The following is a 199,386-nucleotide window of genomic DNA, read 5'->3' on the forward strand; positions in this document are numbered from 1 at the left end:
GGCAGGTGCTCAAAAATGTAACCATTCCCCTCGTCATGCCGGCTGTAACGGTATGCTTGTTTCTCTCTATATCCTGGTCTTTCAAGCTGTTCGATCTGAACCTGTCACTGACCAAGGGCGGGCCGTTCAAGGCGACCGAGTCGGTCGCGCTCAATATTTACAATGAAGCGTATACCCTTAGCCGCTACGGTATGGGTTCCGCCAAGGCGATTATATTCTTCGTGATTGTGGCGATCATCTCGATGATTCAGGTGTGGGCTACGAAGCGGAAGGAGGTTCAGGTGTAATGAATACAACCGCGACTACAACTAGAGCAGCAAGTGCCGCTGCTCCGTCACCCGCTACTCCCAAAAAAGAAAGAAGATACAGCGCGTCCCTGCTTATCACAGAAGCTGTAATTGTTCTGCTTGGGCTGATATTTCTGGTCCCTTTCTATTTTCTGCTGGTGAACTCGGTTAAGGAGTATGGGGATATCTTGTCCAACTCTTCCGGCTGGCCGTTAGCCTTTCATTGGAACAATTACGTAGAGGCCTGGAAAGCGACGGATTTCCCCATGGCTTTTCTGAACTCGCTATGGATTACGGTGGTCAGCAATGTGCTGCTTGCCCTGATCTGTGCTATGGCAGCTTATAAAATGGTGCGCCGGGCGACCTGGTTCAACCGGATTTTGTACCTGGGCTTTGTAGCGGCCATGGTCATTCCTTTCCAGTCCATTATGATTCCGCTCGTGCAGGTATTGAGTGGGCTGGACATCATGAACAGCCGTACCGGACTTATTATCGCTTACCTTGGATTTGGGGCACCGATGACGGTGTTTCTGTTCCACGGATTTGTTAAATCCGTACCGATTGATATTGAGGAAGCCGGACGGGTGGATGGCAGTACGCCTTACGGCATCTTCTTCCGGCTGGTGCTTCCTCTGATGCAGCCGATTATTGCAACGGTTATCATTCTGAACACCCTCTGGATCTGGAATGACTACCTTATGCCTTATCTGATCCTGCAGGATCCGGGCTTACGCACCATTCCCATCGCAACGTACACCTTCTTCGGACAATATACGAAGCAGTGGGATCTGGCGTTGCCAGCACTAGTGCTGGGCATTACCCCTGTGGTGATCTTTTTCCTGGCGATGCAGAAGTACATTATCGAAGGGGTGTCTGCTGGCTCAGTCAAGGGCTGATCAGATGAGCGTTTCTGGCGGATAGAGATAGAGGAAGAGGAGGAGAATGATCCATGAGACGTTGGAAATTAGGGCTTGTGCTGCTGATGACTGCAGTATTGGCATCCGGCTGCGGAAGCAATAACGATAACGGCGATAAGAAGACCGTGCATATTTTTCAGTTCAAAGTGGAGATCTCTGATGCGCTGAACCGCTTGAAAGCGGAATATGAGAAGGAGCATCCCGATATCAAGCTGGATATCCAGACAGTCGGTGGAGGAAGCGACTATGGTGCATCGCTGAAGGCCAAAGTCGCCTCGGGAGAAGAGCCTGATATTTTCACCATCGGCGGCTATGTGGAACGGGATATGTGGATGGACTATCTTGAGGATTTGTCCGACCAGCCTTGGGCGAAAGAGGTTAAGGATGTGGCCAGAGAGCAAATGACGGTGGACGGCAAGCTGTACGGCATGCCGATGAATCTGGAAGGCTACGGCTTCATGTATAATAAAGACCTATTCGCCAAAGCGGGCATTACCAAGCTGCCGATGACGATCAGCGAGCTGGAGGAGGCCTGCAAGAAGCTGAAGACGGCGGGAATTACCCCATTTGCCGATGGCTATCAGGACTGGTTCGTGCTGGGGAATCACAATATTAATGTGGCCTTTGCCCAACAGAAGGACCCTGCGGCCTTTATTCAAGGGCTTACGGACGGTACGGAGAAATTTGCCGATAACGAGGTGTTTCAGAAGTGGACCCGGCTGCTGGATATGACCGTGAAATACGGCAACAGCAATCCGCTGTCCACGGATTACAACACCCAGGTGACCTTGTTCGCCACCGGCAAGGCCGCGATGATGCAGCAGGGGAACTGGACCCAGGTGCAGGTGGATGGCATCAACCCCGACCTGAAGATGGGCTTTCTGCCGATGCCGATCGACGATACGGCAGAGGACAATGACAAGCTGTATGTCGGGGTGCCCAGCAACTGGGTTGTGAATAAGAACTCCCCGGTGAAGCAGGAGGCTAAGGATTTCTTGAACTGGATGGTCTCCTCGGATATAGGGAAGCAGTATATTACGAAGGAATTTAAGTTCATTCCGGCAATGAATAATATTAAGGGCACTGAAGAGGACCTTGGCAGCCTGGGGGTAGAAATTCAGAAATACGCGGATGCCGGCAAGACGCTAACTTGGAACTGGACCCGGCTCCCGAACGGGATGCCGCAGGAGCTGTCCAGCAGCATGCAGGCGTATATAGGCGGCAAGCTGACCAAAGAGGAAATGCTGGAGCAGTTTCAAGAGAACTGGGATAATCTAAGTGTTAAATAGAGTAGAAAAATGGATGTATTTAAAGAGGCTTCTCCGCGATAGGGAGAAGCCTCTTGCTATGTGTGTCGGAGGCTGCTGTCCGTCTAGCTCCTGGTGAGCTTACGGACAACTCCAAGCCTGCCTACAGACTGATGCCGCTCTACAATTTCTCAGCGGTCAGAGTGAAAGTCTTCGGAATGCCTTTGTCGAACACCTCGGAGGACTGGTTGGGCAGCTCCTCCAGCTGCTTAATGAACAGCCCTGATCCCGCAATGGCGGTTACAATCTCTCCTAGCGTCCAGTGGCGTAAGAGAACCTTCTGAATTTCAGGCTCTTTATGCTCGTCCGGAAGGAATTTATAGAAGGAGATATCCTTCTCCTCAAGCGTGGTATCGAAATAATCGCCGGTGACCTTATGCTTGCGAATGTTAGCTGTAGTCCCGCGCGAGGTGATCAGCTTGGTGGAGATCGGGTGGAAATCCTGCAGGATCAACCGTCCGCCTGGAGCCAGAAGCCGGGAGACGACGTGAAATAAGGGAGAGAGATCCATAAAATAATGCAGGATGCCAAACTCCATAAATACGATGTCAAATGGATCATGATATATTGATTCCGGCAGATGAAGCACATCGGACACGATATACTCCAGGGGAACACCGGCTGCTGCCGCAAGCTTGATAGCGTATTGCTCGTTCTCATGTGAGAAGTCGGCTACGGTAACCCGGGCGCCAAGCAGGGCGAGAGCTACGGCTTTATTGCCGTTAGAGCCCATCAGGTTTATCACTCTTTTTCCTTGAAGTTCGCCCATATGCTCCAGCACGCTGCCAATTCTCTTGGCAGGGGTCTCCTTAATCTTGGCGGCAGCCTCCTCAGGCTGGCCAAAGCGCTGAATCCAGGCTTCATAGGTACCTGTGTTCCAGGCTTCCCGGTTTTGTTCAAATGACTGCAACACGCATTCCTCCATCAGTATCAAAAGTTGTGTAGGCCCATCATACTACAGATTGGCCAGCTTCCCCAAGCTTCATCCCTAGAGGGGCTGTGTACATAATAGAAGACAGGCATCCGCGGGATGCCTGTCTGTTTGCTTAGTGTTCAGTTTATTTATTTAATGAGGTACCACCTGCCATGTACACTTGGCGGCGTCCTAATATTCCTTATTCAGACCGTAACCTTCGTTACTATTCTAAAACAACAAAAGCCCTACCTCTCTTTTGTCCTTGCGGCTCCGATGACCGCGCCAGTGTGAATCAGAACTACTTAGAAAAACTCAAGTCTGCTTCGCAGAAGCCCTAAACTGCAACGTAAGAATAGTTCATCTGCTTCAATGGGTCATTGTAATTGGAGTTTTTATACCGTGATGGTATTAGGAGGGTTAAAGCCTAATGAGGAAAAAACTGAAGTTTACAACTCAATTTATTATTATACACCATAGGGCTATTTGTTGCAAGAGAAAATAAATTTTGTCATAAAATGGACCTTTGTTGCTTATGTCTACTTATAAAATGGTTAAAATTAAAGTAATAAATAAAATGCATCTAGGCTCTTATTTTTAAAAGGAGGAACATTAGGTATGAATCCACATTTAGCCTACTTTTTAATATTTGCTGCTGCCGGAATTCTGGGGATTGGCGGGATCGGCTGGTGGATGGTCCGACTGGGCAAAGGGGTTAAGGACCGATAATCCACTTTAGTCACCAGCGAAGCGGTCGTGTCTGTCAGGCAGGGCTGCTTTTTTCTATGTTTTTTTATCATGTGCCGCTGTATTTGACTTTCCCCGAATATACTTTTGCTAGACTGAAGAGTGCAGCCTTGCTTCATTAATCTGTCTTTTAAATAAAGTTATGGCTTATGTTCTGTTAAGAAAAAGGGGGAGTCAGATTTGGCAGATCAAGCACAGCCAGCGCTCAAGATTGTTATTCTGGAAACCAGCGACGTCCATGGATTTATCGTGCCCTATTCCTATGCCGATGGGACGAAGCTTGATTCGGGGCTTGCCCGGCTGGCGGAGGTTATTCGCAAAGAACGGGAACTGGCGAAGGAGGAAGAAGGGGCTGAGGTATTGCTGATTGACAACGGGGATTGTCTGCAGGGCTCTCCGCTGACCTATTATCAGGCGAAGGTGGATGATTCACTTCCCAGTGCAGTGTTGGAATGTATGAACTACCTGCGTTATGATGCCGCTGTCCCAGGAAATCATGAATTCAATTTTGGCCTCGACTATTTGCGCCGAGCCAGAGCTGGCTCCAAATTCCCTTGGCTCTCTGCTAACATTATATCAGAGCGAACAGGGGAGCCGTGGTTCGGCACCCCTTACCGGATATGGGAGCTTGCTGGCGGAGTGCGTGTAGCCCTTCTGGGGCTTACTACAAGTTATATCCCGAACTGGGAACAGGCCGAGCATATTGCGGGCATTCAGTTCGACGACCCTGTAGAGACCGCCCGCCGCTGGGTGCCTTACCTGCGTCAGCAGGAGGAGGCCGATCTGGTCATCGTATCCTATCATGGCGGACTGGAACGTGACCCCGAGTCAGGGGAGCCCACCGAGCCGCAGACGGGGGAGAACAGAGGTTATGCACTTTGTACAGAAGTGCCGGGAATCGATGTGCTCCTGACCGGTCATCAGCACAGACTGCTTGAAGGCTTAGAGATTAGTGGCGTCAGTGTGGTTCAGCCCAGCAGTGAAGGCAAATATCTGGGGAAGGTAACCGTAACCCTGCACAAACAGCACGGGGTCTGGATGGTAGTTCGCAAGCAGTCCGAGCTTCGCTCTTGTGAGGATCAAGCCGCCGACTTTGAGATTTTAGGCCGGGTTGCTCCGGCAGAGGAAGCCTTGCAGGAATGGCTGGACCAGCCGATTGGCGAGGTGCGGGGAGAGATGCAAATTGCGGATACAGCGCTTGCCCGGAGAGAGAAGCATCCCTTCGTTGAGTGGCTGAACAAGGTTCAGCTTGAGGTCAGCGGGGCCGAGTTGTCCTGTACGTCCCTGTTTGATGAGCAAGCGGCGGGCTTTGGCTCCACAATTACGATGCGGGATATTATTACGAATTATAAATATCCGAATACGCTGCGTGTGCTAAAGCTTTGCGGAGCTGACATCAAGGCGGCGCTGGAGAGATCAGCAGCTTATTTCACACTGGACCCTGAAGGGAATATCGTGGTAAATCCGGAATTTTTATATCCGAAGCCGCAGCACTTTAATTACGATATGTGGGAAGGCATCGAATATGTCCTCGATATCTCAAGGCCGTTGGGAGAACGGGTGACCCGGCTCTTAAGAAACGGTGTTCCAATGAAGCCGGAAGAGGAGTTCAATGTGGTCATGAACAACTACCGTGCCGGGGGAGGCGGGGATTATTTCATGTTCCGGGATAAGCCGGTCGTAAGAGATATTCCTGCGGATATGGTAGAGGTGCTGGCTGATTATGTAAGAAAGACCGGGGTCATTGACCCGGTGCTGACCCCCTCCTGGAGCGTGACGGCTGGCAGCAGATCTAAAGTGTTATAAATCATAATGACAAATTAAAGGCATGAAGCCAGGATTTCCTGACTTCATGCCTTTTTAGGATGGTTGTTATCCTCACTGCTCTTCTTTAGCCTTCATTTGACTTCATGTCATTTGTTCCTGTTTTCCCTATAAAGCTCTAACTTGATACCTGCTTCTGCATGAGATCAAATACAATCCGTAACCCACAATATTTGTCAACAAAAATAATGCAATCCATCCAATATTGCCCTTGCCTTCATAATATGCGTTGAACCCAGCCCAGACCGTGAACAGCAGGCAGTAGCCGCCGAGCAGGAATAATCCCAGACTGTAGAAAAAGGTATAGTTAAAATAGGTAGCCGCCACGCTGACTATGAAAGAATGGTCGTCAATGACAGGCTCCTCAGCAGCTGAAGAGCTAGCTATATCGCGAATTGTAGTCTTGATGAAGAAATTGGGCTCTGGTCGGGAAGGTTTCCCCCCTTTGATTTCCAGGTAAAACGAGCTGAAATTAAGCCACTGCTCTGTATCTGAATCAGCTGCATACATAAACAATCTGGAAGGCTCAGCCTTCGGCCGATCAAATTGCTCGATGCTAACTCCCTTTACTCCCCAGGTGTTATCTACCCAGGCCTTGAGTTTATCCTGAAGTGGTTGGGATAGAGCAGTGTTGGAGGGATCCGCTGATTCCTGCTCCACCAATTGATAGGCATCTTCAGCAAATTTTTGTACCATTCGTTCATTCCATACGCCAATGATCAGCCCTAGGCAGATGGCGGACAAGACCAGTAGGATGATCGCACTGCGGAGTACTCCGGTGGCAAAACGCCTTTTGACCGAGTAGATTTTCTCCAGCTCCCGTTTGACTTCACCGGCTTCGCCAAACTGTGACAATGCCATAGCTACCGCCTGTTGTTCGCTAATCCCGGTCTGCATATGCTCCAGTACCCCCGAGATCAGATTGGCTGTCATTTCCTCGCGGAAATCATTGACTTCGCCAGCGGGTTCTTTCATCAGCTTGCACAACTGGTCAACATATTCTGTAATCCGGCGGGTAGATTCAGCCGTTAAGCTCACAGATCTCATCATCGATTCCCTCCTAGTAAGGTATCTATTATGTTGCGGAACACCGCCCAGCTTCGCTGGCTTTCCTCCAAGCGTACTTGTCCCTCCGGCAGCAACCGATAATATTTGCGCCGTCCACCACCGCTGGATTCATCGTCTTCTCCCCAAAAGGCCTCTAGTAGTCCTTGTTTCTCTAACCGCTTAAGCGCCATATACAAGGTGGCTTCTTTAATATCCATCGCACCGCCGCTTATCTCGCGCACTTTCTTGGCAATTTCATACCCGTACATCGGTTTGTCCTGAAGTAGACTCATGAGAATGACATCGATGTAGCCCTTTAACATCTCTTTATCAAAATCCAATAAAATGCCCTCCCTGTTTTGACTACTTCGTGTTACGAGGTACATCATATTATGTTTTGGAATAAAATGCAAACTGAAAGGAGCAATACAATAATCATAATGACAAACAAAAGGCATGAAGTCAGGGTTTCCTGACTTCATGCCTTTGTTTAGATTGCTAGTACCTATCCATATTTGCATCAATTAGCAAAAGTGTAATCGTCATTCGTCTTCTTCAGCATTTGCTTAAAGCCCGAAGTGGCATACAGCTTCTTATCTTTGGTGATAAACAGTGCCTCGGTGTTCGGAATGTTCTCTACAAATTTAAGGCCTTCATCTACACCCAGAACAAACGTGGTGGTGGATAAGGCATCCGCATCGGCGGAGCGGTCGGTCACAATGGTGACACTGCTGAGATTGTTATCCACCGGGTAGCCCGTCTTGGGATTGATAATATGCTGATAGAGCTTGCCGTTCTCTATGAAAAAGCGCTCATAGATGCCAGAGGTGACAATGGTCTTGTTATCGACTGAAATGTTGCCGATCGGATTGCCGCGCTCCTTATCGGGATCCTGAATGCCGATCGTCCAGTTCTTGCCGCCCAGCTTCTGGCCGACGGCAAAGACGTTGCCTCCCAGGTCAATGATTGCACTTTTAAAGCCATGTCCAGTAATATAGTCGGCAATAACATCGGCAGCATAGCCTTTGCCGATAGAGCCTAGGTCAATGCTCATGCCGGCCTCTTCCAAGTAAATTTCGTTCGTCTCCGCTTTCATTTGAATCTTGCGATAATCGCACAGCTTCTGGGCCTTCTCAATCTGATCAGCCGGAGGCACATGCGCGCCTTCATGGCCAATATTCCAGAGTGTAACCAGGTTGCCGATGGCCGGGTCGAATTGTCCATCGGTCCGCCGGGCATAGTCCAGCGCCTTGGAGACCAGCTCAAAGGTATCGGCAGAGACCTTCACCGGCGCTTGGCCTGAGGCCTTGTTGACCTTAGAGATCTCACTGACCTCACTGGTCCGGCTAATTTTGCTGTCAATATCCTCAAGCAGGGAGCGGATATCCTCAAAGTTCTGTTTTTCTGCTTTGTTATCGTAGATTTTGACCGTGACAACCGTATCGAAGATAAAATAGGTTTCAGACTTCGGGGTCACGTTCGCTGAAGAGCTATCAGCTTTCGCTGAGCTCGATCCCTTAGACTGGGAAGAGTTTGCGCTCGTTTCCCCGTTTGTATTTCCCCCGCATCCGCTCAGAAGGACAATCATGGCCGTCAAAGCAGCCAGCACAGCGGTTCTTGACTTGGTTAAGTACATGGCGGTTCCTCTTTTCTCATAAATTCGACAGAAGTATACCAACTGTGCAATTTAACTGAAAATGAGATATCTCATAATTGAAATATTTTTATGAAAAACTCGTGATTAAGTGATCGTTTTGTGAAAATAGAAAAATCATCTGGAACAAGCCAGCTACTTCATTGAAGGATCAGGATGGCCCATGTATAATGAGGTTCGCCTAAGATTTAGGAAATTAAAAAATAAGAGATTTTCCTTGATCGGCCGGGCCTTTTGGCGGATAGGGAGACTTTTAGGAGGGCGGAGTGTGATTTTCTTAACAGTTCAAGTGAAAAAAATCACAAATAATATCGGTATAAGGAACAAGGGAAGGGGACGATGATGATGTCGTCATTGCAAGAGGATACAGGCCAGATTCTGAAGAGAACGGTGATCGTGGCTATCTTTGCTGCGGTTGCGGTGGTTCTCAGTATCGTAGAATCCTTCGTGCCTATGAATATGTCGGTTCCCGGGGCTAAGCTGGGTCTGGCCAATATTATGGTTTTGACCTGTATGTATTTTCTGCGGGGCCGGGATGCCTTTGTAATGGTAGTGCTTAAGACCTTGCTTACCGCTTTTATATTTGGTACATTCTCCAGCTTTCTGTTCAGCTTCCTGGGCGCCTTGTTCAGCTTTGGTGTGATGTGGGTTCTGCTCAAGCTGGGCAAAGATCGGCTAAGCCTCATTGGCATCAGTGTGGCCGGAGGCCTTGCTCACAATATCGGCCAGCTGACTGCTGCCGCCATTATCATTCGTTCATCGGTCATCTTCTATTATTTGCCGATGCTGATGCTGATGGGATTGGTTACCGGCATCGGCGTAGGGATCGCGGTGCGCGTACTGATTCCCTCGTTGTCAAAGTTATCCTTGTTCGAGGGTTTTCTCACGGCAGAAGCGTAGGGCGCGATTTCGTCAAAGGTGAAAGGGGGGGCTGTACATGGGAACTGGGGTTGATCGGCCGGGGGCTGCCGCCATTGAGCTGGCAGAAGTGTCCTTTGCCTACGGGAAAGAGCCGCCGATTCTAAATCAGGTAAGCGCAAGCATTCCCGCAGGGAGCTGGGTATCCATTGTGGGCGCGAATGGCTGCGGTAAATCCACCTTGGGGAGGTTGATCGGCGGGCTCTTAACCCCAAGTAGAGGGCGGATTGCTATTGATGGTGAGGCCTGGAGCCGAGAATCGCGCGTCCGGCTGAGGCAGCGGATCGGTATGGTATTCCAGAATCCGGACAATCAGTTTGTCGGAGCCACGGTGGAAGAGGATTTGGCCTTCGGGCTTGAGGGCCAATGTTTGCCTAGAGCAGAGATGAGCTTGCGGATTGAGCGCTATGCCGCCCTACTGGGTATTCAGGCTTTGCTGAAGAAGCATCCCGGCGAGCTCTCCGGCGGGCAGAAGCAGCGAATTGCGGCCGCAGCATCGCTGGTTCTTGAGCCGTCCATCCTCATCTTCGATGAAGCCTCTTCCATGCTGGATGAGAAGGCAAGGGCGGACTGGCTGATGCTGCTGAGAGAAATGAGAAGCAGCGGTGCCTATACGCTGGTCTCCATTACTCATGATGCCGAGGAGATCCTCGCATCAGATCGGGTGCTTGCCTTGGGTGACGGCGGGCTAGCAGGGGATGTCACGCCGCAGCAGCTGTTCGCGGATTACGGGCTAATGAACGCCTGCCGTATCCGGGCCCCGTTCCGCATTCAGCTTGAGCATGAACTGAAGTCAGCCTGTGCTGGCTTCCCCGGCCAGCTGCAGGAGGAAGTCATGAAGGAGATATTATGGCCATTACATTCGATCAAGTAGATTATGCCTACGAGGCTAATACGCTGTGGAGGCAGACGGCCCTGCAGGATGTGAACCTGGAGCTGGCAGAGGGCTGTCTGAACGCAATAGCCGGAGCTTCGGGCTCCGGCAAATCCACACTGCTCCAGCTGTTGAACGGCATTCTGAAGCCAACCGGGGGCAGGCTTCAGGTGCTGGACGTTGAGCTTGCAGCCGGGGTCAAGCCTCCGAAGCTGCGTGAGCTGCGGCGAAGGGTGGGCCTCGTGTTCCAATTCCCGGAGCATCAGCTCTTCGAGGATACCGTCGAGAAGGACCTTTGCTTCGGACCGCTGAACTTCGGGCTGTCTGAGGCCGAGGCGAAGGATCGGGCCAGGCAGGCCCTAAGCCGGCTTGGACTCGGCTCGGAGCTGCTGCCCCGCAGCCCGTTCCATCTCAGCGGCGGGCAAATGCGCAAGGTAGCGATCGCCTCGGTTCTCGCCATGGACCCGGACGTGCTGGTCCTGGATGAGCCGACGGCTACACTGGACCCGGTCAGTCGCCATGAGCTGATTCAGCTCCTGTCACGGCTTTGCCGGGAAGAAGGCAAGACAGTCATTGTGGTCACGCACCGTCTTGAAGAGATGCTCCCTTTCGCGGACCGCTGGGTGATGATGAAGGAAGGGCGCTGCCGATTCCAGGGAACATCGGCGCAGTTGGTGCAGGAAGCGCCGCAGCTGGAAGCCGAGGGCTTTACGCTTCCTGATTGCATTCATATCTGGCGGCGGCTCGCGGCTGCCTATGGCCTTGAGCAGGAGGAGCCCTGCTTCTCAGCCGGAGAGCTGGCTGGCCGGATTCGTCAGCTGCTGGAAGAAGAGCAGGGGGCCGCTGCGGCAGCTCAAGGAGGGCAGTAGCATGCGGAACAAGCTGATGATCGGCCGGACCATTGACACCGGCTCCTGGGTTCATACGCTGGATCCCAGAGCCAAGCTGACCGCTATGCTGCTCTATGCTGCGGCGATTATAGTTTGCAGCTCCTGGCTGTCCTTAGGGCTGATCGCCCTGTTCTCTTTCGGATTCATGGCAGCAACGCGCATTCCCTTCAAATATTATTTGAAGGCGGCGAAGCCCTTATGGGTGCTGATGCTGTTCATCCTGCTTGCCCAGACGTTCACAGTCCGGGGCGAAACCATCTGGTTCAGGCTGGGCTCCTGGACGGTTTATCTCGAAGGGCTCAGCCTGGGCGCGATGTCTTGCGCCCGGATGGCGCTGCTCGTCTCATTCACGGCGCTGCTGACCTTTACCACAACGCCGGGCCGGCTCAATCAGGGGCTAGAAGGCATGCTGAAGCCGCTCCGGCGGATTGGAATTTCCTCACAGCGGCTTACGCTGATGCTCAGTATCGCCCTTCGGTTTATCCCGACGATCCTGGAGGAGACGAACAAGATCCTGAAGGCCCAGGCTGCACGAGGTGCCGAACTTCGGGAGCTGCCTTGGAAGGAGAAGGGGCGCATGCTGATTTCTCTGCTTGTTCCAGTTACCGTAGGCGCCTTCCGACGTGCGGAAGAGCTGGTGGTATCCATGGAGGCCAGAGGGTATATCGTAGGGGCTCCGAGATCGGAGTATCAGGTCCTGACCTGGAGCGGCAGGGAAACGGTGTTTATTGGCTGCTACGTCATGCTTATGGTGACGATGCTGTGGTTATAAGCGACATCTTGGAATGGAAGTATTTTGTGAAGTCATAAGGGGGAGACAAGCGATGGCACGCTATTTTAACGGGAAGGAAATTGAACTGCTGGCGCCGGCAGGGACGTTCGAAATCTTCAAGGAAGTGATTCAGGCAAATTGTGATGCGGTCTATTTTGGGGGGCCGGGGCTGAATATGCGCCTGATGCGCAAGGGCTACAATTTTACTCGGGAAGAGATGGAAGAAGCGATTGGGATTGCGCACGGACTTGGGAAAAAGGTGTATGTGACCGTCAACAACATGCTGAATGAGCAGGAGCTGGAGGAGGCGGCCGAATATTTAACCTTCTTGGCGCAAATTCAGCCGGATGCCTTGATTGTGCAGGACTTTGCAGTCATTTCTCTGATTCGGGAGCTGCAGCTGCCGCTAAATATCCATTCTTCCGTTATGATGAACGCTCACAATATAGAGATGGTTCAAGCCCTTAAGGAGCTTGGCGTAACCCGGGTGGTTACCTCACGCGAGATGGATCTGAATACAACGCGGTATCTGCAGGCAGTCACAGGCATGGAACTGGAGTATTTTATACATGGAGATATGTGCTCGGTTCATGGTGCTAACTGTTATTTCAGTTCCATGGTCTTTGGCATGAGCGGCAACCGGGGCAAGTGCATGAAGCCCTGCCGCTGGGACTACCGGGTGAAGAAGGATGGCAATGTGTATCCGACCGAGTATCCCCTTGCCGTTAAGGATATGTTCATGTATGAGCACATCCCGGAGCTGATTCAGGGCGGGATTACTTCCTTCAAAATTGAAGGCCGCATGCGGGACGTATCCTTTGTCCTCATGCTCGTGAACAGCTATGGGGACGCGATCGACCGCTATATCGAGGATCCGGTCGGATTCGACCGCAGCAAGGATACGAAGCTGCTGTTCGAGAACCGCAAGCGCGATTTCTCCACCGCCTATGCCTTCGGAACTCCAGGGCTGTCCAATATTAACAAACGGTACGAGGGAACCGGGAAGTTCTACAGTACCGGCAAGGTGTTCAGCACCCCGGCCGAGGAGCGAGAGATCAAGGAAGAACGCCTTCAGACGGTCCGCGATCGCTTAAGCGCGGCGAAGCGCGCGGAGGCAGCCGCCCATCAAGGGGAGCTGTCCGTACATGTGAATAATATGGCTCAGGCCCAGGCGGCTTTAGACGCAGGAGCGGATCATATTTACCTGTCTGGGGACGTCTATGAACCAGACCACCCCTTTACCAAGGCGGAGATCAAGGAGCTCGGGACCCTAAAGAGGACGTCCAAGATCTACTTAGGTCTTCCGCGGATGATGACCGAGCTGCATTTTGAACAGTATGACGGCCTGCTTTCCGGGGAGCGTCTGCCGCTTGATGGAATTCTCGTTACGAATGTGGGGGCGGTTCGCAGGTTTGCAGGCAAGGGTTATCCTCTGATTGGGGATTTCAATCTGAATATCTATAACAACCTGGCTGCGAAATTTTACCGGGAGCGTGGAGTAGGGCGGTTCACAGCCTCGATCGAGGCGCCGCTGGAGGATTTCGCGCGTCTGCTTGAGACAGGTGAGGGGCCGGTAGAGGTGATCGTGCACGGCTCTCCGGCAATCATGTATATGGAGCATGATCTTTATCAGAATGCGGAGGTCTTTCAGGCTATTGCCGAAGAGGATAACAAGTACGTCTCCAACGATGTGCTGGTGCTGATGACCGACAAGGGAGAAAGCCCAGTGTACCGGGATGTGCATGGCCGCTGCCATCTGACCTTGGCCAAGGAGCTCTGCCTGCTGCCGCTCGTGAAGGAACTCCAAGAGGCCGGTACGACCCATTTCCGTATCGAAGGCGCTACCTATCGTCCGGAGCAGCTTAGTACGATAGTGGGAGCTTACCGCCGCGTGCTGGATCGTCCAGAGCTTGCTGCGGAGGAATTCGCCCGCCTGTCTCCTATCTATGCGGGATATACGCTTGGGGCACTGCAGTTCAACGGAACGCCTGCCGCAGCCGGAGCTAGAGCGGAGGTGCTGGCATGAGCAGCTATATCGGACCGGAAGAGGTTATTCGCAAGCGGCAGGAATACTTCTATCCTTGCACCAGTCATTTCTATCGCCGTCCCCCTCAGATCGTCAAGGGAGAGATGCAATATCTCTACGGGCATGACGGGAAGCGCTACACCGATTTCTTCGCCGGGGTTTCCGTTGTAGCCTGTGGACACTGCAACCCGGTAATTGCCGGGGAGACTGCCCGGCAGCTGCAGGAGCTGCAGCATACGTCGACCATCTACCTGACCCAGCCGAATGTGGATCTTGCTGAGCGGCTGGCCGATGTCCTGCCCGGCGAACTGCGCCGCTCGTTCTTCTGCAACAGCGGGTCGGAAGCCAATGAGGGCGCGCTGCTGCTGGCCCGCATGTACACAGGGCGCCGGGAGTTCATCGCACTGGAGTACGGCCTGCATGGCCGGACTTATCTGACGATGAGCGTAACCGGGCTGCCGATGTGGCGGACTGATCCGGAGCTGGCTCACGACCGGGACGTTACCTTTATTCCGCGGCCCTTCTCCAGGGACTTGTCCAAGGATGAGGCTGCGCACCGATCTTTGAAAGCGCTGGAGGCGGTGCTGGCCGAGAAGGGCAGCCGGATCGCCGCGATGATTGCCGAGCCAATTCAGGGCAATGGCGGCATGATCTCCCCGCCGCAGTGGTATTATCCGGAGGTGAAGCGGCTGCTGGCGCAGCACGGCGTACTGCTGATCGCCGATGAGATTCAGACCGGCTTCGGCCGAACAGGGCGGATGTTCGCCATGGACCACTGGGGCGTTGTTCCCGACATCTTGACCATGGCGAAGGCGCTGGGCAGCGGGATTCCGATCGCTGCCTTCGCCACCACGGACGAGATTGCTGCCAAGCTGAACCGGCCATCGGCCTCCACCTTTGGCGGCAATCCGGTCTCGTCGGTGACGGCGATGGCGGTACTCGATTTCATCGAGCGGCACCGCCTGCCTGACCGCGCTGAGAAGCTGGGCCTTCTGCTTCGCGAAGGGCTCGAGGAGCTGGCCGCCTTCTATCCGTCAATTGTGACGGATGTGCGCGGTGCCGGCCTGATGCTTGGTGCAGGGATCGCTGAGGATCAGCCCGAGCTTGGAGCGCAGCTGACAGATGATATTCTGGAAGCGATGAAGGACCGGGGCTTTATGATCGGGAAGAATGGCGTGGACCGCAATGTGCTGGCCTTCCAGCCGCCATTGGTTCTGACCGAGGAGGATATCCATGAGATGCTTGCGGCATTAAGAGAGACTCTGCAGGGGCTTCAAGAAGGAGCCGGTGCCGAAAGCCGACCGGGGGGGCGGTGAGCGTATGCACATTGCGGCTGCAGTTTATCGCAAAGCTAAGCTGTTCGGCGAGCTGGTTATGTTCTCGCATACACTGTTCTCGTTGCCGTTCGCTATTATTTCAATGGTATGGGCAGCAGGAGGCATGCCCTCCTGGCGGGTCATTATTTGGGGACTGATTGCGCTGGTCGCTGCCCGCAACGGGGCTAATGCCTTGAATCGTGTGGCGGATCGCGTCTTCGATGAGCTGAATCCAAGGACGGCAGGAAGGCATTTGCCGCGGCGGCTGCTGGACTCCCGGGAGGTTATGATATTTGTAGTGGTTAACTATGCGATATTTATCGCTGCTTCCGGAATGTTAAATCCATTATGTCTGGCATTGTCACCCGTAGCGATCTTCCTGATCTCCTCATACTCTTATACCAAGCGTTTTACGTACCTGAGTCATCTGTACTTGGGGTTTGTCATCGCGTCTGCGCCGATCGGAGCCTGGTTTGCCGTAACAGGACAATTCGCCTTTACACCGTTCGTGCTTGGTACGGTTGTGATGCTGTGGATTGCAGGCTTTGACATTATTTACGGCACACAGGACATTGAATTCGACAGGTCCCAGGGCCTGTGGTCGATTCCTAGCTATTTCGGATTGAACCTTGCGCTCTGGATCGCCAAAGGGCTTCATTTTATCATGGTGCTGTTGCTGTTGTTCCTGTATGTGTTCCGTGATCTCGGATGGTTGTATTTGACGGGAATCGGAATCGCTGTATTGCTGCTCCTGGCAGAGCACAACATTATTAAGCCGACGAACAAGAGGCTGATGCATATTGCGTCCTATAATCTGAACCAGGTGATCAGCATGGTGATTCTGTTCTGTACGCTCGGGGATTATTTTCTGGTGAATTGAACATGCCTTGTTAAGTTAGAGTCTAAAGAGAGCTAACCTGTTTTCCAAGCTGGGAGATCGGTTAGCTTGTCTTGTATTTCAGGTGATTTCAAGTTTCCACTTTATGGGTTATGATGTGAGTTAAAAGGGGGAGGTACGCCATGACCAGCTATCATATTTTAGATATTGTGTTTGATTATAACGGACAGCAGCAGGTGATTCATCCTGTCCTGATTCAAGACGGCACGGACACGATCCTTGTCGATTGCGGGTATCCAGATTTCGAACGGCTGCTAGAAGAAGCTATGGCAAAGTATGCGATCCGGCTTGATTCGTTGAACAAGCTTATCTTGACCCACCATGATATGGATCACATGGGCTCAGCCGCCGCTCTGAAGCGGAAATATCCGCATATAGAGATTGCAGCAAGTGAGGTAGAAGCCCCTTATGTTAACGGATGTCAGCAGGCACTGCGATTGACACAGGCTGAGGCCTCCCTGGATGACTTGCCAGAGGCTGAGAGGGGGTATGCCGAGCAGTTCATTCAGTACCTGAAGTCCATTGAAGCTGTAGATGTTGACCGGATTCTGGGGAGCGGGGAGCGCCTGCCTTGGTGCGGCGGCATAGAAGTGGTGTCTACGCCGGGGCATACGGCAGGGCATATCTCTTTATACTTGCCTGCCAGCAGAGCTCTAATTGCCGGCGATGCCGTTGTAATCGAAGATGACAAGCTGAACATTGCGAATCCGGAGTATGCGGATCATTTGGAACAGGCCATTTCGTCTGCTGAGCGCCTGCTTGATTACGACATAGAGCAGCTGGTTTGCTATCATGGGGGACGATTTCAGGGGGACGTGAAGGAAGCTCTGCGGGAGCTGGTTCGTGAATATCGCGAATAGGATGCTGACTTCTGGCTCTGGCTCCTATGAGTCGAATGAGGGTTAAGAGGACTGCTGTATTGTCGGTCATAATTTAGAAGGCTCATTTATTATGTATTCTGCCTGTCTCAAGCTTGAAGCTTGGGACAGGCTTTTTTAGCATGGCGAATGATATATAAGGAGCAGGCAAACGAGGCAAACAGTAACTTTACCTACCTGTTATAATGCGCAGGATTCTGCTGCGGCCCGTAAGCGCCTTGAGCATAGGCGGTATAGGCTTGCGGATTGTAGCCGTAAGGAGCATAGCTTGACTGGCTATAGCCCTGCTGATGATAGGTTGGCAGGGGATAAGGCTGCCCTGTCTGACCATACTCTGCGGGAGAAGCATATGCTGCTCCGGTTGGCGGGCAGTCCTTCGGCATCGGCGGACCGATGATCGTGGTCTGCTGAATGGGGGCCAGCGCTTCCCGCATCAGCGGTTCGTTCAGGCCATAGGCATGAGTCCAGGCGTGAGGCGGCGTTAACCGCAAAATGTCTGAGCCGAAGATCACCTCCGGCGTATCCGTGTCAAAGATAGCCAGCAGGTGGGTGCGAGGCGTGGTCGCAATCTCGTAATGCCACCAGCCTTGCGGTACATTGGCAACCTGGCCAGGCTTGATGGGCAGCTCGATGAGCTCTTTTCTAAATGGGTCCATGAGGGAGACAACCGCCTCCCCGGAAATGCAGTAGACGAGTTCGGAGGCATTCTGGTGATAATGCGGCTCTACGACGTTTCCTTGGGTCAAGTAGATATCCAGCAGTGAGCTGCTGCCTAGGGATTTTAGCTGTTGAATGCCTAGTGCCAGAATGTAGTTATGAGGGTCCTTTTGGTAAAAGACGTTATACCTTAAGTCATAGGTGAATTCTCCGGCGTAAGGGGTGTGCTGTACGTGAGGGATGGTCAATTTTCATCTCCCTGCCTTTCGTGAATTACTGGGTAAGAACCTATGCCCTCAATGTATTCATGGATATGGGCGATTGTCACAAGTGATTTAACACAAAACGCCGAGCCCCCAAAGAATAGAAGGACTCGGCATTTTATAATATTGCATTAGTTTGTATTAGCTTCAATAACTACGGCCTGCAAAATAGTTAAGCAGCACACGAAGATCCTGATGGGCCGGATAATCGGCCAACTGCAGAATGATAGCCTCAGCCTCACCCAGGAACTGCTGGCTGAGCGATTCTGCGCGTTCCAGTGCGCCGCTGGCAGTAATGGCGGCGAGCACGAGCTCTACCTCTTCGGCAGAGGAGGCCGGACCGATGGAACGGATGAGCGGGGCAAGCTCTGGATCTTCCAAAGCATACAGCACGGGAAGCGTGACCTGACCCTGCCTAAGGTCGCTGCCTGCCGGCTTGCCCAGCTGCTGGGAGGAGCTGGTGAAGTCCAGAATGTCATCCCGGATTTGGAAGGATAGTCCGAGCTTCTCTCCAAAAGTGTACAGCAGCTCGGCTGTCTCATTTGTTGCTTTGGCTGCTAAGGCGCCGATCTTTAAGCAGGAGGCGATAAGCTGGGCGGTTTTGTTCTTCGATTTCGCCAAATAATCGTCCAGGGTCTGATTATAATCGAACGCGTGGGACAGCTGCTGATATTCCCCGATGCACAGCTGGGTTGTAGCGATCGAAGAGAGATCATAAGCATAGCGCTCTCGCTCAGCGGAATAGATGGAGATCAGCTCAATCACCCTGGCCGACATATAGTTGCCGATATGAATGGCCTCCTGGACGCCGAACTGCATGTGCAGAGCAGGTTGGCCGCGCCGCATAGGAGAGTTGTCGATCACATCATCGTGGATTAGTGAAGCGGCGTGAATAAACTCGGCGGCTGCGGCCAATCTGAGCAGCTTGCCCTTGTCCGGAGACGGGCCGAAGCGGCTGCCTACGAGAACCATTAACGGCCGCACCCGCTTGCCGCCGGAGCGGACAAGCTGTGTAATGCCGCGGGCAATAACTGAAGACCTGGGGACATCCTTATCCAGTTTGACGATATGTTCAATTTCTCGGTCGATGGATTTCACGGAGAGGTTCAGTGCTTCGTCCAGCTTCATAAGATTCCCTCCAGTAATGTGACTAAGGCAAATGGATCGTTTCTAGTCATCGTCTTAAATGGCTTGAACAGTAGGGTGATTCCGCTCAGCTTCGAGCTGCAGAAAATTCTTCATGCCTTTCAGCAACAGCTCATCGGCCGGATGTCCTTCTGTACGATGGATTTGAATTTGTTTGACCGTTCTGGCCAGAGCTTGGAGAAGATCGTATTCTCCCCATTTCAGAGCCAGCTGCATGTAAAAGCTGTATAGATAGTCGCCGTCCAGCACACTGCGGGTTAGCTCCATGCCAGAGCCCTGACAGCAGTCATGCCGAAGGAGGGCGAACTTGATTGCAAGGTAAAGGGATAAAAGACGGGTCTGACGGGTCTTCGTGATGCTAGAGCGTTGAAGCATTTGTGCCATAGGCAGCAGCTGCTCCTGGCTGATATCCAGAACAATGCCGGCCTCGGGCGACAGTTCGCCCTGCAATAAATTTATTGCATCTTGTATGAGTTCAGTCATCTTAAGGCACTCCTTACCCGCACCGATGTCGGCGTTGTTAAAAAGGGGAGTAATGCGTTAATCCGCATTACTCCTTTGATGTTTATGGGAGAAATTTAATCATCAATCATGATATGACTCTATTCGGTATAAAGGTACCATTTCCTCACAATAGGGATACGGCGCCACTGCTTCTTAAGCCATGGAAGCACATAATAGTCCAGACCGAACATGCTGCCCGATCCGCCGATCAAAGCGATGCCTGCGGCGAGGTACCATAGCATCTCTGTCGATGCCATGCTGGAGCTCCAGATCATGATGCCTAGACCGACTGTGGCGATGGAAGATATTGCGGTGAACAATCCGACAATCAGCAGTACACCGATACAGATCTCTGCGATGACCATACAGAATTGGAATACGGTAGCCAGGCTGGTGTAGCCGCCATCGGCATTATAGAAGAAGATATCCATGAAGCCGTTAACCATGTTGGTAATAAAGTGCGGTACTGGCATAGCCTCTACGGCTTCCTTGGCACTGGTGACCGCTGAAGCGGCTGTTTGAGCATCTACGGTCGTCGATACCGCTTCCGAAGCCTGACTGGCTGCTGTTACAGCATCCGAGGCGTGGGGGGAAGGCGGGATCAAGAAGATGTTATTAGGATCTTTCCAAATCTTCGGCAGCTTATCCAGCCCTTCGGCCAGCCACTTATAGCCCACAAAAACGCGAAGCGGAAGCAGCCAGAAGTTTGGGGAGCGCTTGGAGAAATGCCCGCCCACAAAGCTGCGACGGTTGTTCACATGGAAGAACTCATGCATCATGTAGGTCCATACTTTGTTGAACCCGGCAACCGTAAATAAATAATACAAATTGATCAGGTGCTTACAGAACATGGCGAAGAATCCGCTGACTTGGAACATCTTATTCGGAAGGCCGACGTTGGCAACGCCATAGCGGCTGCCGATGCTGACCATGGTGCCGTGGAAGCCCGGTTTGTAGGATTTCTTCGGTTTGCCATGAACGTCTGCATAAATGTTGTGAGCGATCAGAGGTCCTGCCTGCTCCGCATTCTCAACCATTTGCGGAACGGGGCGCGTCTCGCCTTCAGGAATATAGAAGATGTTATCGCCAACGACATACACATCTTCATGATCTATGCTCTGCAGCTTGTCATTGGTGACAATCCGCTTGCGTCCCTGCTGCTGCACGTCCAGGCTGCCCACGAGATCCGAGCCCTCGACACCTGCGGTCCATACGATAGTGTCCGCTTCGAGCTCCTTCTCACCGAGCAGTACGCTGTCTTTGGTCACGCCCGTAATCTTGGCGCTAGTAATAATCTCTACGCCCTTCTTCTCCAGATAGCGTGCGGCTTTAGCAATAAGCTTGTCAGGCAGAATTGGCAGGATCTTCGGTGCCATATCCGCTACAACCAGACGCACTTCTTCGCGCTTGATATAGAACTCCTTGCAGAGTTCATCGCGGAATTCTGTCATCTCACCGATTAATTCCACCCCGGTAAAGCCTGCTCCAACGACAACGAAGGAGAGTTTCTTGCGTCTGATCTCAGGATCAGTCTCCTTGGCCGCTTCTCCGAACTTCTGGCGGATCTGGGCCTTCAGGCGAATAGCATCCTCATAGGACCATAGGGTCAGTGAATTCTGTTCGGCACCCGGGATGCCAAAGAATGTAGGCTTACATCCTGTACCGATGACCAGGTAGTCGTAGTCATAGACGGTCTCGCTTGAGCGCAGCTGTTTGGCTCCAAAGTCGATGGTCTCGATATTGTCGAGCACCACATCTACTTTGCGGCCTTCGAACATCTTCTTCAGCTCAATCTTCACCGAGTCTTCAGGGGCACGGTTTGCAGCAACCTCGTGCAGCTCTGTGAGGAGCGTATGATACGGGTTGCGGTCTATCAATTGAATCTGTATATCTTTGTCTTTCTTGAATTTCTTGGCCAGATGCTTACCGGTGACAACGCCGCCGTAACCGCCGCCAAGGAGTACGATTTTCTTCAAAAGGCTCACCTTCTTTACTTAAACTGACTTCTCGGTAGGTCGTTCCTAAGCCGAATTACTTGGCTTGCTCAAGAGCTTTGCCTGCAAGCTCGAAGTACTCTTTCAAATGAATAGTAGCACCGGAGATGGCGTCAGTTTTGCCTTCAGCATCGAAAGTGATGTCGGCAGGATCTTGCTTTTCAACAAGATAAGCTTCAGCTTTGGCTGCTTCTTCATGCCATTCTGCTTGAGCGCCGCCAGCCTTCATGCCGTATTTACCTTCCATGGAATTCGTCTTCTTGTCTTCGCCTTTGGCGTTCACACCGCTGAAGTTCACCTTCACGATCTTGCCTGCAGCCACAACAACGTCAACAGTGGATTTCCAGCCGGATTCTTTGTCAAAGTCAGCGCCTTCGGCATGATAAGTGCCGTCTTTGTACTTACCTGCTTCTACAGGACCTGCGCTAAGCGCTTTCTCAGCCAGCTGGAAAAACTCGCCTACGTGGATGGATACGCCGGAGATGGCATCGGTCTTGCCTTCATTATTAACGGTTACGGCTTTAGGATCTTGCTTCTCCACCAGATAAGCTTCAGCTTTCTCGGCTTGTTCATGCCATTCGGAGGAAGCGCCGCCGGCTTTCATGCCGTATTTACCGTCTTTGGAGTAGGTAACTTTGTCTACGCCTATTTTCTCATTAGTTGCATTCCATTTGGCATCCGTGATTTTGCCCCCGGATACGGTAAGCACAACGTAAGATTGCCAGCCTGTCTTGGCGTCAGGTTCGCCTTGAGCGAAATAAGTGCCGTCCTTATAAGTGCCTTCCGCAGCTTTGTCGGTACTTGCGTTCGTGCTGCCTGAATTGGTTGTAGTGGCTGGGGCACTGTTCCCATTCGCAGACTTATTGCTGTTGCCGTTATCGGAACCGCAGCCTGCCAGAAGTCCCAAGAGCAGAGCACTGCTGAGAATAACGGATGTTTTTTTCATGTTCATGATCATGACCTCCAATTAATATGAAAAATAATTTATATATTAAAATGTGTAGACATTTTAATAACAAAAGTAAGGGGAAAGACCTAAGAAGTAGGAAGGGGAAAGGCCTGAAGGTAGTTTGAATTTACCAGTCGAGGGCATTTTAGCATATAAAGTATTACCCTTATGTGAAAAAAATCACTTGGTGTGTGACAAATAAAACCCTACCGTTTAGAATGCTTACATGCGGCAGGGTTTTCTAGAGTTTTAGAATTAAAAAATTTTAATTTTTCTTGGTTGAATCTTGTTCCGAAGGGGGGGCGTTCACACCAGGCTCTGTTGGCTGCTTAATAAGTTCAGGTTCCGGAACAACGGGCATGAAGGGGGTCTCCTGGAAGCTGAACACTTCTTTGATTCGCTTGCGTTCTGTCTTGGGGCTGAGGATATAAAGAGTATCCCCCTCTTCGATCACGGTGTTCCCTCGGGGGGTGACAATCTGTTCGCCGCGAATGACAGCGGTCACAAGCACATCTTCCGGAAGCCCTAAGTTTTGAATCTCGCGGCCGATGACCCGCATTCCTGCATGGATATGCAGATGGTTAATTTCCGATTTAGTCTTGCCTAGCGAGACGAGCTCCAGCAGCGAATGCGTGTTGCTTCCAGCTTCATTCGCGAGCCCCAACCGAACGGCCAGCGGTGAGATGGTGGCCCCCTGGATGACTGCGGAGGTCAGAATGACGAAGAAGACGACGTTGAAGAATAGCTGACCGTGTTCAAGCTGTGCCAGCAAAGGGTAGGTGGCCAGCACGATAGGAACGGCGCCTCGAAGTCCGGCCCATGAGATGAGGATCATGTCTTTGAAGCCGAATTTGGAGAACAGCAGGCTGAGCAGAACACCGATCGGCCGGGCAATGAACATCAGGATCAGGGAGAGAGCCAGCCCCGGAAGAATAATTTGATACAGCTGGGCAGGAAATACAAGCAGTCCCAGCAGGGTGAACATCGTAATCTGCATGATCCAGCCAAAGCCTTTGTTGAACTGCAGGATGGACTGGCGGTAAGTCAGGTCACTATTACCCAGGACCAGGGCCATTACGTACACTGCCAGAAGGCCGCTTCCGTGGGCAGCTGAAGTTACACCGTAGGTGAGAATGGCGAAGGCCACGGCCATGACGGGGTACAGGCCCGAGGAATCAAAGTCCATTTTGTTGATGAATTTGACACCCAGCCAGCCTAGAATAAGCCCCAGGCCGAGCCCGAGACCCATTTCCAGAATAAAAGAGAGAAACAGCTCTATAATCGGTTGATCGGGATGCTGAATCCACTCGATTAAGGTAACGGTCAGGAAGACAGCCATGGGATCATTGCTGCCAGACTCTGCCTCCAGCGTTGACGTAATCCGCTCTTTAATGTTCTTGCCGCTTAGGACAGAGAATACCGCGGCTGCATCTGTGGAGCCGACAATGGCTCCGAATAGAAGCCCGTCTATCAAGGGAACGCCGAGAATATATGCTGCGCAAAGCCCCATGATCACTGTAGTAATCAGTACCCCAAGGGTAGCCAGCGATAGGGCGCTTGGAATTACGGGTTTGATGGTAACGTATTTCGTCTGCATGCCTCCATCGAACAAAATGATAATCAGCGCGAAGGTGCCGACCAGCTGAGTGAGGAAGACATTATCAAAATATATAAACCGGCTGAGTACCATCCCAATGACGATAAAGAAAACCAGTGAAGGCAGGCCAAACCGGCTGGAGAATTTGGTGGATAGTACACCCACGAGCAGAAGGCCAGCCAGCAGTATAATGATATAATCTGTTAATGTGGTTAAGTGCAAGCGTAGTCCTCCCGTCTGTAATAATTAAAGTATATGCAATTCATTTAGACAAAAAACATGACGAACGAAACAAAGGCCTTTCTCCAAAGCTTGGGTGCGTTTTTTAAAATAATGGAGCTATTAATCAAAAAACAGTTAGGTTCAACCGATAAAGAACAGAGAGCTGCTATTAATGGAAAAGTTCATAGCATCAATGGGTATTAGACGCTTTACGAAGAGTGCTAGGAAAGGAAGTCGTACCCGTGAAGGTTTATAAGACGTTTATTATTCGCCTTGTGTTCAATTATTTGATCGGATCATTGGTGGCTGTGGCTGGTGTCGGGGGATTGATGGTGCTCACAACATTGAGCCTTTCATCGAAGGAGCTGCTGTGGCTGTTAACGGTATTAGTCATATCTGCGGCTGTCATGATTACTGCTGAAACCCTGGTGTTCATCCGCCATGTTAAGCCAATTCGCGAGGTGTTCGATCAAGAGCGAACAAGCTGGGACCGCCTGGAAATAATATATAAACATGTCCATAGGCTTCCAGGGCTTGCTGTTAAGCGGATAATGATTCCGCATTTTATTGGCATGGCGCTGCCGGCGATTGTGCTGACGTTGTGGTTCCTGAAGCTGGGGAAGTTCTCTTTTCCGGCTTACTATATCTTCTTTGCCTTTCTGGGTGCTTTGCTGATTGCATCGATGCATGCGATCATTGAATTTTATCTGACTTGCTATGCGATTCGTCCCATTATTGGCAAGCTGCACGAGTACAGTCGCAGGAATTATGGACGGGATATTTCGCTGGAGGGGCAGGTTATCATCTCGATTCGGCGAAAATTCCGCTGGAGTGCCTTTCTGATCGGGGTCTTCCCGCTTTTGCTGTATAGTCTTGTCGTTCAGTTCAAGATGGGAGGTTGGACGAACGGCGATAATACATATTGGCAGTGGGCAGGGTATGTGCTGATTGTGGGTTTGCTCTTCTCTTACATGGGAGCATGGATGCTGACCCGTGAGGTGGAGCGTCCGATTCAGCATCTGTATGAAGTGATGGCAAAAGTCAAAGCAGGCAATCTTCAGACCCATGCGAGCGACTTGTTCTCCGATGAGTTCTCCAAGCTGGTATCGGGCTTTAATCACATGCTTCAGAGCATTAAGGAGCAGGATGCCCGCAACAACCAGCTGATTGAGAGTTACTTCTCGACCTTGGCAGCCGCACTTGATGCGAGAGATCCTTATACGGCCGGGCATTCGCAGCGAGTGGCGGAATATGCCATCCATATCGGCATGCTGGCTAATCTTCCGGAAGCTACAATGGAACAGCTGCGCAAGTCAGCACTGCTTCATGACATCGGCAAGATCGGAACGCGGGATGCTGTGCTGCTGAAGGATGGCAAGCTGACCGAAGAGGAATTCGGCCAGATCAAGCAGCATCCGGTCCAGGGGGAGAACATCCTTCGGCAGATCGAACCCTCGGATGCGATCGCTCCCATTCTTCCCGGCGTTCGGTCCCACCATGAGAGATATGATGGCAAAGGGTACCCGGATGCACTCCGGGCTGAAGATATCCCGCTATTCGGCCGGATTATCGCTGTTGCGGATGCCTTCGACGCGATGACCTCAAGCAGGCCATACCGCCAGGGAATGGATACGGATACGGCGATCCGGATTCTTGAAGAAGGCAGAGGGACCCAGTGGGACCCTTATTTTGCAGGTTTGTTTGTTGAGGATTATAAACGTAAGAAAGGGGGCGTTTCTTCTTAAGAAGCGTCCTTTTTGTATGCCGATTCGGCGATACTCAAGACGGGTAATGATCTGTATGTGGGAGCCCACAACGGTTGTTTTTCCTATGAAGAAGCTGCTACCGATTCACAGCAGACTAACAATAAGGAGCTGATAGACATGGATAGCAATGTTTTTAAAGGGAAGTGGAATCAACTGAAGGGTGAGGCCAAGAAGCAGTGGGGGAAATTGACGGATGATGACCTGGATGTCATCGGAGGCGAGAAGGACAAGCTGATCGGCAAGCTTCAGGAACGTTACGGACATTCGAAGGACGACGCCGAACGTGAATACCACAACTGGACCCGGGACCGCAGTTAAGCAACCCTAGTCTATAGGGTTGATCATATCATGCAGCAGCAAGCAGACTAAGGCAGGGGAATCCTGCTGAAATAGAAGGAGCGAGAGCCTCCATGTATCAATCTCACGTCGTAGAAGGCAGAATAATGGAGCTAAGAGAGGACCGGGTGGTCACGGTCCAGGGAGACACGGTCAGCACTTATTCTCTTCGATATTACATGCTGGCAGGCGAAGAGGATCTCGAAGCTCAAGCATCGGTGAGAGAACCGATAGGCAGAACCTTCAGGGAATACGGACGAGAATAACGTGAAGCGTTCTCGTGCATGGAGGCTTCCCTCCTTCCTCTGGCCGCTGCAGAATAAAGACGCAAGCCGCATTTAGCGGTTTGCGTCTTTTTGCGTAACAAAGGGTTATGATATCGAGTTCTGCTTGCGATATTCATTCGGTGTGACTCCTTCCAGCCTCTTAAATACTTTGCTGAAATATTTCTCGTCCTGGAATCCTACCATCTCCGCTACTTGAATAATGCGAAAATTCGGGTTCAGCAGAAGCATGCGGGCATGCTGAATACGGGTTTGTACAACAAAATCGGAGAGGGTGATGCCGAACACCTGCTTGAACCTCCGGGAAATATACTCGCGGCTGAGGAAGAAGCGGGAGGATATATCCTGCAGGGAGATTTCCTGGTGGTAATGTTCCTCTACAAAGCGTGCAATTTCCTGAATGGTGGGCATTTCCGTCCTCGTTACCTTAGCCATCTGCTGGCCGGCAGCCTTAAGTGTACTCACCAGCTGTTCCAGCCACAGCCCGAAGTCCAGCTCACCCGCTTGATTCAGCGGAAGAGAGCAAGGAGGCTGTCGGGTGCTGCCCCAATCCCGAGTGTCCGCGTCCGCCCCCCACTGGTGCAGCATCCAGTTCCATTCTTGACTTAGGTGGAGCAGCTGCTCGGGGGTTATCGGACTGCGCTGTTTGATCTCTTCCAGCCACAGCGACACATTCTGACGAAGCAGCTCTTCGTTCCCGCTCATGGCGGCAGTGCGAAGCTTATCCTCCCATCCGGTCAGAGCGGGAGGCTGCGAAGTGGCTATAGTCCGGTTGTCATAGAGGTGTACATATTCGCCGTTTTCTTGCAGATTTCTGCGCCACAGAGCCTGCTCGGCCTCCTGAAGCAGCAGGGGGATATCCGAAGGAAGGGTATGCTCTAGGCTGAGTCCAAAATGCACACGTCGGTGAAACGCAGTATAGATTCCTTCATTTATTCGCTTGAGAATTCCAGCCAGATTCTCTTGCCCCCAATAGTAGATCAGCACAGTCCCCGGACTGTGCAGATAACGAAAAATGATGCCCGCCTGCTGGATGAATTCGCTGCAAATATTAATGAGCGCAAATAGAAGCAGCTCATCTTGTTCACCGAATTTTTCCAGTATCTCCGGGTCCAGCTGCTGGATGCTTGCGGCGGCTGCTGAGCAGGCTGCATGCACAGGCGGCAGAAGCCCTTCCTCACGCAGCTGGGTTAGGACCTGCTCGGTGCCAGTCTCCCCCGATGTAAGGGTGGTCAGCATGCGGTCCACCAGATGGGGCCTTAGTTCATTGAGGGCCACATTCTGCTTTATCATATATCCCTGCTGAAGCTCATGCTCTCGCCATACCCTCACAGCTGTCTCCAGTGCTTCATTTAAGGCCGTTTCTTCTACGGGTTTGAGGATATAATCCATCCCTCCATACCGCAGAGTATGTCTAACCAGATCAAAGTCATCATAACCGCTGATGACAATAACCTTGATCTGAGGGGCCGATTCGCTCAGCCAGGCGATAAGCTCCTTGCCGTCGCTGCGGGGCATCCGCATATCGGTGAGCACAATTTGCGGGTTGTGCTGCCGGATCACCGCCAGGGCTTCTTCGCCATCGGAGGCCTCCAGAATTTGATGAATCCCATGCTGCTCCCATGCGGCCAGCAGCCGGATCGCCTCCCTGACATGCTTCTCATCATCCACAATCAATGCTTTCATCGCGCTCTGTACTCCTCTCCGGGATGTCCAGTGTAACCCGGACCCCCTGCGGTGAAATATTCTCAATTTGTAAATCAGCGCTTTCATCAGAATAGAGCCTGAGCCGGGCAAGAACATTGCGCAGCCCGATTGGGGCTGCAGGGTCAGGCGGACGGATATGGCTGTCCGCCCTTTCCGTTAGACTGGCTGCAATTTGTTCAAGCCGTTCGGGGGGAATCGACGCGCCATTGTTCTCCAGGGTGATAATCAGCCTCTTCATCGGGGTGATTCGGCTGGAGAAGTGCAGGCAAGCGTCTTGAATCCCCGCTTCAATTCCATGTTTGAAGTAATTCTCGGCTAGGGGCTGCAGAATCATCTTGGGCACTAGAGCCTGCAGGCTCTCTTCATCAAGTGACCAGGTGATGTGCAGACGATCGGCAAAGCGTTCCTGTTGCAGTTCAAGATATAGCTTGAGATAGCTGATCTCCTGCTGAAGGGGAACAAGCGCTTCTTCGTTGCGCATGTTGTATCTCATGATGTTCGCCAGCGACACAATCAGCGAGTATACGCGCGGCGCTTGATGCTGCAGGGCCAGAGTGCCGATGGACTGCAGAGAGTTATATAAGAAATGCGGATCGATCTGGGCCTGGAGCGCCTTGAGCTGAGTTGTCTTATTGACGAGCTCTAATTTGTACTCTTGCAGAATCAGATTGTTGATTGTGTCCATCATTTGCCGGAACCGTCTAGAGAGTACGCCGATTTCATCCTCCCGCGCAGCAACCTGGATATCGATATCCAGCCGTCCTATTTGAATCTCGTTCATATAGCGGGCAAGCTGCTTAATGGGCCGGGTAATGCGAAATGAAATGAAGAGCGTACCGAAAACCACCGTGAGCAGCGCCAGACCTGCGATCACCGCGTTGATGCTGGTCAGTTGGGTGGAGTTCTGGTATAGCGCCGCATGCGGAATGGATTTGACCAAGGTCCACTTTGCGAACGGGAGCTCAATGCGCTGATAAATGTGCATGGCGTTATCCCCATCAAAGTATCCTTCGTTATCGCTTCCCGTCCGACTTAGAAGTTCGGGCTGCTTCATAGCCTGGCCTAGTTCATCCGGATTGCCGCTGTATATAATCACTCCCTGTTCGTTGACCAGCTGTATATTTTCTTTCTCTGGGTCATATAAGGAGTCACAGATGCTGTTCAAGCTGTCCAGCCGCAGGTCAATCGCGAGCAGCGCGATTTGTTCCTTGGAGGGAATTCGGCTAATGGAACGGTAAAAGGTCAGCACGGGCCCCGCTTCAGGGGCTGCAGCTGTCGAGAGACCGTAGCTGTGCATAGAATGCGGCGGTTCGATCGCCATGTCCATGTTGGCAAACTTGAGCGCCTCCGTGTAAGGCTTGGCATGGTCTTCCCGCCGGGGCAGGCTGCGGGTCACCAGTGTGGATTGCTTATGCAGTCTGGAATACAGATAGAGCTGCGTAATATCCGGCAGCGCTCCTTGAATGGTAAGCAGCGTCGTATAAATTTCCGCTGAAGAGCGATAGTCGTCCGGCCCCTTGGTCAGATTGCGGAGGAAGCTCGGATCGGCATAAGCAAGATTGGAAGTCTCTCGAATGCGGTTTAAATAATTGGATAGATTTGTCCCGCCTTGGATCATCAGGCGTTTGTTCTCGGCTAGTGACTGCGCTTTCACAGATTCTCGCGTATGGGTCAGCGTAATCAGCAGTGAAATGACCAGCGGGAGCGTTGTAACTATCAGCATGAACTTTACAAGCCGGGCGCGTATACTGCGGAATTTCAGGTTCATCCTCCGCCTTTCTTAGGTACAAGAATGGGTCAATATTTTCCACCTAATCGTTCATAATCCTCCATGTTTTTCCTGATGGCAATTCGTCATACTAGAGCTACCTCTTAAGCAAAGGAGAAGGATTTCATGAACCGCAGAACTTATTTGAAATGGGCCCACCAACTGATTTTCGTAGGCCCTGCCGCACTCTTTTTTATTCTCATCATGATCGTCCCGTTCCTGCTCGGTGTCTATTATTCTTTTACCGATTGGGATGGTGTGTCGGGCAAGGTCGATTGGATCGGTCTAAATAACTTCCGGCAAATATTCATGGAGGATACCCAGTTCCGCGAGGCTTTCTGGTTTACAGCCCGCTTCACTCTAATCGGTGTAGTGCTGACCAATGTGCTCGGCTTTTTTCTGGCTTATTTCCTGACCAAGCCGCTTGCAACCCGAAATATCCTGCGGACGGTCTTCTTCATGCCGAATGTCATCGGCGGTCTGCTGCTCGGATTCATCTGGCAGTTTATCTTCATCAAGGGGTTTGGCGCACTGGGTGAGAGCACAGGGCTTGGCTTCTTCAAGCTGGCCTGGCTCGGCACGGAGAATACGGCCTTCTGGGGCATTGTCATTGTCTTTGTGTGGCAGACGGCCGGTTACCTGATGGTTATTTATATCTCCTCGCTCAGCAATGTACCGAAAGACCTGCTTGAGGCCGCTGAAATTGATGGAGCGAGCAGAGGCCAAATTCTAAAATCCATTATCATTCCCCTTGTTATGCCCGCCGTGACCGTCTCCTTGTTCCTGGCGATCTCCTGGTCCTTCAAGATGTATGACTTAAATTTGTCACTGACCAAGGGGGGGCCTTACGGCTCGACAGAATCGGTAGCCATGAATATTTATAACGAGGCATTTGCCCGCAACAATTACGGGCTGGGGACAGCCAAGGCCATCATCTTCTTCCTGATCGTTGCTGTTATTACCAGTCTGCAGGTGAAGTTCACGAAGAGCAGGGAGGTTGAAGCTTAAGATGATGGATGCTCTGAAAAAATATCGGGCGGCCACAGGGATTACTGAACTCGTTATGATTGCCATCGGCCTGTTATTCCTCATTCCGTTCTATTTCCTAACGGTCAATTCCGTGAAGAGCTTCGGGGATTTGATGTCTAATGCAGCCAGCCTGCCGCAAGCTTGGGAATGGGAGAACTACCGAAAGGCTTGGGAGATTACAGACTTTCCTGCAGCCTTCTTGAATTCGCTGACGATCACCGTGGTCAGCAATCTGGCTCTGGCCTTCTTCAGTGCCACGGCAGCCTACTGGATGGTGCGCCACAATACCCGGTTAAATCGTCTGCTGTTCTTCCTGTTCGTTGCTGCCATGGTCATTCCGTTCCAATCCATTATGATTCCGCTGGTAAAGGTGGGTGGCTACCTGGGTCTTATGGACAGCCTTTATGGGCTGATCATCTGCTATTTGGGCTTTGGCGTTCCACTGTCCATATTTCTCTTCCACGGATTTGTCAAATCGATTCCGCTGGAGATTGAGGAGGCTGCTCGTGTGGATGGTTCGGGCACTTTAGGCTTATTCTACCGCATCGTGTTCCCGCTGATGAAGCCGATGTTTGTTACGGTGATCATTCTGAATACGCTGTGGATCTGGAATGACTATTTGCTGCCATCCTTGGTTCTTCAGTCTCCGGGTGACCGGACAATTCCGATTGCCACTTATGCGTTCTTCGGCCAGTATACGAAGCAGTGGGATTTGGCTTTGCCTGCCCTGGTGCTTGGCATATTGCCGGTGATTGTCTTCTTCCTCACGATGCAGAGATATGTCATTGAAGGGATTACCCAAGGGGCAGTCAAGGGGTGAAGGAGGTCAATTCACTCCACCAGATTGATCAATATCCTGTCTGTTCGTCTTAATGAAGTTATCTATATAATTGAATTGCAAGCGATTGCACAACTTGAAAAACAGTCTTAACCGCCAATTGAAAGAAAAAGGGAGGATTCATTCTTGAAGAACTATGCCAAGCTGTCATTGATCGTTACCATGTCACTCTCACTTATGCTGGCAGGCTGCGGAAACAAGGATAACAGTAACAGCAAGAAGTCGGCTGATACGCAGGGACAAGGCCAGGCCCAGGAGACGAAGACCATCAAAATTTTTCAGTTCAAGGTAGAAATTGCTGAAGCTCTGAACAAGCTAAAGGGCGAATATGAGGCAAGCCATCCCGGGGTTAAGCTGGATATTCAGACGGTTGGTGGAGGCTCTGATTACAATGCTGCACTCAAAGCTAAATTCGCTTCAGGGGATGAACCGGATATTTTTAACAACGGAGGCTACAGCGACCTGGATACCTGGCAGAACAATTTGGAGGATCTGTCTGGCGAGCCTTGGGTGAAGGATATTGTGGATGTGGCGAAGGAACCGATCACCAAAGATGGGAAGCTGTATGGGCAGCCTATGAATCTTGAAGGTTATGGCTTTGTCTACAATAAGGACTTATTCGCGAAGGCAGGAGTCTCCGAGGTTCCTACTACGCTGACCGGTCTTGAAGAGGCGGCTAAAAAGCTTCAGGCAGCTGGAATTACTCCGTTTGTCAATGGCTATCAGGAAATGTGGATTCTGGGCAACCATAATCTGAACGTGGCTTTCGCTCATCAGGATGATCCCAATGCCTTCATCAAGAGCCTGAACGACGGCACAGGCAAAATTCCGGGCAACCGTGCCTTCGAAGAATGGGTGAACCTGCTTGATCTAACTTTGAAATACGGAAACAAGAACCCACTGACTACTGATTACAATACGGAAATGACCGATTTCTCTAATAGTAAGGCAGCCATCACCCAGCAGGGCAACTGGACCCAGGTGCAGATTGACAGCATTAATCCGAACCTCAATCTCGGAATGATGCCGATGCCGATCAATGAGGATGCGGCGGCTAATGATAAGCTGTTTGTAGGGGTTCCGAACAGCTGGGTGATCAATAATAAGTCCAAGGTTAAGGCGGAAGCGAAGGAGTTCTTGAACTGGATGGTTACCTCGGATATTGGCAAGAAATATATTACCGACGAGTTCAAATTTATCCCGGCATTCAAGAGCATCAAGGTGGACCCGGCGATCCTTGGCGATCTGGGCGCGGAAGTGATGAAATATAGTCAGGAAGGGAAGGCACTGAGCTGGAACTTTAATAAATACCCGGATGGGGCATTTAACGAATTCGCCAATCAAATTCAAGCCTATATTGCCGGGAAATCTGATAAGAAGCGATTGTTAGAAGATTTACAGCATTCCTGGGACAGTATGAAGTCGAAATAGGACTATACTCGGAGTATGATAGACGGCTTTCCTGACGAAAGCCGTCTATTTTCCGCGGAATTCCTGCTTTTGTTGCCTATTCCAATTGTTCGCTTCATGATATGATGTTTACAATCCGTGAGATGGACAAAAAGCTTAGTGTTATAGGCAGGAGTGAAGGCATGGAGAGCTTCGGGGATGCATTTTTGCTTAATCTCGGTATGTTGGTCACAACGGCTTATTTAGCCAATTTAATTTATAAGTATGCCTTTGCTTTTGCATCGCGCAGAATAAAATATGTGTCGGCGATTGTTCTGGTTATCTTCGCCGGTTGGGTCAGCATGTACTTTGGTCTCCGTCTAAGCGAAGAGGTTATTTTTGACCTCCGCGTGGTCCCATTGATTATTGCTGCGCTCAGTTCTATAGGGCCGTCAAGCCTGCTGCTGATCGGGGTTGGCATCGGGGCATGCCGCTTCACCTTCGGGTATAGTGAGGCCGCACTTGCCGGGTTCTTGAACCTTGCAATTGTAGGGGTTGTCGCCGCGCTGCTGCAAGGATGGCTCAGCCGCTCCGGAGTTCGCTATGGCGTGAAGGCCGCAGTTATATTGTTGACACTTAATATAGTGAACTCGCTGAACATCGGCTGGCTGGGAGTCATCCCATTTAAGGAATACGCGGTAGAGATTATGCCGATAACCCTCCCGCTCGGGACGCTGCTAAGCATCGGGTTTGCACTGATATTTAGGGATTTTCAGATGGAGCGCAGGCGAATCGTGGATCTGAAGGAAGCGAACCAGCTGCTTAAGCGTCAGACGGAAGACCTTCATAAGACCAAGATTATTTTAGAAGAGAGGGCGAAGCAGCTGATGCTGGCTTCCCAGTATAAATCGGAGTTTTTGGCGAATATGTCTCATGAGCTTAGAACCCCGCTGAACAGCATCATCAATCTGGCACAGCTTATCGCTGAGAGCGGGAAGGATCATCCGGATGATGAGAATGTAATGTACGGCGAGATCATTCATAAATCGGGCGAGGATCTGCTCCAGCTAATCAATGATATTCTTGATCTGTCTAAGGTGGAGGCGGGACGGCTTGAAATCGTCGAGGAAGAAGTGAGTGTTCTCGAAATTCCGGAGATGCTTCGTCTGCAATTTGAGCACACTGCACTGCGTAAAGGATTGGAATTCGAGATTGAGCAAGAAGAGACGCTGCCGGTTACGATTCATTCAGACCCTCAGCGCATCCAGCAAATCTTGCGAAATCTGCTTGCCAATGCGTTCAAATTTACCGAAGAGGGTAAGGTGAAGCTGGAAATCCGGGAGTCAGGCCCTGAAGACCAGCTGAAGGGGAAATGGATTATATTTGCGGTGTCGGATACAGGAATCGGTATTCCCAAGGATAAGCATCAGACGATCTTCGAGGCGTTTCAGCAGGCGGACAGCTCGATCAGCCGGAAATATGGCGGGACAGGCTTAGGCTTGTCCATTAGCAGGGATCTTGCACGGCTTCTCGGCGGATTTATCCGTTTGCAGAGCAAGGAAGGCGCCGGCAGCACGTTCTCGCTTTATCTGCCGCTCAGGTGATACAATATGAACCGGAAGATTAACTAGGAAAGGGATGGGATTATGGCACGAAAAGCAATTTCAACAACTCAGGCTCCTGGAGCTATCGGCCCATATTCACAAGGCGTGGAAATCGGAAACCTGGTATATACCTCCGGTCAGCTGGGGCTTGATCCGGCAACGGGAGAACTGGCGGAGGGAGTGGCTGCTCAGGCTGCCCAGTCGCTGCGAAACGTGCAGGCGATTCTGGAAGCTGCAGGTACGAGCCTGGATAAAGTCATTAAGACGACAGTATTCTTAAAAGACATGGGCGACTTCACTAAGGTGAATGAAGTGTACAGCACTTTCTTCAATGAGCCCTACCCTGCGCGAAGTGCTGTAGAGGTGGCTCGTCTACCGAAGGACGGTTTGGTAGAAATCGAAGTTATCGCTCTTAAGCAGTCTTAAGTTATACGAAACATGTCTGTAATAAACGGACGTACGGACGCCAGAATTTATGCTGGCGTCCTTTTTAAGTGTGCGCCCGGCATGGGCGATAACTCGGCGGTGAAAGTCCGCTACAGGCTTGGCAGTAGGAACTGTTAGCTGAAGGCAAGGGTGTCCGCCGCGAGGCGGAATCTGAAGGAAGCCGGAGGCAAACCCTCGGTCTGACGAACAGAAATCACATAGAAGGCATCATGGGACGGACGAGCTTGCACTACAAAGCAAAGTCCAATACTGCCCGAATCCCATGGTGTAAATGTGGCAGATAGATGAGGGGAAGGTTATCGCTCTTACCCGGGGAGGTCTCACAGACGACAAGTAGGAAAAAAAAACCGAAAGACGGAGTAAAGCTTGCTGTGAGAAGTCAGCAGAGGCCATAGTACCCGGAAGGTTTTTTTTTCGGGGAAGGGCCGAACAATCGTAAGTCTCGAGTACATACCGAAAGGAGAGCTGACGCGATGAAAGCAGAATACCGAAAGGGCTACCTGCAAAGGGATAGCGTGGAACGCGAAGAGCATGCGGGAGTGCGGAGCGCCGGTACTCGGGAACGTAAAGAAAGAGGCGGTGCAACAGACCTGCTGGAGCAGATTCTGGACAGAGACAATCTGAACAGAGCCTACAAACAGGTCAAACGCAACCATGGAGCGCCAGGAATCGACGGAATGACCGTAGAAGACGCGCTACCCTGGCTGCAGGAACATAGAGACGAGCTGTTGCAAAAGATCCGGGAAGGCAGATACAAGCCCAGCCCAGTACGGCGCAAGGAAATTCCCAAAGCAGATGGAAGCGGAGTACGGAAGCTTGGCATACCCACGGTCGTAGACCGAGTGATTCAGCAGGCAGTCGCCCAGCAGCTCCAGCCCCTGTTCGAGCCGCTCTTCTCGGAGGGAAGCTATGGCTACCGCCCCGGTCGGAGCGCACAACAGGCCATTCGCAAGGTGAAAGACTATGCAGAACAGGGATACGGCTACGCAGTAGAAATCGACCTCTCCAAATACTTCGACACGCTGAATCATGAGCTGCTTATGCATCTTTTGCGCAAACAAATTCAGGACAGACGCGTAACCGAACTGATTAAGAGATACCTGAAAAGTGGGGTTATGGAGAACGGGGTGCACTGCAAAACAGAAGAAGGCTCCCCTCAGGGAGGCCCCCTGTCGCCGCTTCTGGCGAACATCTACCTGAACGAATTTGACCAAGAGATGAAAGGCCGCGGAGTGAACGTCATCCGCTATGCGGACGATATTGTGGTGCTTGCCAAAAGCAAACGGGCAGCGGTGCGGCTACTGGAATCCTGCGGAAAGTACCTGGAGACCAAACTGAGACTCCAGATCAATACGCAGAAAAGTAAGGTCGGTAGCGTAGTGGCTCGAAAGCACTTCAAATTTCTCGGCTTTGCCCTGGGAAAGAACAAGAACGGCATGTATATCCGTGCCCATGGACAATCCCTCGCAAAAGCGAAGAAGAAGTTGAAAGAACTCACAAGTCGCAGCCAGGGCAGAAATGTTCGCCAAGTCATGGAAAAGGTAAAAGTCTACATTCGGGGATGGATTGGTTACTACTATGTGGCCGACATGAAACGGATCCTGCAAAGCTGGAGCGAATGGTTGCGAAGACGACTGCGGATGTACATCTGGAAACAGTGGAAAAAGCCGCGAACAAAAGTACAAAACCTGCGGAAGCTGGGGATACCGGAATGGCAGGCTTACCAGTGGGGCAATTCCCGTCTCGGGTACTGGCGCATCGCCGGAAGTCCAGTGTTGTCTCGTTCCATAACAAACAAAAAGCTCGTACAGGCAGGATATTATGACTTTCCTGCGCAATACGAGCGTTTACGTAAATTGCACTTATGCGGTTGAACCGCCGTATACCGAACGGTACGTACGGTGGTGTGAGAGGTCGGCTACTCATCTAATGAATAGCCTCCTACTCGATTAGGCTGCAAAGCGGCTTGAAGCTGCTATGCCGTGTCGTATTTGACTGCTCAGTCCCGGGCACGTGCCCTGGCAAACATCATCCATAGGGCATAGAGAAATAAAATAATCGCAAGAGATCCGGCTGTAAGATAGACGTTCTTGGTGTCTCTCTGCTCGGCCGCAATGGCAATGAAGGCCCAGACGAAGACTAGCGGGAAGATAGGGTCCCTGTAAGGGAAGCTTACGAGCACGGCCAGTACGGCAGCGACGCACAGCATGATGATCGCCCACTTAGCATCCGATAAGCCCCAGCCGTCCCAGTGGTTCTTCTCAAGTACTGCGGCCACATTGACAATGGTTGCAATGCTGATCCAGCCGAGATAGATCGAAAAGGGCAGGCGAATGAACCAGGTTTCACCCGGTGTGGGGTAGGGGAGATTGCGCGCTTTGCGGTAGATGATGATTAAGCTTAGCAGCAGGAGAATCATCGCTGCGACAGACCACTCACTATATGGGTACTGCCAGAGTAAAATCCAAGATAAGTTGAAGATGCAGGAGAGGATGAACCACGGCCCAATGGTTCTTACCGAATCGCGGTTCTCCGTAGCACGGCGGAATTGAAACACAGTAAAACCGGCGAGCAGCAGGTAAATTAGACTCCAGATCATGAAGGCATAGCCTGCGGGCGTTATTAGAGTATGATACTTATCAGATAATTCACCGATACTCATGCCGCCGAGCGGAATGGTGATCGCCAGAACGTTCACGGTAATCATGGCGAGATAAGCAAGCACGTTCCACCATTTATAGGGATTCAGTCTTTGCATGAGTTCTCCTCCATTTCTAGGGGGTCTATAAGGATCTTTGTGTTTATAATTGGAATGACCCGTGGTTCATTCTTGGACAGCAAGAAGCGCTTCACTCTATGAATATACCCACATTTCTCAGGAACATTAACCTTTTGCTAAAAGTGTTCAAATATTGGTGGACAGGATCGCTTTTGACCATCCGCCTTTTGTTCTTGATCAAGACAGGATTTCTTGTTTTTAAAAGGGACTCTTGATGTATAATATAGTATTAAGTTCTCAATCGAAGATAGACAGGAGAAAGCAATGAATCAACGTCTGTATGCTACTTGGCTCGGTGATGTGTTCTTTTGCTTCTCGGGCGAGATATCAGAAATGAAAGTGGATGCATGGGTTGCGGTAATGCGCCGAATGCAGCCCATACCGGGGACAAGACCCTTCAAGCAGGCTGCACTGCGGATTGCAGAGCTGCGCTGGCCAGCAGTTCTCCGGCATGGAGGAGGCCGCAGGAGCGAACGGAAAGCGCTGACTGGACGCGGCATGGAGGGGCTGGCCTTATCCCCGAAGGATACCTGGGATTTGCTGCTTCACTACAGTGCTGAGGCTATGGCTGCGCAAGGCATTGAACCGGGGCCTGAACTTAGCTACTGGAGGGAAGCGGCGAAGTTTGCTCTTGAGCTGTTAAGCCGCGGAAGAATCGTTCCCGGGGCGCTCCCCGCGCCGCTTCCGAGCGGACGCAGACGAGGAAACAGCGGTGCGCTGAAGGCTGTCTGGTGCCCTCGGCTGGATGACCCAGAGGATGAAGCGCGGTTCAGGCTGCTCGCCAGTGCCATGCCGCCGCTGGGCTTGGCGCCGGTTTTGCCGGCGGCGGAGGAAGAGCTGCAGCTAGTCGAGACAAGACAGCTTAAGGTGCTCTACTCCTTTATAACCGCAATGATCCATGTAGAGACGGAAGAGGCTGTCAGAGCTTTGGGCCGGAAGCTGAACCCCGCCCGGGCTAACTATATCCGTGGAACTTCTCCGCTTAGCGAACTGTGGTGGAACAGTCTGCTTGGGGCAGCTCCGCCGGCCGATATCCAAGGACCTGCCACAGAGATTCACGAGCTGATGGAGGGCTTGTCGGCGGCCTTCGGGTCCGCACCCCAAGTTGAATCCGAAGGAGAGGCGCCTGCGAGCGCCGGGTTCAGATTATGTCTGCGACTTGAACCGATTGAGCAGCAGGAAGGCTCATTGAGCTGGCGGCTGTCCTTCTGGGCTGAAGGCGCTGAGGATGCGTCCCTTCTGGTCCCAGCAGGCGTCATCTGGAATGAGCCGCACACAGAGGTGACTTACCGCGGCAAGGTATATCGCGGAATTCAGGAGAACCTGCTGCTGCGTCTATATAAGGCTGCGGAGATTGCCCCGGAAATTCGGGATGCGATGCAGGCCCCCCGGCCGGAGAGTGTGGTTCTGCAAGCGGAGGAGGTCTACCGTTTTCTAAGCCGTTCGGTCCCGGCGCTTCGGAAGAACGGGGTCACTGTACAGATGCCCTCTCGCTGGACAAGAGAAGGCCGGAGAAAAGCCGGGATCAAGCTGAAGGCGGAAGGCTGGGAGCGCCAAAGCTCCGCTAAAAGGCAGCCCGAGCTCGGCATGCGTGAGCTCGTGAAATTTGAAGTGGAGGCCGTGCTGGGGGGAATGGCTCTCAGTGCCGCAGAGCTGTCAGAGCTCGCTTCCGCGAAATCGCCACTCGTTCTATTTCGCGGCGAGTGGATTGAAATCGATGCGAAGGAGATTCGCCAGGTGCTCCGCCAGATGAAGAAGCAAGAGCAAGGGAGTATGACCTTTGCCGAGCTGATGCATCTGACAGCTGGAGATGAAGATGCTGAGCTGTGGGAAGGACTCCACCTGGCGGGCATTGAAGTGCAGGGACATCTCGCCTCGCTGATGCAGGGAGACAGTCTGCGCAGCGCACCGCCCCGTCCGATCCCTCCGGCGCTTCACGGGACACTTCGCCCTTATCAGGAGCGGGGCTTTCAGTGGCTCGCCGCGATGCGGGATATGGGTTTTGGAGCCCTGCTCGCCGATGATATGGGGCTCGGAAAGACAGTGCAGGTGATTACCACTGTCCTAGATAGGGAGAAGCGATCCGCCCCCTGCCTGATCGTCTGCCCGACTTCTCTGCTTGGCAACTGGCAGCGTGAGCTTCAGCGCTTTGCTCCGCAGCTGAAAGTGTATGTTCATCATGGAACGAACCGCCTGCATGGAGAAGCGTTCGAAGAGGCCTGGAGAAGCTGTGATGTCGTTCTAACGACCTATCAGCTGGCCGGACGCGATGCCGGAGAGCTGAGACAGCCGGAATGGTCCACGATCGTGCTTGATGAAGCGCAGTACATTAAGAATTTTGGAACCAAGCAGGCCCAAAGTGTGATGAAGCTGAACTCTTCGCACCGGATTGCTATGACTGGCACTCCCGTCGAGAACAGGCTTAGCGAACTGTGGTCTATCTTTCAGTTTCTTAATCCAGGATATCTTGGCTCCTCTGCTGCCTTCCGCCGCAAGTATGGAACAAGCGGCGATCACCAGCAGGAGGAGCTGGCTAAGCTGCGCCGTCTGGTTGCACCCTTTCTGCTCCGCCGCCTTAAGAGCGATCCGGATATCCGTAAGGACCTGCCGGAGAAGATTGAGCTGAAGTCCTACTGTTCATTGACCGCTGAGCAAGCAGGCATGTACCGCTCGGTGACAGAGGAGCTGATGTCCCGGATCGATGACAGTACGGGCATCGCCCGCAAGGGGCTGGTATTGTCTTCTCTGACCCGGCTTAAGCAAATTTGCGATCATCCGGCCCTTGCGAATCCAGGAAGACCCTCGGAAGTTCAGCGTTCAGGGAAACTGGAGCGACTGCTGGAAATTTTGGATACGGTAATGGAGAACGGAGAGGCGGTGCTTATCTTTACCCAGTATGTGAAGATGGGCGAGCTGCTGGTTCCGCATATCCGCGAGCGCTACAACGAGGAGCCGTTCTTCCTGCATGGGGGAATATCCAAAGCAGAACGCGATGCCATGGTAACAAGCTTTCAGAAGGGTTCAGGCCCGCGGATCTTTGTCCTGTCCTTGAAGGCGGGCGGGGTAGGGCTTAACCTGACCCGGGCGAACCATGTGATTCACTATGATCGGTGGTGGAACCCTGCTGTAGAGAACCAGGCCACTGACCGAGTCTTCCGAATTGGTCAGGAGAAGAATGTGGAGGTTCACAAGTTGATCTGCCAAGGCACGCTGGAGGAGCGGATCGACGAGCTGATTGAGCGGAAGAAATCGCTCTCGGAGCAGGTTGTAGGTTCCGGGGAACAATGGCTGACAGAAATGTCTACAGATGAGCTTCAGCAGCTGATTACGCTGCAATACAGCGATTGGTCGATGTAACTACACAGAAGAAGCAGGTGATCAGATGGAAGGGAAGGCACAGGCGGCGGTTACCGCAGCAGCAGGCGTCATTGAAGTGGCCTGGCCGGCAGTGGCCCAAGGGCGCAAAGCCACAGAGGCGCCCTCCTCCTGCAAGGTAAGGCTGCCCGTTCGCGAGCTGGACGCGAAGGGCCGGAGCGCCATTCTCAAGCGGCTGGAGCGCGATCCGCTTGAGCTTGGAGCGATGCTGAGCGGCAAGGTTCCAGCGAGCCTGGCGAAGCTGCTGCCCGAAGCGCCCCCTTGGGCGGAAGCTGCTGACGGGCAGCCGCAGGGCAGCTGCGCTTGCGGCAAGCCGGACTGCCCGCGCATTCCAGCGGCTGCAGGCGTGGCCGCAGAGCGCTGGCAGTCGGAGCTGCTGCTGCGCCTTCAGGCGCTGGGGGCAGCTCCGGAGACGCTTGGCGCGGCTGTCTTCGCGGCCTGGGCACAGGACGTGACGACGGCTTCACGCTCCTTCGAACAATGGGCGAAGGGGCGTGAAGGGGTGTCGGCGGAAGCAACGCCGCAGGAGGGCCCGTCCCTCGGCGAATGGCTCGCCGAGGCCGCGGTGCAGGGCCGGCTGCATGAGCCCGGCCCGCAGCTCCATGATGTCCGGGTGCAATTAAGCCCGGACCCGGGGGCGGAGCCGCCGGAGGTGAATGCGGCGGCTCTGGCGGCCCTGCTGCCTGCCGTGCGGGGCGCCGCAGGAGGCCTTGCGGCTGTGGCCGCCAAGGCGATGGAGCGGGCGGCAGCGCTGGCGCAGGACCTAAAGCCGGAATAGAGGGGAATCTAAGCACATAAACTAAAAAACAGCAGGCCAGAATTGTCTGGGCCTGCTGTTTTTGCATCTTTATCATAGGCTTCTAAGACAGCGTCTCTGCCGGGGTATTGTCCCCTAGAGCAAGGATTTCCTTGCGCAGACGAAGCATCTTCTTGTCCAGCGCATCTGCAGCCTGGGCAGCTTCGGTCAGCTCCTTAACGACATGGGGGGGAACCTGCTTGTCATATTTATAGAACAGGATGTGCTCCATGCTCGCCCAGAAGTCCATAGCCAGCGTCCGCAGCTGGATCTCCACCTTGATCCAGCGCTGCCCTTCCAGCAGCACCAGCGGGACGGCGACAATGACGTGCAGGCTCTGATAACCGTTCGGCTTGGGGTTTGCGATGTAGTCCTTAATCTCAAGCACCTTCAGATCTTCGCGATGCTCTAGGTGCTCAAGCAGACTGTAGATATCTTTAACAAACGCACAGACAATCCGCATGCCTGCAATATCATGAATATTCTCAAAAATGCTGTCTCCTGTAAGCGGAAATCCCTTGCGCTGAAGCTTCTGAATAATGCTCTTCGGCTCTTTGATACGGGTCTTAATATGTTCAATCGGATTGTAACCGCACTTGTGCTGCCATTCGGTCTGAATCAGCTTGATCCTATTCTTCAGCTCATCCAGAGCAAGCTGGTACATCATGGGCAGCTGCTTTAGGTGGCCCAATTCACGAAGCTTCTCTTCACCCGAATCCCAGAGCTCGCGAAGCTCTACCAGGGTCAATTGCGCTTTGGAATCGTTTGGTTCTTCCTTTGGTGTATTCAAGTGATCTACTCCTAACAAAAGATGGATATTGCCTCTTTTATTGTACATTGAACAGCTTGTCAAAATCAAAATGTTAACAGGCTGTGGTAGGCTAGGAGCTTACGATTTTCACAGATCCGTGGAAATCTGGTATGATAATGGAGATTAAATGGCTTTCCTGTGAAATGCGGGATGGCCAAGTTTATTGGGAAGAGATGGGGAACCGGGAGGATGAAGGTCATGAACTTCTTACAGAAACTAAAAAGTGGAGCGAATAAAGCGACCGAACGTGCCCAAAACGTCATGGAGATTAACAAGCTAAATACGCAAATTTCAAATATTGAAAAAGAAATGGGCATTTACTACCAGCGAATGGGCCAGGTGTTCTATGAAGGTTATCGGGCCAAGGATATGCGTGAGGCCGAGACAGAAATGATGGAGCTGGCGAAGACCTGTGATTTGCTGGCCGAAGAGCAGACGGAGCTTCGAGGGAAGATCGCCGCTCTTAAGAATGAGCGCTTATGTGAATGCGGCAAAATCGTACCCGAGGAAGCGCTGTTCTGTCCGTATTGCGGCAATAAGCTGAAGGCAAAGCCTGCATCATCCGTTAAAAAGGAGCAGCCAGAGCCGCAGGAAAGACGCAACCCTTTCATTTCAGAAGATGAAGGGGCTGCAACGGATGAGACGGTTATTTATTCAGGACCGCTGATTCCGGATCTGGATGAAGATGCAGAAGACCAGCTGCTTACTCCTGAGGAGGAAGAGCGGCGCCAGCGTGAGCTGGAACGTGAGCGTGAGCGTCAACTTGAGCTTGACCGCCGGATTCGGACCTGGAAGGAGAACGTCCAAAGTCCGGAGTCTGCCTCGGTCAAATATGACTATAAGCCGCCGGGAAGCGAACGCAGCACAGTGAACTGCCAGATTTGTGCTGCCCAGCTGGCCAAAGGCACCAAGTGGTGCCCGCACTGCGGATCGGAACAAATTTAATTCAAGCAAAGGTCATCAGATTGTCATAATTAGAGGGCCGCGCATCTTCCGGCTTCCCGTATTAATTCATAAGGAAACTCATCGCGTAAAGTGACCCCTGTCAGGGGATGCTTCTGATGAGCTTTTAGGGAATGCTTGAGAACACAAATGCCAACGACAGGAGTGTGACTGCTATGGAATGCATCGTGCATTTTGAGGTTGTTCATGAAGAGAAGACGAAGGAACTGAGAGGCCTGATCTTTGTTGATGAAGGGAAGGTGCCGGGAGAGGAAGATTTCCTCAAGATGTTTGAGGAGATGGGCTACCAGCTGAGACTGGAGGACCGGGAACGCTGGATTTTTAAGCCTGTGGATGCCGGCGCGGATTACAAGGAAATCCGTATTCGCAAGCTTGATACGGGGGATAAGAAGATTGCAGAGGATAACAATTTGAAGTCCATCGTCAGCAATTTGCTGCCCTCCCAGTCCCGTCCGCTATAGGACGCATGCAGGAGAAGCTCCGAGAGGAGCTTCTTTTTTTTGCCTTTTTTCCTCGAAAAAAGTCTGGAGTCCACGAAATACCTCTTTTCTTCCGGGCAGAGTTCCGCTATACTTCTAACATTGCCTTTTATATTTTGGGGATAACCCATAACATACAAATTCTCGTATATGTGCAGGAATAGGCCTGCATGTCTCTACCTGATCACCGGAAATGATCGGACTACGGGGGAATTTCTTCAGGCGGCCTGCCCTAAGGGTTAACCGATGGATCGTGCCTGCTAAGTCTTTTCTGCCGTTGTATACGTTTAGCCTTTCTTCCGGTGTTTTGGGGAGAAGGGCTTTTTTTGCACTTAAGAATGACAGGCTAAAGTGGGCAAAGGATAGAGGGGGAACGAGACAGATGAAGCTGCTCAAAGACAAAGTGATTGAAGAAGGTATCGTGCTTAGCAATAACGTGCTCAAGGTGGATTCATTCCTGAATCATCAGATGGACCCGGAGCTGATGAAGGAAGTCGGGCGGGAATTCACCCGCCGCTTTGAGGGAGAGCGGATTACCAAGGTTCTCACCATTGAATCCTCAGGGATCGCTCCCGGTATCATGACCGCACTTGAGCTTGGCGTACCGATGATATTTGCGCGCAAGCACAAGTCGCTGACTTTGAAAGACAACATTTTCGTAGAGAAGGTATATTCCTTCACCAAGCAGGAGACGAACGAGATTACCGTATCGAAGAAGTTCCTTGAGGCTGGGGATCGGGTGCTTATCGTGGATGATTTTCTGGCAAACGGCGAGGCGGCATTTGGACTGGCCCGCATTGTAGAACAGGCTGGAGCGGAAGTAGTTGGCATCGGGATTGTGATCGAGAAGGCCTTCCAGCCGGGTGGCAAGCTGCTTGCTGAAGCCGGTTACCGTGTAGAGTCCCTCGTTCGTGTGGCCTCTCTGGAAGAAGGAAAGGTCACCTTTGCAAATGAGGTATAACTGCCAGGTGACGTTGGCGTTGCGGTAGGATTTTTCTAACAAATTAGAGGGGGGAAATAACTGTTTATGGCAACTGAACGTATTTTTCAGAAGAACCGTAGTCCGCTAAAGACATTCTCGCTGGGCATCCAGCATGTGCTCGCCATGTATGCGGGAGCGATCATCGTTCCTATGATTGTCGGCACTCAAATCGGACTGGACCATTCGCAGCTGACTTATCTCATTGCGATTGACCTGCTTGCCTGCGGTGTGGCTACACTGCTCCAGGTGTGGGGCAACCGCCTGTTCGGGATCGGACTGCCGGTCATGCTGGGCTGCGCCTTTCAAGCTGTCTCCCCCATGATTGCCATCGGTACCGATAAGGGCATGGGCATCTCCGCCATTTATGGCGCGATTATCGCCTCGGGACTGTTCGTCTTTCTGTTTGGCGGGCTGTTCAGCAAGCTGATCCGCTTCTTTCCGCCCGTGGTGACAGGTTCGGTCGTTACCATTATCGGTGTAACGCTAATCCCTACGGCTTTGACGGATTTAGGCGGAGGCAATGCAGCGACCAATCCCGAATTCGGAAGTGCAATCAACTTAAGCCTTGGATTCGGCGTGCTGTTGTTCGTCATTCTGATGAACCGCTTTGCCAAGGGATTTCTGCAGTCCATCTCCGTGCTGCTGGGCCTTGTGGCAGGAACTATTGCGGCGGCCCTGGCCGGTAAGGTCGATCTGGCGCCACTAAAGGAAGCAGGCTGGTTCCATGTTGTGGAGCCTTTCCATTTGGGAGTTCCAACTTTTCACGTATCGGCCATTCTTACCATGACGCTTGTAGCGATTGTGAGTGTGGCAGAATCTACAGGCGTATTCCTTGCTTTGGGCAAAATTGTAGGCAAAGACATCACCTCCAAAGACTTGGCCCGGGGATATCGAGCCGAAGGCTTGGCCATTATGCTGGGCGGTGTGTTTAACTCCTTCCCTTATACGACTTATTCTCAAAATGTAGGGCTTGTGCAGATGAGCCGGGTGAAAACACGGGATGTTATCGTTGTAGCCGGCGGCCTGCTGGTCGTTCTCGGCTTTGTGCCGAAAATTGCCGCTCTGGTGCAGATTGTGCCAACCTCTGTCCTGGGCGGTGCGATGGTGGCCTTGTTCGGACTGGTATTGTCCTCCGGTATTCGGATGCTGGCAGATCTGGTAGATTTAAACCGCTATGAGAATTTGCTGATTATCGCTTGCTCTGTAGGGATGGGACTCGGCGTAACGACTGTGCCGACCTTGTTCGCCCATCTGCCAAGCGGGCTGCGGATCTTAGTGGATAACGGTATCGTGGCGGGCAGCTTAACGGCGATTGCCATGAATCTGCTGTTCAATGGTCTTCGCGGTTCTTCTGAAGCGAATGCGAAGGAAGGTGCAGTGGAGGAACAGGCTGCTTAAGCGAAATAGACAGCTTTGTCCTTTGATTAGGATATGTTGATCCATATGTTAACTAGATTGATTCTAGATATAAAGTGCAGAACGAGTGACCTGTTCTGTGCTTTTTTGTGCTTGCTGGGTTTGTAAATTTGGATCCAGTCTAACCATAAGGCAAACGGAGTATTATGAAGATATAATAAAAAAACGAAATGTTGGGTGGTTAATATGAAAAAAATCATCTTTACTGGTGGAGGATCAGCAGGACATGTGACTGTAAATATGGCCCTTATACCGAAGTTTATCCATGAGGGCTGGTCCGTTGATTACATAGGTTCGGCCAATGGTATTGAGAGGCAGTTAATCCATTCTAAACTTGGCGTAACTTATCATTCAATTTCAACCGGTAAGCTTAGACGGTATTTGGATTGGAAAAATATAAAGGATCCCTTCAAGGTGGTTAAAGGAGTTATCCAAGCGTATAAAATTATTAACCGACAGAAACCTGATATCGTATTTTCTAAAGGAGGGTTCGTATCTGTCCCTGTCGTCATTGGAGCGTGGCTGAATAAAGTCCCTGTGATCATTCATGAATCAGACTTGACCCCAGGTTTAGCCAATAAGATTGCAAGTAAGTTTTCTAGTGTAGTTTGTACCACTTTTCCTGAAACTGCAGCTGCTTTTAGCCATAATAAATGTCGATATGTTGGACCTGTCCTTAGAGAAGAAATGAAAAAGGGGAGTCGTGAACGTGGGCGTAAGTTCACAGGAATTGTAGAACTGAATAAGCCTATTGTTCTGGTTATGGGAGGGAGTTTGGGTTCCCGAAATATTAATGAAGCGGTTCGACAATCTCTGCCGAAATTAACGAAGCAGTTTGCAGTCGTTCATCTTTGTGGAAAAGGGAACCTAGACCCTACTATTTCTTATCCAGAATATCGTCAATATGAATACATAAACGAGGAACTGCCGGATTTATTGGCTATGTGTGATCTTGTAATCTCACGGGCAGGTTCGAATTCAATTTTTGAGTTCCTATCCTTGAAGAGACCGATGCTCTTAATACCACTTTCTAAGCAGCAGAGCAGAGGGGATCAAATTCTAAATGCAGGTTCATTTGAACAGCATGGCTATTGCAAGGTCTTGTATGAGGAAAACCTGAGTCCAAGCAGCCTGACAACTAGTATTGAAGCTTTGGCAGAGGACAAGGATATTTATGTTAAGAACATGGGGAGTTTTAAATCGAAGGACGCCCTAACCGATCTTTATGATCTCATTATCGAAACATCAAACAACGGATAAACAGCAGATATTTCTGGTTCAGGGATGTTTGTCGATTAAGGGAGGTGCTGGGCATTAGGAGCAGTGTTATAAGATGAGCGTAGAGTTATAGAGTTATCATGAAGTCAAACTAAAAAGAAAATGATAGTTAAAAAAAGCTATGGGGGAGGTCATCATGCTGAACAACAAGGACAACCTAGCCATAAGACAAGCGATTGCCGGACTTAGTGCTGATGATTTAAGGGGGTATGTACCCTTTATTCTGGCGCATATCAAGATGCTGAAGGAGCAGCCGGAGACGCAGGAAGAATCAGTGGAGAGTCTCATTGAGCTTTATGATGAACTGATGGGGGTTCAGGACCGGAGAGGGTTCTGGAACCCGGCTCCGGATTGCACGCATGTTCATATCGTCATCGGGGATTCTTTTGCAGGAAGCATGAAGCTGGCACTGAAGGAGCTGGGCTGGTCAGATACGCATAAGATGATCATCCTGCGGGAGAATTATGCGATGGGACCACTTCGCCAGCTGGATTCACTCCAAGGCAGAAGCGCACGAAGCGAGTGGTTCTGCGATCATATTACAGAAGCATTGGAGTATTACACGGAGTTTGAGGAAGAGTACCAGGAGCTTCTGCATAACATCGAACGGATTCCGGGACAGGCCCGGATCGTGATGTGGGCTGATGACAATGCCTGTGAGCAGGCGGGTATGCGGCATGCCGCATCTTTGCTGCGACATAGAAGCAATCCGATTGCGCTGTATAATGCCTGCTCCATGTGTGAAGAGCTCTATAATCGTCCGGATGCCCGGATAGATTACCTGTGTTCGGGAGAGATTCCATCTCATAAGCTCAAGGAAGTGCTCACACGGATGGATGAGAATAACCGTCTAAGTCCCGATGATATCGCGCGCTTGGCCCAGGAATGGCAGGATATTTCAGAGCGCAGCGGAATGCTGCGGATATGGCGGGATGGTGCTGTAACTGAGGTGACTGCCGACTATTATGATTCTTATTTGCTGGAGAAGCTGGATCAGCTCAAGCCGCCCACAGGTGACCAAGGCTTCATGAAGTCAGCCCGCTTGATTGGAGAAGCCATCGGCCATTGTGAGCAGTATATCGGAGATGCTTACTTTGAATACCGGCTTAGGGAGCTGATTTATGCGGGAGTGCTTGAAATTAAAGGTGTCCCTGCGGCCATGAGATATTACAGCGTCCGGCGTAAGCGATAGATAGAATGTGCCAGTATGGTGCTTTGCCTTCCGCCCTGCCTTGGCGACTTACCTCGCGCCTTGTTGGCGGTTTGCAAGACGACCTGTTATCCTTAGGCCAGAGGTGTTTAACATGACAGGTAAACGGGTAACGAGCTTGGATGTAGCAAGGCGGGCGGGCGTGTCCCGCAGCGTGGTTTCAGCAGTAATTAACGGCACACAGGGAATTGGAGTCAGCAATGAGAAGCGCCAGGCTGTGCTCGATGCCATGATGGAGCTGAATTACCATGTAGATGCTCAGGCCCGGGCGATGAAAACAGGGAAAAGCTACTGTATCGCCGCATTCGGGGATACTTCCAATGCACTGTTCCTGCAGATGCTTGAAGGTGCCCAGCGGGCCTGTGCCGGTCACGGGTACACGGTGCTGCTGGTCGGTGAGGCCTCACGTGAAGAAGCGCGTGAGGAATTGATTCATCTGTATCTCCAGCGGAGAATAGACGGAATTATTAGTCTGGACGGGCCCGGCTACCAGAATGAAGCCTGGGCGCAGAGGCTGCTGGAGCTGGATATTCCTTATATCTCCGTCGAAGGCTATGCGGAGAATGATCATATATGCTCGGTGCTTGCAGATTATGGAGACAGTGTCACCGCTGCTCTGAATTACTTGGAATCCAGGCATGAGCAAGTGCCTATCTATCTTAGGATGACGGCGGACTGGCCGACCGACAACTGGGCGGAACGGGCCCGGCTGGAGGCTTATCTGCAGTATTGCCAGGCCAAGCAAGCTGCTCCTGTAGTACATACCCTGCCTAAGGAGCATGTGGATGCGATGGAGAGTCTGCTGCTTGCAATTCATCGTGAACAGGGGACGCAGATATATTTGTCCAACTGGGTAGACGGAGCCATTGATCTGTACCGGGCGGCCGCACGGCTGAACCTAACGATCGGACAGGATCTCTATGTGATGTCTGCAGACAACACTTACCGCATCAGCGATCATATGGTTCCTCGCCTGAGCGCAATGGCTGTGCCGTACAAGGCGATGGGCGAACAAGCGGTGGAGCTGCTGATGGCGCAGATTCACGGCGACGGGGAGCCGCCGGATGGTGCCAGCTGCTGGCTGAAGGCTGAGCTTCTGCCGGGCGAAAGCAGTTGACCATCATCTTATTACCAGGACTTCAGCTGCCGCTCGGCGAAGTCTCCGATCCAGGGCAGCCTGAGCCATTTTCCCTGTAAGGAAGCCAGAAGTAGCAAAATCCATAGCAGTACGCCCATAATGCTGAGCAGCAGGCTTAGCAGCAGTCCAAGCAGGGGAATGAAGCCGGCCAGCGTGTGGCTGACCATCAATCCGCCGAACAGCAGCACGGATTGCAGGGCATGGAACAGTACGAACCGGCTTCGCTTTTCTAAGACGAGAAAGATGACGCCGCCAACGAAGGGGAACAAATGACATAGAAAGGCTGCAAGGTTCTCGGGCAAGCCTGTAGAGGACCGAAAGGGAGACAATCCTGATACACCCTCTTCTTCAACAAAGTTAAAGGGAAACCCCTTCTCCCTATCAATGTATGACAAGCTGCCCTCTCCGAGAACGGATACTTTTGCGGGCGGCTTTTTTTGCTATAGGCTATTGCTGTTGAAGTAAAAGGCTTGCTGCCGGAGCGGAAAGGTACTGCCCGATGAGATCCTCAACAATGGTATTCGCCGCATGCGGGCGGCTCAGCTCCTCAAGGGTTTCGAGCAGGCCTGCTCTTCGCTCTTCATTGCGAAATAGAGCTTCGATATCCAAGGCGAGTTCATACGGATCATAAGCGATGGTGGCAATGCCCTTGCCCTCCAGATATAACGCATTGTTGAGCTCTTGTCCGGGAACTGGGCGGTATAGAAACAGAGGCAGCCGGCTTGCGATCGCTTCTGACAGCGTGATACCGCCTGGCTTGGTGATAATGCAGTCGCTTGCAGCCATCAAGTCGGGAATATTCTCTACAAAGCCATACAGGTCAATATCTGGATGGCCGCCAAAGGCCGTCTGAAGATTTCGATATAGCTCCTTGTTCTTTCCGCAGACGACAGTGATATGGTACTGCCCAGAGAGGGTAAGTGCATGGCAGATGTCGCGTAGTCCCTGCATCACGCCGAAGGCGCCTGCCATGAGCAGCACATTTCGCTTGCCCGAATTGTTGCAGCGGTCCTCGCGGGATTCGCCAAAGCCGGCCTTAAGCGGAATGCCGCTGGCTAGGACGCGTTCTTCAGGAACTCCCTTGGTGACGAGCTCTGCCTTAAGGTCTTCAGTGGCTACGTAATAGCGGTCAACTCCGGGATGAATCCAGCGGCCGTGGATATCGAAATCGGTCAGCACATTAACCAGCGGCAGAGCCAAGCCTGTCTTCTTAAGAAGACGCGGCATGACAAGCTGGGGGAAGGTGTGAATAATCAGATCGGGAGCCGCCTCGGATATCAGCTGCTGCAGCTTTGTAATGCCAATCGAGTGCAGCAGGTTGGAGAACGGCCTGCCGGGCTGCATATCTTTCGTGGCGTTATATACCCATCCGTAGAAGGCAGGAATGGTCTTGAAGCTCTGCATATATACGAATTTAGTCAGTTCATTCAGCATTGGATGCGCCTCGGCCATCAGGTCAAGAAGCACTACATCCGTATAACCCTTGGCGTGAAATCGGTCTTCGATGGCCTTGGAAGCCTGGTAATGCCCATCTCCATAGCTCGCATACAGAATTAATATTTTGGGCGACTTCATCCTAGGCTCACGCTCCTTTTATATATTTTAGATAGGCTTGGATTGTTCCAAAGCAGATGAGTTCAGTGAGGGAAGTACAAACTGCTTAAGCAGCTGTCTCGGGTTCTTCCAACGGCTCACTTGACTGTCTGCCGTGAAGACACAGACCGCTGAATAATCCGGTATGATATAAATTTGCTGTCCTCCGTGGCCGTGCGCATAGGTGAAGGAAATGCCATCTTCTTTGGCACACCACCACTGGAAGCCGTACCTGCCGAAGGCAGGATAACCCTCGGAATGTGGAGAGAAGGAAAGCTGCACCCATTCTGCGGGCAGCAGCTGTGACTGCTGCCACCGTCCTTGCTGAAGAAAAAGCAGTCCCAGCTTAAGCATATCCCGCGAAGTCAGAAAAAGACCAATATGTCCTGTGGAGTGCCCTTCGGGACTGGCGGACCAGGCGGCATTGTCAATGCCGAGCGGACCGAATAACCGCTGCTTAGCCAATTCGAATGCGCTCTGTCCGGTCCATTCGGTAAGCAGAACGGAGAGCAGATGCGAATCTACGCTGCGGTACTGAAAGCTGCCTATACTCTCTTCAATAACCGGCAGCCGCAGAATGAACTTGGACCAGCTCTTGCTCCGGTGAAACCGGTGGATGAATTTCTCTCCCAGCTTGGAACCGGTCTCCCAGTACAGTCCTGAGGTCATCGTCAGAAGGTGGCGAAGCGTCACCTGAGGCCAGAAGGGATCAGGACGAAGGGGAGCCTTTGATTTAACATATGGCCAAACCGGGGCGTCCAGTTCCAGGGCCTGTTTGCTATCAAGCAGCAGGCCCACAAGCGCGGAGACGAAGCTTTTGGTGGCGGAACGCAAGTCATTAAGGGCTGCAGCATGGAAACCGTTATAATATCGTTCAAAAATCAGCTGGCCCTCCCTGGCGACAAGAAAGCTGCGAAGCTTCGGGTATCTGCGGAGCGCTGCAGCATCGGCAGCGGCCAGCAGCTGGCCATCCGTCCCGGTATCCTCGGGAGAAGCAGCAGGCAGCTTAGGGAAGGAAGCGGATGACGAGATCAAGATTGGAGTTTGAATATTCATACCTAGGCAAAGCCTCCTCTCCAGCCACCCTTCGCCGCAAGCGCCCATGTTGGGGGAGGGAGCAGGACGTTTTTTTGCTTACTCTTATCTTAACCAGGACGCCGTCCGATAAATAAATTAAATACAGGCAACTGTTCGGGTATAAATGGGACAAAAATGATGAAAGCTGAAACCCTGACTTGAATATGTTACAATTAGAGAGATAGGAGGCCTCTAAAAGTACCCGAAACCTAAACCATAGACAAAGCTGTATCCGTTAGTCCGTCTTCTTTTGCTTAGACAGCAAGCTGTGATTCAGCGGAATAAGCATCGGGTATTTATAGTGTCAGATGCCTGCCGGAAGGGCAGCGATTTAAGAACTAAATAACTTCATGATGTGCTTGCAGATCTTTTCGGCGTTCTCATTTACGGAGCATTAACCACTAGCGTTCTGGGAGGGAATAACTATGGCAACGAAAGGTCACAACGAAGTCAAGGAAAGTCTAATGGAAATGACTAGAATTTTCCGGCCGAAAGATCCTAAGAAGTTTGTCAAGGAATATGTCCGGAAGTACCGCATCATGGGAGGGTATGAAGAAGAGCTGACCCACCTGGTAGAACTTGAATTGGGCAAGTTGGATTCTTCCGTGTCTTAAATCCATAGCTCCAAGAAAGCCTGACACACTATACGATTGTCTCATACTGATTACACACGCCGACCGCCCCCGCACCGTCGCGGGAAGGCGGTTTTTTCTTGCGTTTTTCTCACATATATAAATATATTGCCCTCATATTAAGCAGGTATTAAAAAAAGGGAGGAGACACCGAATTGAAGGCGGTTCTGAAGAGTCCGGAGGAGATTGCGCTGATCCGTCATGCCGGGCGAATTGTTGCAGATTGCCACCGGGAGATCAGCCGAATGATCGCCCCTGGAATCACTACGCTGGAAATTAATGAATTTGCCGAAGCCTTTATCAGCGCACAGGGTGCCAGCCCCGAGCAAAAGGGCTACCGCGGCTTTCCCTATGCAACTTGCGCGTCGGTGAACGATGTGGTCTGCCATGGCTTTCCGTGTACGACTCCGCTCCGAAGCGGTGATATCGTCACGATTGATTTGGTTGTCAACAAGGACGGCTGGCTTGCTGACTCGGGCTGGACCTATATCGTGGGAGAGCCGAGTGAGGAACTGAAGCGTCTGTTCGAGGTCACGAAGCGGGCGTTATACCGCGGTATTGAACAGGCAGTGCCAGGCAAGCGGATTGGCGATATTTCCTGTGCGATTCAGCGCACTGCGGAAGAAGAGGGGCTTGGTGTCGTCAAAGCGCTGGTTGGACACGGCATAGGCCGGCTGCTGCATGAAGCCCCGGATGTCCCTAATTACGGCAGACCGGGAGCGGGGCTTAAGCTAAAACGGGGGATGGTGATCACCATTGAACCGGTATTTACGTTGGGACCGGAAGGGTCCATCCGGTGGGGAAGTGATGGCTGGACGATCCGGTCTGCGGATGGGAGCCCAGGTGCTCAATTTGAGCACACGATTGCGGTGGAGGATGGCGGGCCGCAGATCTTGACAGAGTGAACATATACAAACTATATATGCGGTTATCAAGAATAGCCTGTGTGGCAGTGAAAGGTCAGAGTTTCGTACTTTTCGCTGCACATGGGTTATTTTATTTTTTGCCTAAAGGGATTGACTGGAAAAACATCACCCTATATACTGTGTATAAAGATATACACACTATAACAGTGAACAATATGTGTACATAAGCTATTGCTGAAATGAAGGGATGGTCGGAAGCATTGAACGATTGGAAGAGCAGCCTGGCGTTAGTCAAGAGGGATCTGGGCAGTGAAGGCCTATATCTGATATGGAATGTGATATTTATGGTGTATACAGGCGCCTGCATCAGTCTCTGGTTGTTTACGAACGATCCTGAGGCTCATTTTATTCAAAACTCCGTCATTGATTTTTTGATGCTGATCTTTACGCCCATGATTTGTTTTCAATATTCAAGGCGTTCCTTCCGTTATTTGAAGGATGATTCTTATACACAGATGCTGTTATATTATCGCTCACTGCCGATTCCGCTTAAGGTAATCATGCAGAGCCGGGCCTTGAAGAGCTTGCTTTCTCTGGCGATGAACGGAACGCTGTTTTTTGCAACGATGTATCTGGCTTCGTACAGACTGCGTGGAGATTTGAACATATGGGAGTTCGTTGCCTTCGCACTGACCTGGTCAGGTTATGGACTGCTGGCTACAGGGCCGTATATTTACTACGAATTTCTGAAGAGTGGACGCACCTACCTGAAGCTATCATTTCTGTATATGGGACTCCTGCTGGTGGCTGCTGTGCTGATTTCGCTAACAGGATTTAATATATTCCGGGCTGTCCTTGAAATGTCGCAGCGCTTCGGCCTTCTCTCTCCACTGATGTGGGGGAGCCTGCTTGTAGGTGCAGCAGGGCTTTGGTTCACCTGTAAAGTGACTGTGCGCAAGCTGGGGGCGCGTGATTTAGTATAAATCAATGTAAATGAACTTAAGGCGTGGCCTTTAGTAATGAAGGAAGAGGTGAGGTGCGAAAGGTGTGGATTCCTATTCAAATTAATGAAACAAGCGCCGAGCCTCTCTATCATCAAATCGAGACCCAGCTGCGCTCGCTAATTGTCAGCGGTCAGATTGAGGAGGGGACGCTGCTTCCTTCCATTCGGGAATTTGCCAGCAGCCTGAATTGCAGCGCCATTACGGTACGCAGGGTTTATCAGGACCTGGAAAGTGAAGGTCTCCTGCGAACCAGACAAGGGACAGGCACGTTTGTGGCCAAGGTTGGCGAGAGCGAAAGAGATGAGTTCAAGCGCGGCACCGTGCAGAAAGCGCTGGAGGCCGCCATAGATACCGGCAAGTCGGTACAGTATACCGAAGAAGAGCTGAAGACGCTGTTTTTGCAAATTCTAGCACAGAAATATTCCAAAGAGTCGTAGAGGAGGAGCAGCATGACCGAAGATAACTTAGCCATACAATTAAATGCTGTAGTCAAGAAAGGCCGCAGAAAGCCGATCGGCCCCATTGATCTTGACATCCCTGCGGGCTATGTGGTTGCACTGGTTGGCCCCAATGGATCTGGCAAGAGCACACTGCTCCATCTGATGCTTCAGACGCTTCAGCCGGATGGCGGGGAGATACGCTGGTTTGGTGAACGGTACGGCAATGTACTGCCTACTGAGATCAGACAGCGTATCGCCTATGTCCCCGAGCAGCCGATTTATGATGAGAATTATCTGACCGCCGAAGAAGCGGGGAAATTTCGAGCCCAGTGGTACCCTGCCTGGGAAGTGGAGCGATTTGAGGAGCTGCTCAATCGGTTCAGCGTTCCCCGGGGCATCAAGCTGTCGAAGATGTCCAAGGGAGAGCGCCGCAAATTTGAAATTGCGGCAGCCCTTGCCCCGCGGCCGCAGCTCCTTCTGCTGGATGAGCCCTCGTCCGGTCTGGATCCCTTTGTCTGGAAGGAAATGATTGATTGCCTGCGCAGCTTTCTAGAAGAGGATCATGTGACCATCTTGCTCTCCACTCATATTGTTGACGAGGTGAAGCGGCTGGCGGACTACATTGTCCTTGTTCATCAAGGACAGGTGCATGGCATGGTCGAGAAGGATGTGCTGCTTGGCAGCTCACAGGAATGGTGGATCAAGGGGGAACCGGAGGACGCCGTGAAGCTTGGAGCGGTTGCCTGTGAAGACGGGCCGGGGATTGTGAAGGCTACGATATACCATCCTGAAAGGTCTGAAGAGCTTGCAAGATCCGAAGGGATTACCATTTTAAAGCGCCGAGCTTTGGAACTGGATGAAATACTCAGCTTATGGCTGCAAGGGCATCTGCCTGAAGAGATCAAATGGAGGAGGAATTAAACGTTATGGCACAACCATTAGTATTAGATAGTGTATTTAAGCAGTTTGGCAGCAAAACCGCGGTGAACGGCATTTCGCTTAAGGTAGAGGAAGGAGAGATTTACGGCCTTCTGGGGGCGAACGGTGCCGGGAAAACAACAACGATGCGTATGGTGCTGGGCGTTATTTATCCGGATGGCGGGGATATTTCATATTTTGGAAAGCCATATGGCCCGGATCAGCAGCATGAGATGGGGTATTTGCCGGAAGAACGCGGCTTGTATCCTAAGATTAAAATAAGCGAGCAAATTACATATTTGGGCAAGCTGCGCGGATTGTCGGCTAAGGAAGCGGATCAGAGTCTGCGCTACTGGCTGGATCGATTCGATGTGCCGGAGTATTACGATAAGAAGATTGAGGAGCTGTCCAAAGGGAATCAGCAGAAGATGGGCTTTATCGCGGCGGTCATCCACAAGCCGAAGATTCTTATTCTGGACGAGGCATTCAGCGGCCTTGACCCGGTCAACGTGGAACTGCTTAAGGAGACCGTTAAGGAATTGAGAGATGCCGGAACGAGCATTCTGTTCTCCACACACCGGATGGAGCATGTAGAGGAACTGTGCCGGAATATCACCATCCTGCATCGTTCCAACCCGGTGATTCAAGGGGATATTCGCGAAATCAAGAAGCGCTACCCGCGGGAGGAAGTGCTGCTCAGCACGATAGGGCCGGTTGAAGGCCTGGAGCGTATCCCGGGCGTAACAGGGGTAGAGCGCACAGAGCGGGGATATGTAGTGCGGATATCTGATGTATCCGCGGCCCGCGATATTCTGAACACGGCTATGCAGCAGAGCGAGGTCGAGCACTTTGAGATTAAGGAGCCGACATTGAACCAAATCTTTATCAAAGAGGTGGGAGAATCCAATGAATAAACTGGGGACGGTAATCGGGTTTACCTTTTGGGGGAAAGCGAGAAAGAAATCATTCCTGATTACGACATTAATTCTGGCTATTGTGTTGACGATTGGTGTGAATTTACCTTATCTGATTAATTCCTTTACCGGAAGCAGCGGTCAGAGCGTAGAGAAGATCGGCCTTGTCTATGGGAATCAGCAGGCCATTGCCGAGAAGCTGAAGCAGTATGGGGACAGCGCTGCCGATGCAGGCTTCAAATTTGTTCCTTACGAAGGCAATCCGAGTGCTGACGAATTGAAGCAGGCGATTGAAAATGAGAAGATTGACGGATATTTAAGCTTTAACGAGGCTAAGGCCGGGGAATTTCCGCAGGTAAAATATGTGTCGGAATCCGGTGACGGATTGAGCGGGTCCATTCAGACTGTAATTCAAACTGCTCTGCAGGGCATCAAGACCCAGATTATCGTAGGGGACTCCCTGAATGAGCAGCAGATTGCCGCGCTGAACATCCCTGTACAGATTGAAGGGGAAAAAGCAGCGGGCATCGGCGGAGCCCAGGCGGAATCTTCTGACGATGGAATTAACTTGTCTAATTTCATCTACGTGTACGTGCTGCTCATCGTATTTATGATTACGAACACGACCACAGGCACGATGATCGCCTCTGAGGTTACTTCTGAGAAGAGCTCGAGAATCATGGAAATTCTGATCACCAGTGTCTCGCCGCTAACTCAGATGTTCGGCAAAATTATCGGTATGTTCCTGCTGGGACTTTCGCAAATCGCTGTCTTTACTGTAGTCGTGATCGTGAACCTCATGCTGCCGCATAATCAAACGGCTCTAACGGATTTAGGCTTTAACCTTTCAGATCTTAGCATTGATGTGTTTATTTACGGACTGATCTTCTATATTCTCGGGTACTTCCTGTTTGCCACCTTGTATGCAGCCATCGGCTCTCTGGTGAGCCGCACGGAGGAACTGGGTCAGGCCACAATGCCTATGACCGTGCTTACCTTAATCTCGTTCTACATCGGAACCTTCAGTGTGAATGCACCGAATACTCTGCTGCTGAAAATTACATCGTATATTCCTTTTACTTCGCCGATCTCTATGCTCGTTCGCATTGGCATGGGCAAGGTAGCCACTTGGGAAATCTACGTGTCTCTTGCGGTTCTGGCCGTCTCGATCTTCATCTTCGGCTGGATTTCGGCCAAGATCTATCGCACCGGGGTACTGCTTTACGGCAAGCGTCCTACCTTTAAGGAGCTGCGCAAAGCGATGAAGGCTTATGATATTTAGGAAAGATTCATTGTCATCTGTCTTGAAAATAAATTAATTAAAGCCCTCATATCGTATAAGAAAAGGAGAAATAACACATGAAAACTTGGAAAAAATCGCTCTTATCCCTTATGATCTCATCCAGCATGCTGATGGCGGCAGTTCCTGCTATGGCCGCTTCTGCTCCTATTCCACAGCAGCAGCCAGTATTGAAGGTAGATAACAAGCAGGTAGACTTTGCATCTGAAGCTCTTGTGGTTGACCAAGGGACAACCTTGGTACCGCTGCAAACAACCTTTAAAGCGCTGAATGTAGGTCTGACCGATGTGAAGGACGGTACTGTTCATGCTGTAGTCAACGGCAAGGAAATCACACTCAGCAGCAAGGCGAAGGTGATCAACGGTGTCACCTATGTGCCGATTCGGATCTTGGGTGACGCGGCTGGTTACACTGTTCATTGGGATCAAGCCACCCGTACCGTGTACCTCGTGTCGAAGGCAACAGGAACTAAGCAAGCTGCTCGCGGCTTTATGTGGGAAGTCAAGAATAACGGTAATACAGTCTATCTGGTAGGGTCGATGCATATCGCAGACGATAGCTTCTACCCGCTGCGTTCCGAAATCGAGGATGCCTTTGCCGAAGCTGATTATCTCGGAGTTGAGATTGACCTCAGCAAAGCGGCAGGTGAGGAACAGCAGAATCTGATCACGAAACTTGGCACGTACCAAGACGGCACAACCTTGAAGGATCATGTGTCCGAGGAGACGTATGCGAAGGTCGGGGAAATTCTGAAGAAGAGCGGTGTTAAGCCGGATGCGCTTGATACGTACAAGCCTTGGGTTGTCGAGACAACCATTAGCAGTCTTAAATCTATGAAGGCAGGTTATGAAGCTGGCCAAGGCATTGATCTGTATTTCATTCAGAAAGCCATTGAGCGTAAGGTTCCTGTCGTAGAACTTGAATCCTATGCGTCCCAGCTGGGCATGTTCGATAGCTTCTCCAAAGAGCTTCAGGAGAAGAATCTTAATACAACCTTAGACAACTTCGATGTACTCGATGAAGGCGTCGACCAAATGGCGGACATGTGGAAAAGTGGGGATGAAAAGGCATTGCTGGAGCTCACTAATAGCATGGCGGGCGATGAGGAGTATAACAAGGCGATGCTAATTGACCGCAACATCGGCATGGCCGATAAAATTGACGGCTTCCTGAAGAGCGATAAGAAAGTGGAATATTTCGTTGTGGTTGGCGCAGCCCACTATCTGGGCGAGCATGGGGTCATTAAGCTGCTTGAAGACAAAGGCTATACCGTTGTCCGCAAATAAGGGCAGCATCTGAGCAAATTTAGGAATGCAGCAGCAGACGGCAGGTTCGGGACTCATTAGAGTCTTGAGCCGCCGTTTTTTTGTTTTTTAAACAGAATTTAAATGAAACAGAATCTCTTCTTAAATCCAGCCTGCTAGGCTGAAGTTAAACAGTAAGGGAGTGATGAATACGTGAAGCGTATGTTGAAAAAGGTCATTGCAGCTGCGGCGGTCTGCAGCCTGGTGTACATGGCTGGCGGGCAGTCCGCCTATATGGCAGAGTCCTCCTCTTTAGTGAAAACAGATGTACCGCCTGCGAATCAAGCTGAGGTTGAGTTGTGGAGAAATGCAGTTCGCTCCGAGGCGAAGACGATTACAACTATTAAGCCGGGACAGAACGGCAGCTTTGCCGATCTGAACTTTCTCAAGACGATTCTGGCGGATAAACGGATCGTTAGTCTGGGCGAGGCTTCACACGGCGCATCCGAGTATAACTCAATGAAAGTTAGACTTGTCCAATATTTGCATGAGGAGCTTGGCTATAACGTCATTGCTTTTGAATCGAATCTGGGAGATATGGCTGCAGCCTATGCTCAAATACATAATAAGTCACCCGAGGAAACGATGAAGAAGTCTGTTATCAGATCCTGGCAGGTCGAAGAGAACCTTGCATTGTTCGAATATATTGCCAAGCAGCGTAACACTGAGCATCCGCTGATATTGACCGGCTTTGACGCACAGGGGACCTCAGAGCCGTTTATCGACTTTGCTGAACAATGGTTTGCAGGGGTCGATCCGAAGAAGGCCGAGGCTTTTGCAGCCACCGAGCGCTGGTACTTCAAGCTGAGCATGATTAGTGATCTAGAACAATTTAATGCGCAGAAAGACAAGATTAAGCAGAAGTACAACATTTTTCAGGAGTTTGTCAAAGCCCATAGAACTGAATTAAGCAAGGCTTACCCAGACCAGCCGGAGCTAGTATCTGTGATGGAACGCATTTTGCAGAACAGGTTAGATATGCTGGATTCCTACCATGTTTATTTAGTCAAAATGGTGGCAGGGATTGATACGGAGAAGCAGTTCAAGGAGCTCAACTATGAACGGGATCGTGTGATGGCGAGTAATGTAGCCTGGCTGGCGGATACGGCTTATCCGAATGAGAAGATCATTATATGGGGACATAACTATCATGTCCGCAAGAGCAATTCAACGATGATTACAGAGCATAACGGCTACGATTATGATAGCCACCCTTATCCTTCGATGGGAGAGATGCTGCCCTTATCGCTGAAGAAGGCGGGGTATGTCATCGGCCTATATGCTTATCAAGGGAGCTCCAATAAGAGCAACGGGGAGGCTGAGAAGATCATCCTGCCGCATGAAGCAGGGAGTGTTGAAGATATTTTTGGTCCAGACCAGCAGGGAGCCGTTCGCTTCTTTGATATGAAAAATGCAGTATGGAGTAAGCCGGATGCATGGATGTTCACCCCCCGCATTGCCAAGGCATGGGGAGTGCTGGATGAGATCATGATCCCAAGAGAACAATATGACGGAATCTTGTTCTTCGATACTATTCACCCCTCCCATAGAATAACAGCAAAATGATGAGCCCAAACCGGCCGCGGCCAAGGATTCAGTCCTTAGCCGCGGCCGGTTCATGTTCCAATACTTATACAGCCTGGTGGGCGTCGCCCTTTTTCTGCTCTTTCAGCTTCTCAAGCTCTTCCTTCACACGTGCCTGAAGCGAATCTTCTTGTCCGTATTCTAAAGGCACCTGGGCGAGTTGGCCCACCATTTTTCCCGCTCCAGCGTCTGCTTCCATCTTCCAGACCCGTTCCTCCATCCGCGTGAAGCCTTGGCTTATTTGATCCGGGTTGAAGGACTTCAGGGCCGAGTGGATACCTTGTACAGCCTGCGCTGCATTGATCCGTGAGATTAGGTAATCTTTGCGGACATGGAGTTCTTGATACACCTCTTGAAGCTGGCGGATTTCGTCCAGTAAGACAGCGGTCTGCCGCTTCACCTCACTGTACTGGGTGCGGTAGGCTTCAAGCTTACTCTCTTGAATCAGCTTCTCTCTAACCGCCAGCTGGGCGATATGCTCTTCATGCTTAGCGACGGCAAGCTCGGCCTGACGTGTCCGCTTGCTGATCAAGGCTTCGGCTTCCCCTATCAGTGCGTCGTATTTCCGCTCGACAAACTGCTGGTGCGATAACGCCTTCTGAGCTTCACCAATCTGTTCTTCCAGCTCTCGGATGTATTGTTTTAGCATGCTGATGGGATCCTCCACCTTATCGAGCAGGTTGTTGATGTCCGCAACAGCTATGTTCTTCATTCGCTTGAAAATTCCCATAATTATTTCTCCTCCTTATGAATGCTTTGTTCCCATTCGTCAATGATGTCCCGCTCTCCCACGATTGCCGTCGTGTGAATGACCGGTGTTACCGGTTCGATGGCGAGCGGCTGCATACGGTTGCTGCGATGTATACGGTAAATGATGTAACCAATGGCCGCCGTCACTGCGGCTGCCAGGAAGAATGGCATCAAGGTAAAGAGCCCGATGACAAACAATACGACACCAAACCATTTCAAAGCGTTCTTTCCGATCCGCCATAGCAGAAGACCGAAGAGAATGAACGCGATTTTAAAGAATAAGGAGTAAGCTAGATCGCTCCCGGATTTATCAAATCCGCCCCGATCCATATAGCCTCTCATCACGCCGCGTCCTTCCAGACCATGTTGTCCAAAGCCGCTGTGCGCCGGCTGAAATCCCCCATGCATCCCATGAGGATGCCCCCACATCAGGTTCAGTATCCAGATGAGTAATGCGATTGCAGCAGCACCAAGGAGAGTCCATTGTAGTAATTTTCCACTGCTTGCTTTCATAGATTCACCTCCTTTCAAGCCGGAGTCCAGGTTGATGTCTGTAGATTAGCACCCGAATCTTTAATGAATCTTAAATAGCTATATAGAATGAACTAAAGAAATGGACGTTATAGGACCGTATTAGGTCGTGATAACAGAAAATTCAATGTAAAATTTTAGTTCAATCTATATAGAGAGGGATAGAAACGCTAAAACTTAAGGTTGATTAAAGGTAACCTTCTTATAATAATGGAAGGATCAAATAAAGGAGTTTTTTAGCATGAGGATACTGATTGTAGAGGACGAAATAAATCTGGCGGAGGCGCTCTCGCAGATTTTGAAGAAGCATCACTACTCTGTCGATGTCGTGCATGACGGGCAGGAGGGCTTGGATAATGCCTTAAGCGGAATCTACGATCTACTGCTGCTGGATATCATGCTGCCCGGCATGGATGGAATGACGATACTGAAGAAGATCCGGTCAGAGGAAATTTCAACGCCTGTCATTATGCTGACAGCCAAGGGGGAGATCCCGGATAAGATTGCAGGACTCGATCACGGAGCGGATGACTATATGTCCAAGCCCTTTGATGCAGGAGAACTGCTTGCCCGTATTCGCGCCGCACTGCGCCGCAAAGGAGAGGTCGTGCCAGAGGATGGACTGCGGTTCGGGGACATTGAGCTGAATGCGGCGAACCTCAAGCTTAGCTGCAAGGGGAAGGAGCTTAAGCTGATTTTGAAGGAAAGTGAGCTTCTGGAATTGCTGATCAACAGAAATTCAGCCGTAACCTCCAAGGAGCAGATGATTGAGAAGGTATGGGGATTTGATTCGGATGCCGAGTATAATAATGTGGAAGTGTATATTTCTTTTCTGAGAAAAAAGCTGGCCTTCCTGCAATCCTCGGTCCGGATTAGTACGATCCGGGGTGTCGGCTATGTGCTGGAGGTGTCCTCCTAATGTTCACTAAGTTGCGCAACCGATTCCTTCTGATGAACATGGTCATCATTTCAATAATAATGCTCGTTGCTTTCACAGCGATTTATGCGATCACTTATCAGAACGTCAGGAATGACATGGAGATGGATCTCCAGCAGGTGAAGGATTTATACGGGAAGGCAGGCAGCATGATGGGTAAAAGGGGAGAGGCGATGGACCGGCCCCGCCAGGATCGGGACATGAATATGCGCTCCATCTCGTTCTCGCTGCAAACAGACGGGCAGTGGAACATTACGGATAACAGCTCCCGCTTTGACATGGGAGAGGAGTTCTATACCACCGCTGTTCAGGAAGCTGCCGAACACCCTAAGAGATTCGGGGAGTTCACACTCGAAGGCACACGCTGGGCCTACAGTGTAATGCAGAATCCGCAGGGTTATTCTATTTCCTATATAGATATTACCGCCCGGCAAGAGATCCTGAAGAACCTCATTTATACGTTCTCTGTCGTCGCCCTAATCATGTTAGGGGTTATCTACATGACCAGCCGATACTTTGCGAACCGCTCTATCGCTCCGGTGAAGGACGCCTTTGAGAAGCAGAAGCGATTTATTGCGGACGCATCTCATGAGCTGAAAACGCCGCTTGCTGTCATCAACACGAATGCTGACGTCCTGTTAGCCAATGGGGAAGATACAATTAACGAGCAGGCCAAGTGGCTGCACCATATCAAGTCGGAGACGGAGCGTATGAAGACGCTCACGAGCGATCTATTGTACCTCACCCAGATGGAGGATGCCCGCTCCCGCATGGTCTATGCTGCCTTCGACCTCAGTGAAGCTATCGAGAGCGTGGTCCTTACGATGGAGCCTGTGATCTTCGAGAAGGACCTTAACCTGGATTACAACATTGAGCCCGGTCTAACGATCACCGGGAGCTGTGAGCAGATGAAGCAGGTGGTCATGATCCTGCTGGATAATGCGATCAAGTACGGAAATCCGAACGGTTCGGTGGGCCTTACGCTGAAGCGGCATCAGGGCCATATTCAACTGTCGGTTACGAACACCGGGCCAGGGATTCCAGCCGAGCATTTGGGCAGAATCTTCGACCGCTTCTACCGGGCGGATGCTTCGCGCTCACGGCAGAGCGGCGGCTATGGCCTCGGCCTCGCGATTGCGAGGTCGATCGTCGAACAGCACCGGGGAAAGATATATGCGAAGAGTGTGCCTGATGAGAAGACCACGTTCTATGTGCAGCTGGCTATGAATTGATGAATACAGTCAACTCTGCGTCCTAATAGGCGCGTACACATAGGTAACACAAGAAAATGGCGTATTTCCCGGACCAACTTCTTTAGGAGCTGCCGGAATACGCCTCATTTTGTCAATGACAGTAATCGATTATAGGCTAGGGTCTTCCCACTTTAGACTTTGTAAAAGACCGGCCTTTAGTAGCTCTGCTAGAAAATCGTTATAAAACTCTTTGCGAACAATAACTTTGAATTCATTGTCTTTGTAGGGATAAGATAATACATCTGTGTAGATGTTGTTTCGATCAAAATAGTCAAGAACGGCCAAAAGTTTCTTCAGGTATTGAGTATCCAGAACTTTAATACGAAAAGTGTTTTCCTGATCATCTTTGGTTTCAATAATGTGGATCATATTGGCATCATAGTTGTAGACAAGCATTAATACCTCCCTAAAGTGTGTATTTTGGTTAGCTGGACCGTTTTTGTACACTTGCTAACCCTAGCTTAAGAACCAGTTTTTTAATGGTAAGGCCTTGGACGAGAAGAGAGAACAGTACTACGCTAAAGGTCAGGACGAGAATATCATCACGGCCCTCAAAGCCTTGGGGGAGAGTCAAAGCAAGAGCGATGGAGAGGCTTCCTTTTAATCCACCCCAATTTAGAACGGCTTTCCAAGAACCCGGGAAGTCACGCAGTACCAAGGTACTGGAATAGAGGGCCATGGTTCGTCCAGCAAGGACTATGACAATAGCTAATGCAATCATATACCATTTGTCCGAAAAATCTATATTACGGATTTCCAGGCCGATCATTAGAAAAATTAAGGAGTTGGCAATTAGAGTTATGACATCCCAGAAGGAATTGATATTCGTCTCGGTCTTCTCAGACATCCCGACATTTGCCCCGTAATTCCCGAAGATAAGTCCGGCTACCACCACAGAGATAACTCCTGACACATGAAGATGCTCAGCGACGAAGTAGCTGCCGAAGAATAGCAGCATGGAGAACGCAATCTCCAGCGGGTAGTCATCATAGAAACGAATAAACTGAGAGAAAAGGTACCCAAGAAGGGCTCCCAGCGCAATTCCGCCCAGGGAAAACTGAAGGAACAGCAATATTCCGCTTCCAACTCCTGCCCATCCCATCTCCATGTAGGTTAACAAATACACGGAGGAGATTTGGAATAAAACGACCGCAATTCCGTCATTAAATAGAGATTCCCCTTCTATAATGGTAACGATGGACTTGGGGACACCCAACGATTTGAAAATGGAAATGACACTGATCGGGTCAGTTGCACTCATTAAGGATGCGAAAGTGAACGCAACAATTAATGGAAGATTGAGAATGTAATACCCACCCAGAGAAATAACAGCAAAGGAAAGCAGGGTGCCGCCAAAAGCTAATGCCAGTACAGGCCTGCTATACTCTTTAAGATGAGAGTAAGGGAGTTTGAGCGCCGCATCGCCCAGAAGAATGGGCAGAAACAAAGAGATCACAACAGCCTGAAATACATGGGATTGAGTAATATAAGTCTCGGCTTCTTCTAACACAGGGATGTTAAACAACCCCAGAATAAGTCCGACAATGACCAACGCTATACTATATGGCTGATTAATTTGCTTTGCTATTGCGATGACGAATATAGAGATGGCAAGTAAGATTAATAGCTGAATAAAAGTTTCATTAAACAAATGCATAGACTATCCTCCTATGTATGAATAAGCTATACATATAACATAACCATCCTACACCACTTTTAGCATGAATATCGGCAATGACTATTCTACAAGTGCATAGCGGTCTATTTCCTCCCAGCATTCCATTCCTGCGGCAAAGTAAATGAAATATCTAAATCAGGGTCAGTTCAGGAGCTTGTTAATTCACAAGGGGAGCAAACCTATCAAATAGGCTTAGCTCCCCTTGCAAGAGTTAAATACTCAAGTTTTGAACATTTCATGGTTAGACAATAGTAATTTCACCGTAATACATATACATACCGCAATGAAACTCATAAGTGCCAGGCTCTAAATCCTGCAAAGTATAGAGGTTGCTGCCTCTTTTCAAATGCAGGTACATATTCCAGTCCTCCATAACAACATCCCGAATGCAGGAGATGCTGTTTGACTTTTTAAAATTGATTTGAGTAGGAACTCCCTTCTTTATCTTTATATGACTTGGAGAGAAGCCGTCTGCAGTTACATTAACGGTAATTACCTGAGCGTTTGCGTTTGCCTCCTTGACGGAAGACTCGGCGGTTGAATTGTGATTAAGGAAGAAGAGAGTACAACCTCCTGCTAGAATTGCAATAAATCCAATGATCAAAAATGGCCAAGCATTTTTTATTTTCTTTAACATTAAACCCTTCCTAACTTATTCAAATTTAAAGTAATGTGCTTAGCATAAATTTAAAATTTATAAATAGAAATAGCCCATTCGAGTCATAAGTTACGCAGCAACCCCCAATATTATCTCAAAAGTGTGACAGTGAAGTAACGGTCATCAATCGTGAATGTCAGTAACAAAGATGCGACAGGTTATGGTATGACTTTGGGGGCGATTAATCGGGAACAATTGCTAAGACGAGGGCGTTGGAACATGAAGCTAATTTAAAATTTCCGATAGTCGTTGTGAGTCTTATTAGTGATTTGTGGCTAGGGTTGGGGATCAAGCCAGAGGTTTATGATAACCGAAGCAAAGTGAAGACTAAAGCCGGTTATATTCTATTTGTTGTTCTGGCTGTACTGATTACAATATCAACTGTTGTGTGGGCGATTTTATGAACGATACAAAAAGCACGCTTCCCAAGAACAACAACAAGAGTACATACAGATGACTGAACAAATCATTAATGGAGGTTATCGTTATGAAGAAGTTTGTCCAATCAACGGCACTGGCTCTCAGTTTGTTTAGTTTAGCATTAATCACGCACAGCCATATCATCACGACATTAGTGCACGGGGTAGATCATTAGCAATAAGAATCCTTCGATTGAACAACACTACATTAAGCAGACAGCAGTTAACAAGCAACATGCAACATTAAACAGCCTACGTCCGATATTCACATACGGGCTTAGGCTGCTTAATTCTGCCTGAAAATGGGCTTGGACAAATTTGGTATTTAAGCACAATTTCCCTTTCCGGACATGCAGGTGACAACTTTGCATCTTCTGGGAAGCAGGGAATTACAGAGATCTCGGGGAATAAGTATGTAATCTGAATGTCATGTGAGAGTCCAGAGGCGTGTTTAGTTGTACGAAGAGATTCTGTTTTACATAACTTTTATAGGGGGCTTGAATATCATAGATCCTTTTACACTTCAAAATATAGACATAGAAGAAGCAAGTATATATGAGCTGCAAGTTGCTATGGAACAAGGAAAACTCACTTCAAAGGAATTAGTATGCTGCTATTTATCACGGATCGCAAAGTATGATCAAGATGGTCCTCAGATCAATTCCATCATGGAAATGAATCCAGATGCCATTTTTATCGCTGAAGCACTCGATATCGAACGACGCTGCAAAGGCAGTAGAGGACCTCTTCATGGGATTCCTATTCTCCTCAAAGATAATATTGAAACCGGTGACAAAATGCGTACTAGTGCGGGTGCTTTGGCACTGGCTCAGCATGTAAGTAAGCAGGATGCCTTCCTAGTCCGTCAGTTACGAGATTCCGGAGCTGTTATACTAGGCAAAACAAATATGACGGAATGGGCCAATGCAGTCTCCTCCACGATGTGGGCGGGATACAGCGCCAAGGGGGGGCAGGTCAAGCACCCTTATGGTGACTTTTTTACAGGCGGATCATCCACGGGATCTGCGGCTGCGGTAGCGATGAGTTTTGCAGCAGGATCGATAGGTACTGAAACTTCTGCTTCAATTCTTAGTCCGGCCATACAGATGTCAATTGTAGGCATTAAACCGACGGTCGGCTTAATCAGCCGTACTGGAGTTATTCCTTTTTCCTACTCCCAAGATACAGCAGGACCCATGGCCAAAACCGTTGCGGATGCAGCCGTTCTCCTGAATGCATGTGTTGGCAGAGATGAGGAAGATCCGGCCACTTGGCGTAATGAAGGCGATCAAAGGATACAAGACTATACTGTGTATTTAGACAGAGAGGGTTTACAAGGTGCCAGAATTGGGGTCTTTTGCGAGGTGCCTGACTTTGTACGCGAATCTGGCGAATATGATGAGCAGCTGTTTAAAGATGCCGTTTCTAAGGTGATTGAAGCAGGAGCTGAAGTGGTAGAGGATATTCAAATTCCTTCATTTCACGGGCCGTGGAAGTGGGGGAAGATGAACTTCGAATTTAATCACGGAGTTAATAATTATTTACAAGGACTGCCATCACATCATCCGGTTCATACATTGTCCGAACTTGTTGATTGGAATATTGAGCATGCGAAAGATGCCCTGAAGTATGGTCAAGATATGTTGGAGTACCGGGCGGGGTTAACCGATCCCTTAAAGAATAAAGATTATATACTGGAATCTATTATGGATTTATACCTCGCTCAGAATGAGGGAATAGATCATGCGATCAACCATCATCAATTGGATGCAATCATGTTTCCAGCCTATATTGGAGCAGATATTTGCGCCAAAGCTGGTTATCCATCCATTGCTGTTCCTGCGGGCTATGGGGCGAACGGCAGACCATTTGGCATTACGTTTGCCGGAACAGCATTTACCGAATCCACGTTAATTCGCATAGCCTATTCTTTCGAGCAAAAAACAAAACTTCGGGAAAAGCCTGTCCTTCGCTAACGGGACATATTAGTTCAATCATAAATACTACTCCAATAAAATGAATTCAAAGGACGAACGCCAAGAGCGTCGTCTTTTTTTTTGTGGCAATAATCACAGCAGGTTCATTTTCTGATTCCCTTTAGGTCATTTAAGTTTCATTAAAGGTTCCGGTGCTAATCTACATACATGAACGTGGCGGGGTTACACGCCGGAAAGAGAAAGGGGGGCTGAACATTGACTATTGAAGTGTTCAACCGATATGAGAACAAATACTTGATGGATACTGAGGCTTTTAACGGCATATATAGCCGTCTGATGGAATATATGGAGCCTGATGCGAACAACAAGGATGGAAAGTTCTATTCTATCAGCAATCTCTACTATGATACCGAGCATCATACCTTAGTACGGAATAGCCTGTCGAAGCCAAAGTATCGGGAGAAGCTGCGAATCCGGGCTTACGGTGTTCCTACCGAGGAGGCCAAGGTATACCTGGAGCTGAAGAAGAAGGTGTTCGGGCTAGTCAATAAGAGACGGACAGCGCTGAAGCTGAACGAGGCTTATGAATTTGTCCGGACCGGACAGGCTCCCGTCTTCAGAGAAGGCATGAATCAGCAGGTCATTCAGGAGATTGAGTATTTCTTGTCAAGATACGAGCTGATGCCGATGGCATACATAGCCTATGACCGGATTGCAATGTTCTGCAGGGGCAACCGGGATTTGAGAATAACGTTCGATACCAACATTCGGTCGCGGCGGTACGATCTCAAGCTGGAGCAAGGCGACTACGGCAGCCAGCTGATGGAACAAGGCCAGTGGCTAATGGAGGTTAAGGCGGAGAAGACGATCCCGGTCTGGTTATCCAAGCTGCTGTCCGAACACCACATGTATCGTACCGGATTCTCCAAGTATGGCAATGAGTATAAGAAATCAATTCGTTATGCGAATAAGGAAACGGAGTGTATTCCCTCATGATTGAATCCATCTTTACTAGCAGCAATGATGCTGCCGAATTGACCTTGAATTACGCGCTGCTGACCTTTGCGATTGCAATCGTCGTCGGAGGAATGATCAGCTGGACTTATATGAAGACGCAAAGTGCTTATTCCCATAGCTTCACGCTAACGATGATGGTGCTGCCGACGATCGTGGCGATTATCATCCTGCTGATTGGCAGCAATGTCGCTCGTGCCTTCAGTCTTGCTGGCGCATTCTCCATTATCCGGTTTCGCAGCGCCCCTGGCGATTCGAAGGATATCTCTTATGTCCTGTTCTCCATGGCGGCTGGCCTCGCTACCGGTGTTGGTGCTTACGGATACGCTGTATTGTTCACAGCACTGCTCTGCGGGCTGATGTTCATTCTAAAAGCAGTCAAGTTTGGCAGCAACAAAGAGTCGGTGAGAACGCTGAAGGTAACCATTCCTGAGAATCTGGGCTATGAGGAAGCATTTGATGGCGTCTTTAAGAAATTCAATATGGATTATGAGCTGAAGAAGGTTCGTACGACAGAGCTGGGCAGCTTGTATGAAGTAATGTATGCCGTAAAGATGGGGCCAAGCACGAACCAGAAGGAGCTGCTCGATGCGATTCGCACGCTGAATGGCAATCTTGATATTACATTGACGATGAATCCGGCGGTGCTGGATTAATAATGAAGAGAGGTTGATGACCTGTGAAAAATTTAAATATAGCAAAAATAATGGGAATCGGATTGTTGAGCGCTCTATTAGCCTCGGGGTGCAGTACGAATTCTGCGAATACGGCTACAGCTGCCTCCAATACAGCCTCGGACACCGAAGCCTCTGCGCAATCAAGCGGGGCTGCTCAAGCCGCAGCGGTGAAGCTGGCTAGTGTTGATGCTGCCAAGCAAGCCGGCTTCGATAGCGATGACGCTCTGACAACCTGGAGTGAGGACAGCTCAACGATGATCAAGCTCAGCACCACCGGAGCTGCGGTTAGCGGATCTGGCGCAGCCGTTGAAGGGCCTGTGATCACGATTACAAAGGCCGGAACTTATGTCGTAAGCGGCGGGTCCTACAGCGGACAGATTGTAATTGACGCCCCGAAGGACGCGGTTGTACATCTTGTGCTGAATGGCGCACAGATCAAGAATGCAGATGGCCCTGCGATTCACGTGAAAGAAGCGGACAAGGCCATCATCACACTTCAGGCCGGCACAGACAATACGGTATCCGATGGGGCCGTATATGCAGACACCTCAGTGGATGCACCTTCTGCTGCGATATTCAGCAAGGGAGACTTAACGATCAACGGTACAGGCAAATTGAGCGTACAGGGTAACGCGAATGACGGCATTACCAGCAAGGATGATTTGAAAATTGCGAGCGGTACAATTGCGGTTAAGGCAGCTGATGATGGTCTGGTCGGCCGTGACCTGATCGCTGTGAAGGAGGGCACGATCACGGTGAATGCCGGGGGAGATGGAATGAAGACTACGAACGATACGGATGCGGACAAAGGATATGTGGCGATCACGGGCGGAACCTTTGACATTATATCTGCAAATGATGGAATCCAGGCCGCTTCCTCCATTCTGATCAGCGGGGGAACATTCGATATCACAACAGGGGGCGGCAGTGAAGCCTCTACGAAGACCCATCAGGAGGAGCCGCCACGTGGGTTCAGCGGTGGCCAGCCTCAGGATCAGACCCAGGGCCAGCCGCAGTCACCACAGGGACAACCACAGGATCAAACCCAGAGTCAGACACAGGATCAAACTCAAAATCAGGCTGGGGAGCAGACTCAAGCACAGGATCAAGCGCAAACAGAGGCTGCGGAATCTGAGTCCACCAGTACCAAGGGGCTGAAGGCTGCGGCAGATATCGCAATCACAGGCGGTGAGTTCCAGGTCGATGCCGCGGATGATGCGATCCACAGCAATGCAAATGCTGCAATTATGGGTGGGCAGTACAGTATTGCCAGTGGTGATGATGGCATCCATGCAGATACCGCGCTATCCATCTCAGCAGGAACAGTGAATATCACGAAGAGCTACGAAGGCATGGAGAGCGCGGATATCGCGATCTCCGGCGGCAAGATCCATGTCACCGCAAGTGATGACGGTGTGAATGTCGGCGGAAGCAGCGATGACACCTCTGCAGGAGGAGGCAAAGGCATGGACGCGCCGACGGACGGCACGCTGACAATCAGCGGGGGCTACACCTATGTTGACGCCTCCGGTGATGGCCTCGATTCCAACGGCTCAATCGTTATGAATGGCGGCACCGTTATTGTGAACGGACCTGAGAACGGCGGCAATGGCTCACTGGATTATAACGGAACCTTTAAGCAGTCAGGGGGTCTCCTCGTTGCAGCCGGGAGCTCGGGCATGGCTCAGGCTCCTTCGGAATCTTCATCACAGCGCGCTCTGCTCATGACCTTCCCAAACACGCTTGAAGCTGGCACCCTGGTGACGCTGACGGACAGCTTGGGCAAAGCGGTTGTGACATTTGCCCCGACTAAGACGTTCAGCAGCGTGGTGATTTCCTCGCCGGATTTGAAGGCAGGTGCTGAGTACACGCTCTCTACCGGAGGCAAGGCTGCCGGTACAGTAACCGATGGTCTGTATGCAGGCAGTACGACGAGTGGAAGCAGTAAGGTCGTTACCTTCACCTTGGGGGATAAGGTGACTTACCTGAACGAATCCGGTGTCACTACGGCTCCTAGCAATGGCGGCTTCGGCGGTGGCGGACGCGGCCCGGGCCGGGGAAGAGGTGATCAAAGCGGTGATCAAAGCAGCGGTCAAAGTACGAGCACAGGAGTAACCGGTTAGTAGCAGCCCTTGATTAAAATCGTCACAACCATAGATCGAGCATAAATTCTAGGAGGAATTATAATGAAAAACAAAACTAAAGTGATCACAGGAGCTTTGGCATTGGCCATTACAATAGGGAGCGGCGCGCTTCTGTCCGGACAGACTTACGCTGCATCAGCTGCAGATTCTGGTACTGCAAAGGCATCCGTTCAAGGCTCGTCCGCGGCAGCTGTAAAGGGCAAAGGCGGAGCTCATGGACAGCATGTGAAGCTGGATGATCAGGCGATTGCAGCGCTGCTTGGTATAACACAGACAGAGCTTAAGACACAGGAGAAGGCGGGGAAATCCCTTGCCGCAATTACTGAAGAGAAGGGGGCTGAGGTTCAATCGGTGATCGCTCTCGTGTCCAAGCAGCTTACAGCGGCACTGGATGAGAAGCTGACAAGCGGCAGTATCACCCAAACAGAGTATAATTCCAGCAAGGCGGAGATTGACACGAAAGCTAAGAATTTCGTAAATCATGTATTTGACGGAAAAGGCCGGGAAGGCGGCTTGAAAGGTACAAGGTTTGATAAATCTGAGATTGCAGTACTGCTTGGCGTAACAGAAGCAGACCTGCAAACTGCAGAACGCGGCGGGAAATCACTGGCTGCTGTGGCTGCTGAGAATGGCGTCTCTGTGCAGTCTGTCGCTGATCTTGTAACTAAGCAGCTCAGCACAGCGCTCAGCAAGCAATTGTCTGACGGCAGCATCACCCAAGAACAGTATGATAGCAAGAACGCAGAGCTTGCCGATAAAGTCCTTAAGCTGGTCAATGCCGTATATTCCGGCAAAGATGGCCGCCACGGGCAGCATGCTGAAGAAGGCGGCAGTACAGCGGAGCAGACAACGGCCAGCTAATCAGGAAGGCGGGGTGCCTTGCGGTCGCGGATCCTTTTAAACACGGCAATGCTCCCTGAATCTTGGCAGCAGCAATAGACCTCATCGTCCACCCAGTGCTGGAAATGAGGTCTATACTCGTTTTTATGCTATTCAAATTATTGGCTACAGCTGCTTAGCATCGGCTTTAGTTGCCTGTGCTTTCATACTTGGATAGCCCATACCGAAAGATGCCATAAGCCCCTGCCGCGCTGGCCGCCGCCGCTACAGGCGCAAGCATCCACCAGCCGGACCAGCCGGCCTTGCCGAATAAATAGGTGGCAGGGTAGAAGCTGATAAAGGCATAGGGAAGAACGGTGGAAATAAAGATGCGAATTCCCTGATTAAACAGCGTAATCGGGTATTTAGCGAGATCAGCAAGGCTGTGGACCATCAGCGGGAAGGCGTTCCCGGCATTGCGAATCCAGAAGGCTGCTGAGTTCCCGGCCAAGTTAATAGATACCCGGATAATAACGGCCGTTACGAGCAGCAGGCATAGAATGCCGACCTTCGCAATGGACCAATGAATATCAGCATGCAGGAGCGACTGCCAGACGATGAGTCCGCCGATGACAAGATTGCCGATCCCGTTAATGCCAATGCCAGAACATAAAATCTGCAGAATCATGGGCGCGGGCCGCAGCAGATAGCGGTCAAGCTCTCCCTGGTTCACAAGTCTCCCCATTCTCCATGTTCCTTCAAAAAAGAGGGAGCAGATCCCTTCGGTCAAGAAGATCATGGCATACATGAAGGCGACCTCCCAAAACTGCCAGCCGTTAATATCCGGTATGCGGTCATAGATAACCCATAGGAACACGAAGCCGAGCACCTGGGTCAGCGCCGCAGAAGCAAGCAGGATATAGAAGTCCTTGTTGTATTCGAGAATCGCCTTAAGCTGCTGCACATACATTCTCCTGTACAAATACAGGATACGTGAAAGAGACACGGTTCATTTCTCCTCCTTCTCAAATTATCCTCCCGCAGATTACCCGCCATGAATGGTGACTTGCCGCACCGCCCAGCTCCACATCGCCTTGCCAGCCAGCCATAGCACTGCTCCCCAGAAGCATTGAACGCCAAGGAGTCCGAGCATTTCCGGCATACTTGCCTGCTCCAGAAAAATCATGGTTGGCGTATGAACGATGCTCTGAAACGGGAGGAACCATGCCAGCCGCTCCAGCCAGCCCGGGAAGAAGGCGAGCGGTACCAGGGCGCCGGACAGCAGGTTGGTCACAGCGATTCTTGTCCAGACAATGCCCATTGAACCCGTCGACCAGAAGCACAGCAGCGCTGCCAGATAGACCACCCCGAATTTCACGAGCATGGCGGCCAGAAGGCTAATGGCAAAAAGCAGGTAGATCATAGGCGATGAGGGCAGCGGAATGCCGGAGACAAACAGCGTGAACAGGCCGATTAGGATCAGGCCCATCGTGCCTTCCAGGAGGCTTGAGCCTAGCGTTTCAGCCAGACGGGCTTTCTGGAAATCAATAGGCTTCAGGAGATCCACGGAGACGCTGCCATCCAGAATTTTGCCGGAGATCGAAGTCTCGGAATACCAGGACAGCACGGAGTTGGCTAGAAAAGTCACGAGCAGGTAGGTCTTCATCTGATCCCAGCTGTACCCGCCAAGCTCTTCCCGACCATGGTAAATCCCCTGCCATAGAAAGTAGATGGCCGCAAGGTTCACAAAGTTGGACAGGAAGGTAATGATATAGGAAGTCCGGTAGGCCAGGACGTTCTGTAACGAACGATTCATAATACTTCTGTATTTCTTAGCCCGGTACACGAAAAAAATATCCCCTCTCCACATTAATCTGCCGGTACTACCCGCCCGGCTTGGGAGGCTACATGCTTTGCTTCAAGCTAAGCTTGCCGTCATATACGGACTTAATGACCTGTTCAATATTGGAGTCCTCCATCTTGAAATCTATGATATCTCCTTGCCGCATCACCCGGCTGACGATATCGCTGGCCGTATATTGATCGCGGTGAAAGGCCATGGAGAATTCCAGCTCATGCTTGATATCCAGACTTATGCCGGGCAGCTTGGCCAGCTCTGCAAACATATGCGGCTGCGGGGCAGCTAGCTGGAAGATAATCATCCGCTCCGTAGCATATTCGGACTGCACCTGTTCCAGACTGCCGTCATAAATGATGGAGCCGTGGTCAATGATAATTAACCGCTTACATAAATCGCGAATATCCCCCAAGTCGTGGGTAGTAAGCATGATTGTTGTCTGCTGCTCCTGGTTGATCTTCTTAATGAACTCCCGGATTTTTTGTTTGACTGACACATCGAGTCCAATCGTAGGCTCATCCAGATAGAGAATGGGCGGATTGTGCAGGAGGGAGGCTGCGAGATCGGCGCGCATACGCTGTCCTAAAGACAGCTTCCGGGCCGAGAGGTGAATGAACTCCTCCATGCCTAGGAGCTCGGTAAATTGGTCGAGGTTATGTTTGTATGCAGCTTCGGGAATCTGGTAGATATCCTTCAGCAGCCCGAACGATTCCGTGATGGGGAGATCCCACCACAGCTGGGTGCGCTGGCCGAAGACCGCCCCGATCTGGCGGGCATTCTCCATCCTCTGCTTGTGAGGGTCCAAGCCGTTCACGCGGATGGTTCCCGATGTGGGAACAAGAATGCCGGTCAGCATCTTCAATGTCGTGGATTTGCCCGCGCCATTGGGGCCGACATAGGCGACGGTCTCGCCTGTTTCAATGCTAAGATCCATGGGTTTGACGGCTATTTTCTCGATATGCTTGGGTGCAAATAAATGCTTGACTGCTCCGCCAAGCCCAGGGCCCTTCACGGCCTGCTGGTAGGATTTCGATAGCTGTCTGGCTTCAATGATGCTCACATCATTTCCTCCTTCTTCATTTCTGCCACGGTTACCTTGCGCAACTATATCACAGCCCAGATGTCGAAATCCTCAGGATGTTGTCGGATAAAGGCTGAAATGTTGATGAACATATGCAGCAGAGGGCAAGGTCTTCCGCTATTCATGCAGGGCGCCGGGTGATTATCCAGAATATCAGGGCTGCAGCACTGACTGTAGCTCCCAGGATACAGACCCCAGTCCATCCATAGTGGGCAAACAGCTGTGTGGATATCATGGATCCAGCCGCGCTTCCTATGGAGTAAAAGATCATATAGGCTGCAGTTAATCTGCTTCGCGCTTCCGGCCTGACACTGAGAATCATACTTTGGTTGGTGACATGAACGGCCTGGACAGCAAGGTCGAGGAGAAGGATTCCAAGAAGAAGCAGGACCAGTGAATGATCCATGGCATGGATCAGCGGCCAGGAGCATAGCAGCAGAAGCAGGGCTATACCGCTGACCGCTTGGCCTAGCCCGCGGTCTGCGAGCCTTCCGGCTCGGGCCGCTCCGAAGGCGCCCGCTGCTCCGGCGAGGCCGAAGGCGCCGATCGCGGTATGGGACAGCGAGAAGGGCGGTGCGCTCAGCGGCAGCACCAGCGGCGTCCACAGCGTGCTGAACGCCGTAAAGATGAATAAGGCCAGCAAGGCCCTTATTCGCAGCACCCGCTCCTGGATGAACAAGGTGAAAACAGACAGAAGCAGCTTCGAATATGGCATGCGGCTATGCCGCTTCTCGTCTGCTGGAAGCATGCGCCGCAGCAGCATGGACGAGATCAGCAGCAGCAGGGCGGAGACAAGGTAGACGGAGCGCCAGCCGGCAAGATCGGTCAGCAGCCCGGCGGCGGTTCTGGCCAGCAAGATGCCGATCACGACGCCGCTTGTGACCTGGCCAACGATGCGGCCTCGTGAGGAGGGGGAGGCTAGAGCTGCTGCGAAGGCGACCAAAGTTTGGGTGACAACGGCGAGCAGCCCCACGACAGCTATGCCGGCGAGAAAGACCATGCTGTTTGGAGCTAAGGCTACAATCAGTAAGGCCAGCACGGATAACCCCATCTGGCCGGTCACGAGCCTGCGGCGGTCCCATAGATCGCCGAGCGGGACGAGCAGAGCTAGACCTAGGGCGTAACAAACCTGGGTAACCGTAATAACCGCACCGACATGTGCAGGTAAAATGCCAAACTCTGATGCTATAGAGTCCAAAAGAGGCTGAGCGTAATAAATATTGGCAACAGATAGCCCGCAGGCTACGGCAAACAACCATGGCAGCAGCCCGGTCATGGAGCTCGGCTGTACGGCTCTGGATTTTGTATTTGACATCAGAATAACCTACTTTCATTTTATAATACATACTGATCGGTATAAAATAATATTATGAATCATAAGGAGGATGTGGTCTGTTTGTCAAGATGAATTATGTAAATCATTGACATGTTCAAGCTTTTTAACTTAATATTTATTTACTTGTTGGTATAGTAAGAGGGGAGGAAGGATCATCCATGGTGAGACCTCGGGAATTTGTTAAGGAGCAGGCGCTGGAAGAAGCCATGCAGTTATTTTGGGACAAAGGCTATGAAGCTACCTCGTTAAGTGATTTAACGGCTGGCATGGGCATTCAGCGTCCGAGTCTGTATGCCGCCTTCGGGGATAAGAAGCAGCTGTTTGAATCGGCACTGCGCAAGTACACGGCAGAGCATGCCTTGCACGTAAAAACGATGCTAGCGGCCGGGGCTTCAGTCAAGGAGGGATTTCGCCTTTTGTTCGAAGGGGTTGTGGATGAAGCGGGTCAAGGCGACAGCTCACGGGGCTGCTTCTGCATTAATACGATGGTGGAGCTGGCCCCGCATGATGAGAAATTCGAAATTTTGACCCGTGAGCATCAGATGTATCTAGCGGCCATATTTCAGGAAGCTCTGGAGAAGGGGAAAGAGGCAGGCGAATTAGCACCCAAGCTGAATGTCAAGGCCGTGGCACAGACACTGGTGGTTTCGCTTATCGGGCTAACGGTGCTGATGAAGTCACGCCCGGACCGGGCGTTTGCAGATCATTCCATACAGATGGTGCTTGGTCTGATTGACTAGGTTGTCTGAGGGTCTATGGGTCTATGCTGCCATCAGGTTAGCCTCTTATTTAGGCTCATCAGGTACGGAAGATGCTGCATAACGACAGCAAGTAAAGCCTCCTGCCGAATTTTAGAGTTCAGGGGGAGGCTTTGCAGGTCCTCATGTGTGATTTTCGAAAAATTATGAAAACAGCATGAAAAACAAAGCAATTCATCGGAACGTGTGAATTTTATTTATAATTTTCAGTTTTTTGAATCCAGCGCAGCTCCTTTTTCGTGATTTTGCCAAAAACATAATTTTACAATCTACATGGTGCAGAGGTATGATTCGTCTCGTACCTGAAAACCACATATTCGCAAGTCCGCTTAATTTCCTGTAAAGGAAAGCGGGGGAACCAACAATGATCAGGCCGGGAAGTGGGAGCCGGAAGATCATTAGGGGTGAATCCTGTTCAGTCGCCAGCAGGGCAAGTGCCTGCATGGTCCAAGAACGGGTAGGGCGACTCTCACCGCCCGAATCCGACAGCTAACCTCGTCAGCGTATGGAGAGAGGATGGTGTCATGTGACCGTTATTTAAGATCACGGGGATATTCCTCTGTGGTCTTTTTTGTTGTGCCATGAAATGGATGATTAGGATCTTGATGGCTCTGTCCTTACAGAGCGGACTATTTATTTGCAAGGTTTGCAAGGGAAGGAGCGCAACATAAATGACGGATCTATATATGCTAGCCCTTCTTGCTATGGGCTTTGGCTTGATTGTCTTGTTCCTGTTCTGGTGCTCACGGGTCGTGGATGATAAAAGGGGGGCTAAGCGATGATTTTGATCCTAATCGTAACCCTGCTGCTGTTCATCTATCTGGTCTATGCTCTGATTCACCCTGAGAAATTCTAGGCAGGCTATGAAGAATTAGGAGGAACCTGATATGGGCATCGTGCAAATTGCAGTTGTCATTGTGATATTGATCCTGCTGGTTAAGCCGGTAGGTACTTATTTGTTCCATGTGTTCTCAAATGAGCCGAATAGGCTGGAGCGCTGGTTTGGTCCGGCAGAGCGCGGCATTTACAGACTGATTGGCCTTAAATCGACGAAGGGCATGTCTTGGAAAAAGTATGCGCTCAGCTTCCTGCTGACGAATCTTGTGCTTGTGATCTTCAGCTACTTGATTCTGAAGCTGCAGGGAGGACTGCCATTCAATCCCTCAGGCACGAAAGGCATGGAAGGAACGCTGAACTTCAATACGGTGATCAGCTTCATGACCAACACCAATCTGCAGCATTACAGCGGGGAGACCGGGCTGACTTACTTCTCGCAGATGGCTGTTATTACTATGATGATGTTCACCTCTGCTGCCAGCGGTTTTGCCGTTGCGATTGCGTTTGTAAGGGGGATTACTGGCAGAGCCTCTGTAGGTAATTTTTTTCAGGATTTTGTCAAGGCGCATACGCGTGTGTTCATCCCGCTGGCGTTGATCGTCTGCCTGGCTCTTGTGGCCCTTCACGTCCCGCAGACTCTGAAGCCGGCAGCCGACGTGGTGACGCTTGAAGGAAGCCGGCAGGAAATCGCTATGGGGCCGGTTGCATCGCTGGAGGCGATTAAGCATCTGGGCACGAACGGGGGCGGATTTTTCGGGGCGAACTCGGCTCACCCCTTCGAGAATCCGAGTCCGCTGACGAATGTGATTGAGATCTTGTCCATGTGGACGCTCCCGGCTGCATTGCCGTATACCTTTGGCCTGTTTGCCAAGAACAAGCGGCAGGGCTGGGTGATCTTCGGCGCCATGATGATCTTGTTCATCCTGCTGCTGTCCCTTAATTACTATGCGGAAAGCCGCGGAAATCCGGCAATACAGGCCATGGGCATCGATGCTTCGCAAGGGAATATGGAAGGCAAGGAGGTGCGCTTCGGCATCCCTCAATCCTCGCTGTTTACGACGGTTACAACCGCAGCTACCACCGGCAGTGTGAACAATATGCATGATGCGCAGACGCCGCTTGGCAGTATTACACCGCTGGCCTTGATGATGCTGAACAATGTGTTTGGCGGCAAAGGGGTAGGACTGATCAACATGCTGATGTACGGCATTCTTGGCGTATTCCTCTGCGGTCTGATGGTAGGCAGAACGCCGGAGTTTCTCCGGAAGAAGATTGAAGCCCGGGAGATGAAGCTGATTGCGATTGCGATTCTTATCCATCCGCTGATTATTCTGGCCCCGACCGCTGCGGCTTTTCTGACAAAGCTTGGCTATGGAGCGGTCAGCAACCCGGGCTTTCACGGGTTATCCCAGGTGCTGTATGAATTTACTTCTTCGGCCGCCAATAACGGTTCCGGATTTGAGGGGCTGGCGGATAATACGCCGTTCTGGAACCTGGCGACCGGGGGCGTTATGCTGCTCGGCCGATACATTTCAATAGCGGCGATGCTGGCGGTAGCCGGTTCGCTGCTGCGCAAGAAGCCGGTTCCTGAGACGGTGGGGACGTTCAGAACGGATAGCCGGTTGTTTACCGGTATCTTGATCGGGACCGTGCTGATTATTGGGGCCCTTACCTTCCTTCCGGTCATTGTGCTTGGACCGGTGGCCGAATATCTGACCCTGGGTTAGAAGAGGAGAGAGTATAATCATGAGTAAATTACAGAGAAAGAAGCTGCTGACCGGGCCAATGGTCCGGAATGCCGTCAAGGATAGCGTGGTCAAATTGAACCCGATCACCCTACTGAAGAATCCGGTAATGTTCGTGGTGGAAATCGGTACAGTGCTGGTTCTGGTGATGATTCTCTTCCCCGGATATTTCGGGGCCGCAGCTTCAAGAGGGTTCAATATTGCGGTGTTTCTGATTCTGCTGTTTACCGTTCTGTTCGCGAACTTTGCGGAGGCGCTGGCAGAGGGCAGGGGGAAGGCGCAGGCCAATTCCCTAAAGCGGACCAAGCAGGATATCACGGCTAGGAAGGTGACGGGCACCGTTGTTAAGAAGGTATCCTCCTCGGAGCTGAGAAAAGGGGATGTGGTCATCGTCAGCCAAGGCGAACTGATCCCGGGAGACGGTGAAGTGATCGAAGGGCTGGCTTCTGTGGACGAATCCGCTATTACTGGGGAGTCAGCTCCGGTGATCAAGGAGGCTGGCGGTGATTTCAACTCGGTGACCGGGGGAACCCGGGTGGTCAGCGATGAGATCAAGGTGCGGATTACCAGTGATCCGGGAGAGTCTTTTCTGGACCGGATGATCTCGCTCGTCGAGGGTGCGGAGCGCCAGAAGACGCCGAATGAGATTGCGCTGAATACGCTTCTGATCAGCCTGACGCTGATTTTTCTCATCGTGGTGGTTACCCTGCGGCCTATCGCCGATTATCTTCATGCCGATTTGGAAATTCCGGTGCTGATTGCGCTCTTGGTATGCTTGATTCCTACCACTATCGGTGGCCTGCTGTCTGCCATTGGGATTGCGGGTATGGACCGGGTCACCCAGTTCAATGTGCTCGCCATGTCGGGCAAGGCTGTGGAGGCGGCTGGCGATATTAACACGATGATACTGGATAAGACCGGAACGATCACCTTCGGCAACCGGATGGCCAGCGAGTTCATTCCGACAGCCGGAACGGCTGAAGAGGAGCTGACGAATTGGGCGGTGATCAGCTCCTTGAAGGATGAGACGCCGGAAGGGCGCTCGGTGCTGGAGCTGGCCAAGGCGCTGGGACGACTCGATGAGAGCCTGCTGCAAACCGCCGGAGAATTCATCGAGTTTAAAGCCGAAACCCGCATGAGCGGCATGGATCTGCCGGACGGGCGCAAGGTCCGCAAAGGAGCCGTTGATGCTGTAAGACGCTGGGTTATGGACCAGCAAGGGGATGTGCCTGCCGATCTGGTAGCCATAGGAGAGCAGGTCTCCAGGCTTGGCGGAACCCCGCTGGCGGTGGCAGTGGATCATCGGGTTCTTGGAGTGATCTATCTCAAGGATACGGTGAAGCCCGGGATGAAGGAACGGTTTGAAGAGCTGCGACAGATGGGCATCAAGACGATTATGTGCACGGGGGATAACCCTCTGACAGCTGCGACGATCGCGAAGGAAGCCGGGGTGGATGACTATATTGCCGAGAGCACGCCCGAGGATAAAATTGCCGTGATCCGCCGGGAGCAGGAGGCAGGCAAGCTGGTGGCCATGACCGGGGATGGAACCAATGATGCCCCGGCACTGGCTCAGGCCGATGTAGGTCTCGCTATGAACAGCGGGACGACAGCGGCCAAGGAAGCGGCGAATATGGTGGATCTGGACTCCGATCCTTCCAAGATTATTGAGGTGGTCGCGATCGGTAAGCAGCTCTTGATGACGCGAGGAGCGCTTACCACATTCAGCATTTCAAATGATATTGCCAAATATTTCGCCATCATTCCTGCGATGTTCACGGTGGCCATCCCACAGATGGAGCGGCTGAATGTGATGCATCTCGGCTCGCCCAGCTCGGCCATTCTCTCAGCGCTGATCTTTAACGCGATCATTATTCCGCTGCTGATCCCGCTGGCCATGCGGGGAGTTAGCTACAAGCCGATGAGCTCCTCCAGGCTGCTTGCCCGCAATTTGCTGCTGTACGGGCTGGGAGGGGTTGTGGTTCCTTTCCTGGGAATCAAGCTGATTGATCTTCTGGTCAGCATCTGGATATAGCTTTTGGATACAGCCTCTGTAAGTTGAATTGATATAAGAGAGGAATGATGAACATGTTTGCGGCACCATCTATTCAAGAAGACCATGAAGCCGCCGAATCCAAAAGAGGCTTCCTGTCCACCATTGTACGGCTTAGCTTCGTATTTGTTCTGATCTGCGGCATGGTATATCCTCTGGCGGCCACGGGCGTAGCCCAGCTTCTGATGCCCGGACGGGCGAATGGCAGCCTGATCGTGAATGCAGATGGTCAGGCGATCGGCTCGGAGCTCATCGGCCAGTCCTATACTGATCCGGGCCTGTTCCATGGCCGGGTCTCCAGCATTGACTATAATGCGGCAGCATCAGGTTCGAATAATTACGGGCCTTCGAATCCCGATATGCTGGGCCGTACAAGGAGCTTCATCGAGCAGTGGAGCAAAGATAATCCCGATGAGGACATAAGCAAGCTGCCGGTGGATCTGGCAACCAATTCGGGCTCGGGACTAGACCCGCATATTACGCCGGCTGCGGCCGGGGTACAAATTTCCAGAGTCAGCCGCTACACCGGCATTCCGGTTAGTCAATTGAAGCAGCTGATCGCGCGCCATACGGAAGGCCCTGATCTGGGACTGTTTGGCGAGCGAAGAGTCAATGTACTAAAGCTGAACCTGGATGTGCTGAAGCTAAAGGCAGGGGAGCGCTAAAGTAAAGGAGGGCAAAGAGAATGGAGCCCTTTCGCCGGAAAACGCCGGAGGAAATCCTTGAGTCGATTTATGAGCTGAAGCGGGGCAGGCTGAAGGTCTATATCGGGCCGGTGAGCGGATCAGGGAAAACGTACCAAATGCTCCGGGAAGGGCAAGCGTTGCAAAAGCAGGGGGTGGACGTTGTGCTGTGCGCGGTGTCCACCAACCAGCGCTTGGATACGATCGATCAGCTTGCCAAGCTTGAGCGAATTCCCAGCCTTCACTGGTCCAGGAAGGGAGTCGAGGTCAAGGATCTCGACCTTTCAGCCATTGTGCGGCGAAATCCCGAGGTTCTGCTCAGCGATGGGCTGGCCCACCGGAATCGTCCCGGGGCTGAGCATCCGGGGAGATTGGAGGATATCAAATATCTTCTCGATCAAGGCATCAGTGTCATTACTACAATTAATGTGTTTGAGCTTGAGGGGGCTGCTGATCTTGCCAGGGAGTTGACGGGGATTCATACGGACTATCTTCTGCCCGCGGAAGCTCTAAGCCTCGCCGACGAGGTTTGTTTGGTGGATGTAACCCCCGAGAAAATCCTTGAGCGTTTTAACAGGGGCCGAATGGGCCGGCAACAGAGCTACCCGCCGCTCAGCAAAGAGAAGCTCGGTAAGCTCCGCGAAATAGCTCTCCGTCTGGTAGCAGAGGAAGTGGACGGTTCCTTGCAGAAGCACCGGGAGGCTGAAGGGGTAAAGGGGCAGGCAGGCATAGCAGAGAAAGTGCTGGTTGCGGCCCAGTATTACTGGAACGGGTCGATCCACATTCGCAGAGGGCAGCAGATCGCCAAACGTCTGAATGCCGAGCTGCTCATTTGCTCCTTCTGGAAGCGAGGCGTGAAGCCGAGCCGCGAAGCCGCAGCGTTTAAGCGAGCCATCTGGAAGCTTGCCGGTAAGCTGGGAACACCGATTAGGGAGATTTCCGTTCGGTCCCGGCGAGAGATCGCTGTGCAGCTTGCGAAGGTTGCGGGGGACACCCAAGTAACCCGGATTGTCATGGGGCATTCCAAACAGACCCTTTGGCAGGATATCTGGAAGGGGTCCATTGTCAAAGCTCTGCTGAGGCATATCCGGTACACGGATGTGTTTCTGATAGCCGATCGGTCCGAAGCGGAGGGGGAGCGCTTGCTTCCAACCCGCAAAGCGGGTCCGGTACGGGAGCGAGGTTCCTTCAACCGGCTGAGCCGTGAAGAGCTTCATCATAAAATAGAAGGTATCCGCAGGGGGACCTTCAAGGTGTATATTGGCTGTGCGCCGGGTGTAGGAAAAACCTACAAGATGCTCCGCGAAGGGAATGAGCTGCTTGGCGAAGGAATCGACGTGGTGGTTGGCCTGCTTGAAACGCATGGCCGGCAGGAAACGCTCGAGCAGGTGGGGAGTCTTGCGCTGATTCCCAAGCGGTCCTTGGACTATCGCGGCAGAAGGCTTGAAGAGATGGATATTTCAGCCATTATCCAGCGGAATCCCGAGGTGGTGCTGGTGGACGAACTGGCGCATACCAACATGCCGGGAAGCAGGAACAGCAAGCGCTACATGGATATTATGGAGCTGCTTGAGGCAGGCATCTCGGTGATTTCCACGATGAATGTTCAGCATCTAGAGAGCCTGAATGATGCGGTGGAACAAATTACGGGAATTCGGGTCAGAGAGACCGTACCCGACCGGATACTGCACATCGCTGACGAAGTCGAGCTCATAGATTTAACTCCCCACGCGCTCAGGCAGCGCATGAAGGAAGGGAAAATCTATGCAAGCTCCAAGGTAGAGCAGGCGCTCAGCAACTTTTTTCGGATGGGCAACTTGATCGCTTTACGTGAGCTTGCGCTAAGGGAACTCGCGGATGATGTGGACGAACGGCTGGAGGCGTGGGAACGGGACGGTTCCCTGAGGGGACCGTGGCGTCGCAGGGAGGTCATCTATGTGTGCGTCACCTTAAGTCCGGAGGCTGAACGCTTGATCCGCCGCGGTTTTCGGATTGCTTACCGCCTCAAGGCGGTATGGTATGTCACCTATGTTATGGAGAAGCGGCGGATGGAGACGGCAGCTGGCCAGCGGCTGGAGGAGCTTCGGGCACTGACGGAACGCCTGGGTGGATGCTTTAAATGCATTGAGAAGAAGAGGGGACAGCGTATCCCTGCTATTCTGCTGGAAAGGGCGAACAAGCTTGGGAGCACTCAGATCATTCTGGGGCAGTCCGGCGCATCCTGGCTGCGGAATTTGCTGCGCGGTAATGTAACCGCCGAGATGCTGCGCCGTGCAAGGCATATGGACATTCTGATCGCCTCAAGCAGCGGGGGAGCAGTCAGCAACAAAAAAGGATCATAAGCAGCCGTGAGCTGCTTATGATCCTTTTTCTGCTGCCATGCCGTTCATGATCAGCCGGATGGTCTGCTCGATCTCCTGCTCCTCATCCCAAGGCTTCTCAGGCATGAGCAGCAAGTGGACGATGAACAGCCCGAGGACGGAGGAGGCGGTAAAGCGCACCGCCGTTAGCGTGGGAACGGGGATAAGCTCCCCTTTTTCCTGAAAATGTGTAATGATCTCCTGCATCCGTCCCAGCACCTTGCTGCCCACGTTCTCAATAAATTGCTCGCGAAGTACGGGCTGAAAAGGGATTTCCTGCAGCAAAATCTTGATGATCTTCAGGTGCTTGCGCGCAAATTGCAGCCGGTTATGCAGCACCGCGCGAAGAAACTCCTCGAAGGTAGGATAGTCCTTCATGAGCACCTCATTGAAGTTATTCAGGATAAAGGGTCCGACCAGCTTGCTCATTAAAGGAAAGGTAATGGATAAGAGCAAGTCCTTCTTGGTCTTGTAATGCCGAAAAATGGTCCCTTCTGCAACTCCTGCCTTCTGGGCAATCTCGCTGGTGGATGCAGCGGAATAGCCTTTCTCGGAGAACACCTCGACGGCAGCCTCGATAATCTTCAGCTGCTTCGCGGTCATTTTGTGCTCCTCATCCATATTGAGCAGCTCTTGAAGCCATTCTTCTACCGGCTCATGCTGGGCCATGATTTAAGTCCTCCCGTGATCAAGCATCTACTGGGATCATTTTATCACAGAGGGAGACGGGGGGTTAAATTTTGCGGTATTTTTTGAGTGCAAGAATGTTAAGAATCATGAATACCAGGGAGAAAGCGAGCAGGATATATACATCCCCTGCAATGGCGCTCCAGCCTTTTCCGCGCAGCATCACATCGCTCATCCCTTGGGCCCCGTAAGGCAAAGGCATGATTTTGCCAAGCGCCCTCAGCCAGCCGGGGAGGGTCTCCAGCGGAAACAGTCCGGACAGGAACAGCTGGGGCACGATGATAATCGGAATGAACTGAATCATTTGGAGCTCGTTATCCGCATAGGCCGACAATAAGGTTCCTAGGGTCAAGGCGGTCAAAGACATCAGCAGGGTAAGCAGGAGTACAAGCCAGAAGGCCCCTTCCATCATGATGCCGAGCACCTGGATGCTGTACCAGGAGATCAGCAGGGCTTGAACGATGGTGAAGATGCCGAAGCCGGCAACATAACCCATGACGATTTCCCATCGGCGCAGAGGGGTAGACAACAGGCGTTCCAGCGTACCGCTTGTTCTTTCCCGAAGGAAGGCGACTCCGGCCACGAGAAAGACGAAGAAGAAGACGAAGAAGCCAATCAGAATCGGTCCGAATTGATCGAGGCTGGTCATATCGGCCGACCCGTGCAGATAGGTAATCTCCGGCTCAGCCGCTGCTGTTGGATGCAGGGTGGACATCATTTTTTGCAGGAGCTGAAGCACGGCCCGGTTCACAGATCCCTCGCTGCCTTCAAGCTTCACGAAGAGAGAGCGGTCGCTCTTCATAGAAATCACAGCGTCGATCTCGCGGTTCTCCAGTGCGGCCTCGGCCTGCTCAAGATTAGGATACGTGGTGAGTGAAGCACTCTCTTCTTGGATTACACTGCTAAGCCCATTCAGTTCGCCTATCGTGCCTAGATGAGGATGATAGGCTTTACCGCCAAACACGAGGCTCATTAAGGTGAGTACAAACAGGGGGGCAATCAGCATGAGTGCCAGAGTTCGCTTGTCTCTCAGAAACTGTCTTAAGATGCGCAGCACCAGGGCCATGATCTTCATGAACGGTCACCTCCATAAAATAGAAAGGCTTCTTCCATCGTAGAGGAGCCGGTTTGATTCATTAGATCAGCAGGCGTCCCGACAGCCAGCAAGCGTCCATCGCGGATCATGCCCAGCTGATCACATTTCTCGGCTTCATCCATGACATGGGTGGTCAGCAGAATGGAAGTGCCCTGTGTATTAAGCTCCTTCAAATTGCGCCAGATGGATTGCCGCAGCAAGGGGTCTATGCCTACCGTTGGTTCGTCCAGAACCAGCAGGGGCGGTTCATGAAGCAGCGCTACCGCCAGGGATAGCCGGCGCTTCATTCCTCCCGAGAAGGCAGCAACCTTCTTATGAAGGTGCTCTTCCAGTGCGACAATCTCCATCACTTCTTGAATTCTCTGTTTGCGCTTGTGGCCTCTTAGTCCATATAATGCTGCAAAAAACTCCAGGTTTTCCTTGGCACTAAGCTCCATGTACATGGCATCAGACTGGGCCATATAGCCGATTTGCCTTAGAACGGGCAGGCTGGGAACCGTCATGCCGAGCACTTGAACAGAGCCGGAGGTGGCTTGATCGATGCCGGTAAGAATCTTGACCAGCGTTGTTTTTCCCGAACCCGAAGGGCCAAGCAGACCGAACGTTTGGGCGGAGGGCACCTGAAGCGATATGTCTTGAAGCACGGTCTTGGCTCCAAACTTCTTGCTGATCTGCGCTGCATGGATCACAGGAGAGTTGTTGGACATAAGATCAATTTCCTTTCTATACAAAATGAGTGAGTACTCACTTTTATTGTTTTGAGTATAATCCAGCAGGTCGTGATTGTAAACAACAATTATATTTAATCTGAGTTTTACAACTCTATGGATTGGATTTAACACAGCAGGTCTAAAGTTAGGACGAATTACAAAAATCTAGGGGACTTGGAGGTTCATATGAAACGACAAACTCGGAATAGATTTAAGAAGGTGCTCGCATTGTCCGCCGCAGCGGCGCTTGTGTCTGCCGGCATTTTGTCCTCGCAAGCATCAGCTGCACCGAAGAAGGCGAAGAATGTCATTTTGTTCGTAGGTGATGGGATGGGCACGGCCCAACGGGATGCCATTCGCCTTGCCACGGTAGGCGTAAAAGGCAAGCTTGCCATGGATGATATGCCATACACAGGGCGCGTACATACAAGCTCAACTTCTGCGGTAACAGACTCTGCGGCGTCCGCTACCGCCTATGCCAGCGGTGTGAAGACCTATAACGGAGCGATTGGCATGGATGCTAACAAGAAGCCGGTCAAAACCATTCTGGAGTATGCGAAGGATGCCAAGAAGGCGACAGGGATCGTAACGACAAGCCAGGTTACGGATGCGACGGGAGCGGCATTTGCTGCCCATGTGGAGAACCGGTCTGCGCAAAGCGACATCGCCCTTCAGTATTTGACGAAGAGCAAGGTCGACGTCATTCTGGGCGGGGGCGAGGATTTCTGGCTTCCAGCAGGTACGCCGGGTGCTTTCAAAGATGAGCCTGCCGAAGACCCATCTGAGAAGAGCAAGGGAACGCAGGGCAATCTGATCGAGAAAGCCAAGAAGCTTGGCTATACTTATGCGAAGAGCAAGACAGAGCTTCAGAATGCCAAAGGCAGCAAGCTGCTGGGACTGTTCGCCAATGAAGAGATGTTCCAAGCCAATCCTGAGGGTGAAGGCGACCTGTACAATCCGGTGGTTCCCCTTGCGGACATGACGAAGAAGGCAATCAGCACGCTTTCTACGAACAAGAACGGGTTCTTCCTGGTGGTTGAAGAAGAGGGAACCGATGAGATGGCGCACCAGAACAATGCCAAGCTTACGATTAAAGCCGGTCAAGAGCTGGATAAAGCGGTGAAGGTTGCCAAGGATTTTGCCAAGAAAAATCCGGACACCCTCGTGCTGGTACTGGCTGACCATGAGACAGGCGGTTTCTCCATCGAGAATGTGGATGACAAGGATGAGTCCGGGGACGGCATCTCCAAGGAAGATGGTCCCTTTGCCATTGCAGGCTCCAAGGAGCAGTTCATAGTGGATTGGACAACGTCCGGCCATACTGCGGTCGATATTCCTGTAACGGCTATGGGCAGCCATGCGGAGCTGTTTACCGGGACCTATGAGAATACAGAAATTTTCACGAAGATTGCACAGGCCATGGGACTTAAGATTAAGAAATAAACTATATTCTTCCTAACCTTTTTTTCTCCTATAAAAATCCAAAAGCCTCGCCCTTTTAGCAGCTGCGGCCTGTCCGTGCTTGCCAGTGGGGGGGGCTCTTTGTTATGCAGCTATCCTGCTTGGTGTATGCCCGCGTTTGTTTTTGGCCTGGCTGGCGGATAAAATGGTGAAAATAGATAAATAAGAATTACCGGGGGACCGGAATCAGGAGATGATTGGAGTGGAGACGAAATTGAGGAAGAGAGAATTTAATTACATTGAGCGGGTAGCTGATGCCCTGCAGATGATCCTGAACGTATCCCTTATGTTGGTCGGGTTTATTCTGAGCTTCTTTCTGCTAAAAGAGACCTGGAGCATCTTCTCCTACATTTTCATCGAGACGGGGACTAAGCTGACCTATTATGAATTCACGGAGGAACTGCTGGTGTTCTTTCTTTATTTCGAATTCATTGCGCTCATCGTGAAGTACTTTAAGACCGACTTTCACTTTCCGCTGCGTTACTTTATCTATATAGGCATCACTGCGATTATCCGCCTGATGATCATCAATCATGATCATGCCCAGGATACCTTCTGGTGGTCGATCGCCATTCTGGTGCTAGTAGGTGCCCTATTCGTAGCAAACAGCAAAGTACTGAAGCGGGAAAGCTGAATAAGGAGACTGGGATATTTTTCAACTATTTTGTCTATAAATAAAGCCCTGCAGAATGCCGTTATATTTCTTAATCGGTGGCTAACTTGCCGCCGCCAACCATAAGGGGGAATATACAGCATGAGAAAAGCAGGGTCAATTCTGCTCACTTGTATTCTGGTTGCCAGTCTGTCGGCGGGCTCAGCCGCAGCTAAGCCAGGGAATAACGGGAATGGTAAGGGAAACGGAAATGGAAATGTGAGCACCACTAAAGATGCCGAGGCCGCCTCCAAGGATAAGGGCGGTAAAGCGGTGGATTCTAAGAAAACCGAGAAAGCGGTAGAAAAGCCAGCTAAAGAAAGCACGGAGGGGCCTAAAAGCAAAGAGGCCACTGAGGTTCCAGATTCGGCGAAAGCCACTAACCCTGGCTCGACCGAGCCTACAACGGTTACGGATGCGGTCTATAAGAAGGATAAGGGACATAACGGATACCGGGGGCTGCTGAAGGCCATCGAGAATGTCAAAGATAAACCGGCAGGAGCGGTGCTGGCCAACCTGCTGCTTACGAAATATGAAGCAAAGCTGACCCCAGAGAAGATCGAGGAGCTTAAGGCACTGCTGGACTCCAAGGAAGCTATGAAGAAGGCGGCGGACATGCTGTCGGAAAGCGGCAGCCCGGAAGAAGCCGCTGCGGTTCAAGAGGAAGTGATTCAGGCCGATCCAAGCGATCTGGACAGCTACAAGAAGCTGGGTGAATTGGAGCAGGAGGCGGGAGACACTTCGGAACCAAAGCTGTTCGTGAATGGCGAGGCTTATCCTGATGCTGCTCCAGTAGCAGAGGAAGGCAGCACGCTTGTTCCTCTTCGGACCGTAGCTGAGGCGCTGGATGCCAAGGTGACCTGGAATCCGAAAGATAAGACCGTAACTGTATCGAAGAATGGAGTGAGTCTTAAGCTTGTCGTGGACAGCAAGACAGCTTATGTGAATGGTAAAGAGACGAAACTCAAGGTCCCTGCCTCTGCTAAAAAGGGGCTTACAATGATACCTATGCGTTTTATCGGGGAAGCACTGGGCTCTGTAGTGAAGTGGGAGCCGGTAAGCCAATCTGTGGTGATTTATGAGCCTGGAGACAAGACCCAAGCACAAGCAGCGGATACAACGGCACCAGTGAATGAAACCACAACACCCACTACAACTGTACCTACGGAAAATGCATCCGCTTTGACCGAGGAGTCAAATCTCTGAAATATATGCCAAGATGACCTGCAGGCTGCCTGCGGGTCTTTTTTTATAAAACACCGTATTGTAAATTCATATGTTTATTTCTGAAAAATACATTGACTTTTATCACACTTTATCCGCTATAATATATAGACCGATTGTTATAATTGAGGAGGGAGGCTATGACTGAGAAGGCGAACTCGCGAGAAATGATTGTGGAGACAGCATCGCGCCTTTTCTTTTGCCAAGGGTATGCAGGAACCGGTCTGAACCAGATTATCAAGGAAAGCCACTCCCCCAAGGGCTCGCTTTACTATTATTTCCCGGATGGGAAAGAGGGGCTTGCGCTGGAGTGTATTCATCATAACAATCAAATTGTGACCGGTAAGATCAGAGAGAGTCTCAAGAGTACCGATAACTGTGCAGAGGCGATCCAGCTGTTTATCAGCAACTTGATCAAAGATACGGAGGAGTCCGAGTACAAGGGCTTTACCCCCTTCAGCTTCTGGTTGGCTGTGGAGACTTCGAGTATTAGCGAAGCGCTTAGGGAAGCTTGTCAATCGGTGTTTGCAGAGTGGGTGAGCCTATTCTCCGAAGCTTTAATCAGGGAAGGGATGGAGTCCGCTAGAGCTAAGGACATCGGGATGCTTATTGTTTCGATGCTGGAAGGCGCCCTTATTATCGCTTTGACAAAAAGGGATAAAGAGCCGCTGATGAAGGCTTCGAATTATCTGTATCTTCTGATTAGGCATTAAAGCGCCCAAGGCAGAAATATGATTTGAAGTGAAGCAAGTAAATCATAAATATAGAGATAAATAATAGGAGGATGGAAAGTGGAAGCAACGATGCATATGGATTCACAGGGTGCGAGGCAGGAGAATCGTAATTTCAAAGTGATGCCGATTCTCGTATCCTTGCTGCTCAGCGGTTTTATTGGCATGTTCAGTGAGACCGCGCTAAATGTAGCATTGACTGATTTGATGGAGGTGCTTCACATCACCCCAGCCACCGCCCAGTGGCTTACAACCGGGTATCTGTTAACCTTGGGGATTCTCGTTCCCGTATCGGGACTGTTGTTGCAATGGTTTACTACAAGACAGCTGTTTATTGCCGCAGTTAGCTGTTCGATTATCGGGACAGCGATCGCTGCGCTTGCGCCAAGCTTCGAAATGCTGATGGTCGCACGGGTGGTTCAGGCGATTGGTACAGGTCTGCTGCTGCCTTTGATGTTTAACACGATTCTCGTGATTTTCCCTCCGGAAAAACGAGGAGCGGCGATGGGCATGATCGGCCTTGTAATTATGGTGGCCCCGGCTGTGGGCCCAACGATTGCTGGCTTGCTCATTGAGAACCTCAGCTGGCACTGGATCTTCTGGTTATCCCTGCCGTTCTTGATCCTTGCTCTCATCTTCGGCACTTTGTTCATGCAGAACGTATCTACGGTCACTAAGCCCAAAATTGACATTTTGTCGATTGTCCTCTCTTCGCTAGGCTTTGGCGGTATTGTATTTGGCTTCAGCAGCGCGGGAGAAGGAGAAGGAGGCTGGAGCAGCCCGCGTGTCATCGTCGCGCTGGCCATCGGTGTAGTCGCTCTAATTCTGTTCGGAATTCGTCAGGTGAAGATGAAGCAGCCGATGATTAATCTTCGCGCATTCAAATATCCGATGTTCACCCTTGGCCTTATCATGGTGTTCATCTGTATGATGGTGATTCTGTCCTCCATGCTGATCCTGCCGATGTTCCTGCAGCAGGGACTGGGCAAGTCTCCCTTCTATGCAGGTTTGATGCTCCTGCCAGGGGGAATTATCAATGGGATTATGTCCCCAATTATGGGACGGCTGTTCGATAAATTCGGACCTAAGTGGCTTGTTATTCCAGGTCTGCTGGTGGTAGCCGTTGTGCTCTGGTTCTTCTCAAGCATTACGGTGGCTTCATCCGTTGCCTTAATTATTGTCCTGCACAGCTGCCTCATGATCGGAATCTCGATGATCATGATGCCTGCCCAGACCAATGGCCTGAACCAGCTTCCGCGTGAATACTACCCGGACGGTACAGCTATTATGAATACACTGCAGCAGGTAGCCGGTGCGATCGGCACGGCGCTTGCGGTCAGCATTCTGTCTTCCGGATCTAAGCATTTCATGGAAGGTGTTAAGAATCCGCTGGACCCAGCGAATCTTCCTGCAGCTTTCACAGCAGGGGTTCAGGATGCCTTCGTCTTTGCCATGATCGTGGCGATTGTCGGCCTGGTCGTGTCCTTCTTCGTGAAGCGTGTTAAGGTTCAGCATTAAGAACTGAATAGTTCATAGATATGAAGACCGCGATCCTTCCAAGGATAGCGGTCTTTATTATATAGCTCCAAGCTTCAGGCTAGCTTTAAGTATATAAATAGATACTACATAACATAATTGTGCGTACTTACTTCTTCGGAACTTAACGACTATAATTTGGATATTCCATGAAGAATATATAGAAGGAGTGAGCAGCATGAACATGATGAAAGCAGTTGGATTACAAAAATATCTCCCCATTCAAGAAAAGGACAGCCTGCTGGACCTTACATTGGAGAAGCCTGTACCTCAGGGACGCGATCTGCTTGTACGGGTTAAAGCCGTATCGGTCAATCCGGTCGACGTAAAGGTTAGATCACCGAAGGATCGAGTCGAGTCTGCCCCTAAAGTGCTGGGCTGGGATGTTGCAGGCGTGGTGGAAGAGGTCGGCGAGAGTGTGACACTGTTTCGCCCGGGGGATGAGGTATACTATGCCGGGAGCATTACCCGCCCGGGAGGCAACAGTGAATTCCACCTGGTGGATGAACGAATTGTTGGCTACAAACCGAAATCGCTTGATTTTGCTGAAGCGGCAGCTTTGCCTTTGACCGCGATTACCGCCTGGGAATCGCTGTTTGACCGGCTGGGCGTGTCGCATGATCCGGCAGAGAACGCCGGGAAGACAGTGCTTATCATCGGCGCTGCAGGCGGCGTAGGCTCCATCGCTGTGCAGATCGCGAGACGAGCCGGCTTAACCGTCATTGGCACGGCTTCCCGCCAGGAATCGGCGGAGTGGGCGAAATCTTATGGAGCACAGCATATTATAAGCCACTATAAGCCATTTGTGCCGCAGCTTCAGGAGCAGGGCTTTTCTTCCGTCGACTATATTCTGTGTCTTAATGAGACGGATCAGCATTGGGAGCAAATGATGGAGGCTATCGCTCCTCAGGGTAAAATCTGTTCCATCGTGGAGACGGATACGCCGCTGAATCTGCTCCCGCTCAAAATGAAGAGTGCCGCTTTTGTATGGGAGACGATGTTCACGCGGGCCAAGTATGAAACAGCCGACATGATCGAGCAGCATCATTTGCTAAATAAGGTGGCCGAATGGGTGGATGCAGGCAAGCTTCGTACCACACTGACCAAGCGTTTGGCCCCGATTCATGCGGAAACCCTGCGGAAGGCTCATGAGCTGGTGGAGACAGGAGCTATGATCGGCAAGGTAGTTGTAGAGCGATTTGAATAAGAAGTTAAGACCCCGTTAAAAATAAGCGTAAACAAGAGGATTGTCCTGAAAAGGGCGATCCTCTTTTCTGTAAGAGTGTTTAATTTATGAAAATTGCTGAAAATATAACGTTGACGTTAAGTTTATATAAATAATATAATATAAAAAGTTACATATCCTTTGGAAGGGGATATTGGGTTCATGCATTACAAAATTGATGAGGTTGCCCGTGAGACAGGGCTGACCAAGCGAACCATCCGCTACTACGAGGAGATCGGGCTTATGCCTTCCCCGCAGCGCAGTGAAGGCGGAACCAGGCTCTATACGCCAAGCGATATAGACTACCTGAAGAAGATCATCAGCGCACGGGATTTGCTGGGATTCTCCCTGCAGGAACTTCAGCACTATGTTGAAGCGGCTGAAGCCCTTCGCGGACAGCGGCGGCATTACAGGGAGCATACGGACCGGCTGACCGATGAAGAGCGCAAGGTTAAGCTTGCTGAGATGGATGTGACCTTGACCGAGCAACTCGACTTGCTGGAGCAGAAGGCTCAGAACATCCGAAAGTTCCAATCCGAACTGGAGGAGCTTCAGCAAAGGGTACGCACAGGGCTTGCACGTCTGTAGCGGTCAAGCAAAGCTTGGTCAATCTATGATTTCCTTCCGGCAATCTGAAGTACAACAAATCACAGTGGAGGTTACACCCTTATGAAGTCAGAATCATCCTTTACCGGGGAAGAGCTCAAGAAGCGCTCCGGGATCATGTCACAGCCTAAAGCGGTTTGGGCTGTCGCTTTTGCATGTGTAATTTCATTTATGGGACTCGGACTTGTCGATCCGATTCTGCCGGCGATTGCTGAGCAGCTGCATGCCAGCAAGAGCCAGGTGTCGCTGTTGTTTACAAGCTACAATCTTGTGACCGGTATTGCCATGCTGATTACAGGAGTAGTATCCAGCCGCATCGGAGTGAAATGGACGCTGCTGTCAGGCATTATCTTGATAGTCGCTTTCTCCGCACTTGGCGGCGCCTCAAGTACCATCGGCGAGATCGTTGGCTATCGCGCAGGCTGGGGACTTGGGAATGCGCTGTTTATCGCTACAGCCTTGTCGGCCATTGTAGGCTTCTCAACCTCGGGAACCGCTAAGGCGATCATACTTTATGAGGCGGCCTTGGGCCTCGGTATCTCTGTTGGGCCTTTGCTTGGCGGTGAACTTGGCTCCATCTCATGGCGCGGCCCTTTCTTTGGCGTAAGTGTCCTGATGCTGATCGGCTTTCTCTTTATCCTGTTTGTGCTGCCCGCAGTGCCTAAGGCGAAGAAGCGCACCTCGCTTGCCGATCCGTTCAAGGCTCTGTCTTATCCGTCCCTGCTGACTTTGGGGATTGTTGCTTTCTTGTATAACTTTGGTTTCTTTACCTTGATGGCTTATTCGCCTTATGTGATGAAGCTGGATGAGCACGGTCTAGGTTATGTGTTCTTCGGATGGGGGATTCTCCTGGCAATAACATCGGTATTCGTGGCTCCAAAAATTCAAAAACGGTTCAATCTCGTTCCTTCTATCTCCTGGATGCTTGTCCTATTTGCCCTTGATCTGGGCGTAATGGCACTGGGAACGATGAACGACTCTCCGAAGGTCGTGATTGTGGCGGTTATTGTTGCCGGGATCTTCCTCGGTATTAATAATACCCTCATTACCACAGCAGTCATGCAGGCAGCTCCGGTAGAACGGTCAACGGCTTCGGCCGCCTACAGTTTTGTCCGTTTCCTTGGTGGCGCGGCTTCTCCATGGCTGGCCGGGAAATTGTCCGAGTGGTACACCGCAGAATCCCCGTTCCTCTTCGGGGCAATCATGGTTCTGTTAGCGGTAGTCGTTCTTGTCGCTCGAGGCCGTCATTTGCGTGACATTAAGATTGAAAGCCACTAATCTCAAGTCAAGGAGGTAATGCCGTATGTTTACACGTATTCTGGTGCCTGTGGATGGCTCGGATCACGCGCTGCATGCGCTGCGCACGGCCAAGACCATGGCTGATCAGTTCAAAGAACCTGCAAGCATTCTGGTCCTTCATGTCAATCCCGAGCTGTCCTTCAATGAACCGCCGCTTGGCGTGGATGTAGATGCCCGTTTGGAGGAAGAAGGGCGTCATATTATGGAGCCGGTTCAGGAGCTGCTGAAGGAGATTCCGGAGAATCGCCGGAAGAGTCTGATGAAGCACGGAGATCCGGCCAAGCTGATCTGTGAGACGGCCGCTGCCGAGCAGGCAGACCTCATCGTTATGGGGACGAGAGGCATGAGTCTGGTCTCGGAAATGCTTCTCGGCTCTGTCAGCCACGCTGTCATTCAGCATGCGGCTTGCCCGGTTGTCACGGTTAAATAATGTAAGCAGATATATAGAATGAACTAAAGAAGTGAACGTTATAGGACAGTATTAGGCCGTGATAACAGAAAATTCAATGTAAAACTTTAGTTCATTCTATATAGATCCCCTCTGAGTATAGACTCAGGGGGTATTTTACATTTGGGCAGGATTCCCAGCCGGTTCTATTGAAATAAACGAGAGTAAATTTCCAGCTTCACACACTGATTGAACACATATAGCTTTAAGCATAAGCAGGCTTATTTATTTCTTAATAGGGAGCGGGTCTTATCTATGAGTATGAACATGAACTATCAGACAAAGCGCCTGTACGAGTACCATGTTTGGGCCAATCAGCTTGTGTTTGCGCATTTGAGAAAGCTGCCAGAAGAGGTATGGGACCATGAAGTCACCAGTGTGTTCCCTTCGGTCAGCTTATTGGTATCACATATTTATGCGGTGGATGTAATGTGGCTCGGCGTTATGAAGGGAAGCTCATTTGAGGAGGCAAGAGCACTGCTCATGAGTTCGCTCCAAGAATGTAAGGGAGCTAGCCTGGAAAGTATGGAACAGCGATATGCAGGGATCGCGGACAGCTACAGGCAGTTTCTGTCCACCTGCGATGCTGAAAAACAAATCATGATTACGCATCCAAAGTCTGGTTCTGCAAAGGCTTCAATTGCAGATATGGTTCAGCATGTTATGAACCATGGAACCTATCATCGGGGAAATCTAACGGCCATGCTGCGCCAGTCCGGCCATCCAGGGGTTCCGACCGATTATGCATTCTATATGTTTACGGAATAACAAAGGGTCGGCCTATAGTTATATAGATTGAACTAAAGTTTTACATTGATCTTTTTATATAGCAGACAACGTTTGAATTCTGCGCACACAGGGTAAAGATGCAATGTGCCAAGATGACATCAAGGAGGTAATCATCATGAATCAGAAAATAGTTGGCGTATTTGAATCAGAGAATGCAGCTTCCCGCGCGATCGAAGAGTTGAAGAACCAAGGTTTTCGGACAGAGGATATCTCCGTCGTGGCGAAAGACCGCAGAGATGTGAAAGCACTGCATGAAGAGACAGGAACTAAAGCACCGGAAGGCGTAGCCTCCGGCGCGGCAACAGGCGGCGTGCTAGGAGGCCTTGCCGGTCTTCTCGCCGGTATTGGCGCCCTGGCGATCCCCGGCATCGGTCCCATTGTCGCCGCAGGTCCTATTGCGGCTACCTTGACAGGCGCGGCGGTAGGCGCAGGAACAGGCGGCCTCGTAGGCGGCTTGGTTGGCCTGGGTATCCCGGAAGAAGAGGCAAGAGATTATGATGAGAGTGTGAATGCGGGCCGAATCCTGGTGCTGGTTGAGGCGGATACAAGCCGCAGTCAGGACATCTACGGAATCTTCCGCTCAGCAGGTGCTCTGAACACCCAGTATTATCATGACGATGCAGAATTGGCCGCGAGTGCCAAGCCCGTGGTGGGTACGGAGGCCGCGGACCAGTCAGGGAAGCTTCAGCTGAAGGAAGAGCAGCTGGACGTCTCCAAGAACAGCATCAAGACCGGTGAGGTAGAGCTTCATAAGGAAGTTGTTGAGGAAGAGAAGACGATCAACGTTCCGGTAACTCGCGAAGAGGTTGTGATTGAACGCAAGGCTGTTCAAAACCGGGAGTCGGATGCTCCAATCGGACAGAACGAGACCATTCGTATTCCGGTTCGTGAAGAGCAGGTGGACGTGAACAAGCATACGGTAGTCACCGGCGAGGTGGAAGCCCATAAGCGCAAGATTCAAGAGACCGAGCAGGTGAAGGATTCGGTGAAGCGTGAAGAAGCGAGGGTGAATCGCACTGGCCATCCAGCTGTGTCTGGCGAGGAGCCTTATACGGGCTTGGACAAAGAGCAGGACGAGAAAGACATGAGTCATGACACCTTGTATCAAAGCCGGAACAGCTTTATTCCTAAGAAGTAAAGAAGTGCAGGGTTCATATATTATAAGAAGCAGCCAGCCGTCCGGTTATTCGGACGGCTGGCTGCTTTGTGGCTTAAAGCGGCTGGGTTTCAAGCCTAAATGCGCTCACCCTGCCCTTAGGTGTTCGATCAGCTCGGTCAAATCCTGCTTCTACACCTGCCAGTGGCGGACGGTCTTAAAAGCAGGAATGACCCCGTAAGGCCGATATTGGAAGATAAACTGGACTATAAACGCTTACATGCTAGTATATGAGCTTTGTTCACTCAGCCTCTTCTCAGCTATAATTCTCTTCATGAGCGTTGCACCGGGCCCTGGCTTTTCCGGAGGGAAAAGCCGCAGAGTATAAGATGAACTTCATGTTCACCACCTATTTACTTAACTGAGCGGAAAATTTTGTTTGTAGTGCCACTATTTGTAGTGCTTAAATTTAAGGGGGATTACTTGCTTTGAATGTACAACAACTGAAAATGGGCTGGTTCTCGAATGTACGCAGTGACGTATTATCCGGGATGACCGTAGCGCTGGCGCTGATTCCAGAAGCGATCGCCTTCTCGATTGTAGCGGGGGTAAGTCCGATGGCCGGGCTTTATGCGTCGTTCACGATGGCTGTCGTGATTGCCTTTGCCGGGGGAAGACCGGGCATGATCTCTGCGGCGACTGGAGCGATTGCACTGCTAGTCACCAAGCTGGTGGGGCAGTATGGCGTGGAGTATTTGTTTGCGGCCGCCGTTCTGGCCGGGATTCTGCAGATTATTCTGGGCGCTTTGAAGCTGGGCAGGTTCATTACGTTTGTGCCTCAGCCGGTGATGACCGGGTTCGTCAACGCGCTGGCAATCTTGGTCTTTATGGCCCAGCTGGTTCACTTCAAAGGCCAGAGCTGGGTGATGTACGCCCTGGTAGGTCTGACACTGGTTATTATGTATGTGCTGCCCAAGCTAACCACAGCAGTTCCAGCAGGTCTGGTAGCTATTATTCTGGTGTCCATTCTGTCCATATCCATGCACCTGGATGTAAAGACCGTCGGGGATATGGGAGCGTTGACACGGGATCTTCCCGTGTTCCACATTCCGAGCATTCCGTTTACTTGGGACACATTGGTTATTATTTTTCCTTACTCCTTGTCCATGGCAGTGGTCGGAATTATGGAATCGCTAATGACAGCTACCTTGATCGACGATCTGACAGGAACGGATAGCAACAAGAACCGTGAGATGAAGGGACAAGGCCTCGCTAACATCGTTACGGGCTTCTTCGGGGGCATGGGGGGCTGTGCCATGATCGGCCAGTCGATGATCAATATTAAATCCGGCGGGCGCACACGCTTATCCACCTTAGTTGCGGGCGTCTTCCTGCTCATATTGATTGTTCTGCTGGGCGATATTGTTAAACAAATTCCGATGGCGGCACTCGTAGGCGTAATGATTATGGTCTGCGTGGGCACCTTCGACTGGGGGTCGCTGCGGAGCATTCACCGCATTCCGCTGGCCGAGACGCTCGTCATGCTGGTGACGGTCGTGATCGTTGTGGCAACCGATAACCTCTCGCTCGGTGTATTGGCCGGGGTGCTCCTCAGCGCTTTGATTTTTGCTTGGAAAATGGCCCGAATCCGCACCGTAGCGACGACTACAGAATCCGCGAAGACCTATACAGTATCAGGTCAAATGTTCTTCGGAACGATGCATCATTTCATTAAGGAATTCAATTATGAAGAGGACCCGGAGCATGTCATCATCGACTTCTCCAAATCCCATATATGGGACCAGTCGGCTGTGAATGGCATTTCTAAGGTGCTGCAGAAGTACAAGCAGGCCGGCAAAAGAGCTGAAATTGTGGGCATGAACGAAGAGAGTCGGACACTGGTTAACCGGATCGGTTTGGGATCTTCAGGGGGGCATTAACCCTATGTTTTATTTATATAGACCGCAATATCCCGTCCGTTTTCCACTATGTTACAATGGGGCAAAAGAAAGTAGCAGGAGCGTGATCTATCATTCGTTTTCGAAAACGGGACTATCTGCTTTTTTTCGCTATTTTCCTGACGATTTATACGCTCAATATTATTCATCTGTAAAGTTGTGGAAGGCACTTATCGCTGTACTTATCACAGCCGTACTCTCCAGCCTGGTATGCGATACGATCACCAATCTCATCTTTCGGTCTAACCGCAAAAGACAGCCATGACAAGAAACACCTTCTCTTTCAGCTCAATAAAGGCTTAGGAGAAGGTGTTTTTCTGCTTTGAATGCTGCTAAAAAAGCGAGACTTACGAGATGGCGCTTCGCTTCAGCAGTCTGCGAATCGAATGGTCAGATTCCCGCAGAACCGTGTCTTTGTCCAGGGTCTTCATGATGCCGCCCTGCATGACAACTTGCCCGCCGATGATTGTCGTCTCCACATCCGCCCGCGTAGCGGAATAGACAATGCGGGAGATCGGATCGACATCAAAGGAAGGGAAAGTGTGGAAGTTGTACAGATTCAGGATGGCGAGATCCGCCTTCTTGCCAACCTCGAGACTACCGATCTGGTCCTCCATGCCGACGGCCTTGGCGCCGCCAATCGTAGCCATTCTGAACACGGTCTTGGCATCCATGGCGGTTGGGCCGTGGTGCGGCTTCTGAATCAGTGCAGCCAGTCTCATCTCATTGAACATATCGAGATTGTTGTTGCAGGGAGCGCCGTCAGCACCCAGGCTGAGGGAGACATTCCAGTCAAGCAGTCCCGGTGTATCGGCGATTCCTGAAGCCAGCTTCAGATTGGACCCCGGGCAGTGACTGACATGTACGCCCCGGTCGCGCAGAATTCGCTTCTCTTCATCATCTAGCCAGATGCAGTGGGCGAGAATGAGCCGGTCGTTAGCTAGCCCGATATGATCCAGATAGACAATATTCCGCATTCCTGTGTTCGCCTGCACGATTTCAATTTCACCACGGTTCTCCGAAGCATGGGTATGTACCATTACATTGTATTTGGCAGATAGGTCACGAACCTCTGTTAAGAGCTGCTCTGTACAGGATACGACAAAGCGCGGGGAGAAGGCATACCGGATTCGCCCATTGTCATAGTCGTGCCACTTCTCCAGCAAATCTACACTTTCCTGCAGGGAAGCGGCAGTATCCTCCTGCATGACGGCCGGGGTATCTCCGCCCTTCTGGTCCATCATAACTTTGCCGGAGAGCGCACGGATACCGCTTTGGGCGATAGCCTGGAACGCAGAATCGGTATGCTTTACGGTCTCCATATCTACGATCGTAGTGGTCCCGCTCTGAATCAGCTCACCGATGCCGAGAAGCGCTGAGTAGTAGATCGACTCCTCATCATGAGCGGCTTCGAGCGGCCAGATTCGCTTGCGCAGCCAATCCATCAGCTCAAGGTCATCCGCTTTGCCGCGGAAGAGTGTCTGGCACAGATGGATATGTGTCTGAATAAAGCCGGGGATAACAGTACGGCCTGTGGCGTCGATCACTTGATCGACTTGATCAGGAAGCAGATCCGGTCCGATTTCACGTATGATATCATTCTCAATCCATAAATCCCCTATAAGGATTTCCTCGGCCTGATTCATGGTGATGATTTCGGCGTTCTTGATTAAGATGCTACCCATAAAGCGGCCTCCTTCGATAATGACTTTAACCTTACCCTATAGATTATCGTCCAAATATTCTGGCTTTACAACGGGCCCGAAGCGTAGATGAAAAATTTGAAACTTTCCCCAGCGTCTTTTCGTCTACTATGGAGTTATATGACGAATCCACAAGAATTCTGTCCGAATTAACTGGAGGAAAGGAAACAGTGATGGAACCAAGATCATTGCCTGCACGGAATACAGTCCAAAGGAACAGTTCGAAGAAGAGGAAGAAGAAAAAGAAAAAACGCGGATTTCTGCGCTTTGTATTCCGAATGTTCATGACCTTGATGGTGCTCGGAGCCATCGGAGCGGTATGGCTGTTCTTCACTCCGTCAGGTGAGAATATGCGCTATCTGGCCGCAGATACCTTGATTACAACCCAGCACAGACACTGGGCGAAATATATTATCGGTGAGGAAGAGCTGAAGAAGCGGGTGGCTGAATATAATGCCCGGTTCGAACAGATGGGGGAAGAGAAGGATACCCATACGATCACTCGCCCGGCAACGACCAAGACAAGCGCTCCCAAGCAACTGGTGGAGATTGAGGAGGTTTCCGGAAGCGGTTATCACGGCTATGTCATGACCGTGAACGATCCGACCAAGATCCGGCTTGGCGTGCCGGGTAAGCGCGGCAAGGGAGAGAAGGTGTCGAGCATGGTCAAGCGGCTTGGCGCGATTGCTGGAGTTAATGGCGGCGGGTTTGCCGATCCGAACTGGAAGGGCAACGGCTTTAAGCCGATCGGTGTGGTGATTTCTCAAGGCAAGCTGTACTATAACGGACTTGGGAATAAGGAATCGACCCAGATTGTGGGCATTGATAAGGATGGGAAGATGATTGCCGGTCATTATACGCTCAATGAGCTGAGCAAGATGAAGGTGCAGGAGGCGGTTACCTTCCAGCCCCGGCTGATTGTGAACGGCAAAGGCTTGATCCGAAATGCCAAAGAGGGCTGGGGCATTGCCCCTCGCACAGCTATGGGCCAGCGTGCCGATGGAGCGATTCTGTTCGTTGTCATCGACGGCAGACAGCCGGGCTACAGCATCGGAGCGAATCTGTATGATATGCAGAATATTTTGCTGGAGCGGGGAGCGGTCATTGCGGCCAATCTGGATGGCGGTTCCTCATCTGTACTGGTGAAGGATAATGAGATTGTGAACAAGCCATCCTCGGAGTATGGAGAGCGTTATCTGCCAACAGCGTTCCTTGTTTTCGAGCATCCCGAACAGGTAGACATCCCTAATATCTGGAAAGGGCTGAATCCGAAGGATATTGATCCAGGCAAGAAAAAGTAGGAATTATCCATAAGAATCGTATATGAATAAGAATCGAATAAGAATCGTCCCGAAGAGGCTCACAAGCCTCGCTTCTACGGGGCGGTTCTTTTTTGTAAGAAATCAAGAAAATGCATAGAAGTCAGAAATGTACACGTGTGAATAGCGCAGTTATGTTCAGGAAGCTTGGAAAGCTTCACTATCTGAGGAACCGGCCCTGCTCTTATACTTTGACTTAAAGACAAGAGAGAGCGGCCGCTGCTCACAGGTCTTGGGGTTATCCCAAAATTGAATAGAAGGGAGATGAAGACTGGGCCATGAAGAAGAAGGGCTTTCTGCATGAGCTGGTGACCAACCGGGTCATGTTCCTGATGCTGCTGCCGGCACTGTTGTTTTTTCTCGTGAACAGCTACTTTCCTATGGTCGGCATTTACTACGCTTTTACCCGCTTTGACTTCAACACCGGCTTGTTCGACAGTCCCTTCGTGGGATTTGAGAATTTCAAGTATTTATGGACCTCCGGCGTGCTGATGAAGCTGACGATGAATACACTCGGATATAATGCGGCTTTCATTGTGCTCGGCAATGTGCTAGCAATTGCCTGTGCGGTCCTGCTTAGCGAGCTGAGGGTAAAGTGGTTTAAGAAGCTGACACAGTCCGTAATGTTCCTGCCTTATTTCATTTCTTTTGTAATCCTTAGCGTCATTGCTTACAATCTGTTCAATTATGAAAGCGGATTCCTGAATACGGCACTAAAACAGCTGAGCATGAACCCTATCGACGTATACAACACGCCCTGGATTTGGGTGATCCTGATCATTCTATTTTATCTATGGAAAAATCTCGGCTACAGCATGGTCATCTACCTGGCCTCCATTACAGGGATCAGTGATGAATATTATGAGGCGGCCAAAATGGACGGGGCCAATATCTTTCAGCGAATTTGGTACATTACGCTGCCCATGCTGAAAAATACGTTCGTGATGCTGCTCCTGTTCGCTCTCGGTTCGATCATGAAAGGGCAGTTCGACCTGTTCTACCAACTGATCGGGAATAACGGGGTGCTGTATAACGCCACAGATATTCTGGATACGTATGTATACCGTTCCCTGAAGGTTACGTTTGATATCGGGATGGCTACGGCCGCAGGGCTGTACCAATCCATGTTCGGGTTTATTCTGATTATGACCGTGAATTACATCATCCGCAGAATCAATGATGAATACGCTCTATTCTAGAGGAGGGAGACGATGAAGGTGAAGCAAGAGAAGTACTACAGGTCCTTTCAGGTGGGGGCCTACCTGATCATCACGCTCATTGCACTCCTATGCCTGTTCCCGTTCCTGCTGATTATATCCGCTTCACTGACGCAGAATGAATCCATCGTTCGGGACGGTTATCATCTTCTGCCCCAGGCCTGGTCCCTGGAAGGCTACAGGATGGTATTCCGCTTTCCTGAGCAGGTGCTGAGAGCTTATGGGGTTACTATTATGACCACGGTGCTGGGAACGCTTGGCGGCCTGTTTCTGATTACCATGGCAGGCTATGTGCTGCAGCGCAAGGATTTTAAATACCGCAATGTATTTTCCTTCTATATTTACTTCACCACGCTCTTTGGCGGCGGCCTGGTTCCCTGGTACATCATGATCACCAAATATCTGCAGTTGACCGATACGTATGCCGTGCTGATTTTGCCAGGGCTGATGACACCCTTTCTGGTGATCCTTATGAAGAATTTTATCCGATCGGCCGTTCCTGAAGAGCTTATTGAGTCTGCCAAGATCGATGGGGCGGGGGACTTTCGGATTTATTATAGGATCGTGCTCCAGCTGTCTATGCCGGGTATTGCGACCGTCGGCCTGTTCCTGGCGCTTGCTTACTGGAATGACTGGTTCACCTCATCCTTATTTATTAACGATCAGAGTAAATTCCAGCTTCAATACTATCTCTACAACGTGATGAATGCGATGCAGTTCGTGAATCAGATGGGGGCTGGCTCGGGGGTATCTCTGGGAACCGACATCCCTACAGAATCGACCAAGATGGCGATGGCCATCGTGGTGACAGGCCCTATTCTGTTCCTTTATCCGTTTGTGCAGCGTTATTTTGTAAAGGGCTTAACGATTGGGGCAGTCAAAGGATAGATGCGTGGAACGATCAGGCTTCATAAATTTTTTACGAAAAAGGAGAGAGCGAAGGATGCGGAAGAGAACGGGAAGGCTCATGGCCTTAGCCATGGCCGTGCTGCTTACAGCAAGTGTACTAACAGGCTGCGGAGGAGCCAACAATACACCCATATCGGCTGACGGGGAATCCACGGGAGCCAGCGGGAAGACGACAGATAACGGACTCGATATTTCCAAGAAGGTTACGCTGCAGTTCTATATGCTGGGCGATGCGCCCAAGGACCTGCCGGTGATTGAAGAGGAAATTAATAAGCTGGCCGAGCGTGACCTAAATGCCAAGGTGAAATTTAACTACACCTCCTGGACGGATTGGGATCAGAAATACAAGCTGCTGCTTTCCTCCGGACAGCCGGTGGACCTGATCTTTACGGCCGACTGGACAGGATTCCAGTCTTATGCGAAGAAGGGAGCGTTCCAGCCCTTGGATGAACTGCTTCCTAAGGCCTCGCCCAAGCTGTATGAGTATGTGCCGAAGGACATGTGGGAGGCGGTAAAGGTGGATGGCAAAACCTATACCGTTCCTGCAACCTACAAGGAGTACGTCACCAACGGTTTTGTATATCGTGAGGATTTAAGGAAGAAGTATAATCTGCCGGTGCCCAAAGATATTCCCAGCTATGAGGCCTACATGGACGGAATCAAGGCAAATGAACCGGATATGATGGCTCTTGCCACAACTTCAGACCCCAGCCGCAATCTGATGGATCAATTCAGGGAAATTTCCCACAACCCCATCGGCGGGCCGCTTCCTTATGGGATCGGCATTAAATATGATCAGCCTGGAGAGGTGTATTCCTACTGGGGCTCTGAGGAGCAAATTGAGGACCTGAAGACAGTCAAGCGCTGGGCGGAGAAGGGCTTCTTCCCGAAAAATGTACTGAACCAAAAGGATACGATGCAGGATCAGCTTACCAGTGGCAAAGCAGCCAGTATCCTGGGAGACAATCCGACCCGCTTTAATGATGCGGTGATTAAGCTCGCGACCACTCATCCGGATTGGGAGCTGGGGTATTATCCTTATCCGCTAACCCGTGGATTTGCATCACCCGTTCATCCGATCCACAATGGCTTTGCGGTGCCGAAGAGCAGTAAGAATCCGGAACGCGCTCTGGCATTCTACGAGAAGCTGGTCACGGATAAAGAGTACAATTGGCTGACCGAATACGGGATTGAAGGCAAGAACTTCGAAGTGGATCAGGACGGTTATTACAAAATGCTGGGCGACAAGAACTCCAACGGCTTTGCCCGCGAAGGCATGAACGGATGGGCCTGGCGGAATCCGGAATATATGCTGTTTGACAAGACATTTGACCGGGTGAAGGAGATTTTTGCCGAGCTGGACAAAATTCAGAAGCCCGATATCTTCACAGGCTTTGCCGAGGATTATACGGCGTATCAATCGGAAAGGGCGGCGCTTGAGCAGGTGGAGAAGCAGTACTTATATCCCCTTGAGGCCGGTTTGATCGAGAATGTGGAGGAGGGGGTTCGGAACTTCATGGAGAAGGCCAAGCAAGCAGGGCTGGAGAAAGCACAGGCGGGTTTTAAAGAGCAGTGGCTGAAATATGTGCAGGAAAAGGGGGTGAATTAACATCTTGCCCTAATGGGAGTGACAGGCAGGCCGAGGCACGTAGGCTTCGGCTTTGCCTATTTCTATTCTTTAGGAGGAGCCGAGGGTATGAGAACGGCGATATTCCGTGGGAGTGACGCCGAGGTGTTTCTTGAACATCCGGTAGAAATAAGAGCTGTTGGTGTAACCTATAGACTCTGCAATTTCTGCAATGGAGCTGTCGCCTGTAATGAGCAGCTTTTTGGCGTGCTCCAGGCGTGTGGCTGCGATCCGGTCGATGATCGTCCTCGCCGTATGCTGTTTGTAGATTCTGCTGATATAGACCGGAGACATGCCTAAGAGGCTGGCAATCCAGTTGACGGACAAATTCACATTTGTGTAGTCCTCCTCAATGATCCGCTCAATTCTTCGCACTAAGTCTTCCTGCTTGCTGCCGCGCTTCTCGGCAAGGTGGTGAATGATCTTATCGAAGAACCGATGGAAGGCGCCGATAAATTCAGCTGCTGTCGCATACTGCTCCATTTGTGGAAGCAGATGCTCCTCCTCGTCCAGCTCAAATTCCAGCGGACTGTTTCTCCTGGCGGTCATCAGGGCGGAGTGAATGGTTGAGCCGAGGTGGGCAGCTGCCGTTTGAGCTGCAGGATAGCCTCTTTGTGCGGCTTCCATCATAATTTCTGTGAACAGCTGCTTGGCAGGTAAGGCTTTTCCGCTCATCAGCGCCTCCAGCATTCTCTTCTCTTGTTCAAGTGGAAATACATAGCTCGCGGAGCAGGCAGCCTGCACTTCTTCTGCATCAATCAAGGAACCGTGACCCAGGCAAAACCGCTGGCGGGCCGCTTGCTTAACTTCCCTAAGGAGCATAGGCAGCTTCGAGGCTTGAGCTGTAACGGGACTGTAGGTACCGGACAGGCTAAGCTTCAGGTATTCAGACGCGGCCTGCTGTACTTGCTGCAGCAAGGCAAGCAGCTGGGCGTTATCCATCTGCTTGATGAGCAGGGAGTCCTTCAGATTTAACAGGAGGAGGACCCCTTCATCTGACAGGTCCACGGTCTCGACATGATAAGCCGGTGAGAGAATCTCGCTCGCGATGTTCATCACCGCAAACTGGTAGAGCAGAGCATCCTGGCTGTGAGTCTGCTTGAAGGTGCTCGCTTGATCTAGTTGCAGCAGTACCAGCCGATAGGGGGCATGAAAGTTAAAGGTGATCCCTACCTGCTTCAGCTGCCCGGGGTCTCGCCTCGCTAGAGGCGTCCCTACCCCTTGAACAAGGTCGCGGAGCAAATTCTGCTTGAGCGTATAGAGGCTGTCCCGCTTCTCACAGGCAAGCTGTTCGGACTGGCGCATAATTTGGCGGATCGGCCCATACAGCACGCGTGAGACAAGGAGAGACAGAAGGAGACCGGCCAATAGGATGATAGAGGCAAGTATCAGCGTTGTAGTCCGAATGCTGCGGATCTTCTCCATCACCAAGGTGTAGGGAGTAATGCGAACATATTGCCAGCCTAAGGTATCAGGTGCCGTATAGGTGATTAGGTGCTTGGCGTCTTTCAGGTTGGCGGTATGGTATCCGGAGGTCTCCTGCCCGCGGACATGTTCATTAATATAGGTTTGAAATGCAGAATCCAGAGGATAAGGCGTTAAGTTTGGGCCGGAGAAGAGTCTACCGTTATTGTCCATGATGTAGGTGACGCCTGCCGTGGGATCCATTTCTCCCGCCATGTTATGGTTGATCCAGTCTGCTGAGATGTTCACCACGACTGCGGAGTTCAGGCTCTGATCCGAACTGATGGCATCAAAGCACAGATAGGAATAAACCCCGAAGCTGCCTTGTCTTGAATTATGTACCGTTCTTGGGATCGGGGTGAATGGCTTATATTGCTGGAAATTATCCAGAACCTCAGCGATGCTGGCATCCTCCAGCTCATAACGTCCAAACGTGCCGGATTCGCCCTTGGCAGAGGCTACATAGTATTGGCTGCTCTTGGCATTGTAAATATAGATGGAGTCGATAAAGGGCATAGAGTTCAAATAATTGGACAGCTCCAGCATAGTAGCCGTAGTATCATATACCGACGGCTTCGTATAGAACATCAGCTTGGAGATCGTTGCATTTCTGTAAATCTGGAAAGAAAGAGCCTGCGCACTCTCCGTGGTTCCGATGATCTCTCTGCTCGTTTTGGTTAGATCGCTCAAGTCAGACTGGTATACCTGTTTCAACTGGATACGCTGGTAGTTCACAAAATAAATATAAGAGGACAGCACAAGAGTAAGAACAATGCATAGCGTAAGGCTAAGCAGGATCATGACATAGAGCTTTCGATTTTTGGACAGCTGAAATTCACGCAAAGCAGGTCCCCCCATAACTTATAATTCATATTTGGTAAGCGCTTACTTCACAGCAACCATTATATCGTCTAAATTATGAACCTCATACTGAACTCCCGTTATATTACTGGCTATTTCTAAGGTTGCGCCTGTGAACAAATCTGATCGGTATGAACATTTCTATCCTATGAACATTAGGGACTGACAAAGCGCGGTCAGGGTCTTAAAATAGGTGCGTAAGGCAAATATTGTAATTCTGGTGAGATAAACCATTCTTTGAATGAACGGGGTGGGAACATTTGAAGTCTTCTGAAAGCGTAATCAAAGAGCGGGAGCACAGCTGGGTGCAGGAAGCCTGGGATCGGAGCCGGGAGAAGGTGCACCGGCTTGGCCAGCGTATCGGCTCGGCTTTCCCTCATGCCACACAGCAGGGCAGCTATGTTTGCGAGCCGCCAGGATGGTGGACCGCCGGCTTCTGGCCTGGGCTGCTGTGGTTGCTATACCGGGACGACAGGGCAGAGCCGTGGAAGCTCTGGGCACAGGGCTGTGAGGAACAGATGGATGCGGCACTCCGGGACATTTATCGTCTGGATCACGACCTGGGCTTTATGTGGAGTCTCACTTCCGTTGCGCAGTATAAGCTGCTCGGAAGTGAGGCGTCCAGGCGCCGGGCTGTGACGGCGGCGACCCTGCTGCTCGGCAGGCTGAATGTTAAGGGCGGCTACATACGGGCCTGGAATCCGTGGACCGAGGGTGAGGACAATGCCGGCATTGCAATTATCGATTGTATGATGAATCTTCCCTTGCTCCACTGGGCTTCAGAAGTGACAGGAGACCCGCGCTTCCGGCATGCGGCGGTGATGCATGCGGACACGGTGCTTCAGCACTTTATGCGGGGAGATGGCTCGGTCAGTCACATCATTCGCTTCGATCCCGAGACCGGGGGGCGGCAGGAGGAATTGGGCGGTCAGGGCTATGCGCCCGGATCGGCCTGGGCCAGGGGAACGGCCTGGGCTATGTACGGCTTCGCGCTCTCCTACAGCTATACAGGCCGGAAGGCGGATCTGGAGGCATCGCTTCGAGCCTCCAACTTCTTCCTTGCCCAGCTGCCGGAGGACGGCCTGCCCGAGTGGGACTTTCGCCTGCCGGAGGGGGCGCTGCGCGCCAAGGACTCCTCCGCTGCGGCCTGCGCAGCGTCCGCCCTGCTTGAGCTGGGCAGGCTGCTCCCAGCTCATGAGGGCGGAGCCGCCTATGGACGGCAAGGAGCCGAATTGGTCCGGCGGCTGTATGAGCAAAGCGCCGCTTGGGACCGTCCAAGCGAGGAGGCGCTGCTGCTGCATGGCACGGGGCATGGGCCGCACCGGCACAATATCGATGTCTCCTTAATTTATGGAGACTACTTCTTCATGGAGGCTCTGGCCAAGCTGCGGGGCCAGACCGAGCTGTTCTGGTAACCCGTGACGCTGTATTCGGGAAGGAGGCGAAGCTGCCCATGAACATGCTTGAGGCTCTTCAAGCAGGAACAAAGCATGCCGGGGGCGATGGCCGTAGACTGCTGTTTTCCGAAGGAAGGACGCAGGAAGCGTGGGAGCATATCGCAAGCTCTGCGCTCCATGCGCCGCTCTTGCAGGAACTGCGGGCTGCAGGGGAAGCGTTCATACTGGAGCCCATCCCTGAGCTTCCTTATTCTTTATATAAGCTGTTTGATACGAACGGAGACCGCGTGCTGTTCGAGCAGGCTTATTTTCAGCGGCGCAAGCGGCTGGCAGTCTTCGCGATGCTTGCGCTGGCACAGCCTGAAGTGAGATGGCTGGAAGTTCTTGAGGATGTAATCTGGGCCATCTGCGGGGAGTACAGCTGGTGTCTCCCCGCTCACCTGGGCGGGCAGAGTCTGGCCGAGCCTAACCGGCAAATCGGCGGCTCCGGGCGCACAGCGAGAACCCAGCTGGATTTGTTCTCTGCAGAAACAGCCTTCTATCTCGGCGAGATTACAGCCTTGCTGGAAGGCCGGCTTGCTCCCGCCGTTCTGCATAGGGTGCGCTTTGAGGTGTGGGAGCGTGTGCTGGGTTCGTACGCCGATACGGATTCTGCGCCGAAGCCTTGGTGGGAGCAGACGGATATGAACTGGGCGGCCGTTTGCGCCGGCTCGATTGGCGCAGCGGCGATGTATTTAATTCAGGACGATCAGAAGCTGACGCCGCTGCTGGAGCGGGTGCTGTCCACCATGGATGGTTATCTGTCAGGATTCCCCGAAGACGGGGCCTGCCTGGAGGGAATGAATTACTGGGGCTACGGCTTTGGATTTTTTGTCTATTTTGCAGAGCTGCTTCGGCAGCGAACCTGTGGAGCGATCGATCTTATGGCCGGGGAGAAGGTTCGCAGCATCGCCGAGTTTCAGCAGAAGAGCTATCTGACAGGCGGGCGTGTCCTTAGCTATGCTGACACGTCGCTGCATTATGAGTACCCGCCGGGGCTGACCCATCGGCTCAGGCAGCGCCTGCGCGGTATCGAGGTGCCGGATGTGCGATATGCTTCCGGCATCTGGAGCGATTCCTGCTTCAGATACGCCCATGCCATGCGCAATCTGGTATGGAGCCAGTCGGAGCTGTCCGGAAGCCGCCTGCCTTCCGGTGCCGTCAGCTGGTTCAAGGATGCGCAAATTCTGGTCAGCCGTACCGAATGGAACGGCCATGAGTTAGCCTTCTCAGTCAAAGGGGGGCACAACGGAGAGCCCCATAACCATAATGACCTGGGCAGCTTCATCCTGCATGCGGACGGCCAGATGCTGCTCGCCGATCCGGGGAGCGGGATCTACACCAAGGAGTATTTTGGGGACCGCAGATATGAACTGATCTTCAACGGCTCTCATGGGCATTCGGTCCCGCTTGTGAATGGGGCGCCCCAGCAGGAAGGCCGGGAGAGGGCTGCGGAGCTTCGCAGGATCAGTCTGACCAACGAAGTGGATGAGCTGGAGCTGGATTTAAGCAGGGCTTACGACTCCTTGGAGCCCGACTCCTTGGTGCGTACCTTCAGCTTTGATAAGCGGGCAGCCCGGGTTCAGGTCCTGGATGCCTTCAGATTTACAGGGGAGCGATCATCATGGACAGAACGATTCGTCACTTTCTACGCTCCCACCCCCGCAGAAGAGGGCAGACTGGTCATCCGAACTGGCAGCGGAGCAGAGGTAGAGCTTCATTATCAAGCCGAGCTTTTGGCATGTGAAGTAGGGGAGGCGGACTTCCTCCCCGGCCAGCCAGGGTTGGAGAAGCTGTACTGGGTAGACTTTCAGCCTAAGCTGCAGCTGGAGAACGAGGTGAATTTGAGCTTTGAGTTTGTCTTTTATCCGGGGGAAGAACGAGAGCGTGAGAGAGTCACCTGCTAAGGGCCCCGTGGAAGAGACCCGTATTTCGTGACTATGCAGCGGACCCTAGTGGCAGCAGCAGGGGAAGGAGGAGAATGCGTGTGGAACTGAAGGAATATGGTTGGAAGGACGAAATTCAGCGCTTTATCGAGGAGGCGGAGAAGGTTTCTATTCAGCCGTCCGGCTGGGATCGGGAGAAGAAGGCCGGACTGCTGGAGGGGATTGTTCGGTATTATGCTAAGCACCAGCAGGAAGATGGAGGGATTGTGGACCCTTTTTCAGGCGCCGAGCGTTATTATTCGACCCCATCTTATGCAGCGGCCGCCGCTGCCTTGGTCGCCGAGGGAAGGGAAGACCTGCTGTCTTCCGCTGCGGCGGCTCTGACACACAGCATCGAGCTGGTGGTGGGCCGGGCTGTGCCCGATCACCATCCTGATTTCTACCCGGTGATGATTATGGCGGCTTACCGTCTCCTGAAGGACCGGGTTGCCGGGGCACAGGCGGAGAGCTGGCGCGCGATGCTTGCCCGGATTGATCCTGAGGAGGATTACATCTTCACGATGAGCCGGATGAAGAATATCAACCGGATGATCAATTGGAATGCGATTATGCTGTCCGGCGAATACCTGCGCTTCGCGGAAGGGATATCAGAAGATGGCGCATGGCTGGAGCGTTATTTGCAGGAGAGTCATCTGCTGCGCCTGACCCTGCTGGGCCTGTATCAGGACGGCCCATTGGACCTGCCTAACAGTCCCTTTGCCTATGACATCGTGACTCGGATGCATCTCTCCCTGATGATCCAGGCTGGCTACAATGGGCCATCCGCAGCAGAGCTGCGGGAAAAGCTGCGGCGCGGCGCTCTCAGCTCGCTGCTGATGCTGTCCCCGCTGGGGGAAATTCCCCCGCGCGGCCGCAGTGCACAGCACCAGTGGAATGAAGCCGCCGCTGCCTGTGTCTTCACGCTGGCCGCGGGCGAAGCTTGGCGGAGCGGCGAGCGCGTGCTGGCTGGAGCCTTCCGGCGGGCCGCCGGACTCTGCTTTGAGGCGATTCATGCCTGGCAGACCGAGGAGGGCTGCCTGCAAATTGTTCGCAATCATTATCCGCCCAGCGCCAGGCACGGCTTCGAGGTCTATACGAACCATACCTGCTATAATCTTTGGACGGCTGCCGCGCTGGCCTTTGCGCTGCAGGATGCAGAAGTGGAAGAGATCCCCGAGACGCCTATTCCCGCCGAGGCTGGCAGCCGGGTGCTGGAAGTGGACGGCTGGTTCCAGACGGTCATCTCTTCCGTTCCCGGCAGCCAGGTGGCCGTGCAGACCTCATTAAATGACCCCTATAACATTCCGGGGATCGTTAGGGTTCAAGAGCATGGCCTTCCGCGGGCTATTGGCCCCAGCGCCTCTGGGCACAGCGATCAGGGATTTACGGAATACGCGGAAGGAGAGGTTCTGCCCTTAAGCTACAGCCCGATGTGGCAGACTTCAGATGGCGTCTGGCATTCATTGTCTGAGGGGGTGCCATCCGGTAAGGAATTTGACCGGGATGCAGGTATTGATCCTGCCGCCGGCGGCGTGAGTGTTCAATTGGAGGAGGCCGCTGTTCAGGAAGGCCATACCTCTTGGATGCTTCGGTGGAGGGGGCCCTTCCCGGGAGTGAAGGAAATCGTGACAAGATACTCTCACCAGCGGGGGAGCATTGAGGCGGTTTACAGTATCATTCCTCAAGAAGAGGAGGGGCTGCTTGCGGCAGGGGCACTGTTCCCTGTCCTTGTCTCTGACGGGAGTGAGCGGAGTGAGACCGTGCGGACTGGGGAACAGGGTCTCTGCACTGTAATTCGCGGTGCCGCGGCCGCAATTGCTCCGCTTACGGAGGGAGCCGCGCTTGAGCTGCCTGAACCGGCACGTGAGGCAGCTTCCCGCAGCGGGCTGCTGCGGGAAGCTAGGCTGGTGAAGCCAGGGGCGCTGGAGATCGGCTGGCGCCTGACCTTGTCACCTCAAGCGTAATCCTATTTATTTCAGCTGGACTGACATATACAAAACACGGCAGCCGCCAGGGGAGAAGCTAGAACTTCTTCCACAGGCGGCTGCCGCCCCGATTATTTGATAAATACTCCGCCAAAAGGAATGACTTCGCGCAGGATTCGTTTAAACAGTCCCTCATCCTTCATGTCGTTCTCCAGCCGCTGGCTCTCGCGCCCGGCCTGCAGCAGCACCGTCCCTCGTCCCGTCATCTTCCAGTGGTAGCTCATATGCTGACTGGCCAGGTGATTGCCGTAGACGGACAGCTCCATATGGGCGTTCTCCGGGTAAGCAATGACGCTGCCTACATTAACATAGAGCGGTTCCTCAGGATGAAGCTCGACCTCAATGACATGGCCTTCTGTCAGGATGCCGATTTGCCCGTTTCCGGAAAATTTCATCTTCACGGCGTCCCGGGTAATCAGCATGCTCTTCACGCTCAAGATGCGGGTCTGCATCTGAACTCCGTGAGTGTAGAAGAACAGATGCCTGTAATCATACAGCAGGTCGCTGCCCCTCGTTAGCGGGATGGGCTTGAGGCTGTAGGAAGGTGGGATGGCGGCTATAAATTCGCATGTTCCCGTAATATCCGCACGAATCAGCTTTTTCTTCCGGTACATGCCTTTGACGTTCATCAGCCGGTCGATACGGCTCTCCGAAGGCCCGCGGTAAGCTATAATTTGTCCAGGGTGAAGCACATGGGCCGTCTCCCCTTCATCCAGTTGAAAGGTGACGGCCTGTCCATTGGTATAGGCACTTTCGCTGTCCATTGTAATGTTCAACGGTCCATACTCTCCTTTGCAGCCTAAGTTTCGTGTTGATCAAGGCGGCTGCCCAGCACTGGTACCGACAATTTCTAATTCGGTTAGCGGCAGGGTCAGCTTTGGCTATATTCTTAGCGGCGGAGAAGCACCCGAAGTACCCGCATAAAGATAAAATAACCCACAAAGAGTCCGATTACGGTGTACAGGATGATGCGAAGTCTCCGTGAGCTGGCTTCCCGAGCCTCCTGGGCAGCATTCAGAGTCTTCACCGTCTCGGTTAGCTCCTGATTCTGTTTGACCAGCTCCTCGTTCTGATTCTGATAGGCTTCAAGCGTGCTCTGCGCCTCGCTCAGCTGCTTCGCAGCATCCTGATATTCCTGCTTTAACTGATTCATATCTGACGGAATTTCGGAGAAGGTCTTGATTCCGTTATATACATCGTTGAAGTATCCCGCCTTGGCTTGTGGGGCGGACAAGAGAATTCCCAAGGACAAAATCGGCAGGACCATAAGAAACCGGGTTAACATTTTCCGGGAGTTCACTATCGATTTCACCGCCTTTAGTTCATAATGGCTGCCTTTTGGAAAAACAGGCAATCTGTAGAGTAATACGAGCATTTGTCCCTAAAAGTTTCCCCTATTTCAAAGATATTTCGACAAAATTCTTCTTCGTCCTCAAAGCTCAGTCAAAGCTCAGCCCAAGCTCATATTCTTAGGCGAATTGCTGACGGTACCTGCGAGGAGAGATGCCTTCGTATTTAACGAAGCAGGAGGTGAAATAGGCGGCTTGGTTGAAGCCGACCTCCTCGGCAATTCGTCCTACGCTAAGGTCGGTCTGCTGCAGCAGCAGCTTGGCCCGCTCGATGCGGTAGCGCATCAAGTAGGCGGCGGGAGAGCAGCCGAAGGTCTTCTGCATGCAGCGGGCAATATAGACCGGATGGAAATTGATGCTCTCTCCGAGTGCTTTCGAGGTCACCTCTTCCCGGTAGTGCTCGCGAAGGTAGGCAGCCGCCCGTTCGGCACACAGTACTTGAGCGGAAGGCGCCTCAGAGCTGCGAGGCTCGGTTAGCTGGCGGATCAGCTCCTGGAAGAGCACCTGCTGCTTCAGTCTTGCCCCCTGCAGATGGAGGCCCTTGCCAATCAGCGTAAGCTCCCGCAGAACCTCAGCAAACCTCTCGGGCTGAGACACCCGGCAGAACTGAGGCAGCAGTTCTGTGAAGGGGGCTGCGCTCAGGGTGGAGGGGAAGACGTCGGCTTCAGAGCAGCCGTCCTCCGTGCATGCTCCATGGGATTCCTCAAGGCTGCGCCAAGGCCCGCCGGCTTCAAAGTGCAGCCAATAATAGGTTGTATTCTCCTGGCAAGCAGAGCTGCCGTAATGATAGCGGTCTGGACGCAGGATGAACACATGGCCTGCTGATACATCATACCGCTGCTCATCCTCTCCCATGTACAGACAGCCTCGTAGCACAAAGAGCAGATCGAAGACGCCAAGATTCCGGCGGCTGGCGTGCCTGCTTCCGGCAGGCATCAGCTCCTGGTCGCTGGCAATGTAATAAGGAAGAGGCGGAAAGGTGAATTGGAGAAGTGTCATAGAGCACCTCGGCTTGAGATTTTATATTAAACCCATAAGCTATAACATGGTTGGAAAAATGATAGTTAAAGTTGTGAATGTGATATTCCTGTTTCATTATACCATCTATAATTTGTTACAGACACTTAGATGATGGAGAAATGAACTTCATGAAAGTTACATTTCTTTCCCTTCGGGAGGTTGAAATGTTAATGAAACAGGAAAAGAATAAGTATTCGCTGTGGGTGCTGTCCTGGCCTATTTTTATCGAGCTGTTCCTGCAATTTTTGCTGGGGGCCGTGGATACGCTCATGGTAAGCCGGCTGTCCGATGATGCTGTTGCTGTAGTTGGATTCTCGAATCAGTTGTTCAACGCATTGACGACTCTTTTCGCTACGGTAGCCAGTGGCGCAGGCATTGTTATTGCCCAGAAAATCGGCTCGCGCAGGGAAGAGGAAGGCCGCACGGTTGCCGTGATTGCCTTCAAGGTCACTTTGGTGATCGGAGCGCTGCTGAGCATCCTGTTGATCGCGGTGCCAGGACCGATTGCAAGAGTGCTGCAATTGCCTGAGGAGCTGCTGCCTTTGGCTCAATCGTATATCTCTATTGTGGGCGGCGGCATGGTGCTGACAGCAATCATGTCCACACTTAGCACGGCCATTCGTAACACAGGGAATACCAAAGGGCCAATGGTGACGGCGATCGGCATGAACCTGATTCATATCGGCTTAAACTACTGTTTTATCTTTGGAGCAATGGGATTTCCTCAGTGGGGGATCACCGGTGTGGCCATCTCAACCGTTACAAGCCGGTTCTTGGCCTCGATCGTCTTATTTTTGATTTTCCTAGGGGCCTTTGAGCGGAAGATTGGCCTGCGGGATATCCGTTTGTTTGACCGCAAATTGTTCAAGGAGATTATGGAGATCGGTTGGCCGCTTGGCGTCAACATGGCATGCTGGGTGTTCTCGCAGCTGGCGATCTTCTCCTTCTTGGCCATGCTGGGCTCCAAGGAGCTGGCTGCCAGAACCTATATGAATACGCTGGAGTCATTCTGCTTCCTGCTGGGCTATTCACTTGCTTTGGCCGCCCAAATCCAGATTGCCCATCTGTTCGGGGCAGGGAAGACTAAGCAGGCTTATCGTGCAGCTTACCGCGCCTTGGCGATCGGCATGCCGCTGGTGACCTTGAATGCCTTGCTGCTGCTGCTGTTTGGAAAATACCTGCTTAGCCTGTTTACGAGCGATCCTGAGATTTTGGCGATTGGGGTGTCCCTGCTGTGGCTGAATCTGCTGCTGCAGCCGGGGAAGATGCTGAACATGGCGCTCGGAGATGCGCTCAATGCCCTTGGGGATACCCGCTTTACAATGAACATCTCTCTCTTGTCCATGTGGCTGGTGGCTACGGCCGGGTCTTACTGGCTTGGAGTGTCCTTAGGCTGGGGCATCGTGGCGATCTATGGCTGCATGATCGCGGATGAATACTTCCGCGGCGCATTATCCTGGATGCGCTGGAGAGGCCGGAAGCGTCTGCGCGCTAAGGAGCGAGAGCTGGAGCTGGAGTGGAGCGGGCAGACGGTGTCCTTGCAGACCGTGCCGCTTGCGGGAGCAGAGAGCTGATCTCATAACAATATAGAAAATGCCCCTTGGTTCGTGAAATGAACCAAGGGGCATTCTTTATAGGCAAATTCTTATTTTGCAGCGTTATAACGAGCTTCAACTGCATCCCAGTTGACTACGTTCCAGAAAGCAGCAATGTAGTCAGGGCGTTTGTTTTGGTATTTCAGGTAGTAAGCATGCTCCCAAACGTCCAGGCCGAGGATTGGAGTCTGTCCGTCCATCAGCGGGCTGTCTTGGTTAGGTGTGCTGGTTACTGCCAGTTTGCCGTCTTTGCCGACAACCAGCCAAGCCCAGCCGCTGCCAAAGCGGGTTGCTGCTGCTTTAGCGAAGTCTTCTTTGAACTTGTCAAATCCGCCAAGCTCGCTGTCGATAGCAGCCGCTACGTTGCCTTTAGGAGCGCCGCCGCCGTTAGGTCCAATGATTTCCCAGAACAGGGAGTGGTTCGCATGTCCGCCGCCATTGTTGCGAACAGCTGTGCGAATGCCTTCCGGCACGCTGTCGATTGCGGAGATCAGTTCTTCTACGCTCTTGCTTTGCAGTTCAGGAGCGCTTTCCAGTGCAGCGTTAAGGTTCGTCACGTATGTATTGTGGTGACGATCATGATGGATATTCATCGTTTGTTCGTCGATATGCGGTTCAAGAGCATTTGCAGGGTAGGGAAGTGGTGGCAGTTGATGAGCCATAGTAAATTCCTCCTTAGGAAATGTGATAAATTAAATTGATCTATTAGCATTGTAAAAAACTTTACCGACTTAGTCAACATGAATGTATAATAAGTCGGCTCATTTTTATGATGTAGGCTTGGCATTCTCAGGGTACGGAGAGATAACATATGCACAGCAGGAACCGCCTTTTGCAAGGCATTCGGTGCGTGTCACCTTCGTATCCAGCAGGGATTCGAACAGCTCCAGCTCACAGCTGCAGGCATGATTATAATGGTCTGCCACTTCATAAATGGGACAGTTATATTCCTTCAGAACATAATCCCCATTCTCGCTTTGTCCGCATTCGGCCATGTAGCCGCCTTCATTTTGCATTTCAGTTAGAATACGCACCTTGGCAGGAAGGTCACGCCCCTCCATCCTGGCTTCATATTTCTTCATCAGCTTGAATTTCCGGCGTTCAAACAGTCTGCCGATCATTGCTTCGCCGGCTTCTTCCTTCAGTTCGTTCAGGAGCTCCAATGTCACCTTATGATAAGTCTTTGGGAAAAATCCCTCTGCTTCTTCAGTGAGTGCGTAAACAGAGGTAGGCCTACCCATTGTCTGCCGCTGCAGCTTCGGCTCGATCAGCCCGTCACGCTCCAAGGTTCCGAGGTGGCGTCTGACCGCCATCTCGGTAATTTGCAGCTGCACGGTCATTTCGCGTGCGGTTAAGGGTCCCAAAGTCTTGAGAAGATGAAGGATATGCTCCCGGGTAGGGAGATCTTTCATTTTGTTCAAGGCTGCATCCCCACTTCATGATGAGAATGGGTATGGCTAACCGGTGCGGCATCTCTGCACTCGGAAGAGCAGAACTGCTCGTGTGTGTCTTCACATTCTTCACAACATACATACTGAAGGTTGCAGGTCGGGCAGTTGATGTAGCGGTCATGTGTCTTTCCGCAATGATAGCAGGTGGCAATCACGACGTCTTCGTCCGTGCGGTTAATCGGTACGGAGATTCGCTCGTCAAAGACATAGCATTTTCCGTCGAACAGTCTTCCTTGCACTTCAGGGTCCTTTCCGTAGGTAACGATACCGCCCTCAAGCTGGGCCACGTCCTCAAAGCCTTCGGTTAAGAGGAAGCCGGTCAGCTTCTCGCAACGAATACCGCCTGTGCAATATGTGAGGACCTTCTTGTCCTTGAACTCGCTCAAGTTGTCGCGGATCCATTCCGGAAACTCGCGAAATGATTTGACGTCAGGGCGGATGGCGTTGCGGAAATGCCCGATTTCATACTCATAATCGTTACGTCCGTCGATCACGACAACGTCGTCCTGTTGAAGCTGTTCGTAGAACTCTGCCGGGGACAGACGTTTGCCGCTCAGCGTGTTAGGGTCCAACTCCTTGTCGTAGCGGAAGGTTACAAGTTCCTTCTTATGGCGTACGAACATTTTCTTAAACGCATGGCCTTCGACCTCGTCAATCTTGAACCACATATCCTTGAACAGCGGATTAGCGCGCATGTGATTCATGTACTCCTCTGTCTGTTCCCAAGTTCCCGAGACAGTCCCATTAATGCCTTCTGACGCGATAAGAATCCGCCCCTTAAGTCCGAGCTCTTTACAGTACTGTAGATGCTCTGCTGTAAAGGCTTCAGGATTCTCAATAGGCGTAAATTTATAGTATAAAAGAACACGGTATGCATTTGTCTCCATGAAGTAAATTCTCCTAATCTATGCTATAGAATCCTCAAACGTCAAGAAGCAGTGACAAAAAGGGAGAAACCTCTTGTTCACTGCACTTTCAGATATGAAGTTATTATTAGTCAATAATGTCCGATTTTAAGGCAATAAGCATAGTTAGTCAACATAAAAGTATAGTAAGTATTAAATTGGCATCTTAGGGGAATAGCGCCTTTTAGGGCCAAAAGAAATACAGCCACTATGGATTGCTCCATAATGGCTGTATTTGAAGTGAGATTCTATTTATCCACACGGTTCGGAAGCTGCTTCACATAGCTGTCCGAGAGGTGGAGCAGATCGAGTGCACGATTATATTCATTTTCCGTAGTCAGTGCCTGGTTCACTCCATTTCCGGATAACGGAATTTGGTCCCCGTCATCGTACCATACCCCTGGCATGAACAAGGCCTTGTCGTTAAGGAACGATCCCGAAGGCAGGTAATAACGCTGCGGAAGCAGGTTATAGTCCTGATTCAGAATATCTTGACCAAAGTGGATATGGTTCTGAAGTGAAATGCCAAGCAGATTAGCTACAGTCGGCATGATATCTACCTCGCCGCCAACCTGATTGAATTTGGCTGGCTGCTGTCCCGGGACGGAGATGACAAGCGGAATATTGATCATATCGATATTTCCGTAGGTGCGGCCATAAATTTCTTCCATCAGTGCTTTTTCGTCTTTGTCGAGTGAGTATTTGGGCAAGCCTTGATGATCGCCATACAGCACGATCACGCTGTTATCATAGAGCCCTTTGGCTTTAAGGTCCTCGATGAACAGCCCCAGACAGTAATCGGCGTAATTCTGAGCACGGAGATAGTCGCCAACCATTGTATCCTGGTACCGTTCAGGTAGCGTAATCTTGTCCTTCTCATGAGGTATGGTGAACGGATGATGCGAACTCATGGAAATAATCTGAGCATAGAACGGCTTGCCGCTTTGCTGCATCTTCTGAAGCTCCGGCATCGTTTTCTTGTATAGGACCTCATCCGACGGCCCGAAGAAGACCATATCCTCCTTGCCGTAGAACTCCTGATCATAATACCGGTTCCAGCCAAGAGCCTTATACAGCTCGCCGCGATTCCAGAAGTTTACCACGTTAGTATGGAATGTTGCGGTATCGTAGCCGTTCTCCTGCATTAATCTAGGCAGGCTGGGCAGCTGCTTATCCGGATAATTCTGAGTGGCAGCCTCGTTTGGCGGAATATAGAAGGACGTGTTCACCACAAATTCAGCATCAGAGGTATTTCCTTGGCCGACCATCTGGTAGAAATGATCAAAGTAAAGGCTCTGACTGACCAGCTTGTTCATATTCGGTGTAATTTCCTGACCATCAATCTTCAGATTAATGAGGAAGTTCTGGAAGGACTCGAGCTGAAGGATAATTAGATTCTTCCCCTTGGCCACCCCTTGATACTTGGGAGCCACCGGCTCTGTCGTTCCTTTCAGCTTGTCGATGGCGGGCTGGGTGATCTTGCTCATGTCCACCAGCTCTTCCTTCTTGTTGGACAGAATCGTATAAGCTTCATAATTCAAGATCCCCATGGATTCGGCTTTCTTGATCTCGTTCATGCTGGCACGATTGGGCCAGATGTTAAATATGCACAGAGCCAAGGAGAGAACGAATACGGTGGAGACAACGCTGGAGCGTACGCGCCGCTTATTCAGCTCAGTTACTCTCGGTGTCTTCCTGCCGCGGATGACCAGAAATCCAATGACCAAAATATCCAGGAAAATCAGCAGATAGTAAGGATCAAGCAGGGAGAAGACGCTGTTCTTGACGGCCGTTACCTGGTTCACCTGCTGAAGTGCGCGATAATCCACGATAACACCGTAATATTTATAGTACATAATGGCGGCAAAGAAAATGCCGGTTAAGAGCAGGTTAACTGCCAGATAATAGGCCATCTTCCGCTTGGAAGCGAACCATTCGATCAGGCAGAAGATAATCCAGATGAACGGTATCTCCTTAAGGAGCGGAGACAGGGGAGGAATACCGTCAAAAATGGCCATCCAAGCCAAATAGCTCTTCACAATCATCAGAACTGAGAACAATACGAACGGTTTGGTAGGTCCCAGCCGCTTGAAGAGGGATTCATTTAGAACGGACACTGTAGTTCCTTCCTTTCACTAAGATGATTTCATAAGAGTTCCATATATAAAACACAACACACACATCATACTCCAAAACGAAGTGTGAATAAAATGAGGTATTGCCTGCTAAAACGGAATTATTGTTAACAAAGTTGAGGTTCTATTGTGAAAATTGCGTAAAAGAGGCTAAAATGGCACTGCCTGTCCCTATGCAGGCGCTTCCAAACTTTTCTAATATGTAAACTATAACAATAATATTAAATCACTTTCAACGTTCTTCAGGCCTAATAACCCGCTTGACTTAGGTCATGGGTTGCTGGTAAATTTAAGGTATCTTTCGCATAAAGGAGAAATTTTGATGACGGTGGTTGTTCTTAACTAGTAACTTCATAAGACGCGTTTTGATGTTTAGGAAGGGATTTCGCTTTTTTTATGAAGGCGAAGCTCCTTAATTTCCTGTACCTCGAAACGGCTCTATGATGTAGTTAAGAACACGCGGGATATCATTGTCGCCTGATTGCGGCCTTGTATCGGAGCTTACCCAGTAACCGTGCTGATTCTCAGCACGGTTTTTTGGTATATCCGAATGCAGGCTTAAGACTCTAGGGGCAAGGAATGCTTGTGTGTATTCCTTGCCCTTTTTTTATTTTAATGAGGGGGGCTTATGAACAAATGGATGAGCAGACACTGCGCACCTTGGAGTATGGAGACATTATTGCGGAGGCATCGCGATATGCCGTGTCATATGAAGGAAGGAGAAGAATCAGCGAGCTTCAGCCGATGAGCAAGCTCAGTCAAATTGCAAGAAGCTTGGAGGAGACGGAGGAGGCCAAGCGCCTCCTCAGCAAAGGGGCAAGTGTGCCGCTGCCTTCATTAGAAGGGGTCGAGACCGTGGTGTCTCTGCTTGGCTCGGGCTATATGTTCGGAGAGCAGGATCTGACCTCGGTCGGCGTATTTTTACACAGCTGCACACAGCTTAAGAAGTATATGGCCGGTAAGCGGGAGATCGCTCCTGGCATCGCTTCTTTTGCCGCATCTTTGGAGGATCTGCCGGGGCTGCAGTCGGAAATTCTCCGCTGTATTCGTCATGGCCGTGTAACGAACGAGGCCAGTCGGGAACTGGAGAAGGTGCGCCGCAAAATGGAGCAGGTGAAGGAGCGAATCCAGAAGCGAATGCAGTCGATCATGTCCAGGTATAGCGGAATTCTTCAGGAGCAGCTGGTTAGCGTCCGCGCAGGGAGATATGTGATCCCGGTGAGGAAGGAGTTTTACAAGCAGGTAAAAGGACGGGTGCATGATCAGTCGACCAGCGGCCAGACGGTGTTCGTGGAGCCGGAGGAGATCTCTGCCCTGCAGTCAGAGCTGGAAGGCTTGTCGGCAGAGGAAGGACGGGAGGAGGCCAAGGTGCTCTCCGCCTTGTCAGAGCGCGTGGAAGCCTCGGCGAGTGAGCTGAAACTGAATATTGACATTACGGGGACTTATGATTTCCTGTTTGCCAAAGCCAAGTATGCTGTATCCATCGGCGGGGAGCACGTCCAGGTGAATGATACGGGAGTTACCCGCATGCTGGAAGCTAGGCATCCGAAGCTGCTGGAGCGCATGGTGCCCTTGGATCTTGAGCTAAGTGCCGCAGCAAGAATCATGATTATTACAGGGCCTAATACGGGCGGAAAGACGGTTGTGCTGAAGACACTGGGGCTGCTCACTTTAATGGTGCAGTCCGGACTGCTGGTTCCCGTACGGGCAGGGAGCTGCTTTGCCGTATTCGAGAATATCCGGGCTGTGGTTGGCGACGGACAAAGTCTGGAGCAGTCGCTGAGCACCTTCTCGGCCCAGATGGCAAGCCTCGTGCAGATGCTGAATACGGCCGACTCGCGAAGCCTGATGCTGATTGATGAGCTGGCGGCGGGTACGGACCCGGGGGAAGGCATGGCTCTCTCTGTGGCGATCTTAGAAGAGCTAAGTCAGAGACAGGCAGCCGTGCTGGTGACGACGCACTTCAATGAGCTTAAGACCTTTGCAGCCCAGACACCAGGCTTCGTGAATGCCCGGATGGAATTCGACCCGGTCTCGTTAAGACCGCTATATCAGCTCACAATCGGTGAGGCGGGGCAGAGCTATGCACTGGAGATTGCGCAGCGCCTCGGAATGTCGCAGCATGTGATCGAACGGTCCCGCAAGTGGATGACGGGGCGGATGGTTAAGGAGACCGCCCCGCAGAATAGCCCAAGCGCTGTCCCCGAGCCGCCTGTAGAACTCGAGCAAGGAGAGAAGGAGGCAGGGCAGCGGGCTGATAAAGGATGCCAAGAGGAGGAGGTGAAGACGTCGGTTTCTTTAGCCTCTAATATAGAACATAGCCGCGATCCAGCTCCAGCTTCCACCAGGCAGGAATCTCGCCATCCAGTGAAAGGAGAGGACCAGAAGGAGGAACGGACCGCAGCTAAGAAAGGGTATGAGCCGGGTGACGCGGTGTGGGTAACCTCGCTGAACCGTCCCGGAATTGTCATCGAGCCTCAAGACCACCGCGGCACGCTGCTTGTGATGATCCAGAAGCAACAGATTCGCGTGAATCACAAACGGATCAAGCCATACATCTCCAAAAAGGAGCTGTATCCGGATGATTATGATCTTGATATTGTGTTCGAATCGAAAGAGAATCGTAAGAAGAAGAAGCAGATGTCTAAGCATCATATGGAAGGCATGCAAATCGTGAAGCCATCTGAAGACAGAAGCAAATAATCATGCTTCAATGAAGAGGAATGTACAGAAAAAAGCTGTCATCCAGGCGCAAGGACCGGATGGCAGCTTTTTTTGATAGGTGACCTTCGGATCAGAGGTCAATTCTTCCTGGGGGACCCTTTAGGGGAGCATGAGATCTTTAACAAGAATCTCGACGAACTGTTCCAGGAAGCCCTGTTCGACTTCGTCGAACCTACCCTTTAGCGGGCTGTCGATATCAAGGACGCCAAGCAGCTCGCCGTCCTTGACCATAGGAACCACAATCTCGCTGTTCGAGGCGGCATCGCAGGCGATATGTCCGGGGAAGGCATGAACATCTTCCACGAGTACAGTGGTCCGCTGTTCAGCAGCTGTGCCGCATACTCCGCGGCCCAGTGGAATTCGGATGCAGGCAGGGAGTCCTTGGAACGGGCCGAGTACCAGCTCCTTGCCGTCATACAAGTAGAATCCAGCCCAGTTAATATCTTGTAAAGTTAAATTCAGCAAAGCGGAGGCATTGGAAAGATTGGCGATGGCGCTAGGCTCATCCATAATTAGGCCTTGAAGCTGCGTCAGTGCGGCTTGGTACCGTTCCTCCCGTGATCCCTCCACTGTAGTCCCATTAAACATGCTGTTCCCTCTTTTCCAATAGGCATCATTAATCCATTACATTAGTACAGTTCTTTTTGTTCTGTCAACATAATGAATGACCTGGTTAGGAAAAACTTGTAAATCCCCTTGTTCCTGGCTTGTTTCCTTGCCTTCCTCAAGGGGTAAGTACAACTTGTATGAGAACAATGCCGGAAGGGAGAGAGAAGCGATGCGTGCTGATGTTCAAAACCTATTCATCCGGATTCATATGCTGTATAACGCCAAGCAGCAGGATCTGACGACCGGAGATGCTCTTGTACTGCTGGAGAAGCGGGGGTACAAGGTTGGAGAACGGGAAGTTAAGCAGGAATTGGAGCATTTGACAGAGGATAATTTCCTCACCCCCCATGACGACATGTTTTCAATTACTGGCGCTGGGTTAGAAGAACTGAAGGAGATTCAGACTGTACTTGCTGAACTGTGCAGTGAGGTGCTTCAACCTGAGCAGCAGGAGAAAGCAGGCGCGTAAATACTGACGAAGAGAGACGAGATGCGAAATTATAACATGATGTGAAGATGAAAAACGTTAGCACTCCCGCTGGGAGTGCTCATTTATTAGATACAGAAATAGAACAGACAATACTAGAAGAGAGGATGCCATGAGTCGATTTTTTTTATTTTTTCAAAAATTTGTTTTTTGGCATCATCGGTTACAATATTAGGAAGATAGGAGACAGGAGAGAAGGTGAGCATAATGGCTATGACAGTTTCATATACATTAAACCGCCCGGCTGTCCGCAGCAAGGTCAATGAAGATTTGCTGGCCACGATTGAGAGGCTGAGAAGCGAACTGGTTGCCCTCTCGGCAGATCGCAGCTTTAGCAGTGACAGTGTGCTGGAATTAAGTCAGCGGTTAGATAAATATATTGTTCTCGCCCAGAGGCAAATGCGTAAAGCATGCAGTTAATGGACCGTTGATTACAAAATAGATGTGTTATAAGAACAGGACAAGCTGTCTATTTCGGCATAAGGTGCCAAAGAGAATGCTCGTCCTTTTTGGTGCGGGAATAGAAAGCTGCCCTTAGACAAGAGCTTCAGCCGGGTCGGCTGATACGGAAGCAAGGTGCTGCTTCGCAAATGCGGCTACAGTCTCCTTATAACGCTTGGGATCTGTCTCATAGGCGTTGGCATGCACGGCACCCGGCACGAGCAGAAGCTCTTTGGGCCCGGTCTTAACATCGTACATATTCTGACTCATCCAGGTTGGCACATAGCGGTCCTCAGTACCATGAATGAACAATACTGGAATTTGGCTGGCCTGGACGTTTCTGATCGGGCTCACCTGTGCTAGCCTGAAGCCCGCTTTGCTGCCCAGACGACGATCAATCAGCCGCAAGAACGGAAAAGCGGGAAGCTTGTTGAGAACGGTCAGCTGGTAATGGATAAGCTCAGTTAGATCAGAGTATGGGCAATCCGCTACCACGAATTTTATAGCAGGATGAGCTATCCCCAAGTATTCGAGCACAGTGCCTCCGCCGAGCGATTGGCCGTGCAGACCCACCTGGCAATCCTCCCCATAATGCTCTAAAATCCACTCAACCCAGCTTTCTACATCATGCTTCTCATGATATCCATAGGTTGTATATTTTCCCTCGCTTTGGCCGTGCCGGCGCTGGTCGATCAGCAGCACATTGAAGCCGGCCTCCTCATATATTCCGGCAAAGGGAATGGACTGCAGCAGAGAGCAAGTAATTCCATGCACCAGGATTACCCAGTCTTTGGAGTCCGGGTGGGCCTCAAGAACCTGACCGCTCAGCCGAGTGCCGTCATGTGAAGTGACCTGCACCTGGCGTGGGGACATGGAATCGTATTTATCTATGGTAAATATGCCGGTGCGTTCGAGGTAGTTCGTGATATTCTCCGCTGGCCGGAGGCGCATGCGTGTCATCTGATGGAAGCCAAAGCGTGTGATTCCGCTGACCGTAAGGATGAGAATTAACAGCACGATGGCGATAATGATTGTATAAAGCAAGAAATTTTCCTCCTTAAGGATAGGCATGGAAGAGAGCTAAACAGGTCTTCTTGATTAGTTAATAGTATCGCACATAGGCCTTAAAATAAATCGGGATATTCGGAAGAAATTTGTAAATTTACAGAACGGTATTTCAACTTTTGACGTTCGTCAAAGAATATGTTTTGCTTGTATAAGATGTATAATCCTGGTGTTTTTATTATAGATGGAGGCGATAATTTTTGAGTTTTATTTGTGCAGGTCATATTCCAGTCTTAGAAACAGCCCGCTTGAGGCTTCGAAAAATGGGGCGTGAGGATGCTCCGGCTTTGTTTACATACTGGAGCGACAGGGATGTTGTGAGATATATGAACGTTCCTCCGTTTGGTTCTGAAGAAGAGGCATGGGAGATGATCAATCTGCTGAACGGCTTGTCTGAGACGGAGGACGCCATGCGGTGGGGAATCGAACTCAAGGACGGCGGCCTCCTGATTGGCAGCTGCGGGTTTAACAATTGGGAGCTGGATGGGGCTTACCGGGCTGAAATTGGTTATGAAATCGGTCAGGAGCACTGGGGGCAGGGCTATATGTCCGAGGCGCTGACCGCACTGCTTGAGTATGGATACAACACGATGGGCCTAAACCGGATCGAAGGTCTGGTGGACCCCCGGAATGAAGGCTCCATCCGTTTGCTGGAGCGCGTGGGCTTTAAGAATGAAGGGCTTCTTCGAGAATACCAGCAGTCTCAGGGAGAATTCGTTGATCTATACATGTTCTCACTGCTGAAGCGGGAATATCAACGAGGCGAAGGACATGAGGGCTGATTCTGATACGAAGGCGTATCTTCTACAGCGAATCGATCCGCTCAGCAAGCTTGCGCTACTGCTGTGCATGGCCGTTTTGTCCATGCACTGGGAGAAGCCGGCCGAGCAAGCTTCACTCTTGGTAGCTGCGCTACTATCCGCGCGCTTTGCCGGGGGGATGCCATGGCGGCAAATCTATAAGGGCATGGCTTATATCATAATTTTTGCCCTGCCGCTTTTTATAGTCACCTTGATTGCAGCCCCAGCTGAGGGACGGAACTTGCTTGAAGCCGGACCGCTGTCCTTGAGCAGTGGAGGAATAGACGCCGCAGGCGGGGCTGCCCTTCGCCTGCTTGTCTTGTTCCTGTCTTCGCTCATCTATATCCGCACGACAGAGCCGCGTGACTTTGTATACATGCTTACAGTCCGTCTAAAGGTTCCTTACAGACTGGCATTTGGTGTCTCCATCGCCCTGACCTTTGTGCCTCTGCTGGAGGCTGAGGCGAGAAATGCCTCGGCTGCAAGGCGGATTCGCAGGGGGTACCCGGTGACGGGAATATCCGGGCGAATGGCGCATCTGCTAGGCCTAGCTGCTGCAGTATTCACGGCAGCGATTCGTAGGGTGCAGCAGACGGCAGGAGCTATGGATGCCAAGGGCTTTGGTGCTTTTGCGGAGAGGACCTTTTTGCGGGTCCCTAAGTATCCGGTACATGGGAGGATTTTTGTGATTTGCGGGCTTGGGGTAACCGTGGGACTATGGCTGCTTGGATAAAAAGTGCTTGACGTCTTTTGATTGTTAACCTAATATTCAATTTTAGGTTAACAATTAAAAGACGAAAGATGTGATGAACTTGGGTACAATGAAGAAGACGAAAGCCGGAATATCCCGTTTTACAACGATGGACATTGTGCTGATGGCCATGCTGGCAACGGCTAACGCGGTCATGACAATGTATCTTTCTTCCGTCAATCAGGCGCTGAACAGCCTCGGCGGTCCAATTGCCACATCGACTATAACGGGGATTTATATGGTGTATGGACTGCTTGCCTATTATATAATCCGCAAGCCGGGAACCGGACTTATCACTTACGGAATTGGCGCAGTAGTACAGTCTTTTATGGGGAGCGCTTATGGAATTGCCTCCTGCTTTGCTGCAGCAGCTTGCTATATCGTGATCGTGGAAGGCTTGTTCGGTCTGCTGCGCTACCGTACCTGGAATCGGGGAGTCCTCCTGCTGGCAGGCGGGGCCATGGTGCCGCTTTGGTTCTTCTTTGCTGCCCATATGTTTGGTTATACCAAATGGGGGATGCCTGTGCTGCTGTCAGCCCTGGTGGTCCGGATTGTGAGCGGTATCGTGCTGAGCGGATGGCTGGCTAAGGTGATCGGAGATGCCTTGAGCCGCACCGGATTGCTGCGCTCGTTTGCGATATCTCGCAAGGATGCAACCTCTCGCTAGGAAAGGATATGAGGACTGTTGGATGCAAGCCTAGTGCTTAAGCGGATTACATATACGTACGAGAGTGAGGAAGCACCTGCTTTGCAGGATTTGTCTCTGGTCGTCAGGCCAGGGGAATGGGTCGCAATTGCCGGGAGGAACGGAAGCGGAAAGTCGACCCTCTGCGGGCTTATGACAGGCTATCTGCCGCGAATTGCAGGCGGGAAGCGTGAAGGGGTGCTCCAGGTAGGAGGGGTGGACCCGGCTGAAGCGGATATTGCGGATCTTGCTGTTCGCGTAGGGATGGTATTCCAAGACCCAGATGCCCAGCTCGTGCAGGGGGTCGTTCAGGATGAGGTTGCCTTTGGCCCCGAAAATTTATGTGTCTCGCCGCAGGAGATTGAGCAGCGGCTTCAGCTCGCGCTAAGGGATGTACAGCTTGAGCAGCAGCGCGCAAGTAAGGTGCGCGAGCTCTCAGGCGGCCAGCGGCAGCGCACAGCCATTGCCGCCGTCTTGTCCATGGAGACGCCGATCCTCATCTTCGATGAGCCGGCGGCCAGCCTGGACAAGTCGGCACGGCAGCGCCTGATTGCCGTCCTGCGGCGCCTGCACGGCGAGGGACGCACCGTGCTGACCGTGTCTGCGCGGCTTGACGAGATCGCCGGCGCTGCCGAGCGGCTCGTTGTGCTGGAGCGCGGCCGTGTGGCGCTGGACGGCAAGGCGGAGCAGCTGCTTAAGGAGCAGCGCCCGCGCCTGCAGCAGCTGGGCGTGCTGCCCGCAGGCCCCCCGTCTGTAGCAGGCGGCGGGACGAACCGCAGCATAGGGCAGGCGGCGAGCTCCTCGGCCGCCCCTGCCGCCTCGGGCCGGGAGCCGCTGCTGGAGCTGCGGCAGCTGAGTTTCCGCTACCCGGGCGGGCAGCAGCAGGCTCTGCGGGACGTAAGCCTGAGCTTAAGGCCTGGGAGCTGGACGCTGCTCTGCGGTGAGAATGGCTCCGGCAAGACGACCCTCTCCCGGCTGCTGATGGGCCTGCTTCCTCTTCCCAAGGGCAGCGTGTATTGGGACGGGCAGGATGCGGCACGCCTGGGAACGGATCGTCTGGCTGGCGAGATTGGCTATGTCTTTCAGGAGCCGGACGATCAATTCGTTGCAGGTACGGTGCTGGAGGAGATGCTGTACGGCCCTTTGGCATCCCGTCAGCGGCGGCGATTTGCCAGAAGACGCAAGGAAGTCCCTGGCGCCGAGCTTGAGGCGCTGAAGACGCGTGCGCTTTTGCTGCTTCACAGCGCGGGGCTCGCAGGGAAGGAGAACGCTTCACCATACTTGCTAAGCGGCGGGGAGAAGCGGCTGTTAAGCGCAGCAGCTCAGTTCATGGTTCCGAAGCGGCTGTATATCCTGGATGAGCCTACGAGTGGGACTGATTATGCGGCTTGCGGGCTTATGAAACAGCTTTGTCTGCAAGCTATAGAGAAGGGCGCTGCCCTGCTTATGATCACCCATGAGCCTGAGCAGTTTGCAGCGGCGGCGGATACAGTGATCACCTTGGACCAGGGAAGGGTCTTAAAATGCAAGAGTCACGGGTTATGAGAGATGAAGTCTCTGTCCTGAGGCTCTTTTTTTTGCGTATCTACAAATAGACTTAACCGGGTTATATAACTATAATAGAAGCTTGTGGATTATCCTTCCACCTCTATGGAAGATGATGTGAAAAGAAGGGTGGACAATCGGTATGACAATGAATATGAAGCGAGGCTATATTCTGGCTGGGCTTCTGCTGTCGACGTTTTTGGCAGCAATTGAGGGCACCGTTATCGGTCCGGCCGGGCCTCGAATTGTTGGTGATTTGGGCGGTGTGGAGCTGCTTAGCTGGGTGTTTACAGCCTACTTGCTGACGATGGCAGTGACAACGCCGATTTTTGGCAAGATCAGTGACTTATATGGAAGGAAGCCGGTATTTGTGATCGGCTCGGTGCTGTTTCTGGCTGGTTCCGTAATGTGTGGACTTGCACAAGGCATGGAGCAGCTGATTATCTTCCGTGCAATTCAAGGCATTGGCGCCGGAGGGCTCATTCCGGTTACCTTTACAATTATTGGGGATATTTATCCTATCGAAGAGCGGGGGAAGATTCAGGGCTATATCAGCTCAGTGTGGGGGATCTCCTCATTAGTAGGTCCGCTGCTTGGGGGGTATGTGGTGGATTCACTGAACTGGCGCTGGGTCTTCGGCTTCAACGTTCCCTTCGGCCTGCTGTCTTTGTACTTTATTCTTCGTTACTTCCATGAACAAATGGAGCGCCGCAAAGTTAAAATTGATTATGCCGGAGCAGTAACCTTTACGGTGGGGGTAGCGGCCTTGTTGTTCGGACTAGCTACCGGCGGGCAGCAGTTTGCCTGGAATTCGCCCATCCTGTTGACGGTGTTTGCTGTAGCCATTCTTATGCTGGCAGCCTTTTTTATTGTGGAGAATAAGGCAGAGGAGCCGCTTGTTCCGCTGAGGCTGTTCCGGATCCGGGACGTTGCCTATTCCAATGTGGCCAGCTTGCTGGCGAGTGCACTCTTGATTGGTCTGACTTCTTATTTTCCGCTGTGGGTTCAGGGTGTTCTCGGAGAGAATGCTACACGTTCGGGTCTGCTGCTTGCTCCGATGTCTGTCTGCTGGCTGGTAGGCTCAGTGATCGGCGGACGCTGGATTGTGAGCCGGGGCTCTCGCTTTACTTCGCTAATCGGACTCTTATTGATTGCGATAGGGGCCATCGGCCTTGTCTTTGTAACGGACGGCACGCCTGAGGCTATGCTCATGGTATGGAACGCAGTTTACGGCCTTGGCTTCGGTCTGTCGTTCACAGTATTCACGATCATTGCTCAAAGCTCGGTGGGCTATCAGCTGCGGGGCGCGTCAACCGCTCTGAACTCCTTTGTCAAATCACTGGGCCAGACGATTGGCGTAGCGGTATTTGGGGCGCTGATTAACCAGCATATTGCGAAGGAGACGGCTTCAGGGAGCGTGATGGGCGTTAAGGTGACTCAAGAGGATGTGAACAGCCTGCTGTCACCTGAGAAGGTGCAGCAGCTCCCCTTAGAGCTGTGGAATACGCTTCGTCATGTGCTTGAGAACGGTCTTCATGTGCTATATATTGTTATGGCTGCAATTGCGGCAGCTGGGGTCATCAGTGTGCTTGGACTGCGCAACCGTGCCCCTGAAGCGGAAGGGTCCAGAGAGGAAGCTTGAATCACGGGTAAGGCAAGGTATAAAATCGCTTCTCCCTCCACACCTTATGGAAAAGGGGAGGTGGATGGATTTGAACGAACCGCTAAACACAGATCAAGGGACATTGGTACAGGCTTGGCAGCAGATGCTGCCCTCTATGCTGAGTCCGGGAGACTCGGCCCAAGTTTTGGCGGATAACGCCGATCCGGCATGCCTTAGGGTTCATATTAATGTAGCGGGTCATCAGATGTATTCATTTGATTTCCAGTGCATTTATCAGGACACAAGAGAGCTGGAGGTTAAGCTGGTCGATGTGGAACGCTCGGGACGATCGGTAGACGAGCACAGCGACGTTATTCAGGAGCTGGCCGAGGATTATGCCCGGCATATTCATGAATGCGCCCAGCAGCTTCAGGTTGTGACCAACCCTTCTTAGGGAGAAAGCGAGGTATACCAGCTATGACCAAGGCTCCATCTGGTGTAGACAAGAACCTGCTTAATGAAGTAGAGGCGCTGGAGACGGATCCGGTGAACAGCCATCAGGCCCAGCAGCTTCATCAGGATCGCAATGACCGCAGGCATCAGGATGCTAAGCATCATTACAAGAAGAAGGATATGGATCCGACGCATTAATAGCTCGGAGATAACCTTATATGTAAGATATAAGAACCCTCGGATTTCCTATCCGAGGGTTCTTTTGAGCGTGCGCCCGGCATGGGCGATAACTCGGCGGTGAAAGTCCGCTACAGGCTTGGCAGTAGGAACTGTTAGCTGAAGGCAAGGGTGTCCGCCGCGAGGCGGAATCTGAAGGAAGCCGGAGGCAAACCCTCGGTCTGACGAACAGAAATCACATAGAAGGCATCATGGGACGGACGAGCTTGCACTACAAAGCAAAGTCCAATACTGCCCGAATCCCATGGTGTAAATGTGGCAGATAGATGAGGGGAAGGTTATCGCTCTTACCCGGGGAGGTCTCACAGACGACAAGTAGGAAAAAAAAAACCGAAAGACGGAGTAAAGCTTGCTGTGAGAAGTCAGCAGAGGCCATAGTACCCGGAAGGTTTTTTTTTTCGGGGAAGGGCCGAACAATCGTAAGTCTCGAGTACATACCGAAAGGAGAGCTGACGCGATGAAAGCAGAATACCGAAAGGGCTACCTGCAAAGGGATAGCGTGGAACGCGAAGAGCATGCGGGAGTGCGGAGCGCCGGTACTCGGGAACGTAAAGAAAGAGGCGGTGCAACAGACCTGCTGGAGCAGATTCTGGACAGAGACAATCTGAACAGAGCCTACAAACAGGTCAAACGCAACCATGGAGCGCCAGGAATCGACGGAATGACCGTAGAAGACGCGCTACCCTGGCTGCAGGAACATAGAGACGAGCTGTTGCAAAAGATCCGGGAAGGCAGATACAAGCCCAGCCCAGTACGGCGCAAGGAAATTCCCAAAGCAGATGGAAGCGGAGTACGGAAGCTTGGCATACCCACGGTCGTAGACCGAGTGATTCAGCAGGCAGTCGCCCAGCAGCTCCAGCCCCTGTTCGAGCCGCTCTTCTCGGAGGGAAGCTATGGCTACCGCCCCGGTCGGAGCGCACAACAGGCCATTCGCAAGGTGAAAGACTATGCAGAACAGGGATACGGCTACGCAGTAGAAATCGACCTCTCCAAATACTTCGACACGCTGAATCATGAGCTGCTTATGCATCTTTTGCGCAAACAAATTCAGGACAGACGCGTAACCGAACTGATTAAGAGATACCTGAAAAGTGGGGTTATGGAGAACGGGGTGCACTGCAAAACAGAAGAAGGCTCCCCTCAGGGAGGCCCCCTGTCGCCGCTTCTGGCGAACATCTACCTGAACGAATTTGACCAAGAGATGAAAGGCCGCGGAGTGAACGTCATCCGCTATGCGGACGATATTGTGGTGCTTGCCAAAAGCAAACGGGCAGCGGTGCGGCTACTGGAATCCTGCGGAAAGTACCTGGAGACCAAACTGAGACTCCAGATCAATACGCAGAAAAGTAAGGTCGGTAGCGTAGTGGCTCGAAAGCACTTCAAATTTCTCGGCTTTGCCCTGGGAAAGAACAAGAACGGCATGTATATCCGTGCCCATGGACAATCCCTCGCAAAAGCGAAGAAGAAGTTGAAAGAACTCACAAGTCGCAGCCAGGGCAGAAATGTTCGCCAAGTCATGGAAAAGGTAAAAGTCTACATTCGGGGATGGATTGGTTACTACTATGTGGCCGACATGAAACGGATCCTGCAAAGCTGGAGCGAATGGTTGCGAAGACGACTGCGGATGTACATCTGGAAACAGTGGAAAAAGCCGCGAACAAAAGTACAAAACCTGCGGAAGCTGGGGATACCGGAATGGCAGGCTTACCAGTGGGGCAATTCCCGTCTCGGGTACTGGCGCATCGCCGGAAGTCCAGTGTTGTCTCGTTCCATAACAAACAAAAAGCTCGTACAGGCAGGATATTATGACTTTCCTGCGCAATACGAGCGTTTACGTAAATTGCACTTATGCGGTTGAACCGCCGTATACCGAACGGTACGTACGGTGGTGTGAGAGGTCGGCTACTCATCTAATGAATAGCCTCCTACTCGATTTCATTATTTGCGGGTCAAGGGAGCCAGCTTCTCGGCTTCTCTTCCCATCTTCTTCAGCAGCGCGATCAGTGTCTCCTTCTCGGCAGCATCCAGGCCGCTTAGCGCATGGTCAATCCGATCTCCAAATTCGGGGTACAGCCGATCCATCAAGGCTTTACCCTGAGGGGTAAGCTCTGCAAAGATCACACGGCGATCCCGGGCACAAGGGGTGCGGTGCAGATATCCGGCGGCTTCAAGTTTATCAATGACATAAGTAACGTTTCCGCTCTGAAGCAGCAGCTTGGCCCCGATCTGCTGGATCGGCTGCTGTCCCTTGTAGTAGAGTACCTCCAATACGGCGAAGGCTGTAGGATTAAACCCCTGAATTTTGCTTCCAGTCACGGCATGCTCATTGACGCTCTTGAATGATTTTGCCAGCACACGGTATAGGTGCAGAGACAACTCCGTTCGCTCCTCGGTCTTTATCATATTCATCCCGCCTCATGGTATATTTTGGTTGAAAGGTTATAAATTTATCGAGTTATTAGTATCTTAGTGCAATTGGCGAGTTGGAAAAAATATAATTTATCACAATTTTGGCTTTTTTCTAAGACGGAGGACTAAAAAAAATTCATTCTGCAATCCCTTGTTCATCTCATTCGCAGGTCGGATGGAGAAATGCCGCTGCTAAGTTACGATAGGGTTACCAATCAAAAAGGGAGTTAATAGGGATGGAGTGAAGGAGTGTGCAACAACAAACCGCGAAGCGCCCGGAATCTTTGCTGAAGAATCGGGCATATCTGGCACTGGTGGGGTCACAGCTTATCTCAAATCTAGGAGACTGGCTGCATATTTTGGCGCTATTGACTTTGTTTGGGCTGAAATGGCAGGCGACGCCGTGGCAAATTACCGGGGCTACACTTTGCATAATGCTTCCCACCTTGCTCGGCGGGCCTCTGGCCGGCATGCTTGCTGACCGGGTTGAGCGAAAGAAGCTGATGATTTTATCGGATGGAGTTCGGGTAATCCTTGTGCTTGGCATGGTGTTTGTTCAGGATATATGGCAAATGTATGGGCTTCTTGTGGCAAAAGGGTTATTTGATGTTATCTTTTCCCCGGCAAAAAGTGGTAAGATAAAGGAAATTGTCGAACGGGATCAACTCGATCAGGCGGTCTCTTATAGCGCGATTATCGAGCAAGGGAGCAAAATCGTTGGCCCGGCTTTAGGCGGGCTGTTAACCGCTGCTTTTGGCATCGGCGCATGCTTTCTAATCGACGCAGGCTCATTCCTGTTGTCCGGGCTGCTGCTGATCCTGGTGCCTGGAAGAAGGAATGGCGGGACCCGAATGGCGAATGAGCGGTCTGACGGTGCAGATCAGAGAGAGGGATTTTGGCGTGAGCTCTCTGCGGGGATGCGGACGATTGCTGAAATTCCAGTGATTGCGTATGGTTTGCTTGCGCTAGCTCTAGTGCTTCTGGTGCTGCAAATTGCGGATTCGCAGACGGTGGTGTTGTTCCGGGAGATCCCCGGAATTCCTGAAGATTTGCTCGGCTGGTGCATCGCATTAAGCGGTGCGGGTACCCTGCTGGCTGCGGGATTGGTTAAGCTGTTCCGGGGCTTCTCTCCCTTGGCCAAGATGGGCGCTGGGGGAACTGTGATGGGTGCCGTCTTTGCAGGAGCGGGGCTGATGGCGGAATATGGACCGTATGGGTCGGCGGGGCATGTCTTGATGGCTTGTACCTTCTTCGCGGCGGGTCTCGGTGCGGGCATGACCTTCATTCCGTTTCAGATCGAGCTTCAGCGCCGGACACCGGAACGATTGACTGGCCGTGTGTTCGGCACCGTCAGCAGTGTCACCTCAGCAGCAGCTCTGCTCGGGCCGGTCTGCGGCGGGTATCTCGTAACGACATTTGGAGCTTCGCCTGCTTTCCTGATTTCAGGCTCTTTGATGGGGTTGACGGGGCTTGCACTGCTAATGCTGAAGCAGAGCATTATGAAGAGGGACCTGAAGCAGGCGGAAAACATGTGTAATGAAGGAGGAGCTGCGGGAGGTGCGGCTGTAGAGAGCTGAACGCAGCAGGAATGAATGTCACAGATCAATACCGTATTAAAAGTTCAGATTCATGAAGCCGGTTATGAGCCGGCAGAGACTAAAATTCGTAACATATCATTTGACGTACAGCCTGGCAGTTTGACCGGATTAATTGGGCCTAACGGGGCAGGGAAGAGTACAACGATCAAGACGATTCTCGGTTTAATGCCTTATGCCAATGCCGAGATTGAATTTGGAGACGGTACAGGTACCTATGCCTATGTTCCCGAACAGCCCGTATTCTATGAGACGCTCACCCTGTGGGAGCACCTCTCCCTGGCTGCTGCTGTAAATGAGCTGGATGCCGAGAGCTGGGAAGCGGATGCGACCCGGCTATTGGAGCGCTTCCGAATGACGGAAGCAAAGCATCTGCTGCCCGGCGGCTTCTCCAAAGGGATGCAGCAGAAGATGATGCTGATGCTGGGATTTCTGGTTCGGCCTGATGTTTACATTGTAGACGAGCCCTTCATTGGCCTAGATCCTCGGGCGACCATGGACTTCTTAGAGCTTCTTCAGGAGGAGTGCCGCCGCGGTGCAGGTGTGCTCATGTCTACCCATGTGCTGGATACGGCCGAGAGAATTTGTGAGAAGTTTGTACTGATTCACGAAGGACGTGTAGCGGCAGCTGGTCATTTGGATGAGATCCGGCTGCAGAGCGGGTTGCCGCAGGCTACCTTGTTCGAATGCTTCAGTGCCTTAACTTAAGGAAGGGGAGAAACGCGAAATTGAGACTTGTCATGAGTACCGATCATCCCCGCCGTCTGTTCAGGCGAAGGCTTCAAGATTATGTTATCAAGCAATATCGCAATATTCGAGCAGTGATCGATCTTATTGTACTGCTGTATATTTTTGTTCCCGGATTGCTCCTTGGGGGATGGCTATATATCGGGCTTTGGGATGAAGGGTTACCGCGGGAGCTGGAATCCTTCCCTTATTCGATATGGCCTGCCCTGCTCTATTTCTTGGTTAGAATCATGGCAGGCGGGCTTGTTCTATTCGTAGAGGACGCGGATGTGCTGTTTCTCCGTAGAGGTGGATGGCTGCAGGCAGTTATGATCCGGAGTATGGTATTCTCTGCCCTGACCCTGCTGCTGGCTGGAGCACTGGGGCTTGGCCTGTTGGCCCCCGTGCTCGTACGCATATATGGCTTGGGCATAGAAGATATCTGGGTGTTAATGCTAGGAACTGTAATGCTCCTCTGGATGGAGCAGCTGACCATACACCTCATCCAGGTGAAGCGGTCAGGCGTGCGCAGGTTCGTTCTACGCTATGGGACGCAGACCGGGTTTATCGCCGCCTATGTGGCACTAGCGCAGGCGGGCCGTTTATCGCCTGCCTGGCTGCTGGGCGGAGCGGCAGCTGCATTTCTGGCCAGCATGATTCTTATGCGGTACAGACTTCGGCTGCAGGGCACCTTCGATGCGGATGTTCGGGAGGATGCCCGGCAGAAGGAGCGGCTTACCGCCTTCCTTCTGTCTTCTGCGGTGGACAAGCCTAGCCGCACAGCCGCCAGGCCGTGGATCTTCAGGCATTCCAACCGGCTGCTGAAATCAGGGGATGCTGCCGTACGATTTGCGGAGCTGGGGGCAAAATCCTTCTACCGCAGCTGGGTCTATCTGAGGTTGTATGTGCTCTATTCCGTGCTGGGCGCCGTGCTGCTGCAGCTTCCGCCTTACCCGGCAAATCTGCTGGTTTATGCCGGACTGGTCCTTCTGCTTGCCTACTGGATGAACAGCTATCGTCTGCTGTTCATCCAGCGAAGCTTTATGAAGATGCTTCCGCTAGATGAGCAGCTTCCTTTCCGGGCAGGAGCTCCTTTTATGTTCCTCCTGATGCTGCCGGGAGTAGTCCTGCTTACTCTCGGCGTTGGACTTTCCTTGTTCCACGCGTGGTGGGGAGCCGTCCTTGGCCTTGCAGCGGGCATCTTTATCACATGGTGGATATCCTCATGGATTTGGAAGGTGTTTGGCGGATGGAAGGGAAGAAGGCTTAAATTGAAATAAGCAAGAATGCAGAAGGCTGTTCCCCTTGCCATCTAATGATGAGAAGAGGAACAGCCTTTTTTTGCGCATAAGTTATAAATGAACTGAGCCCGCAGCTGCGTGGCTCCCGGCGGTGAAGCCGGTGGCGAAAGCAGCGGTGATATTATATCCGCCCGTATAGCCGTGAACATCTAGAATTTCGCCGCAGAAATAGAGCCCGGGCATCAGCTTGGACTGCATCGTGCTGGGGTCAATCTCTTTCAGGTTCACCCCACCACCTGTAACGAAAGCCTCCTCGAAGGGCCGAGTGCCGGATGCCGACAGCTGAAAGCCCTTCAGGCAGCCGATAAAGGCAAGCCAAGGCTCTTTGGGCAGATGCTCAAAGGTTGTATCAGGAGCTAGGCCCCCCCGTTCGAACAGAAGGGGGAGCAGCCGCTCGGGGAGGGTTCCCTTCAGCACATTCTTCAGTGCTTTCTTCGGTTCGGCTGCCGCCATCCTGCGCAGCTCTGTCTCAAGATCCGCTTTGGAGCGGTCGGGGAACAGGTCGATCGACAGGGTGACCTCGGAGGTGTCAAATTTCCGTTTGACCTGGCGGATAAATTGGCTGCAGCGCAGCGCAATCGGGCCTGACAGTCCGAAGTGGGTGAAGATCATATCCCCGCGGTGAGCAATAACGGATTTCCCCTTTGGATTCAGGACAGACAGCTCAACATCCCGGAGTGATAGTCCCTGAAGCTCCCGGCTAAGTATAAAGGGCTCTCGGGAGGTAATTGGCACCTCTGTAGGGTACAGCTCTGTGATGGTGTGTCCTGCGGCCTTAGCCCAAGGATAACCGTCCCCGGTTGAACCGGTATGCGGTACCGAGCGCCCGCCAGTGGCAACGACGACAGAATGGGCTTTTATCGTTGTGCCGGAATCGAGTTCAACACCTGCAACGCCTTCCGGCCCGAACAAAATCTGCTTCACAGGTGAATGCACTTTAAGCTCTACACCAAGCGCTGATGCTCGTCCAATCAAAGCATCGACGACCGTCTTGGCCTTGTCGGATATAGGGAACATCCGGCCGTTATCCTCTTCCTTCAAGGCGATACCCAGGCCTTCGAAGAAGGCGATAATCTCCCTGCTGCCGAATTGATTAAGCGCACTGTATAGAAAACGGCCGTTGCCAGGAATGTGGCGGATCAGCTCGTCCATCTCCTTGGCATTGGTCACATTACAGCGTCCTCCGCCCGATATGCCAAGCTTCCTTCCCAGTTTGTTCCCTTTGTCGACCAGCAGGACGGAGGCTCCCTGCATGGCTGCCGAGATGCTGGCCATCAGGCCCGAGGGCCCGCCGCCAATAACGATAACATCATATGTTTTCATAGGGGTTCCTTTCCTTTTTGAACAGCGATAACAGTCTAGATATATAGAATGAACTAAAGAAATGAACGTTATAGGACCGTATTAGGCCGTGATAACAGAAAATTCAATGTAAAACTTTAGTTCAATCTATATAGCTATAAATTACATCAAGTTTTTTTCCATGATTGGAAGTATAGGAATTATAGCATGGAATTGGCTAGAGTCCTATTTGCAGGAGTCGTTAGCCGCATTCGTGCTCTATGTAGGTTATGTAGGTTATCCATTGGAGTTTAAATTAATTACATTGGATTTAGTCTAAAATTCCGAAAGTCACAAAAGGCTTAGAGCTTCAATTAGCTGCATATATTAGCCCCATGAAACAGATATAACTTTGAGGAGGCTTACTATGGAAAAAGCTCAATCGGACTGGTGGGATGCCAAGCTTCAGGACCCTGTAGGCGGCCGAACTGGCGGAGCCGGGTGCACCGGAAAAACGATGGTCATTGACAAAGGGCTTGGTCCGGGAACATTTACTGATTTAATAAGTATGTCGGCTCCTTATATCGATATTATAAAACTAGGCTTTGGCACAGCTGCCCTGACCCCGTATGATATTCTACAGTTCAAAATAGAGCAGGCCAAAATGAAAGGAATCACCATCACCCCCGGCGGCACCTTTCTTGAGATCGCCTTGAAATTAGGTTTGGAGAACGAATTTCTGGCCCAAGTCCATAGACTGGGGTTTAATGGCCTGGAGATTTCTGACGGGAGCTTTCCGATGTCACGGGAAAAACGTTCGGAGTTAATTCAGCGTGGAGTGGATATGGGATTAACCATCTACACAGAGTATGGTAAAAAGCTGGGCGGAAGCTCTCTGGAAATAGAGCACTTTGTTGAAACTGCTGTAGCAGATCTCAAAGTTGGGGCAGAGCTGGTGATTATCGAAGGCCGTGAATCAGGCAGCGGCGCGGGCGTCTATCATGCGGATGGAAGCTTGAAAAAAGATGATTTTATGAGCATCTTGCAGACTATGCCTCTACCCGAAAAAGTGATGTGGGAGGCTCCTCGCAAAGAGCAGCAGGTCTTTCTAATCAAGACGCTTGGGGCCAATGTCCATTTAGGTAATATTCCTTATGAGGATGTAATCGCATTGGAAGCCTTGCGAAGGGGGCTCCGGGCTGACACAGCCGTGTTGATGGATCAAATAAGCCAAGAATCCTCTGGAATTGACGCAGCTCTACCGGATCCTGGTGAATTTGGATATCTCAAGTAGATAGGACTCTATCAATATACTGTTCATGCTGGAGGTGGCTCTCAATAAAGAGAGTTATTGTAAAATATTGTCGCCTATGTTTTAATTCAAGTTAAGTAAGGCCTCTATGGGGAGGGAAGACGTCAGCGACATGAACGAAATTTTGCTATTGCTTTTGATAGCCAGCTTGCCAGCCCTAGTCTATCCGCTGCTTTATGAACTGGGAGGGGAGCTGCTCCGGCGTATAGGTATTCACGGGGAGACAGCCCATCATTCTGCTGCGCTGGTTGTATCCTGTTCCATTAGCCTGCTCCTCTGCTTTGCCTTTAGAACAGAGGTCTATGGGGTAATCTCTTTTAATTTCGGGATGGCGCCTTTATTTGTCGGTATACTGTGCGGAACCGTGTGGGATGGTGCAATACTGGCGATTCTGCAGCTTCTTCTATATGGCTGGTCGTTCATAGAGACACCTTCGGTGACTTGTCTTATTCTGGACACAGGCCTGCTGCTTTATCCTCTTCTTTTCTTATCTTCTTCGAAGTTTAAAGTATATGCCCGCTCGGGCAAATACGCGCTCCTTAGTCTGTTCTTGCTGGTTGGAGGATCCATCTCGACCTTCTGGCCGCTTCTGATAAGAAAGAATAGTATCAAGTGGGAAACTTATCTTCTATTAACAGCCTTCCTAATTACAATCTTCATCATGATCATTGGATTAAGTGTACTTTATAGCATAGAAAGCCTCAAAGAGAAAGACAAGCTGCGCCAGCAGATCCAGACGATGTCAGACAGATGTGTTCAGCGTACAGAGCGTTTTCAGCAGCTGATGGATGCTCTTCCGATCTCCATTGTTCTGACAGACTCCCAAGGTACAATCTATCATATGAACAGGGCGTGCCAAGCGCTCTTTATGAGTTTTAGCCCTGCGGTAGAAGAAGGGAGCTTCATCGGCAGAAATTTGGAAATATTGCTGAAGTCCTATCATTTTGAAACAGATTTTCTGCAGAAGAATCTTCAAGAATCTCTGACTTCGGCAGGTAAGCTGACTCCATATGAGGAGCGGGTGTTCTATGTAAATACCTGCCGAATTGAAGGTAAACCTCCTTTGGAAGAAGGGGTAATGGTGACCATTCAGGATATGACTGAGCTGGAGTCGTTTCGCAGCGAGCTTAACAATCTTGACCGGCTTAATCTTGTTGGGCAAATGGCCGCAGGGATCACCCATGAGATTAGAAACCCTATGGCTGTAGTTCGCGGATTTTTGCAGCTGATGAGAGAGAAGAGCCCTTCCACATTGGATCATTATTACCGAATCGTGATGGAGGAATTGGACCGGGCTAACGGGATTATCAGCGACTTTCTGTCCTTAGCGCAGAACCGTCCGGTCTATAAAGAGACGGCCAGTCTGCAGAAGATTATTCATGAGCTTATTCCCTTGGTACAGGCTGATGCGAATCTTCGGGGACAGAGCATAGAGGTGGATATTGAGGAACAGGTGCCCGAATTCGAAATGAACGCCAGAGAGATTAAACAGCTGATTCTGAATCTATGCCGAAATGCTATGGAGGCGATGGAGGACCATGGACAGTTGCGGCTGCGGACCAGCCTGCTCTCCGGTGCTGTTCAGCTGGAGGTTGCGGATACGGGGCCAGGAATACCCGAGGCTAAGCTCGATAAGCTGTTTCAACCGTTCTACACAACGAAGGCGAAGGGAACTGGGCTTGGACTTGTTCTGTGCCGCAGCATTGTGGAACGCCATAACGGGCAGATCAGCGTTCGCTCAGAGGAGGGGACAGGCACCACGTTTCTTGTTGTTTTTCCGATATCTTAACATTGTCTGCTCAAAGCTAACAGCCTGTGGGAGAAGAGGTCAGAGAGTTGATTTCCTTACTTAGGATTGTATAATAAAAAAGAATGGGACGTTAGAGCCTAGGTTATGCATGATAAGTCAGAAGGAGTGAATTATAAATGTCAATGTCTTTTGATCAATATATGAAAGATATGGTACAGCCTATGCGCGATGAGCTGACACGCATTGGTATTGAAGAGCTGCGCACCTCGGAAGAAGTGGAAGCGAAGCTGCCAGAGATGAAGGGAACCTCGCTTGTTGTAGTGAACTCGGTTTGCGGCTGTGCAGCGGGACAATGCCGTCCAGGTGTAGCTCGGGCGCTTCAGCATGAAGCAACCCCAGACCATCTGTTCACCGTGTTTGCTGGCCAGGATAAGGAAGCAACAGCCAAAGCACGTGAGTACTTTGCGCCTTATCCGCCATCCTCCCCTTCCATCGCCTTGCTGAAGGACGGAGAGCTTGTTCATTTTATTGAGCGTCATCAAATTGAGGACCGTTCGGCGGAAGAGATTGCGGCTGATTTGACCAGCGCTTTCGATCGCTTTTGCCGTTAATTGATTGATCAGCGCCCTGCGGGCCGGTTTATCCGGCTATTCTCGCGGGGCGTTTGCTATACATAACGACCTGGCATCATGGCTGAGGGGATGAAGGGCTTTCTTAAGCATGCTGTCGTTTCTATTTTTTAAAATGGCTTTATTGTATATAGAATGGCTGAAGTCGACAGCGATGTGTATGTTTCCTATGGGAAAATACCATACTGCAACAGATTTCAAGTCTAATTCCGTATGTGATGAATACCCAGTTAAAACCAAAGGAGTGAGCGGAATATGAGTTTGCAGCAGGAGATTATTTCAAGATTGGGCGTACAGCCGCACATTAATGTAGAGGCCGAGATTCGCAAGCGTGTAGATTTCTTGAAGAAGCATGTACTGGATTCCAAGACCAGTGGTCTCTTGATCGCGATCAGCGGCGGGATTGACAGTGCGGTAGCAGCCGCACTCTGCAAGCAGGCTACAGACGAGCTGACTAAGGAGAACGGGCAGGAATACATGACGCTTGGCGTATTTCAGCCTTATGGCACACAAGAAGATATCGAGCATAGCTACGCGGTGGCTAAGGCGTTTGGCCTTACTCACACCGTGGAGACGAATATCGAGGATGCGGTGAACGAACTGGCTCTGGAAACAGAGCAAGGGCTTAAAGATGTAGGCCAGCATCGGCATATGACTCCGCAGGGCAAGGGCAACATCAAAGCCCGGACTCGGATGGTTCTTCAATACGCCTTGGCGTTCGAGCTGAAGCTGCTTGTTGTGGGGACAGATCATGCTTCCGAGGCTCTTACCGGATTCTATACGAAATGGGGAGACGGAGCTGTGGATATTACACCGCTCAGTTCTTTGAACAAGCGCCAAGTTCGCCAGATCGCCGCATATGTTGGCGTACCGCAGGAAATTCTCGATAAGGCGCCGACTGCAGGGCTTTGGGAAGGACAGACGGATGAAGGCGAGCTTGGGGTCACTTACGAAGACAATAGCGATTATCTGGAGGGCAAGGATATTAATCCGAAGGCCAAAGAAGTTCTTGAAGCTTTGTATAAGAAGACAGAACATAAACGCAGCCCGATTCCGGGTATCTAGAGTTTATATAGAACCACCCTTCTTCGGCCTGGCTGAAGAGGGGTGGTTTTGATTCGGGAAGGTTAACTTTTTTACAATGCAGGTTTTACGGGGATATAAATATCCATCTGCTTGTTTGTCGTGCCGCTCGAGCGTTCATCATACCATTCAATGTCCGGAGCTTTAGCGTACTCATAGCCTGACTCAGGGAACCAGTTCCGAAAAATAAGATCCCAGGTATGCTGAATCGTGGAGGAGAATTCGGCCTCATCCGCTGGCGGCGTAGTAAATACGGCATATTGGGCTTCCTGTAAATGAAACTCTACCAATCCTTCAGGCACAGCCTCATCCTCGCTCGTCTCAAACCCAATAATGTACCTAAATCGACCTTCATTATCTGCCGGCGTACAGATGCCCAGCTCCACATATGGCGGCTGCTTGCCGGGAATTTGTTCCCATAGTTTATTCTGAATGTAATGCTGCCAGAAGGCAGGGATCTCCTTAAAGTTTTGTCCTTCAGCAACATTGGTATGAAGTGCATACCCGATAACTCTTTTGGCTGGTAATGTAATAATTTTTGGCTGCATAGCGAACTCTCTCCATTCTTTTAAGTGTGGAGCTGCACTTGAAGCCGGGAGCCACACGGGGGCAATCAGGAAAGGCACGGTGCCGAGCTGGCGGCACTCTGTGGGAAGCATCCCGTACATTTTCCGAAAAGCCCGGGAAAAGGTCTCTGGATTCCGGAATCCGCATTCCAAGGCGATATCCAGCACCCTGCGCTCAGTTCCCGTAAGCTGTTCGGCTGCTTTGGACAAGCGTCTTCTCCTGATGTAGGACATGACCGTATCTCCGACAAAATGCTGAAAGATGCGGTGGTAGTGGTATTCGGAGTAAAATGCCGCTTGTGCCAGCCCGCTTAAAGTGAGCTCCTCGGACAAGTGCTTCTCAATATAGTCAATACTCTGTCTGATCTTATCGATACTGTTCATGAACTTTTGTTCCTCCAGACCGGTCTGATATGAGTATAGAGAACTGGAGAGTTCGCTTCTTGATGTTTCTTGCTACCTCGTAAAGGGCGGCGTCGGGCCTTCTTGAAGTTGAAGGCCGGGGGATAATGAATAACACGTGCGGCTAGATAGAATGAATTAAAGAAATGAATGTTATAGGGCCGTATTAGGCCGGTAAATATAGAAAGATCAATGTAAAACTTTAGTTCAATCTATATCGTTAGGATAGATGCTGCTCTATAAATTGAAAGCTGGCGGCAAGAGCGGCTTCCAGCTGTGGCGTTGTGCCAGTGAAGGGATGTACAGTATTAAAAGTATGGCTGCCTTCTTCGATCTGGACCCAGGCAATGTCCGGGCGGGCTTTTGTAATATGAGCAGAACCCTCCCGCAATCGGCTGCTGTCGGCAGTACCCTGAATCAGAATGGCCGGGAAGGTGGATTTGCTAAGGCGGCTAACTATGTCGTAGCGCTCCCGCTGCTGCTCGAGGTCTTCCAGAATAACCACATCCAGCGGCATTTGCTGTCCTGTCCGTCCGTTAAGTACATAACTTCGTCCTTGCTCCCGCATCTGTTGTTTCTGTTCAGGGGTGAACAGGTCGAGGTTGGCTACTCCGTTCCAGGATAGAACGCCAGCAATGTGATCCGGATGATCCAGGGCGTACACCAGACAGGTGCCGGCCCCGCGGCTGTGGCCGATTAGGAATAATGGCAGCTTGTGCAGATTCGGGTCCTGATGGATGTATTTTATAAGTGCGGACAGATCCTTCTGTTCTTGGTCATAGGTGTTTCTGGCGAACTTGTCCAGTTCGGTGAACTGCATGGGGTCTTCGCCTATGCCGTTGTGGGAGAAATTAAAGGTAATGACTTCATGATGAACGCTTAGAGCTCCTGCAGCATAAGGGAACATTCCCCAGTCTTTGAAGCCTTTGTATCCGTGGGCGATTATAATGAGGCTCTTCGGTGGATGAACAGCGGAAAACCGGGTGCATTGAAGCTTGTTGCCATCTTCCATCGGAATAAGGAAATCATGAGACAAATGAGGTCACTCCTTCATCAGTTTATCGGATCAGGGCGGGCCTGAAATTATGGTTTATTATAGCATAAGGCTATTAGGGTCGCGTATTGCGTCCCTCCTTTGCTACAATGGATAATGCCTAATCTAAGGTGAAGAGAAAGAAGGGTGAACGTTGATCTACGGAATCGGGCATGACCTGGTGGAAATAGAACGGATGGACAAGATCCTAAGCGGCAGCGCAGGAAAGCGCCTGCTGCAGCGGATCTTAACGCCGGCCGAGCAAGAGCTGGCGAGCTTGCGGGGACGAACCTCTGAATTCGCAGCCGGACGCTTCGCGGCCAAAGAGGCCATCTCGAAGGCGCTGGGCTGCGGTATTGGCGGGGTTCTTGGCTTTCAGGATATAGAGGTATTACCGGATGCCTTAGGCAAACCGGGAGTGACGATTAGCGAAGAGGCTTGGGTTAGGTTAGGTCTAAGCAGACAAGCTGGATACAACGTACATTTGAGCATTACACATGAACGCAAGCTGGCCTCTGCTTATGCTGTGATAGAGCACGTCAGCGGCGTATAAGATAAGGGAGAAGAGTATGACGGAGATCGACATCAAGACATTTTTCAGCAGGGAACTGCTGTTATGGTATGAACAAGCGAAGCGGGATCTGCCGTGGCGCAGACATCGCGATCCGTATTATATCTGGATATCGGAGATTATGCTTCAGCAGACGCGCGTCGATACGGTCATTCCTTACTTCAACCGCTTCATTCAGCGCTTCCCGACCATTCAGTCGCTGGCGGAGGCGCCGGAAGAAGATGTCCTGAAATGCTGGGAGGGGCTTGGCTATTATTCGAGAGCACGCAACCTGCAGGCAGCAGCAAGACAGGTCGTTGAACGGCATGGCGGGGAGATGCCAAGAGATAAGGCCAGTGTATCTGCACTTAAGGGAGTAGGGCCTTACACTACTGGAGCCATTCTCAGCATTGCCTTTGGCCAGCCCGAGCCCGCCGTGGACGGTAATGTAATGCGGGTGCTGTCCCGTTACTTCTTGATCGAGGATGATATTATGAAATCAGGCACACGGGCCCGGATGGAGATTCTGGCCGCAGAGCTGATTCCAGCGGGCAGAGCTTCTGACTTTAATCAGGCGCTGATGGAGCTTGGCGCCCTTGTATGCACGCCTAAGTCTCCGCACTGCTTGACCTGCCCGGTCATGGAGCACTGCCAGGGGCGACTAGCGGGGATGGAGGAATCGCTTCCGGTGAAGACCAAGGCTAAGCCGCCGCGCCCCGAGAACCGCTTTGTAGCGCTTGTGGAAGGGGCCGGCCCGGAAGCGGGCAAGGTGCTGGTGCGCCGCCGCCCTGCGACCGGGCTGCTCGCGAGTATGTGGGAGCTGCCGCATCTGGCGGAGCTGGAGCCGGCGAAGCAGCCTAAGGCAGCACCTCACGGATCGCTGTCGGCTGATGAGGCAGCGATGAGCCGGCTCGCCAGGGAGCTGGCCGCCCAGGGCATCTTCGCCCGCCCGGCTGGAGCCTATATAGACGCGGAGCACACGTTCAGTCATATCCACTGGAACCTGCGCGTCTACAAATTCAGACAGGCCTCCGAGCTGGCTGGGATTGCCGCTGAGGCAAGTGCTACCTATGAGGCCGGGCTGGAGGAAGGCCCGAAGGAGCCGGGCGAATACCGTTGGATTACCCGGGAAGACATGGCCGACTTGGCCTTCCCAAATGTATTTCTGCGCATCCTGAACCGGTATTTCGAGGAGAGAGCATAGAGAGTAAGGGAATAGAGCTTCCTATTTGGAGCTTAGATGAGCTTGGATCATTCGGCTCCAAAAGTTCAATGGGTGAACATGGGCAGCAGTAGCATTATGGGCTGCAAGGCTGCCGAGGAACAAGGAAAAAGAGGGTGTCCCAAAAGTCATCATAGATGACAAAGGGACGACCCTCTTTTCTTTGTGAATTAAAGTTATTACTTCGCCGCCGCATAGCGCTTGCTGACTTCATCCCAGTTAACCACATTCCAGAAAGCTGAGATATAATCCGGGCGTTTGTTCTGGTATTTCAAGTAGTAGGCATGCTCCCACACATCGAGCCCCAGAATAGGAGTCAGTCCTTCCATCAGCGGGCTATCCTGATTCGGGGTGCTGGTGACTGCCAGCTTGCCGTCTTTGCCGACGACGAGCCAAGCCCAGCCGCTGCCAAATCGGGTTGTCGCTGCTTTTGTAAAATCTTCTTTGAATTTGTCGAATCCTCCGAGCTCATTGTCAATCGCTGAAGCCAGATCTCCGCTTGGCTTTCCGCCGTCGCCTGGCCCAATAACTGTCCAGAATAAGGTGTGGTTCGCATGGCCTCCGCCGTTGTTGCGTACCGCGGTACGGATCGATTCCGGTACGGCATTCAGATCCGAGATTAGTTCCTCCACACTTTTCCCTTGCAGCTCGGGTGCGTTCTCAAGTGCGTTATTTAAGTTCGTTACATAAGTATTATGGTGGCGGTCATGGTGAATGTTCATGGTCTGTTCGTCGATATGCGGCTCTAGAGCGTTTGCCGGATAAGGCAGTGCAGGCAATTCATACGCCATTTTAGAAATCCCTCCTAGGTTCTTTGGAAAGTTATAAAGCACCACACAAGCAAAGAACGGCGCAGCTCACCTGTAGAGGGCGGCTCATCCGTTCTGGGCCTGGGATCTTTACTATATATTACCCGAATATGCGAAAGGAAAATCACGGATTTCCTCTTTGTTCCTATTTTTACTTTAATTTAATGGTGATGCTTGAGTTTACACAAAATCAATAATTGTTGCAGGGAAAAGAATCACACGATATATCCAGTTTTATGCACAAGTGCTTAAATTGACAAAAACAAGAATGAAAGCGCTTAATAAAAAGCGCTTTCATAAGAAAATGCGTGAAATCGGGAGATAAATATGTTTTAATTATCGATGAAGCAGTTTTTTATCGGTTTTTGTCGGGATTTCCGTATTTGATGAATGTAAATTCTGTCCTGGGATTTACATTTCTCTATCAAGCAGAAGAAGAGGGAGATAAGAAGCATGCGGGTTCGTTCCTTTCAGTTGAGCGATGTCAATCAAGTGACTGAGCTTTTGCAGATGGCGTTATCGGAAGAATGCTACGAAGATACAAAGCGTGCATTCGCTAGACAGCTGTCTTATGATTCTGAACTGATTATGGTTACGGAAGTTGAAGGCGAGATTGTCGGCGCACTCATCGGCACCATTGATCAAAATTTCGGGTGTATTTACCGGGTTGCCGTTCATCCTGACTATCGCCGCAGAGGAGTTGGCAAAGCGCTTGTTACAGCTATGGAACAGCGTTTCCAGCAGCGCAAGGTCAGCCACATTATGGTTGCGGGAGACGAGCATAACCAAGCTGCTATGCCGCTGTATGAGGCGATGGGCTACGCCAATCGGATCCTAGAAGCTTTTCAGAAACTGAGCATTGCTGCTGTATCATCTTTATCCAGATCTTAAGTCTTAAGTTGAGCAGCTATAATCTTCTATTATGAAGCATATCTCCATCCGTTGCGTTTACGGTGGTCGGTATGCTTTTCTATTTATGTAGGGCTCAGGGAAGAATAATAATGTATAGGAACGGGCTTTCTACTGCCTGTTAAATATAAAGTGTGGGAAGGCTATAAATAATGAGGTGAATAATGAAGTGACGCTGTCTAATTCTGCCCATACAGGTGAAGCGGCCATGTGGGAGAGGCTCAAACAAGAAATCAAAGAAGCTGCATCTGATTTAGGTATCGATGATATCGGATTTGCCACGGCAGATCCGTTTCTATCTTTGAAGGCGGCGCTAGAATTCAGCCGCAGCATGGGCTATGAGTCTGGATTTGAAGAGCCTGATATCGACAAGCGGGTCTATCCTGAATTAAGTCTGAATGGAGCGGCATCGATTATTTCAATTGCTGTTGCCTATCCTTCCAAGATGAAGAATCCGCCGAAATCCGAGCCTGGAAAGAACAGGGGAATTCTGGCCAGATCCGCCTGGGGCAAGGACTACCATCATGTGCTTCGCGAAGCTCTGGGAAAGCTTGAGGCGTTGATTCTCTCCAAGGTACCAGAAGCGCGGGTTGAAAGCATGGTGGATACAGGCGTGCTGAACGACCGTGCCGTGGCCCGTCGGGCGGGAATAGGCTTTGGCGGGAAGAATGGTCTGATTATTTCCCCGAAATGGGGCTCCTGGATTTATCTCGGGGAGATGATTACGAACATTCCGTTTCCGCCCGACAGTCCGGTTACCGAGGATTGCGGCGAATGCACGAAGTGTCTTGATGCGTGTCCTACCGGAGCCTTGGTTGGAGACGGGGTGCTGAACGCACAGCGCTGCGTATCCTTCCTAACCCAGACCAAGGGTCTGCTGGAGGATGAGTTCATGCTGAAGATCGGTAACCGTTTGTACGGATGTGATACTTGCCAAATTGTCTGTCCTAAGAACAGGGGCAAGCATTGGGAGCATCGTCCTGAGCTTCAGCCCGATCCGGAGGTGGCGAAGCCTCTGCTGCTGCCGCTGCTTGATCTGTCGAACCGGGAATTCAAGGAACGGTTCGGTCACAGTGCTGCGGCGTGGCGCGGCAAGAAGCCGATCCAGCGAAATGCAGTAATTGCGCTGGGGAACTTCAAAGATGCCTCCGCTGTGCCGAAATTAATAGATATATTAAATAATGATCCGCGTCCCGAGCTTAGAGGGACTGCGGCATGGGCACTAGGCCGAATCGGGGGGAATGAAGCAATGCACGCCATTGAAATGGCATTACAGACAGAGAAGGACGATTCGGTAATCTCTTATCAGCAGAAGGCGCTGAGCAAGCTGAGAACAGAGCTCTCAGCTGAGCAGAAGCCAGAGCGGCAGCCTGGGGACGAACCGGGGAATCATCGAGAGCAGAAGCAACCTCGGGTTCACTACAATGAGGTTCAGTCACCGATTGGAACGCTGACCTTATACCGTACGGAGAAGGGGCTGTGCCTCATCGAATTTGGCAGCTTTGCCGATACAGAGCAGCTGAGCCGGGCATGGCTGGACAAGAGGGTTCCCGGAGCAGAACTTATCCGCTCTAAGGAAGCTCTCCAGCCAGCTGCAGAGCAGCTGGCCGAATATTTTACCGGCAGACGCAAGGCTTTTGAGTTGGAGCTCGATCTCTACGGAACGCCATTCCAACTGAAGGTATGGAAGGAGCTTTGCAGCATTCCTTATGGAGAGACAGCCTCGTATAAGGACATTGCAGAGCGAATTGGCCAGCCGTCTGCCGTCCGTGCTGTGGGCGGGGCCAACAACAAGAATCCAATTTCAATTATTATCCCGTGCCATCGGGTCATCGGAGTTAGCGGCAAGCTTGTAGGCTACGGAGGCGGACTATCTATTAAGGAGCAGCTCCTTGCCTTGGAGCAGGGGAGCCCTGAATGAAATATGTCGTCATGGAGGATGTTGAACCCGGACAGAAGCTGGGCAAGACAGTCTATTCTGCCAATGGAACCGTATTGCTGTCCGCAGGTGTTCAATTAACGGTATATATGATTAACACGCTGAATCGAATTGGCGTGACGAATTTGTATATCGAGGATGAGCTTTTTGCAGATGTGGAAATACCGGAGCTGCTTAGCGAACAAACCAAGCGGGCGGTGTACCGGGAAATGAATCAAGCGATGCAGGCCGTGCGATCAGGCAAGGAGTGGAGTACCCGCAAAGTATCCGGCAGTGTGGATGATCTGCTGAAGGACGTGCTGAACCAGAAGGACGTGATGCTTCAGCTGACCGAGATTCGAACCGAAGACAATGCGGAGTATGTTCATGCCATTAACGTGTGCTTGATCTCGGTGATGATCGGCGCGAATATGGGTCTGAATCAAGGGCAGCTCAAGGATCTTGCCATAGGCGCCCTGCTGCATGATATAGGGAAGAGCGGGATTCTTCACGGACAAACCGATGAGCAGGGGAAGGGCCATCATACCTGGCGCGGCTTTGAGACGCTTAAGAACAAGCGGGAATGGAACCTTCTAATCGCCCATACGGCTCTTCAGCATCATGAGAAGCTGAATGGAACCGGTCATCCGCGCGGCCTGTCGGGACAGGATATTCATCTCTATCCCCGAATTGTCGCCATTGCCAACATGTATGATAATCTTCTTGGCGGAGGCTCTGGGGGAGTGGACGTCGCTCTTCAACCTCATGAAGCCTGTGAACGGCTTATGGCGGCTTCAGAACAGGAGCTTGACCATCAGGCACTGATTGAATTTACAAGAATCATCTCCATTTATCCTAATGGAACGCCCGTAAGACTCTCCAACAAAGAGACCGGGGTTGTCATCAGTCAGCATCGGGGTCTTCCAAGCCGTCCGGTCATTCGGGTGGTCAGAGGCTATGAGGGAGATCTGGAGATTAAAGAAGTGGATTTGTCCTCGGAAACGACACTGTTTATTGAAGCGGTTCTGGCTTGAATATCATTTGCCTCGTCCTATGAGGAATGCTATTATAATTTAGTGCATTACACTAGGTACTAATTTGGATTACAGGGGTGGCTAACCATGTGGGATGTTATTATTCCGATCATTACGTTGATCGTTGGTCTGATTGCCGGATTTGCAATCGGAGTTTTCTACCTGCGCAAGCAATTGACCAAGATGCAGAGTGACCCGCAAATGCTTCAGAAGATGGCTAAGCAGATGGGCTATAATCTGAACGGCAAGCAAATGCAGCGCGCTCAGCAAATGATGAAGAATCAAAGTACTAAACCGGGAGCAAACCGGAGAAAAAAATAAAAGCCAACAAACTTAGATGCAGGAAGGAGGGGCACAAAAGATGGCAGGACTCAAAGATTATGTAAATTTACAGGTGGGCGATAACCGCGAGAAGATCGAGCACCATGTTCGTGAGATTCTGAAGCTGATCGGTGAGGATGTAGAACGCGAAGGGCTTCTAGAGACACCCGCACGAGTAACCCGGATGTACGAAGAGATATTCGGCGGCTATGCTGTGGACCCTCGTGAGGCGCTAGGCGTTACCTTTGAAGAGAATCATCAGGAGCTGGTAATTGTTAAGGACATTGTCTATTACAGCCAGTGTGAGCACCATATGGCGCCTTTCTTCGGGAAAGCGCATATTGGGTATATTCCTAGCGGAAGAATCGCCGGGCTTAGTAAGCTGGCTCGTCTGGTAGAGGCAGTAACCCGTCGTCTGCAGGTTCAAGAGCGTATCACTTCACAGATTGCGGACATTATGGACGAGGTGCTTAAGCCAGAAGGCGTTATGGTCGTTGTGGAAGGGGAGCATCTGTGCATGTGCGCACGGGGCGTAAAGAAACCTGGAAGCAAGACGATGACCTCCGCTGTACGCGGCAGCTTCCGCACAGATGCGGCATCGAGAGCCGAATTCCTGTCTCTCATTAAAGGTTAAGATTCGAATTGACTTAGGCCTTGCCCCTTGGGGCGGGGCCTTTTATCTTATCGAAAGGAGTGCAGGGAGATGAGCTTAGCTAAGTGGATGGAAGATTGGCAGCTGCCCGGTCTTGAGATCTGGGAGGCTCCTCTGTATGACGGCACAACTGATGCGGTGTACCCGTTCGCCTGGGAGGAATGGATGTGCAGACAGGTAGGGCAGGGCTATCCGCCGCTGCTTCATGTTTGGCGACATCCCCGGGCGTTTGTCGCTGGGCTTAGGGACCGCAGATTGCCTATGGCACAGCAGGCGCTTGACCGGCTGCGGAATGAGGGCTGGTCTGTGGCCGTCCGGCCGTCGGGCGGGGCAGCGGTTCCGCTGACCGCAGGCATCGTGAATCTTTCGATGATTCTGCCGAATCCCGGCAGATCGGTAAATATTCATGACGATTTTAAAAGGCTGTCCGGCTTGATCGGGCGGGCGCTCCTGCCGTGGACAGAAGAGGCTCGCGCTGGGGAAATCAGCGGTGCCTTTTGTCCCGGAGACTATGATTTAAGCGTGGCTGGCCAGAAGTTCTGCGGGATTGCCCAGCGCAGATTGGCTAAGGCTTATATTGTCAGCGCCTTCGTCATTGTAGAGGGAAGCGGAGATGACCTTGCCCGGCAGGTGCGGAGCTTCTATGAGGAGGCGGCGGGCGATCTGGATACAGGCTATCCTCAGGTGGAGCTGGGGACCATGGGCAGCCTGCAGGAGCTGGCTGGCGTTCGGAGCACAGCTGACTTTACGGATGCCCTGCTTGTAGCGGCAGCGGAATGCTTCGGCGGCCGGATACTGCAGGTACCGCCTCAAGTACCGGCTGACGTTATAGAAGAAATGACAGAGAAGATGAAGCAAAGATACGATGCTGATTAGACTTCAGGGTCATTATATTTGATATATAACGCAAAAAAGGCCTCTCTTAGAAATAAAATCAAGGGGCCTTTTCGCTCTAAACCGGAAATCAGTAAGGAGTCCATCTCAGTTTTTCTGCCTGCTCGAAGCGTTCTTGAACCTTTGGCCAATAGACGATATTCCACCAATCAGCAATATAATTCTTACGCTGGTTCTGATGCTTCAAATAGTAGGAATGTTCCCAGACATCGAGCGGAAGCAGAGGAACTACGTCCCACTGGGATAGATTCTGATGCTTCTCGGCTTGTAAAATCTCCAGCCGGTGGCTGCGCGGGCTCCAGACAAGAATTGCCCAGCCTCCGCCCTCGACCTTCTCGGCGGCCTGCGAGAATTGCTTGCGGAAGGCTTCATAGCTTCCGAAGTCTTTGCGGATCTGCTGAGCCAGCGCGCCTTCGGGCTTGCCTCCGCCCTTGGGGTTCATCGTGTCCCAATAGATGGTATGCAGGTAGTGCCCGGCTCCGTTGAAGGCAAGCTCACGTTCCCAGTGCTTGATCAGGTCAAAATTGCCTGTCTTGCGGGCCTCCTCCAGCTTCTTCTCTGCTAGGTTAAGACCATCTACATAACTGAGATGGTGTACGTCATGGTGAATGCGAACGGTTTTCTCGTCAATATAAGGCTCAAGCGCGTTGTAAGGGTAGGGAAGCGGCGGAAGCTTGTGCCCGCCAATCGGGACAGGAGGACCAGATGGGCTTTGGCCCGCTGGCTCCCGGCTGGCTGCCGGCTCTTGCGCATCCGGTGCCGCCGGAGCAGAAGCAGCTGGCTGCTGCGCAGACGACGGGTCTCTATGCCGGAATTCATGAAGTTCCCGGCCTCCTGCTGCTGCCTGAGCAGCGATCCTGCCGGGATGATTCAGCGCCTCCAGCACCTGGAGGAAGTACTCGGATTCCCTGATGATATGGAGCAGAACCACTCGGGCAAGCGGGATGGATTGAACGGCTTTGCTTTGCTCCAGTAAAATGTAAAGCTGTCTAATCCATTCCCTGGATTGACGGCAGGATACGGCCAGCAGCCTTTCGGTCTGGCGAATGAACTCAGGATGCGGCGCAGCATAGATGCCTTGCTGGATACCGTGGCGGAGCAGCGCATCTGCTGCTTCTTCGGTGTCGCCGAACACCTTGGCCCACTCGTCAAGCAATTTGACATAGGGGGGCTCAAGGGATGGAACAATGGCCTTGATGACGTCGACATGCTCTCTCTCCTGCTGTTTCCAAAAGCGAATCTCTTCTAGAATTCGTACGGGTAAATAGGACCCGTAAACAAAAAGCATAGACCGTACCTCCTCGGGTAGACATTCTTATTTTAGAATGTATGACGAGACAGGATTGGCCTATGCCTATTCTAGTAGGAACTTTGTGATGAAGAATTCAAGGAGGCATTTACCTGACTGAGGAAGGTAGACACCCTCCGCAGGTATTCCTTGGAATGCTCTCTGAAGATCAGCTCATGATGCGAGCCCTGTACGATCCAATGCTCTGAGAGCGGATTGGTCTGATTGGCAGCAAGCTTCTCTGCAATAGGGTAAGGAGCCTTAGCATCCTCTGTACCATGAATAAAGAAGATAGGGAATGGGTAGTCCTTCTTCTTCACTTCGGGATACGGGATCTGCCGCAGGCTAGTTCCGTTGAGCACCGGGAGCAGCAGCTCCATGATCTCAATAGAAGGATGCTCCGGAAGATTAAGCTTTTGGTGTATGTTGTGGTAAAGGGTGTCCGGTTCCAGCAAAAACGTGCTGTCCAGAATCATGGCATCCACGTCCTTCGTGGTCAGTCCTGCCTGCAGGGCGGTTCCAGCGCCCATGGAGAAGCCCCATACAATGATCTGCTTAGCGCCGTGCTGCTTGGCATACTGAATTGCCCCCAGCAGCTGCTGGGCTTCCTTCTTGCCGCCTGTGGCGACCTCTTTGCTGTCCTGCGCCGCAAAGCCATAGTCGAACATAATGACGTTGAAGTTCAGACGATGGGCGAAATGTGCCAAATCATACATAGGAATCCAGGATTCCTCCCGATTAGCTCCATAACCATGGCTGAAGACGATCGTCTTGTTCGAGGAGCCTTCTGCCGGGATATACCATCCGTACATGGTGCGGCTGCCATCAATAGCGCCAAAAGAAATATCTTCATATTTCATGCCTTTGGCAAGAAGCGGATTGGAATACAGCGGAGCGACCGTCGGATTGGAGAGAACCCAGGCAATGAAGCCATGCAGGGCGATAAAGCAGAACAAAAGAAAGAAGACAATAGACATGATGAACGCAATCAGAACATGCTTGAAACGAATGAGACGCGTGGACAGAACGGGCTGCTGACCGGAATCCGTATCACGCACGCCCTGCAGGGGGGCGCCGCTGCGTGTTGTATTCATCGTAGCCCTCCTTGAGTTCAAGATATGAAAAAGTCCGATGAATCGGATTTATGTCGAAAAAAGACGATTTATAGGTAATCGTTACAGAATATCGTAAGCCTGGTCCGCTTCAAAGTCAATGACCCAGGATTAATTTGGAGGCCAGGCTTCTCTTATATAGACGAAGTGTTGGTAATCGTATATAATTTATGTAACCAAGTTTCATACTGTGAAACTATTGAAGGGGTGCTCTTCTTGGAAGATCGAAAATTAACGGTTCGTGCGGTTGAGCGAGCGTTGGATATATTAATGTGCTTTACGACAGGCAGTGATCTTGGGCTGACCGAAATTTCAGGGCAAATCGGACTACATAAAAGCACGGTCCATAGGCTCCTGACTACGCTTGAAGAGCGGGGGTTCGTTATTCGGGATCAGGCGACGGACAAGTACAAGCTTGGGATGAAGATCTGGGAGCTGTCGATGCATCTGTCACACAGCGATGACCCGGCCATACTGCTGCTTCCGCAAATGGAGAAACTACGGGACCGGCTCGGGGAGACGGTCAGCTTATATGTGAGGGATGGCTATGACCGGCTGCGCATCCAGGCCGTCCAGAGCAATCAGGCGATCCGCCGGGTGGCTCCGGTTGGAGCAAGGCTGCCGCTCTATGTTGGTGCTTCCAGCAAGGTGCTGGTTGCCTTTGCCGATTCGGCCTTCCGGCAATCGCTGCTGGAGCAGCCCGATTGGCCTGAAGCCGTGAGCAGAGAAGCCTATCAGGCCCAGCTGGATCAGATTCGGCAGCAAGGCTATGCGATTAGCTATGAGGAGAGAGAGCCGGGCGCTTCGGCCGTATCGGCTCCTATCTACAGCCGCAGCGGCCAAGCGTTCTATGCGCTGTCCCTCTCCGGGCCGGTCAGCCGGCTTACGGTGGAGCGGCTGGATGAATATGGTCCTGTGCTGATTGAAGCCGCACGCGAGATGGGAATCATGTTGCCATAATAGTTCACCGGGCTGCAAGGCTAATGCTCTTTCTTATACGTATCTTATGAAGGAACTGCGATGTCAGTCCATCCTTGATAGCTTTGAAATTTGCCTAATCCAAAAAATCATCTGAAAGTGTGCAATGGCGGTGCTTGGGGGTTGATCCCTGCACCGCCATTTCTTTGTTTTAAGCATAGGGTGAAATCGTCTTATTTGGCCGCATCCGTAAAAATATCACCAGAGGTAAAACTTTTTTTTCGTAAATATAACATTTTGGTATGCTCACCCATCTAATTCTATAGAGGGCCCTTAAAAGGAGTGAAATTCGTGCAGCAAGATATGGAACTGGAAGTCAAGCGTGCGCAGCGGGGAGATCGTGAGGCATTTATTCGGCTATTCCGGAAGCTGGAGCCCGAGCTGTACAGTTTGGCGAAGTCCATTTTGAGACGTGATGAAGACTGTGCGGACGCATTTCAGGAAACGACGCTTAAAGCGTATAAATCAATATCGGCATTGCGCAAGCCAAAATATTTTAAAACCTGGGTTATTCGGATTCTGATCAATGAATGCAACCAGCTGCTTCGCGTTCGTAAAAGAGTCGTGACTATGGCGGAACTGCCGGAGGAGGCGGTAGCCTATCGTCCGTCATCTTATTTCGAGGACAGCCGCAAAGATGATCTTAGGGAAGCCGTGGAGAATTTGGATGAGTCCTTACGTATTGTTGTTCACTTGTTCTATTATCAGGATTTATCGACCAAACAAATAGCCAGCGTTCTGGATATTTCCGAGGGAGCGGTCAGAGCGCGTCTTCATAGAGCCCGCGGAATATTGGTTGATATAGTAAAAACGATTCGGAAGGAGGGGCTGGCTTATGAAGGTGTTTGATGTGGATAAAGAATTGCGGGAAATTGGCAAGGAGCCGTTGCCAGAGGTTCCGGAAATGATCCGCCGCCGGCAGGATGAAGTCTATGCCTCTTTGGTCGACCTTCCGATGAGAAGCAGAAGCGGCCAAACCTCCAAATTCCGCAGGACTCGCAAGGCTGCCTTAGTTACTGCGGCAGCGGCTATGATCGCTCTGATCGGGGGCCTAGGCGGCGCCATAATATCGCCGGCCATGGCGGATTCGCTGAAGAACATTCCGCTGATTGGCGGTATCTTCAAGCTGGCCAACGATATGGGATTACAGATAGCGGATGAAAGGGGGCTCACGACGAAGCTAGATGCCAGTGTGACCCATGAAGGGATCACGCTTAGCATCCCGCAGATTGTCTATGATGGAACCCGGGTTTCTCTGGCGGTAACGCGTGAAGGAGAAGGGTTATTCGGTACAATCAACGACGTGAGATTGATAGGGAATGGGCAAAGGGAGGTTTATCCTAGGGGGGCGATTAAATCCACTGATTTTTGGATTGACGGGAAGTCGATTGCCGACCATTCGGGCGGAAGGGAATTCAGTCTGGGTTCAAAAGGAACGTCCGACCCAAATTCAGTAATCTATGAATTGTCGGGCTTTCCTAGATCGGGCGAGACGGAGGAATTTCTACCGGACGAGTTTGAATTGAAGGTTGAATTCCGGCTTGAGGGAATTGCTGAGCCATATTCTTTTAATATTCCTGTGCGTAAAAATGTCGAGAATATGACGCAATCTTTCCAAGAAGTAAGGGAGTGGAGAGGAAACCAGGTTACCCTAGAACAAATCCAGTTTTCCCCGATAACAGCGAGAGTAAGCATCAATATCCGGTCAAGCGATAAGGAGGCTAAGCTGTGGAGAGATCGTCTGCTCTTTGAGGTGTGGGATGATCGTGGCAGAAAGCTTGGTCTAGTCTCCGGGGTTGGGGGATACACGAACGATGACCAAATGGAACTGCATAACGAAGTATTGTTTGAAGGATTTACGGATACGCCGGAAACCGTGACACTCAAGGCATTCATTCCGGAGAAAGAGGATCCTTTAACCTTTTCTGGAGCCTTTAAAGTCGATTCTCATGGAGAGCTCATCAAAAATTATATCGAAGAATTGGAAATGACCGTCCAAGTGGATCGGACTAGGTTGGAAAAAATATATCAAACTTTAAATAAATAATCTGGAGGACTTGATGATGAAAAAAAGATTCAGAGTAATTACTACAGCAGCATTGGCAGGTATGCTTATTAGCGGAGCCGCGGGGGAGATGGCTTCCTCGACGGCTCATGCGGAGCAGGGCAAGGCACCGGCAGTTTTTGGCGCCGCGGCGCCAAAGGCAGTTAAGAGCATTAAACAAGATGGCATTACGCTAGGGGTTAGCCAGGCGATGTATGATGGGAACTATATTAAAGTTACACTGCAACGCAGCGGCCAGGGATTGGATGGAGGCGTAGCAGAAGGGGAATTTGATGAGAAAACTCAGGATATGGTCTATAAAAAAGGTGCGATTAAACGTATAGAATTTTTAATAGACGGTAAGAAAATAGAGAATATCGGCAAAAACATGGGAGAAAGACCAATCGCGGGCTGGAGCCCTGGTTCCACCCCGGACCAGGCTGAAATTAATATAGTTGATCCTTCATGGCTTGGCGGTCAACAGTTTACCTTTGCGAACAAGTTCAAATTGACTGTAAAGGTCACGCTGCAGGGGGTTGCCAAACCTTATACATTTGATCTCGCGATGCAAAAGTCTGCCGGTACACCGATTGCCCTCAAGCCGAACTTATCCAAAAAATCGGGCAACCTAACCGTCAATTTTAGCAAGCTTAACGCGACCTCAACTTCTACCCGAGTTCAGTTGATCGAAAAAGGGCTTCCGAAGAATAAGCCATCGGATATTAGTTATGAGTTTGTGGATGATCAAGGCAAAGTGCTGAAATTGATTTCCGGGTTTGGAAGCGACCAGAACACCAAAACTGGGGACATGTACAATGATTATGTGCTGGCTCCTTTGGGGAAAAATGTGAAGTCGATTACGCTGAAAGCATACAAACCGGAATTTGAAGAAACCGGAGCAACCACTGGGGCGTATAAGTTGGACGAGAACGGCCAAATTATAAAACATTACGTGAAGGAAATAGAAATGACGGTAAAGGTGAAATAAGACAGGAGCCTAGGAATAGTCGCAGGCGGTATCAAATACAAAGAAATGACGGTGTCGGGAGTGAATCCCTGCACCGTCATTTTTTCATATCATATCATTATTTTGTCTTCTTAATCCAGGCAGCAATATCTTGAATGATGGCAGGCGATACATTAAGGGGTTGCATATAATCCTGGCCGGTGGAGAGGGTATTTACCTCGCTGAGCAGATGATTCACTTTCGGATAGGATTTATACTCTACATCCTTACGATCCTTGAGCTCCTTTTTCCAGGTGTTGAACTCACTCATCGGCACCTGCCAGTCGTTTTCACCCTGGAGAATCAGCATTGGCCCCTGCTGCTGCTTAGCGAGATCGGTTGGCTTATAGTCCCGCTGCTCATACCACCAATACGCCGGGGAAAGCGGGAAATTGGCAGGCATATTGTCTGTGGAATACTGCGGGTCATTGACCATTTGTGCGATTGACTTCCAAACCGCAGCCTGCTGTTCATACGGAGCGGTGTCCTGTCCAAGCTGTTTGACCCGGCTGATCAGTTCATCCTGCTGCTTCACAGTCACATCTACAAATCTGGAGCTGGGCGCGGACAGCAGAATCGTTCCGGCAATATTTCTAGTTGTATCTGCCTGCTCGATCAGCGGCATGGCGAAGCCGCCCTGGCTGTGTCCTGCGACGAAGATACGTGAAGCGTCAATGTCTTTTATCCCTTTGAGCAATTGCACGGCCGCAAGGGCATCCTTTACCGTCTCGTCCTTCAGCGTGAATTTGGGAAGGGCTGCTATTTTGAAAGTATGCTCATAGGTAATCTTGTCATAACGAAGTACGGCAATTCCTTCAGAGGCCAAGCCAGCAGCGAGGTCCCGCAGCGGCTTGCCGCCATAGGCACTAGAGTCCCGATCCTGCGGACCGGAGCCGTGTACCAGCACAACAACCGGGAATGGGCCATTGCCTTTTGGCTTGGTGAGGGTTCCCGGCAGGGCAAAGGTGCCTTCCCCGATCGTCACTTCCTCCTCCGTGTAGGCGTCCTGATGGTCATAGGCCGGCTTTTGGTACAGCTCAGGCTGGGCCTGAGCGATATTCAGATCATCTACTAGATTGTCTTTATTGAGACGGACAGTAATTTGAAGAGGGGCAGCGGCTGCTTTTAGCGTGTAAGCCACGTTACGATGAACAGCATTCTCCTTTACCGCCTTGGCGGTTTGCTCGCCAATCTTGCCATACACCTTCTCGTAGTTGCTTAGCAGGCTGCTGAGTGCTTGAGCGGGAAGAGCCTGCTGAAGTGCCGGGCTCATCAGCTTAGCTGCACTGGCTCCATCCCCGGATTGCAGGTATTGAAGGAATTGGTCGGCCGTATCGGCTTGCGGTACAGAGGTCGTATTCGTAAACAATTTTGAGAGCCACTCCTTAGCAATTAGGGTTGTGCTGTCTGTAATTTGCAGCGGGCCAGTGGATTGGTAATTGACAGGTTGGCCGTTAAATTCAGCCTTGGCGTCTTTCAGATCCAAGACTAGGCGCTTTGATCCCTGAGTGACGGTTATGCGCTTTGCTGCTGCATCCCAGGTCACTTTAGCTCCTGCTTGGGCAGCGGCCTCCCGGATCGGAATAAGAGCGGAAGAGGCGTCTTGCGCAATTGCACTGAGGGAAGGGACTGACATGCACAACGCTAGGGAGACGGCGATAGCGGATCTAACGGGTTTGCTCATTTTTTTCATAAAGAATCCTCCTTGTTATAGATAAAGGTATGAATTGCCTAATTAAATACAAGGACAACAATCACAATTAGCACGAGCGGCGCAAACAGAAACACCCAAGCTAGTGGGCGGGCGAAGTTGACAGTCCAGCCGACTCCCATTCTTTTCTCCACAAAGACCGCAGGGTCCTTCGGGTTATAGTAGATGCTGCCGAGCTTCCAGGCATTGTCGTCATTGATTGGCGCTTCGGCGCCCAGGCTCCCTTTCTTCCCAATTCTGCTGCCGCCTTGGCCGGTATTAATAGATAGATATATGGCTCCAAATACAATGAGCAAAGGCATGCCCAGGCTGACCAGCAAGGAGACCTGCATGTTTACCGGATAAAGCATAGTCCACTGCATGAAAGCAAAGAGCAAAATTAGAACAAGGCTTGCCAGCAGGTTGAAGACAGACCAGCGATAACGGAATGCGGCATTCTGCCGGGCGGATTGTTCAGGATTCGATGGGCTCAGCTGCTGCTTGCTTCTAAGAATGATCAGGTTAATGAATAAGAGCAGTCCGGTCATCAGCAGCTGCATGATATTGGGGAATAGAATGGACCGGTAAGATTTCTCTACACTGCGGGTGACCTGCCCCTGGAAGTCATATTGCATAGGAATCGTGTCTGGGAAGCGGTCATACAGGGCCAGTGCTGCACCGATACTAACTCCAATGATTACGAGATGGATGAGATACCATCTGCTGGACAGGACCATACGGCGCTTTCGGAATGAAGTGTCCAGCGTCAGCTTGGCTGGTTGGGTTGCTTCGGCAGGCAGCTGTGCTTTGTAGTCCTTCATTTTGCGGTGGAACCGGATATGCAGAGCCGTAGAGCATCCAAGGATAAATAAGATATAGGCAGGGATGGCATAGGCCTGAATAGATTCATTTCCGGCAATGGTAACAGTAGCGAAGATCAGTAGAAGGGCACCGTTCAGCACAGCGCATGTGCGTGCATACTGCTTGCGCATTCTCACCACAGGCTCACTATGATAGACCTCTTCGCTTACCGTGACGCCAAAGCTAATATTCTCTCGGGTCAAGTAAGGGAGGAATACTTGCATAGTAGCGACAGGAAGAAATAGCAAGACGATGAAGATACTCGGTAACAGGCTCATGGCAATAGCTCCTTTTCCTCGGGAAGGATATCCCGGTAGATACTTTGTACGATGCTGAGCAGCTCTTCTTGGCTCATTCCCCGGCAGATTGCTTCGGCGATGATCGGTTTCAGCTGATCATGCTGTTTGGCTGTGTACTCAGGGGTGACGGGAGGCATCCCGTCCGGATCGACCACGACGCCCTTCTGTCTGTGGATCTGAATATAGCCCTCCTGCTTAAGCAGGGTATAGGCTTTATTGACGGTATGCAGATTAATACCGATGTCCGAGGCAAGGCTGCGAACGGATGGAAGGGCTTCTCCCGGAATAAGCCGGCCGCTGGCAATTCCTTCAATAATCTGATTGACCAGTTGTGTATAGATCGGCACATCCGACTGCATATCAAGCTGAATGAGCATGTAATCCCTTCTTATCTATGTTGTTTAACTGTTATACTACAAATATAACAGTTGTTTTTTTGTTTGTCTATATAGAAATGAACTAAAGAAATGAATGTTATAGGACCGTATTAGGCTGTGATAACAGAAAATTCAATGTTAAACTTTAGTTTAATCTATATAGTATGTTGAATTAACTAATGAGGAGAGGAAGTGAGATTTAGCTTTGAGTAAGACTAAAGTATTGCGCATGGTTACCTGGCTGATTGCAGCAGTGCCGATCGTGGTATATCTCTGGGTGTATCCTAAGCTGCCGGAGCAGATTCCTGTACACTTTAGTGATGGGCAGCCGGACCGGTATGCAAGTAAATCCGGTATAGAGACTTGGCTGTTCGCAGGCCTGGGGATTCTGGGGCTTATTCTAATGGAGCTTATGACCCTCATTACGGAGTATGCGGCACGTCGGAGGGAGATTTCCGGGAAGCAGATTCTTCCTGCAGCCTCTTTGCTGGTCGTGCTGCTGTTCTCAGGCATCAGTGTTTATTATTTCCTTGTTGAGCTATAAGATGAGATGGATGCGGGGAAAATATAAGAAAAAGAGATAGGGCTCACATCGTGAATGTGAGCTCTATCTCTTTGATATAGCCTTATGAATACTAGCAGCCTCTTATTGTACTGGGGAGGCTTCGATCATTTGCCGCAGAACGGTTTGGAGAATACCTCCGTTATGGTAGTAATCCACATCCACCATGCTGTCCAGTCTCGCTACAGCCTGGAATTCAAACTGCGTTCCGTCTTGACGGGTGACTACTACAGTAAGCAGTTGTCCAGGCTTGACTTCATTGCTTAGTCCCAGGATGTCGAACGTTTCTGTGCCATCAATCCCGAGGCTGTGCCAGCTTGTGCCCTCCTGGAATTGGAGCGGCAGGACGCCCATGCCGACCAGGTTGCTGCGGTGGATCCGTTCAAAGCTCTCGGCGATGACGGCCTTCACGCCCAGCAGATAGGTCCCTTTGGCTGCCCAATCGCGGGAGCTTCCTGTTCCGTATTCCTTGCCGGCGATGACGATCAGGTTCTGACCTTGGGCCTGGTAGTTCATAGAGGCATCATAAATCGACATCACCGTATCCGTCGGCAGATACTTCGTTACGCCACCCTCTGTGCCGGGCGCGACCTGGTTGCGAATCCGGATGTTGGCGAATGTTCCGCGCATCATCACTTCGTGATTGCCGCGGCGTGAGCCGTAGGAGTTGTAATCCTTGCGGGCCACTCCGTGCTCGTTCAGGTAGATGCCGGCAGGGCTGGTCGGCGAAATATTTCCGGCCGGGGAGATATGATCCGTTGTAACCGAGTCGCCGAGCAGTGCGAGCACGCGGGCTTGACGAACTTCTTCAATATCCTGGAGCCCTTCAGCCAGCTTGCTAAAGAATGGCGGGTTCTGAATGTAAGTGGACTTCTCATCCCATTCATAGAGCTCGCCCTCAGGTACAGGGATTGAGTTCCAGCGTTCATTCTGTGTGAAGACATTCTCGTACTTGCTGCGGAACATATCCGGGCTGACACTCAGTCCGATCGCGTCTTTGATTTCCTGAGAGGAAGGCCAAATATCCTTCAGATATACAGGCTCTCCTGCAGGATCATATCCAAGCGGATCATTCTGCAGGTCGATGTTAACGGTGCCGGCAAGAGCATAGGCAACGACCAGCGGCGGTGAAGCCAGATAGTTGGCCTTTACCTGGGCGTGTACACGGCCTTCAAAGTTCCGGTTCCCGGAAAGCACGGCAGCCACCGTCAGATCATTATCGGCAATCGCCGCGCTGACTTCATCCGGCAGCGGGCCTGAGTTGCCGATACAGGTGGCACAGCCATAGCCGGCTACGTGGAAGCCAAGCTGCTCCAGCGGGGCGATGAGGCCGGCCTTCTCCAGATACTCCGTCACCACAAGTGACCCTGGTGTCAAGCTGCTCTTCACATACGCAGGTTTGGTTAGCCCGCGCTCAACGGCCTTCTTGGCCAGCAGGCCTGCCCCGAGCATTACGCTTGGGTTTGAGGTGTTGGTGCAGCTTGTGATCGCGGCGATAACAACCGCTCCGGTGCCAAGCTTGCTCTCCTGCCCATTAGGATGCTTCACCGATACTTGTTCGGCAATCTTCGCGTCGCTGAGGCCGTATCCGCCTTTGTCTACAGGTGTACGGATAATATCGTTGAAGCTTTTCTTCATATCGGTCAGCTCGATCCGATCCTGCGGACGCTTCGGACCAGCCAAGCTTGGAACGACAGAGGCCAGGTCGAGTTCGATCAGGTCCGTAAATTCTGGATCCGGCGTACTGCTTGTGCGGAACATCCCTTGTGCCTTGTAATAGGCTTCGACCAGCTCTACTTGCTCATCGGAGCGTCCTGTGCTGCGAAGATAGTTCAAAGTCTCATGATCAATCGGGAAATATCCGATCGTTGCCCCGTATTCAGGAGCCATGTTGGCTACAGTTGCCCGGTCAGCCAGGCTGATGTTGGCAAGACCCGGTCCGTAGAACTCAACAAACTTGCCGACAACACCCTTCTTGCGGAGCATTTGGGTAACAGTAAGCGCAAGATCGGTCGCTGTAGCGCCTTCGGTCAGGCTGCCGGTCAGCTTAAAGCCGATGACCTCAGGGGTTACAAAATACAGCGGTTGTCCGAGCATGCCTGCTTCCGCTTCAATACCGCCCACACCCCAGCCGACAACGCCAAGGCCGTTGATCATGGTGGTGTGGGAGTCTGTGCCGACCAGAGAGTCGGGGAATACGAGGGTCTCCCCGTCAACTACCTTGGTTGCCGCTACGGACGCCAGATATTCCAGGTTAACCTGGTGCACGATGCCTGTGGCTGGAGGAACGGCGCGGAAATTGTTGAACGCGGTTTGGGCCCAGCGAAGGAAGCGGTAGCGCTCTTCATTGCGTTCAAATTCTACGTTCATATTATATTCAAGCGCTTCGGGGCTGCCGAAGGCGTCGACCATGACGGAGTGGTCGATAACAAGGTCTACAGGAACAAGCGGGTTAATCTGCTTAGGATCTCCTCCCGCCTTCTTGACGGTATCGCGCATTGCGGCGAGATCCACGACTACAGGAACGCCAGTAAAGTCCTGCAGCACAATCCGTGCAGGAATGAAGGGGATTTCTTTATTCTCATCGCGACTATCACTCCAGCCGGCGATTTGCTTCACATGTTCTTGGGTGATGGCCCGGCCGTCAAATTGACGTACAGCCGCTTCGAGCAGAACCTTGATGGAGAACGGCAGTTTGGAAACGCTGCCCAAACCTTGGGCTTCAAGGGCTTGAAGGTCATAATAACGGTAGGTCTTGCCTCCGACTTCGAGCGTACGTGATGCGGAGAATGAATCTTGAACAGTCATTCGCTTTCCCCCTATGAGTTTCATTCTGCGAAACATGATTTCATAATAATTTCGATGCTTTAAGTATACCGTCTGACATGGTGGGAGTAAAGCATTTTTTGCCCTCATAAAGCTTGTTATCTCTACATAGGTATAGAAATGGTGCAGCTAACCTTAAGGGCTGTTACCAAACAAGCCTGCCCTGCGAAAAGGAGAGTGGCTGGAAATGGCCGAAGAGTGGAAAAATGTGCTGTCTGCTTATATTGAACAGCAAAATCGGGAAGAAGTAGACTATCGTCCGCACGGTGGACCGACAGTAGTCACGGATCTGGACTATCTTGTGCAGCGGGGAGCACGAAGAGCACGAATGGAAGCCTGGTATGCAGATCGAGGCGCTAAGCCGCTTCGCTCTGAGACTCGTGCTAAGCTGCTTGGGGAGACGCAGATTCTACCGAACGAGGTGGAGGTTGAGCTGCAGCTGCGGCGTAAAATTATCTATCGCAAAGGAGGGATCCGTCACCGGGAGGAGCGAATTGACCGCCAGTGGCTGAACCTGCTGCGGGATGGTTCAGGGTGGCTTATTGAACGTGTGCGTCAGGAAGTTCCAGAGCGGCATCCGGTCAGAGTAAGTTCTGCCGAGTTTGGAGATGAAGTCCGGCGCAGTGAGGGCGGAGCCCCTTTTCTCAATCAAGAAGTGCTTGGGGGAGGGAGACCGTCACGAAGACCCGCTTATCGGCGCGAGGAGGCGGTTTTGTATGCAGATCGCTGGTGGGACAGCTTTAATCCGGAATTTGCGGCATTTGAAGTAGACTGCACGAACTACATCTCCCAGTGTCTCTTTGCAGGCGGAGCCCCAATAAACTATACTGGAAAAAGAGAATCAGGCTGGTGGTACAAGGGGTATATTGGCTCCAAAGAAGCCTGGAGCTACAGCTGGGCTGTATCGAATAGTCTGGAAGGGTACTTAAGCTCAAGCCGGACGGGGCTTCAAGCCGTGCCTGTAGAGCGAGCGGAAGAGCTGGAGCTTGGCGATGTCATTATTTATGATTGGGATGGCAACGGGGCGTTTCAGCATAGCACCATCGTTACGGCTTTTGATGCTGGAGGCATGCCGCTTGTCAATGCGCATACGACCAGCAGCCGCCACCGGTACTGGGATTACAAAGATTCTTATGCATGGACCGAGAATACGGTATATCGATTCTTTCATATTCCGGACCGGTTCTAAAGCATGATCTACAATACATGAAGAGGGGTTTCCCATGGGACAGGACAAACGGGTCGTCGGGCTTATTTACGGCGGCAAATCAGGAGAACACGAGATATCACTTTCGACAGCCTTTGCTGTTATGAATGCATTTAATTATGAGCAACATGAATTGATTCCTTTCTATATTACGAAGCAGGGAGAATGGAAAGTGGGCGGAAAGCTGACAGCTCCATTTACCTCCCAGGCTGAGCTGAAGCTGGATGGCGCTGTAGGCGGTACATCGCAAGCGATGAACCTGTTATTCAGCAAGCTATCGACAGGTGTAGGTGCTGTGGATGTAGTGTTCCCGCTCCTTCACGGTACGTATGGGGAAGACGGCACCATTCAGGGATTGTTCGAAATGGCGTCTCTTCCTTATGTTGGCGCTGGTGTTCTTGCATCAGCTGCCGGAATGGACAAAGTTGTAATGAAGAAGCTGTTTGCGGATGCGGGACTCGATCAGTGCAAATACTGTTATTTCACGGCCTCCGAATGGGAACGCAGCAGCCATGCTTTGATTCAAGGAATGGAAGAGAAGCTCGGGTATCCTTGCTTTGTCAAACCAGCCAATCTTGGTTCCAGCGTAGGGATCTCCAAAGCAGCCAACCGCGAGGAGCTGGTGAAGGCCGTAGCGGTTGCCCTTCGTTATGATGTGAAGGTTATTGTTGAAGAGAATGTGGATGCCCGTGAAATTGAGGTTGGCGTGCTTGGAAATGAAGAGGCACTGGCCTCCATTCCTGGGGAGGTGGTATCCTCCAGTGATTACTACGATTACCAAGCTAAATATCTAGACGGCAAATCTCAAATGCTGATCCCAGCGCCGCTCGATACCGAGCTGGCAGATCAAATTCGCGAGCTTGCTGTGAAAGCCTTCAAAGCGATCGAATGCAGCGGTCTATGCCGTGCGGACTTCTTCGTCCGCAAATCGGACGGCGCCATTCTGATTAATGAAGTGAATACCATGCCTGGATTTACGCCGTTCAGCATGTATCCGCTGCTGTGGAGAGAGACCGGTGTATCTTATGAGTCTTTGCTTGACCGTCTGATTGAACTGGCGCTTGAGCGCTACGAGGTTCGGCAAGGTCTGAACTTCGAGAACGGCGTGAATTAAGTCTGCTGCCGGCCTATTCTTAACTAGGCAGTTCTCCCCGAATGAAAGTCCGAAAAGACTTGGATGACTCGATGACTAACCAGAAAGGATGAAACCTATGGGTTTTCAAACAGAATTCAATTCGGTCTGTAAATTCAAGAAAGAGCAGGAACTGTATGAGCTGTTGGAGTATGGCCGCGGCAAGATGGTGAAGCAGGGGCTGCGTGTTTTTCCAACCGGGCAAAAGGTCATTGCATATACTCCTGATAATCGGGCGGTCGCTATTGTAAAGATCACAGGCTGTATTGCCGAGATCAATTTCCAGGGCGAAGAGGTCACCGAGGTAGAGCTGCAATTGATTCGTGAGCTTACTGAAGAGGAATCACGCGTTCAGACCGCGCTGGCTTATGAGATGTTCTTCGGCGAGGCGCATGCCTAATGAAGGTGCGCTTCGGCTATGTTGCGATGTCTACGTCCGAGGTCATGAAGGGAGTTTCGCCGTCTAAGACGATGACGATGAAGAGCTTCCAGAAGATTGCTGACAGACCGGCTGCGATCCGCAAGCTAGAGCATATTGCAGCCGAGAATCTTCATAATACGCTTCGCCTGCTTAAGCACAACACCTATAATGACATTAAGGTGTACAGACTCACCTCCAAGCTGATTCCACTAGCCACCCATCAGGATCTGGCGGATTGGGATCCCTTTGCGGTGCTGCAAAGCGCTTTCCGGGAAGTGGGGGACTACGCTAATACACATGGGATGAGGCTGTCGTTCCACCCGGACCATTTTACGGTGCTCAGCACCCCCCGCCCTGAAGTGCTTAAGAGCTCTGTCCGTGACCTGAGCTATCACATGAGGATGCTTGATGCTATGGGACTGAATGCGAGGGCTAAGAACAATATTCATGTCGGCGGTTCGTATGGCGATAAGCAGGCGGCTGGTGAGCGCTTTGTGGATGCTGTTACATCGCTTCCTGAATCTTATAAGCAGCGTCTTACATTTGAGAATGATGATAAGACGTTCACAGCTGTGGAGACCCTTGAATTGTGTGAACGCTTGGCCATCCCGATGGTGCTGGACATACATCATCATTGGGTTAACAACGATGGAGAGCGGCCGGACGAGCTCTGGTCCCGGGTACTGGATACATGGCGGACGCCTTACGCTCAGGCGGACTCGCCGTCAGATGATCCGCTGCCGCCGAAGATCCATGCTTCGAGTCCGAAGGGTGCAAGTGACCCGCGCAGCCATGCCGATGGCGTGGAAGCGGGGCCGCTGCTGGAATTCTTGAGAAGGATCGCGTCTTATACGGATGCGGTGGATGTCATGATCGAGGCGAAGCTGAAGGACGGGGCGCTTTTTGGGTTGATGGATGAATTGAAGCGTTACGAGGAAGATGGTGTAAAGGTGCTGGACGGGGCTACGGTAGAAATCACTCCGTAAGGTGACCTAGAAACTTGAAAGTCTTAGAATTATGCGGTAAGTTGAACGAGGGAAGTTGTAAGAAGTTTCCTTGCAGAAGAGAGGACAAGCTGGGGATCGAATATCGAAGGCTTGCTGCTTCTTGTATCTAACTTCTCTCCTGTGCCTTAATAGCAGGGAGGAAGAGATTCCTTATGTTTTGGTACCGTTTGCCGAAAACTTAAGCGTAGGCTTCCGAAGCGAGTTTTGCTGCGAAGCAAGGCTTTGAAGTAGTCCTACGCAAAACTCTTAGGAGGTTCCCATGAGCAACCTATTAGCAGGAAAGAACGTAATCGTGATGGGCGTTGCCAATGAACGAAGCATCGCCTGGGCCATCGCGCAGAGCCTAGCCTCTCAAGGCGCGCGCCTGGCATTTACATACGAAAGTGAGCGGGTGGAAGGCCGCGTGCGCAAGCTTGCGGACACTATTCCAGGGTCGATGGTACTTCCATGCAATGTAACATCGGATGCCGAAATCGATGGCCTGGCAGAACAGCTGAAAGCGGAGTTTGGCGTTCTTCATGGCCTGGTGCACAGTATCGCTTTTGCCAAAGGAGAAGATCTGGCCGGAGAGTTCGCGCAGACCTCCCGCGAAGGCTTTGCCCTCGCCAACGACATCAGCGTCTATTCTCTGGTGGCCGTCTCCCATCGGCTCGCTCCGCTGATGACCGAGGGCGGAAGCATCATGACCATGACATATATGGGATCTGAGCGTGTGATGCGCAACTATAATGTCATGGGCGTAGCCAAAGCCGGCCTTGAAGCGGCCGTCCGCTATTTGGCGAATGACTTCGGTCCGAAGGGAATCCGCGTCAACGCCATTTCGGCAGGCCCGATCCGCACGCTGGCAGCCAAGGGCATTAGTGATTTTAACTCGATCCTCAAAGAAGTCGAAGAGAAGGCACCTCTACGCAAAACCACCGAAACCGCCGAGGTGGGGGATACTGCAATGTTCCTAGTCAGCCATTTATCCCGCGGAATTACCGGAGAGATAATCTATGTGGACGGCGGGTACAATATTGTTGGTGCTTAATGATAAGCGTCAGCGCTAAGATTAAAGTTCGTCTTTTACCGTGAGCAGGAAAGCGGGGGAAGACGGACTTTTTATCCATAGGGGATTGATTTGGACGGTCTTTATCAGGCAAAGAGCCGCAACTTTACACTTCCCCTCACGTATAGATTTATAGGAGCTAAGCACGTAAAGAATGACACAGAAAGTAGAGTGAGATGAATGGAACCAAGCAATAATAAGAACAAGATGCCATATGTCGTCAGCAGCAAGAGCCCGACCGCCGTGGCGATCAATGCTGCGGCCAAAACCGGAGAATGGATCAAGAGCCGGCTTGGAGCATTCAAAGAGCTTGGGACCAAGCTCTCTCCCCAGGATTTGGTGACCGATGTGGATAAGGGTGCGGAGATTATGATCCGCAAGCTGATTCAGACTCATTTTCCCGAACATGATTTTCTGGGAGAAGAAGGGGTTGAGCCGGGGCCGGAGGCATCATCTAAAGCGGTACAAGAACTTGAGGATTCGGAATACTTATGGATTGTTGATCCGATCGACGGAACCACTAATTTTGTACATGGCTTCCCTTATTTTTGTGTATCCATTGCCCTTGCCCATAAAGGTGAAATCATCGTGGGCGTCATTTACGATCCTATGCGTGATGAGATGTTTGTTGCGGAGAAGGGTAAAGGTGCTTATGTACATGGAAATTTGATGAGTGTCTCCAAAGAGACAGAATTAGCCGGAAGCCTAATGGCGATTGGCTTCAATCCGGAGCGGGAGTTCGCGCTGCCTAATAACATGAAGGGAATTACTGCACTTTCAACCCGGACAAGAAGCCTTCGCGCAGCAGGAGCGGCTGCTATGCATCTGGCCTATGTAGCCGCAGGACGGGTAACGGGATATTATGAAGTTGGCCTGAACGTCTGGGATATTGCTGCCGGGGTACTCCTTGTAACGGAATCAGGTGGTAAGGTAACCGATACGAAGGGTAATCCTTATAGTCTGAGTACGCGCCATTTGGCAGCTACGAACGGGCTGATTCATGATGAGCTGCTGGGTGTACTTGATGAAGCAGGGGCCACCGGCCTATAATCTGTAAGGAACAGATGATCATATCATAAAGGAGTGTTAGGTATGAGCGATATGGAGCAGCAAGATAAGGAATTGGAGCGGCAGCTTAGCGAGCTGCTTACAGACGGAGAGCTGAACGAGGAGAATCGTCAGGAAGAAGGACGGAAGCGCCTTTCTCCCAAGTATGAAATCCGGATTCAAACCGAGCTCGATCCCATTGTGACAGAGACTCGCAAATACCGGAGCATGGCTAAGGAAATTGACAACCGCTATGATAAGTACATGGACCGGCTCCCCAAAGAGCAGCAGAAATAACATCCTGCAGCTGGCTTAAACGGGCCCGAGCCTGCGGAGATTCATTGGCATCTCTGACGTGTTCCTATTTATAGGGGATGGAAGGTGTCTTTGATAGGGAAGGAAATACAGGTAAGGACATAGTCAATTCAAGGCTGTAGAGTAGATACAAGGCATCCTTTGGGAAACTAAGGGATGCTATTTTTATTTATACAGGCAGCTGCTGTGATAAAAGTCATGTAAATTATGGTATGCTGTACTTCTGGGCGGCCTTTATAGCCGCATTAGATCATATATTCATTAGAAGGAGGATACATACCATGAGATATGCAGGGAGAATGAAGCGGCTTAGGATCTTGCCGGCACTGGCCTTTCTGTTGGCGTTGACCACAGTATGGCCGCTATGCACATCTGCAGCAGCAGATGAGAGCAAGTATATCTATCATATTGTATCTTTAGGAGACTCTATAACAGCAGGCTTTGAGCCGGAAATGATCACAAATTCGAGTCTTGTACCTTACGGGTTCACAGACCGGCTTAAGGAGCAAGGGTTCTTCCACGGCCGGACTGAACTTGCCAACTACGGCATCCTAGGACTGAAGAGTGACGGGTTGAAGCGTTATGTTGCTGCTATCCAGGAAGGAAGTAAGACAACTCCGGAGAATATTCAAAGTGGTTTGCCTGATCCAAGAATGGCAGATATCGCTTCAGGGATTCCTAAGGCGAAGGCAGACCTCAAGGCCGCAGATGTGATCACCATTACGATCGGTGGAAATGATGTGCAGCCAATCATGGAAGAGGCCGCCAAGCTGCCTGATGCGGATTTGGAAGCCAAGGTGAAGAGCATGCTTGATGCTTACACAGCCAATCTGAAGTCCGTATTGAATGATCTTAGAGTGCTCAACCCGGATGCCTTGATTGTCGTAGCAGATCAGTATCAACCGGTACCTGAAATCGCAGGGGCCATGGGCTATGCGAAGCTGGGCAAGGCCGCCAAGGCTTTTACGGCAGCGATTGATGCAGTAGTTGAAGAACGTCAGGGGGATCATGGGCTACTGAAGGTGGCTCATGTTGCAGAAGTGTTTGTAGGCCATGAGCTGGCTTATACGCATATTTTGGATAAAGACATTCATCCCAAGCAAGCTGGTTATGAAGCGATGGCGAAGGTCTTTACCCAAGTGATCTTTGGAGATTACCGCGAGACCGAAGCTTCAGTCGGACAGGCGCCTATATCTATAGTGGTTAACGGGCATGAATTGAAGACTGTCAACAAGCCTGTGTTGAAGAATGGTCAGACCTTTATTGCGATCGGTGATATCCTGCAGGCCATTGGAGCCACCTCGAAATGGGACAGCAAGAAGGCTGCAGCGACTATCACTTATGGAACACGCAAGGTCGTTATTGCGATCGGAGCCAAGACGATTCAGGTTGATGGAGCAGCTGTCGCCACAGCGGCACCGGCTTTCCTAAACAAAGTTGGCAAGGAGTCCAAGACTTATGTTCCCCTAGCTCTGCTTGCCAAGGGACTGGGTCTCGATGTTCAATACAGCACGAAGCTGAAGACGGCATTTATAAATCCATAATTCAAGCAAAATTAAAGAAGACCGTATCCCCTTGTCTAGAGGGAATACGGTCTCTTCGTGTATCTTTGGTTTATTTATCGGTCATGCGGCGGAAGGACTCTTCGGCTGCAGTTAATGTGGCATCAATGTCCTCATCCGTATGTGCCGTGGTGAGGAACCAGGCCTCATATTTGGAAGGCGCCAGATTAATGCCCTGTTCCAGCATGTTGCGGAAGAAGGTGGCGAAAGCCTCGCTGTCCGTATCCTGCGCTTCCGTGTAATTCGTTACCGGATGATCGCAGAAGTGGGTGGAGAATGAACCGCGAATCTGGTTAATGGTCAGCGGCACGCCGTAACGGGAGGCCGATTCAGCCAGTCCGTCTGTCAGCCGGACAGCTAGACGGTTCATCTCCTCGTACACGCCCTCACTCTGGAGCACCTCTAGGCAGGCAATGCCGGCCGAGATGGAGGCAGGGTTACCGGCCATCGTTCCAGCCTGGTAAGCGGGACCGAGCGGAGCAACCTGCTCCATCACTTCCTTGCTGCCGCCGTAGGCGCCGATTGGCAGGCCGCCGCCAATAATTTTGCCGAGAGCCGTCAAATCGGGCTTAATCGCATCGTGGTTGCTGAGCCCGGCAAAGGTCTGTGCGGAGCCGTAGTGGAAGCGGAAGGCTGTGATGACCTCGTCATAGATGACGAGCGCTCCATACTCATGAGCGAGTCTGCATAGGTCTTCGAGGAAGCCTTCCTTCGGCATAACCATTCCGAAGTTGCCGACGATAGGCTCAACCATGACCGCTGCTACATCATCGCCCCAACGCTCTAGAGCTTCCTTGAGCGCACCGGCATCATTGAACGGCACGGTGATGACTTCGTGAGCGATGCTTGTCGGAATACCGGCACTGTCCGGAATTCCAAGCGTGGAAGGGCCGGAGCCTGCAGCAACCAGCACGAGGTCTGAATGGCCATGGTAGCAGCCGGCAAACTTAATGATCTTATTCCGCTTGGTGTAGGCCCGGGCTACGCGAATCGTAGTCATGACCGCTTCCGTTCCAGAATTGACAAACCGCACTTTATCCATGGAAGGGATCGCTTCCTTCAGCATGATCGCCAGCTTGATCTCAAGCTCGGTAGGGGTTCCGTAAAGGGTGCCGTTTGCAGCGGCACGGCTGATCGCCTCTGTAATATGAGGGTGGGCATGTCCGGTAATAATCGGGCCGTAAGCTGCCAAATAATCAATGTACTTATTGTTATCCACGTCCCAGAAATGCGCGCCCTGCGCCTTCTTCATAAATACAGGTGCTCCGCCGCCCACAGCTTTGAAAGACCGGGAAGGGCTGTTTACACCGCCTACAATATGTTTAAGAGCTTCTTGATAGAGGTGCTCGGATTGAGCTCGTTTCATGATCCATAACTTCCTTTCCGAATTGGAGTTTCATTTAGAAAAAGAGAAAGGACGGAATGTTAAGTTCCGTCGCTTCTTGACTTGCTTTCAGTTGTTGTGGGTTTTGTTTTGGAGGGGGTATCTTTGCCGCTGTCAGAAGACCCTGCCTGGTCTTTCTGATCTGTGCTGGTGTTCGTGTCCGTGTCCGCACCGGTCGTAGAGTCCTCCTTGTTAAATACATCCTGGACGTATGCTTTAAGTTTATCTTCGTCCTTAATACCAATCACAGCTGCACCGCCCACTGTCTTCTCTTCCAGCAGATCCATAGGCGGGATTTGTTCGCTTCCGCTCATCTGGCTGTTATAGCCTACGTTTGCGAGCTTCCACATGTCATTCACCGACATATTCGTATCGATGTAAGGGTTAACCTTATCCAGAATATCAGGAAGCTTCATGATGGACGTCGTGCTCTTCATTTTATCCGCTACCGCCTTAAGGAATTTACGCTGGCGGTCTGTACGTGCAAAGTCGGACAAAGCATCATGGCGGAACCGTACGTATTGAAGTGCCGTTTTCCCATCAAGATGCTGCATGCCTTTTTTCAAATCGATATCATATTCATGCTTATCCGCTGCGCTTGAGTAGTGCATGTCCTTCTCAACATCAAAGTCCACACCGCCCACAGCGTCAACTAGCGCGATAAAGCCTTGGAAATCCGTATAGACATAATACTGAATCGGGATGCCGAGCAGATCCGATACGCTCTGCATGGCCGTGTTAGGTCCATGGGTAATGGCGGTGTTGATCCGCTCTCTGCCATGCTCAGGGATGTCGACGTAAGTATCACGCATAATAGAGAACAGATAGCCCTTCTTCTTGACAGGATCTATGGACGCTACAAGCATGGTGTCAGAACGTGGGATTTCTCCCTTCTTGAGTCCGCGTGCATCTACCCCCATAAGGAGGATGTTTACACGGTCAGTCCCCTCCCATTTTGGAGGATCCGGCACCTTAGTATCTGTGGGTTGAACCTGATAAAAAGGTGAGTTCTCATCTTTCTTGTGAAGATTATCAAGCTGATTATAGATGGCGATAAAATAATAGGCGACAAAGGCCAGAATGATTACAACCACGCCTATGACGGACCAAAGGATCGTCCGTTTAGTTCTTTTTGTCATCTCGTTCGTCCTTTCTGGGTAGATCGGATAAATAAGCTGCCCCGATCCTGGCAGTCGTTCATATCCTTACATTATAATTTCTTTTGTAAATACAATCAATTTTCACTTTTTAGAGAAAAAGGAGATATACGACATGACAGAGCAACAGGTTGAACTAGGAAAGAAAGTTCCTGATTTTACACTGCCAGCAAGCGGCGGCGGATTTCTCTCACTTCATGAGCTGAGAGGCCGCAAAGTCGTAATTTACTTCTATCCGAGAGATCTTACTCCCGGCTGTACGGAGGAAGCTTGCGACTTTAGAGACCGCACACAGGATTTCGCTGCCGCGGGAACGGCAGTGCTGGGCATTAGCGGGGATGAGGTGAAGTCTCATGATAAATTTACAGAGAAGCACAAGTTATCATTCCCACTTCTTTCAGATGCAGATCACGAGGTTAGCCGGATGTTTGGCGTATGGCAGCTGAAAAAGCTGTATGGCAAGGAGTTCGAGGGAATCGTCCGCTCCACCTTCCTAATCGACGAGGAGGGAGTCTTGATTAAGGAGTGGAGAAAGGTGCGGGTCAAGGGGCATTCCGAGGAAGTGCTGCAGACCGTTCAGGCTTTGCAATAATAAATAAGCAAAGGCGGGAGCATATCAGTGGAGATGAAGCTGCCGCCTTTGAATTATTCATTTGTTAGCGCTTAAGAGCGGGAGTTTGTTGCTTTGGCTTTGACTTCAGCCTGGCTCTCAAGTTCCCTGCTATGTTGACGGCGCCGATATAGCTTGCGCGGAGATTTCCGGTATCGGTACAGGATGATCAATGCAATGATTGCAAAGATGCCGATCGCCAGGAACAAGGTTGACTTTGCAGCGAGTTCGAACATATGGTTCCACTGCGGTCCAAATAATTTACCGATGCCGATGAACAGGGCCGTCCAGACCAGGGCTCCGCTGTATGCATACAAGGCGAATTTACGGAACGGTAGTCCGATAATGCCTGAGAAGTAGCCTGTTACATGTCTTACGCCAGGGATAAAGTAGCCGATAAAGACAAGGGAAGAGCCATATCTATCGAACCAGTAGCGCGTTTTGTCCAGCTTGTGCGGCGGAAGGAGAACCCATTTGCCGAATTTACGGATGAAGGGCATTCCGGCCTTACGGCCGATCCAGTACGTAATCGTCATTCCGAGCGTTGTCCCCCAAAAAGCACAGATGATAAGCAGCTGCCAATGAAGCATTCCTTTGTAAGAGAGGAATCCGGCATAGGCCATCGTCGTTTCACCGGGAAAAGGTAGAGCAATGAATTCCAGCAAGAGCCCCAGGAAAATAACCCAATAGCCGTGCTGCTCGAATAAAGTCTCTAAATAGTTCACCAAATTCATGGGGGTATCCACACTCCAGTTAGCATTTCAGCTGCTAGTCTATTTTGCAGTCTATCTCCATATAATCTATCAATGATGCAATCTCATTCATAGAAACATTGGAGGTAGATGATTGACATGTATAAAGTACAATGGGTGATCTGGCAAGCTCTGCTGGCCATGCTGATGCTGACGCTGCCGGCAGATCTTAGAGAACAACTGCCAGCGGCTCCCTCCGCTGCGCCAGCAGCAACATCTGCGTCAGGCGCCGTGAACGGGCCTGCGACCGCTCCGGTGAAGCACAGCAGCTGGAAGACGCAGCAGGAAGCTCATGAAGAATCCTCCAAGATCGTATATCTTACCTTTGATGACGGTCCCAGCAAGCTGACTTCACAGGTGCTTGATATTCTCGAAGAGAAGAAGATTGGGGCTACCTTTTTTGTTCTTGGGCAGATGGCTAAGCAGAGCCCGGAGGTTATTCGCAGAATAGCAGATGAAGGTCATGCTATAGGCAACCATACTTTTAATCATAAATATAATGAACTCTATCATCATTTTAGCGCGTTCTGGCAGCAAATCAAACAGACCGAAGAGATCGTCAGGGAAATTACCGGGTCTCGTCCTCAGTTGGTACGTGCACCAGGCGGTACATTTGGCCACTTTGATAAGAATTATTTCAAGCTGCTGAAGGATGCCGGATATGCTGTGTTCGACTGGGATGTAGATAGCGGTGATTCCAAGCGAAAGGGAGTTCCCGCTGCAGAGATTCTGAGCAATATTCAGAAGTCCCCCCTGAAGGATCGGATGGTCGTGCTGTTGCATGATGGTGCAGGCCATGAGGAGACTGTCCGGGCGCTTCCGCAAATTATTTCCTATTATCAGAGCAAAGGTTATCGCTTTGAAACACTGACACCGAAGACGAAGCCTGTTCAGTTTAAGGTTGGAGGCTCACTTCCAAAGCAGCGCATTTCGCCTTCTGAAGCATGGGTCAGCACACATATTGTCCCCAATGCGGCGCTGTTTGCGAATGCACCGGCATTAGCTGTTGCTGTAGGCAGCGTTGAGACGAGGCTGGCTGCAGGAGAGTATAGAATTTCAGAGGGCGGCGCCTATGTTGTTCCCGTAAGAGCCATGATGGAAAGGCTTGGGGCCTATGTAAGCTGGAATCCGCTTCGCCAGGAAGCCGAGATTAGCTGGGAGGATCATGAGCCCCTAATACTCCGGCCAGAACAGTTCGAAGTGCAGGGAGACGCGATTTGGATGCCGCTGAGGACACTGCTTGAATTGTCGGGGCATACGATTCGAGAGGTGAGCTTTGGGGACAAGCTGCGGCGGGTGCAAGCCGTCTAATGGTCTTATGATACATGCTATAACTTTATCAACCAATCTATGAGGCCCTGGCTACTGTTGACGTGTCTATTCTATTCAAAAATTGGAGAGACTGCTGATAATAGAATCTCTTCGGAATAGAAAGGAAGTGTCTGCTGCAATGGTAGCTCCTCTATTACATGAACAATCATTTCATTTATTGGAACGCTTTGTGGAACGGCTGGGGACAGTCGTTGTCGGCAAAAAGAAGGAAATTGAGCTTACGCTCCTTGCCATGCTGTGCGGAGGGCATGTTTTGCTTGAGGATGTGCCGGGAGTAGGCAAGACGCTTCTGGTTCGCGCCATTGCTAAGGGTCTCGGGGCTTCCTATGGACGTATCCAATTCACCTCGGATTTGATGCCATCTGATATTACTGGCGTATCCGTTTACAAGCCGCAGAGTGGAGAGTTTGAATTTCGTCCTGGCCCGATTCTTAACAGTATTGTGCTTGCAGATGAAATCAATCGCGCTGCTCCCCGAACACAGTCTGCGCTTTTGGAAGCGATGGAGGAGAGAGTGGTTACTGTGGACGGGGTAAGCCGCCCCCTTCCTGAACCCTTTCTGCTGCTTGCTACGCAGAATCCATTGCAATTCGAAGGCACCTTTCGATTGCCTGAGGCGCAGATGGATCGTTTTCTCATGCGGATCAGTCTTGGATATCCTAGCGTGGAGGAGGAAGTTCGTCTATTAGGCGTTCAGGGGGAAGGCAGCCCGCTTAGCCGCTTGCGTCCGGTACTTCTGGCGGAAGAACTGGCTGCTATGCAGCGCCAAGTCCGCACGGTGACCGTAGATGACACCATCAAGCGATATATAGTTGCTGCGGCGGATGCCTCGCGCCGTCATAAAGAGCTGGCGCTGGGCATCAGCCCGCGCGGAACGCTGGCCTGGTTGGGCGCGGCGAAGGCCCATGCCTTTTATCGCGGGCGGATGTATGTCGTGCCCGATGATGTGAAATTGACGGCCGAGGCGGTGCTGCCCCACCGGCTGATCCTTACCGCCGAAGCCAGACTTAGCGGGCGGCAGCCGGAAGAGCTGGTCTGTGAAATTCTGCACAGAATTTCGGTGCCTATGACCCGGCAGGCTTCGGAGGGATTGGCGTGAGGGGGCTGTTTGCTTGGGGAGCCCTCTTGACCTCTTGCGTTGTGCTTATTGCTTTGAAGGAATGGCATGGCGGAAGATCTGCGCTGTTTCTGCTTGCTTGCGCTGCACTGATTGGACTGCAGGGAGCGGTTGTAAGCCTTGCCGGGGCGCGGCATGTTCAGGCTAAGCGGTCCTATGCTCCTTCCCGGCCAAAGGCTGGTGAACCTGTAGCGGTAACTCTGTCGTTATTATGGACAGGAGGAATCCCGCCGCTATGGGTACGCATCAAGGATTTGCTTGATGGTTCCGAAGTGGCTGGCAGAGGGCGAGGGCATCTTCGCTACGTTGGCTTTCGCAGAAATATAGAAGTAGGCTATACCCTTTCGAAGGTAGGCCGCGGACTTTATACAGGAGCTGAGCTTGAACTAACTTATGGAGATGTTTTTGGATGGTTTGGAAGAACCTTGCGTGTACCGGGCTTAGACAGTCTTGTTGTGTTCCCGGAAGGGAGCGGAGAATACAGCTCGCATTGGAAGGGGAGATCTGTGTCGCTTGGAGAGAGCGATGACCCGGCAGTCGGCAATAGCGTTCCTGATCTGCTGGTTCGCCCTTATCTTGAGGGAGATGCTCTGAAGTGGATGGATTGGAAGGGCACGGCACGAAGGGGAACCCTCCTTGTTAGACAGCAAGCCGCGCAAATGGACCAGGCTGTCTGTATCCTGCTTGATACGAATCCATCGGTTTACATTGAAGATGAGGACAGCGAATCAGCGGCGGAGAACCGCGCCTTCGAGAGGGCGGTATCCTGCGCAGCCTCCATGCTGCAAGCTGCAGCTGCGGCAGATGAGCGAGTGGCCTTCCGGCACGGAGGTATGCCGCGTATGCTATGTCCGTCCGACCTATCCCTTGAAGAGGACGTGTGGGTGTCCTTGGCCGCTGTTCATCCATCGGCAGGTCTTGAGGCGGCCGCTCTGCTTAGACAGGCGGCTTGCGAGGGAGCTGGAGGCAGCTTCATTGTCATTACGGGACAGCTAACGTCCCGGCTCTGCTCAGAGGCTGAGACGCTCGCCCTTGACGGCTATACGGTAGAGCTTGTGAGCTGCTCTATTCACACGGAAGGCTTGGAGAGTGAGCGGATTGCACAGCTTAAGAAGGCTGGCATCCGGCTAACCCTTCCGCCGCTGTCAGCAATGCACAAGACGGGAGGTGGGGCAGCGTGATAGGGCATGAATCCCGTTTTGAGCTGGATGCGGACAGCCAGGAAGGGAGAGCGGTCCGCCAAGCTGGCCGCTGGAGAATCTGGGCGGTGCACGGCATCTATTCTGTATTCATCTATGGCATGCTCGCAGAGTGGCTGATCCCATTTTGGGCGCTGCTGGGTTCAGAGGGGGAGAAGCTGCTGAGCCTCTTTTTTATATTTACCGGCGTACTGCTTGCTGCAGGATGTGCCGGATTGCAGGCGTCGGGAATTTTGCTGCTTGCGCTGGGGGCTTCTGGAACAGTTATGTATTTATTGTTCGCCCAGGAACAGGGAGTTCTCTGGTTCAAGGAGTACGGCAGAACGTTATCAGCGGATGCCGCTGTATGGCTGCAAACAGGCCATTTAACCGAGCTGAGCCGGGAGACTCGGATGCTTCTGCTGCTCGTAGGATGGTTTCTTCTTGCCGCCGTGGTTCAACAGTTTGTGCTTAGCAAGAGGCATGTACTGCTCTTCTGGGTTATAACCCTTCTGTTCTTGACCCTTCTTGAAATGCTGACCATGAAGGAGATGTATTCAGGAACTGTCCGCGTTTGCCTGTATGCTCTGCTGCTTCAGCTGCTCATTAACTTCACAGATCCGCCGAGCTCCAAACTAAAGAAGTTTCCAGGTATCTCTTCAAATGACCTTAAGCTAAGTCTTGTAACAGGCAGAAAGTTGGGAGTGTGTCTTCTGCTTGGGAGCTGCCTTGTCATTAGCTGTATTGGTTTGTCAGCAGGATTCAACATGACACTGCCCGCTGCGCCGCTACAGCGCATTTCCTGGGAGGATACTGTACGCAAGCTTGAAGCCTGGACTGAGACAAATCTGACCGATACGAGGAGCACAAGCAGCCACATGACTGGCTACAGCAAAGATGACAGTGCACTTGGTGCCCCTCTTGAGCAGCATCGCAGCCGGTTCCTTACAGTCATTAGCCCAGAGCCAACCTACCTGCGGGGAGAAACGCTTAGCTACTATGATGGGCGCGGCTGGAGCCGGATGGAGAATTACTCCACCCCATTCAAAGACCGAGGGGAATCACCGGTCACTTATAGCCAGGAAAATGAAGTTCGATCTACTTCTATGGTTCAGACTATCACGTATGAACGGCCGCAGTCGGGGGATATCCCGCTGCTTGGCGGGGGACCGATTCAACGTATACAGATTAAAGACGGGAGCAGGGAGCTAACAGAGCACCCTGGCCGGATTCTTTATAATCAAGCTTCGGATTCAGCTTTTATCAGACTGGATGGGCAGGGAGAAGTTATTCGCTCATATCAAGTAGAGGTCGGTGTGCCTTTATCCGATCCCAGATTACTTGAAGAGCATCCTAAGGACCCGGCTGAAATCCGCTATACTTATCTTCAGCTTCCCTCCGGGCTGCCCAGCCGCGTGAGAGAGCTTGGCGCCCGGCTGATCCCTGATGACTCCGCAACCCGTTATGAAGCGGTCATGGCGGTAAAGGACTATTTGCAGCGCACCTATCCGTACACCTTAAATACGAAGGTGCCGAAGCAAGGTCATGATTTTGTAGATGATTTTCTCTTTGAGCAGCGGACCGGGTATTGTGACCATTTCTCGACTTCCATGGTGGTGCTCCTTAGAACTCAAGGGATCCCAGCCAGATGGGTCAAGGGATTTGCTCCGGGTGAGCAGGACAGCTCCAACCCGCAGAAGTACCATGTGCGTTCCTCAGATGCTCATTCTTGGGTAGAGGTGTACTTTGGCGAGGCGGGCTGGTTTCCTTTTGAGCCTACTCCTGGCTTTACTGCAGCTGGAACCAAGTCGGCTTCAGATGACGCTTTAGCAGAATCCGAAATTGATTCATGGAGAAAGTTATCTGAGGTTACAGGCATGGGAATCAAGAACATGGTGTCCGGCATTTTAGACGGGCGGTCTAATAGCTTGGCTATTCCAGCTGCCATACTGCTAATAATTGGAGCGGGCATTGCAGGGTATTATCATCCAAGGATCGATGCTTCGAGGTTCCGTGGAGGAGCGATGCCCAAGCAGGAAAGAGGGGTTTTTCCAGGAAGGGAAGTTCTCTTAGGCTCTGCGGATCGGGCTTGGAAATCAATCTACCGTAAATATGGGCGTAAGCCTGCTGGAATTACCGCCCGGGAATACGCGGCTAAGTTGAAGGAAATAGATAAAGCTGCTGGGGAGTTGCTTCAAGATTTTATAGAAGTTTGGGAACTCTTGTATTATGGAGGTAATTCGCTGGATCGTCGAGCTTCTTTGCGCTTTCTCGATCAATGCCGACGTTTACGCGGGAAAAGCGGTAGACGGGCTTCGGATGTTTCTTGACGAGCTCTTTTGTGGTTTCGTATAATAAGTCTCATAATTTGAGGGAGGCTCGGTAATGAATAAGCCAAATGAAATCATTGTCGTCCTGGATTTTGGGGGACAATATAATCAGTTAATAGCTAGACGGATTCGCGATTTAGGGGTTTACAGTGAACTGCTGCCTTACAATACACCGGTTGAACGCCTGCGTGAAATCGCGCCGAAAGGTATTGTATTCTCGGGCGGACCTTCAAGTGTGTACGGTGAGGATGCACCTCATGTAGATCAGGCGATTTATGATATCGGGGTTCCGATCTTCGGTATTTGCTACGGTATGCAGCTGATGGCTCATCAATTGAACGGAAAAGTAGAACGGGCGGCCAGACGTGAATACGGTAAGGCAGATGTAAATTTTGCAAAGCATTCGGTATTGACCCGCGGGCTTGATGCCAAGCAAACGGTATGGATGAGCCACGGGGACCATGTCGTTGAACTTCCTGAAGGCTTCCGCGTGGATGCTTCGACGGATCATGCCCCAATCGCTGGCTTTAGCCATCCGGATCGCCGCTTGTATGGGGTACAGTTCCATCCGGAAGTACGTCATTCGATACACGGCAATGAGATGATCCGTAATTTCTTATATGAAATTTGCGGTTGTGAAGGCAATTGGAGCATGGAGAGCTTCATTGAAGATACCATTAAGGATATTCGCAACCAGGTAGGCGACAAGAAGGTGCTGTGCGCACTCAGCGGTGGGGTTGACTCTTCTGTAGTGGCTATGCTGATTCATAAGGCTATCGGCGAGCAACTTACCTGTATGTTCATTGACCATGGGCTTCTGCGCAAGGGTGAAGCCGATAGTGTTATGGAGACTTTTGTCGGCAAGTTCGACATGAAGGTTGTTAAGATCGATGCTCGTGAACGCTTCCTCTCCAAGCTGGCAGGGGTGGATGATCCGGAACAGAAACGGAAGATTATCGGAAACGAGTTTATTTATGTATTTGATGAAGAATCCGCAAAATTTGATGATTTTGCATTCTTGGCACAAGGGACCCTTTATACAGACATTGTAGAGAGCGGTACAGCAACTGCGCAGACGATTAAATCTCACCACAACGTGGGCGGATTGCCGGAAGACATGAAGTTTGAGCTGGTAGAGCCGCTTAAAGCGCTGTTTAAGGATGAGGTTCGCAAAGTAGGCGAAGAGTGCGGACTGCCTAAGGAGATTGTCTGGAGACAGCCGTTCCCGGGTCCGGGCCTTGCGATTCGTGTGCTTGGCGAAGTTACCGAGGACAAGCTGCATATTGTACGGGAGTCTGACTATATTTTGCGCGATGAGATTGCCAAGGCCGGACTTGACCGGGAGATTTGGCAGTACTTCACGGCTCTGCCGAATATGAAGAGTGTTGGCGTTATGGGAGATGCTCGTACGTATTCCTACACCGTCGGCATCCGTGCCGTTACCTCCATCGACGGCATGACCGCCGACTGGGCGCGTATCCCTTGGGACGTGCTGGAGAAGATCTCCGTGCGGATCGTGAATGAGGTTGAGAACGTCAACCGCGTCGTGTATGACATTACCTCGAAGCCGCCGGCTACCATCGAGTGGGAATAGGCTGGGAGTACAATATTAAAGCTTTGGAAAAAACTCTCTTTTATCTGCGTTTAGCAAATAGAAGGGAGTTTTTTTCTTAGTACTATGTAAGCTGCTTACGACTATAAGTATAGCTCCGTTAGAACTTTTACATCGACAGAAGCAGTCAGATCAATGAAGTATTTCTGTTGCCATCTCTGTGTGCGCTTAGCCGCCGGGTTCAACTCAATTTCCCAATCTGGATATACCCGAATAGCCATTTTTCCTTTCTTGTCTGCATTGCTTAAAACCTCTTGTTTTAACAGAATTTCTTTCGGAAAGATGAACTGTCCCTTTCTCTTTTGATCAATGACGCTCACAATCACTTTATCGGGGCAGTTCTTATAACTATAAGCCTGGTTCTTGTTATGGATATCCTTCTCCCAAAAAACCACAAAGTATCCTTTCTTTTTGGGGGTGAGCTTGGCTAGCCTGCTTCTAAACGTTTGTTTACCTGCTTCAAAAGTAGCCCCTTCATACTCCAAATTTTGATTTTCAATACTCATATCGGTTATTTCAGGAATCCCCAGTTGCTCTAAGAGTGAGCGGGTAATATTTAAAGACTCGAAGTTATAATTCAATGGCTAACCTCCTTGATCTGTATAAAGCTAATGTGTATAAGCCACTATTGCATTATAATGATGGACTTTAGTGAAATCGAATTTTATCAAGGAGAGGCACTGAATTTACACACATCATCCTTCTCTTAATAAACATAACATAGCCCCGAGTGTGAACACTCGGGGCTATTTATTAAACCAATATAGAGATTAAAATCGGTAATGAAATCAGCGATAACACGGAGCTAATTACGAAGGAGGAAGCACTCTCCACCTCCAAAGTCTCAAACCGGGATGCAATCATGGCGGCAACTGCAGATCCTGGGAAGGATACTAGCAGAATAGCCATTGTCATATCCTTTGCGGACAGTCCGATGACAAGTGCAAACACATAGGTTAAGGCCGGCATGGCGATGACCTTCAACAGAGCAATGCTAAAGGCTTGTTTGCTGAAGTTAATCTTATTCAAGCCAATCGTTACACCGATAGCGAATAGAGCGGCACCGGAGGTGATATCTCCGATCTGATCGAGTGATTTCTGCAGCAGATCCGGAGACTGGAAGCCAAGCAGTGTCAGAATGACACCCAAAATCGGAATACAAGCTAGTGGCTCTCGCAGGCCATGCAGAATGGAGTGGTATGTGAGATCCCACAAATTCTGCTTACTGCCTGAGGCTTGATTGGCCTGAGTCTTCTTGCCAACTGAGCTGACAATGGTCGCGATCGGATCAAGCAGAGCATTAACAACCACCCCTGTAACTGCAATAGGTATTGCAACTTCAGTTGGGCCGAACAGGCTGCCTAGCACAGGAATCCCCATAAAAGCAAAGGACGGCTGTGTGGAGTTTAACGAGAAGATGGAAGACGTATTCAGATCCATTCGGAAGGCAAATCGCATAACAAGCAGCAACAAGACATAGAAACCGATAATGCCCAGGAACATAGTTACAAAGAATGGCCACTCCTTAATCAGTGTTTCTTTGCTAGTTGTCGTAATACCGATAAATAGATGAGCTGGCAGGGCGAATTTTGTTACCAAGGTGTTAAGTCCCTTGGAAGAAGCGGGGGTGAATATTTTGAAGAATCCCCCAAGGTACCCGAGTATAATTACAAAGAAAATCGGGATTAAAGTGATAAATATCTGACTGACTGACATGCTGTAAAGCCTCCTTTAAATCATCAAGCTCTCATTCAAAGGGGAAGGATGCCGATCTTAACCAGCACCGCATCCTATCTCCTGTTGATGAGTAATAAGTTCATGGGTCAGTTAGAGAGTTTGTGATTACACGTTGGCCTTTATTGTTTTGTATACTGGTTGCCATATGGTATCTTTTACAGCCTGCTCTACGTCGGCTGGAATATGGTTTGCTACGCCGTCTTCAATCGCAGCTTTTGCAACTGCCACCGCAACGGCAAGCGATACGGATTGTAAATCTTTAACACGAGGTAGTAGCGGTGAACCTGGTTCGGAAGAGTCAATGGCGTTCGCGACTGCTTTGGCAGCAGATGTGAACATGTTTTTAGTAAAGACCTTGGCTTTTACCACGATAGCCCCCAAACCGAGGCCCGGGAAGACAAACGCATTATTGGACTGACCAATCTCGTAAGTGACCCCGTTATATTCAACTGGCTCAAACGGACTACCGGTGGCGATCAGTGCTTTGCCGTTCGTCCAGTGAAGGAGATCAGCCGGAAGAGCTTCAGCAAGTTCTGTAGGATTGGACATGGGCATAATAATTGGACGTTCAACATGCTCAGCCATTTCGCGAACAATCTCTTCGCTGAAAGCACCGGATACCCCGGAAGTTCCGATCATGATCGTCGGTTTGACCTGTCTGATGACTTCCAGCAGCGACACTTTGCCGTCCTTATCCTTGGCCCAGTCTTGGATTTCTTCCGCACGACGAACATAAGGCTTCTGGAAGTCAAGAACGCCCTCAGTTGTATCCGTAAGCAATCCGCGGTAATCATAGGCCCAGAAGCGCCCTTTCGCCTCCGCGTCCGATAAGCCTTCATTGATCATGGCATCTTTGATCTGATCTGCATTGCCGATTCCGGCAGCGCCTGGACCGAACACCAAAACGCGATGATCTCTAAGCGGTGTGCCGCTGATTTTAACTCCGGACATGATCGCTGCCAGGGTAACCGCTCCTGTACCTTGGATATCGTCGTTGAAGGTTAGGACCTTGTTGCCGTATTTGTTAATAATATGTCTGGCATTGACGTTGCCAAAGTCCTCCCAGTGCAGCAGTGCGTTCGGAAAGAGTCTTTGCGCTGTTGAAACATAGGCATCGATGAAGTGCTCATAGCGCTCTCCCCGAACACGTTCATGACGTGTGCCGATATACAAAGGATCTTCGAGCAGCTTCTTATTATTGGTACCAGCATCCAAGATGACCGGTAGAACCCGGCTTGGATCGATACCAGCAGCTGCTGTGTAGACGGCCAGTTTGCCAATGGCAATATTGATTCCCCCGACACCCCAATCGCCAATACCAAGAATGCTCTCAGAGTCTGTAGCCACGATCAGGTCAATGTCGCTTGAGCCGACACCGCTATTCAAGAAGGCTTCTTCAATTCCATCAATATTATCAATAGAAAGGTAAATACCGCCGGGTTTATGGTAATGATGACTGTATTCCTGAATGGCTTGTCCAACCGTTGGTGTGTAGACAATCGGAAGGAGCTCGCTGAGGTGATCAGTAAGCACACGGTAGTACAGCACCACATTGCGGTTGTACAAATCGTTCAGCATTATATTTTTGCGTAGGTTGCTGGGTTCCTTGTTAAGCTCCTCATAAGCTCGGTGTGCCTGTTCCTCGATGCTAAGCACCATAGGGGGAAGAATACCATTCAGCTTTAGCTCCTTGCGCTCTTCAACAGTAAAAGCGACCCCTTTATTGAGTATCGGGTTGGACAAGATGTCCTTACCTCTTAATGGAGTAGCTAGTACTCCTTCGCGTTCGACAAATGTTTTCATGGGATAAGCCTTCTTTCAATAAACTTATTTCAATCAAGTTAATAACTTAAAGTTAGTTGTTAACCTTACGAAACTGAGTATAAGACTTTTTTATGAAAATGTAAATGTAATGATGGAAATTGTGAAAATTTTCATGATTTTTTCCGTGGAGCTAACATTCTTGAGGATATTTGGCTGTAAGGATCGATTATGCTGCGCAGCATCGCTTAAAAAATTAGATGCGAAGCTATATTATTGATCCCCAAATTTCTTTTTATATATTACGTTAAGGTTCATTTCTGTCGCTGGATAGAAAATAAGGCATAGGGAATCATTAAGTATAGATTTATGATTGATTCCACCTTATTTGCGAACAATAAATGTAATATCACGCTTAATGTTCGTTTTTCATATTGACAAATACTTAGGTGCCGCCCTAAAATGAAGAAGCAAACAAGCTTATTATCTTCGTATAATCCCGGGAATCGGCCTGGGAGTCTCTACATGGTCACCGTAAATGACCTGGCTACGATGTGAAAGAGAATTCGGTAATGAAGTAAGAGACAGCTTCTTCTCATTAGTGGATAGATCTTGATTACGTCGGCGCCGCTTTAGGCCCGGCCATTTTTGTTTTTACAGTATCTTTTTAGGGGGAATCTTTTTTGGAGCGGTTTTTTAAACTCAAGGCAAATGGAACTACAGTGCGCACCGAAATTATGGCCGGTATTACCACATTTATGGCCATGGCGTACATTCTCTCCGTCAATCCGAATACGCTGACTGCATTTGGCCAGATTGAGATGGGCTGGTATTCCGTTTTCCTGGCAACTGCACTGGCAGCAGGGATTTTTACTATCGCTATGGGCTTGTTCATTAACTTCCCTGTAGCTCTGGCACCGGGCATGGGGCTTAACGCATACTTTGCTTCTGTCATTCTGGCATCTGCCACTACGGATCATCCGTTTACCTGGCAAATGGGCTTAACTGCTGTATTTATCTCTGGCTTGATTTTTATCCTGTTGACAGTAACAAGAGTTCGTCAAATCCTGTTAGTCGCTGTTCCCGACGGCCTTAAACATGCAATCACCGTGGGGATAGGGATGTTCATTACGATTATTGGTTTGAAAAACAGCGGGCTGATGACGGTTGGCGTGGAAGCAGGAAGTGATATTCCAGCTCACAAATTAACAGATGTACTTTCCTTCGAAACAGTAATTCACTTGGGAAGTCTTGAGAACACGAACGTTCAGCTAGCGCTGATCGGCTTGATCCTGATTTCTATATTGATGGTTCTTCGAGTAAAAGGTGCGATTCTATTTGGTATTCTTGGCACTACGGTTATCGCGATGCTCATGGGCGCCGTGGACTTTAGCACTCTGACGAGCAAGGACGCGCACTGGGTACCTGATTTCAGCCAAATGAACTTTATGTCCTTTGATTGGGATGGTATTCTGCATACTGGTATTATCTCGGCGATTGCTACATTTACATTTGTTGAACTCTTCGATACATTTGGAACTCTGGTAGGTACTGCACAGCGTGCAGGTATTATGGACAACCCTGAGGAAGGCCGTAAACGTGTTGGCAAGGCGATGTTTGTAGATGCTGTAGCCGTTGCTGGTGGTGCTGTGCTCGGGACTTCTACAACGACAGCATTTGTTGAAAGTACAGCGGGGGTTGCTGAAGGTGGACGTACAGGCCTAACAGCCGTAACAACAGGCGCTTGTTTCCTGCTTGCGTTGTTCCTTGCACCAATTGCTGCATTGATTCCGGGCTCTGCGACTGCGGCTGCTCTGATCATCGTCGGTGTACTGATGGCACAATCCTTGCGTAATATTGATTTTCAAGATATGGTTGTTGCCATTCCGTCATTCTTGACTTTTGCTATTATGCCTTTCACGTACAACATAGCTAACGGAATCTCCTTCGGGATTGTTTCCTACGTAATTTTGGCTGTGGTGGCGAATATGATCTCCAATAAGACAGGCAAGAAGTATGAAATCCACTGGATGATGTGGGTACTGGCTGTACTTGTTATCCTCCGTTATGCTCTGGTGGGAAGCCAAGGATAAATGAATAAATAAATGTGAAGCACCTCTCAATCATGAGGGGTGTTTTTTGTATATATAATGTAGCAAAAAGTTAAGGTCGTTCATCAAGATTATTTTCTTTGAAAAAAATACTTGCTTGCTAGGCTGAATGTATGGTATATTCTTATTCCGGCCGTTAAACAAGAGCTTGGCTGGACATGTTGGTGCAATTGAGAGAACAGAGTGAGTTGGTAAAAAATACTCCTTGCATCTTGCTTGCTAACATGCTATGATATAAAAGTTGACACCGACGAGTTCGGTTGAAACGTGAGAACAGTTTGATCTTTGAAAACTGAACAACGAGTGAGATATAAATGAGAATTAACGGATGAATTTCAAGTCCATCTCGATTTGAAATTCGATCCTTTCTCGTCAGTTTCAAAATGAGTCATCAGCTTATTCAATACATTTTCGGATGGTTATTTTCTCGAAGCAATTCGGGTAAAGATGTCACCTCGAAAAAACCTTATTGGAGAGTTTGATCCTGGCTCAGGACGAACGCTGGCGGCGTGCCTAATACATGCAAGTCGAGCGGAGTTATTTGGAAGCTTGCTTCTAAATAACTTAGCGGCGGACGGGTGAGTAACACGTAGGCAACCTGCCTGTAAGACTGGGATAACTACCGGAAACGGTAGCTAATACCGGATACACAAGTTCCTCGCATGAGGGATTTGGGAAAGACGGAGCAATCTGTCACTTACGGATGGGCCTGCGGCGCATTAGCTAGTTGGTGGGGTAACGGCTCACCAAGGCGACGATGCGTAGCCGACCTGAGAGGGTGAACGGCCACACTGGGACTGAGACACGGCCCAGACTCCTACGGGAGGCAGCAGTAGGGAATCTTCCGCAATGGACGAAAGTCTGACGGAGCAACGCCGCGTGAGTGATGAAGGTTTTCGGATCGTAAAGCTCTGTTGCCAGGGAAGAACGCTTGAGAGAGTAACTGCTCTTAAGGTGACGGTACCTGAGAAGAAAGCCCCGGCTAACTACGTGCCAGCAGCCGCGGTAATACGTAGGGGGCAAGCGTTGTCCGGAATTATTGGGCGTAAAGCGCGCGCAGGCGGCCATTTAAGTCTGGTGTTTAATCCTGGAGCTCAACTCCGGGTCGCACTGGAAACTGGGTGGCTTGAGTGCAGAAGAGGAGAGTGGAATT

General features: G+C 51.1%; 177 protein-coding genes, 1 rRNA gene and 3 riboswitches (2 of these 181 only partly in view). Of the genes, 120 read left to right on the forward strand and 58 right to left on the reverse strand.

Annotation, left to right across the window (positions count from 1 at the left end; all coding sequences use genetic code 11):
• The 3 genes in view from DCC85_RS02615 to DCC85_RS02625 are tightly spaced (at most 53 nt apart) and all read left to right on the forward strand, a layout consistent with a single transcriptional unit that may run on beyond the window.
• Window positions 1-287 carry the 3' end of a carbohydrate ABC transporter permease gene (locus DCC85_RS02615; RefSeq protein WP_108464176.1) on the forward strand. It extends 595 nt beyond the left edge of the window, so only the last 287 of its 882 coding nucleotides appear in the window; the start codon falls outside the window, past its left edge; its stop codon occupies window positions 285-287.
• The gene (locus tag DCC85_RS02620; RefSeq protein WP_108464177.1) at window positions 287-1,183 is read left to right on the forward strand and encodes a carbohydrate ABC transporter permease; all 897 of its coding nucleotides are present in this window, start codon (window positions 287-289) and stop codon (window positions 1,181-1,183) included. The genes DCC85_RS02615 and DCC85_RS02620 overlap by 1 nt, the downstream gene beginning before the upstream one ends.
• Before the next feature lie 53 nt (window positions 1,184-1,236).
• Window positions 1,237-2,493, forward strand: a complete 1,257-nt coding sequence (locus tag DCC85_RS02625; RefSeq protein ID WP_108464178.1) for an ABC transporter substrate-binding protein — start codon at window positions 1,237-1,239, stop codon at window positions 2,491-2,493.
• Between the two features lie 139 nt (window positions 2,494-2,632).
• Here the strand turns inward: DCC85_RS02625 and DCC85_RS02630 are convergent, their stop codons facing one another.
• Window positions 2,633-3,421: a class I SAM-dependent methyltransferase gene (locus DCC85_RS02630; protein WP_199909965.1), complete on the reverse strand. Its 789-nt coding sequence runs from the start codon at window positions 3,419-3,421 to the stop codon at window positions 2,633-2,635.
• Between the two features lie 930 nt (window positions 3,422-4,351).
• Here DCC85_RS02630 and DCC85_RS02635 point away from each other — a divergent pair.
• Window positions 4,352-5,977: a bifunctional metallophosphatase/5'-nucleotidase gene (locus DCC85_RS02635; protein WP_108464180.1), complete on the forward strand. Its 1,626-nt coding sequence runs from the start codon at window positions 4,352-4,354 to the stop codon at window positions 5,975-5,977.
• Window positions 5,978-6,103: 126 nt separating this feature from the next.
• On the opposite strand, the gene DCC85_RS02640 is transcribed toward DCC85_RS02635, so the two are convergent.
• The 3 genes from DCC85_RS02640 to DCC85_RS02650 form a co-directional block, all read right to left on the reverse strand.
• Complete coding sequence (locus DCC85_RS02640; protein WP_159081758.1) at window positions 6,104-7,045, reverse strand: permease prefix domain 1-containing protein; 942 nt, start codon at window positions 7,043-7,045, stop codon at window positions 6,104-6,106.
• Window positions 7,042-7,383 carry a PadR family transcriptional regulator gene (locus DCC85_RS02645; protein WP_108467679.1) on the reverse strand — a complete coding sequence of 114 codons (342 nt, stop codon included), beginning with the start codon at window positions 7,381-7,383 and terminating at the stop codon, window positions 7,042-7,044. Before DCC85_RS02645 ends, DCC85_RS02640 begins: the two co-directional genes overlap by 4 nt.
• Before the next feature lie 179 nt (window positions 7,384-7,562).
• Window positions 7,563-8,678, reverse strand: coding sequence for an FAD:protein FMN transferase (locus tag DCC85_RS02650; RefSeq protein WP_108464182.1), 1,116 nt, complete (start codon window positions 8,676-8,678; stop codon window positions 7,563-7,565).
• A gap of 363 nt (window positions 8,679-9,041) precedes the next feature.
• Here DCC85_RS02650 and DCC85_RS02655 point away from each other — a divergent pair, with 363 nt between their 5' ends.
• The 8 genes from DCC85_RS02655 (at window position 9,042) to DCC85_RS02690 (ending at window position 17,250) form a co-directional block, all read left to right on the forward strand.
• Window positions 9,042-9,596 carry a Gx transporter family protein gene (locus DCC85_RS02655; protein WP_108464183.1) on the forward strand — a complete coding sequence of 185 codons (555 nt, stop codon included), beginning with the start codon at window positions 9,042-9,044 and terminating at the stop codon, window positions 9,594-9,596.
• Window positions 9,597-9,633: 37 nt separating this feature from the next.
• Window positions 9,634-10,488 carry an ATP-binding cassette domain-containing protein gene (locus tag DCC85_RS02660; protein ID WP_108464184.1) on the forward strand — a complete coding sequence of 285 codons (855 nt, stop codon included), beginning with the start codon at window positions 9,634-9,636 and terminating at the stop codon, window positions 10,486-10,488.
• On the forward strand, window positions 10,464-11,357 hold the full coding sequence (locus tag DCC85_RS02665) for an energy-coupling factor transporter ATPase (protein ID WP_108464185.1): 894 nt from the start codon (window positions 10,464-10,466) through the stop codon (window positions 11,355-11,357). The genes DCC85_RS02660 and DCC85_RS02665 overlap by 25 nt, the downstream gene beginning before the upstream one ends.
• Window position 11,358: 1 nt before the next feature.
• A complete protein-coding gene (locus tag DCC85_RS02670; protein WP_108464186.1) occupies window positions 11,359-12,150 on the forward strand; it encodes an energy-coupling factor transporter transmembrane component T family protein in 792 nt (263 codons plus the stop codon).
• A gap of 52 nt (window positions 12,151-12,202) precedes the next feature.
• Complete coding sequence (locus tag DCC85_RS02675) at window positions 12,203-14,176, forward strand: peptidase U32 family protein (RefSeq protein ID WP_108464187.1); 1,974 nt, start codon at window positions 12,203-12,205, stop codon at window positions 14,174-14,176.
• A complete protein-coding gene (locus DCC85_RS02680) occupies window positions 14,173-15,492 on the forward strand; it encodes an aspartate aminotransferase family protein (protein ID WP_108464188.1) in 1,320 nt (439 codons plus the stop codon). Before DCC85_RS02675 ends, DCC85_RS02680 begins: the two co-directional genes overlap by 4 nt.
• Window positions 15,493-15,496: 4 nt before the next feature.
• Window positions 15,497-16,372 carry a UbiA-like polyprenyltransferase gene (locus DCC85_RS02685; protein WP_108464189.1) on the forward strand — a complete coding sequence of 292 codons (876 nt, stop codon included), beginning with the start codon at window positions 15,497-15,499 and terminating at the stop codon, window positions 16,370-16,372.
• Window positions 16,373-16,512: 140 nt separating this feature from the next.
• Complete coding sequence (locus DCC85_RS02690; RefSeq protein ID WP_108464190.1) at window positions 16,513-17,250, forward strand: MBL fold metallo-hydrolase; 738 nt, start codon at window positions 16,513-16,515, stop codon at window positions 17,248-17,250.
• A 191-nt stretch (window positions 17,251-17,441) separates the two neighbouring features.
• Here DCC85_RS02690 and DCC85_RS02695 read toward each other — a convergent pair whose 3' ends face one another.
• The 6 genes from DCC85_RS02695 to DCC85_RS02720 all read right to left on the reverse strand — a co-directional run bounded on the left by DCC85_RS02695 (window position 17,442) and on the right by DCC85_RS02720 (window position 24,600).
• Window positions 17,442-18,173, reverse strand: coding sequence for a cupin domain-containing protein (locus DCC85_RS02695; protein WP_108464191.1), 732 nt, complete (start codon window positions 18,171-18,173; stop codon window positions 17,442-17,444).
• Window positions 18,174-18,335: 162 nt separating this feature from the next.
• Window positions 18,336-19,316 carry a polyprenyl synthetase family protein gene (locus tag DCC85_RS02700; protein ID WP_108464192.1) on the reverse strand — a complete coding sequence of 327 codons (981 nt, stop codon included), beginning with the start codon at window positions 19,314-19,316 and terminating at the stop codon, window positions 18,336-18,338.
• Between the two features lie 54 nt (window positions 19,317-19,370).
• The gene (locus DCC85_RS02705; protein WP_108464193.1) at window positions 19,371-19,817 is read right to left on the reverse strand and encodes a hypothetical protein; all 447 of its coding nucleotides are present in this window, start codon (window positions 19,815-19,817) and stop codon (window positions 19,371-19,373) included.
• A gap of 119 nt (window positions 19,818-19,936) precedes the next feature.
• Entirely contained in the window at window positions 19,937-21,814 is a 1,878-nt protein-coding gene (locus DCC85_RS02710) for an NAD(P)/FAD-dependent oxidoreductase (protein WP_108464194.1), read from the reverse strand.
• 55 nt (window positions 21,815-21,869) lie between these two features.
• Window positions 21,870-22,778: an FMN-binding protein gene (locus tag DCC85_RS02715; RefSeq protein ID WP_108467680.1), complete on the reverse strand. Its 909-nt coding sequence runs from the start codon at window positions 22,776-22,778 to the stop codon at window positions 21,870-21,872.
• A gap of 268 nt (window positions 22,779-23,046) precedes the next feature.
• On the reverse strand, window positions 23,047-24,600 hold the full coding sequence (locus tag DCC85_RS02720; RefSeq protein WP_108464195.1) for a potassium/proton antiporter: 1,554 nt from the start codon (window positions 24,598-24,600) through the stop codon (window positions 23,047-23,049).
• Between the two features lie 242 nt (window positions 24,601-24,842).
• On the opposite strand from DCC85_RS02720, the gene DCC85_RS02725 reads away from it, so the two are divergent.
• From DCC85_RS02725 to DCC85_RS22845, 3 genes are all read left to right on the forward strand, one after another.
• Window positions 24,843-26,345, forward strand: a complete 1,503-nt coding sequence (locus tag DCC85_RS02725) for an HD domain-containing phosphohydrolase (protein WP_108464196.1) — start codon at window positions 24,843-24,845, stop codon at window positions 26,343-26,345.
• Between the two features lie 138 nt (window positions 26,346-26,483).
• Window positions 26,484-26,684, forward strand: coding sequence for a CsbD family protein (locus DCC85_RS02730; protein WP_108467681.1), 201 nt, complete (start codon window positions 26,484-26,486; stop codon window positions 26,682-26,684).
• 92 nt (window positions 26,685-26,776) lie between these two features.
• A complete protein-coding gene (locus DCC85_RS22845) occupies window positions 26,777-26,968 on the forward strand; it encodes a hypothetical protein (protein ID WP_159081759.1) in 192 nt (63 codons plus the stop codon).
• Window positions 26,969-27,073: 105 nt separating this feature from the next.
• On the opposite strand, the gene DCC85_RS02735 is transcribed toward DCC85_RS22845, so the two are convergent.
• Both DCC85_RS02735 and DCC85_RS02740 read right to left on the reverse strand, forming a co-directional pair.
• Complete coding sequence (locus tag DCC85_RS02735; protein ID WP_108464197.1) at window positions 27,074-28,672, reverse strand: response regulator; 1,599 nt, start codon at window positions 28,670-28,672, stop codon at window positions 27,074-27,076.
• Window positions 28,650-30,461, reverse strand: a complete 1,812-nt coding sequence (locus tag DCC85_RS02740) for a cache domain-containing sensor histidine kinase (protein WP_234414313.1) — start codon at window positions 30,459-30,461, stop codon at window positions 28,650-28,652. Before DCC85_RS02740 ends, DCC85_RS02735 begins: the two co-directional genes overlap by 23 nt.
• 126 nt (window positions 30,462-30,587) lie before the next feature.
• On the opposite strand from DCC85_RS02740, the gene DCC85_RS02745 reads away from it, so the two are divergent.
• From DCC85_RS02745 to ltrA (DCC85_RS02770), 6 genes are all read left to right on the forward strand, one after another.
• Complete coding sequence (locus DCC85_RS02745; protein WP_108464198.1) at window positions 30,588-31,469, forward strand: carbohydrate ABC transporter permease; 882 nt, start codon at window positions 30,588-30,590, stop codon at window positions 31,467-31,469.
• A gap of 4 nt (window positions 31,470-31,473) precedes the next feature.
• A complete protein-coding gene (locus DCC85_RS02750) occupies window positions 31,474-32,310 on the forward strand; it encodes a carbohydrate ABC transporter permease (RefSeq protein WP_108467683.1) in 837 nt (278 codons plus the stop codon).
• 144 nt (window positions 32,311-32,454) lie between these two features.
• Entirely contained in the window at window positions 32,455-33,759 is a 1,305-nt protein-coding gene (locus DCC85_RS02755; RefSeq protein WP_108464199.1) for an ABC transporter substrate-binding protein, read from the forward strand.
• Window positions 33,760-33,920: 161 nt separating this feature from the next.
• Window positions 33,921-35,321 (forward strand): ATP-binding protein, encoded by a 1,401-nt coding sequence (locus DCC85_RS02760; protein ID WP_108464200.1) that lies wholly within the window; start codon window positions 33,921-33,923, stop codon window positions 35,319-35,321.
• A 42-nt stretch (window positions 35,322-35,363) separates the two neighbouring features.
• Entirely contained in the window at window positions 35,364-35,747 is a 384-nt protein-coding gene (locus DCC85_RS02765; protein ID WP_108464201.1) for a RidA family protein, read from the forward strand.
• Between the two features lie 494 nt (window positions 35,748-36,241).
• The gene (ltrA, locus tag DCC85_RS02770) at window positions 36,242-37,642 is read left to right on the forward strand and encodes a group II intron reverse transcriptase/maturase (protein WP_108463800.1); all 1,401 of its coding nucleotides are present in this window, start codon (window positions 36,242-36,244) and stop codon (window positions 37,640-37,642) included.
• 125 nt (window positions 37,643-37,767) lie between these two features.
• Here the strand turns inward: ltrA (DCC85_RS02770) and DCC85_RS02775 are convergent, their stop codons facing one another.
• Window positions 37,768-38,526 (reverse strand): hypothetical protein, encoded by a 759-nt coding sequence (locus DCC85_RS02775; RefSeq protein WP_108464202.1) that lies wholly within the window; start codon window positions 38,524-38,526, stop codon window positions 37,768-37,770.
• Between the two features lie 285 nt (window positions 38,527-38,811).
• Here DCC85_RS02775 and DCC85_RS02780 point away from each other — a divergent pair, with 285 nt between their 5' ends.
• On the forward strand, window positions 38,812-41,904 hold the full coding sequence (locus DCC85_RS02780) for a DEAD/DEAH box helicase (RefSeq protein WP_108464203.1): 3,093 nt from the start codon (window positions 38,812-38,814) through the stop codon (window positions 41,902-41,904).
• A 21-nt stretch (window positions 41,905-41,925) separates the two neighbouring features.
• Here DCC85_RS02780 and DCC85_RS22850 read toward each other — a convergent pair whose 3' ends face one another.
• On the reverse strand, window positions 41,926-42,252 hold the full coding sequence (locus DCC85_RS22850) for a hypothetical protein (protein WP_159081760.1): 327 nt from the start codon (window positions 42,250-42,252) through the stop codon (window positions 41,926-41,928).
• 16 nt (window positions 42,253-42,268) lie between these two features.
• Here DCC85_RS22850 and DCC85_RS22855 point away from each other — a divergent pair, with 16 nt between their 5' ends.
• Entirely contained in the window at window positions 42,269-42,700 is a 432-nt protein-coding gene (locus DCC85_RS22855) for a hypothetical protein (protein WP_159081761.1), read from the forward strand.
• Between the two features lie 82 nt (window positions 42,701-42,782).
• On the opposite strand, the gene DCC85_RS02790 is transcribed toward DCC85_RS22855, so the two are convergent.
• Window positions 42,783-43,508: a GTP pyrophosphokinase gene (locus tag DCC85_RS02790; RefSeq protein ID WP_442789514.1), complete on the reverse strand. Its 726-nt coding sequence runs from the start codon at window positions 43,506-43,508 to the stop codon at window positions 42,783-42,785.
• A gap of 219 nt (window positions 43,509-43,727) precedes the next feature.
• On the opposite strand from DCC85_RS02790, the gene DCC85_RS02795 reads away from it, so the two are divergent.
• The 7 genes from DCC85_RS02795 to DCC85_RS02825 all read left to right on the forward strand — a co-directional run bounded on the left by DCC85_RS02795 (window position 43,728) and on the right by DCC85_RS02825 (window position 50,974).
• Window positions 43,728-44,474: a zinc-ribbon domain-containing protein gene (locus tag DCC85_RS02795; RefSeq protein ID WP_108464206.1), complete on the forward strand. Its 747-nt coding sequence runs from the start codon at window positions 43,728-43,730 to the stop codon at window positions 44,472-44,474.
• Between the two features lie 173 nt (window positions 44,475-44,647).
• Window positions 44,648-44,953 (forward strand): hypothetical protein, encoded by a 306-nt coding sequence (locus DCC85_RS02800; RefSeq protein ID WP_108464207.1) that lies wholly within the window; start codon window positions 44,648-44,650, stop codon window positions 44,951-44,953.
• 142 nt (window positions 44,954-45,095) lie between these two features.
• Window positions 45,096-45,196, forward strand: a riboswitch (purine riboswitch).
• Between the two features lie 157 nt (window positions 45,197-45,353).
• Window positions 45,354-45,932, forward strand: a complete 579-nt coding sequence (locus tag DCC85_RS02805; RefSeq protein WP_108464208.1) for a xanthine phosphoribosyltransferase — start codon at window positions 45,354-45,356, stop codon at window positions 45,930-45,932.
• 66 nt (window positions 45,933-45,998) lie between these two features.
• Window positions 45,999-47,351 carry a nucleobase:cation symporter-2 family protein gene (locus DCC85_RS02810; protein ID WP_108464209.1) on the forward strand — a complete coding sequence of 451 codons (1,353 nt, stop codon included), beginning with the start codon at window positions 45,999-46,001 and terminating at the stop codon, window positions 47,349-47,351.
• Between the two features lie 204 nt (window positions 47,352-47,555).
• A complete protein-coding gene (locus tag DCC85_RS02815; RefSeq protein WP_108464210.1) occupies window positions 47,556-48,629 on the forward strand; it encodes an undecaprenyldiphospho-muramoylpentapeptide beta-N-acetylglucosaminyltransferase in 1,074 nt (357 codons plus the stop codon).
• A 154-nt stretch (window positions 48,630-48,783) separates the two neighbouring features.
• Window positions 48,784-49,839 carry a DUF1835 domain-containing protein gene (locus tag DCC85_RS02820; RefSeq protein ID WP_234414314.1) on the forward strand — a complete coding sequence of 352 codons (1,056 nt, stop codon included), beginning with the start codon at window positions 48,784-48,786 and terminating at the stop codon, window positions 49,837-49,839.
• A gap of 112 nt (window positions 49,840-49,951) precedes the next feature.
• The gene (locus DCC85_RS02825; protein ID WP_108464211.1) at window positions 49,952-50,974 is read left to right on the forward strand and encodes a LacI family DNA-binding transcriptional regulator; all 1,023 of its coding nucleotides are present in this window, start codon (window positions 49,952-49,954) and stop codon (window positions 50,972-50,974) included.
• A gap of 11 nt (window positions 50,975-50,985) precedes the next feature.
• On the opposite strand, the gene DCC85_RS02830 is transcribed toward DCC85_RS02825, so the two are convergent.
• The 3 genes from DCC85_RS02830 to DCC85_RS02840 all read right to left on the reverse strand — a co-directional run bounded on the left by DCC85_RS02830 (window position 50,986) and on the right by DCC85_RS02840 (window position 53,644).
• Complete coding sequence (locus DCC85_RS02830) at window positions 50,986-51,324, reverse strand: DUF4870 domain-containing protein (RefSeq protein ID WP_108467685.1); 339 nt, start codon at window positions 51,322-51,324, stop codon at window positions 50,986-50,988.
• 118 nt (window positions 51,325-51,442) lie between these two features.
• Window positions 51,443-52,570 carry an MGDG synthase family glycosyltransferase gene (locus tag DCC85_RS02835; RefSeq protein WP_108464212.1) on the reverse strand — a complete coding sequence of 376 codons (1,128 nt, stop codon included), beginning with the start codon at window positions 52,568-52,570 and terminating at the stop codon, window positions 51,443-51,445.
• A gap of 27 nt (window positions 52,571-52,597) precedes the next feature.
• On the reverse strand, window positions 52,598-53,644 hold the full coding sequence (locus tag DCC85_RS02840) for a serine hydrolase domain-containing protein (RefSeq protein WP_108464213.1): 1,047 nt from the start codon (window positions 53,642-53,644) through the stop codon (window positions 52,598-52,600).
• Window positions 53,645-54,090: 446 nt separating this feature from the next.
• On the opposite strand from DCC85_RS02840, the gene DCC85_RS02845 reads away from it, so the two are divergent.
• The 9 genes from DCC85_RS02845 (at window position 54,091) to DCC85_RS02885 (ending at window position 62,609) form a co-directional block, all read left to right on the forward strand.
• Window positions 54,091-54,279: a hypothetical protein gene (locus tag DCC85_RS02845; protein ID WP_108464214.1), complete on the forward strand. Its 189-nt coding sequence runs from the start codon at window positions 54,091-54,093 to the stop codon at window positions 54,277-54,279.
• A gap of 173 nt (window positions 54,280-54,452) precedes the next feature.
• The gene (gene map / locus DCC85_RS02850; protein ID WP_108464215.1) at window positions 54,453-55,202 is read left to right on the forward strand and encodes a type I methionyl aminopeptidase; all 750 of its coding nucleotides are present in this window, start codon (window positions 54,453-54,455) and stop codon (window positions 55,200-55,202) included.
• 200 nt (window positions 55,203-55,402) lie between these two features.
• Window positions 55,403-56,146, forward strand: a complete 744-nt coding sequence (locus tag DCC85_RS02855) for a hypothetical protein (protein WP_234414315.1) — start codon at window positions 55,403-55,405, stop codon at window positions 56,144-56,146.
• 62 nt (window positions 56,147-56,208) lie between these two features.
• Window positions 56,209-56,604 carry a GntR family transcriptional regulator gene (locus DCC85_RS02860; RefSeq protein ID WP_108467686.1) on the forward strand — a complete coding sequence of 132 codons (396 nt, stop codon included), beginning with the start codon at window positions 56,209-56,211 and terminating at the stop codon, window positions 56,602-56,604.
• Between the two features lie 12 nt (window positions 56,605-56,616).
• Window positions 56,617-57,528, forward strand: a complete 912-nt coding sequence (locus DCC85_RS02865) for an ABC transporter ATP-binding protein (RefSeq protein WP_108464217.1) — start codon at window positions 56,617-56,619, stop codon at window positions 57,526-57,528.
• Between the two features lie 5 nt (window positions 57,529-57,533).
• Window positions 57,534-58,439, forward strand: a complete 906-nt coding sequence (locus DCC85_RS02870) for an ABC transporter ATP-binding protein (RefSeq protein WP_108464218.1) — start codon at window positions 57,534-57,536, stop codon at window positions 58,437-58,439.
• Complete coding sequence (locus tag DCC85_RS02875; protein ID WP_108464219.1) at window positions 58,432-59,721, forward strand: ABC transporter permease; 1,290 nt, start codon at window positions 58,432-58,434, stop codon at window positions 59,719-59,721. Before DCC85_RS02870 ends, DCC85_RS02875 begins: the two co-directional genes overlap by 8 nt.
• Window positions 59,722-59,798: 77 nt before the next feature.
• Window positions 59,799-61,025 carry a TraB/GumN family protein gene (locus DCC85_RS02880; protein WP_108464220.1) on the forward strand — a complete coding sequence of 409 codons (1,227 nt, stop codon included), beginning with the start codon at window positions 59,799-59,801 and terminating at the stop codon, window positions 61,023-61,025.
• Between the two features lie 180 nt (window positions 61,026-61,205).
• Entirely contained in the window at window positions 61,206-62,609 is a 1,404-nt protein-coding gene (locus DCC85_RS02885) for an erythromycin esterase family protein (RefSeq protein ID WP_234414442.1), read from the forward strand.
• Window positions 62,610-62,673: 64 nt separating this feature from the next.
• Here the strand turns inward: DCC85_RS02885 and DCC85_RS02890 are convergent, their stop codons facing one another.
• A complete protein-coding gene (locus DCC85_RS02890; protein WP_108464222.1) occupies window positions 62,674-63,357 on the reverse strand; it encodes a PspA/IM30 family protein in 684 nt (227 codons plus the stop codon).
• Between the two features lie 2 nt (window positions 63,358-63,359).
• Window positions 63,360-63,890: a hypothetical protein gene (locus tag DCC85_RS02895; protein WP_108464223.1), complete on the reverse strand. Its 531-nt coding sequence runs from the start codon at window positions 63,888-63,890 to the stop codon at window positions 63,360-63,362.
• Window positions 63,891-64,149: 259 nt separating this feature from the next.
• Between DCC85_RS02895 and DCC85_RS02900 the strand changes: the two genes are divergently transcribed.
• Window positions 64,150-64,827 (forward strand): response regulator transcription factor, encoded by a 678-nt coding sequence (locus DCC85_RS02900; RefSeq protein WP_108464224.1) that lies wholly within the window; start codon window positions 64,150-64,152, stop codon window positions 64,825-64,827.
• Window positions 64,827-66,077, forward strand: a complete 1,251-nt coding sequence (locus tag DCC85_RS02905; RefSeq protein WP_108464225.1) for a sensor histidine kinase — start codon at window positions 64,827-64,829, stop codon at window positions 66,075-66,077. The genes DCC85_RS02900 and DCC85_RS02905 overlap by 1 nt, the downstream gene beginning before the upstream one ends.
• A 129-nt stretch (window positions 66,078-66,206) precedes the next feature.
• On the opposite strand, the gene DCC85_RS02910 is transcribed toward DCC85_RS02905, so the two are convergent.
• From DCC85_RS02910 to DCC85_RS02920, 3 genes are all read right to left on the reverse strand, one after another.
• Window positions 66,207-66,494: a hypothetical protein gene (locus DCC85_RS02910; protein WP_108464226.1), complete on the reverse strand. Its 288-nt coding sequence runs from the start codon at window positions 66,492-66,494 to the stop codon at window positions 66,207-66,209.
• Window positions 66,495-66,522: 28 nt separating this feature from the next.
• Window positions 66,523-67,755 (reverse strand): cation:proton antiporter, encoded by a 1,233-nt coding sequence (locus tag DCC85_RS02915; protein ID WP_108464227.1) that lies wholly within the window; start codon window positions 67,753-67,755, stop codon window positions 66,523-66,525.
• Window positions 67,756-68,017: 262 nt separating this feature from the next.
• Complete coding sequence (locus DCC85_RS02920; RefSeq protein ID WP_108464228.1) at window positions 68,018-68,413, reverse strand: cupredoxin domain-containing protein; 396 nt, start codon at window positions 68,411-68,413, stop codon at window positions 68,018-68,020.
• Window positions 68,414-68,685: 272 nt separating this feature from the next.
• Here DCC85_RS02920 and DCC85_RS02925 point away from each other — a divergent pair, with 272 nt between their 5' ends.
• The 6 genes from DCC85_RS02925 to DCC85_RS02950 all read left to right on the forward strand — a co-directional run bounded on the left by DCC85_RS02925 (window position 68,686) and on the right by DCC85_RS02950 (window position 75,486).
• Window positions 68,686-68,838 (forward strand): hypothetical protein, encoded by a 153-nt coding sequence (locus DCC85_RS02925; RefSeq protein ID WP_199910039.1) that lies wholly within the window; start codon window positions 68,686-68,688, stop codon window positions 68,836-68,838.
• A 521-nt stretch (window positions 68,839-69,359) separates the two neighbouring features.
• Complete coding sequence (locus tag DCC85_RS02930) at window positions 69,360-70,829, forward strand: amidase family protein (RefSeq protein ID WP_108467687.1); 1,470 nt, start codon at window positions 69,360-69,362, stop codon at window positions 70,827-70,829.
• A gap of 216 nt (window positions 70,830-71,045) precedes the next feature.
• A complete protein-coding gene (locus tag DCC85_RS02935; RefSeq protein ID WP_108464230.1) occupies window positions 71,046-71,786 on the forward strand; it encodes a polyphosphate polymerase domain-containing protein in 741 nt (246 codons plus the stop codon).
• Window positions 71,783-72,460 (forward strand): DUF4956 domain-containing protein, encoded by a 678-nt coding sequence (locus tag DCC85_RS02940; RefSeq protein ID WP_108464231.1) that lies wholly within the window; start codon window positions 71,783-71,785, stop codon window positions 72,458-72,460. Before DCC85_RS02935 ends, DCC85_RS02940 begins: the two co-directional genes overlap by 4 nt.
• A gap of 23 nt (window positions 72,461-72,483) precedes the next feature.
• The gene (locus DCC85_RS02945; protein ID WP_234414316.1) at window positions 72,484-74,604 is read left to right on the forward strand and encodes a carbohydrate-binding domain-containing protein; all 2,121 of its coding nucleotides are present in this window, start codon (window positions 72,484-72,486) and stop codon (window positions 74,602-74,604) included.
• A 63-nt stretch (window positions 74,605-74,667) separates the two neighbouring features.
• Window positions 74,668-75,486: a hypothetical protein gene (locus DCC85_RS02950; RefSeq protein WP_108464233.1), complete on the forward strand. Its 819-nt coding sequence runs from the start codon at window positions 74,668-74,670 to the stop codon at window positions 75,484-75,486.
• A 166-nt stretch (window positions 75,487-75,652) separates the two neighbouring features.
• On the opposite strand, the gene DCC85_RS02955 is transcribed toward DCC85_RS02950, so the two are convergent.
• From DCC85_RS02955 to DCC85_RS02970, 4 genes are all read right to left on the reverse strand, one after another.
• Window positions 75,653-76,450, reverse strand: a complete 798-nt coding sequence (locus DCC85_RS02955) for an ABC transporter permease (protein WP_108464234.1) — start codon at window positions 76,448-76,450, stop codon at window positions 75,653-75,655.
• A gap of 39 nt (window positions 76,451-76,489) precedes the next feature.
• On the reverse strand, window positions 76,490-77,290 hold the full coding sequence (locus DCC85_RS02960) for an ABC transporter permease (RefSeq protein WP_234414317.1): 801 nt from the start codon (window positions 77,288-77,290) through the stop codon (window positions 76,490-76,492).
• 58 nt (window positions 77,291-77,348) lie between these two features.
• A complete protein-coding gene (locus tag DCC85_RS02965) occupies window positions 77,349-78,362 on the reverse strand; it encodes an ABC transporter ATP-binding protein (RefSeq protein ID WP_199909966.1) in 1,014 nt (337 codons plus the stop codon).
• A gap of 142 nt (window positions 78,363-78,504) precedes the next feature.
• The gene (locus DCC85_RS02970; protein ID WP_108464236.1) at window positions 78,505-79,698 is read right to left on the reverse strand and encodes an MFS transporter; all 1,194 of its coding nucleotides are present in this window, start codon (window positions 79,696-79,698) and stop codon (window positions 78,505-78,507) included.
• Between the two features lie 179 nt (window positions 79,699-79,877).
• On the opposite strand from DCC85_RS02970, the gene DCC85_RS02975 reads away from it, so the two are divergent.
• The 6 genes from DCC85_RS02975 to DCC85_RS03000 all read left to right on the forward strand — a co-directional run bounded on the left by DCC85_RS02975 (window position 79,878) and on the right by DCC85_RS03000 (window position 88,137).
• Complete coding sequence (locus tag DCC85_RS02975; RefSeq protein WP_108464237.1) at window positions 79,878-80,459, forward strand: TetR/AcrR family transcriptional regulator; 582 nt, start codon at window positions 79,878-79,880, stop codon at window positions 80,457-80,459.
• 334 nt (window positions 80,460-80,793) lie between these two features.
• Window positions 80,794-80,997: riboswitch (cyclic di-AMP (ydaO/yuaA leader) on the forward strand.
• A gap of 258 nt (window positions 80,998-81,255) precedes the next feature.
• The gene (gene kdpF, locus DCC85_RS23685; RefSeq protein ID WP_108467689.1) at window positions 81,256-81,333 is read left to right on the forward strand and encodes a K(+)-transporting ATPase subunit F; all 78 of its coding nucleotides are present in this window, start codon (window positions 81,256-81,258) and stop codon (window positions 81,331-81,333) included.
• Window positions 81,334-81,364: 31 nt separating this feature from the next.
• Window positions 81,365-83,041, forward strand: a complete 1,677-nt coding sequence (gene kdpA, locus DCC85_RS02985; protein ID WP_108464238.1) for a potassium-transporting ATPase subunit KdpA — start codon at window positions 81,365-81,367, stop codon at window positions 83,039-83,041.
• Window positions 83,042-83,060: 19 nt separating this feature from the next.
• Complete coding sequence (kdpB, locus tag DCC85_RS02990) at window positions 83,061-85,094, forward strand: potassium-transporting ATPase subunit KdpB (RefSeq protein ID WP_108464239.1); 2,034 nt, start codon at window positions 83,061-83,063, stop codon at window positions 85,092-85,094.
• 47 nt (window positions 85,095-85,141) lie between these two features.
• Window positions 85,142-85,777, forward strand: coding sequence for a potassium-transporting ATPase subunit KdpC (gene kdpC / locus DCC85_RS02995; RefSeq protein WP_442789515.1), 636 nt, complete (start codon window positions 85,142-85,144; stop codon window positions 85,775-85,777).
• 20 nt (window positions 85,778-85,797) lie between these two features.
• Window positions 85,798-88,137 carry a universal stress protein gene (locus DCC85_RS03000; RefSeq protein ID WP_108464240.1) on the forward strand — a complete coding sequence of 780 codons (2,340 nt, stop codon included), beginning with the start codon at window positions 85,798-85,800 and terminating at the stop codon, window positions 88,135-88,137.
• Window positions 88,138-88,152: 15 nt separating this feature from the next.
• Here the strand turns inward: DCC85_RS03000 and DCC85_RS03005 are convergent, their stop codons facing one another.
• The 3 genes from DCC85_RS03005 to DCC85_RS03015 all read right to left on the reverse strand — a co-directional run bounded on the left by DCC85_RS03005 (window position 88,153) and on the right by DCC85_RS03015 (window position 90,645).
• Window positions 88,153-88,824: a TetR/AcrR family transcriptional regulator gene (locus DCC85_RS03005; RefSeq protein WP_108464241.1), complete on the reverse strand. Its 672-nt coding sequence runs from the start codon at window positions 88,822-88,824 to the stop codon at window positions 88,153-88,155.
• Window positions 88,825-88,888: 64 nt separating this feature from the next.
• Window positions 88,889-89,917, reverse strand: a complete 1,029-nt coding sequence (locus DCC85_RS03010; protein ID WP_108464242.1) for an ABC transporter permease — start codon at window positions 89,915-89,917, stop codon at window positions 88,889-88,891.
• Window positions 89,914-90,645, reverse strand: coding sequence for an ABC transporter ATP-binding protein (locus tag DCC85_RS03015; RefSeq protein WP_108464243.1), 732 nt, complete (start codon window positions 90,643-90,645; stop codon window positions 89,914-89,916). Before DCC85_RS03015 ends, DCC85_RS03010 begins: the two co-directional genes overlap by 4 nt.
• A gap of 189 nt (window positions 90,646-90,834) precedes the next feature.
• On the opposite strand from DCC85_RS03015, the gene DCC85_RS03020 reads away from it, so the two are divergent.
• From DCC85_RS03020 to DCC85_RS03075, 12 genes are all read left to right on the forward strand, one after another.
• The gene (locus tag DCC85_RS03020) at window positions 90,835-92,091 is read left to right on the forward strand and encodes an alkaline phosphatase (RefSeq protein ID WP_108464244.1); all 1,257 of its coding nucleotides are present in this window, start codon (window positions 90,835-90,837) and stop codon (window positions 92,089-92,091) included.
• Between the two features lie 220 nt (window positions 92,092-92,311).
• Window positions 92,312-92,743 carry a phosphate-starvation-inducible protein PsiE gene (psiE, locus tag DCC85_RS03025; protein ID WP_325048399.1) on the forward strand — a complete coding sequence of 144 codons (432 nt, stop codon included), beginning with the start codon at window positions 92,312-92,314 and terminating at the stop codon, window positions 92,741-92,743.
• Window positions 92,744-92,863: 120 nt separating this feature from the next.
• The gene (locus tag DCC85_RS03030) at window positions 92,864-93,967 is read left to right on the forward strand and encodes a copper amine oxidase N-terminal domain-containing protein (RefSeq protein ID WP_108464246.1); all 1,104 of its coding nucleotides are present in this window, start codon (window positions 92,864-92,866) and stop codon (window positions 93,965-93,967) included.
• A 158-nt stretch (window positions 93,968-94,125) separates the two neighbouring features.
• Window positions 94,126-94,698: a TetR/AcrR family transcriptional regulator gene (locus tag DCC85_RS03035; protein ID WP_108464247.1), complete on the forward strand. Its 573-nt coding sequence runs from the start codon at window positions 94,126-94,128 to the stop codon at window positions 94,696-94,698.
• Window positions 94,699-94,794: 96 nt separating this feature from the next.
• The gene (gene lmr(B) / locus DCC85_RS03040; protein ID WP_108467691.1) at window positions 94,795-96,234 is read left to right on the forward strand and encodes a lincomycin efflux MFS transporter Lmr(B); all 1,440 of its coding nucleotides are present in this window, start codon (window positions 94,795-94,797) and stop codon (window positions 96,232-96,234) included.
• Window positions 96,235-96,430: 196 nt separating this feature from the next.
• Window positions 96,431-97,459, forward strand: coding sequence for a zinc-binding alcohol dehydrogenase family protein (locus DCC85_RS03045; protein WP_108464248.1), 1,029 nt, complete (start codon window positions 96,431-96,433; stop codon window positions 97,457-97,459).
• A 180-nt stretch (window positions 97,460-97,639) separates the two neighbouring features.
• A complete protein-coding gene (locus DCC85_RS03050; RefSeq protein WP_108464249.1) occupies window positions 97,640-98,065 on the forward strand; it encodes a MerR family transcriptional regulator in 426 nt (141 codons plus the stop codon).
• A gap of 81 nt (window positions 98,066-98,146) precedes the next feature.
• Window positions 98,147-99,361 (forward strand): MFS transporter, encoded by a 1,215-nt coding sequence (locus DCC85_RS03055; RefSeq protein WP_108464250.1) that lies wholly within the window; start codon window positions 98,147-98,149, stop codon window positions 99,359-99,361.
• Between the two features lie 25 nt (window positions 99,362-99,386).
• Window positions 99,387-99,812 carry a universal stress protein gene (locus DCC85_RS03060; RefSeq protein ID WP_108464251.1) on the forward strand — a complete coding sequence of 142 codons (426 nt, stop codon included), beginning with the start codon at window positions 99,387-99,389 and terminating at the stop codon, window positions 99,810-99,812.
• A 273-nt stretch (window positions 99,813-100,085) separates the two neighbouring features.
• Window positions 100,086-100,598 carry a DinB family protein gene (locus DCC85_RS03065; protein WP_108464252.1) on the forward strand — a complete coding sequence of 171 codons (513 nt, stop codon included), beginning with the start codon at window positions 100,086-100,088 and terminating at the stop codon, window positions 100,596-100,598.
• A gap of 136 nt (window positions 100,599-100,734) precedes the next feature.
• Window positions 100,735-101,757, forward strand: coding sequence for a YsnF/AvaK domain-containing protein (locus tag DCC85_RS03070; RefSeq protein ID WP_108464253.1), 1,023 nt, complete (start codon window positions 100,735-100,737; stop codon window positions 101,755-101,757).
• 446 nt (window positions 101,758-102,203) lie between these two features.
• Window positions 102,204-103,655: a SulP family inorganic anion transporter gene (locus DCC85_RS03075; protein WP_442789516.1), complete on the forward strand. Its 1,452-nt coding sequence runs from the start codon at window positions 102,204-102,206 to the stop codon at window positions 103,653-103,655.
• A 365-nt stretch (window positions 103,656-104,020) separates the two neighbouring features.
• Here the strand turns inward: DCC85_RS03075 and DCC85_RS03080 are convergent, their stop codons facing one another.
• Window positions 104,021-105,358: a 5'-deoxyadenosine deaminase gene (locus DCC85_RS03080; RefSeq protein ID WP_108464254.1), complete on the reverse strand. Its 1,338-nt coding sequence runs from the start codon at window positions 105,356-105,358 to the stop codon at window positions 104,021-104,023.
• 191 nt (window positions 105,359-105,549) lie between these two features.
• On the opposite strand from DCC85_RS03080, the gene DCC85_RS03085 reads away from it, so the two are divergent.
• The 4 genes from DCC85_RS03085 (at window position 105,550) to DCC85_RS03100 (ending at window position 110,430) form a co-directional block, all read left to right on the forward strand.
• Window positions 105,550-106,677: a phosphodiester glycosidase family protein gene (locus DCC85_RS03085; RefSeq protein WP_108464255.1), complete on the forward strand. Its 1,128-nt coding sequence runs from the start codon at window positions 105,550-105,552 to the stop codon at window positions 106,675-106,677.
• A gap of 296 nt (window positions 106,678-106,973) precedes the next feature.
• Complete coding sequence (locus DCC85_RS03090; protein WP_108464256.1) at window positions 106,974-107,894, forward strand: ABC transporter permease; 921 nt, start codon at window positions 106,974-106,976, stop codon at window positions 107,892-107,894.
• 12 nt (window positions 107,895-107,906) lie between these two features.
• Entirely contained in the window at window positions 107,907-108,800 is an 894-nt protein-coding gene (locus tag DCC85_RS03095) for a carbohydrate ABC transporter permease (protein ID WP_108464257.1), read from the forward strand.
• A 55-nt stretch (window positions 108,801-108,855) separates the two neighbouring features.
• Entirely contained in the window at window positions 108,856-110,430 is a 1,575-nt protein-coding gene (locus DCC85_RS03100; RefSeq protein WP_108464258.1) for an ABC transporter substrate-binding protein, read from the forward strand.
• A gap of 69 nt (window positions 110,431-110,499) precedes the next feature.
• Here the strand turns inward: DCC85_RS03100 and DCC85_RS03105 are convergent, their stop codons facing one another.
• Window positions 110,500-112,755, reverse strand: coding sequence for a helix-turn-helix domain-containing protein (locus DCC85_RS03105; RefSeq protein ID WP_159081762.1), 2,256 nt, complete (start codon window positions 112,753-112,755; stop codon window positions 110,500-110,502).
• A gap of 278 nt (window positions 112,756-113,033) precedes the next feature.
• Here DCC85_RS03105 and DCC85_RS03110 point away from each other — a divergent pair, with 278 nt between their 5' ends.
• The 3 genes from DCC85_RS03110 (at window position 113,034) to DCC85_RS03120 (ending at window position 118,098) form a co-directional block, all read left to right on the forward strand.
• Window positions 113,034-114,188: a glycoside hydrolase family 88 protein gene (locus DCC85_RS03110; RefSeq protein WP_234414318.1), complete on the forward strand. Its 1,155-nt coding sequence runs from the start codon at window positions 113,034-113,036 to the stop codon at window positions 114,186-114,188.
• Between the two features lie 38 nt (window positions 114,189-114,226).
• Window positions 114,227-116,116: a heparinase II/III domain-containing protein gene (locus DCC85_RS03115; protein WP_108464260.1), complete on the forward strand. Its 1,890-nt coding sequence runs from the start codon at window positions 114,227-114,229 to the stop codon at window positions 116,114-116,116.
• Between the two features lie 74 nt (window positions 116,117-116,190).
• Entirely contained in the window at window positions 116,191-118,098 is a 1,908-nt protein-coding gene (locus DCC85_RS03120) for a glycosyl hydrolase (protein WP_108464261.1), read from the forward strand.
• Window positions 118,099-118,190: 92 nt separating this feature from the next.
• Here DCC85_RS03120 and DCC85_RS03125 read toward each other — a convergent pair whose 3' ends face one another.
• The 3 genes from DCC85_RS03125 to DCC85_RS03135 form a co-directional block, all read right to left on the reverse strand.
• Complete coding sequence (locus DCC85_RS03125) at window positions 118,191-118,883, reverse strand: AIM24 family protein (RefSeq protein ID WP_108467694.1); 693 nt, start codon at window positions 118,881-118,883, stop codon at window positions 118,191-118,193.
• 125 nt (window positions 118,884-119,008) lie between these two features.
• A complete protein-coding gene (locus tag DCC85_RS03130; RefSeq protein WP_234414320.1) occupies window positions 119,009-119,419 on the reverse strand; it encodes a hypothetical protein in 411 nt (136 codons plus the stop codon).
• Window positions 119,420-119,588: 169 nt separating this feature from the next.
• Entirely contained in the window at window positions 119,589-120,467 is an 879-nt protein-coding gene (locus DCC85_RS03135) for a helix-turn-helix transcriptional regulator (RefSeq protein ID WP_108464263.1), read from the reverse strand.
• Window positions 120,468-120,658: 191 nt separating this feature from the next.
• On the opposite strand from DCC85_RS03135, the gene DCC85_RS03140 reads away from it, so the two are divergent.
• A complete protein-coding gene (locus DCC85_RS03140; protein WP_108467695.1) occupies window positions 120,659-122,062 on the forward strand; it encodes an MATE family efflux transporter in 1,404 nt (467 codons plus the stop codon).
• 71 nt (window positions 122,063-122,133) lie between these two features.
• On the opposite strand, the gene DCC85_RS03145 is transcribed toward DCC85_RS03140, so the two are convergent.
• The 4 genes from DCC85_RS03145 to DCC85_RS03160 form a co-directional block, all read right to left on the reverse strand.
• Window positions 122,134-122,745, reverse strand: a complete 612-nt coding sequence (locus DCC85_RS03145; RefSeq protein ID WP_108464264.1) for a superoxide dismutase — start codon at window positions 122,743-122,745, stop codon at window positions 122,134-122,136.
• A gap of 105 nt (window positions 122,746-122,850) precedes the next feature.
• Window positions 122,851-123,495 carry a helix-turn-helix transcriptional regulator gene (locus DCC85_RS03150; RefSeq protein ID WP_325048416.1) on the reverse strand — a complete coding sequence of 215 codons (645 nt, stop codon included), beginning with the start codon at window positions 123,493-123,495 and terminating at the stop codon, window positions 122,851-122,853.
• A gap of 5 nt (window positions 123,496-123,500) precedes the next feature.
• Window positions 123,501-124,421, reverse strand: a complete 921-nt coding sequence (gene trhO / locus DCC85_RS03155) for an oxygen-dependent tRNA uridine(34) hydroxylase TrhO (protein ID WP_108464266.1) — start codon at window positions 124,419-124,421, stop codon at window positions 123,501-123,503.
• 266 nt (window positions 124,422-124,687) lie between these two features.
• The gene (locus tag DCC85_RS03160; protein ID WP_108467696.1) at window positions 124,688-126,484 is read right to left on the reverse strand and encodes an LTA synthase family protein; all 1,797 of its coding nucleotides are present in this window, start codon (window positions 126,482-126,484) and stop codon (window positions 124,688-124,690) included.
• Window positions 126,485-127,210: 726 nt separating this feature from the next.
• Between DCC85_RS03160 and DCC85_RS03165 the strand changes: the two genes are divergently transcribed.
• Complete coding sequence (locus tag DCC85_RS03165) at window positions 127,211-129,277, forward strand: endonuclease MutS2 (RefSeq protein WP_108464267.1); 2,067 nt, start codon at window positions 127,211-127,213, stop codon at window positions 129,275-129,277.
• Window positions 129,278-129,397: 120 nt separating this feature from the next.
• On the opposite strand, the gene DCC85_RS03170 is transcribed toward DCC85_RS03165, so the two are convergent.
• The gene (locus DCC85_RS03170) at window positions 129,398-129,886 is read right to left on the reverse strand and encodes a GAF domain-containing protein (protein WP_108464268.1); all 489 of its coding nucleotides are present in this window, start codon (window positions 129,884-129,886) and stop codon (window positions 129,398-129,400) included.
• 190 nt (window positions 129,887-130,076) lie between these two features.
• On the opposite strand from DCC85_RS03170, the gene DCC85_RS03175 reads away from it, so the two are divergent.
• Window positions 130,077-130,376, forward strand: coding sequence for a hypothetical protein (locus DCC85_RS03175; protein WP_108467697.1), 300 nt, complete (start codon window positions 130,077-130,079; stop codon window positions 130,374-130,376).
• A gap of 225 nt (window positions 130,377-130,601) precedes the next feature.
• Window positions 130,602-130,814 (forward strand): aspartyl-phosphate phosphatase Spo0E family protein, encoded by a 213-nt coding sequence (locus DCC85_RS03180; protein ID WP_234414321.1) that lies wholly within the window; start codon window positions 130,602-130,604, stop codon window positions 130,812-130,814.
• A 114-nt stretch (window positions 130,815-130,928) separates the two neighbouring features.
• Here DCC85_RS03180 and DCC85_RS03185 read toward each other — a convergent pair whose 3' ends face one another.
• A complete protein-coding gene (locus DCC85_RS03185) occupies window positions 130,929-131,879 on the reverse strand; it encodes an alpha/beta hydrolase (protein WP_108464269.1) in 951 nt (316 codons plus the stop codon).
• Window positions 131,880-132,100: 221 nt separating this feature from the next.
• Here DCC85_RS03185 and DCC85_RS03190 point away from each other — a divergent pair, with 221 nt between their 5' ends.
• The 8 genes from DCC85_RS03190 to ltrA (DCC85_RS03220) all read left to right on the forward strand — a co-directional run bounded on the left by DCC85_RS03190 (window position 132,101) and on the right by ltrA (DCC85_RS03220) (window position 139,832).
• Window positions 132,101-132,682, forward strand: coding sequence for a GNAT family N-acetyltransferase (locus DCC85_RS03190; protein WP_325048400.1), 582 nt, complete (start codon window positions 132,101-132,103; stop codon window positions 132,680-132,682).
• A complete protein-coding gene (locus tag DCC85_RS03195) occupies window positions 132,672-133,433 on the forward strand; it encodes an energy-coupling factor transporter transmembrane component T family protein (protein WP_108464271.1) in 762 nt (253 codons plus the stop codon). Before DCC85_RS03190 ends, DCC85_RS03195 begins: the two co-directional genes overlap by 11 nt.
• 88 nt (window positions 133,434-133,521) lie before the next feature.
• Complete coding sequence (locus DCC85_RS03200; protein ID WP_108467699.1) at window positions 133,522-134,118, forward strand: ECF transporter S component; 597 nt, start codon at window positions 133,522-133,524, stop codon at window positions 134,116-134,118.
• A gap of 18 nt (window positions 134,119-134,136) precedes the next feature.
• On the forward strand, window positions 134,137-135,681 hold the full coding sequence (locus DCC85_RS03205) for an ABC transporter ATP-binding protein (RefSeq protein ID WP_234414322.1): 1,545 nt from the start codon (window positions 134,137-134,139) through the stop codon (window positions 135,679-135,681).
• 154 nt (window positions 135,682-135,835) lie between these two features.
• The gene (locus DCC85_RS03210) at window positions 135,836-137,323 is read left to right on the forward strand and encodes an MDR family MFS transporter (protein WP_108467700.1); all 1,488 of its coding nucleotides are present in this window, start codon (window positions 135,836-135,838) and stop codon (window positions 137,321-137,323) included.
• Window positions 137,324-137,393: 70 nt separating this feature from the next.
• Entirely contained in the window at window positions 137,394-137,738 is a 345-nt protein-coding gene (locus tag DCC85_RS03215) for a hypothetical protein (protein ID WP_442789532.1), read from the forward strand.
• Between the two features lie 23 nt (window positions 137,739-137,761).
• Window positions 137,762-137,935, forward strand: coding sequence for a hypothetical protein (locus tag DCC85_RS23095; protein ID WP_199909967.1), 174 nt, complete (start codon window positions 137,762-137,764; stop codon window positions 137,933-137,935).
• A gap of 496 nt (window positions 137,936-138,431) precedes the next feature.
• Window positions 138,432-139,832, forward strand: coding sequence for a group II intron reverse transcriptase/maturase (gene ltrA, locus DCC85_RS03220; RefSeq protein WP_108463800.1), 1,401 nt, complete (start codon window positions 138,432-138,434; stop codon window positions 139,830-139,832).
• An 80-nt stretch (window positions 139,833-139,912) separates the two neighbouring features.
• Here the strand turns inward: ltrA (DCC85_RS03220) and DCC85_RS03225 are convergent, their stop codons facing one another.
• A complete protein-coding gene (locus tag DCC85_RS03225; RefSeq protein WP_108464274.1) occupies window positions 139,913-140,377 on the reverse strand; it encodes a MarR family winged helix-turn-helix transcriptional regulator in 465 nt (154 codons plus the stop codon).
• 257 nt (window positions 140,378-140,634) lie between these two features.
• Here DCC85_RS03225 and DCC85_RS03230 point away from each other — a divergent pair, with 257 nt between their 5' ends.
• The 3 genes from DCC85_RS03230 to DCC85_RS03240 are packed head-to-tail and all read left to right on the forward strand — an operon-like array spanning window position 140,635 to window position 143,984.
• The gene (locus tag DCC85_RS03230; RefSeq protein WP_108464275.1) at window positions 140,635-141,960 is read left to right on the forward strand and encodes an MFS transporter; all 1,326 of its coding nucleotides are present in this window, start codon (window positions 140,635-140,637) and stop codon (window positions 141,958-141,960) included.
• A 15-nt stretch (window positions 141,961-141,975) separates the two neighbouring features.
• Window positions 141,976-142,686 carry an ABC transporter ATP-binding protein gene (locus DCC85_RS03235; RefSeq protein ID WP_108464276.1) on the forward strand — a complete coding sequence of 237 codons (711 nt, stop codon included), beginning with the start codon at window positions 141,976-141,978 and terminating at the stop codon, window positions 142,684-142,686.
• Between the two features lie 20 nt (window positions 142,687-142,706).
• A complete protein-coding gene (locus DCC85_RS03240) occupies window positions 142,707-143,984 on the forward strand; it encodes an ABC transporter permease (RefSeq protein WP_234414324.1) in 1,278 nt (425 codons plus the stop codon).
• A 72-nt stretch (window positions 143,985-144,056) separates the two neighbouring features.
• Here DCC85_RS03240 and DCC85_RS03245 read toward each other — a convergent pair whose 3' ends face one another.
• A complete protein-coding gene (locus DCC85_RS03245; protein ID WP_108464278.1) occupies window positions 144,057-145,328 on the reverse strand; it encodes a BaiN/RdsA family NAD(P)/FAD-dependent oxidoreductase in 1,272 nt (423 codons plus the stop codon).
• Between the two features lie 385 nt (window positions 145,329-145,713).
• Between DCC85_RS03245 and DCC85_RS03250 the strand changes: the two genes are divergently transcribed.
• The 4 genes from DCC85_RS03250 to nadE all read left to right on the forward strand — a co-directional run bounded on the left by DCC85_RS03250 (window position 145,714) and on the right by nadE (window position 150,042).
• Window positions 145,714-146,580 carry a phosphosulfolactate synthase gene (locus DCC85_RS03250; protein ID WP_108464279.1) on the forward strand — a complete coding sequence of 289 codons (867 nt, stop codon included), beginning with the start codon at window positions 145,714-145,716 and terminating at the stop codon, window positions 146,578-146,580.
• A 130-nt stretch (window positions 146,581-146,710) separates the two neighbouring features.
• Window positions 146,711-148,387, forward strand: a complete 1,677-nt coding sequence (locus tag DCC85_RS03255) for a two-component system sensor histidine kinase NtrB (RefSeq protein ID WP_159081765.1) — start codon at window positions 146,711-146,713, stop codon at window positions 148,385-148,387.
• Between the two features lie 137 nt (window positions 148,388-148,524).
• Window positions 148,525-148,959 carry a BrxA/BrxB family bacilliredoxin gene (locus DCC85_RS03260; RefSeq protein WP_108464281.1) on the forward strand — a complete coding sequence of 145 codons (435 nt, stop codon included), beginning with the start codon at window positions 148,525-148,527 and terminating at the stop codon, window positions 148,957-148,959.
• A 273-nt stretch (window positions 148,960-149,232) separates the two neighbouring features.
• Complete coding sequence (nadE, locus tag DCC85_RS03265) at window positions 149,233-150,042, forward strand: ammonia-dependent NAD(+) synthetase (RefSeq protein ID WP_108464282.1); 810 nt, start codon at window positions 149,233-149,235, stop codon at window positions 150,040-150,042.
• Window positions 150,043-150,113: 71 nt separating this feature from the next.
• Here nadE and DCC85_RS03270 read toward each other — a convergent pair whose 3' ends face one another.
• Together DCC85_RS03270 and DCC85_RS03275 are read right to left on the reverse strand one after the other, a co-directional pair.
• Window positions 150,114-151,010 (reverse strand): AraC family transcriptional regulator, encoded by an 897-nt coding sequence (locus DCC85_RS03270; protein WP_108464283.1) that lies wholly within the window; start codon window positions 151,008-151,010, stop codon window positions 150,114-150,116.
• Between the two features lie 238 nt (window positions 151,011-151,248).
• A complete protein-coding gene (locus DCC85_RS03275; RefSeq protein ID WP_442789517.1) occupies window positions 151,249-152,064 on the reverse strand; it encodes an alpha/beta hydrolase family protein in 816 nt (271 codons plus the stop codon).
• Between the two features lie 151 nt (window positions 152,065-152,215).
• Between DCC85_RS03275 and acpS the strand changes: the two genes are divergently transcribed.
• A complete protein-coding gene (gene acpS / locus DCC85_RS03280) occupies window positions 152,216-152,614 on the forward strand; it encodes a holo-ACP synthase (protein ID WP_108464284.1) in 399 nt (132 codons plus the stop codon).
• Window positions 152,615-152,630: 16 nt separating this feature from the next.
• Complete coding sequence (mutY, locus tag DCC85_RS03285; RefSeq protein ID WP_108464285.1) at window positions 152,631-153,815, forward strand: A/G-specific adenine glycosylase; 1,185 nt, start codon at window positions 152,631-152,633, stop codon at window positions 153,813-153,815.
• Between the two features lie 197 nt (window positions 153,816-154,012).
• On the opposite strand, the gene DCC85_RS03290 is transcribed toward mutY, so the two are convergent.
• The gene (locus DCC85_RS03290; RefSeq protein WP_108464286.1) at window positions 154,013-154,624 is read right to left on the reverse strand and encodes a superoxide dismutase; all 612 of its coding nucleotides are present in this window, start codon (window positions 154,622-154,624) and stop codon (window positions 154,013-154,015) included.
• Window positions 154,625-155,095: 471 nt separating this feature from the next.
• Between DCC85_RS03290 and DCC85_RS03295 the strand changes: the two genes are divergently transcribed.
• From DCC85_RS03295 to DCC85_RS03320, 6 genes are all read left to right on the forward strand, one after another.
• The gene (locus DCC85_RS03295; RefSeq protein WP_108464287.1) at window positions 155,096-155,533 is read left to right on the forward strand and encodes a GNAT family N-acetyltransferase; all 438 of its coding nucleotides are present in this window, start codon (window positions 155,096-155,098) and stop codon (window positions 155,531-155,533) included.
• 226 nt (window positions 155,534-155,759) lie between these two features.
• Entirely contained in the window at window positions 155,760-157,472 is a 1,713-nt protein-coding gene (gene queG, locus DCC85_RS03300; RefSeq protein ID WP_108467702.1) for a tRNA epoxyqueuosine(34) reductase QueG, read from the forward strand.
• On the forward strand, window positions 157,469-158,503 hold the full coding sequence (locus DCC85_RS03305; RefSeq protein ID WP_108464288.1) for an HD-GYP domain-containing protein: 1,035 nt from the start codon (window positions 157,469-157,471) through the stop codon (window positions 158,501-158,503). The genes queG and DCC85_RS03305 overlap by 4 nt, the downstream gene beginning before the upstream one ends.
• 87 nt (window positions 158,504-158,590) lie before the next feature.
• Entirely contained in the window at window positions 158,591-158,824 is a 234-nt protein-coding gene (locus tag DCC85_RS03310) for a YneF family protein (protein ID WP_108464289.1), read from the forward strand.
• Between the two features lie 40 nt (window positions 158,825-158,864).
• Window positions 158,865-159,458: a GTP cyclohydrolase I FolE gene (folE, locus tag DCC85_RS03315; protein WP_108464290.1), complete on the forward strand. Its 594-nt coding sequence runs from the start codon at window positions 158,865-158,867 to the stop codon at window positions 159,456-159,458.
• A 69-nt stretch (window positions 159,459-159,527) separates the two neighbouring features.
• Window positions 159,528-160,352 (forward strand): lipoate--protein ligase family protein, encoded by an 825-nt coding sequence (locus DCC85_RS03320; protein WP_108464291.1) that lies wholly within the window; start codon window positions 159,528-159,530, stop codon window positions 160,350-160,352.
• An 88-nt stretch (window positions 160,353-160,440) separates the two neighbouring features.
• Here the strand turns inward: DCC85_RS03320 and DCC85_RS03325 are convergent, their stop codons facing one another.
• A complete protein-coding gene (locus DCC85_RS03325) occupies window positions 160,441-161,658 on the reverse strand; it encodes a Fe-Mn family superoxide dismutase (RefSeq protein ID WP_108464292.1) in 1,218 nt (405 codons plus the stop codon).
• 71 nt (window positions 161,659-161,729) lie between these two features.
• Window positions 161,730-162,752, reverse strand: a complete 1,023-nt coding sequence (locus DCC85_RS03330) for an alpha/beta hydrolase (protein WP_108464293.1) — start codon at window positions 162,750-162,752, stop codon at window positions 161,730-161,732.
• Window positions 162,753-162,986: 234 nt separating this feature from the next.
• Here DCC85_RS03330 and DCC85_RS03335 point away from each other — a divergent pair, with 234 nt between their 5' ends.
• From DCC85_RS03335 to DCC85_RS03350, 4 genes are all read left to right on the forward strand, one after another.
• Entirely contained in the window at window positions 162,987-163,730 is a 744-nt protein-coding gene (locus tag DCC85_RS03335; protein WP_108464294.1) for an IclR family transcriptional regulator, read from the forward strand.
• Between the two features lie 309 nt (window positions 163,731-164,039).
• On the forward strand, window positions 164,040-164,597 hold the full coding sequence (locus DCC85_RS03340) for an RNA polymerase sigma factor (protein ID WP_234414325.1): 558 nt from the start codon (window positions 164,040-164,042) through the stop codon (window positions 164,595-164,597).
• On the forward strand, window positions 164,584-165,795 hold the full coding sequence (locus DCC85_RS03345) for a DUF4179 domain-containing protein (protein WP_108464295.1): 1,212 nt from the start codon (window positions 164,584-164,586) through the stop codon (window positions 165,793-165,795). Before DCC85_RS03340 ends, DCC85_RS03345 begins: the two co-directional genes overlap by 14 nt.
• Window positions 165,796-165,808: 13 nt before the next feature.
• Entirely contained in the window at window positions 165,809-166,780 is a 972-nt protein-coding gene (locus tag DCC85_RS03350) for a DUF5643 domain-containing protein (protein WP_234414326.1), read from the forward strand.
• Window positions 166,781-166,877: 97 nt separating this feature from the next.
• Here the strand turns inward: DCC85_RS03350 and DCC85_RS03355 are convergent, their stop codons facing one another.
• Genes DCC85_RS03355 through DCC85_RS03365 form a run of 3 tightly spaced genes read right to left on the reverse strand, consistent with a single transcriptional unit; the run spans window position 166,878 to window position 170,025 of the window.
• On the reverse strand, window positions 166,878-168,491 hold the full coding sequence (locus DCC85_RS03355) for an alpha/beta hydrolase family protein (protein WP_108464297.1): 1,614 nt from the start codon (window positions 168,489-168,491) through the stop codon (window positions 166,878-166,880).
• 38 nt (window positions 168,492-168,529) lie between these two features.
• Window positions 168,530-169,627: a DUF1648 domain-containing protein gene (locus tag DCC85_RS03360; protein ID WP_108464298.1), complete on the reverse strand. Its 1,098-nt coding sequence runs from the start codon at window positions 169,625-169,627 to the stop codon at window positions 168,530-168,532.
• Window positions 169,624-170,025: a GntR family transcriptional regulator gene (locus tag DCC85_RS03365; protein WP_108464299.1), complete on the reverse strand. Its 402-nt coding sequence runs from the start codon at window positions 170,023-170,025 to the stop codon at window positions 169,624-169,626. The genes DCC85_RS03360 and DCC85_RS03365 overlap by 4 nt, the downstream gene beginning before the upstream one ends.
• Window positions 170,026-170,230: 205 nt before the next feature.
• Between DCC85_RS03365 and DCC85_RS03370 the strand changes: the two genes are divergently transcribed.
• Window positions 170,231-170,569: a DUF1648 domain-containing protein gene (locus tag DCC85_RS03370; protein WP_108464300.1), complete on the forward strand. Its 339-nt coding sequence runs from the start codon at window positions 170,231-170,233 to the stop codon at window positions 170,567-170,569.
• A gap of 102 nt (window positions 170,570-170,671) precedes the next feature.
• Here DCC85_RS03370 and acnA read toward each other — a convergent pair whose 3' ends face one another.
• Entirely contained in the window at window positions 170,672-173,395 is a 2,724-nt protein-coding gene (gene acnA / locus DCC85_RS03375) for an aconitate hydratase AcnA (RefSeq protein WP_108464301.1), read from the reverse strand.
• Between the two features lie 205 nt (window positions 173,396-173,600).
• Here acnA and DCC85_RS03380 point away from each other — a divergent pair, with 205 nt between their 5' ends.
• From DCC85_RS03380 to DCC85_RS03415, 8 genes are all read left to right on the forward strand, one after another.
• A complete protein-coding gene (locus DCC85_RS03380; RefSeq protein ID WP_108464302.1) occupies window positions 173,601-174,602 on the forward strand; it encodes an amidase domain-containing protein in 1,002 nt (333 codons plus the stop codon).
• Between the two features lie 34 nt (window positions 174,603-174,636).
• Complete coding sequence (locus tag DCC85_RS03385) at window positions 174,637-175,734, forward strand: D-alanine--D-alanine ligase (protein ID WP_108464303.1); 1,098 nt, start codon at window positions 174,637-174,639, stop codon at window positions 175,732-175,734.
• 97 nt (window positions 175,735-175,831) lie between these two features.
• Window positions 175,832-176,152 (forward strand): hypothetical protein, encoded by a 321-nt coding sequence (locus DCC85_RS03390; RefSeq protein ID WP_108464304.1) that lies wholly within the window; start codon window positions 175,832-175,834, stop codon window positions 176,150-176,152.
• Window positions 176,152-177,159: a UV DNA damage repair endonuclease UvsE gene (gene uvsE, locus DCC85_RS03395; RefSeq protein ID WP_108464305.1), complete on the forward strand. Its 1,008-nt coding sequence runs from the start codon at window positions 176,152-176,154 to the stop codon at window positions 177,157-177,159. Before DCC85_RS03390 ends, uvsE begins: the two co-directional genes overlap by 1 nt.
• Window positions 177,160-177,439: 280 nt before the next feature.
• Window positions 177,440-178,210, forward strand: a complete 771-nt coding sequence (gene fabI, locus DCC85_RS03400; protein ID WP_108464306.1) for an enoyl-ACP reductase FabI — start codon at window positions 177,440-177,442, stop codon at window positions 178,208-178,210.
• Window positions 178,211-178,408: 198 nt separating this feature from the next.
• A complete protein-coding gene (locus tag DCC85_RS03405) occupies window positions 178,409-179,278 on the forward strand; it encodes an inositol monophosphatase family protein (RefSeq protein ID WP_108464307.1) in 870 nt (289 codons plus the stop codon).
• 42 nt (window positions 179,279-179,320) lie between these two features.
• A complete protein-coding gene (locus tag DCC85_RS03410; protein WP_234414327.1) occupies window positions 179,321-179,572 on the forward strand; it encodes a hypothetical protein in 252 nt (83 codons plus the stop codon).
• A 299-nt stretch (window positions 179,573-179,871) separates the two neighbouring features.
• Window positions 179,872-181,134 carry a stalk domain-containing protein gene (locus DCC85_RS03415; RefSeq protein WP_159081766.1) on the forward strand — a complete coding sequence of 421 codons (1,263 nt, stop codon included), beginning with the start codon at window positions 179,872-179,874 and terminating at the stop codon, window positions 181,132-181,134.
• A gap of 70 nt (window positions 181,135-181,204) precedes the next feature.
• On the opposite strand, the gene DCC85_RS03420 is transcribed toward DCC85_RS03415, so the two are convergent.
• Together DCC85_RS03420 and DCC85_RS03425 are read right to left on the reverse strand one after the other, a co-directional pair.
• Window positions 181,205-182,518, reverse strand: a complete 1,314-nt coding sequence (locus DCC85_RS03420; RefSeq protein WP_108464309.1) for a glutamate-1-semialdehyde 2,1-aminomutase — start codon at window positions 182,516-182,518, stop codon at window positions 181,205-181,207.
• A 59-nt stretch (window positions 182,519-182,577) separates the two neighbouring features.
• A complete protein-coding gene (locus tag DCC85_RS03425) occupies window positions 182,578-183,675 on the reverse strand; it encodes an LCP family protein (protein WP_108464310.1) in 1,098 nt (365 codons plus the stop codon).
• 133 nt (window positions 183,676-183,808) lie between these two features.
• Between DCC85_RS03425 and bcp the strand changes: the two genes are divergently transcribed.
• A complete protein-coding gene (gene bcp / locus DCC85_RS03430) occupies window positions 183,809-184,285 on the forward strand; it encodes a thioredoxin-dependent thiol peroxidase (RefSeq protein WP_108464311.1) in 477 nt (158 codons plus the stop codon).
• Between the two features lie 71 nt (window positions 184,286-184,356).
• Here the strand turns inward: bcp and DCC85_RS03435 are convergent, their stop codons facing one another.
• Window positions 184,357-185,037 carry a DedA family protein gene (locus tag DCC85_RS03435; RefSeq protein WP_108464312.1) on the reverse strand — a complete coding sequence of 227 codons (681 nt, stop codon included), beginning with the start codon at window positions 185,035-185,037 and terminating at the stop codon, window positions 184,357-184,359.
• A gap of 117 nt (window positions 185,038-185,154) precedes the next feature.
• Here DCC85_RS03435 and DCC85_RS03440 point away from each other — a divergent pair, with 117 nt between their 5' ends.
• The 5 genes from DCC85_RS03440 (at window position 185,155) to guaA (ending at window position 192,606) form a co-directional block, all read left to right on the forward strand.
• The gene (locus DCC85_RS03440) at window positions 185,155-186,366 is read left to right on the forward strand and encodes a polysaccharide deacetylase family protein (protein WP_199909968.1); all 1,212 of its coding nucleotides are present in this window, start codon (window positions 185,155-185,157) and stop codon (window positions 186,364-186,366) included.
• 139 nt (window positions 186,367-186,505) lie between these two features.
• Window positions 186,506-187,486, forward strand: a complete 981-nt coding sequence (locus DCC85_RS03445; RefSeq protein ID WP_108464313.1) for an AAA family ATPase — start codon at window positions 186,506-186,508, stop codon at window positions 187,484-187,486.
• Window positions 187,483-188,685 carry a DUF58 domain-containing protein gene (locus DCC85_RS03450; RefSeq protein ID WP_108464314.1) on the forward strand — a complete coding sequence of 401 codons (1,203 nt, stop codon included), beginning with the start codon at window positions 187,483-187,485 and terminating at the stop codon, window positions 188,683-188,685. Before DCC85_RS03445 ends, DCC85_RS03450 begins: the two co-directional genes overlap by 4 nt.
• Window positions 188,682-191,012, forward strand: coding sequence for a transglutaminase TgpA family protein (locus DCC85_RS03455; RefSeq protein ID WP_108464315.1), 2,331 nt, complete (start codon window positions 188,682-188,684; stop codon window positions 191,010-191,012). The genes DCC85_RS03450 and DCC85_RS03455 overlap by 4 nt, the downstream gene beginning before the upstream one ends.
• 55 nt (window positions 191,013-191,067) lie before the next feature.
• The gene (gene guaA, locus DCC85_RS03460; protein WP_108464316.1) at window positions 191,068-192,606 is read left to right on the forward strand and encodes a glutamine-hydrolyzing GMP synthase; all 1,539 of its coding nucleotides are present in this window, start codon (window positions 191,068-191,070) and stop codon (window positions 192,604-192,606) included.
• A 101-nt stretch (window positions 192,607-192,707) separates the two neighbouring features.
• Here the strand turns inward: guaA and DCC85_RS03465 are convergent, their stop codons facing one another.
• The 3 genes from DCC85_RS03465 to DCC85_RS03475 all read right to left on the reverse strand — a co-directional run bounded on the left by DCC85_RS03465 (window position 192,708) and on the right by DCC85_RS03475 (window position 196,164).
• A complete protein-coding gene (locus DCC85_RS03465) occupies window positions 192,708-193,205 on the reverse strand; it encodes a MepB family protein (protein WP_234414328.1) in 498 nt (165 codons plus the stop codon).
• A gap of 172 nt (window positions 193,206-193,377) precedes the next feature.
• On the reverse strand, window positions 193,378-194,340 hold the full coding sequence (locus DCC85_RS03470; protein WP_108464317.1) for an AEC family transporter: 963 nt from the start codon (window positions 194,338-194,340) through the stop codon (window positions 193,378-193,380).
• A gap of 126 nt (window positions 194,341-194,466) precedes the next feature.
• Entirely contained in the window at window positions 194,467-196,164 is a 1,698-nt protein-coding gene (locus tag DCC85_RS03475; protein WP_108464318.1) for an NAD-dependent malic enzyme, read from the reverse strand.
• 427 nt (window positions 196,165-196,591) lie between these two features.
• A riboswitch (purine riboswitch) is annotated at window positions 196,592-196,692 on the forward strand.
• A gap of 113 nt (window positions 196,693-196,805) precedes the next feature.
• Here DCC85_RS03475 and DCC85_RS03480 point away from each other — a divergent pair.
• On the forward strand, window positions 196,806-198,215 hold the full coding sequence (locus tag DCC85_RS03480; protein WP_108464319.1) for an NCS2 family permease: 1,410 nt from the start codon (window positions 196,806-196,808) through the stop codon (window positions 198,213-198,215).
• A 484-nt stretch (window positions 198,216-198,699) separates the two neighbouring features.
• A 16S ribosomal RNA gene (locus tag DCC85_RS03485) occupies window positions 198,700-199,386 on the forward strand; it runs 870 nt beyond the window's last position.

The sequence above is a fragment of the Paenibacillus sp. CAA11 genome (genome assembly GCF_003060825.1).
In the GTDB taxonomy this organism is placed as follows: Bacteria; Bacillota; Bacilli; order Paenibacillales; family Paenibacillaceae; genus Fontibacillus.

Bases quoted from the DNA above. Each gene is read 5' to 3' on its own strand.
- DCC85_RS03425 (WP_108464310.1), bottom strand. From the start codon at position 183,675: ATGACAAAAAGAACTAAACGGACGATCCTTTGGTCCGTCATAGGCGTG.
- DCC85_RS03445 (WP_108464313.1), top strand. From the start codon at position 186,506: ATGGTAGCTCCTCTATTACATGAACAATCATTTCATTTATTGGAACGC.
- DCC85_RS02620 (WP_108464177.1), top strand. From the start codon at position 287: ATGAATACAACCGCGACTACAACTAGAGCAGCAAGTGCCGCTGCTCCG.
- DCC85_RS03360 (WP_108464298.1), bottom strand. From the start codon at position 169,627: ATGAGCCTGTTACCGAGTATCTTCATCGTCTTGCTATTTCTTCCTGTC.
- DCC85_RS03015 (WP_108464243.1), bottom strand. From the start codon at position 90,645: ATGTCCAACAACTCTCCTGTGATCCATGCAGCGCAGATCAGCAAGAAG.
- DCC85_RS03350 (WP_234414326.1), top strand. From the start codon at position 165,809: ATGATGAAAAAAAGATTCAGAGTAATTACTACAGCAGCATTGGCAGGT.
- DCC85_RS03470 (WP_108464317.1), bottom strand. From the start codon at position 194,340: ATGTCAGTCAGTCAGATATTTATCACTTTAATCCCGATTTTCTTTGTA.
- DCC85_RS02875 (WP_108464219.1), top strand. From the start codon at position 58,432: ATGAATAAACTGGGGACGGTAATCGGGTTTACCTTTTGGGGGAAAGCG.
- DCC85_RS03050 (WP_108464249.1), top strand. From the start codon at position 97,640: ATGCATTACAAAATTGATGAGGTTGCCCGTGAGACAGGGCTGACCAAG.
- DCC85_RS03045 (WP_108464248.1), top strand. From the start codon at position 96,431: ATGAACATGATGAAAGCAGTTGGATTACAAAAATATCTCCCCATTCAA.
- DCC85_RS03060 (WP_108464251.1), top strand. From the start codon at position 99,387: ATGTTTACACGTATTCTGGTGCCTGTGGATGGCTCGGATCACGCGCTG.
- DCC85_RS02775 (WP_108464202.1), bottom strand. From the start codon at position 38,526: ATGCAAAGACTGAATCCCTATAAATGGTGGAACGTGCTTGCTTATCTC.
- DCC85_RS03345 (WP_108464295.1), top strand. From the start codon at position 164,584: ATGAAGGTGTTTGATGTGGATAAAGAATTGCGGGAAATTGGCAAGGAG.
- DCC85_RS03365 (WP_108464299.1), bottom strand. From the start codon at position 170,025: ATGCTCATTCAGCTTGATATGCAGTCGGATGTGCCGATCTATACACAA.
- DCC85_RS02865 (WP_108464217.1), top strand. From the start codon at position 56,617: ATGACCGAAGATAACTTAGCCATACAATTAAATGCTGTAGTCAAGAAA.
- DCC85_RS02765 (WP_108464201.1), top strand. From the start codon at position 35,364: ATGGCACGAAAAGCAATTTCAACAACTCAGGCTCCTGGAGCTATCGGC.
- DCC85_RS02705 (WP_108464193.1), bottom strand. From the start codon at position 19,817: ATGACTGAACTCATACAAGATGCAATAAATTTATTGCAGGGCGAACTG.
- DCC85_RS03195 (WP_108464271.1), top strand. From the start codon at position 132,672: ATGAGGGCTGATTCTGATACGAAGGCGTATCTTCTACAGCGAATCGAT.
- acnA (WP_108464301.1), bottom strand. From the start codon at position 173,395: ATGACTGTTCAAGATTCATTCTCCGCATCACGTACGCTCGAAGTCGGA.
- DCC85_RS03225 (WP_108464274.1), bottom strand. From the start codon at position 140,377: ATGATAAAGACCGAGGAGCGAACGGAGTTGTCTCTGCACCTATACCGT.
- DCC85_RS02760 (WP_108464200.1), top strand. From the start codon at position 33,921: ATGGAGAGCTTCGGGGATGCATTTTTGCTTAATCTCGGTATGTTGGTC.
- DCC85_RS02750 (WP_108467683.1), top strand. From the start codon at position 31,474: ATGGATGCTCTGAAAAAATATCGGGCGGCCACAGGGATTACTGAACTC.
- DCC85_RS03055 (WP_108464250.1), top strand. From the start codon at position 98,147: ATGAAGTCAGAATCATCCTTTACCGGGGAAGAGCTCAAGAAGCGCTCC.
- nadE (WP_108464282.1), top strand. From the start codon at position 149,233: ATGAGTTTGCAGCAGGAGATTATTTCAAGATTGGGCGTACAGCCGCAC.
- DCC85_RS03125 (WP_108467694.1), bottom strand. From the start codon at position 118,883: ATGGACAGCGAAAGTGCCTATACCAATGGACAGGCCGTCACCTTTCAA.
- DCC85_RS03355 (WP_108464297.1), bottom strand. From the start codon at position 168,491: ATGAAAAAAATGAGCAAACCCGTTAGATCCGCTATCGCCGTCTCCCTA.
- DCC85_RS02685 (WP_108464189.1), top strand. From the start codon at position 15,497: ATGCACATTGCGGCTGCAGTTTATCGCAAAGCTAAGCTGTTCGGCGAG.
- DCC85_RS02905 (WP_108464225.1), top strand. From the start codon at position 64,827: ATGTTCACTAAGTTGCGCAACCGATTCCTTCTGATGAACATGGTCATC.
- DCC85_RS02640 (WP_159081758.1), bottom strand. From the start codon at position 7,045: ATGATGAGATCTGTGAGCTTAACGGCTGAATCTACCCGCCGGATTACA.
- DCC85_RS02745 (WP_108464198.1), top strand. From the start codon at position 30,588: ATGAACCGCAGAACTTATTTGAAATGGGCCCACCAACTGATTTTCGTA.
- mutY (WP_108464285.1), top strand. From the start codon at position 152,631: ATGACGGAGATCGACATCAAGACATTTTTCAGCAGGGAACTGCTGTTA.
- DCC85_RS22845 (WP_159081759.1), top strand. From the start codon at position 26,777: ATGTATCAATCTCACGTCGTAGAAGGCAGAATAATGGAGCTAAGAGAG.
- DCC85_RS02680 (WP_108464188.1), top strand. From the start codon at position 14,173: ATGAGCAGCTATATCGGACCGGAAGAGGTTATTCGCAAGCGGCAGGAA.
- DCC85_RS03065 (WP_108464252.1), top strand. From the start codon at position 100,086: ATGAGTATGAACATGAACTATCAGACAAAGCGCCTGTACGAGTACCAT.
- DCC85_RS02625 (WP_108464178.1), top strand. From the start codon at position 1,237: ATGAGACGTTGGAAATTAGGGCTTGTGCTGCTGATGACTGCAGTATTG.
- DCC85_RS03310 (WP_108464289.1), top strand. From the start codon at position 158,591: ATGTGGGATGTTATTATTCCGATCATTACGTTGATCGTTGGTCTGATT.
- DCC85_RS02805 (WP_108464208.1), top strand. From the start codon at position 45,354: ATGAAGCTGCTCAAAGACAAAGTGATTGAAGAAGGTATCGTGCTTAGC.
- DCC85_RS03095 (WP_108464257.1), top strand. From the start codon at position 107,907: ATGAAGGTGAAGCAAGAGAAGTACTACAGGTCCTTTCAGGTGGGGGCC.
- DCC85_RS02915 (WP_108464227.1), bottom strand. From the start codon at position 67,755: ATGCATTTGTTTAATGAAACTTTTATTCAGCTATTAATCTTACTTGCC.
- uvsE (WP_108464305.1), top strand. From the start codon at position 176,152: ATGAAGGTGCGCTTCGGCTATGTTGCGATGTCTACGTCCGAGGTCATG.
- DCC85_RS22850 (WP_159081760.1), bottom strand. From the start codon at position 42,252: ATGCGCGGGCAGTCCGGCTTGCCGCAAGCGCAGCTGCCCTGCGGCTGC.
- guaA (WP_108464316.1), top strand. From the start codon at position 191,068: ATGAATAAGCCAAATGAAATCATTGTCGTCCTGGATTTTGGGGGACAA.
- DCC85_RS02885 (WP_234414442.1), top strand. From the start codon at position 61,206: ATGTTGAAAAAGGTCATTGCAGCTGCGGCGGTCTGCAGCCTGGTGTAC.
- fabI (WP_108464306.1), top strand. From the start codon at position 177,440: ATGAGCAACCTATTAGCAGGAAAGAACGTAATCGTGATGGGCGTTGCC.
- DCC85_RS03115 (WP_108464260.1), top strand. From the start codon at position 114,227: ATGAACATGCTTGAGGCTCTTCAAGCAGGAACAAAGCATGCCGGGGGC.
- DCC85_RS02895 (WP_108464223.1), bottom strand. From the start codon at position 63,890: ATGAAAGCAAGCAGTGGAAAATTACTACAATGGACTCTCCTTGGTGCT.
- DCC85_RS02950 (WP_108464233.1), top strand. From the start codon at position 74,668: ATGAAAAACAAAACTAAAGTGATCACAGGAGCTTTGGCATTGGCCATT.
- DCC85_RS03320 (WP_108464291.1), top strand. From the start codon at position 159,528: ATGAGCTTAGCTAAGTGGATGGAAGATTGGCAGCTGCCCGGTCTTGAG.
- DCC85_RS02970 (WP_108464236.1), bottom strand. From the start codon at position 79,698: ATGTCAAATACAAAATCCAGAGCCGTACAGCCGAGCTCCATGACCGGG.
- kdpA (WP_108464238.1), top strand. From the start codon at position 81,365: ATGGGCATCGTGCAAATTGCAGTTGTCATTGTGATATTGATCCTGCTG.
- DCC85_RS03000 (WP_108464240.1), top strand. From the start codon at position 85,798: ATGGAGCCCTTTCGCCGGAAAACGCCGGAGGAAATCCTTGAGTCGATT.
- DCC85_RS03330 (WP_108464293.1), bottom strand. From the start codon at position 162,752: ATGAATACAACACGCAGCGGCGCCCCCCTGCAGGGCGTGCGTGATACG.
- DCC85_RS03295 (WP_108464287.1), top strand. From the start codon at position 155,096: ATGCGGGTTCGTTCCTTTCAGTTGAGCGATGTCAATCAAGTGACTGAG.
- kdpF (WP_108467689.1), top strand. From the start codon at position 81,256: ATGATTTTGATCCTAATCGTAACCCTGCTGCTGTTCATCTATCTGGTC.
- DCC85_RS03390 (WP_108464304.1), top strand. From the start codon at position 175,832: ATGGGTTTTCAAACAGAATTCAATTCGGTCTGTAAATTCAAGAAAGAG.
- DCC85_RS02920 (WP_108464228.1), bottom strand. From the start codon at position 68,413: ATGTTAAAGAAAATAAAAAATGCTTGGCCATTTTTGATCATTGGATTT.
- DCC85_RS02800 (WP_108464207.1), top strand. From the start codon at position 44,648: ATGGAATGCATCGTGCATTTTGAGGTTGTTCATGAAGAGAAGACGAAG.
- DCC85_RS03405 (WP_108464307.1), top strand. From the start codon at position 178,409: ATGGAACCAAGCAATAATAAGAACAAGATGCCATATGTCGTCAGCAGC.
- DCC85_RS03325 (WP_108464292.1), bottom strand. From the start codon at position 161,658: ATGCTTTTTGTTTACGGGTCCTATTTACCCGTACGAATTCTAGAAGAG.
- DCC85_RS03210 (WP_108467700.1), top strand. From the start codon at position 135,836: ATGAAGCGAGGCTATATTCTGGCTGGGCTTCTGCTGTCGACGTTTTTG.
- DCC85_RS02690 (WP_108464190.1), top strand. From the start codon at position 16,513: ATGACCAGCTATCATATTTTAGATATTGTGTTTGATTATAACGGACAG.
- DCC85_RS03035 (WP_108464247.1), top strand. From the start codon at position 94,126: ATGACTGAGAAGGCGAACTCGCGAGAAATGATTGTGGAGACAGCATCG.
- DCC85_RS02715 (WP_108467680.1), bottom strand. From the start codon at position 22,778: ATGAAAAAAACATCCGTTATTCTCAGCAGTGCTCTGCTCTTGGGACTT.
- DCC85_RS03180 (WP_234414321.1), top strand. From the start codon at position 130,602: ATGGCTATGACAGTTTCATATACATTAAACCGCCCGGCTGTCCGCAGC.
- DCC85_RS03080 (WP_108464254.1), bottom strand. From the start codon at position 105,358: ATGGGTAGCATCTTAATCAAGAACGCCGAAATCATCACCATGAATCAG.
- DCC85_RS02795 (WP_108464206.1), top strand. From the start codon at position 43,728: ATGAACTTCTTACAGAAACTAAAAAGTGGAGCGAATAAAGCGACCGAA.
- DCC85_RS03270 (WP_108464283.1), bottom strand. From the start codon at position 151,010: ATGAACAGTATCGATAAGATCAGACAGAGTATTGACTATATTGAGAAG.
- bcp (WP_108464311.1), top strand. From the start codon at position 183,809: ATGACAGAGCAACAGGTTGAACTAGGAAAGAAAGTTCCTGATTTTACA.
- DCC85_RS02880 (WP_108464220.1), top strand. From the start codon at position 59,799: ATGAAAACTTGGAAAAAATCGCTCTTATCCCTTATGATCTCATCCAGC.
- DCC85_RS03305 (WP_108464288.1), top strand. From the start codon at position 157,469: ATGAAATATGTCGTCATGGAGGATGTTGAACCCGGACAGAAGCTGGGC.
- DCC85_RS02855 (WP_234414315.1), top strand. From the start codon at position 55,403: ATGAAGGGATGGTCGGAAGCATTGAACGATTGGAAGAGCAGCCTGGCG.
- DCC85_RS02900 (WP_108464224.1), top strand. From the start codon at position 64,150: ATGAGGATACTGATTGTAGAGGACGAAATAAATCTGGCGGAGGCGCTC.
- DCC85_RS03020 (WP_108464244.1), top strand. From the start codon at position 90,835: ATGAAACGACAAACTCGGAATAGATTTAAGAAGGTGCTCGCATTGTCC.
- DCC85_RS03475 (WP_108464318.1), bottom strand. From the start codon at position 196,164: ATGAAAACATTTGTCGAACGCGAAGGAGTACTAGCTACTCCATTAAGA.
- kdpB (WP_108464239.1), top strand. From the start codon at position 83,061: ATGAGTAAATTACAGAGAAAGAAGCTGCTGACCGGGCCAATGGTCCGG.
- DCC85_RS02825 (WP_108464211.1), top strand. From the start codon at position 49,952: ATGACAGGTAAACGGGTAACGAGCTTGGATGTAGCAAGGCGGGCGGGC.
- DCC85_RS03415 (WP_159081766.1), top strand. From the start codon at position 179,872: ATGAGATATGCAGGGAGAATGAAGCGGCTTAGGATCTTGCCGGCACTG.
- trhO (WP_108464266.1), bottom strand. From the start codon at position 124,421: ATGGAGACAAATGCATACCGTGTTCTTTTATACTATAAATTTACGCCT.
- DCC85_RS03030 (WP_108464246.1), top strand. From the start codon at position 92,864: ATGAGAAAAGCAGGGTCAATTCTGCTCACTTGTATTCTGGTTGCCAGT.
- kdpC (WP_442789515.1), top strand. From the start codon at position 85,142: ATGAACATGTTTGCGGCACCATCTATTCAAGAAGACCATGAAGCCGCC.
- DCC85_RS03085 (WP_108464255.1), top strand. From the start codon at position 105,550: ATGGAACCAAGATCATTGCCTGCACGGAATACAGTCCAAAGGAACAGT.
- DCC85_RS03260 (WP_108464281.1), top strand. From the start codon at position 148,525: ATGTCAATGTCTTTTGATCAATATATGAAAGATATGGTACAGCCTATG.
- DCC85_RS02835 (WP_108464212.1), bottom strand. From the start codon at position 52,570: ATGAAGTCGCCCAAAATATTAATTCTGTATGCGAGCTATGGAGATGGG.
- DCC85_RS02665 (WP_108464185.1), top strand. From the start codon at position 10,464: ATGGCCATTACATTCGATCAAGTAGATTATGCCTACGAGGCTAATACG.
- queG (WP_108467702.1), top strand. From the start codon at position 155,760: ATGTGGGAGAGGCTCAAACAAGAAATCAAAGAAGCTGCATCTGATTTA.
- DCC85_RS03120 (WP_108464261.1), top strand. From the start codon at position 116,191: ATGCGTGTGGAACTGAAGGAATATGGTTGGAAGGACGAAATTCAGCGC.
- DCC85_RS03005 (WP_108464241.1), bottom strand. From the start codon at position 88,824: ATGGCCCAGCATGAGCCGGTAGAAGAATGGCTTCAAGAGCTGCTCAAT.
- DCC85_RS02820 (WP_234414314.1), top strand. From the start codon at position 48,784: ATGCTGAACAACAAGGACAACCTAGCCATAAGACAAGCGATTGCCGGA.
- DCC85_RS03090 (WP_108464256.1), top strand. From the start codon at position 106,974: ATGAAGAAGAAGGGCTTTCTGCATGAGCTGGTGACCAACCGGGTCATG.
- DCC85_RS02675 (WP_108464187.1), top strand. From the start codon at position 12,203: ATGGCACGCTATTTTAACGGGAAGGAAATTGAACTGCTGGCGCCGGCA.
- DCC85_RS02810 (WP_108464209.1), top strand. From the start codon at position 45,999: ATGGCAACTGAACGTATTTTTCAGAAGAACCGTAGTCCGCTAAAGACA.
- DCC85_RS02780 (WP_108464203.1), top strand. From the start codon at position 38,812: ATGAATCAACGTCTGTATGCTACTTGGCTCGGTGATGTGTTCTTTTGC.
- DCC85_RS03070 (WP_108464253.1), top strand. From the start codon at position 100,735: ATGAATCAGAAAATAGTTGGCGTATTTGAATCAGAGAATGCAGCTTCC.
- DCC85_RS02735 (WP_108464197.1), bottom strand. From the start codon at position 28,672: ATGAAAGCATTGATTGTGGATGATGAGAAGCATGTCAGGGAGGCGATC.
- DCC85_RS02740 (WP_234414313.1), bottom strand. From the start codon at position 30,461: ATGAACCTGAAATTCCGCAGTATACGCGCCCGGCTTGTAAAGTTCATG.
- DCC85_RS03385 (WP_108464303.1), top strand. From the start codon at position 174,637: ATGGGACAGGACAAACGGGTCGTCGGGCTTATTTACGGCGGCAAATCA.
- DCC85_RS03160 (WP_108467696.1), bottom strand. From the start codon at position 126,484: ATGATTGTGAAGAGCTATTTGGCTTGGATGGCCATTTTTGACGGTATT.
- folE (WP_108464290.1), top strand. From the start codon at position 158,865: ATGGCAGGACTCAAAGATTATGTAAATTTACAGGTGGGCGATAACCGC.
- DCC85_RS03165 (WP_108464267.1), top strand. From the start codon at position 127,211: ATGGATGAGCAGACACTGCGCACCTTGGAGTATGGAGACATTATTGCG.
- DCC85_RS02650 (WP_108464182.1), bottom strand. From the start codon at position 8,678: ATGTACTTAACCAAGTCAAGAACCGCTGTGCTGGCTGCTTTGACGGCC.
- DCC85_RS02890 (WP_108464222.1), bottom strand. From the start codon at position 63,357: ATGGGAATTTTCAAGCGAATGAAGAACATAGCTGTTGCGGACATCAAC.
- DCC85_RS03175 (WP_108467697.1), top strand. From the start codon at position 130,077: ATGCGTGCTGATGTTCAAAACCTATTCATCCGGATTCATATGCTGTAT.
- DCC85_RS03145 (WP_108464264.1), bottom strand. From the start codon at position 122,745: ATGGCTCATCAACTGCCACCACTTCCCTACCCTGCAAATGCTCTTGAA.
- DCC85_RS02670 (WP_108464186.1), top strand. From the start codon at position 11,359: ATGCGGAACAAGCTGATGATCGGCCGGACCATTGACACCGGCTCCTGG.
- DCC85_RS03420 (WP_108464309.1), bottom strand. From the start codon at position 182,518: ATGAAACGAGCTCAATCCGAGCACCTCTATCAAGAAGCTCTTAAACAT.
- DCC85_RS03235 (WP_108464276.1), top strand. From the start codon at position 141,976: ATGTCACAGATCAATACCGTATTAAAAGTTCAGATTCATGAAGCCGGT.
- DCC85_RS03290 (WP_108464286.1), bottom strand. From the start codon at position 154,624: ATGGCGTATGAATTGCCTGCACTGCCTTATCCGGCAAACGCTCTAGAG.
- DCC85_RS03150 (WP_325048416.1), bottom strand. From the start codon at position 123,495: ATGAAAGATCTCCCTACCCGGGAGCATATCCTTCATCTTCTCAAGACT.
- DCC85_RS03100 (WP_108464258.1), top strand. From the start codon at position 108,856: ATGCGGAAGAGAACGGGAAGGCTCATGGCCTTAGCCATGGCCGTGCTG.
- DCC85_RS03380 (WP_108464302.1), top strand. From the start codon at position 173,601: ATGGCCGAAGAGTGGAAAAATGTGCTGTCTGCTTATATTGAACAGCAA.
- DCC85_RS03245 (WP_108464278.1), bottom strand. From the start codon at position 145,328: ATGAAAACATATGATGTTATCGTTATTGGCGGCGGGCCCTCGGGCCTG.
- DCC85_RS02870 (WP_108464218.1), top strand. From the start codon at position 57,534: ATGGCACAACCATTAGTATTAGATAGTGTATTTAAGCAGTTTGGCAGC.
- DCC85_RS02660 (WP_108464184.1), top strand. From the start codon at position 9,634: ATGGGAACTGGGGTTGATCGGCCGGGGGCTGCCGCCATTGAGCTGGCA.
- DCC85_RS02975 (WP_108464237.1), top strand. From the start codon at position 79,878: ATGGTGAGACCTCGGGAATTTGTTAAGGAGCAGGCGCTGGAAGAAGCC.
- ltrA (WP_108463800.1), top strand. From the start codon at position 36,242: ATGAAAGCAGAATACCGAAAGGGCTACCTGCAAAGGGATAGCGTGGAA.
- DCC85_RS02940 (WP_108464231.1), top strand. From the start codon at position 71,783: ATGATTGAATCCATCTTTACTAGCAGCAATGATGCTGCCGAATTGACC.
- DCC85_RS03410 (WP_234414327.1), top strand. From the start codon at position 179,321: ATGAGCGATATGGAGCAGCAAGATAAGGAATTGGAGCGGCAGCTTAGC.
- DCC85_RS02910 (WP_108464226.1), bottom strand. From the start codon at position 66,494: ATGCTTGTCTACAACTATGATGCCAATATGATCCACATTATTGAAACC.
- DCC85_RS03170 (WP_108464268.1), bottom strand. From the start codon at position 129,886: ATGTTTAATGGGACTACAGTGGAGGGATCACGGGAGGAACGGTACCAA.
- DCC85_RS02655 (WP_108464183.1), top strand. From the start codon at position 9,042: ATGTCGTCATTGCAAGAGGATACAGGCCAGATTCTGAAGAGAACGGTG.
- DCC85_RS03255 (WP_159081765.1), top strand. From the start codon at position 146,711: ATGAACGAAATTTTGCTATTGCTTTTGATAGCCAGCTTGCCAGCCCTA.
- DCC85_RS03140 (WP_108467695.1), top strand. From the start codon at position 120,659: ATGAAACAGGAAAAGAATAAGTATTCGCTGTGGGTGCTGTCCTGGCCT.
- DCC85_RS03435 (WP_108464312.1), bottom strand. From the start codon at position 185,037: ATGAATTTGGTGAACTATTTAGAGACTTTATTCGAGCAGCACGGCTAT.
- DCC85_RS03440 (WP_199909968.1), top strand. From the start codon at position 185,155: ATGTATAAAGTACAATGGGTGATCTGGCAAGCTCTGCTGGCCATGCTG.
- DCC85_RS02845 (WP_108464214.1), top strand. From the start codon at position 54,091: ATGGCAACGAAAGGTCACAACGAAGTCAAGGAAAGTCTAATGGAAATG.
- DCC85_RS02730 (WP_108467681.1), top strand. From the start codon at position 26,484: ATGGATAGCAATGTTTTTAAAGGGAAGTGGAATCAACTGAAGGGTGAG.
- DCC85_RS02840 (WP_108464213.1), bottom strand. From the start codon at position 53,644: ATGAATATTCAAACTCCAATCTTGATCTCGTCATCCGCTTCCTTCCCT.
- DCC85_RS03135 (WP_108464263.1), bottom strand. From the start codon at position 120,467: ATGACACTTCTCCAATTCACCTTTCCGCCTCTTCCTTATTACATTGCC.
- DCC85_RS03250 (WP_108464279.1), top strand. From the start codon at position 145,714: ATGGAAAAAGCTCAATCGGACTGGTGGGATGCCAAGCTTCAGGACCCT.
- DCC85_RS02815 (WP_108464210.1), top strand. From the start codon at position 47,556: ATGAAAAAAATCATCTTTACTGGTGGAGGATCAGCAGGACATGTGACT.
- DCC85_RS02700 (WP_108464192.1), bottom strand. From the start codon at position 19,316: ATGAAGCTGGACGAAGCACTGAACCTCTCCGTGAAATCCATCGACCGA.
- DCC85_RS23095 (WP_199909967.1), top strand. From the start codon at position 137,762: ATGACCAAGGCTCCATCTGGTGTAGACAAGAACCTGCTTAATGAAGTA.
- ltrA (WP_108463800.1), top strand. From the start codon at position 138,432: ATGAAAGCAGAATACCGAAAGGGCTACCTGCAAAGGGATAGCGTGGAA.
- DCC85_RS03010 (WP_108464242.1), bottom strand. From the start codon at position 89,917: ATGAAGATCATGGCCCTGGTGCTGCGCATCTTAAGACAGTTTCTGAGA.
- DCC85_RS03200 (WP_108467699.1), top strand. From the start codon at position 133,522: ATGAAGAAGACGAAAGCCGGAATATCCCGTTTTACAACGATGGACATT.